Annotated in this window: 204 protein-coding genes and 1 other RNA gene; 92 read left to right on the top strand and 113 right to left on the bottom strand. The window is 56.0% G+C overall.

The features are described 5' to 3' along the window. Positions 1-80: 80 nt before the first annotated feature. Positions 81-845 (bottom strand): SDR family NAD(P)-dependent oxidoreductase, encoded by a 765-nt coding sequence (locus tag EPE01S_RS11280; RefSeq protein WP_062744924.1) that lies wholly within the window; start codon positions 843-845, stop codon positions 81-83. Between the two features lie 194 nt (positions 846-1,039). On the opposite strand from EPE01S_RS11280, the gene EPE01S_RS11275 reads away from it, so the two are divergent. Next, positions 1,040-1,384, top strand: coding sequence for a FlxA-like family protein (locus EPE01S_RS11275; protein ID WP_062744920.1), 345 nt, complete (start codon positions 1,040-1,042; stop codon positions 1,382-1,384). Here EPE01S_RS11275 and EPE01S_RS11270 read toward each other — a convergent pair. Next, entirely contained in the window at positions 1,381-2,301 is a 921-nt protein-coding gene (locus EPE01S_RS11270; RefSeq protein ID WP_062744918.1) for a LysR family transcriptional regulator, read from the bottom strand. The genes EPE01S_RS11275 and EPE01S_RS11270 overlap by 4 nt on opposite strands. Positions 2,302-2,395: 94 nt before the next feature. On the opposite strand from EPE01S_RS11270, the gene EPE01S_RS11265 reads away from it, so the two are divergent. Beyond that, positions 2,396-3,418, top strand: a complete 1,023-nt coding sequence (locus EPE01S_RS11265; RefSeq protein WP_062744916.1) for a bile acid:sodium symporter family protein — start codon at positions 2,396-2,398, stop codon at positions 3,416-3,418. A 7-nt stretch (positions 3,419-3,425) separates the two neighbouring features. On the opposite strand, the gene EPE01S_RS11260 is transcribed toward EPE01S_RS11265, so the two are convergent. The 3 genes from EPE01S_RS11260 to zipA all read right to left on the bottom strand — a co-directional run bounded on the left by EPE01S_RS11260 (position 3,426) and on the right by zipA (position 6,693). Further along, entirely contained in the window at positions 3,426-3,653 is a 228-nt protein-coding gene (locus tag EPE01S_RS11260; RefSeq protein ID WP_062744914.1) for a DUF3820 family protein, read from the bottom strand. Position 3,654: 1 nt separating this feature from the next. Further along, a complete protein-coding gene (ligA, locus tag EPE01S_RS11255; protein ID WP_062744912.1) occupies positions 3,655-5,667 on the bottom strand; it encodes an NAD-dependent DNA ligase LigA in 2,013 nt (670 codons plus the stop codon). A 69-nt stretch (positions 5,668-5,736) separates the two neighbouring features. Further along, positions 5,737-6,693 (bottom strand): cell division protein ZipA, encoded by a 957-nt coding sequence (zipA, locus tag EPE01S_RS11250; RefSeq protein ID WP_062744910.1) that lies wholly within the window; start codon positions 6,691-6,693, stop codon positions 5,737-5,739. A gap of 220 nt (positions 6,694-6,913) precedes the next feature. Here zipA and cysZ point away from each other — a divergent pair, with 220 nt between their 5' ends. The 5 genes from cysZ to crr all read left to right on the top strand — a co-directional run bounded on the left by cysZ (position 6,914) and on the right by crr (position 12,007). Next, positions 6,914-7,675 carry a sulfate transporter CysZ gene (gene cysZ / locus EPE01S_RS11245; RefSeq protein WP_062744907.1) on the top strand — a complete coding sequence of 254 codons (762 nt, stop codon included), beginning with the start codon at positions 6,914-6,916 and terminating at the stop codon, positions 7,673-7,675. A 219-nt stretch (positions 7,676-7,894) separates the two neighbouring features. Continuing rightward, positions 7,895-8,866 (top strand): cysteine synthase A, encoded by a 972-nt coding sequence (cysK, locus tag EPE01S_RS11240; RefSeq protein ID WP_062744905.1) that lies wholly within the window; start codon positions 7,895-7,897, stop codon positions 8,864-8,866. Between the two features lie 393 nt (positions 8,867-9,259). Next, positions 9,260-9,517, top strand: coding sequence for a phosphocarrier protein Hpr (gene ptsH / locus EPE01S_RS11230; RefSeq protein ID WP_034916267.1), 258 nt, complete (start codon positions 9,260-9,262; stop codon positions 9,515-9,517). A gap of 215 nt (positions 9,518-9,732) precedes the next feature. Continuing rightward, the gene (ptsI, locus tag EPE01S_RS11225) at positions 9,733-11,460 is read left to right on the top strand and encodes a phosphoenolpyruvate-protein phosphotransferase PtsI (protein WP_062744901.1); all 1,728 of its coding nucleotides are present in this window, start codon (positions 9,733-9,735) and stop codon (positions 11,458-11,460) included. Positions 11,461-11,503: 43 nt separating this feature from the next. Further along, positions 11,504-12,007, top strand: a complete 504-nt coding sequence (crr, locus tag EPE01S_RS11220) for a PTS glucose transporter subunit IIA (RefSeq protein WP_062744899.1) — start codon at positions 11,504-11,506, stop codon at positions 12,005-12,007. Positions 12,008-12,073: 66 nt separating this feature from the next. Here the strand turns inward: crr and EPE01S_RS11215 are convergent, their stop codons facing one another. The 12 genes from EPE01S_RS11215 to EPE01S_RS11160 all read right to left on the bottom strand — a co-directional run bounded on the left by EPE01S_RS11215 (position 12,074) and on the right by EPE01S_RS11160 (position 22,638). Then, positions 12,074-12,763 carry a GntR family transcriptional regulator gene (locus EPE01S_RS11215; RefSeq protein ID WP_062744897.1) on the bottom strand — a complete coding sequence of 230 codons (690 nt, stop codon included), beginning with the start codon at positions 12,761-12,763 and terminating at the stop codon, positions 12,074-12,076. A gap of 40 nt (positions 12,764-12,803) precedes the next feature. Beyond that, positions 12,804-14,156, bottom strand: coding sequence for an ATP-binding protein (locus EPE01S_RS11210; protein ID WP_062744895.1), 1,353 nt, complete (start codon positions 14,154-14,156; stop codon positions 12,804-12,806). Then, positions 14,153-14,833 carry a response regulator transcription factor gene (locus tag EPE01S_RS11205; RefSeq protein WP_062744893.1) on the bottom strand — a complete coding sequence of 227 codons (681 nt, stop codon included), beginning with the start codon at positions 14,831-14,833 and terminating at the stop codon, positions 14,153-14,155. The genes EPE01S_RS11210 and EPE01S_RS11205 overlap by 4 nt, the downstream gene beginning before the upstream one ends. Positions 14,834-14,997: 164 nt before the next feature. Further along, complete coding sequence (gene cysM, locus EPE01S_RS11200) at positions 14,998-15,876, bottom strand: cysteine synthase CysM (RefSeq protein ID WP_062744891.1); 879 nt, start codon at positions 15,874-15,876, stop codon at positions 14,998-15,000. A 78-nt stretch (positions 15,877-15,954) separates the two neighbouring features. After that, complete coding sequence (cysA, locus tag EPE01S_RS11195; protein WP_062744889.1) at positions 15,955-17,043, bottom strand: sulfate/thiosulfate ABC transporter ATP-binding protein CysA; 1,089 nt, start codon at positions 17,041-17,043, stop codon at positions 15,955-15,957. Further along, positions 17,033-17,908 carry a sulfate/thiosulfate ABC transporter permease CysW gene (gene cysW / locus EPE01S_RS11190; RefSeq protein WP_062744886.1) on the bottom strand — a complete coding sequence of 292 codons (876 nt, stop codon included), beginning with the start codon at positions 17,906-17,908 and terminating at the stop codon, positions 17,033-17,035. Before cysW ends, cysA begins: the two co-directional genes overlap by 11 nt. After that, positions 17,908-18,741 carry a sulfate/thiosulfate ABC transporter permease CysT gene (gene cysT, locus EPE01S_RS11185; protein WP_062744883.1) on the bottom strand — a complete coding sequence of 278 codons (834 nt, stop codon included), beginning with the start codon at positions 18,739-18,741 and terminating at the stop codon, positions 17,908-17,910. The genes cysW and cysT overlap by 1 nt, the downstream gene beginning before the upstream one ends. 2 nt (positions 18,742-18,743) lie before the next feature. Beyond that, complete coding sequence (locus EPE01S_RS11180; RefSeq protein ID WP_062744881.1) at positions 18,744-19,757, bottom strand: sulfate ABC transporter substrate-binding protein; 1,014 nt, start codon at positions 19,755-19,757, stop codon at positions 18,744-18,746. Positions 19,758-20,022: 265 nt separating this feature from the next. After that, positions 20,023-20,946, bottom strand: a complete 924-nt coding sequence (locus EPE01S_RS11175) for a Dyp-type peroxidase (RefSeq protein ID WP_062744878.1) — start codon at positions 20,944-20,946, stop codon at positions 20,023-20,025. A gap of 117 nt (positions 20,947-21,063) precedes the next feature. Further along, positions 21,064-21,687 carry an RpoE-regulated lipoprotein gene (locus EPE01S_RS11170; RefSeq protein ID WP_062744875.1) on the bottom strand — a complete coding sequence of 208 codons (624 nt, stop codon included), beginning with the start codon at positions 21,685-21,687 and terminating at the stop codon, positions 21,064-21,066. A gap of 69 nt (positions 21,688-21,756) precedes the next feature. Beyond that, on the bottom strand, positions 21,757-22,212 hold the full coding sequence (locus EPE01S_RS11165; RefSeq protein ID WP_062744873.1) for a DUF2919 domain-containing protein: 456 nt from the start codon (positions 22,210-22,212) through the stop codon (positions 21,757-21,759). Further along, on the bottom strand, positions 22,213-22,638 hold the full coding sequence (locus tag EPE01S_RS11160) for a GNAT family acetyltransferase (protein WP_062744949.1): 426 nt from the start codon (positions 22,636-22,638) through the stop codon (positions 22,213-22,215). It abuts the gene before it with no gap. 208 nt (positions 22,639-22,846) lie between these two features. On the opposite strand from EPE01S_RS11160, the gene amiA reads away from it, so the two are divergent. After that, positions 22,847-23,725 (top strand): N-acetylmuramoyl-L-alanine amidase AmiA, encoded by an 879-nt coding sequence (amiA, locus tag EPE01S_RS11155; RefSeq protein ID WP_062744871.1) that lies wholly within the window; start codon positions 22,847-22,849, stop codon positions 23,723-23,725. A gap of 105 nt (positions 23,726-23,830) precedes the next feature. After that, positions 23,831-24,739, top strand: coding sequence for an oxygen-dependent coproporphyrinogen oxidase (gene hemF, locus EPE01S_RS11150; protein WP_062744869.1), 909 nt, complete (start codon positions 23,831-23,833; stop codon positions 24,737-24,739). A 35-nt stretch (positions 24,740-24,774) separates the two neighbouring features. Here the strand turns inward: hemF and maeB are convergent, their stop codons facing one another. The 7 genes from maeB to EPE01S_RS11115 form a co-directional block, all read right to left on the bottom strand. Then, a complete protein-coding gene (maeB, locus tag EPE01S_RS11145) occupies positions 24,775-27,054 on the bottom strand; it encodes an NADP-dependent oxaloacetate-decarboxylating malate dehydrogenase (RefSeq protein WP_062744868.1) in 2,280 nt (759 codons plus the stop codon). Between the two features lie 191 nt (positions 27,055-27,245). Then, positions 27,246-28,208: a sugar-binding transcriptional regulator gene (locus EPE01S_RS11140; protein ID WP_062744866.1), complete on the bottom strand. Its 963-nt coding sequence runs from the start codon at positions 28,206-28,208 to the stop codon at positions 27,246-27,248. Between the two features lie 118 nt (positions 28,209-28,326). Continuing rightward, the gene (gene dhaL, locus EPE01S_RS11135) at positions 28,327-28,971 is read right to left on the bottom strand and encodes a dihydroxyacetone kinase subunit DhaL (RefSeq protein ID WP_062744864.1); all 645 of its coding nucleotides are present in this window, start codon (positions 28,969-28,971) and stop codon (positions 28,327-28,329) included. 4 nt (positions 28,972-28,975) lie between these two features. Next, positions 28,976-29,977 carry a dihydroxyacetone kinase subunit DhaK gene (locus tag EPE01S_RS11130; protein WP_062744863.1) on the bottom strand — a complete coding sequence of 334 codons (1,002 nt, stop codon included), beginning with the start codon at positions 29,975-29,977 and terminating at the stop codon, positions 28,976-28,978. Between the two features lie 33 nt (positions 29,978-30,010). After that, a complete protein-coding gene (locus EPE01S_RS11125; protein ID WP_062744861.1) occupies positions 30,011-30,757 on the bottom strand; it encodes an SDR family oxidoreductase in 747 nt (248 codons plus the stop codon). Continuing rightward, the gene (locus EPE01S_RS11120; RefSeq protein ID WP_062744859.1) at positions 30,754-32,022 is read right to left on the bottom strand and encodes an MFS transporter; all 1,269 of its coding nucleotides are present in this window, start codon (positions 32,020-32,022) and stop codon (positions 30,754-30,756) included. The genes EPE01S_RS11125 and EPE01S_RS11120 overlap by 4 nt, the downstream gene beginning before the upstream one ends. 72 nt (positions 32,023-32,094) lie before the next feature. Next, complete coding sequence (locus EPE01S_RS11115; RefSeq protein ID WP_062744857.1) at positions 32,095-33,207, bottom strand: MDR/zinc-dependent alcohol dehydrogenase-like family protein; 1,113 nt, start codon at positions 33,205-33,207, stop codon at positions 32,095-32,097. A 314-nt stretch (positions 33,208-33,521) separates the two neighbouring features. On the opposite strand from EPE01S_RS11115, the gene rpiB reads away from it, so the two are divergent. From rpiB to tkt, 3 genes are all read left to right on the top strand, one after another. Continuing rightward, positions 33,522-33,983, top strand: a complete 462-nt coding sequence (gene rpiB, locus EPE01S_RS11110; protein ID WP_062744855.1) for a ribose 5-phosphate isomerase B — start codon at positions 33,522-33,524, stop codon at positions 33,981-33,983. A 277-nt stretch (positions 33,984-34,260) separates the two neighbouring features. After that, positions 34,261-35,211 (top strand): transaldolase, encoded by a 951-nt coding sequence (tal, locus tag EPE01S_RS11105; protein ID WP_062744852.1) that lies wholly within the window; start codon positions 34,261-34,263, stop codon positions 35,209-35,211. 69 nt (positions 35,212-35,280) lie between these two features. Next, entirely contained in the window at positions 35,281-37,281 is a 2,001-nt protein-coding gene (gene tkt, locus EPE01S_RS11100) for a transketolase (RefSeq protein WP_062744850.1), read from the top strand. Positions 37,282-37,325: 44 nt separating this feature from the next. On the opposite strand, the gene EPE01S_RS11095 is transcribed toward tkt, so the two are convergent. The 4 genes from EPE01S_RS11095 to EPE01S_RS11080 all read right to left on the bottom strand — a co-directional run bounded on the left by EPE01S_RS11095 (position 37,326) and on the right by EPE01S_RS11080 (position 43,500). Beyond that, entirely contained in the window at positions 37,326-40,388 is a 3,063-nt protein-coding gene (locus tag EPE01S_RS11095; RefSeq protein ID WP_062744848.1) for an efflux RND transporter permease subunit, read from the bottom strand. Next, positions 40,385-41,527, bottom strand: a complete 1,143-nt coding sequence (locus EPE01S_RS11090) for an efflux RND transporter periplasmic adaptor subunit (RefSeq protein WP_062744845.1) — start codon at positions 41,525-41,527, stop codon at positions 40,385-40,387. The genes EPE01S_RS11095 and EPE01S_RS11090 overlap by 4 nt, the downstream gene beginning before the upstream one ends. Before the next feature lie 78 nt (positions 41,528-41,605). Then, positions 41,606-42,808, bottom strand: a complete 1,203-nt coding sequence (locus EPE01S_RS11085) for a sensor histidine kinase (protein ID WP_062744837.1) — start codon at positions 42,806-42,808, stop codon at positions 41,606-41,608. Further along, a complete protein-coding gene (locus EPE01S_RS11080) occupies positions 42,805-43,500 on the bottom strand; it encodes a response regulator (protein ID WP_062744835.1) in 696 nt (231 codons plus the stop codon). The genes EPE01S_RS11085 and EPE01S_RS11080 overlap by 4 nt, the downstream gene beginning before the upstream one ends. A gap of 121 nt (positions 43,501-43,621) precedes the next feature. On the opposite strand from EPE01S_RS11080, the gene EPE01S_RS11075 reads away from it, so the two are divergent. Together EPE01S_RS11075 and EPE01S_RS23435 are read left to right on the top strand one after the other, a co-directional pair. Then, entirely contained in the window at positions 43,622-44,404 is a 783-nt protein-coding gene (locus EPE01S_RS11075) for a MipA/OmpV family protein (RefSeq protein WP_062744833.1), read from the top strand. Next, the gene (locus EPE01S_RS23435) at positions 44,404-44,550 is read left to right on the top strand and encodes a hypothetical protein (RefSeq protein WP_157076008.1); all 147 of its coding nucleotides are present in this window, start codon (positions 44,404-44,406) and stop codon (positions 44,548-44,550) included. The genes EPE01S_RS11075 and EPE01S_RS23435 overlap by 1 nt, the downstream gene beginning before the upstream one ends. Before the next feature lie 17 nt (positions 44,551-44,567). Here EPE01S_RS23435 and EPE01S_RS11070 read toward each other — a convergent pair whose 3' ends face one another. Further along, positions 44,568-45,662 (bottom strand): DUF1176 domain-containing protein, encoded by a 1,095-nt coding sequence (locus EPE01S_RS11070; protein WP_062744831.1) that lies wholly within the window; start codon positions 45,660-45,662, stop codon positions 44,568-44,570. A 404-nt stretch (positions 45,663-46,066) separates the two neighbouring features. Here EPE01S_RS11070 and EPE01S_RS11065 point away from each other — a divergent pair, with 404 nt between their 5' ends. The 8 genes from EPE01S_RS11065 to rbsK are packed head-to-tail and all read left to right on the top strand — an operon-like array spanning position 46,067 to position 53,999. After that, a complete protein-coding gene (locus EPE01S_RS11065; protein WP_062744829.1) occupies positions 46,067-46,897 on the top strand; it encodes a DeoR/GlpR family DNA-binding transcription regulator in 831 nt (276 codons plus the stop codon). Between the two features lie 17 nt (positions 46,898-46,914). Next, positions 46,915-47,895 (top strand): substrate-binding domain-containing protein, encoded by a 981-nt coding sequence (locus EPE01S_RS11060; RefSeq protein WP_062744826.1) that lies wholly within the window; start codon positions 46,915-46,917, stop codon positions 47,893-47,895. Further along, positions 47,896-49,404, top strand: coding sequence for a sugar ABC transporter ATP-binding protein (locus tag EPE01S_RS11055; protein WP_062744824.1), 1,509 nt, complete (start codon positions 47,896-47,898; stop codon positions 49,402-49,404). After that, the gene (locus tag EPE01S_RS11050) at positions 49,397-50,386 is read left to right on the top strand and encodes an ABC transporter permease (RefSeq protein WP_062744822.1); all 990 of its coding nucleotides are present in this window, start codon (positions 49,397-49,399) and stop codon (positions 50,384-50,386) included. Before EPE01S_RS11055 ends, EPE01S_RS11050 begins: the two co-directional genes overlap by 8 nt. A 10-nt stretch (positions 50,387-50,396) precedes the next feature. Then, positions 50,397-51,446 (top strand): ABC transporter permease, encoded by a 1,050-nt coding sequence (locus tag EPE01S_RS11045; RefSeq protein WP_062744820.1) that lies wholly within the window; start codon positions 50,397-50,399, stop codon positions 51,444-51,446. Continuing rightward, positions 51,446-52,138 (top strand): D-allulose 6-phosphate 3-epimerase, encoded by a 693-nt coding sequence (alsE, locus tag EPE01S_RS11040; RefSeq protein ID WP_062744818.1) that lies wholly within the window; start codon positions 51,446-51,448, stop codon positions 52,136-52,138. Before EPE01S_RS11045 ends, alsE begins: the two co-directional genes overlap by 1 nt. After that, on the top strand, positions 52,135-53,028 hold the full coding sequence (gene alsK, locus EPE01S_RS11035; protein WP_062744816.1) for an allose kinase: 894 nt from the start codon (positions 52,135-52,137) through the stop codon (positions 53,026-53,028). Before alsE ends, alsK begins: the two co-directional genes overlap by 4 nt. Then, positions 53,028-53,999, top strand: coding sequence for a ribokinase (rbsK, locus tag EPE01S_RS11030; RefSeq protein ID WP_062744814.1), 972 nt, complete (start codon positions 53,028-53,030; stop codon positions 53,997-53,999). The genes alsK and rbsK overlap by 1 nt, the downstream gene beginning before the upstream one ends. Positions 54,000-54,003: 4 nt before the next feature. On the opposite strand, the gene nudK is transcribed toward rbsK, so the two are convergent. The 3 genes from nudK to EPE01S_RS11015 form a co-directional block, all read right to left on the bottom strand. Then, the gene (nudK, locus tag EPE01S_RS11025) at positions 54,004-54,582 is read right to left on the bottom strand and encodes a GDP-mannose pyrophosphatase NudK (RefSeq protein WP_062744812.1); all 579 of its coding nucleotides are present in this window, start codon (positions 54,580-54,582) and stop codon (positions 54,004-54,006) included. A gap of 148 nt (positions 54,583-54,730) precedes the next feature. Then, positions 54,731-56,179, bottom strand: coding sequence for an L-asparagine permease (gene ansP / locus EPE01S_RS11020; protein ID WP_062744946.1), 1,449 nt, complete (start codon positions 56,177-56,179; stop codon positions 54,731-54,733). Between the two features lie 338 nt (positions 56,180-56,517). Further along, positions 56,518-56,793: a YdgH/BhsA/McbA family protein gene (locus EPE01S_RS11015; protein ID WP_062744810.1), complete on the bottom strand. Its 276-nt coding sequence runs from the start codon at positions 56,791-56,793 to the stop codon at positions 56,518-56,520. A 253-nt stretch (positions 56,794-57,046) separates the two neighbouring features. Between EPE01S_RS11015 and narQ the strand changes: the two genes are divergently transcribed. The 3 genes from narQ (at position 57,047) to acrD (ending at position 62,825) form a co-directional block, all read left to right on the top strand. Continuing rightward, positions 57,047-58,729, top strand: coding sequence for a nitrate/nitrite two-component system sensor histidine kinase NarQ (gene narQ, locus EPE01S_RS11010; RefSeq protein ID WP_062744808.1), 1,683 nt, complete (start codon positions 57,047-57,049; stop codon positions 58,727-58,729). A 4-nt stretch (positions 58,730-58,733) separates the two neighbouring features. Beyond that, a complete protein-coding gene (locus tag EPE01S_RS11005; RefSeq protein ID WP_062744806.1) occupies positions 58,734-59,372 on the top strand; it encodes a response regulator in 639 nt (212 codons plus the stop codon). A gap of 339 nt (positions 59,373-59,711) precedes the next feature. Further along, complete coding sequence (gene acrD, locus EPE01S_RS11000; protein WP_062744804.1) at positions 59,712-62,825, top strand: multidrug efflux RND transporter permease AcrD; 3,114 nt, start codon at positions 59,712-59,714, stop codon at positions 62,823-62,825. Between the two features lie 101 nt (positions 62,826-62,926). On the opposite strand, the gene ypfM is transcribed toward acrD, so the two are convergent. Beyond that, positions 62,927-62,986, bottom strand: coding sequence for a protein YpfM (ypfM, locus tag EPE01S_RS23430; protein ID WP_118665656.1), 60 nt, complete (start codon positions 62,984-62,986; stop codon positions 62,927-62,929). A gap of 278 nt (positions 62,987-63,264) precedes the next feature. Further along, positions 63,265-63,459: a hypothetical protein gene (locus tag EPE01S_RS10995; RefSeq protein WP_062744802.1), complete on the bottom strand. Its 195-nt coding sequence runs from the start codon at positions 63,457-63,459 to the stop codon at positions 63,265-63,267. 252 nt (positions 63,460-63,711) lie between these two features. Here EPE01S_RS10995 and EPE01S_RS10990 point away from each other — a divergent pair, with 252 nt between their 5' ends. From EPE01S_RS10990 to EPE01S_RS10980, 3 genes are read left to right on the top strand one after another with little or no spacing between them, the layout of a single operon-like run. Continuing rightward, positions 63,712-64,116 carry an ArsC family reductase gene (locus EPE01S_RS10990; protein WP_062744800.1) on the top strand — a complete coding sequence of 135 codons (405 nt, stop codon included), beginning with the start codon at positions 63,712-63,714 and terminating at the stop codon, positions 64,114-64,116. Then, positions 64,098-65,225 (top strand): succinyl-diaminopimelate desuccinylase, encoded by a 1,128-nt coding sequence (dapE, locus tag EPE01S_RS10985; protein WP_062744797.1) that lies wholly within the window; start codon positions 64,098-64,100, stop codon positions 65,223-65,225. The genes EPE01S_RS10990 and dapE overlap by 19 nt, the downstream gene beginning before the upstream one ends. Before the next feature lie 10 nt (positions 65,226-65,235). Further along, entirely contained in the window at positions 65,236-65,424 is a 189-nt protein-coding gene (locus EPE01S_RS10980) for a YpfN family protein (protein WP_062744795.1), read from the top strand. A 53-nt stretch (positions 65,425-65,477) separates the two neighbouring features. Here EPE01S_RS10980 and ypfH read toward each other — a convergent pair whose 3' ends face one another. The 6 genes from ypfH to dapA form a co-directional block, all read right to left on the bottom strand. Next, a complete protein-coding gene (ypfH, locus tag EPE01S_RS10975; RefSeq protein WP_062744793.1) occupies positions 65,478-66,167 on the bottom strand; it encodes an esterase in 690 nt (229 codons plus the stop codon). A gap of 82 nt (positions 66,168-66,249) precedes the next feature. Further along, positions 66,250-68,247: a tRNA(Met) cytidine acetyltransferase TmcA gene (locus EPE01S_RS10970; RefSeq protein ID WP_062744790.1), complete on the bottom strand. Its 1,998-nt coding sequence runs from the start codon at positions 68,245-68,247 to the stop codon at positions 66,250-66,252. A 6-nt stretch (positions 68,248-68,253) separates the two neighbouring features. Beyond that, entirely contained in the window at positions 68,254-69,117 is an 864-nt protein-coding gene (gene ypfJ, locus EPE01S_RS10965; RefSeq protein ID WP_062744787.1) for a KPN_02809 family neutral zinc metallopeptidase, read from the bottom strand. A gap of 166 nt (positions 69,118-69,283) precedes the next feature. Further along, positions 69,284-69,997, bottom strand: coding sequence for a phosphoribosylaminoimidazolesuccinocarboxamide synthase (purC, locus tag EPE01S_RS10960; RefSeq protein WP_062744785.1), 714 nt, complete (start codon positions 69,995-69,997; stop codon positions 69,284-69,286). A gap of 160 nt (positions 69,998-70,157) precedes the next feature. Continuing rightward, positions 70,158-71,189 carry an outer membrane protein assembly factor BamC gene (gene bamC / locus EPE01S_RS10955; RefSeq protein ID WP_062744783.1) on the bottom strand — a complete coding sequence of 344 codons (1,032 nt, stop codon included), beginning with the start codon at positions 71,187-71,189 and terminating at the stop codon, positions 70,158-70,160. A 15-nt stretch (positions 71,190-71,204) separates the two neighbouring features. After that, positions 71,205-72,083 carry a 4-hydroxy-tetrahydrodipicolinate synthase gene (gene dapA, locus EPE01S_RS10950; protein WP_062744781.1) on the bottom strand — a complete coding sequence of 293 codons (879 nt, stop codon included), beginning with the start codon at positions 72,081-72,083 and terminating at the stop codon, positions 71,205-71,207. A gap of 143 nt (positions 72,084-72,226) precedes the next feature. On the opposite strand from dapA, the gene EPE01S_RS10945 reads away from it, so the two are divergent. Then, positions 72,227-72,778 (top strand): glycine cleavage system transcriptional repressor, encoded by a 552-nt coding sequence (locus EPE01S_RS10945; RefSeq protein WP_062744778.1) that lies wholly within the window; start codon positions 72,227-72,229, stop codon positions 72,776-72,778. A 68-nt stretch (positions 72,779-72,846) separates the two neighbouring features. After that, the gene (bcp, locus tag EPE01S_RS10940) at positions 72,847-73,314 is read left to right on the top strand and encodes a thioredoxin-dependent thiol peroxidase (protein WP_062744775.1); all 468 of its coding nucleotides are present in this window, start codon (positions 72,847-72,849) and stop codon (positions 73,312-73,314) included. Positions 73,315-73,364: 50 nt separating this feature from the next. Here the strand turns inward: bcp and EPE01S_RS10935 are convergent, their stop codons facing one another. The 3 genes from EPE01S_RS10935 to EPE01S_RS10925 form a co-directional block, all read right to left on the bottom strand. After that, positions 73,365-74,420 carry an AI-2E family transporter gene (locus tag EPE01S_RS10935; protein WP_062744771.1) on the bottom strand — a complete coding sequence of 352 codons (1,056 nt, stop codon included), beginning with the start codon at positions 74,418-74,420 and terminating at the stop codon, positions 73,365-73,367. Between the two features lie 82 nt (positions 74,421-74,502). Continuing rightward, positions 74,503-76,113, bottom strand: a complete 1,611-nt coding sequence (locus EPE01S_RS10930; protein WP_062744769.1) for a sensor domain-containing diguanylate cyclase — start codon at positions 76,111-76,113, stop codon at positions 74,503-74,505. 230 nt (positions 76,114-76,343) lie between these two features. Continuing rightward, positions 76,344-76,946: a DsrE family protein gene (locus EPE01S_RS10925; RefSeq protein WP_062744767.1), complete on the bottom strand. Its 603-nt coding sequence runs from the start codon at positions 76,944-76,946 to the stop codon at positions 76,344-76,346. Positions 76,947-77,618: 672 nt separating this feature from the next. Here EPE01S_RS10925 and bepA point away from each other — a divergent pair. After that, positions 77,619-79,082 (top strand): beta-barrel assembly-enhancing protease, encoded by a 1,464-nt coding sequence (bepA, locus tag EPE01S_RS10920; RefSeq protein ID WP_062744764.1) that lies wholly within the window; start codon positions 77,619-77,621, stop codon positions 79,080-79,082. An 18-nt stretch (positions 79,083-79,100) separates the two neighbouring features. Then, positions 79,101-79,454 carry an arsenate reductase (glutaredoxin) gene (gene arsC / locus EPE01S_RS10915; protein WP_062744762.1) on the top strand — a complete coding sequence of 118 codons (354 nt, stop codon included), beginning with the start codon at positions 79,101-79,103 and terminating at the stop codon, positions 79,452-79,454. A 21-nt stretch (positions 79,455-79,475) separates the two neighbouring features. Here the strand turns inward: arsC and hda are convergent, their stop codons facing one another. The 3 genes from hda to upp form a co-directional block, all read right to left on the bottom strand. After that, positions 79,476-80,183: a DnaA inactivator Hda gene (hda, locus tag EPE01S_RS10910; protein ID WP_062744759.1), complete on the bottom strand. Its 708-nt coding sequence runs from the start codon at positions 80,181-80,183 to the stop codon at positions 79,476-79,478. A 122-nt stretch (positions 80,184-80,305) separates the two neighbouring features. Then, complete coding sequence (gene uraA / locus EPE01S_RS10905) at positions 80,306-81,595, bottom strand: uracil permease (RefSeq protein ID WP_062744757.1); 1,290 nt, start codon at positions 81,593-81,595, stop codon at positions 80,306-80,308. A 167-nt stretch (positions 81,596-81,762) separates the two neighbouring features. Continuing rightward, entirely contained in the window at positions 81,763-82,389 is a 627-nt protein-coding gene (gene upp / locus EPE01S_RS10900) for a uracil phosphoribosyltransferase (protein WP_062744755.1), read from the bottom strand. A 245-nt stretch (positions 82,390-82,634) separates the two neighbouring features. Between upp and purM the strand changes: the two genes are divergently transcribed. Together purM and purN are read left to right on the top strand one after the other, a co-directional pair. Next, positions 82,635-83,675, top strand: coding sequence for a phosphoribosylformylglycinamidine cyclo-ligase (gene purM, locus EPE01S_RS10895; RefSeq protein ID WP_062744752.1), 1,041 nt, complete (start codon positions 82,635-82,637; stop codon positions 83,673-83,675). Continuing rightward, complete coding sequence (gene purN, locus EPE01S_RS10890; RefSeq protein ID WP_062744750.1) at positions 83,672-84,310, top strand: phosphoribosylglycinamide formyltransferase; 639 nt, start codon at positions 83,672-83,674, stop codon at positions 84,308-84,310. The genes purM and purN overlap by 4 nt, the downstream gene beginning before the upstream one ends. Before the next feature lie 43 nt (positions 84,311-84,353). On the opposite strand, the gene EPE01S_RS10885 is transcribed toward purN, so the two are convergent. Genes EPE01S_RS10885 through EPE01S_RS10870 form a run of 4 tightly spaced genes read right to left on the bottom strand, consistent with a single transcriptional unit; the run spans position 84,354 to position 88,365 of the window. Beyond that, a complete protein-coding gene (locus EPE01S_RS10885) occupies positions 84,354-85,679 on the bottom strand; it encodes an MFS transporter (protein ID WP_084344194.1) in 1,326 nt (441 codons plus the stop codon). Next, entirely contained in the window at positions 85,676-86,311 is a 636-nt protein-coding gene (locus tag EPE01S_RS10880) for a DUF4286 family protein (RefSeq protein ID WP_062744748.1), read from the bottom strand. Before EPE01S_RS10880 ends, EPE01S_RS10885 begins: the two co-directional genes overlap by 4 nt. Positions 86,312-86,313: 2 nt before the next feature. Continuing rightward, on the bottom strand, positions 86,314-87,678 hold the full coding sequence (locus tag EPE01S_RS10875; protein ID WP_062744745.1) for an amidase: 1,365 nt from the start codon (positions 87,676-87,678) through the stop codon (positions 86,314-86,316). 9 nt (positions 87,679-87,687) lie between these two features. After that, positions 87,688-88,365, bottom strand: coding sequence for a DUF2848 domain-containing protein (locus tag EPE01S_RS10870; protein ID WP_062744743.1), 678 nt, complete (start codon positions 88,363-88,365; stop codon positions 87,688-87,690). 114 nt (positions 88,366-88,479) lie between these two features. On the opposite strand from EPE01S_RS10870, the gene EPE01S_RS10865 reads away from it, so the two are divergent. Then, positions 88,480-89,157, top strand: a complete 678-nt coding sequence (locus EPE01S_RS10865) for a GntR family transcriptional regulator (protein ID WP_373279670.1) — start codon at positions 88,480-88,482, stop codon at positions 89,155-89,157. Between the two features lie 5 nt (positions 89,158-89,162). On the opposite strand, the gene pstB is transcribed toward EPE01S_RS10865, so the two are convergent. The 3 genes from pstB to EPE01S_RS10850 are packed head-to-tail and all read right to left on the bottom strand — an operon-like array spanning position 89,163 to position 93,759. Beyond that, positions 89,163-89,939, bottom strand: coding sequence for a phosphate ABC transporter ATP-binding protein PstB (pstB, locus tag EPE01S_RS10860; RefSeq protein WP_062744738.1), 777 nt, complete (start codon positions 89,937-89,939; stop codon positions 89,163-89,165). A 14-nt stretch (positions 89,940-89,953) separates the two neighbouring features. Further along, positions 89,954-91,600, bottom strand: coding sequence for a phosphate ABC transporter permease PstA (gene pstA / locus EPE01S_RS10855; RefSeq protein ID WP_062744736.1), 1,647 nt, complete (start codon positions 91,598-91,600; stop codon positions 89,954-89,956). Further along, positions 91,597-93,759, bottom strand: a complete 2,163-nt coding sequence (locus EPE01S_RS10850; RefSeq protein ID WP_062744735.1) for an ABC transporter permease subunit — start codon at positions 93,757-93,759, stop codon at positions 91,597-91,599. Before EPE01S_RS10850 ends, pstA begins: the two co-directional genes overlap by 4 nt. A gap of 143 nt (positions 93,760-93,902) precedes the next feature. Here EPE01S_RS10850 and ppk1 point away from each other — a divergent pair, with 143 nt between their 5' ends. The 3 genes from ppk1 (at position 93,903) to tehB (ending at position 98,167) form a co-directional block, all read left to right on the top strand. Next, positions 93,903-95,963, top strand: coding sequence for a polyphosphate kinase 1 (ppk1, locus tag EPE01S_RS10845; protein ID WP_062744732.1), 2,061 nt, complete (start codon positions 93,903-93,905; stop codon positions 95,961-95,963). A gap of 5 nt (positions 95,964-95,968) precedes the next feature. After that, entirely contained in the window at positions 95,969-97,495 is a 1,527-nt protein-coding gene (ppx, locus tag EPE01S_RS10840) for an exopolyphosphatase (RefSeq protein ID WP_062744729.1), read from the top strand. Positions 97,496-97,561: 66 nt separating this feature from the next. Continuing rightward, positions 97,562-98,167: a tellurite resistance methyltransferase TehB gene (gene tehB, locus EPE01S_RS10835; protein WP_062744727.1), complete on the top strand. Its 606-nt coding sequence runs from the start codon at positions 97,562-97,564 to the stop codon at positions 98,165-98,167. Here the strand turns inward: tehB and EPE01S_RS10830 are convergent. Next, positions 98,157-100,388: a sensor domain-containing phosphodiesterase gene (locus tag EPE01S_RS10830; protein WP_255210144.1), complete on the bottom strand. Its 2,232-nt coding sequence runs from the start codon at positions 100,386-100,388 to the stop codon at positions 98,157-98,159. The two genes, tehB and EPE01S_RS10830, sit on opposite strands and share 11 nt — an antisense overlap. Before the next feature lie 328 nt (positions 100,389-100,716). Between EPE01S_RS10830 and EPE01S_RS10825 the strand changes: the two genes are divergently transcribed. The 4 genes from EPE01S_RS10825 to denD all read left to right on the top strand — a co-directional run bounded on the left by EPE01S_RS10825 (position 100,717) and on the right by denD (position 104,992). Then, a complete protein-coding gene (locus EPE01S_RS10825) occupies positions 100,717-100,899 on the top strand; it encodes a YfgG family protein (protein ID WP_062744722.1) in 183 nt (60 codons plus the stop codon). Between the two features lie 124 nt (positions 100,900-101,023). Then, on the top strand, positions 101,024-102,460 hold the full coding sequence (gene mgtE, locus EPE01S_RS10820; RefSeq protein WP_062744719.1) for a magnesium transporter: 1,437 nt from the start codon (positions 101,024-101,026) through the stop codon (positions 102,458-102,460). 223 nt (positions 102,461-102,683) lie between these two features. Next, positions 102,684-104,000, top strand: a complete 1,317-nt coding sequence (locus EPE01S_RS10815; protein WP_062744717.1) for an MFS transporter — start codon at positions 102,684-102,686, stop codon at positions 103,998-104,000. A gap of 17 nt (positions 104,001-104,017) precedes the next feature. Next, positions 104,018-104,992, top strand: coding sequence for a D-erythronate dehydrogenase (gene denD / locus EPE01S_RS10810; RefSeq protein WP_062744714.1), 975 nt, complete (start codon positions 104,018-104,020; stop codon positions 104,990-104,992). Here the strand turns inward: denD and EPE01S_RS10805 are convergent. Both EPE01S_RS10805 and EPE01S_RS10800 read right to left on the bottom strand, forming a co-directional pair. Beyond that, the gene (locus EPE01S_RS10805; protein ID WP_062744711.1) at positions 104,958-105,464 is read right to left on the bottom strand and encodes a helix-turn-helix transcriptional regulator; all 507 of its coding nucleotides are present in this window, start codon (positions 105,462-105,464) and stop codon (positions 104,958-104,960) included. The two genes, denD and EPE01S_RS10805, sit on opposite strands and share 35 nt — an antisense overlap. Positions 105,465-105,624: 160 nt before the next feature. Then, complete coding sequence (locus EPE01S_RS10800; protein ID WP_062744708.1) at positions 105,625-106,404, bottom strand: DUF3750 domain-containing protein; 780 nt, start codon at positions 106,402-106,404, stop codon at positions 105,625-105,627. Positions 106,405-106,547: 143 nt separating this feature from the next. Between EPE01S_RS10800 and EPE01S_RS10795 the strand changes: the two genes are divergently transcribed. Genes EPE01S_RS10795 through EPE01S_RS10785 form a run of 3 tightly spaced genes read left to right on the top strand, consistent with a single transcriptional unit; the run spans position 106,548 to position 108,703 of the window. Then, positions 106,548-107,450 (top strand): hypothetical protein, encoded by a 903-nt coding sequence (locus EPE01S_RS10795; RefSeq protein ID WP_062744706.1) that lies wholly within the window; start codon positions 106,548-106,550, stop codon positions 107,448-107,450. Positions 107,451-107,484: 34 nt separating this feature from the next. Then, a complete protein-coding gene (locus EPE01S_RS10790) occupies positions 107,485-108,054 on the top strand; it encodes a hypothetical protein (RefSeq protein ID WP_062744704.1) in 570 nt (189 codons plus the stop codon). 22 nt (positions 108,055-108,076) lie between these two features. After that, positions 108,077-108,703, top strand: coding sequence for an SMI1/KNR4 family protein (locus tag EPE01S_RS10785; RefSeq protein ID WP_062744702.1), 627 nt, complete (start codon positions 108,077-108,079; stop codon positions 108,701-108,703). Between the two features lie 94 nt (positions 108,704-108,797). Here the strand turns inward: EPE01S_RS10785 and guaA are convergent, their stop codons facing one another. Then, a complete protein-coding gene (gene guaA / locus EPE01S_RS10780) occupies positions 108,798-110,378 on the bottom strand; it encodes a glutamine-hydrolyzing GMP synthase (RefSeq protein WP_062744699.1) in 1,581 nt (526 codons plus the stop codon). Between the two features lie 93 nt (positions 110,379-110,471). Further along, positions 110,472-111,938 (bottom strand): IMP dehydrogenase, encoded by a 1,467-nt coding sequence (gene guaB, locus EPE01S_RS10775; protein WP_062744697.1) that lies wholly within the window; start codon positions 111,936-111,938, stop codon positions 110,472-110,474. A gap of 171 nt (positions 111,939-112,109) precedes the next feature. On the opposite strand from guaB, the gene xseA reads away from it, so the two are divergent. After that, a complete protein-coding gene (gene xseA / locus EPE01S_RS10770; protein WP_062744694.1) occupies positions 112,110-113,486 on the top strand; it encodes an exodeoxyribonuclease VII large subunit in 1,377 nt (458 codons plus the stop codon). A gap of 30 nt (positions 113,487-113,516) precedes the next feature. On the opposite strand, the gene EPE01S_RS10765 is transcribed toward xseA, so the two are convergent. The 14 genes from EPE01S_RS10765 to EPE01S_RS10700 form a co-directional block, all read right to left on the bottom strand. Further along, positions 113,517-114,050 (bottom strand): hypothetical protein, encoded by a 534-nt coding sequence (locus EPE01S_RS10765; protein ID WP_062744692.1) that lies wholly within the window; start codon positions 114,048-114,050, stop codon positions 113,517-113,519. Positions 114,051-114,222: 172 nt separating this feature from the next. Beyond that, the gene (locus EPE01S_RS10760; protein ID WP_062744691.1) at positions 114,223-116,649 is read right to left on the bottom strand and encodes a glucose/quinate/shikimate family membrane-bound PQQ-dependent dehydrogenase; all 2,427 of its coding nucleotides are present in this window, start codon (positions 116,647-116,649) and stop codon (positions 114,223-114,225) included. Positions 116,650-116,907: 258 nt separating this feature from the next. Further along, positions 116,908-117,129, bottom strand: a complete 222-nt coding sequence (locus EPE01S_RS10755; RefSeq protein ID WP_062744689.1) for a zinc ribbon domain-containing protein — start codon at positions 117,127-117,129, stop codon at positions 116,908-116,910. A 65-nt stretch (positions 117,130-117,194) separates the two neighbouring features. Further along, positions 117,195-118,694: a ribosome biogenesis GTPase Der gene (gene der / locus EPE01S_RS10750; protein WP_062744687.1), complete on the bottom strand. Its 1,500-nt coding sequence runs from the start codon at positions 118,692-118,694 to the stop codon at positions 117,195-117,197. 219 nt (positions 118,695-118,913) lie between these two features. Next, positions 118,914-120,095 (bottom strand): outer membrane protein assembly factor BamB, encoded by a 1,182-nt coding sequence (gene bamB, locus EPE01S_RS10745; RefSeq protein WP_062744685.1) that lies wholly within the window; start codon positions 120,093-120,095, stop codon positions 118,914-118,916. A gap of 98 nt (positions 120,096-120,193) precedes the next feature. Continuing rightward, on the bottom strand, positions 120,194-120,814 hold the full coding sequence (locus EPE01S_RS10740; RefSeq protein WP_062744683.1) for a YfgM family protein: 621 nt from the start codon (positions 120,812-120,814) through the stop codon (positions 120,194-120,196). 37 nt (positions 120,815-120,851) lie between these two features. Then, positions 120,852-122,129 (bottom strand): histidine--tRNA ligase, encoded by a 1,278-nt coding sequence (gene hisS, locus EPE01S_RS10735; protein WP_062744681.1) that lies wholly within the window; start codon positions 122,127-122,129, stop codon positions 120,852-120,854. An 82-nt stretch (positions 122,130-122,211) separates the two neighbouring features. Next, entirely contained in the window at positions 122,212-123,333 is a 1,122-nt protein-coding gene (gene ispG, locus EPE01S_RS10730; protein WP_062744679.1) for a flavodoxin-dependent (E)-4-hydroxy-3-methylbut-2-enyl-diphosphate synthase, read from the bottom strand. A gap of 39 nt (positions 123,334-123,372) precedes the next feature. Continuing rightward, complete coding sequence (gene rodZ / locus EPE01S_RS10725) at positions 123,373-124,362, bottom strand: cytoskeleton protein RodZ (protein ID WP_062744676.1); 990 nt, start codon at positions 124,360-124,362, stop codon at positions 123,373-123,375. Continuing rightward, a complete protein-coding gene (gene pilW / locus EPE01S_RS10720; protein WP_062744674.1) occupies positions 124,352-125,083 on the bottom strand; it encodes a type IV pilus biogenesis/stability protein PilW in 732 nt (243 codons plus the stop codon). Before pilW ends, rodZ begins: the two co-directional genes overlap by 11 nt. An 87-nt stretch (positions 125,084-125,170) precedes the next feature. Continuing rightward, positions 125,171-126,340 (bottom strand): dual-specificity RNA methyltransferase RlmN, encoded by a 1,170-nt coding sequence (gene rlmN / locus EPE01S_RS10715; RefSeq protein ID WP_062744671.1) that lies wholly within the window; start codon positions 126,338-126,340, stop codon positions 125,171-125,173. Positions 126,341-126,508: 168 nt separating this feature from the next. Beyond that, positions 126,509-126,940, bottom strand: coding sequence for a nucleoside-diphosphate kinase (gene ndk / locus EPE01S_RS10710; protein WP_062744669.1), 432 nt, complete (start codon positions 126,938-126,940; stop codon positions 126,509-126,511). Between the two features lie 220 nt (positions 126,941-127,160). Then, positions 127,161-129,476 carry a penicillin-binding protein 1C gene (gene pbpC, locus EPE01S_RS10705; RefSeq protein WP_062744667.1) on the bottom strand — a complete coding sequence of 772 codons (2,316 nt, stop codon included), beginning with the start codon at positions 129,474-129,476 and terminating at the stop codon, positions 127,161-127,163. A gap of 24 nt (positions 129,477-129,500) precedes the next feature. Further along, a complete protein-coding gene (locus EPE01S_RS10700) occupies positions 129,501-135,455 on the bottom strand; it encodes an alpha-2-macroglobulin family protein (RefSeq protein ID WP_062744664.1) in 5,955 nt (1,984 codons plus the stop codon). A 182-nt stretch (positions 135,456-135,637) separates the two neighbouring features. Between EPE01S_RS10700 and sseA the strand changes: the two genes are divergently transcribed. Further along, positions 135,638-136,492 carry a 3-mercaptopyruvate sulfurtransferase gene (sseA, locus tag EPE01S_RS10695; protein ID WP_062744661.1) on the top strand — a complete coding sequence of 285 codons (855 nt, stop codon included), beginning with the start codon at positions 135,638-135,640 and terminating at the stop codon, positions 136,490-136,492. Positions 136,493-136,534: 42 nt separating this feature from the next. Here the strand turns inward: sseA and sseB are convergent, their stop codons facing one another. From sseB to trmJ, 5 genes are all read right to left on the bottom strand, one after another. Continuing rightward, positions 136,535-137,314 carry an enhanced serine sensitivity protein SseB gene (gene sseB / locus EPE01S_RS10690; protein ID WP_062744658.1) on the bottom strand — a complete coding sequence of 260 codons (780 nt, stop codon included), beginning with the start codon at positions 137,312-137,314 and terminating at the stop codon, positions 136,535-136,537. Between the two features lie 87 nt (positions 137,315-137,401). Next, positions 137,402-138,691, bottom strand: a complete 1,290-nt coding sequence (gene pepB / locus EPE01S_RS10685; RefSeq protein ID WP_062744656.1) for an aminopeptidase PepB — start codon at positions 138,689-138,691, stop codon at positions 137,402-137,404. A gap of 189 nt (positions 138,692-138,880) precedes the next feature. Continuing rightward, positions 138,881-140,080 (bottom strand): IscS subfamily cysteine desulfurase, encoded by a 1,200-nt coding sequence (locus EPE01S_RS10680; RefSeq protein WP_062744654.1) that lies wholly within the window; start codon positions 140,078-140,080, stop codon positions 138,881-138,883. A gap of 142 nt (positions 140,081-140,222) precedes the next feature. Beyond that, positions 140,223-140,720 carry a Fe-S cluster assembly transcriptional regulator IscR gene (iscR, locus tag EPE01S_RS10675; RefSeq protein WP_062744652.1) on the bottom strand — a complete coding sequence of 166 codons (498 nt, stop codon included), beginning with the start codon at positions 140,718-140,720 and terminating at the stop codon, positions 140,223-140,225. A 177-nt stretch (positions 140,721-140,897) separates the two neighbouring features. Beyond that, the gene (gene trmJ, locus EPE01S_RS10670) at positions 140,898-141,614 is read right to left on the bottom strand and encodes a tRNA (cytosine(32)/uridine(32)-2'-O)-methyltransferase TrmJ (protein ID WP_062744650.1); all 717 of its coding nucleotides are present in this window, start codon (positions 141,612-141,614) and stop codon (positions 140,898-140,900) included. 144 nt (positions 141,615-141,758) lie between these two features. Here trmJ and suhB point away from each other — a divergent pair, with 144 nt between their 5' ends. Further along, positions 141,759-142,562, top strand: coding sequence for an inositol-1-monophosphatase (gene suhB, locus EPE01S_RS10665; RefSeq protein WP_062744648.1), 804 nt, complete (start codon positions 141,759-141,761; stop codon positions 142,560-142,562). 76 nt (positions 142,563-142,638) lie between these two features. Here the strand turns inward: suhB and EPE01S_RS10660 are convergent, their stop codons facing one another. Further along, a complete protein-coding gene (locus EPE01S_RS10660) occupies positions 142,639-143,640 on the bottom strand; it encodes a nickel/cobalt transporter (RefSeq protein ID WP_062744646.1) in 1,002 nt (333 codons plus the stop codon). Next, positions 143,631-144,233: a DUF1007 family protein gene (locus EPE01S_RS10655; RefSeq protein WP_062744643.1), complete on the bottom strand. Its 603-nt coding sequence runs from the start codon at positions 144,231-144,233 to the stop codon at positions 143,631-143,633. The genes EPE01S_RS10660 and EPE01S_RS10655 overlap by 10 nt, the downstream gene beginning before the upstream one ends. Before the next feature lie 177 nt (positions 144,234-144,410). Between EPE01S_RS10655 and csiE the strand changes: the two genes are divergently transcribed. Next, positions 144,411-145,679: a stationary phase inducible protein CsiE gene (gene csiE, locus EPE01S_RS10650; RefSeq protein WP_084344193.1), complete on the top strand. Its 1,269-nt coding sequence runs from the start codon at positions 144,411-144,413 to the stop codon at positions 145,677-145,679. Here the strand turns inward: csiE and EPE01S_RS10645 are convergent, their stop codons facing one another. Then, positions 145,680-146,816, bottom strand: a complete 1,137-nt coding sequence (locus EPE01S_RS10645) for a 3-phenylpropionate MFS transporter (protein WP_062744640.1) — start codon at positions 146,814-146,816, stop codon at positions 145,680-145,682. A gap of 123 nt (positions 146,817-146,939) precedes the next feature. Beyond that, complete coding sequence (glyA, locus tag EPE01S_RS10640) at positions 146,940-148,193, bottom strand: serine hydroxymethyltransferase (RefSeq protein WP_062744638.1); 1,254 nt, start codon at positions 148,191-148,193, stop codon at positions 146,940-146,942. A gap of 333 nt (positions 148,194-148,526) precedes the next feature. On the opposite strand from glyA, the gene hmpA reads away from it, so the two are divergent. Beyond that, positions 148,527-149,711 (top strand): NO-inducible flavohemoprotein, encoded by a 1,185-nt coding sequence (hmpA, locus tag EPE01S_RS10635; protein WP_062744636.1) that lies wholly within the window; start codon positions 148,527-148,529, stop codon positions 149,709-149,711. A 90-nt stretch (positions 149,712-149,801) separates the two neighbouring features. Here hmpA and EPE01S_RS10630 read toward each other — a convergent pair whose 3' ends face one another. The 7 genes from EPE01S_RS10630 to purL form a co-directional block, all read right to left on the bottom strand. Beyond that, positions 149,802-150,971, bottom strand: a complete 1,170-nt coding sequence (locus EPE01S_RS10630; protein ID WP_062744634.1) for a c-type cytochrome — start codon at positions 150,969-150,971, stop codon at positions 149,802-149,804. Next, positions 150,968-152,878: an NAD(P)-binding protein gene (locus EPE01S_RS10625; RefSeq protein WP_062744631.1), complete on the bottom strand. Its 1,911-nt coding sequence runs from the start codon at positions 152,876-152,878 to the stop codon at positions 150,968-150,970. Before EPE01S_RS10625 ends, EPE01S_RS10630 begins: the two co-directional genes overlap by 4 nt. Positions 152,879-153,035: 157 nt before the next feature. Further along, entirely contained in the window at positions 153,036-153,374 is a 339-nt protein-coding gene (glnB, locus tag EPE01S_RS10620; protein ID WP_062744629.1) for a nitrogen regulatory protein P-II, read from the bottom strand. Between the two features lie 177 nt (positions 153,375-153,551). Continuing rightward, complete coding sequence (glrR, locus tag EPE01S_RS10615; RefSeq protein WP_062744627.1) at positions 153,552-154,886, bottom strand: two-component system response regulator GlrR; 1,335 nt, start codon at positions 154,884-154,886, stop codon at positions 153,552-153,554. After that, positions 154,883-155,614, bottom strand: a complete 732-nt coding sequence (gene qseG / locus EPE01S_RS10610) for a two-component system QseEF-associated lipoprotein QseG (RefSeq protein ID WP_062744625.1) — start codon at positions 155,612-155,614, stop codon at positions 154,883-154,885. Before qseG ends, glrR begins: the two co-directional genes overlap by 4 nt. Then, the gene (locus tag EPE01S_RS10605) at positions 155,614-156,996 is read right to left on the bottom strand and encodes a HAMP domain-containing sensor histidine kinase (protein WP_194716011.1); all 1,383 of its coding nucleotides are present in this window, start codon (positions 156,994-156,996) and stop codon (positions 155,614-155,616) included. Before EPE01S_RS10605 ends, qseG begins: the two co-directional genes overlap by 1 nt. A 669-nt stretch (positions 156,997-157,665) precedes the next feature. Then, the gene (gene purL, locus EPE01S_RS10600; RefSeq protein ID WP_062744619.1) at positions 157,666-161,550 is read right to left on the bottom strand and encodes a phosphoribosylformylglycinamidine synthase; all 3,885 of its coding nucleotides are present in this window, start codon (positions 161,548-161,550) and stop codon (positions 157,666-157,668) included. Positions 161,551-161,820: 270 nt separating this feature from the next. Here purL and mltF point away from each other — a divergent pair, with 270 nt between their 5' ends. Next, on the top strand, positions 161,821-163,278 hold the full coding sequence (gene mltF, locus EPE01S_RS10595; protein WP_062744617.1) for a membrane-bound lytic murein transglycosylase MltF: 1,458 nt from the start codon (positions 161,821-161,823) through the stop codon (positions 163,276-163,278). 42 nt (positions 163,279-163,320) lie between these two features. Here mltF and tadA read toward each other — a convergent pair whose 3' ends face one another. Genes tadA through murQ form a run of 4 tightly spaced genes read right to left on the bottom strand, consistent with a single transcriptional unit; the run spans position 163,321 to position 166,778 of the window. Beyond that, positions 163,321-163,800, bottom strand: a complete 480-nt coding sequence (gene tadA / locus EPE01S_RS10590) for a tRNA adenosine(34) deaminase TadA (RefSeq protein ID WP_062744940.1) — start codon at positions 163,798-163,800, stop codon at positions 163,321-163,323. 48 nt (positions 163,801-163,848) lie between these two features. After that, positions 163,849-164,487 carry a phosphatidylglycerophosphatase C gene (gene yfhb, locus EPE01S_RS10585; protein ID WP_062744614.1) on the bottom strand — a complete coding sequence of 213 codons (639 nt, stop codon included), beginning with the start codon at positions 164,485-164,487 and terminating at the stop codon, positions 163,849-163,851. 3 nt (positions 164,488-164,490) lie between these two features. Beyond that, positions 164,491-165,855 (bottom strand): PTS transporter subunit EIIC, encoded by a 1,365-nt coding sequence (locus EPE01S_RS10580; RefSeq protein WP_062744612.1) that lies wholly within the window; start codon positions 165,853-165,855, stop codon positions 164,491-164,493. A gap of 20 nt (positions 165,856-165,875) precedes the next feature. Further along, the gene (gene murQ, locus EPE01S_RS10575; RefSeq protein WP_255210143.1) at positions 165,876-166,778 is read right to left on the bottom strand and encodes an N-acetylmuramic acid 6-phosphate etherase; all 903 of its coding nucleotides are present in this window, start codon (positions 166,776-166,778) and stop codon (positions 165,876-165,878) included. A gap of 183 nt (positions 166,779-166,961) precedes the next feature. On the opposite strand from murQ, the gene EPE01S_RS10570 reads away from it, so the two are divergent. The 6 genes from EPE01S_RS10570 to EPE01S_RS10550 all read left to right on the top strand — a co-directional run bounded on the left by EPE01S_RS10570 (position 166,962) and on the right by EPE01S_RS10550 (position 172,403). Further along, complete coding sequence (locus EPE01S_RS10570) at positions 166,962-167,801, top strand: MurR/RpiR family transcriptional regulator (RefSeq protein ID WP_062744608.1); 840 nt, start codon at positions 166,962-166,964, stop codon at positions 167,799-167,801. Between the two features lie 465 nt (positions 167,802-168,266). Continuing rightward, complete coding sequence (locus tag EPE01S_RS10565; RefSeq protein ID WP_062744937.1) at positions 168,267-169,475, top strand: PfkB family carbohydrate kinase; 1,209 nt, start codon at positions 168,267-168,269, stop codon at positions 169,473-169,475. Positions 169,476-169,565: 90 nt separating this feature from the next. Further along, positions 169,566-170,753 (top strand): nucleoside transporter C-terminal domain-containing protein, encoded by a 1,188-nt coding sequence (locus EPE01S_RS10560; protein WP_062744606.1) that lies wholly within the window; start codon positions 169,566-169,568, stop codon positions 170,751-170,753. 195 nt (positions 170,754-170,948) lie between these two features. After that, positions 170,949-171,884, top strand: coding sequence for a nucleoside hydrolase (locus tag EPE01S_RS10555; protein ID WP_062744603.1), 936 nt, complete (start codon positions 170,949-170,951; stop codon positions 171,882-171,884). Positions 171,885-171,968: 84 nt separating this feature from the next. After that, entirely contained in the window at positions 171,969-172,091 is a 123-nt protein-coding gene (locus EPE01S_RS23920) for a hypothetical protein (protein ID WP_255210142.1), read from the top strand. Between the two features lie 57 nt (positions 172,092-172,148). Then, positions 172,149-172,403 (top strand): YfhL family 4Fe-4S dicluster ferredoxin, encoded by a 255-nt coding sequence (locus EPE01S_RS10550; protein ID WP_062744602.1) that lies wholly within the window; start codon positions 172,149-172,151, stop codon positions 172,401-172,403. Here the strand turns inward: EPE01S_RS10550 and acpS are convergent. The 11 genes from acpS to rpoE all read right to left on the bottom strand — a co-directional run bounded on the left by acpS (position 172,400) and on the right by rpoE (position 181,732). Continuing rightward, positions 172,400-172,780: a holo-ACP synthase gene (gene acpS, locus EPE01S_RS10545; RefSeq protein WP_062744600.1), complete on the bottom strand. Its 381-nt coding sequence runs from the start codon at positions 172,778-172,780 to the stop codon at positions 172,400-172,402. The genes EPE01S_RS10550 and acpS overlap by 4 nt on opposite strands. Next, positions 172,780-173,511, bottom strand: coding sequence for a pyridoxine 5'-phosphate synthase (pdxJ, locus tag EPE01S_RS10540; RefSeq protein ID WP_062744597.1), 732 nt, complete (start codon positions 173,509-173,511; stop codon positions 172,780-172,782). Before pdxJ ends, acpS begins: the two co-directional genes overlap by 1 nt. 74 nt (positions 173,512-173,585) lie before the next feature. After that, positions 173,586-174,323: a DNA repair protein RecO gene (recO, locus tag EPE01S_RS10535; protein WP_062744595.1), complete on the bottom strand. Its 738-nt coding sequence runs from the start codon at positions 174,321-174,323 to the stop codon at positions 173,586-173,588. A gap of 5 nt (positions 174,324-174,328) precedes the next feature. Then, positions 174,329-175,234: a GTPase Era gene (era, locus tag EPE01S_RS10530; RefSeq protein ID WP_062744594.1), complete on the bottom strand. Its 906-nt coding sequence runs from the start codon at positions 175,232-175,234 to the stop codon at positions 174,329-174,331. After that, entirely contained in the window at positions 175,231-175,911 is a 681-nt protein-coding gene (gene rnc / locus EPE01S_RS10525; RefSeq protein WP_062744593.1) for a ribonuclease III, read from the bottom strand. The genes era and rnc overlap by 4 nt, the downstream gene beginning before the upstream one ends. A 146-nt stretch (positions 175,912-176,057) precedes the next feature. Beyond that, a complete protein-coding gene (lepB, locus tag EPE01S_RS10520; protein WP_062744592.1) occupies positions 176,058-176,993 on the bottom strand; it encodes a signal peptidase I in 936 nt (311 codons plus the stop codon). A 29-nt stretch (positions 176,994-177,022) separates the two neighbouring features. Then, on the bottom strand, positions 177,023-178,822 hold the full coding sequence (gene lepA, locus EPE01S_RS10515) for a translation elongation factor 4 (RefSeq protein ID WP_062744591.1): 1,800 nt from the start codon (positions 178,820-178,822) through the stop codon (positions 177,023-177,025). Positions 178,823-179,059: 237 nt separating this feature from the next. Then, positions 179,060-179,524, bottom strand: a complete 465-nt coding sequence (gene rseC / locus EPE01S_RS10510) for a SoxR-reducing system protein RseC (RefSeq protein WP_062744590.1) — start codon at positions 179,522-179,524, stop codon at positions 179,060-179,062. Next, positions 179,521-180,477: a sigma-E factor regulatory protein RseB gene (gene rseB / locus EPE01S_RS10505; RefSeq protein WP_062744589.1), complete on the bottom strand. Its 957-nt coding sequence runs from the start codon at positions 180,475-180,477 to the stop codon at positions 179,521-179,523. Before rseB ends, rseC begins: the two co-directional genes overlap by 4 nt. Further along, positions 180,477-181,127, bottom strand: a complete 651-nt coding sequence (gene rseA, locus EPE01S_RS10500) for an anti-sigma-E factor RseA (RefSeq protein WP_062744588.1) — start codon at positions 181,125-181,127, stop codon at positions 180,477-180,479. The genes rseB and rseA overlap by 1 nt, the downstream gene beginning before the upstream one ends. Before the next feature lie 29 nt (positions 181,128-181,156). After that, complete coding sequence (gene rpoE / locus EPE01S_RS10495) at positions 181,157-181,732, bottom strand: RNA polymerase sigma factor RpoE (protein ID WP_062744587.1); 576 nt, start codon at positions 181,730-181,732, stop codon at positions 181,157-181,159. A 472-nt stretch (positions 181,733-182,204) separates the two neighbouring features. Here rpoE and nadB point away from each other — a divergent pair, with 472 nt between their 5' ends. Next, positions 182,205-183,806: an L-aspartate oxidase gene (nadB, locus tag EPE01S_RS10490; protein ID WP_062744935.1), complete on the top strand. Its 1,602-nt coding sequence runs from the start codon at positions 182,205-182,207 to the stop codon at positions 183,804-183,806. On the opposite strand, the gene trmN is transcribed toward nadB, so the two are convergent. Then, positions 183,807-184,544, bottom strand: a complete 738-nt coding sequence (trmN, locus tag EPE01S_RS10485; protein ID WP_062744586.1) for a tRNA(1)(Val) (adenine(37)-N(6))-methyltransferase TrmN — start codon at positions 184,542-184,544, stop codon at positions 183,807-183,809. A 132-nt stretch (positions 184,545-184,676) separates the two neighbouring features. On the opposite strand from trmN, the gene srmB reads away from it, so the two are divergent. After that, on the top strand, positions 184,677-186,005 hold the full coding sequence (gene srmB, locus EPE01S_RS10480; protein WP_062744585.1) for an ATP-dependent RNA helicase SrmB: 1,329 nt from the start codon (positions 184,677-184,679) through the stop codon (positions 186,003-186,005). A gap of 227 nt (positions 186,006-186,232) precedes the next feature. Here the strand turns inward: srmB and grcA are convergent, their stop codons facing one another. Next, positions 186,233-186,616, bottom strand: coding sequence for an autonomous glycyl radical cofactor GrcA (grcA, locus tag EPE01S_RS10475; RefSeq protein ID WP_062744584.1), 384 nt, complete (start codon positions 186,614-186,616; stop codon positions 186,233-186,235). 289 nt (positions 186,617-186,905) lie between these two features. Here grcA and ung point away from each other — a divergent pair, with 289 nt between their 5' ends. Then, positions 186,906-187,592 carry a uracil-DNA glycosylase gene (ung, locus tag EPE01S_RS10470; protein ID WP_062744583.1) on the top strand — a complete coding sequence of 229 codons (687 nt, stop codon included), beginning with the start codon at positions 186,906-186,908 and terminating at the stop codon, positions 187,590-187,592. 185 nt (positions 187,593-187,777) lie between these two features. Next, the gene (locus EPE01S_RS10465; RefSeq protein ID WP_062744582.1) at positions 187,778-189,343 is read left to right on the top strand and encodes a methyl-accepting chemotaxis protein; all 1,566 of its coding nucleotides are present in this window, start codon (positions 187,778-187,780) and stop codon (positions 189,341-189,343) included. A 77-nt stretch (positions 189,344-189,420) separates the two neighbouring features. On the opposite strand, the gene grpE is transcribed toward EPE01S_RS10465, so the two are convergent. After that, positions 189,421-190,002, bottom strand: a complete 582-nt coding sequence (grpE, locus tag EPE01S_RS10460; protein ID WP_062744581.1) for a nucleotide exchange factor GrpE — start codon at positions 190,000-190,002, stop codon at positions 189,421-189,423. A gap of 123 nt (positions 190,003-190,125) precedes the next feature. On the opposite strand from grpE, the gene nadK reads away from it, so the two are divergent. The 3 genes from nadK (at position 190,126) to bamE (ending at position 193,282) form a co-directional block, all read left to right on the top strand. Next, positions 190,126-191,004 carry an NAD(+) kinase gene (gene nadK / locus EPE01S_RS10455; RefSeq protein WP_062744580.1) on the top strand — a complete coding sequence of 293 codons (879 nt, stop codon included), beginning with the start codon at positions 190,126-190,128 and terminating at the stop codon, positions 191,002-191,004. Positions 191,005-191,090: 86 nt separating this feature from the next. After that, positions 191,091-192,752, top strand: a complete 1,662-nt coding sequence (gene recN / locus EPE01S_RS10450; RefSeq protein ID WP_062744579.1) for a DNA repair protein RecN — start codon at positions 191,091-191,093, stop codon at positions 192,750-192,752. A gap of 182 nt (positions 192,753-192,934) precedes the next feature. Next, positions 192,935-193,282 (top strand): outer membrane protein assembly factor BamE, encoded by a 348-nt coding sequence (gene bamE / locus EPE01S_RS10445; protein ID WP_062744931.1) that lies wholly within the window; start codon positions 192,935-192,937, stop codon positions 193,280-193,282. Positions 193,283-193,383: 101 nt separating this feature from the next. Here the strand turns inward: bamE and EPE01S_RS10440 are convergent, their stop codons facing one another. Next, positions 193,384-193,671, bottom strand: a complete 288-nt coding sequence (locus EPE01S_RS10440; RefSeq protein ID WP_062744578.1) for an RnfH family protein — start codon at positions 193,669-193,671, stop codon at positions 193,384-193,386. Then, positions 193,664-194,098 carry a type II toxin-antitoxin system RatA family toxin gene (locus tag EPE01S_RS10435; protein WP_062744577.1) on the bottom strand — a complete coding sequence of 145 codons (435 nt, stop codon included), beginning with the start codon at positions 194,096-194,098 and terminating at the stop codon, positions 193,664-193,666. The genes EPE01S_RS10440 and EPE01S_RS10435 overlap by 8 nt, the downstream gene beginning before the upstream one ends. Positions 194,099-194,257: 159 nt before the next feature. On the opposite strand from EPE01S_RS10435, the gene smpB reads away from it, so the two are divergent. The 11 genes from smpB (at position 194,258) to speG (ending at position 203,564) form a co-directional block, all read left to right on the top strand. Beyond that, positions 194,258-194,740, top strand: a complete 483-nt coding sequence (smpB, locus tag EPE01S_RS10430; RefSeq protein WP_062744576.1) for an SsrA-binding protein SmpB — start codon at positions 194,258-194,260, stop codon at positions 194,738-194,740. 49 nt (positions 194,741-194,789) lie between these two features. Further along, positions 194,790-195,153: a transfer-messenger RNA gene (ssrA, locus tag EPE01S_RS10425) on the top strand. Positions 195,154-195,456: 303 nt separating this feature from the next. Then, positions 195,457-195,699, top strand: a complete 243-nt coding sequence (locus EPE01S_RS10420; RefSeq protein WP_062744927.1) for a DinI-like family protein — start codon at positions 195,457-195,459, stop codon at positions 195,697-195,699. Positions 195,700-195,839: 140 nt separating this feature from the next. Next, a complete protein-coding gene (locus EPE01S_RS23425) occupies positions 195,840-195,998 on the top strand; it encodes a hypothetical protein (protein WP_157076007.1) in 159 nt (52 codons plus the stop codon). 519 nt (positions 195,999-196,517) lie between these two features. Next, entirely contained in the window at positions 196,518-197,378 is an 861-nt protein-coding gene (locus EPE01S_RS10415; protein ID WP_062744575.1) for a PA4780 family RIO1-like protein kinase, read from the top strand. A gap of 169 nt (positions 197,379-197,547) precedes the next feature. Further along, positions 197,548-197,934, top strand: a complete 387-nt coding sequence (locus EPE01S_RS10410; protein ID WP_062744574.1) for a DUF1090 domain-containing protein — start codon at positions 197,548-197,550, stop codon at positions 197,932-197,934. 317 nt (positions 197,935-198,251) lie between these two features. Next, on the top strand, positions 198,252-199,298 hold the full coding sequence (locus EPE01S_RS10405; RefSeq protein WP_137268829.1) for a hypothetical protein: 1,047 nt from the start codon (positions 198,252-198,254) through the stop codon (positions 199,296-199,298). Positions 199,299-199,324: 26 nt separating this feature from the next. Further along, positions 199,325-200,434 (top strand): BamA/TamA family outer membrane protein, encoded by a 1,110-nt coding sequence (locus EPE01S_RS10400; RefSeq protein WP_240043766.1) that lies wholly within the window; start codon positions 199,325-199,327, stop codon positions 200,432-200,434. Further along, positions 200,434-201,576 (top strand): DUF4056 domain-containing protein, encoded by a 1,143-nt coding sequence (locus EPE01S_RS10395; protein WP_062744571.1) that lies wholly within the window; start codon positions 200,434-200,436, stop codon positions 201,574-201,576. Before EPE01S_RS10400 ends, EPE01S_RS10395 begins: the two co-directional genes overlap by 1 nt. A 412-nt stretch (positions 201,577-201,988) precedes the next feature. Then, positions 201,989-202,855 carry a nucleoside-specific channel-forming protein Tsx gene (locus EPE01S_RS10390; RefSeq protein WP_062744570.1) on the top strand — a complete coding sequence of 289 codons (867 nt, stop codon included), beginning with the start codon at positions 201,989-201,991 and terminating at the stop codon, positions 202,853-202,855. A gap of 142 nt (positions 202,856-202,997) precedes the next feature. Beyond that, on the top strand, positions 202,998-203,564 hold the full coding sequence (gene speG / locus EPE01S_RS10385; RefSeq protein WP_062744569.1) for a spermidine N1-acetyltransferase: 567 nt from the start codon (positions 202,998-203,000) through the stop codon (positions 203,562-203,564). Between the two features lie 42 nt (positions 203,565-203,606). On the opposite strand, the gene EPE01S_RS10380 is transcribed toward speG, so the two are convergent. The 3 genes from EPE01S_RS10380 to EPE01S_RS10370 all read right to left on the bottom strand — a co-directional run bounded on the left by EPE01S_RS10380 (position 203,607) and on the right by EPE01S_RS10370 (position 205,960). Further along, positions 203,607-204,029 (bottom strand): hypothetical protein, encoded by a 423-nt coding sequence (locus tag EPE01S_RS10380; protein WP_062744568.1) that lies wholly within the window; start codon positions 204,027-204,029, stop codon positions 203,607-203,609. A gap of 91 nt (positions 204,030-204,120) precedes the next feature. Beyond that, the gene (gene mmuP, locus EPE01S_RS10375) at positions 204,121-205,539 is read right to left on the bottom strand and encodes an S-methylmethionine permease (RefSeq protein WP_062744567.1); all 1,419 of its coding nucleotides are present in this window, start codon (positions 205,537-205,539) and stop codon (positions 204,121-204,123) included. Positions 205,540-205,624: 85 nt separating this feature from the next. Beyond that, entirely contained in the window at positions 205,625-205,960 is a 336-nt protein-coding gene (locus EPE01S_RS10370; RefSeq protein ID WP_062744566.1) for a DUF2002 family protein, read from the bottom strand. 151 nt (positions 205,961-206,111) lie between these two features. On the opposite strand from EPE01S_RS10370, the gene EPE01S_RS10365 reads away from it, so the two are divergent. From EPE01S_RS10365 to emrB, 12 genes are all read left to right on the top strand, one after another. Next, the gene (locus tag EPE01S_RS10365) at positions 206,112-206,435 is read left to right on the top strand and encodes a DUF883 family protein (protein WP_062744565.1); all 324 of its coding nucleotides are present in this window, start codon (positions 206,112-206,114) and stop codon (positions 206,433-206,435) included. A 284-nt stretch (positions 206,436-206,719) separates the two neighbouring features. Then, positions 206,720-206,962, top strand: coding sequence for a glutaredoxin-like protein NrdH (nrdH, locus tag EPE01S_RS10360; protein ID WP_062744564.1), 243 nt, complete (start codon positions 206,720-206,722; stop codon positions 206,960-206,962). A 4-nt stretch (positions 206,963-206,966) separates the two neighbouring features. Then, positions 206,967-207,377, top strand: a complete 411-nt coding sequence (gene nrdI, locus EPE01S_RS10355; protein WP_062744563.1) for a class Ib ribonucleoside-diphosphate reductase assembly flavoprotein NrdI — start codon at positions 206,967-206,969, stop codon at positions 207,375-207,377. Further along, the gene (gene nrdE, locus EPE01S_RS10350; protein ID WP_072277441.1) at positions 207,350-209,500 is read left to right on the top strand and encodes a class 1b ribonucleoside-diphosphate reductase subunit alpha; all 2,151 of its coding nucleotides are present in this window, start codon (positions 207,350-207,352) and stop codon (positions 209,498-209,500) included. The genes nrdI and nrdE overlap by 28 nt, the downstream gene beginning before the upstream one ends. A gap of 52 nt (positions 209,501-209,552) precedes the next feature. Continuing rightward, positions 209,553-210,512, top strand: a complete 960-nt coding sequence (gene nrdF / locus EPE01S_RS10345; protein WP_062744561.1) for a class 1b ribonucleoside-diphosphate reductase subunit beta — start codon at positions 209,553-209,555, stop codon at positions 210,510-210,512. A gap of 396 nt (positions 210,513-210,908) precedes the next feature. Beyond that, positions 210,909-212,105, top strand: coding sequence for a glycine betaine/L-proline ABC transporter ATP-binding protein ProV (proV, locus tag EPE01S_RS10340; RefSeq protein ID WP_062744560.1), 1,197 nt, complete (start codon positions 210,909-210,911; stop codon positions 212,103-212,105). Beyond that, complete coding sequence (gene proW, locus EPE01S_RS10335; protein ID WP_062744559.1) at positions 212,102-213,277, top strand: glycine betaine/L-proline ABC transporter permease ProW; 1,176 nt, start codon at positions 212,102-212,104, stop codon at positions 213,275-213,277. Before proV ends, proW begins: the two co-directional genes overlap by 4 nt. A 19-nt stretch (positions 213,278-213,296) precedes the next feature. Continuing rightward, positions 213,297-214,292, top strand: coding sequence for a glycine betaine/L-proline ABC transporter substrate-binding protein ProX (proX, locus tag EPE01S_RS10330; protein ID WP_062744558.1), 996 nt, complete (start codon positions 213,297-213,299; stop codon positions 214,290-214,292). A gap of 222 nt (positions 214,293-214,514) precedes the next feature. Then, positions 214,515-215,699, top strand: coding sequence for an MFS transporter (locus tag EPE01S_RS10325; RefSeq protein ID WP_062744557.1), 1,185 nt, complete (start codon positions 214,515-214,517; stop codon positions 215,697-215,699). Between the two features lie 473 nt (positions 215,700-216,172). Continuing rightward, the gene (gene mprA, locus EPE01S_RS10315) at positions 216,173-216,703 is read left to right on the top strand and encodes a transcriptional repressor MprA (protein WP_062744555.1); all 531 of its coding nucleotides are present in this window, start codon (positions 216,173-216,175) and stop codon (positions 216,701-216,703) included. Positions 216,704-216,871: 168 nt separating this feature from the next. Then, a complete protein-coding gene (gene emrA / locus EPE01S_RS10310; protein WP_062744554.1) occupies positions 216,872-218,044 on the top strand; it encodes a multidrug efflux MFS transporter periplasmic adaptor subunit EmrA in 1,173 nt (390 codons plus the stop codon). Positions 218,045-218,061: 17 nt separating this feature from the next. Then, positions 218,062-219,597: a multidrug efflux MFS transporter permease subunit EmrB gene (emrB, locus tag EPE01S_RS10305; protein WP_062744553.1), complete on the top strand. Its 1,536-nt coding sequence runs from the start codon at positions 218,062-218,064 to the stop codon at positions 219,595-219,597. 57 nt (positions 219,598-219,654) lie between these two features. Here emrB and EPE01S_RS10300 read toward each other — a convergent pair whose 3' ends face one another. Continuing rightward, on the bottom strand, positions 219,655-220,695 hold the full coding sequence (locus EPE01S_RS10300) for a tRNA/rRNA methyltransferase (protein WP_062744552.1): 1,041 nt from the start codon (positions 220,693-220,695) through the stop codon (positions 219,655-219,657). 234 nt (positions 220,696-220,929) lie between these two features. Here EPE01S_RS10300 and trxC point away from each other — a divergent pair, with 234 nt between their 5' ends. The 5 genes from trxC to EPE01S_RS10275 all read left to right on the top strand — a co-directional run bounded on the left by trxC (position 220,930) and on the right by EPE01S_RS10275 (position 226,725). Continuing rightward, the gene (trxC, locus tag EPE01S_RS10295) at positions 220,930-221,349 is read left to right on the top strand and encodes a thioredoxin TrxC (protein WP_062744551.1); all 420 of its coding nucleotides are present in this window, start codon (positions 220,930-220,932) and stop codon (positions 221,347-221,349) included. A gap of 64 nt (positions 221,350-221,413) precedes the next feature. Then, positions 221,414-222,127, top strand: coding sequence for a tRNA-uridine aminocarboxypropyltransferase (locus EPE01S_RS10290; RefSeq protein ID WP_062744550.1), 714 nt, complete (start codon positions 221,414-221,416; stop codon positions 222,125-222,127). Between the two features lie 93 nt (positions 222,128-222,220). After that, positions 222,221-224,890, top strand: coding sequence for a bifunctional acetate--CoA ligase family protein/GNAT family N-acetyltransferase (locus tag EPE01S_RS10285; RefSeq protein WP_062744549.1), 2,670 nt, complete (start codon positions 222,221-222,223; stop codon positions 224,888-224,890). A gap of 99 nt (positions 224,891-224,989) precedes the next feature. Further along, positions 224,990-226,345: a CDP-diacylglycerol--serine O-phosphatidyltransferase gene (gene pssA / locus EPE01S_RS10280; protein WP_062744548.1), complete on the top strand. Its 1,356-nt coding sequence runs from the start codon at positions 224,990-224,992 to the stop codon at positions 226,343-226,345. A gap of 59 nt (positions 226,346-226,404) precedes the next feature. After that, positions 226,405-226,725 (top strand): YfiM family lipoprotein, encoded by a 321-nt coding sequence (locus EPE01S_RS10275; RefSeq protein ID WP_062744547.1) that lies wholly within the window; start codon positions 226,405-226,407, stop codon positions 226,723-226,725. On the opposite strand, the gene EPE01S_RS10270 is transcribed toward EPE01S_RS10275, so the two are convergent. Continuing rightward, on the bottom strand, positions 226,726-228,027 hold the full coding sequence (locus tag EPE01S_RS10270; protein ID WP_062744546.1) for an MFS transporter: 1,302 nt from the start codon (positions 228,025-228,027) through the stop codon (positions 226,726-226,728). It lies immediately after the preceding gene. Positions 228,028-228,274: the final 247 nt, after the last annotated feature.

Below are 228,274 nucleotides of genomic sequence, written 5' to 3'. Positions count from 1 at the left end.
GTGTGAGATTTGTGCTGAGGAGTGAGTGAAAAGCAGTCACCTCCTGCAACGTTCCTCAGCACGAACGGGCGAAAACGCCATTACATATGCGTGCCGCCATCAATGCGCAGTTCGGTGCCGGTAATAAACTTGCCGTCGTCTGAGGCAAACATGGCGATCACCCCCGCAACGGAATCCGGTGACGCAAACCCCTGCCCCAGCGCCGGCGACATCTTACTGAACAGCGACATATCCGCATCCGCGGGGAGACCGGGATCGTTTGTCATTCCGGAGGCAATACTGCCCGGTGCGACGGCTACTGCACGTAATCCCTGCCGGGCATATTCGGAAGCAATCGAATGAGTGAATGACTGAATACCTCCCTTCGTCGCCGCATAAGCCGCCATATAGGGATGAGCAAAGCTGGCTGAGGTTGAACTGAAGTTGACCACCACGCCATTACCGGTTTTCAGCAACGCGGGTAATGCCTCACGCGTCACCAGGAAAGTGCCGGTCAGGTTCACAGCCAGCATGCGGTTCCAAAAATCCAGGCTGGTCAGGTGAGTATGGCTGGAGCGCAAAATGCCCGCTGCATTGACTAGTACATCCAGTCGTCCGGCCTGTTCGATGGCCTCCGCAACCTGTTGCCGCACGGAAGACTCGCTGGAAATATCCACTTCGCGTGTGGTTAACCGCTCATCATACCCTGCGTGTTCAGCCATCTTACGCGTAGTGGCCAGCCCTTCTGGCATAATATCAGCGGCAATGACGGTTGCCCCTTCACTTAAAAATCGTAATACCGTTGCCTGGCCAATACCGGAACCCGCGCCGGTGATAAGAGCAATACGTCCTGTAAATCGCTTCATTGTTCTCTCCTTGAGTTAAAAGCACCCGTTATATTACAGCAACCTACGTAAGAAAATTAATGTAAAAGAGCTAACTCGCCTTCTCTGGCAAGCTTCCTTTTCACTTTTTTATCACGCGTTTTACGCTTATCGGCCTCAAGTCTCCGGCAATACCTTCCGATAACCCGTAGTGGTTAAATACAAAGGAGACAGTAATGACAACCATCAATACCAGCAGCAGTGTATCGGGCGGCTCAGGGGGCGGCGATACAGGTTCACAAACCGCCAGCATCAGCAAACAGATTGCCAGACTGCAGGAACAGCTGAAAAGCATGGCCGGTGATACGACCATGGATGAAGACCAGAAAGCAAAACAGCAGCAGATGATCGAAAATCAGATCATGATGCTGGAAGCGCAGTTAGCGCAAATCCAGCAGCAACAGGCAGAAAAAGCCGCCGAAATGCAGGAAGCCAGTAAGGCAGCGGACACTGGCAGCAGTAAACTGGCCGACGGGGTTAACCGTCCGACCGAAAATAATAAGCTGAACGTCTACATCTAATAAGGCGATGCGCTGGCACGTTGCTGCGTCAGCAGCTCCGCCTGCTGGCGCACTTCCTGCCATATTGCTTCTGCCGCAGGCGTCAGCGAGCGGTTTTTACGCCTGACCAGCATAATGCTGCGGTTGATCTCCGGTACAATGCGACGCACCAGCAACGGCCGCCCCTGGGGTAATGGCAGCGCCAGCGCCGGTAAAATACTGATACCGATCCCCGCCTCCACCATGGGAAACAAGGTTGCCGGATGGCCAATCTCCTGTGCTATCTCTGCCTGTACTTGCTGGCCGCGCAGCGCCTCATCAATCAGTACCCGACTGCCTGAGGCATAATCCTGCAGCACCAGCGTGCGGTGGTTAAGCATGTGCCAGTAAACCGTCGGCGGCTGCGCCAGGGGATCATCCTGACGACACAGCAGCAAAAAGGGTTCATCCAGGATAGCCTCACACTCCAGATCGTCTGCCTGTAGCGGCCCGACGACAATGCCAAAATCCACCTCTGCATTGCGGATACTTTGCAGCACCCACTGCTGCGGGCGGTCGCGCAGCAACACTTTGATCTCCGGGTAGTGCAGCTGCCCAGCTGCCAGACACTGCGGCATCAGGTGAGCAGAAGGGGTCTGACTGGCAGCCACGCGCACCGTACCGCTGCGATGATGGCCGTAACTGCGCACATCCAGCAGCGTGGTGTTCAGCTCCTCCAGTAATCGCTCAAGGCGGCTGGCAAGCTGTTCCCCCGCCTCGGTCAGCAGCACCTCGCGCGTGGTACGATCCAGCAGTCGGATGCCCATCTCCGTTTCCAGCTCTTTTATGCTGTGACTGACCGCCGACTGGCTGAGCCCGATCAGCTGTCCGGCCTGGCTGAAACTTCCCTGCTGGGCCACCGCCACAAACACCCGCAGCTGACGCAACGTATAATTCATCGATTCTACTCATATATGAATTCAATAAATTAATTTTATTTCTAAACCCCGGCAGAGCACAATAGCCGCATCATTTTTTAACCGGGCATTAACAATGGGCATATTTCGTATTGATCCACTGATGTTGAAGCTGATTATCACCGTGCTGCTGGCCTCCTTCCTGCCCGCCCGCGGCTACTTTGTTGATTTCTTTGAATGGATGACCACCATCGCCATCGCCCTGCTGTTCTTTATGCACGGGGCCAAGCTGTCGCGGGAAAAAATCATTGCCGGCGGCGGACACTGGCGTCTGCATCTGTGGGTGATGTTCAGTACTTTCGTCCTGTTCCCTGCCCTGGGGATGCTGCTGGTCTGGTGGCATCCGTTAAACCTCAGTGTTGAGATTTATACCGGCTTTATGTACCTGACCATTCTGCCCGCCACCGTGCAGTCGTCAATTGCGCTGACCTCGCTGGCGGGCGGTAACGTCGCGGCAGCCGTGTGCAGCGCCTCTGCCTCCAGCCTGCTTGGCGTCTTTATCTCGCCGCTGCTGGTTGGACTGTTAATGAATGTCCACACTGACGCCGTCGGTGGAAGCCTGGAGCAGATGGGTAAAATTATGCTGCAGCTGCTGGTACCGTTTTTACTTGGTAATCTGTCACGCCGCTGGATTGCCGGCTGGGTGGAAAGAAACCGCGGGTTGATTGGTAAAACCGACCAGACGTCTATTCTGCTGGTGGTCTACTCGGCCTTCAGCGAGGCGGTGGTGAACGGTATCTGGCACCGCGTAGGGGTGATGACGCTGGTGTGGATTGGCGTGGGGAGTCTGGGGCTGCTGTTTGTGGTGCTGGCCATTAATCTGGCCGCTGCGCGGCTGTTTCGCTTTAACCGTGAGGATGAGATTACCATTCTCTTCTGCGGGTCGAAAAAGAGTCTGGCAAACGGCGTGCCGATGGCCAATATCCTGTTCCCGTCAGCCGCCGTGGGGATTATTGTGCTGCCGCTGATGATCTTCCATCAGATCCAGCTGATGGTCTGTTCCATGCTGGCGCAGCGCTATAAAAGAGCCGGTGAGAAACTGGCTGCGCAGAAGAAAGCAGACGAGCAAAAACCTGCGGTAATGGAATCGCAGAAGTAAGACTGTGTTACGGGGCCTGATGGCCCCGTTTCAACGGTTTCACGAGTCCTTCCAGCCCCTCTATTTTGATCGCCAGCGCGATCTGCATCAGCTCCCCCAGGTGACCCTGAGGAAACTCGTCTTTGCGGGCAAACCACAGTAAATATTCTTCAGGCAGGTCAATCAGCACCCGCCCCTTGTATTTACCAAAGGGCATCACGGTGTTGGCAATCTCGATCAGGTGCTGTTTTTCCATCTCACTCACCCAGTAAACGTATCATTTCCGCTTCGTCGATCACCGCAATACCCAGCTCCTGCGCCTTAGCCAGCTTGGAGCCTGCGGCTTCTCCGGCGATCACCAGATCGGTTTTCTTTGACACGCTGCCGCTGACTTTTGCCCCCAGCGCCACCAGCCGGTCTTTGGCTTCATCGCGTGACAGCACGGTCAGAGAACCGGTCAGCACAACGGTTTTACCGGCAAAGGGGCTGTCGATCTCTTCCGCTTTGACCACCACCACCTCAGGCCAGGTGATCCCGGCTTTTTCCACCAGCAGGCGGATGACCTCGCGGTTGCTCTCTTCATCCAGGAAGTTACGCACGTGGCTGGCAACCACTTTGCCGACGTCCGGCACCGCGATGAGCGCGTCGAGATCGGCGGCCATCAGCGCCTCAAGAGTACCGAAATGGGCGGCCAGGTTTGCAGCCGTGGCCTCCCCCACTTCGCTGATACCCAGGGCATACAGGAAGCGGGCAAACGTGGTGTGCTTCGCTTTTGCCAGCGCGTCCACCACATTCTGAGCCGATTTTGGCCCCATACGATCCAGCCCGGTCAGTTTGCCTGCGGTCAGATCAAACAGGTCGGCCGGGTTCAGGACGTACTCTTTTTCGACCAGCTGATCGATAATCTTTTCGCCCATGCCGTCAATATCCAGCGCACGACGGGAAACGAAGTGTTTTAGCGCGCCCTTACGCTGGGCACCGCAGATGAGCCCACCGGTGCAACGGGCAACGACTTCTCCTTCCACCCGCTCAACGTCCGAGCCACAGACCGGACAGTGGGTCGGGAACACGACGTCCCGCGCATTTTCAGCGTGTTCCACCACGCTGACGACTTTCGGGATCACATCGCCCGCACGGCGGATCGTCACACGGTCACCGATTTTTAACCCCAGTCGCTCAATTTCATCGGCATTGTGCAGCGTGGCGTTGCTCACTATCACCCCGGCCACCAGCACCGGCTCCAGACGTGCCACCGGCGTGATCGCCCCGGTACGCCCGACCTGAAACTCCACGTCACGCACCAGGGTCATCTGCTCCTGGGCAGGAAACTTAAAGGCGATCGCCCAGCGAGGAGCACGAGCGACAAAGCCCAGCTGCTCCTGCAGATCCAGGGAGTCGACTTTAATCACCACGCCGTCAATATCGAATCCGAGCGTCGGGCGGGCCACTTCCACTTCCCGGTAAAAAGCTAACACTTCTTCAGCATTGTGGCAGAGGCGCACACGATCGCTGACCGGTAACCCCCAGGCTTTAAACTGCTGCAGGCGGCCCATATGGCTGCGCGGCATCTCGCCCCCCTCCAGCAGACCCAGACCATAGCAGAAGAACGTCAGAGGGCGTCTGGCGGTAATGCGCGGGTCAAGCTGGCGCAGTGAACCGGCCGCCGCATTACGCGGATTAGCAAATACCTTACTGCCGGTGCGGCGTGCCTCATCATTCATTTTTTCAAACCCGGCCAGCGGCATAAACACTTCGCCACGCACCTCCATCCGCGCCGGGATATTTTCGCCACGAAGGCGCAGCGGAATAGCGCCAATCGTGCGCACGTTGGCGGTGATATTTTCCCCGGTGGTGCCATCACCCCGTGTCGCCGCCCGCACCAGCTCACCGTTTTCATACAGCAGACTGACGGCCAGCCCGTCGAGCTTCAGCTCGCAACAGAAGGTGATCTCATCGCTGCTTTTCAGGCGATCCTGCACGCGTTTGTTAAACGCCAGATAACTTTCTTCATCGAAGGCGTTATCCAGAGACAGCATCGGCACTTCGTGGCGTACCTGGTCAAAGGCGGTGAGCGGCGCAGCACCAACGCGCTGGGTCGGGGAGTCTGCAGTAATTAATTCCGGGTGGGCAGCTTCCAGCTCACGCAATTCACCCATCAGGCGATCGTACTCCGCATCCGGTACTTCCGGCGCATCCAGTACGTGATACTGATATTCATGGTGGCGAAGCAGGGTTCGCAAATGGTTGATTTTGTCTTGTAAGGATTCCATAGCGGCACCATCAGAGATAAAAAACCCCCGAAGGTCGGGGGTTTGGGAAGATTATGATTCAGGTAATATTTACTGCGCGTTGGCGTCAATCACATCGCGGATACGCGCTTTATACGTTTCCAGCTTCTGTGGTGTCATCATGCGGCGTTCATCATCCAGCACCACGCCGCCGACATCATCGGCAATGCGTTGGGCGGACTGCAGCATCAGCTTAAAGTTCTGATGCGCATCGCCGTAGGACGGCACCATCATAAAGATCGACACGCCCGGAGTGGTGAAATCAGACATGTTGTCCGGATTAAACGACCCCGGTTTAACCATATTCGCCAGGCTGAACAGCACCGGGCCACTGCCCGCCGGGTTCAGATGGCGGTGGAATATATTCATTTCGCCAAACTGGAAGCCGGCCTGCAGTACACCCTGCAGAAGTGCTTCACCGCTGATGCTGCCGCCGGCATGGGCGGAGACATGCAGAACCAGTACGGTCTCTTTACGACGGGCTTCTGCCTGCTTCGCCTCTGCGATCTCTTCATCTGACGGAGGCTGGACAGCCCCGGCCGCTGGTTGAGGCTGAGGCGGCTCTGGCGGTCTGCTAACCGACGGTGCCTGGCGCACGGGTTCAGCATGGCGTACGGGTTCAGGTGCCTCGTAATCCGGTTCCGGGGCGTGCTGAAACTCACCGCCAAACAGCGGATCGGATTCAGGTTGCTCATCGACCACAGGCTGATGACGCACCGGTTCCGAGGGATGGCGAGGTTTTGGCTGACGCGGTGGCTCATCCCCGGCATTAAATCCACCCAGGGAAGGCTCCGACGGCTCAGGCTGGCTGCGCTGGACACGCACTTCACCCACGCCCTCTTCCTCGTCTTCGAACGCTTCTTCTCTGTCCTGCTTTAAACGCTTGTGCGGGCGATCGCGAAAAACAGATGAGCGCTCTTTACGGCTGGTCCACAAGCCGTGAAGGAGAAGCGCTATTATGGCGATCGCGCCAACAACGATTAATATCAGACGCAAATCCTGCATCATTGTATTCTCTGTTGTTCCAATACCTTGCCACCGCGGCAAACTTTATCCTCTAACTGTATTTGCCCAGGTACACAAGTGCAAGTCTGTGCAGTATTTTCTGACAAATATCCCGCTATGAGGACGCTTTTTTGCTGTTTTTTCGCTCAAACCCCCTCTGGTAAGGAAAAAAAGCTGAGTTATGATACCCCCTGCCTGCCCGTGTAATGGAGAAAAGCAGTACATGTCACTTCACAATTCTGACCCGTCACACAATGGCGTCCACTTTTTTGCCCGGGGATGGAAGCTGATCATGCTTCCCGGCATCCGGCGTTTTGTGCTGCTCCCCCTGCTGGTCAACATCATTCTGATGGGCGGTGCCTTTATCTGGCTGTTTGACCGTCTGGGACACTGGATACCGCAAATGATGGCGATGATCCCCGGCTGGTTGCAGTGGCTCGGCTATCTGATCTGGCCGCTAACGGTCCTGTCGATTATTTTAGTCTTCAGCTATTTTTTCTCCACTATCGCTAACTGGATAGCCGCCCCTTTTTGTGGCCTGCTCTCTGAACAACTCGAAGGTCGCCTGACCGGCAAACCGCTGCCCGATAACGGCTGGAGCGGTCTGGTAAAAGACCTGCCGCGTATCATGAAACGTGAGTGGCAAAAGCTGGCCTGGTATCTGCCGCGGGCGCTGGTACTGCTGCTACTCTATTTTGTGCCCGGATTTGGTCAGACGGTGGCCCCGGTGCTGTGGTTCCTGTTCAGCGCGTGGATGCTGTCGATTCAGTACTGTGACTTCCCCTTTGATAATCACAAAGTCAGCTTCCGGGACATGCGTACCGCACTGCGACAGAACAAAACGGAACATATGCAGTTCGGTGCTCTGGTCAGCCTGTTCACCATGATCCCGCTGCTGAATCTGGTCATTATGCCCGTTGCCGTCTGCGGCGCGACGGCGATGTGGGTAGAAAAATATCGTCCGCAGCTGGCGCTGAACCGATAGAACACGCACAGCGGGTCGTGCCTGGCGACCCGCTCCCTCTCAAATCCCGCAGCGGCATCCTGAATTTCGCATTGATGCCCCCGTCATTTCTGGCTTATGCCATTTCGTCAGGCCTTATTTCAGCAGAACATATCTATATACGATTTCTTCACTTCACTGGCTAAATGAACAAGGTATGCTCTAAGCGTTGCCAATATTTCATACAGTTAAGGACGGGCTATGAGTAAGATCTATGAAGACAACTCTTTAACAATCGGTCATACGCCGCTGGTTCGACTGAACCGCATCGGTAATGGACGCATTCTGGCAAAAGTGGAGTCGCGTAACCCTAGCTTCAGTGTCAAATGCCGTATCGGTGCCAATATGATTTGGGACGCAGAGAAACGCGGGATCCTGAAGCCGGGTATTGAGCTGGTCGAACCCACCAGCGGTAACACCGGTATTGCGCTGGCCTATGTCGCCGCCGCACGCGGTTATAAGCTGACGCTGACGATGCCCGAAACCATGAGCGTGGAGCGCCGTAAGCTGCTGAAAGCGCTGGGCGCAAACCTGGTGCTGACGGAAGGGGCCAAAGGCATGAAAGGCGCCATCAGCAAAGCAGAAGAGATTGTGGCCGGCGATCCTGATCGGTTTGTTCTGCTGCAGCAGTTCAGCAACCCGGCTAACCCGGAAATCCATGAAAAGACCACTGGCCCTGAAATCTGGGAAGACACCGATGGTGAGGTCGATGTGTTTATCGCCGGTGTGGGTACGGGTGGAACGCTGACCGGCGTCAGCCGCTACATCAAAAATACGCAAGGTAAAAAAGCGCTGATTACCGTCGCGGTCGAACCGACCGACTCTCCGGTGATTGCCCAGGCGATAGCCGGTGAAGAAATTAAGCCCGGCCCGCATAAGATTCAGGGTATTGGTGCCGGTTTTATCCCTGGCAACCTCGATCTCAACCTGGTTGACCGCGTGGTGGCTATCTCCAATGAAGAGGCCATTTTAACCGCACGTCGCCTGATGGAAGAAGAAGGGATTCTGGCCGGTATCTCTTCCGGTGCTGCCGTCGCTGCCGCCTTAAAACTGCAGGAAGATGAGGCTTTCGCTAATAAAAATATCGTCGTGATCCTCCCCTCTTCCGGCGAACGCTATCTCTCCACCGCCCTGTTTGCCGATCTGTTCACTGAAAAAGAACTGCAACAGTAGTGCCAGAAAGCCGAAATTGTCTGAAAAAGCACCCGTGCGGGTGCTTTTTTGTGGGCTGCTTCAAATTTTTACCACCCTACCGATTGATTTTACCCTCTGGTGTCTGGTATTTAAGCTGCCAATTATTTCGATCCGTAAAATTAATCGCCGCGTGAACTGGATCAAGCTGAATCGATTTACTGGTTTGGCGCACAAAGAGAAATAGCGGCATAATGGGTAGTGGAAAAGAAAGAGGGAATTCCGCATTCATCCTCGATCTTCATTCCACCTTACCAGCGCATTTTTTGGCCAGTCTTTGTACCATGCCAGCGCGACTCACTACAGGCTAAAGTTCAGCCACCAGGCTAGACTTTAGATCAATAACACCAAACCAAATTAAGTTGGGGAAACATAATGTTCCAGCAAGAAGTCACCATTACCGCACCAAATGGCCTGCACACTCGTCCAGCCGCTCAGTTCGTAAAAGAAGCCAAAGCTTTTGCTTCAGAAATCACCGTGACCTCTAACGGTAAATCTGCCAGCGCGAAGAGCCTGTTCAAGTTGCAGACTCTGGGTCTGACTCAGGGGACCGTCGTCACGCTGTCAGCTGAAGGCGAAGATGAGCAGAAAGCCGTTGAGCATCTGGTTAAACTGATGGCGGAGCTGGAGTAATCCACTCGCATTCCAGCTTGTCCAGCGACGTGTTTCCGGACATAAGTAAGCAATATTGATCGCGAACAGTACGTTCGCGATGTTGTTTTCGTAAAGTAGCCAAAAACTGACGAAACAAACGGTATGCACTTTCCGGCTCGCTGAGTGGATTAACCGATGCAGTCATCCGCGGTTCTCCGCCCCAGATGATTTTCAAAGAAAGAAAAGGTAGGGTTATGATTTCAGGCATTTTAGCATCACCGGGTATCGCTTTCGGCAAGGCGCTTCTGCTGAAAGAAGATGAGATAATCATCAACCGGAAAAAGATTTCTGCCGACCAGGTCGATCAGGAAGTTCAACGTTTTCTTGATGGTCGTAAAAAAGCTGCCGTGCAGCTTGAAGCGATCAAAATCAAAGCCGGGGAAACCTTCGGTGAAGAGAAAGAAGCGATCTTCGAAGGGCATATTATGCTGCTGGAAGATGAAGAACTGGAGCAGGAAATCATCGCCCTGATCAAAGACGAGCATGCCACTGCGGATGCTGCTGCCTTTTCTGTGATTGAAGGTCAGGCTAAGGCACTGGAAGAACTCGATGACGAGTATCTGAAAGAACGTGCTGCCGACGTACGTGATATCGGCAAACGCCTGCTGCAAAACATTCTTGGCCTGCATATTGTTGATCTCAGCGCCATCAATGAAGAAGTCCTGCTGATTGCGAAAGATCTGACCCCGTCAGAAACGGCACAGCTGAACCTGAACAAAGTGCTGGGCTTTATCACCGATATCGGTGGCCGCACTTCGCACACCTCGATCATGGCGCGCTCTCTCGAACTGCCTGCTATCGTCGGTACTGGTGATGTGACCAGCCAGGTCAAAAATGATGATTTCCTGATCCTCGATGGCGTCAATAATCAGGTGTACGTTAACCCGACTGCTGAAAAAATCGAAGAGCTGAAAGCCGTAGCCCATCAGTACCTCAGCGAGAAAAACGAGCTGGCGAAACTGAAAGACCTGCCGGCAATCACCCTCGACGGCCATCAGGTAGAAGTGTGCGCGAACATCGGTACCGTGCGCGACGTCGCCGGTGCAGAACGTAACGGCGCTGAAGGTGTCGGCCTGTACCGCACTGAATTCCTGTTTATGGATCGTGAATCCCTGCCGACGGAAGACGAGCAGTTCCAGGCTTACAAAGCTGTTGCTGAAGCCGTCGGTGCGCAGGCCGTGATTGTCCGCACCATGGACATCGGCGGTGACAAAGACCTGCCGTACATGAACCTGCCGAAAGAAGATAACCCGTTCCTTGGCTGGCGTGCGATCCGTATCGCCATGGACCGTCCTGAAATTCTCCACGCCCAGCTGCGTGCCATCCTGCGTGCTTCTGCATTCGGTAAACTGCGTATCATGTTCCCAATGATTATCGCCGTTGAGGAAGTTCGCTTCCTGAAAGCCGAACTGGAAACGCTGAAAGCGCAGCTGCGCGAAGAAGGCACAGCCTTCGACGAAAGCATTGAAGTGGGCATTATGGTGGAAACACCGGCCTCAGCCGTCATTGCTCACCACCTGGCGAAAGAAGTTGATTTCTTCAGTATTGGGACAAACGACCTGACGCAGTATACTCTGGCAGTTGACCGTGGTAATGACCTGATCTCCCATCTCTACAACCCAATGTCTCCTTCCGTACTGACGCTGATCAAGCAGGTTATTGATGCTTCTCATGCCGAAGGTAAATGGACTGGCATGTGCGGTGAGCTGGCAGGCGACGAACGTGCTACACTACTGTTATTGGGAATGGGGCTGGACGAATTCAGCATGAGTGCCATTTCTATTCCACGCATCAAGAAAATTATTCGTAATACGAATTTTGAAGATGCGAAGGCATTGGCAGAGCAGGCTCTTGCTCAACCTACAGCGGACGAGTTGATGAACCTGGTCAATAAGTTCATTGAAGAAAAAACACTCTGCTGAGTTAGAGACACGCTGGCCCAAAATTACTGCTTAGGAGAAGAACATGGGTTTGTTTTCAAAACTTTTTGGCGATAAGTCTGATTCCGCATCAGGCACTATCGAGATCGTAGCCCCCCTGTCGGGTGAAATCGTCAATATCGAAGACGTGCCGGATGTGGTGTTTGCAGAGAAAATTGTTGGCGACGGTATCGCTATCAAACCCACCGGCAATAAAATGGTTGCGCCGGTCGATGGTACCATTGGCAAAATTTTCGAAACCAACCATGCTTTTTCCATTGAGTCAGACAACGGCATTGAGCTGTTTGTCCACTTCGGGATTGATACGGTTGAGCTGAAAGGCGAAGGCTTTAAGCGCATCGCTGAAGAAGGTCAGAAAGTCAAAAAAGGCGACGTGGTCATCGAGTTTGATCTGGCGCTGCTGGAAGAGAAAGCAAAATCAACGCTGACCCCAGTGGTGATCTCTAATATGGATGAGATCAAAGAGCTGGTGAAGCTGACGGGTAATGTTGTCGTGGGTGAAACTCCGGTTATCCGCATCAAGAAGTAACAGCGACCCTCGTTAAAAAGCCCTCTGATGATGTCAGGGGGCTTTTTTTTTGCCTGAATAAAGGAATTACAGGGTTAACGCATCAAGCAGGGTAAAGGGGGCCTGTGGCCCCTCCTCGAGGGCAAGCTGACGTTCCAGGTGATGCAAGTGCTCATCCATAATCGCCTGCGCGCGGGCGACCGCACCGGCCCTCAGCGCGGTGACCACGGCAAGGTGTTCATCACACTGGCATGCTGGCGTTTCATTACGCTGGTACAGGGCGACTATCAGCGAGCTGCGCACCATCAGGTTATCGAGCATTTCACTCAGCACCCTGTTATCGCTAATCCGGGCCAGCAGCAGGTGGAAATGACTGAGAACCCGGATGATATCACGGCGATCGTTTCCCGCGATCGCCTCCCGCTCTGCCTGAAGATGGGCCTCCAGCTCCTGTTCATAGCTTGCCATCTTTTCAACGCTGATGCCGGCCAGCATCGCGCGCTCTAACGCCCGACGGGCGATAAACACTTCGCGCGCCTCACGCGCCTCAGGCTGTGCCACTTTGGCACCGCGATTTGGGGAAATGGTGACAATGTGCTGCAATGCCAGCCGCTGAAGGGCCGCCTGCACGTGGTTACGGTTGGCCGACAGCACCTCCACAATCTGCGCTTCCACCAGGCGGGTACCGGGCGCCAGCCTGCGCTGTGCAATCGCCGTCGACAGCGCATCGACAATACGCTGAATTTCCTGCTGTCTGGCGCTGGACACACCGTTCATCTCTTACCTCAATTAATTACCCAACCGCTAATGCTGGAATTTACACCACCCAATGGGGTAAACGGAGGGTGAGTTCCAGCCCACCATCGCGCGCATTAGCTGCACTGACCTCCCCCTGATGGGCAATCACCACTTTACGCACGATGGACAAACCCAGCCCATAGCCTTTACCCGACAGGGGCGAATTAACGCGGACAAAGGGATCAAAAATACTGGAAAGCTTGTCAGCTTCCACCCCGGGACCAAAATCACGCACGCCGATCACCAGCCAGCCCTGCTCCTGACGCAGGCTGATAACGACCTGTTGACCAAGAACGGAAAAGCGCAGCGCGTTGCGTATAACGTTTTCCACGGCAGAACGGATCAGGTTCGCCTCCCCCTTCACAGTGTAATCCTGCTGTTCATCGGCGTTAAGCACGATCTCCACTCCGGGAACCTGAGCTTCGTAACGCGCATCATTGACAACGGCCTTCAGCAGTCCCAGCAGATCGAAATACTGCTCATCCGGCAGAGCCTGATGCTCGGCCCGCGATAAGGTGAGTAATTCGCCGATCATCTTATCGAGGCGACGCGCCTCCTCATCAATGCGGTCAAGCGAGGCGCCAACAGACTCTGGCGTCTGACGTGCCAGCCCCGTCGCCAGCTGCAGGCGTGCAAGCGGGGACCGCAGCTCGTGGGACACATCATGGAGCAGCTCTTCACGCGCTTTCACCAGCACCGAGAGGCGTTCTACCATGGCATCGAAATCCCGCGCCACCATGGAAAACTCATCATGCCGGCGGCGCAACTGAGGGAATAAACGGACAGAAAGATCCCCTTTAGATACCCGGGCAAAACCGGCACGCAACTGGCGCATCGGGCGCGTCAGATTCCAGGCAAGGAACAGGCTGAAGAGTAGCCCGCACACCGCTCCGACGATAAAGAGAGGTTCCGGCATATTGAGAATACTTCGCGGATGACCCTCCATCCTGCTGTCAGCACGCAGACCGGCCACATCGTATTGCAACTGATAATGGCGGCCATCGGCACCGGTCACCCATTCTGTCACTTCTTTTGGGAACGCACCGGGCGCGAGATCGCGATTTAAATCATCACGAGGCTCCACTTTCTGAGGCGGGCGGGTCACCTGCCTGACGGAAAAAAAACGCCGATCGCTGGGGGGCCAGTCCACCATCATATCGTTCAGTGCTTCCAGCCCGCCGCGCTGCAGTACCGATACCGCCGAGGCCATCTGCAGGTTGACAATGCGTTTTGTCGCCCTGTTTTCAGGGGGCTCATGGTGTTTGCCATACAGGCTAAAACCCAACCAGAGCAGCTGGGTAATCGCAATATAGGTCAGCCAGAAACCCAGCAGAATTTTCCAGAAAAGAAACCCACGAAACCCGGTTTTCATCGGATACGGTAACCAATGCTGCGTACCGTTTCGATAGTGATGGTCTCGTGCGTCAGTGCCGCCAGTTTCTGGCGAATATTACTGATATGCACGTCGACACTGCGATCGTAGGCTTCACGTGGCCGCCCGAGGCCTTTCTCCGACAGTTCATCTTTCGACACCACGCGGTCAGGCGAACGCAGCAACAGATCCAGCAGGTTAAACTCAGAAGCGGTCAGGTCAAACGGTGTTTTCTGCCATTCACTAACGCGAGTGGCCGGGTTCAGCGTCAGCGCCCCCCAGCTTACGACCGCATTATTCTCCGCCACCACCGGTTGCTCTTCCACGCGCCGCAGCACTGCACGCAGCCGCGCCACCAGCTCTCGCGGGTAGCAGGGCTTAGGCATATAATCATCGGCCCCCATTTCCAGTCCGATGACCCGGTCGATATTATCGCCCTTCGCCGTCAGCATGATGACCGGCAGGCGCCCCTGCTGGCGCACCTGACGCAGCACATCGATGCCGCTCATGTCGGGCAGCATAATATCAAGGATCATCGCGCTGTAGCCGCCGGAGAGCGCCCCTTCTACCCCCGCCTTCCCCGTTAACACCAGTGAAGCATCAAAGCCTTCGGCAATCAGGTACTCACTGAGCATGGTGCCCAGTTCGAGGTCGTCATCGACCAGTAAAATTTTCATACAGGATCTCTCAATGGTATTGCCGCTATTTTCGCCTGTTCCGGACGACTTCGCAGCCGCTTTTACCCAATCCTTACAGTCTACTCAACGACGGGGGAAAGTGTCAGGGCGGATTAGAGAGGGTCAGCGGCAGAAGGTTCCACCGCTGAAACAGATAAGGGGGATCAGTAGACGCCGGTGGAGAGATAGCGATCGCCACGATCGCAGACGATGGCCACAATAATGCTGCCGGGATGCGCTTCAGCGATGCGCAGCGCACCTGCTACGGCACCACCGGAGCTGACGCCACAGAAGATCCCTTCGCGCCGTGCGAGCTGCCGCATAGTCTGCTCTGCGTCCTGCTGGGACATATCCATCACCTGATCCACCAACTCCGGACGGAAAATACCCGGCAGATAGGCCGCTGGCCAGCGACGAATACCGGGGATGCTGCTGCCTTCTGAAGGCTGCAGACCGACAATCTTTATCGTCTGATCCTGTTCTTTCAGGTAGTGCCCGACGCCAGTAATGGTGCCCGTGGTACCCATGCTGGAAACGAAATGGGTCAGGCGCCCTGCCGTCTGTTGCCAGATCTCCGGTCCGGTGGTCAGATAATGCCCCAGCGGATTATCCGGGTTATTGAACTGATCCAGCACTTTTCCCTCACCCCGTGCCGCCATCTCCTTCGCCAGGTCGCGCGCCCCTTCCATTCCCTGCTCGCGGCTCACCAGGATCAGCTCTGCCCCGTAGGCACGCATGGCAGCCTGCCGCTCAATGCTCATATTGTCCGGCATCAGCAGTTTTAAGACATAACCCTTCATGGCGGCGATCATCGCCAGCGCAATACCCGTGTTACCGCTGGTCGCTTCGATCAACACGTCGCCGGGGTGAATTTCCCCGCGCAGCTCTGCCTGCTGGATCATCGACAGCGCTGCGCGATCTTTCACCGAGCCGGCCGGATTATTGCCTTCCAGCTTCAGCCAGATCTCGCTGCCGTTGGCGGGCGTCAGACGCTGCAGCCTGATCAGCGGCGTATTGCCGATGGTATTTTCGAGTGTGGTCAAGATGTGGTTCCCGGCATGAAATGGCAAAGGGCCGGAAAACCCGACCCCTTGTTGGCAAAATACTATCAGAGAAAAATATCAGGCACTTTGCGCAAAGGCAACAGGCCGTAATGGCGTTGTCCCGTTGTAGAGGCGGGCATGTTGCAGACCCAGGAACAGACGTTCGCCCCGGATGGGTGCCACCTGGTCACCGTCCATCACCACCGTCACCGGCTCTCCGCTCCAGTCGGCGGGCACCACCACCAGCTGCCAGTAGTGACCGCGCGGGCTGACTTCCAGCACCTGCGCAGGCAGCGGCGTTTCAAGGCTGCTCTGACGGCTGACGTCAATTTCCCACGGCCGCAGGAACAGTTCTACCGCGCCCTGATGCGCCGGGGCATAGCCCAGCGGCCAGTGATGGGCACCGACGTGGAACTGGGAGCCATGCACTTCCCCATCAAAGCGGTTCACCTCGCCCAGGAACTCCAGTACAAAGCGGGTGGCCGGATCGCGCCAGACATCATCCGGGGTACCGACCTGCTCTATATTCCCCTGGCTCATCACCACGACGCGATCAGCGACTTCCATCGCCTCTTCCTGATCGTGGGTGACAAACACGCTGGTAAATTTCAACTCTTCATGCAGCTGACGCAGCCAGCGGCGCAGCTCTTTTCGCACCTGAGCATCCAGCGCGCCAAAAGGTTCATCCAGCAGCAGGATCTGCGGTTCTACCGCCAGCGCACGCGCCAGGGCAACACGCTGCTTCTGTCCACCGGAAAGCTGTGCCGGGAAACGGCCCGCCAGATGGCCCAGCTGCACCATCTCCAGCAGGCGCGTCACCTTCTGTTTAATCTCGGCGGAAGAGGGGCGTTCGCGCCGTGGCAGCACCGTCAGGCCAAAGGCAATATTGTCGAAAACGGTCATATGGCGGAACAGCGCATAGTGCTGAAAAACAAATCCCACCTGACGGTCACGGGCATGAACCCGGCTCACATCCTTACCGTGGAAGCTCAGGCGTCCGCTGTTCTGGTTTTCCAGCCCGGCGATAATACGCAGCAGCGTGGTTTTCCCGGAACCGGATGGCCCCAGCAGCGCGACCATTTGTCCGGAAGGGATATCCAGAGAAATATCGTTCAGGACTTTGGTCCTGCCGAAGGATTTATTGATACGACTGATTTCAATGCTCATGGTTCCCCTCCTGTTGCAGACGCTTGCTCTGGCTTTCTAACCGCCACTGCACTGCACTCTTTAAAAACAACGTGACGATGGCCATCAGGGTCAGCAACGCAGCGGCGGTAAAGGCCCCGACGGTGTTGTAATCCTGATGCAGCAGTTCAACCTGCAACGGCAGCGTATAGGTTTCACCGCGAATCGATCCGGACACCACCGATACGGCACCAAACTCCCCGATGGCGCGCGCATTAGTCAGGACGATGCCGTACAGCAGCGCCCAGCGGATATTGGGTAACGTCACGCGCCAGAACATCTTCCAGCCCGACGCCCCCAGCAGAACGGCGGCTTCATCCTCGTGGCTGCCCTGACTTAACATCACCGGCACCAGTTCCCGCACAACAAACGGACAGGTGACGAAAATGGTCACCATCGCCATTCCCGGCCATGAGAACATCAACTGGATATTGTGCGCATCCAGCCAGCCCCCGGCAGACCCGTTGACGCCCCAGAAAAGCAGGTACATCAGGCCCGCCACCACCGGCGACACGGCGAAAGGAATATCAAACAGCGTCAGCAGCAGCTGACGCCCGGGAAAGGTAAAGCGCGTGACCAGCCAGGCCAGCAACGTACCAAACACCAGGTTAACCGGCACCGTAATCAGCGCGATCAGCACGGTCAGCCAGATGGAGTGCAACATATCTGAATCGCCCAGGTTGGCGAAGGTGGCCATCAACCCTTCAGAGAGGGCTGCGGTGAAAATCGCCACCAGGGGGATCACCAGCAGCAGCAGGGAGATCAGCATACCGAGGCCAATCAGCAGCCATTTTCCCCACTGGACACGGGCGCGCCCGCTGCCCCGCAAATCGGTAACATCAGCCATTAGTGACCTCCAATACGACGGCCAAAGCGGCTCTGTAGGGTATTTATCGAAAACAGGAGCAGCAGGGAAGCGGCCAGGATTACCGAGGCGATCGCACTGGCCGCCGGATAGTCAAACTCCTGCAGGCGAACGAAAATCATCAGCGAGGTCACTTCCGTCTTCCAGGCAATATTCCCGGCAATAAAAATCACCGCGCCAAACTCGCCTAGGCTGCGGGTAAACGACAGCGCCGTTCCGGCCAGCAGTGCCGGGCCGACTTCCGGCAGGATCACGCGACGGAAGCTCTGCCACGGCGTTGCCCCCAGGGTTTCAGCCGCCTCTTCATATTCCGGCCCCAGCTCTTCCAGTACCGGCTGGACGGTGCGAACCACAAAAGGAATGCTGGTAAAGGCCATCGCGACGGCAATACCCAACCAGGTATAGGAGACTTTGATGCCAAACTGGGCCAGCCATTCGCCGTACCAGCCGTTCACCGAGAACAGACCCGCCAGCGTCAGGCCGGCTACCGCCGTCGGCAGTGCAAACGGCAGGTCCATCAGGCCATCAAGTAACGTACGCCCCGGAAAGCGATAACGCGTCAGGATCCAGGCCATCAGCATCCCGAATACCGCATTAAAGACAGAGGCCACCCCTGCCGCCAGCAGCGTCACCTCATAGGCGGCCATAACCTGTGGATTAGTGACCACCTCCCAGTACTGTGCCAGGGTCATCTGCGACAGCTGCATCAGCAGCGCGCTGATCGGCAGCAGCAGAATCAGACAGGTGAAGAAAAGGCTGCTGCCCAGGCTGATACCAAACCCGGGCAGAACACGTTTACTGCTTGCTGAAAACATCACTACCGCCCCGCCGCTAACAACTTATCCAGTTCGCCACCGCTGACGAAATGGGTTTTCATCACCTGATCCCAGCTGCCAAACTCATCGTCCACACGGAACAGCTCCGTCTGAGGAAAACGATCTTTCTGCTGTGCCATCATTTTCGGGTTGTTTACCCGATAGTAGAACTGGGTGATGATTTGCTGCGCAGCCGGAGTATAGAGATAATTCAGATAGGCCTTGGCAGCCTCTTCGGTGTGGTTACTGGCGACATTTTTATCCACCCAGGCCACCGGAAACTCGGCCAGGATATTGGTTTTTGGCACGATCACTTCATAGCCGTCTTTGGCGTACTGCTGACGGATGGTGTTCACCTCCGACTCAAAGCTGATCAGCACATCGCCCAGGCCGCGCTCGACAAACGTCGTGGTGGCCCCGCGCCCGCCGGTATCAAAGACTTCAACGTTTTTCAGAAACTGCGTCATCTGCTGTTCCGTTTTCGCCTTATCTTTACCATCGGCGCGGTCGAAGGCGCCCCAGGCTGCCAGATAGGTATAGCGGGCATTGCCTGAGGTTTTGGGATTCGGGAAAATCAGTTTCACATCGTCACGTACCAGATCGCTCCAGTCATGGATGTTCTTCGGGTTACCCTTGCGCACCAGGAACGCCATGGTGGAGTAGAACGGTGAACTGGCATTTGGCAGGCGCTGCTGCCAGTCGGCCGGGATCAGCTTGCCTTTATCATGCAATACCTGGACATCGGTCACCTGGTTATAGGTCACCACGTCGGCTTTCAGCCCCTGCAGAATAGCCAGCGCCTGTTTCGATGATCCGGCATGCGACTGCTTAATGGTCAGCGTGTCGCCGGGATGCTGCTGCGCCCACTGCTGTTCAAACGGTGCGTTCAGGGCGGTAAACAGCTCGCGCGAGACGTCATACGAGCTGTTTAACAGCTCAGTGGCCTGCGCGCCGGAACTCAGCAGTAACGCCAGCGCGGAGGCTGATACGAATTTTTTTACCGTTGGTAACGTCATTATGCACCCTGAGAGAATCACCGGCTCACCGGCCTGAAGTCTGTTCAGTTTATTTATAACCAGGGTAAAAGCTGTAACGGTTTTATATACCGTTTGGTGCTTTGCAAGCAGAAAACGCTATAAGGATGTGGAATTGAATATGCAGCGGGCGGGATAAAAAGCTTAACCGTCGGAGAAAGGTCTGCATCACGGCTGGCGCTTCCCCTGCACACGGGGCGGGCAGGAAAAAGGCCCGCCCCTGCCGGGATGCTGCGTGGTGGTCGGCCTACGCAGAGGTCGACCCGGTGCTGAATGACAGTGCGGCAAGCTGCGCCAGTGACGGGGCATAAAAATAACTGCCGCTGACCGGTTTGGTAAACCGCAGCATGGCATCAAATTTACCGTCGGTTTCGCCAAACATACTTAACAACTGCTGTTCAATATTATGCAGCGTGGCGCAGTAGGCGAGAAAAAACAGGCCGTGGGTGCCGCTGGCCGTGCCATAGGGCAGGCTCTGGCGCAGAATTTTCAGCCCTCTGCCGTCTTCTTTCAGATCGACACGCGCCACATGCGACGTTGCCGGACGCGCGTCGCCTTCCAGCTCTTCATTACTCTCTTTGGTACGGCCTATTATCTGCTCCTGCTTCGCCACCGGAAGGCGGTTAAACATCACCAGATTATGCTGCCAGCGCTGGCTGAAGACATAACTTCCTCCGGCATTGTCGCCGCTGGCAATAATCGCCACCGTCTCGCGCTGCCCGCCCTGCGGGTTTTCTGTGCCATCGACAAAACCACTCAGGTCGCGATCTTCCGTCCAGCGAAAGCCGTGGGTTTCTTCCACAATGCGGATGGCACCGCCAAACGCCGCCAGGGCGGCCTGCGCCAGGCTGAAGTTCACGTCATGGCGTAGCGACTGAATATGGATCAGCAGGTCGCGCTGGGTGGCCGGTGCCATCCCTTTACCCAGCGGCTGAAAGTCCTTCAGTTCAGCACAGCGATGGCCCGGGCAGAGGTCATTCCACAGGGCCTGACCAAAGGCTAAAACAGCCCCCAGCCCGGCATCAGGATAGCGCTGTTGCAGCACTTCCAGCTGTTGCAGAAAACGATGGCTGCCGTCGCGCACAGCAGCAAGATCGCCTGTGGCCATGGCTTCAAGATAAATAGCAAAACGGCGGTGTTCTAATAAAATACCGCTCTGGAAAGGGGACATGCTGCATTCTCCTGGCAATCAGGTAAGTTCCGATCGATTTTTCAGAACAGGATACCTCAACCCACCGCCAGGAGTGTGTTCAAACGCATGTTTTCTGTGGTCTTTACATGCCGCGCGCTAGCGCCGCCAAATCATTTTGCTCAACGTCCACGCTTTCAGCGTGTCATCAGACGGCATCAGACCCTGTGGGCCGTGCCAGTCACCGCTGAATACAAAGCTGATGTGCTGGCTGCCAGGGGCTTTACACTCCACACCGTCACTGTCCGCACCATGACCTTTCTCACAGGCGCCAAAGGCTTTACTGTACAGCTCACTGAATTTCGTGCCGAGCCTGACGCCGTTTTCGGTGGTGATATCGCTGTCCGTCACCTCGATACGGTTAACGGTGGTGTCCCCTGTCAGCTCTACTTTTTGTTGCTTCTCACTGTCCACGCCCTGCCAGAAGTGCTCAATCGTCCCGTCAGTGGTACGCATCCCCTGCCGCAGATGATAATTATTACCCAGGGCATCGTTCAGCACATCACGCTGCATCAGGGTAGTGCTGTTGACTTCACCCAGACCACGCTCGGAGAGGGTCAGCGAAGAGCCAAACCAGTGCGTCGGTGACAGGCTGGACCAGGACCAGGAGATCGGGTTCCACCAGGTGGAGGATGAGTCGCTGCGTGGCGCTTCAGAAGAGGAACCGGCACAGCCAGCCAGAAGTAATGTGGCGATCAACAGCGCCGGGCGAATAATTTTCATGACAACTCCAGTGGATGAACAGGGTCCTTGCTTACCTGCTTGGAGTGCCGGCAGGCAAAAAAGTTTTATTTAATGATTTTTAGCCGGATCGAAGCAGTCTGACAGCCGGCGATAAAAAAGCAGCGCCATCAGCGCCAGACCATCCGCAAAGCTCACCAGCAGCAGCAACTCTGTCGTCGGGTCCTCCTCCTGCCACTGCATCACCAGCTGCGCAATCAGGGTGATCACCAGCGTCAGCACCAGTACCCAGCGCCATGCCTGCCACAGGTGCGGCAGGCGCTGCCGGTAGCCGGTCAGCAACAACCCGACAGCCGCCGGGATCCCGAAAACCAGCCCCAGCCAGAACGTGTGGTTATCCGGGTAAAACAGTGCCAGCAGGTCTGAACCCTGCTGCCGCGATGCTCCGGCTATCACAAACAGCACCCAGGTGCGGGCCTGCAACAGCAGGATGGCCCAAAAGCTTAGCGGCAGGCGCAGCTGGCCTTTCGCATCGTAATCATCAGGGGAATAGGACAATGTCGTCACTCAGTACTCGCGGTCTTCAATCAGGCGCTTGCCTAACAGCTGGCTGTCCTGCGTTTCATACTCCAGCTTTTCGTAAAAACCGATGACGGCATCGTTCTCTTCCCGCACCATCACGTTGATCTTCGGACAGCCCCGGGCAATCAGTTTTTTCTCCAGGCGATTAATCAGTGCATTAGCAAAGCCACGCCCCTGATAATCAGGATGCACGCCCAGGTAGTAGGCCGACCCGCGATGCCCGTCGTATCCGCCCATCAGCGTGCCGACGATTTCCCCGCCCACCACCGCGACCATGAAAAGGTCCGGATCGTGGTTCAGCTTGCGCTCGATATCCATTTCGGGATCGTTCCATGGCCGTAACAAATCGCAACGCTCCCAAAGCGTCATTACTTCTTCAAAATCATCTTGCCGGAATGCGCGGATTTCCATGGAGTTTGCCCTGTGGTTAAGCATAATTTGCTGATTATCACGCATTCTTCTGCGGGTGCAAGTCCGTTCGCCCGCCTGGCAGAAAAAAAACGCAGGAAGAGGGATTATTGTCCTGAAATACATGGAAAAAGCCTGCAATAGTTCCCTCCTCGCCGCCGACCCGTTGTTACGATATAACAATAAGCACTTTTTGCCCCCAGGATCTGCCATGAAGAAATTAACCCACCTGACGCCGCTGACCACCCGCCGCCAGCTATTGCTTTCCGGCCTGGCACTTGCGCTGCTGACCAGTGGCCCGGCGCGGGCCGCAGAGGAAGACGCGACCCTGCGTATCCGTTCAAGCCCGCCTAAGCTATCCAGTCCCCCGCCGCCACGTCCCGCCAGCGGTAAACGTATTGTGATGATTGATCCGGGGCACGGCGGCATTGATTCCGGCGCGGTGGGTCATGAGGGGTCAGAAGAGAAACATGTGGTTCTGGAGATTGCTCAGCACATCCGTCACCTGCTCAGCGAACACCCCCGTATTGAGGTTCGCCTGACGCGGGAAAGCGACCACTTTATTCCGCTGGGTGAACGCGTGGAAATTGCCCATCAGCACGGGGCCGATCTGTTTATGTCGGTGCATGCTGACGGCTTTACCAGCCCGACCGCCAACGGTGCCTCCGTCTTTGCTCTGTCCAATCGTGGCGCCAGCAGCACCATGGCCCGCTATCTTTCGCAGCGGGAAAATGCGGCCGATGAGGTGGGCGGCGTCAGGGCGGCGGCTAAGGATCACTATCTGCAACAGGTGCTGTTTGACCTGGTGCAGACCGATACCATTAAAAACAGTCTGATCCTCGGCAAACACGTGCTGGGACAGATTCGTCCGGTTCATCATCTGCACAGCCAGCATACTGAACAGGCCGCATTCGCGGTGCTGAAATCCCCCTCGATCCCGTCAGTGCTGGTGGAAACCTCCTTCATTACCAACCCCGCCGAAGAAAAACTGCTCGGCACCACGGCTTTTCGTCAGAAGATTGCCGGGGCGATTGCCGACGGTATCGTCAGCTTTTTTGACGAGTACGATGCCACCCGGCGTATGGGCTGAATGAACAGGGTAAAACCGGGAGACGCCAGGCCGCTGATACGCTGGCTGCCACTCGAATTCTTTTGGGTATATAATCCCCGCGTCTTTTAGTCACAGGATTTTTTTATGAACGCACCGGATATCGCCCAGGTAAAACAGTTTTTGCTCCACCTTCAGGATGACATCTGTCGCAAGCTGGCGCAGGCCGATGGCGAAGCCCAGTTTGCCGAAGACAGCTGGGAGCGGCCGGGCGGCGGCGGCGGACGCAGCCGCGTGCTGCGCCAGGGCCGGGTGTTCGAGCAGGCGGGCGTCAACTTCTCCCATGTCCACGGCGACGCCATGCCCGCCTCTGCCACCGCGCACCGTCCCGAGCTGGCCGGTCGCAGCTTTGAGGCGCTGGGCGTGTCGCTGGTGATCCACCCCGAGAACCCGTACATTCCGACCAGCCACGCCAACGTGCGTTTCTTTATTGCTGAAAAACCGGGAGCGGATCCGGTGTGGTGGTTCGGCGGTGGCTTTGATGTGACGCCGTATTACGGCTTCGAAGAGGATGCCATTCACTGGCATCAGACCGCCGCCGATCTCTGTCAGCCGTTTGGCCAGGATGTTTATCCGCGCTATAAAAAATGGTGTGATGACTATTTCCACCTGAAACACCGCAACGAGCAGCGTGGCATTGGCGGTCTGTTCTTTGACGACCTGAATACGCCTGACTTTGACCAGAGCTTCCGCTTTATGCAGGCGGTAGGAAACGGCTTTACCGACGCTTATCTGCCGATTGTTGAGCGCCGTAAAACCCTCACCTGGGGTGAACGTGAGCGCGACTTCCAGCTGTATCGTCGGGGCCGCTACGTCGAGTTTAATCTGGTATGGGATCGCGGCACGCTGTTCGGCCTGCAAACCGGGGGACGTACCGAGTCGATTCTGATGTCGATGCCGCCGTTGGTGCGCTGGGAATATGACTATCACCCGGAAGAAGGCAGCCCGGAAGCCGCACTTTATCGCGACTTCCTGCCAGTTAAGGCGTGGATTTAAACAAGAACGCCGGGCAGATTGCCCGGCGTTTTGACTTACAGCGGTGCCGTCTGTGCCTCTACGACTGCCAGCGCGACCATATTGACGATGCGTCTGACCGATGAGATGGGGGTCAGCACATGTACCGGCTTCGCCATCCCCATCAGTACCGGCCCGACCGTCACCCCGTCTGAGCAGGAGACACGCAGCAGGTTGTAGCTGATGCGTGCGGCTTCCACGTTCGGCATAATCAGTATATTTGCCGACCCTTTTAGCGGGCTGTCCGGCATCAAATCCTGGCGGATGCTTTCAACCAGCGCGGCATCGCCATGCATCTCTCCGTCAATTTCCAGGTCAGGTGCCCGTGCTTTGACCAGCGCCAGCGTATCGCGCATTTTGCGTGCAGCCGGGGCATCTGATGCGCCAAAGCTGGAGTGAGAAAGTAAGGCGACCTTCGGCTCGATACCAAAACGACGTACCGTTTCGGCGGCCATCAGCGTCAGTTCGGCCAGCTGTTCCGGCGTGGGATCTTCGTTAACGTAGGTATCGGCAATAAAAGTATTGCCGCTCGGCAGTTCCAGCGCGTTCATCGCGCCGGCCACTTTGACATCCGGGCGGAAGCCAAACAGCTTTTCAACAATGTCGTAATGCTGGCGGTAATCCCCGACGGTACCGCAGATCAGTGCATCCGCCTCCCCCCGGTGAACCATAATCGCCCCGATCAGGGTCGGATTACCAATCACATCGCGCTGCGCCTGCTGGGGGGATACGCCGCGCCGCTTCATGATCTGGTAATACTCGTTCCAGTATTCTTTAAAACGGGGATCGGATTCGTTATTCACCACGTCAAAATCTTTACCGGCCTCAATTTTCAGCCCCAGCTTCTGCAGGCGCATCTCGATAACGCTCGGGCGGCCGATCAGGATCGGTTTTGCCAGCCCCAGCGTCACCAGTTCCTGGGTGGCGTGCAGGACGCGCGCCTCCTCCCCTTCGGCCAGCACCACGCGCTTCGGATCTTTTCGCGCCTGCGAGAACACCGGCTTCATAAACAGATTGGTTTTGTAGACGAACTCCATCAGCTTTTCGCGGTAGGCATCAAAGTCGGCAATGGGCCGCCGCGCCACACCGGAGTCCATCGCTGCCTTCGCCACCGCCGGCGCGATCTGCACGATCAGACGCGGGTCGAATGGTTTGGGGATCAGATAGTCCGGGCCAAACGACAGCTCCTGATCGTCATAGGCCGAGGCTACCACATCGCTCTGCTCTGCCAGCGCCAGCTCGGCGATAGCATGCACCGCCGCCAGCTTCATCTCTTCATTGATGGCGGTTGCCCCGACGTCCAGCGCCCCCCGGAAAATAAACGGGAAGCACAGCACGTTATTCACCTGGTTAGGGAAGTCAGAACGGCCGGTGCAGATAATGGCATCCGGGCGGACTTCTTTCGCCAGCGGCGGCAGGATTTCCGGCTCCGGGTTGGCCAGCGCGAGGATCAGCGGGTCGCGCGCCATGCTTTTCACCATCTCCTGCGTCATCACCTTCGGCCCGGAGCAGCCCAGGAAAATATCCGCTCCTTCAATCACTTCCAGCAGGGTGCGCCTGCCGCTGTCAGCCACCGCATAGGCCGCCTTGGTCTCTGCCATCGGCGTTTCACGCCCCTGGTAAATCACCCCTTTAGAGTCGCAGACCACGATATTGTGCTTCTGCATACCCAGCGCCACCAGCAGATTGAGGCAGGCGATTGCCGATGCCCCGGCCCCTGAGACCACCAGCCGCACGTCGGAAATACTTTTTTTCACCACCCGCAGGCCGTTCATCACGGCGGCGGTACAGATGATCGCGGTACCGTGCTGGTCGTCGTGAAACACCGGGATATTCATCCGCTCGCGCAGCTTCTTCTCAATATAAAAACACTCGGGGGCTTTGATATCCTCCAGGTTGATGCCGCCAAAGGTCGGCTCCAGCGCCGCGACCACCTCGATCAGTTTATCCGGATCCAGCTCATCCACTTCAATATCAAACACGTCGATACCGGCAAATTTCTTGAACAGCACCCCTTTCCCTTCCATCACCGGTTTACTGGCCAGCGCACCGATGTTTCCCAGCCCCAGCACGGCCGTCCCGTTGGAGATGACGGCGACCAGATTGGCGCGGGCGGTGTACTTATCAGCTGCCGAAGGATCGGCAGCGATCTCCAGGCACGGCGCGGCGACGCCGGGAGAATAGGCCAGCGCCAGATCGCGCTGGGTGGCAAGGGGCTTGGTAGGGGAAACCTGAATTTTTCCGGGAACCGGGAATTGATGAAAATCGAGCGCACTCTGTTTTAACTGATCGTCCATTAGCAGGATCCTTTTTTATGTAGGGGTACAACTGCTCAGTATAGGAGGGCCGGACGGGTGAAAAACTTGAGGGAGTGCATAGTTTGGGGAAGAAAACGGGATGGGCTCATCGACACGGGGCGACCGGAAAAAGGCATGTCCCGCTTGGAATGCAGGGGCTGACCTTCATTCAGGGTCAGCCCACCATATCTTTATTTGGTCATACTCAACAGCGTGCGGATGTTCTGCGCCGTGGTGGCAATCATATCAATGGCCCCGGTGCGCAACGCGCCCAGCAGCGCCATGGCTTTGGTGTTCTCCGACGCAATGGCTATCACGCAGGGAATTTTGCGCAGCTCGTCGATGCTCAGACCAATGACCCGGTCGTTCATCACCGTATCCACATGCTGGCCCTGGGCATTAAAGAAGTCATAACCCGCCACATCACCAATCACCCCCTGATTCAGGCTGGCATCGATAATTTCGTGGGGGGTGAACCAGCCGAGCTTAACCATATAGCTGTTTTCATTCATATCGCCGATGCCCACCAGCGCCACGTCGGCCTTGCGTGCGCGGTCGAGCGTCTCTTTGATCGTGCCGTTTTGCATAAAGGCTTCTTTCAGCGCCCGGTTCTCAACGTAGGCCGGGGCATAAAGCGTTTCACTGATACCGCCAAACTTCTTCGCCAGACGGCGACTGATATGATCGGCATTGATGGCATCCCCGGGACGATGAGTGCCACCAATCCCGCTGATAAAATGGCAATTGCGCGTGGGGACACTGCCAGGATGGTCAGCGACAGCCGCAACGTTACGCCCCTGCCCCACGGCCACCACCGCATTATCCTTCAGCGATTGTGACAGATGCATCGCCACCAGCGCGGCCACCTGTCGCCGCTGTTCATCATCGTCATGATGGTCAAGCGCAATCAGCGCCCGCTGTAAGGGAAAGCGCTCAAGCAGCTGTTGTTCCAGCCGGGTGCTGAACACCGGGTGATAACGCACGTTGATTTCAACGATGCCCTCTTCTTTGGCCCGCTTTAACAAGCGCCCCACTTTGATACGGGAGATACCAAATTTACGCGCAATCTCTTCCTGGGTGATTTCGTCCTGATAGTATGCGACGGCAATTTCCGTCAGCAATTCAGTGTCCTGAGATAGCGTGTTTTTTTCCATCCGGGCAATCGTCTCTTCTCATCGGTTTCAGTGGCAGGCGCGATGGTAACCATCGCGCCTCAGGCAACAATTTACATCATTTACTGCCGCTCAATCTCAGGTTTTTCTGAGCAATTATTTAGGCAGTGTGCGTATTTAACGCCCGTTCTGCAGAAATGGCCATCTGCGTCAGCAACAAACAGCAGGAAACGGCTCCGGCATCAAGCACGCCACGCGACCGTTCTCCCAACCGGCTGGCCCGTCCAATTTTCGCCACCATATCCCGGGTTGAGTCCCGTCCCTGAACCGCCGCCTGGCGAATAGCAGACAGCATCAGAGGGTAGCCGTCTGCCGCCGTGTGTTCAGCCGCTTCTACCGCCGGGATCAGGCTGTCCATCAGGCATTTATCGCCCACGCCTGCCTCGCTGATGTCCTGCAGTTCGTGTAACCCGGCACGAAGCATCGCGGCAAAATCCTCTGCGCTAAGTGTCGTTTTATCACGAATGCTGTCTGCCATCCCCATGAACAGACTGCCGTACAGGGGCCCCATTGAGCCACCAATTCCCTCCATCAGCGCGTCTGAAAGAGTGTCGAATGCCTGCGCCAGCGTCAACCGATCGTCCAATTTCTCACTGCATAAGGAAAAGCCTTTTGCCATGTTGATACCGTGATCACCATCCCCGATAGCACCATCAATTTCACTCAGGTAGTCCCGATTCTGTCGGATAATGGTCACCAGATCATTGACCAGCACACCGCCACATTGTGTTGAAATGTTCGTCATTGCGTTATCCCACCAGCGTTAAGCCTGGCGCCTGCGTTGGCAAGTCAACCAGCATTTTTAATTCATCATCCAGCGTCATCACTGTCAATGTCACGCCCATCATCTCCAGCGAGGTAAAGTAGTTTCCTACCAGCGCCCGATGTACGCGGATTCCTTTTTCAGCCAGCCGTTTTTCGACCTCAGCATAATAGATATACAGCTCCATGACCGGCGTCGCTCCCAGACCGGAAACCAGCACGACCACCTCGGTATCGGCCACGGCGTCCTGGGCTTCCAGCACAAAATTGAGCATCGTCGCAGCCATCTCTTTAGCACTTTGTGTCGGCACAACCTCAATACCCGGTTCGCCATGGTGACCAATACCAATTTCCATCGTACCGGGCGCAATGTGGAAATTAGGCTTACCCACGGCGGGTATCGTGCAGGAACTCAAGCCTACGCCGATAGAACGGCAGTTATCGATCGCTTTTTGCGCGACGGCTATCACCCCTTCCAGGTCGTAACCCTGCGATGCGGCGGCAGCGCCCACCTTCCACATCAGGATTTCACCCGCCACGCCGCGCCTGCGATCTTTCTCACTGGCAGGGGCGGAGGCGACATCATCGTTTGCTACCACGGTTTTTACCGCAATACCGGCAGCAGTGGCTTTCTTGATGGCCATCCTGACGTTCATATTGTCTCCGGCGTAGTTGCCATAGAGACAGGCCACCCCCGCGCCGCCATCGGCAGCTTTAAAAGCGTCAAGAAATGCACCCGCGGTCGGGGAAGAGAACACTTCCCCAATGGCAACAGCATCCAGCATGTTCTCACCCATATAGCCCAGGAAGGCAGGCTCGTGGCCCGAGCCTCCGCCGGTGACCACGCCAACCTTTCCAGCCTGCGGGCATTGAGGGCGTTTTAATACTCTTGGATTCGTCGTTGTCTGGAAAACCGTCGGATGTGCCTTTAAGTACCCCTGGATAGCATCTTCCACGACATAATCGGGATTATTAATAATTCGATTCATTTTAACTCCTTGTTAGCGAGAACCCTCCGGCCCTCAACAGACAGTGAAACCACCATCCACCACAACATTGGCACCGTTCATCATTGCAGCCCCCGGGCTGGCGAGAAACAGCGCGGTTGCCGCAATGTGTTCGGGCTCAGCAAAGCGGCGCAGGGGGATCTGCTGTTTGTGCTGTTCCCCGGCTTCTCCTGCCCAGGCTTTGGCTCCCAACTCAGTCAGTACGACCGTCGGCGAGATGGCATTAACATTTATGTTGTGCGGCCCCCACTCCAGGGCCAACACCTGGGTTAGCCCCACTACGGCCGCTTTACTGGCGCAGTAGGCGACATGCTGTGGCAGCGCCACTACGCTGGCCTGCGACGCCATATTAATAATATTGCCGCTTCGCTGGCGCAGGAAGTGCTGACCGGCGGCCTGGCATACCAGGAATGTTCCTTTAAGGTTGATCTCCAGCGTACGGTCCCACGCCGCCTCCTCCAGCGATTCTGCCGGGCCGAGCAAGGCGACACCGGCGCAATTCACCACGATATCCAGCGAGCCAAAGTGGCTGACAACCGCATCCACAGCCCGATTGACCGCCTGACGGTCCGTGACGTCGACAGCCACGCCAAAAGCCCGCTGGCTATCCATTTCAGCAGCGATCTGTTGCACGCGGGCATCACGATCCAGCAGCGCAACGCATCCGCCGTTGTGTAAGAATGCCTGTGCAATTGCCTGGCCAATCCCCGCGGCACCACCGGTAATCAGAGCGACTTTCCCCTTTAATGACAGATCCATCATGATGCTCCTTTCTGTTTAATTAACTGACCGGAGGCCGGTGAGTACGCTTCGGCTTTGGGCAGCGTGACAAACTTCATCAGGATTGCCGCCAGCAGGTAGAGACTGGTATAGATCCAAATCACGCCCGTCGCGCCCAGTGAGCCAATAAATAACCCGACGACGGCAGGGCCCACAAACGTGCTCAGTCCGGCCCCCAGATTGAGGATCGACATGGCTGCACCTTTGTTTTCAGGGGCCAGGGTGGGCATCAGCGCTGATAGCGGCACAAATGCCGCCAGGCAGGCACCAAACAGTCCGGCCATCGCCACTGTCGCCCAGTAGTTGGGGCCGACCCACTGCGGCATATAGAAGAAGAGTACGGTAGTGATCGCGCAGCCAATACAACCAAACCACATCACTACGTTACGCCAGCCCAGACCGTCGCTGACGATACCGAACAGCAGATTGAAAATGATGTTCACGCCCCATAGCACAGCGTACATGTGTAACCAGTCGGTGCGGGTAAAGCCAAAATCCATCATGTAGGTAGGCATAAACACCACAAACCCATAGGCAGCCGAGGTATTAATGGTACGTACAATCCCACCCAGACCGATTTTCGGATTCTCAAACGCGATGGTGATGCCTTTCAGCACGTAAGCCAGCGAGGGTTTTTCACGCTTATCCTCCAGCGAAACCCCACCACGGTTGAGAAACAGCGCAATCATCGCACCCAGAATCACAAAAATAAGTGCGCTCCATAGCGTGTGGATCTCACCGAGATACGGCAGGGCAATACTGGAGTAAAGCACCCCGAGTACGCTCAGACCTCCGCTATAGACGAACCAGAAGATACCGACCGCAGAACCCAAACGTTCTTTGGGTGCTTCATAGGCAACCCATACCAGAAAACCATAAGCAAACAGCGGATAGCCCAGTCCACGCAGGGCGTAAGTAGGGATCATGGTCGCCAGGTGATGACTGGGCAGGCCGAAGGTGAGGAACAGCACAGAACCGATCATAAACATGACCAGCCCGGCCAGCATCACACGCTTTGCCGTGAAAATTTCAGCCAGCACGCCAGAAAACCAGGCGGCAATCGCCGCCGCAAAGCCGTAAACGCTAAACAGCAACGCTGACTGCTGTACGCTCATGCCATTTTCGATCAGGTAGGGTGAAAGCCACCCCTGCTCCAGCCCCTCACCCATCATAAATATCAACACGCCGGCATAGCCCAGCAGCAGTTTGGGCGACAGGCCAATGCGGTCTATCATTCGTTGCAACATACGACCCTCCAGGGATCACTGTCAGGAAGTGCGCCCGGACTCGCCGGGAAAGCCGCACCCGCAAGAAGACATTCAGAGATTAGGGTTGAGTACCACTTTGATGGAATCGACACCGCGCTTCATCAGGTCGAACCCTTCCGCGAACCGTTCCAGCGGTAAGGTATGCGTGACGACACCCTGGGTGGGCAGCGAACCATCACGAATGCCTTCAATCACCAATGGGTAGCAGTAAGGGCCTAAATGGGAACCGAGCACATCCAGCTCCTTACGGTCGCTAATGATGCTCCAGTCGATGCTGACGGGATCTTTAAAGACGGAGAACTCGACAAAGGTCCCCAGCTTGCGGATCATCGCCAGGCCCTGTTCAACCGATTTCCCTGCGCCGGTCGCTTCGATATAGATGTCACACCCATAGCCTTCGGTCATCTCTTTAACGATCTTCTCTGCATCTTGCCGCGCTGGGTTAATGACGATATCGGCTCCGAAGCGCTGCGCCAGTGCCAGTCGGTCATCGGAGAGATCCAGCACCACCAGTTTTGCTGCCCCTGACTTTTTGATCGCCCCGATCATGCCCAGCCCCAGCGTCCCTGCGCCTGCCAGTACGACAACATCCCCAAGCTTGATGCTGGCACGCTGCACCGCGTGAAAAGAGCAAGCATAAGGTTCAATTAAAATGGCGTCTTCAATCGGCAGCTCCGCAGGAACGTGGTAGTTGATCGCTTCTCTGGTGAACTTCATGTACTGCGCCATACCACCGTTAACATTATTCTGGAAGCCGTACAGGTCATGTTTTTCACACATCCAGTACTGGCCGCGCTGGCAGAAACGACACCCCCAGCACGGTACAATCTGCTCAGAGATCACTCTGTCTCCTAACGCAAATTTCTCCACGTCATCCGCCAGAGCGACCACATGCCCGATAAATTCATGTCCCGGAATCATCGGGGCTTTGATGTAAGCCGGTTGTTTATCGTCGCCCCAAAAACTGGGCGCCCCTTCCCAGGCTTTCACATCCCCGGCACAGATACCGCATGCTTCCACCTTGACCAGAATCTCTCCGGGTCCAATCACGGGGACCTCCACTTCCTCAAGCCGGTAATCGCCGGGTGAATAGGCCACCACCGCTTTCATACGTGAGGGTATGCCCTCTATACGACGATTGTTAACTTCACACTTTTGGCACATAGCGCGTTTCTCCCTGATTGATCATTTATACATTAAAAGAACAATTGAACAGTACGCAGCAGAATCCATTAAGCCAATACCCCTGGGTTAAAATTGTGATCCATCGCATAAAATGACTTTATGACGCTTTTATAACCTACACCGACCTCGTAAAGAGCAAAATAAACAAAAAAGTCACCCAACATGATGCTAATCATTAAAATCATATGATCACTTGTTGTGCATTTGTAAGTCTTCCCTTAATCTAGCGATGGTCGGGCCAGGATCGCAGGCGATCCTGGCTCATCCCCCAACCTGTCTTTTGGAGATCTGCTATGCTTTCGATCGCGATCGGCGCTGATGATGCCGCTATTGACCTTAAAAACACCCTTATCCGCCATCTGCAACAAGCTGGATTTACCACGACGGATTACAGTGCGGAATCAGCACGTGCCGTGGACTGTGCCTACCCCGATATCGCCTGGAACGTGGCGAACGCGATTCGTGAAGGCAGGCATCAGCGCGGGATCCTGATCTGCGGCACCGGAATTGGCATGGCGATTGTGGCGAATAAAGTGCCGGGTATCCGCGCGGCACAGTGCCATGACACCTACTCTGCCGAGCGTGCCCGTAAAAGTAACAATGCACAGGTGATGACGCTGGGGGCGCGCGTTGTTGGGCCAGAGCTGGCGCGCAGCATCGTCAACAGCTGGCTAAACTCTGAATTTGAAGGTGGTGGGTCAACAGAAAAAGTGGAGAAAATCAGTTATTACGAGCACAAAGTCGGCGAAAAGTAATCCTGACGTGCGGTGGAAACCTCGCTTCACCGCCCTGTTCGCCATGAAGTGCTACACTTTACTGTCGTGATATTTTTGCCAGTAGACTGGCCCATTGGGCGAACCCATCGCAACAATCAGAGAAAACGCATTCCCATCGTCGCAGGTCTGATGCAATGTTTCGCCTAAGAATACTCAGCCGTGTCCGGTAGAGTTGTTGCGTATTGCCTGTTAAACCAGCCGCAGCACACGCGTCACGGTCAAATTTGCATCACCGATTGTTATCAAGGAGCTTTAGATGAACCAGTTAGACGCACTGAAACAATTCACCACCGTGGTGGCTGATAGTGGCGATATTGAATCCATCCGTAATTACCACCCGGAAGATGCCACAACCAACCCGTCTCTGATCCTGAAAGCCTCTGGCCTCGACTCTTACAAACATCTGATTACCGATGCCATCGACTACGCCAAAAAACAGGGCGGCAGTAAAGAAACCCAGATTATCAATGCCAGTGACAAAGTGGCAATTAACCTGGGGCTGGAAATCCTGAAAAGCGTGCCGGGCCGTGTGTCCACCGAAGTGGATGCGCGCCTCTCCTTCGATCGCGGGATGTGTGTGACCAAAGCAGAAAAGCTGGTGAGAATGTATGAAGAGCACGGGATTGACCGTTCGCGCATTCTGATCAAGCTGGCCTCCACCTGGGAGGGCATTAAAGCCGCTGAGGAACTGGAGAAAAACGGTATCCAGTGTAACCTCACCCTGCTGTTCTCCTTCGCTCAGGCCCGTGCCTGCGCCGAAGCCGGTGTGTTCCTGATCTCCCCGTTCGTGGGCCGTATTTACGACTGGTACAACAGCCGTAAACCGCTTGACCCGTACGTGGTTGATGAAGATCCGGGCGTGAAATCGGTCCGCAGCATTTACGAATACTACAAACAGCACCGCTACAACACGGTCATCATGGGTGCCAGCTTCCGTAAAACGGAGCAGATCCTGGCGCTGGCAGGCTGCGACCGTCTGACGATTGCCCCTAACCTGCTGGAAGAGCTGCAGGCCAGCAACGCTCCGGTTGAGCGTAAACTGACCCCGTCCACTCAGGCCTTCCACCAGCCGGCTCCGCTGTCTGAAGCGGAATTCCGCTGGGAGCACAACCAGGATCCGATGGCCGTTGAAAAACTGGCCGAAGGTATCCGTCAGTTCGCCGTTGACCAGCAGAATCTGGAAGATGTGCTGGCCGCGCGCCTGTAATTCCCCCGCTTTCCAACCCTGTTCCCCGGGCGGATCGTCGATCCGCCCTCACGTATTCTGGAGGAAATAATGTCTTCACGTAAAGAACTGGCAAATGCCATCCGCGCGCTGAGTATGGACGCGGTGCAAAAAGCCAAATCTGGCCACCCCGGTGCTCCGATGGGCATGGCCGATATCGCTGAAGTCCTGTGGCGCGAGTTCCTGCATCACAATCCGAACAACCCGGCCTGGGCCGACCGTGACCGTTTTATCCTGTCTAACGGCCACGCTTCGATGCTGCTCTACAGCCTGCTGCATCTCTCCGGTTACGATCTGCCGATGTCCGAGCTGAAGAACTTCCGCCAGCTCCATTCAAAAACCCCTGGTCACCCGGAACTGGGCTACACACCGGGCGTTGAAACCACCACCGGGCCGCTGGGCCAGGGCCTGGCAAACGCCGTCGGACTGGCCATTGCAGAACGCACGCTGGGCGCGCAGTTTAACCGCCCCGGCCATGAGATTGTCGATCACCACACCTATGTGTTTATGGGCGATGGCTGCCTGATGGAAGGTATCTCCCACGAAGTCTGCTCACTGGCGGGAACGCTGGGTCTGGGCAAACTGATTGGCTTCTACGATCACAACGGCATCTCGATTGATGGCGAAGTGGAAGGCTGGTTTACCGACGACACCGCTCAACGTTTTGAATCCTACCACTGGCACGTGATCCGCGACATCGACGGTCACAACCCGGATGCGATTGCCAGCGCCATCAAAGAGGCGCAGAGCGTGACGGATAAGCCGTCCCTGCTGATCTGTAAAACCGTGATTGGCTTCGGCTCACCGAACAAAGCCGGGAAAGAAGAAGCCCACGGCGCGGCGCTGGGTGATGAAGAAGTGGCGCTGACCCGTAAAGCACTGGGCTGGAATTACCCACCGTTTGAGATCCCGAAAGAGATTTACGCCCAGTGGGATGCGAAAGAAGCCGGTGCCAAAGCGGAAAAAGCCTGGGACGAGAAATTTGCCGCCTATCAGGCCGCACACCCGGAGCTGGCCGCCGAGTATACCCGCCGTATGACCGGTGGTATGCCTGAAAACTGGCAGGCAGAAACGCAGAAATACATTGAGAAGCTGCAGGCTAACCCGCAGAAAATCGCCAGCCGTAAGGCCTCGCAGAATGCACTGGAAGCTTACGGTCCGCTGCTGAAAGAGTTCCTGGGCGGCTCTGCTGACCTGGCCCCGAGTAACCTGACCATCTGGTCTGGCTCGAAGTCGATCAAAGAGGACCAGGCGGGTAACTATATTCACTACGGCGTGCGCGAATTTGGGATGACGGCGATTGCCAATGGCCTGGCCCATCACGGTGGCTTTATTCCTTATACGGCGACCTTCCTGATGTTTGTGGAATATGCCCGTAACGCCGTACGTATGGCCGCGCTGATGAAGGCGCGTCAGATTATGGTTTATACCCATGACTCCATCGGTCTCGGGGAAGATGGCCCGACGCACCAGCCGGTTGAACAGATTGCCAGCCTGCGCGTCACGCCCAATATGAGCGTCTGGCGTCCGTGCGATCAGGTTGAAACGGCCGTGGCGTGGAAACATGCCGTTGAGCGTCATCATGGCCCGACCGCGCTGATCCTCTCGCGTCAGAACCTGGCGCAGCCGGAGCGGACGAAAGAGCAGCTGGCAAATATTTCACGCGGCGGCTACGTACTGAAAGACAGTGACGGCACCCCGGAAGTGATCCTGATTGCCACCGGCTCCGAAGTGGAAATCACCCTGGGCGCGGCCGACAAGCTGACCGCCAGCGGCCACAAAGTGCGGGTCGTCTCCCTGCCATCAACCGATCTGTTTGATGCCCAGGATGCCGCCTACCGCGAATCCGTGCTGCCATCCGGCGTCCAGGCGCGCGTGGCCGTGGAAGCGGGGATTGCCGACTACTGGTATAAGTATGTTGGCCTGAACGGTGCCATTGTCGGTATGACCGGCTTTGGGGAATCGGCCCCGGCCGAGAAGCTGTTCCCGGAGTTTGGCTTCACCGTGGAAAACATTGTCAGCCATGCCGAGGCGCTGCTGAAACCGCACTGACAGCCCGTTGTCTTTCCCCCCTGAACCGCCGAAAGGCGGTTTTTTTATGGCTTCGCCGCAGCTTCGTCGCGGATCGCCAGGCTGAGACAGGCGGGCAGCACCGTCAGCGTCACCAGCGTCGCCACCAGCAATCCGCCGATGATGGCATAAGCCATGGGTCCCCAGAATACCTGCTCCGCGATCGGGATCATGCCGAGGATAGCCGCGCAGGCGGTCAGCATAATCGGACGGGCACGATGGTGTGCGGCGGCTGTAATCGCATCCTCTTTGGCCATCCCCCGCTGCAGATTGCTGTCCACCTCGCTGATTAAAATCACCGCATTACGGATGATCATACCGGCGAGTGCAATCATCCCCAGCAGCGCAACAAAGCCCATCGGCGTGCCGGTGGGGAGCATCGCCAGCACGATACCTATCAGGCCGAAGGGGGCCATCAGCAGCGCCAGCAGCATCCGTGAGAAGCGCTGTAGCTGAACCATCAGCAGGATCAGCATAAAGAACAGCGTCACCGGCAGCACGGCAAACACCGAGCTGTTCCCCTTATCCGACTCGGCTACCGCGCCACCCTCTTCAATCCGGTACTCCGGCGGCAGGGCGTTTCGCACCTGAGCAACGGAGGCAGCCAGCTGCTGTGAGACGGCTTCCGCACGCCGCCCCGGCGCCAGGTCGGTCTGCACGGTGATAAACGGCAGACGCTGATGACGCCAGATAACGGGATCCTGAATCCCCCATCTGAGGGTGGCCACCTGGCTTAACGGCACCTTCACCCCGCTGCTGGCGGTGAGTTGCAGGGCAGAGAGCGTTGACAGATCCTGGCGTTCGGTATCGTTCGCCCGCAGCACCACGTCCACCAGCCGGTTGCCGTCACGAACCGTTGTCACCACGCTGCCCGACCACAGGGTGTGCAGCGCGCTGGCCACACTTTCCGAGGAGAGCCCGGCTGCGCGGGCGGCGGTCTGGTTAATCTGCAGCGTAACCACGCGCTCCGGCTCCCCGGCGGTGAGGTTGACTTCGCGGGTGGCCGGACTGTCGCCCAGGATACCGGCGAGCTGTCGGGCGATCGCCTGCACCCGATGATAATCCGGCCCGCTCACGCGATATTTAAGCGGCCAGCCGACCGGTGGGCCAAGCTCCAGCGGCGACACGCGCGTGGCGATATCACCAAATCCGGCGGAGAGGATCTTTTCCAGCTGCTTGCGCAGCGCTTCGCGATCCTCAAGACTCTTCGCCACCACCACCAGCTGGGCCGTATTTTCATTATCCAGCAGCACATCCATCGGCAGATAGAAGCGGATCGCGCCGGTGCCGATATAGCTGGAAAGATGGTCAATATGCGGGTTTCCGCGCAGCGCCTGCTCCAGGTGTTCTGTCCGCCGTTCGGTTTCAGCCTGCGAAGCATTACCGGGCAGCGTCAGGCTGACCAGCAGTTCGGGACGGTCGGAGGCCGGGAAAAACTCCCCCTGCATAAACGTGGTCCCCCACCCTGCCAGCACCAGCAGGATCAGGGCCGTCGATACTGTTTTCAGCCGGTGGCGCAGCGCCAGCGCCAGCAGCCGGTGATAGCCGCGCGCCATCCTTCCCGGCCCGTGCTGATGGGCGCTGAGGGTCGCGGGCAGCAGCCAGGTGCCGGTCAGCGGGGAAAACAGGATCGCCACCACCCATGAAGAGAGCAGCGCGATCATCACCACGGCAAACAGTGAAAAACAGTATTCCCCGGCGCTGGAGGCGGCAAACCCGACCGGAATAAACCCGGCGATCATCACCAGCGTCCCTGTCAGCATCGGGAAAGCCGTGGTTTCAAACGCATGGCTGGCAGCCTTCCAGCGGCTGTCCCCCGCCTCGAGCCTCGACACCATCGTTTCCACGGTGATCATCGCATCGTCCACCAGCAGCCCGAGCGCAATAATCAGCGCGCCCAGCGAAATACGCTGCAAACCGATCCCGGCCAGCATCATGCCGGTAAAGGTAATCGCCAGCACCAGCGGGATCGCCGTGGCGACCACCAGCCCGGCGCGCATCCCCAGCGAGATAAAAGAGACCGCCATCACGATAATCACCGCTTCTGCCAGCACGCGGGTAAAGCCGCTGACCGCCTGCTGAACGACCTTGCTCTGGTCGGCCACCCGGGTCATTTCAATCCCGTGCGGCAGCCCGGCCTGAATGGCCGCCATACGCTGGCTGACTGCCTCGCCAAAATGGATCATATTTCCGCTGGCGGCCATGGAGATCGCCAGTCCAATGGCAGGCTGGCCGTTAACGCGAAATGCGGACGCCGGCGGCTCTGCGGCCTGGCGGGTTACCGTGGCAATATCACTCAGAGGAATGTACCGCTCCCCGATGTGCAGGACGATCGCCTGCAGGCTCTCTGCTGACCCCAGCGCTCCGGTGACGCGCAGGGCGATATTTTCCCGGTCGCTGCGAATTTCTCCGGCGGGTGCCACCGCATTTTGTGCGGCAATGGCGGCGGTAACCTGCTGGAGATCCAGCCCCAGCCCGGCCATTTTTCGCGGCGAAAAGGCAATGACGATCTGCTCTTCCTGCACGCCTGTCAGGATAATTTTACCCATATCCGGCAGTGACATCAGGCTGCGGCGGATAGCCTCCACCCGGTCACGCAGCTCACGCGGAGTGAAGCCCTCGGCGGTAAAACCGTAAATGGTGCCAAACGTATCATCAAACTCGTCGTTCACCTGCGGCGTCTGTACGCCCTGCGGCAGGGAGGGCGCAATATCTTCGACCTTCTTGCGCACCTGATACCAGATATCCTGAACGGAAGCAGGCGGCGTGTCGTCACGCAGATTGACAAAAATCACCGCCTGTCCGGCACGGGTTTCACTCTCGACAAAGTCGAGGTAGGGGATCTCCTGCAGCTTTTTCTCCAGCGTATCGGTGACCAGATTGACGGTATCGTTCACATCGGCACCGGGCCAGGCGGCCGACACCACGGCGGTTTTGATGGTAAAGGCCGGATCCTCATTACGCGGCAGGTTCACATAACTGAAGATACCGGCGGCCATGACCAGCAGCATAAAGAAGACAATCAGCTGCTGATGCTGTAACGCCCAGTTGGAGAGATTAAAACGTGACGTGGCATTTTTCGGATTCATTCTCCGTCCTCCAGCAGGGTGACTTTTTCACCGTCGCGCAGCTTGCTGACACCGGCCGTCACCACCGCTTCTCCGGGGCGAACGCCGCCGGTGACGGAAATGTCCGTCACGGTGAAGGCCCCCAGCGTGACCGGGCGCAGCCGCACCCGTTGTTGGGTGCGATCGACCACGAATACGGCCGGTTGATCCCCCACCCGGGTCAGCGCCGACGCCGGCAGCAGGATGCTGCGCGTGCCCTCACGCCGCCAGTTCACCAGGACGCTGGCCCCCAGCGCCATGCTTTCCGGAGGATGATCCAGCGTTACGCGCACCCGCCAGGTACGCGTCTGGGGATCGGCCTGCGGGCTGACGTCACGCAGGTGCCCCTGAACCTGAATGGTCGGGTCGGCCAGCAGCGACACGCGAACCACGGCGGGGTTACTTTGCGTCAGCGCCTGCGGATCGCTGAGGTCAAACACAGCGTCGCGGCCACCGCCTGCCGCCAGGCTGAACACCGCCTGTCCGGCACTGACCACCTGACCGGGCTGAGCACTGACCCCAGTAATAATGCCGTCTGACGGTGCGGTCAGTCGGGTCCAGCTCAGGCTGTCCTGCGCATTTTTCAGTGCAGCCTCGCTGCTCTGCCTTTTTGACAGGGCCGCCTGCCAGTCTGACCGGGCCGTATCGAGCTGCATGCGGGCAATGGCACCGGTTTTTGTCAGCGTGGTCATCCGTTGCAGATTCAGCGCCGCTACCCGTTCAGCCGCCTGCGCACTGGCCAGATCAGCCCGTGCACTGCCAAGCTGGTTCAGCCCTGTGCTGTTATCCTGCACCGCCAGTAACTGCCCTGCTTTCACCCGGTCACCGACATCCACGGCACGCGAAATCAGGCGGCCATCCAGACGAAAAGCCAGCGTTGTTTCATCCGTTGCGCGGATCTCTCCGGTCTGCGACAGCAGGCTGCCGGAAAGCGAGGCCGGGGCAATCACATAGCGAACAGGACGGACGTGCGGCGATGCCGGCTGTCCCTTGTCACCGCAGGCAGCGAGAAGAAAAATCAGCGGAAACGAGAACAGCCACAGACAGTGGACAGAGAGCCGGCCAGGCAGGTTGAGGTGGTGCAGTATGTGGCGGGCGTAGTCAGTAAAGGTATCGGTCATAGGGCTATTCCTGTGCGGTGATAGCCCTATTCAATCGTGCGACTGTCCAGATTTGCTGCACGTCCTGTCAAGGAAATGTCAATTCAACTGATTTTTCATTCCCGCCTCAGGAATGGCAAACGGCAGATAGAGGCTTATCGTCAGCCCCCGGTGTTCGGGCTGTGAGGCCACCAGCTTCCCCCCGCTGGCTTCACAGATAGCGCGGGCTATCGACAGGCCAAGCCCGCTGCCGCCAGAGTGGCGCGCGCGGGATGATTCGGCGCGGGTGAACCGTTCAAACATCAGCGGCAGAAACGCGGCATCCACACCCGGCCCGCGATCGGTGAAAGCGATCAGGTAGCCTTTAAGATGGGGCTTTATCTCGATATCCAGCACCTTGCCTTCGGCAGCATAGCGCACCGCATTTTCCAGCAGGATAGTAAACACCTGCCCCATTCTGAACGGATCGCCGCGAAAAACGGCGGGGGCCGGTGCACTGACGTTAATGCTCATTGCGGCCGCTACGGCCTGAGGCCTGATCCAGGCTACCCGCTCGTTCAGCAGTTCCACCAGATCAAAGGTGTTGAGGGTAAACGTAAGCTGTCCCGCATCGGCAAGGGACAGCAGATGCAGCTCATCCGTGAGACGGTTCAGGTGTTGCAGCTGCTTCATCACCATATTTAACTGGGTCAGATCGGGCGCAAACACGCCGTCCAGCATGCCCTGCAGCCGCCCCATAGCGGCGGTCAGCGGCGATCGCAGCTCGTGAGCCATCGCAACATGGGAAGCCCGCAGTTCCCGATCGTAACGTTCCAGCTGCCGGGACATCAGATTAAAGTCTTCCGTGAACTGCGCCAGCTCCGCAGGCGCGTTTTCCACCGTATCGGCCCGGGTACCAAATTCGCCGTGCGCCACGGATCGTGCCGCCGTAGCCAGCCGGCTGAACTGTTCCGAAAGCGGCCTGGCGGCGCGTAGTCCGAGAACAATGATTACCGGCATCGCCATCAGGATTAACACCCACAACGTTATCCAGTCAGAAGAGGTGATGTCAGGCACTGAATAGCTGATGCCAAACCCGGCATCCGCCAGTTGGTGAAAGCGTAAGACGTCGCGTTCGGGATTTTTTAACAGGATAGCCAGCTCCTGACTCTCTGCGGGCGGCATACGGTTGAGTACCCAGTATTTCTGGATCACAAAGCGCAGCCACATGCAGAAGCCGATCATCACCACCGATCCCATCACCAGCGCAAGGATCCGCATGCAGATCCAGCGCCACAGACTCTGTTCTTTTGGCTGACTCATGGCTGTCTGAACCGGTAGCCGACGCCGCGGACATTATGCAGCACGTCCGCAATGCCCGCGTTTTCCAGTTTTTTACGCAGGTTGTATACGTGGGTATCCACCACGCGCTCCAGCGCTTCGCTCTCCGGCAGGCAGCGCTCCAGCAGCTGCTGGCGGGAAAAAGGATAGGTCTGGGACTGCATCAGCGTGGTGAGCAGGGAGAGTTCCGTCGGCGTAAGCTCCAGCCAGGTGACGCTATCGCCGTCGTGCCTGACGACCGCCGTCAGCGACTCCGTATCCACTTCCAGCCCCTGCCAGCGGAGAAGCTCTTTCTGGCCTTGACGCCCGGAGGCCCGGCGCAGCACGGCATGCACGCGGGCCACCACTTCACCGGGGTTGTAAGGTTTAACAACGTAATCATCGGCGCCGTAGCGCAGCGCGCCTATTTTGTCTGGCGTGTCGCCCATGGCAGAAACCATAATCACCGGAATATCGCCCTTGCGCCGTACGGCGGCCAGGACATCACTGCCGTTCATCACCGGCAGCATAATATCCAGCAGGATCAGGTCTGGCTTCCAGCTCTGCGCCATCTCCAGCCCGGCAAGACCGTCGCTGGCGATTGCCACATTAAAGCTTTCCCGCCGTAAATAAGCTTCCAGGACATTAGCCGCATCCGCGTCGTCCTCAATAATCAGTACGCGTTTCATCTGCATTTACTCACCTTGATTATTTCTTCATAAAACCCTGGCAGGAAATTGACACTGCCTGTTCATTATTCGGTATCAGATGCGCGGCCGCTTGGGAGCCGTAATGATTCGGTGCTGAGGAGCGACGATGATAACCAGAAAACTTACCCTGTGCATTAGCTGTATTGCCGTTATGAACGTCACGTTGATCGCCGGTGCCCGCGCCGCCGATCCGACAAGCCTGACCGTGGGGGTTGGCGCGACCAGTGCACCACGTTACAGCGGCTCCGACCAGCGTCAGTGGCAGTTTGCCCCGGTCATTCAGGCGCGTGACGGCGCGGTGTTTTTTGATTCACAAAAGGGGTTGGGATACGACCTGCAGGCCGACTCGGGACTCTATCTTGAACATACGCTGGGCTACAGCCTGGGACGGTCAGAGAAAAACGCGTCATGGCGTGACGGGTCCGACAAACTGAAAGGCATGGGGAATATTGACGCCGCCCTGAATACGGCGGTCGCGGTCGGCTGGACCATCGCGCCCTGGCTGTCCGTCGAGGGTAAAGCAACGCTGCCGTTAAGCGACAGTCAGGGTGTGCAATATCAGACCTCGGTGACGCTGATCCCTCTGCAAAACGACAGCGATACGCTGGCCTTCCAGTCTGCCGCATTATTCGGTGACAGCCGCTATATGAATACATTTTACGGGGTCAGTGGACAGCAGAGCGCCCGCAGCGGTTATCGCCGCTATTCGGCCCCGGGCGGACTTTATGGGGTGGAAAACAGCATCACCTGGGGACATCAGTTTACGCCGCAGTGGGGCACCACGCTGGTGGCGGGCTACACCTGGCTCAGTGATCATGCGGGTGACAGTCCGATTGTTTTCCGCCGTAACGAAGCCACAGCTACGGCGGCGATCACCTACACCTTTTAATGAACATGAAGAAGGCGACGCGCCTGACCTCACGCTTGGGCGATTTTCTTACCGACTATGACGTGGGGTTTGTGGCGCTGACCCTGGCGGTGATTGCCGCCATCCATCTCCTGTGTTACTTCCTGATGGCCTATTGCGATGCCTGAGCGCAGGGCCCGCAGGTTTACTGCGCCTGCATCGCCACCATGCCCGGATCCTGCGGTACAACGGGCTGGCTTTCCCACAGAACCGGCCACTGATCGCTGCTGTGCCAGGCGTCACAGGTTTTCTCCTGGGCATACTCCGCCAGCACAAACTCGCGGCCATTATACTGCCAGCGTGTCGCCACCCCGCAGTCGCCCAGTCCGCGATCCTTACTGAAAGTCAGCAGCTCACCGCGCGCCGCGTCAAAGTCGGCATTCACCAGTTCCAGATTATTATCACTGCGGTCCGGCAGAGAGAATGGCAGCGTCAACGTAATGCTTTTCGACACGTAGGGTGCCGTCCGCGTGACCTCAAACGCCAGGTCGATGACGTTATAGGCCCCCATTTCACAGCTGACCAGTAGCAGCGCTTTATCATCGCTGAGCGGTGACACACTGACTTCACGGCGCAGCGGATCCAGCGAACAGCTATCGCTGTTTACCCGCCAGGTGCCAAAATCAATCAGCCCACTCGACTCTTCATGGGTTAAAGCCTGCGGCATTCGCGGTGGCGCACTGATCTGCGGCATCGGCGGTGCCGGCGGTACGTGACCGGGCGCATCGTTGCCGCGCTGGATCAGAGCGCTACTGCTGTTCACCCGCCCCTGGATTTCATCCATCAGCATCAGCGCCTCCTTCAGCCCGCGCATGCCGATCACCGCATCCGCCCGATACAGCAGTTGCAGCGTCCCGGCATCCATCACCTGCGCCAGAAATTCATCAATCGAAATAGCGTGCATGGTCAGCAGGTGATGAGGCTCCACCTGCCAGTGTTTCAGATCGAGCCGCAGCCGCCGCCCGTCAAGCAGCAGATTGTCGCGAAGCGCACCGCCAGGCAGCGGACCGCTGTAGCGGTTGCCGTAATCGATGCGCAACTGTGCCGGGGCATCGCTGCCGGCGTCACGCTCCAGCGTCATCGCCAGGCCGTTGTTGCCGGGAATGCTGCGCACTTCGCAGCTGTTGAGATTGTTACAGGTGATCTGCCAGTCAGAGAAGGTTTTTTGCAGCGGCTGTGCCTGTGCAGAAGCCAGATAAGAGAGCGAAAGCAGCCATAACCATTTCGTCCAGTAAGACATTAATTGATGAAGTCCCTGTGAGGTAATGCAGAAAAGAAAGCACCATGACGGATAACCCGTACAGCCCCTCTATCATGCGCAGTTAACGTCAGGGCCTCAATCAGATTTATCGGACAGTCACCGCCCCCCAATCCGTCAAATCCACATAAACGGTCATCAACAGTCATGATATTTTCAGTCACCGGTAACCTGTCAGGAAATCAATTTTACGAAAAGCCAGCGCATTTACCGCGATTAATGTGATGAACATCACCTTTATATAAGAAACAACAGTAATAACCCCACCTTTATTTAGAGAGCGATCACTTTACGACGCAACGTCAAACCCTGGCGGCCGGACTCCTGTCTGGTGCACATTTTGCGCGGGAGCGATGCCGTACCTTTTATCACACCGGAGGATACTTATGATGCCGATTGAACGTCAGCGGCAAATCATCGACACACTCAGTCAGCAGGGCCGTGTACTGGTCGCTGAACTGGCGGAACGGTGCCTGGTTTCGCAGGAAACGATTCGCCGTGACCTGACGCTGCTGGAGAAGAAGGGCATGCTGCACCGCAGTTACGGCGGTGCCGTACTGGCCCGGACACAGCAAACCGGCAGTCCGGTTCGGCACAGTGAGCGACAGGAACATGATCTGGTGTTCCGCCAGCGAATGAATGAAAACGTCGGCCCGAAAATGGCCATCGCTAAACGGGCGCTTGACTATATCAGCCCCGGTGACTGCTTACTGCTCGACAGCAGCAGCACCTGCTGGTTCCTGGCGCGCCAGCTGCCGGATATTGAATTAACCGTGCTCACCAATTCGCTGAGAACAGTAGAAACGCTGGCGGTAAAAAACAATATACGCACCATCTGTCTCGGCGGTGAATATTCTGCCCGCAATGAAGATTTTACCGGCGTGGTGGCCGAGCGTCCCCTCTCGGAGTTTTTAATTAATAAAGCCTTCTTTTCCTGCAGCAGCCTGGGTACCGACGGTTATCTGCGGGAAGGGAATGAAAATAAGGCACATTTAAAACAGAAGATGCTGCTGGCGTCAGAAAGAAAATACTTACTGCTGGATGCCAGTAAATTTCTGCAGCCGTCTTTTGCCCGTATTTGCCATTACCGCGATGTCGATTTTCTAATTACCGACAGCCTGAAAGATAAAGAATTACAACAAGAGCTGGCGTGGAACGGGGTCAATATTATTGATTGCTCGCGCCGTCAGTACGCCACACAGCTTATTAATCAATAAAACTCACGGAGCGAAATATGAAAAAGAGCATCCTCACCGCGACCCTGCTCGCCCTGTTCGCCACCTCTCTGCACGCGGCGCAGCCGCTGCGCATGGGGGTGGTGGTGAAAGTCGGCGGCATTCCCTGGTTTAACGCCATGGAAGCTGGCATCAAAAGTGAAGCCGCTAAGCGCGGGATCAAGGCCTGGCAGGTTGGTCCTACCTCGGCCGACCCGGCTCTGCAGGTGCGTGCCATAGAAGATCTGATTGCGCAGAAGGTGGATATTATCGGCGTGGTGCCCAACGACCCGAAAGTGCTGGAGCCCGTGCTGCAGCGTGCCCGTGCGGCGGGAATCACGGTGATCACCCACGAGTCGCCGGGCCAGCCCAATGCCAACTGGGACTTTGAACTGGTGGATGCCACTACCCACGGTATTAACCACATGAAAGCGCTGGCGCAGTGCATGCACGAGAAAGGCAAATACGCCATGTATGTCGGCAGTCTGACCGTTCCGCTGCATCAGCAGTGGACCGACGCCGCACTGAACTATCAGAAAGCACATTATCCGCAGATGCAGAAGGTCGGCGATAAATTTGGTGTGGGGGAGTCGCTGGACGACGCTATCCGCACCACCAACGAGCTGATGTCGAAATATCCCGACCTCGGGGGCATTCTGGCCTTTGGATCTCAGGGGCCCATCGGGGCGGGCCGGGCGGTGATGAACCGTCAGAAGATCGATCAGGTGTGCGTCATCGGCGCGTTCAGTCCGGGCCAGGGCGCCTCACTGGTGGCGAAGGGGGCGATTAAAGGCGGCTATATCTGGAACCCGATGACGGCAGGCGAAGTGTTTGTGCGCCTGGCCGATATGATCGCAAAAAAACAGCCCATCACTGACGGTATGACCATTGAAGGACTGGGCAGCGTCCATGTTGACGAGAAGACGCACACCATTCTCGGCAACAACACGGAAAGCCTGGATAAGGCTAATCTGCCGAAACTGGTCAGGCTGGGGTTATAGATGACGAACTCAAGCGCCCCCCGACCGCTGATTTCACTGGAAAACCTGTCGAAAACCTTTGGCGGCAACCGCGCTGTCAGCGATCTGTCGCTGTCACTGATGCCAGGCGAAGTCCATTGCCTGGCCGGGACCAACGGCTGCGGTAAAAGCACGCTGATTAAGGTGATTGCCGGCGTGCATGCCCCGGACAGCGGCAGCCGTATCGTGCTGGGTGACGGGGCGCATTTTACGCGTCTGACGCCCAAACAGGCGCGCCAGTGGGGGATTCAGGTGATCTATCAGGATCTCTCCCTGTTCCCTAATCTGAGCGTGGCGGAAAACATCGCTTTCGAACATAACCTGCAAAGTCTGCTGGGTTGGTATCGGGAAAAAACCGTGCGGCAGACCGCGCAGGCGATGATTGATGAATTGCAGTTCAGTCTGAATCTGGACGATAAGGTGGCCTCACTGTCTATTGCCCGGCGCCAGCAGGTCGCCATCTGCCGGGCGCTGGTGGCTGACGCCCGGCTGGTGATTATGGATGAGCCCACCGCCTCGCTGACGCGAACGGAGGTGAATCAGCTCCTGCGCACCGTGCGCTATCTGAAAGCAAAAAATATCTGCGTGGTGTTCGTCAGCCACCGCCTGGATGAGGTACTGGAGATCTCCGACCGGGTCACGGTGATCCGCGACGGTCATAAGATTGGCACCTGGCCTGCGGCGGAAATCGACAGTACCCGTCTGACGGAGCTGATGACCGGGATGGCGCACACCTTTTCTCTGAAGCCGCCGCTGGCCGTGGAGGCACGGCGGGTGCTGGAAGTGGAGCATCTGACCCGCGCCGGTCAGTATCAGGACGTCAGCTTTACCCTGCGTGAGGGGGAGGTGCTGGGGCTGTGTGGGCGCCTGGGATCGGGCCGGACCGAACTGGCGCTGTCGCTGTTTGGTATGACCCGACCGGACAGCGGCCGCATCTGGCTGGACACCAAACCCGTGCATTTTCGTTGTCATCAGGATGCGATTAAATCCGGCGTCGCCTACCTGTCGGAGGATCGTCTGACGCTGGGGCTGATCCAGCAGCAGTCGGTGGGCGACAACCTGGTGCTCTCCGTTCTTGATAAGTTGCGCAACCGCGTAAACCTGATCGACGAGGATCGCAAAAATCAGCTGATCCAGGCGTGGATTGCCCGGCTGGGCATTCGTGTCAGCGATCCTGACCTTCCGGTCTCTACCCTGTCCGGCGGTAATCAGCAAAAAATCGTGCTGGCGAAGTGGGTGCTGACCCGGCCTAAAATTCTGATCCTCGACTCCCCCACCGTGGGGGTCGATGTCGGGGCCAAAGCCAGCATTTACCGCCTGATCCAGCAGCTCGCCCTGGAGGGGCTGTCGATCATCCTCATCTCCGATGAAGTGCCGGAAGTCTGGTACAACTGCGACCGTATTTTGCATTTCCGCGACGGCACCATCCACGCCGAATACCAGCCAGCCTGCGTGCAACAACAACAGCTGATGGAGGCCATCAATGCCTGACTTCACCCGCTATACCCCGCGTACCAGCCAGGGCTGGATGGCCTGGGTGCTGCTGTTGAGCTGCCTGCTGTTTTCCCTCGGCAGTGACCAGTTCCTCAGCGTGCAGAACCTGCTCGACCTGGCAGAGAGCTATGCCGTGACCGGCATCTTTGCGCTGGGGCTGTTTGTGGTGCTGGTCACCGGCGGGATTGATATCTCATTTGCCGCCGTCGCCTCAGTGGTGCAGTACCTGGTGGCTCAGCTGTTTGTGCAGTTTCAGTTCGACAATGCCCTGGTCAGCATCCTGCTGGCGATCGTTTGCGGCACGCTGTTTGGCATGGTGAATGCGCTGCTGATTTATTCGCTACGTATCGTTTCCATCATCATCACCATCAGTATGCAGTCGCTGCTGTTTGGCCTGCTGATGTGGCTGACTGACGGCCGCAGCCTGTATGCCCTGCCCGAATGGTGGACCACCCTGCGCAGCGTGCTGCCGTTTGAGCTGCACGGCCAGCCGTTTCAGATCGGCCTGCCGCTGGTAGTGATGCTTTTTCTCACCGGACTGACGTGGGTGCTGCTGAATAAAACCCATCTCGGTCGCCAGCTGTATGCGGTGGGTGGCGACATTGAGTCCGCACGGCGTGTAGGCATTCGCGTGGGCCTGATCCATCTGCTGGCGTATGGCTATCTTGGGGCGCTGGCGGCGATTGGGGGCCTGGTGCAGGTCTATCGCATGGGTGAAGTGGTGCCCAACGCGCTGGTCGGGCATGAGCTGGACGTGCTGGCCGCGACGGTGCTGGGCGGAGCCAGTCTGATGGGCGGCAAGGGGACGGTCACTGGCACGCTGATGGGGGTGTTTCTGATTGCCATCCTGAAAAATGGCCTGAATCTGCTCGGCGTCTCTGATTACTTCATGAACATTGTCGTCGGGCTGGTGATCATGGCAGCGATTGCCATTACCCACTACAAAAAACGCAAAGAAACTGATGTCAGCTTTGTCTGAGGAACCTGCCATGAATGCGCTTAAAAACGTGAAAATAAGCGGTGTGAACTGCGGCCTGTTGCTGCTGACGGGGCTGGTGGTGATCGTGTTCAGCCTGCTGATGCCGGGCCGGTTCTTCACCGATGCCACCTTTACCAGCATGGCCTTTCAACTGCCGGAACTGGGGCTGCTGACGCTGGCAATGTTTATCGCCATTCTCAGCGGTGGGCTTAACCTGTGCATTATTGCCACCGCCAACCTTACCAGCCTGTTTATCGCCTGGCTGCTGCTGCACTTTTTACCCGCCGGGGCGGGTATCCCCTTGCAGCTGATGTGGCTGGCAGTAGGCATCCTGGGGGCGGCGGCGATTGCCGTGATCATTGGCACTGTCACCGGGCTGATGGTCGCCAGGATCGGTGCCCACCCCATCCTCGTGACCCTGGCCACCATGATGACGGTTAACGGCATCGGTATTTACCTCACCAAAGGGGCGGCCGTCAGCGGGATGCCGCAAGTGCTGCGCGTCCTCGGCTCCGGCAGTCTGCTTGGCGTACCGCTGCCGCTGTGGTTGTTCCTGGCAACGGCGGCCTTAATGGCGCTGTTCCTCGGAAAAACCCGCACCGGAAAATGCATTTACATGTGCGGTAGCAATATCAACGCCACCTGGTTCAGTGGCATCCGTACCCACCGCCTGCTGATCACCGTCTATGTCCTCTCCAGCCTGCTCTGCGTTCTGGCCGGACTGGTGATGATGGCACGCTTTAATTCAGCGCGTATCGGCTACGGTGACGCCTACCTGCTGCTGACCGTGCTGGCGATTATCCTCGGCGGGGCCGACCCGAACGGGGGTTTTGGCCGCGTCAGTGGGGTGGTGCTGTCACTGATTGCCCTGCAAACCCTCTCAACCGGATTCAACCTGATGAACCTCAGCCAGCATTTCAGCCTTGCGATGTGGGGCGCGCTACTGGTGGTGGTACTGATGGTGAAGTTTTATCTGGGCCGCTGGCGCGAATCCCATGCCCGACGAAACAGCCGGACGGGCAGCCACCCTGCCCCTTTCACTGAAAAAAAGGAAGTCTGATGCGTACCCAAATTTCACCTTCGCTGATGTGCATGAATCTGATGGAAATTAAACAGCAGCTGTCCGTGCTGAACACCCGCGCCGATTTTTTGCATGTCGATATCATGGACGGCCATTACGTGAAAAACATCACCCTGTCGCCCTTCTTTATTGAACAGATCCGCCCATTTACCCAGGTGGCCATTGATGTCCATCTGATGGTGGAAGCGCCGACCAACTTTATCGATGCCGTGGCCAGGGCGGGGGCGGATTATATCTGCCCGCATGCGGAAACCATCAATCGTGACGCCTTCAGGGTGATCAACCATATCCGATCGCTGGGTAAGAAAGTGGGCGTGGTGCTTAACCCCGCCACCCCGGTCGCCTTTATTCATCACTATATTCACCTGCTGGATAAGATCACCGTGATGACGGTTGACCCCGGCTATGCCGGTCAGCCGTTTATCAGCGAAATGGTGCCAAAAATCGCCGCGCTTAACGCGCTGAAAAAGCAGGAGGGGCATCGCTACCTGATTGAAATTGATGGTTCCTGCAACCAGCAGACCTATGAAACCCTGCTGGGCGCTGGCGCGGAGGTGCTGATTGTCGGGACCTCCGGCCTGTTCAACCTGCATGCTGACCTGGCCACGGCCTGGGATCGCATGAGCAGCCATATTGCTCAGGCCCGCCGCACCGTACAGGAGTCCGCATGACAGACCAGTGGTTAGGCATTGATATTGGCGGAACCCGCACCCGGCTGATGCTGATGGACGACCCGCAGCGCTGGCTGAAGTTTCAGCAGATTGCCACGGCCAGTTGGGCCACGCCGGCAGAGGCACTGCTTCAGCTGGCGCGGCAGATCGGACAGTTTATTGATGCACAGCCGGTCAGCGGTGCGATGCTGGGCCTGCCCGGGATTTTGTCACGCGACCGTCAGCAGGTGCTGTCACTGCCGTTTATTCCACAACTGGACAATCAGCCCGTGGCGGTGCGGTTAAGCGCTCTGCTGGGTATGCCCGTGGCCATGGATAAAGACGTCAATCACCTGATGTTGTGGGATCTGTTGCAACGTCCGACGCTGCCCGACAGTGCGGTCGGGCTTTATCTGGGCACCGGTATGGGTAACAGCCTGTGGCTTAACGGACGGTTTTATCACGGTGCACATGGGGCAGCCGGTGAGCTGGGCCATATCCCCTTTGGGGACAGAGCGCTGCCCTGCCCGTGCGGTAATCACGGCTGTGCCGAGACAGTCACGTCCGGCCACTGGCTGAGCGACTGGGCCAGGACGCAGCTACCCGGGACGCCACTGGAAAAGGTATTCAGCGATCACCGTCACCATCCGGAGCTGGAGGCCTTCGTCACCCGCCTGGCAAAGGTGATTGCCCTGGAGATGAACATCCTCGACCCCGATACGCTGATCCTCGGCGGCGGCGTGCTGACGATGGCAGATTTTCCGCAGGACGCCCTTCAGCAGCAGATCCGCCAGTATCTCCGCCCACCGATCACCCGGCGGGCACTGAATATTGTCTTTAGCATTTCCGGCGATCAGGCGGGCGCACGCGGGGCCTGCCTGGCCGCACAGCGTCACTTCAGGAGAACATGATGAAAGGTAAGGTGTGTGTTTTCGGTTCTTTTAATCTGGATATCGTCGCCGGAATGTCCCGCTTCCCACGGCCAGGCGAGTCACTGATCGCCGACAACAGTATGATGGGACCGGGCGGTAAAGGGGCTAATCAGGCGATGGCGGCCCTGCGGGCGGGTGCGAGGGTGCACTATATCGGCAAGATCGGTCAGGATGATTTCGGCAACTTTGCCCGCCGTCATCTGGAAAACAGTGGCTTCGATGCCATCACGCTGTTTACCTGTAAAGAAAAACCGACGGGTAACGCGCTGATCTACGTGGCGGGAGATGATGCCGAGAATATGATTTCTGTCTATCCTGGCGCCAATCTGACGGTGACCGCTGCCGAAGTGACCCGCTGCCAGCCGACGGTGGCCGCAGCGGATATTCTGCTGATGCAGCTGGAAAATAATCTCAGCGCCATTCAGCGGATGATCGACACCGCCCAGGCTGCCGAAACCCGGGTGATCCTCAACCCGGCACCGTGGCAAAAGGTCAGCGATACGCTGCTGGCCAGGGTCGACCTGCTGACGCCCAACAGCCATGAAGCGACCCAGCTGACCGGTGTGGCGGTCAGTGATTTTGCCAGCGCACAGCGTGCGGCTCAGGTGCTGCATGATAAAGGCGTTCGTCAGTTGATCATCACGCTCGGTATGCAGGGCGCCCTGCTTTCCGATCGGGGGGAAGTCCTGCATATTCCGGTGTTCCCCGCTCAGCCACTGGATACCACCGGCGCCGGAGATGCCTTTAACGGAGCGCTGGCCGCGCGCCTGGCCGCGGGGGAAACACTGCCCCAGGCTGCCCATTTTGCCGCTGCCTATGCTTCTGTCTGCGTGGAGCGTCGCGGCGCCGCCCATTCCATGCCGCTGTATGCCGATGCCTTAGCACGGTTGCAGCAGCATCCGACAATCCAGGCCATCGATCCGCGTGCGGCGACGGGTGTCAGTCAGTGACCGGCTAAGGGTGCAGCCAGCCCTCCAGCAGCGCGTGCTGCAACAACGTCACGGTTTTACCGTCCTGGATCCGGCCATCTTTCACCATCGCCCAGGCCTCAGGGAAGGTCATTTCCAGCACGTCGATATCTTCGTCGTCGATGCCGCCACCTGCGTTTTCACGCCGGGCATCGCTGTACTCCGCCGCAAAGAAGTACACCATTTCGGTGACACCGCCCGGTGACATATACAGAGCAAACAGCTTTTCCACCTCCCCGACCACGTAGCCGGTTTCCTCTGTGGCCTCGCGGCGAATGCACACTTCCGGGGAGTCGTCGTCCAGCAGTCCGGCACAGGTTTCAATCAGCATGCCCGAAGGATTACCGTTTACCCAGGTGGCAATACGGAACTGGCGCGTCAGCACCACGCTGTTTTTTTCGCGGTTGTACAGCAGAATGGTCGCGCCGTTGCCGCGATCGTAAACTTCGCGTTTATGGCGGAGGGTGGATCCGTCTTTTTTCGTCAGGTCATAAGTGAAATTGCGCAGAGTGAACCAGTTTTCTGACAGGATCTTATTTTTGATAACGTCAATCTTGGCTGACATACCGTCTCCGTTGGGGTGTCCGGGAGAGGCTGATCATAGAGGGTTTTCGCGGCCAGAGCGATGAGAATAATAAGAAAAGGCGGCCCGATAAGGGCCGCCCTGCTTATGCAACACGGGGAACAGGACCGCGACATGGTCCCCCGGTTTATCAGTGGTTATGTTCTTCCTTCGCCAGTGCGTGAACCCGCTTACGCGCACCGAACCAGCCCAGCACCAGCACAATGGCAATCAGTGGGATAGCCGCCACCGTGTAGGTTCCGTTTGGATAGTCGAATGCCATCAGCACCAGCACGCTGAACAGGAACAGCAGCGTCAGCCATGAGGTAAAGGGTGCCCATGGCAGCTTGAAGCTGACATCTTCCGCTTTGCCTTCTTTAATGGCTTTGCGCAGACGCATCTGGCACACCACGATAAACGCCCAGGAGGAGAGGATACCCAGCGCCGCAACGTTCAGCACAATTTCAAAGACGCGGGAAGGCACCACATAGTTCAGGTAAACACCAATGATGTAGACACCAATGGTGACCAGGATACCCATGTAAGGCACCTGCTGGCCGCTCATTTTCGACATGAATTTCGGTGCGGAGCCGCCCATCGACATGGAGCGCAGAATACGCCCCGTCGAATAGAGGCCTGAGTTCAGGCTGGATAGCGCCGCGCTCAGTACCACGATATTCATAATGCTGCCGACGTAAGGCACGCCAAGTTTAGAGAAGAAGGTAACAAACGGACTCTGCCCTGCCTGATAGGCATTCCACGGCAGCAGCAGCACCAGCAGCACTACGGAGCCAACGTAGAACAGGCCAATACGCCAGATCACGCTGTTAATCGCTTTTGGCAGCATGGTTTTCGGGTCTTTACACTCGCCTGCCGCCGTACCCACCAGTTCGATGGAGGCGAAGGCAAATACCACGCCCTGCACCAGCACCAGCGCCGGCATCAGACCGTTCGGGAAGAAGCCGCCGTTATCGCTGATCAGATGGAAGCCGGTCGCATTGCCATCCAGCGGCTTGCCGCTGCCAAGGAACACAACACCCACCACCAGGAAAATGACAATCGCCAGGACTTTAATCAGGGCAAACCAGAACTCCATTTCGGCAAACCACTTCACACCGATCATGTTCATGGTGCCGACGATGGCCAGCGCCCCGAGGGCAAACACCCACTGCGGTACATCACCAAATGCGCCCCAGTAGTGCATATAGAGCGCGACGGCAGTGATGTCGACAATCCCGGTCATTGCCCAGTTGACGAAGTACATCCAGCCGGCCACGTAGGAGGCTTTTTCACCGAGGAATTCGCGAGAGTAAGAGACGAAACTGCCGCTTGAGGGGCGATGTAAAACCAGTTCCCCCAGCGCACGAAGAATGAAGAAAGAGAAAATACCACAGACCAGATAGACAATGGCCAGTGCCGGGCCTGCGGCCTGCAGGCGAGAGCCCGCGCCGAGAAACAGCCCCGTACCAATCGCGCCACCGATGGCAATCATCTGTACGTGACGATTGTCCATAGCTTTATGGTAGCCAGAATCATGAGAGTTTAACCAACGCCTTCTTGCAGCGCGCTTTTCAGCGCCCGTTTTCTTTTCAGCTTTCATTTTCAATCCTATTTCCTGTCCACAAAGTGATGCGGTTACCTGTCCCGGGTATCCTGTTTCTTATAGGCCAACCAAACGATTGCGTACGCGACGCAGGCGTGGAAGATCCCCCTGTTTGCTGTAATTTTATTCATGACGCAAGCAGGGAAATCGCGGCGATGCATCCTAACCGTTCTGATTAATCGACGCAAAAATTCCACGCTGGAAATCGTGAGCTTTTGTAATTTTTGTCGGGTGGCGCATAAAAAAACCGACCGCAATTTGCGGTCGGTCAGTGCAAGCACTAAAGACTACACAGGGACAGACAGGGACTACAGGAGATGAGGGTAAAACGGGTATTAACGGTAAATCTCAGCGTTTCCTGACCAGAGGCTGGAATCGCCCGGGGTGTTGGCACCGATCACCCGGAAGCTGCTGGCACCCATGGCATCCGCTTTTTTCGCCAAATGGCGCGTAGCATCGTCCAGCGTGCCTCTGACACCATTCACCGACACCGTGCCAATACTGTGCAATTCTGCCGCCTGGCTTTGTTCCACCTGCGTGGCGGCCAGCGTAGAGAATGACGTCGCAGCAAGCAGTGTGGCCGCGATCACTGCGGGTAACATCTTGTTCATCATGAAGCTCCTCGGGAAAGCGTATCGATTAATGTAGTGACGGGATTGATTATTACCGTTTCAATGAAAAGCAGAGTGAGCAGTGCGTAAAGCCGTTAAAACATTCCTGGCATTGCGCGTGACTGCGCCAAGAAGCGTAAAGAGATATGTCGGAGTTCGGCAGATGTAACGGGCAGTGACAGGCAGGGACTACTGCTTCAGTAAACCTTAGCGCAGCGTTATAATCACCCTCCTTATATTAAGGATAATAAATGTGACCATCATACGCTCCCTGACGCATAGCCTGGCCCGCGCGCTATTTACCATTGTCCTGCTGTCCGTCATTACCAGTGGGCTGGCGCTGCTGACTCTGTCCGGCAGCCTGCGGGATGCAGAAGCCATCAATCTTGCCGGTTCCCTGCGGATGCAGGTCTATCGCCTGAGCTGGGACATCAGCACTCACTCCCCCCTTTCTGCACAACATATTGCTGACTATCAGCGCACACTGCACTCCCCCGCGCTGAAGGCGCTGGATCGTTTTTATGTGCCGGACCCCGTGCGCCAGGGGTATCGTGAACTGCTGGTCACCGCCCGGCAGACTGCCTCCGCGACAGTGGGAAACCACCAGCAGGTGATTAACGAGGTCGATAAAATCGACCAGTTTGTGCTGGCCCTGCAGCACTGGGCCGAACTGAAAATGCGGATGGCCGCCCTCGCCTGCCTGCTGGGTTTACTGGCCATTACCCTGCGGGTCTGGTTTATTCTGCGTCATATTCGCCAGCAGGTTGTCGGGCCGCTGCAACAGCTGGTCAGCGCCAGCGAAGCGATTGAACAGCGGCGCTTTCATTTTCCACCGCTCAGCACCGGTCTGCCTAATGAACTGGGCGTGCTGGCGCGGGCGTTTACCCGCATGTCCACTGAGCTGGAAAAATCGTGGCGGGCGATGTCCCTGAATGTTGAGGAAAAAACTGCCGATTTAACCCAGGCCAACCGCCGCCTGAGGCTGCTGTATGCCTGTTCTCAGCAGCTCAGCCACAGCATCAAAGGGCAGGAGGCCTTTCAGCAAACCCTGCGGCTGGTGTCTGACCATGAAAAGCTCAGTTACATTGAGCTTTCCACGCCCGAGTTTGGGCGACTGAGCGCAGGACACCGTCTGCCGGACAGAGTGTGGCAAACGCTGCCCCTGCATCCGCATCCGGAACAGCCCCCCTGCGGTGTGCTGCGCTGGCAGGCGGAGGAGAGTGAGTCGCCGCTGATGAAAAGCGTGGCCTCTTTACTCGTCCACGCGCTGGAACTGTGGCAGGCACAGCAGCAGGTACAAAGCCTGCTGTTGCTGGAGGAGCGTGCGACTATTGCCCGAGAACTGCATGACTCGCTGGCGCAGTCCCTGACTTTTTTGCGCATTCAGCTTGTCAGGCTGAAACGTACGCTCAACGCGGAGGCCACCGCCGCACGGGAGATCGTAACGGAGTTTGAAGAAGCACTGAGCACGGCAAACCGGCAGCTGCGTGAGCTTCTCACCACCTTCCGGCTGACCATTGAACCGGCCAGCCTGACGCGCGCGCTGGAGCAGGTTATTGCCCCTCTGCGCCAGCAGACTGACGCCCCGATTGTGCTGAAAGGGCAGCTTGAGGTACGGCTTCCGGCCCAGCAGCATATTCACGTATTACAGATTGTCCGCGAGGCCCTGCTTAATGCCGTACAGCATGCGAACCCAACGGAGATTACCGTCAGCGGCGATTACGATGCAGCAAGCGGGCTGACAATCGCTGTTACCGATAATGGCGTGGGCATTGCCTCGCTGGAAGAACCCGAAGGACATTACGGTCTGACCATCATGCATGAACGTGCTGCACGGCTGAACGGCCAACTGACCATTGTTCGTCACACGCACGGAGGCACTGGCGTGTCTTTACACTTCAAACCGCTCACTGAGATGGGTTCTGACAAGGAGTAGCACCATGGAAGACAACACCGTCAGCGTGATGATTGTCGACGATCACCCCCTGATGCGTAACGGCATTCGTCAGCTGCTGGCGCTGGAGCCCCGGTTCCGGGTGACGGCAGAGGCGGCCAGTGGTCACGACGCGGTCGCGCTGGCGCGGCAGAATCCCCCCGACCTGATACTTCTGGATTTGAAAATGAAGGGACTCTCCGGTCTGGAGACGTTTAACGCCCTGCGCGCTAACGGCATACTTGCCCGGATCGTCGTGCTGACGGTATCAGATCTGCGCGGCGATATTTCCGCCCTGCTGGAAGCCGGGGCCAGCGGCTACCTGCTGAAGGACAGCCCTCCGGAACAGCTGCTGTCGCAAATTATCCGGGTGGCGGAGGGCGGCGTCGCCTTTAGTGCACCGCTGAACGCGCTGCGTAATAACGATAACTGGAAAGCCGATCCCTTTATTATTTTGACAAAACGCGAGCAGGAGGTCATGAAAGAGGTGGCCTGTGGCCATTCAAATAAACAAATTGCAGAGAACCTGGCTATCTCCGAGCAAACGGTCAAAGTTCATATCCGCAACGTATTACGTAAGCTGAATGTCCGTTCACGGGTAGCGGCTACCGTCATGTGGCTGGAATCAAACCACGCCAGTTTGTAACCAGAGGGGCCACGGCCTGCGGGATTATTTACATATTCTCCTCATTTTCTCCACGATTGTTTCATCAGCGGCGGGTAAAGTGATCCCCTGCCGGAGCATATTGATTAAATTATAAATTTGCCCCGCCCCATACCGATGACATGACGGGATATCTGTCTTAAACGCCGCAGGGAAAACCGGCATTTTTGTTATTATTCAGGCTATATCCAACAGACTTCACGATGCAGGCAGCACGCCCGCAAATCCCTGTAAACAGAGAAAGCGATCTCTCGGGGTGGCGGACACGGCCGACAGACCGGCACCTGATGGACGACGGGTATACCTGCTGCGGAGCTAGAGATGGCCAACTTTTTTATCGATCGCCCGATTTTTGCCTGGGTTCTGGCAATACTGATGTGTCTGACCGGGGGGCTGGCCATCGTCTCTCTGCCCATTGAACAGTATCCTGACCTGGCGCCTCCTAACGTGCGCATCACCGCCAACTATCCGGGGGCGTCTGCTGAAACACTCGAAAACACCGTCACTCAGGTGATCGAGCAGAATATGACCGGCATTGATAATCTGATGTATATGTCGTCGCAGAGCAGCAATACCGGCCAGGCAACCATTACGCTGACCTTTGAAGCCGGCACAAACCCCGATGAAGCCCGCCAGCAGGTGCAGAATCAGCTACAAACCGCGCTGCGAAAACTGCCGCAGGATGTCCAGTCGCAGGGGGTGACGGTCAATAAAACCGGTGATACCAATATTTTGATGGTCGCCTTCGTGTCGACCGACGGCAGCATGGATAAACAGGATATCTCGGACTATGTTGCCAGTAATATTCAGGATCCGCTCAGCCGCATTGACGGCGTGGGACAGGTAGATGCATACGGTTCACAATATGCCATGCGTATCTGGCTCGATCCCAATAAGCTGATTAACTACACCCTGACCACCAGCGATGTGGTGACCGCCATCAAATCGCAGAACAGTCAGGTCGCGGTCGGCCAGCTGGGTGGCCTGCCCTCTGTCGACAGCCAGGCACTGAATGCCACCATCAACTCTCAGTCCCTGCTGCAAACCCCGGAGCAGTTCCGCGATATCACCCTCAGGGTCAATGCCGATGGCTCAGTGGTGACGCTGGGTGATGTGGCAAAAGTGGAGCTGGGCGCGGAGAAGTATGATTACCTCAGCCGCTATAACGGCATGGCCGCGTCAGGGCTGGGGGTCAAGCTGGCCTCCGGGGCCAATGAGCTGCAAACGGATACCCTGGTCCGCGCCCGTCTTGACGAACTGTCACACTATTTTCCCCACGGGCTGAAGGCGGAGATCGCCTACGAGACCACGCCGTTTGTCAAAGCCTCCATTGAAGACGTGGTGAAAACCCTGTTTGAAGCCGTGCTGCTGGTCTTCCTGGTGATGTACCTGTTCCTGCAAAACTTCCGCGCCACGCTGATCCCGACCATTGCCGTGCCGGTGGTGCTGCTGGGCACCTTTGGCATTCTCTATCTCTTCGGTTACAGCATCAACACCCTGACCATGTTCGCGATGGTGCTGGCCATCGGCCTGCTGGTGGATGATGCCATCGTGGTGGTGGAAAACGTGGAACGGATCATGAGTGAGGAAGGTCTGTCGCCACGGGAGGCGACGCGCAAATCCATGGGGCAGATTCAGGGGGCGCTGGTCGGTATTGCGCTGGTGCTGTCGGCGGTCTTTATCCCGATGGCCTTCTTTGGCGGCACCACCGGGGCTATCTATCGCCAGTTTTCAGTCACGATTGTCTCCGCCATGGTGCTCTCCGTCCTGGTGGCGATGATCCTTACCCCTGCCCTGTGTGCCACGCTGCTGAAACCACTGGCCAAAGGCCACCATCACGGCCGCCGGGGATTCTTTGGCGGGTTTAACCGCCTGTTTAACCGCAGCGCTGAACGCTACGAGCGCGGCGTGGGCAAAATTCTGGCCAAAGGAGGCCGCTGGCTGGTGCTGTATGTGGCGCTGCTCGCGGTGATGGCCCTGCTGTTTATCCGCCTGCCCACTTCTTTCCTGCCGCTGGAAGACCGGGGTATTTTCACCACCCAGGTTCAGCTGCCGCCGGGTTCCACCCTGCAACAGACGATGAAGGTGGTGGAAAAAGTTGAGAAATACTACCTGACGCACGAGAAAGACAACGTGCTGTCGGTGTTCGCCACCGTCGGTGCCGGCCCTGGCGGCAACGGGCAGAACGTGGCGCGGATGTTTGTGCGCCTGAAAGACTGGCAGGATCGCAGCGGCAGTGACAATACCGCCTTCGCCATTATTGAGCGCGCCACTAAAGCCTTTGCAAAAATCAATGAGGCGAAAGTGATTGCCAGCAGCCCACCCGCCATCACCGGGCTGGGCAACTCGGCCGGCTTTGATATGGAGCTGCAGGATCACGCCGGGCTGGGCCATACCGCGCTGATGGCGGCACGCAACAGCCTGCTTGAGCTGGCGCAAAGCAACCCGTCCCTGACCCGGGTCCGTCATAACGGTCTGGATGACAGCCCGCAGTTACGTATCGATATTGATCAGCGGAAAGCCCAGGCCCTGGGCGTGTCGCTGGATGATATTAACGCGACGCTGCAAACCGGCTGGGGGTCGACCTACGTCAATGACTTCCTTGACAGAGGACGGGTGAAAAAAGTGTATGTCCAGGCTGACGCCACCTTCCGCATGCTGCCCGATGACATCAGCAAGTGGTATGTGCGCAATGCCAGCGGCGAAATGGTGCCCTTCACCGCCTTTGCCCGCTCTCACTGGGAGAGCGGTTCACCCCGCCTTGAACGCTACAACGGCTATTCCGCCGTTGAAATTGTGGGGGAATCGGCACCGGGCGTCAGTAACGGTGCGGCCATGGACGTGATGGAGAAGCTGGTCAGCCAGCTGCCGGTGGGGATTGGCCTGCAGTGGACGGGGGCATCGCTACAGGAGCGTATGACGGGGGCACAGGCCCCGGCGCTCTATGCGCTGTCACTGCTGGTGGTCTTCCTGTGTCTGGCCGCGCTGTATGAGAGCTGGTCGATTCCTTTCTCCGTCATGCTGGTCGTGCCGCTGGGGGTGATTGGTGCGCTGGTGGCCACCTGGCTGCGCGGGCTGGAAAACGATGTCTACTTCCAGGTCGGCCTGCTGACCGTGATCGGACTGTCGGCGAAAAATGCCATTTTGATCGTCGAATTTGCCAGCGAAATGAATACCCGGGGGCGTGATTTGGTGGAATCCACCCTGGAAGCGTCGCGCCAGCGCTTACGGCCGATTCTGATGACTTCGCTGGCCTTTATTTTCGGCGTCCTGCCGATGGTGATCAGCAGCGGTGCCGGGTCCGGCAGCCAGCATGCAGTCGGCACCGGAGTGATGGGCGGGATGATCTCCGCCACGGTACTGGCAATCTTCTTTGTGCCGCTGTTCTTTGTGCTGGTGCGCCGCCGCTTCCCGCTGAAAGAGAAACACCGGTAAAAAACAAAAAGGCAGCCGGTTAATGGCTGCCTTTTATAATTTAATTGACTGAAAATAAAACACTTTGATGCTATCACCATGCTTTTCTTGTCTGAAACGCATTACTTACGTAACATCGTTTCGATAAAGTCTTTCCAGTTCCCCAGTTCTAAATCAATCATAGTAACCTCTCTTTTTATGTAGGTTCATTTTAAGAGTATTCCTAAACAAAAGAAAGATCAGGATCCCAATTACTGCCATCGGTAAAACGAGTTAAACGATAATTCAATGAAAATGTGCTACGCCGCACAGTTCGTAGGTGATGATTTCTCAGGGGATTATTAGTCGTAGCATAATTAAGAGGCTTCGTATATCCGGCCGGTGCGGCTGAACAGCTCAGGCAACCCCTCGTCCATCGTCTCAAGAGGAACATCGACCCCGGGCGGGGCCGGATGACTCACTATTTCAGAATGATGATTTTATCGTAACCACCGCTTTCACTGTCGATATGCGTTTTCGCATCGGGGTGATCCCGCATCACGGCATCAACAATATGGGCGAAATCCTCGCAGCGGGTTTCTTTTTTACGCTTCAGTACGATCGTGGACTGGGTTTCTTCTACCGTATGTGCGGCCGATTCTTTCATGTAGTTCATCGCTCCCCTCCTCTTTAATCACGGGCTCACTCCCCTTCTCATCGCGCTCGTCGCTATTGTCCTGCATTGAGCTCATCCGAATATAGATGAATCCCACAAAAAACAGAAGGGTACACAAGTCTGACTTTTACCGGCAGCGCATCAAACGTTCTTCCTGGCGTCTGACTTTCATCATCTCAAGGGCTGTCTGCCGGCGCTATCCACTGTAAACTGTCACCAGCAATTATCAGACGGCACAGGAAACGGATACCGATGACAGAACAGAGCCCGAAAAATACCTTTACAATGTATGGCATCAAAAACTGCGACACCGTCAAAAAAGCGCGGAAATACCTGGAAGCAGGTGGCGTGAACTATCAGTTCCATGATTACCGTGCTGACGGATTAGAGGCAGATTTGCTGCAGCGCTTTATTGATGTTCTTGGCTGGGAAGCCCTGCTTAACACCCGCGGTACCACCTGGCGCAAGCTGGAAGAATCCGAGCGAAAGGCAGTGGATAATCCGGCAGCGGCATTAACACTGATGCTGTCACAGCCTGCCATGATCAAACGCCCGTTGCTCTGCGCCGCCGACGGCTCTATGCTGCTGGGCTTCAGTGAAGCCACCTATTCGCCGTTTATTCAGGAGAAGTCATCATTATGCACTGTCCGGTCATAGAGCTGACGCAGCAGCTTATTCGTCGCCCCTCCCTCAGCCCTGATGATGCCGGTTGCCAGGCTATTCTGATTGCCCGTTTACAGGCGCTGGGTTTTACCATTGAACCCATGAATATTGGCGACACCCTGAATTTCTGGGCATGGCGCGGCGAAGGGGAAACGCTGGCCTTTGCCGGTCATACTGACGTCGTACCGACCGGGGATGCCAACCGCTGGATCAATCCCCCGTTTGAACCGGCCATCCGCGACGGGATGCTGTTTGGCCGCGGTGCCGCCGATATGAAAGGGTCGCTGGCCGCGATGATCGTCGCCGCGGAACGCTTTGTTGCCGCCCATCCGCAGCACAAAGGGCGTCTGGCCTTTCTGATCACCTCCGATGAAGAGGCCAGCGCTGCCAACGGCACCGTGAAAGTCGTGGAAGCGCTGATGGCGCGCAATGAACGCATGGATTACTGCCTGGTGGGCGAGCCGTCCAGTACCGAAGTAGTCGGCGACGTGGTAAAAAATGGCCGTCGCGGCTCGATTACCGCTAACCTGACCCTTCATGGCGTCCAGGGACACGTGGCCTACCCGCACCTTGCCGATAATCCCGTTCACCGCGCCATGCCTGCGCTGAATGAGCTGGTGGCCAGGGAGTGGGATCGGGGCAATGAATTCTTCCCGCCGACCAGTATGCAGATTGCCAACGTGCAGGCCGGGACCGGCAGCAACAACGTGATCCCCGGTGACTGTTTTGTGCAGTTTAACTTCCGTTTCAGCACTGAACTGACCGATGAAATGATCCGGCAGCAGGTTCAGGAACTGCTCGATCGCCATCAGCTGCGCTACACCATTGAGTGGAAACTCTCCGGTCAGCCGTTCCTGACCTCACGCGGTAAGCTGGTTGATGCGGTGGTTAACGCGGTTGAGCACTATAATGAAATCAGGCCGCAGCTGCTGACGACCGGCGGCACCTCTGACGGACGCTTTATTGCCCGCATGGGCGCGCAGGTGGTGGAATTAGGCCCGGTCAACGCCACCATTCATAAAATCAATGAGTGCGTGAAAGCCGCCGACCTGCAGCTTCTCAGCCGCATGTACCAGCGGATCATGGAACAGCTGATCGCATAAAGGTGAAATGATGGAATTTATAAAGCACTACTGGTGGATCCTGGTGATCCTGCTGATGATTGGCATTCTGATGAACGTTTACAAAGATCTGAAGCGCATCGATCATAAAAAGTTTCTCGACAACAAGCCAGAACTCCCACCACATCGTGATTTTAACGATAAATGGGATGATGAAGACGACTGGCCGAAGAAGAAATAATTTCCTCCCGATTCAGGGCCGACCGGAAAACACGGTCGGCCCCGACACGCTAATCACATCAGTGCAATCACATCATCATCGCCCGGTTTGGCGCCGCTTAGCGCTTCGTCAAAATAACGACGCGGTACGGTAAACTGCAGGCGTTCGAGCGCTAAGCGCATCGCCCGCTCGTCGATGGCATGCGGCAGGTCGTCAATAATGTCCAGCGTCACATCCCCTCCCAGCGCAGACAACCGCTCTTCCGCCGCAACCGCATGCGTCAGCGGCAGCACGGTATCATGATCACCATGGATCAGGTGGATGGTGGTCCGCGTTCCGGCCTGGTCAGGCAGCGTGGCATACCGGCCACTGAAGGCCACCACCCGGCCTGCCAGTCCCGGCTGCACCTTAATCGCCTCCAGCGCCATCGTCGCGCCCTGAGCAAAGCCTATCAGGGCGGTTGCCCGCGCATTGACCCCACTCTGCTGCTGCCAGTGGCGAACGCTGGCAATAAAGCCGTCCATTGCGCCATCATCCTGCTGCTGATGACCGTCCGGCACGGATGGCCTATACCAGTGAAAACCCCCGTCAGCATCCGCCTGCGGCCCGCCGACGCTGACCACCAGCGCACGCGGAAAAGCCCCGGCAAACCAGTGGCCAATCTCGCCCATTGCCACCGGATTATCGCCGGCGGCGTGATACAGCAAAAAAAGCTGTGTCGCGGGTAACGAGGGGGTCTGAACGACAACATGGGGAAGTTTCATGGTGAGCTCCTTAAGCTATTGCCAGGATCATACGCCCCTGCAGGCTGAAGAACAGGGGGTATTTTTGATGAAGACGGTGGATTTATTGCAATGAGATGACCCACTGCCGGTGCTGTTGTGCCCGCAGTGGGTCCCGCGCCATCAGTCCCTGCTGTGCCTCCTGCCGCCAGGCAGCCAGCAGCGCCTTACGCCCGGACAACCGAAACCGGGTGCAGATCTCACCCGGGGAGAGTCCCTCACTGATGGCCGCACGCAGCAGCGGCAGGGCTGACGACACCGTGCCAATCAGTCTTCCCAGTGCGGCATAGCTGACCTCAAACGGTCGCTGTGCCCAGGCAAAACCGGACAGTTCCAGCCAGTCATCGTCGATCAGCGTCAGGTCATCATCCGCAGCCAGGGGCAGCGCCTGTGAACCCGACTGGCGATGCAGCCAGCCCGCATTTCGCGCCAGACGTCGGGTGGCCGATCCCGCCAGCCGCTCTCCGGCCGGGCTGAGAGGCAGGATGGCCATCGCCGTATAACAGCCGCTGCTGGCCTCACGATGGGTGCCGAAGCGCACCAGCTGAAAACCACAGCGCTGCCAGAAACGCCACAGCGGGTCGGTAAAACCAAAGCTGACGGATAAAAAATCCAGTCCCGGGGTAAGCTCCTGACAGCAGGCGACCAGTTGCTGACCGGATCCCTGCCCGCGTAGCGGTGCCGCGACGGCAATCCGGCTGATGCGCCGTGAACGCAGCTGGGGCGCGTCGATATCACCGGCATGGGCCGCCAGCGACTGGGCGACCAGGCTACCGCGCGGACGGCGGGTGCCGGCCCAGATGGCGGCAGACAGCCCGGCAGAAAGCCCCCCCTCGTCCACCAGCCATAGCGCCCCCTGCACGCTGTCCCCCTGGAGGGCGGCAATAAAGTGCATCCCCGGCGCATCCATCATCCGCCGCAGATCGAGCGGTGAGGTACGATAGTGCGCGCTGGTCAGCAGCTGATAGACCGCCGCCATGCGTGCGGGCTGGCGTATCCAGTCCGCCTGCTCCAGCGGCAGGCAGGCCAGCGGCCCCGACTGCGGAGGAGCAACAGCATCGTCAAACAGCAGGGCCTCCGCCACGATCCGCTCCAGCGGGTCGCCCGCTGCCCAGCGCAGGGGGGCGTCCAGCCGGTAATGCGTCACGTCCGGCAGGCCGTCGCAAAACTTCAGCATAAAACCGCGTCCGGTTCCCTCATAGCCCTGCACGGTGGTGGTCAGCAGGACGCGGGGGAAAAGGGTCACCAGTTGCTGTAACAGCGGGGCAGGAATGGCCGCGGCCTCATCGACCAGCAGCCAGTCAACGCCGGAGGCAAGCTCCTGCGCGCTGGCCAGCAGACGATCCGGTGCGACAAAGTGATAGCGCTCTCCGGCAAAACCGGCGAGCACGTCCGTAGCGGCGCGGGCAGGCGCAGTGACCAGACAGCGCCCGGGCCAGCGGGCCGCCAGCATACCGGCCAGCGCGGATTTTCCCCGGCCACGGGCGGCGGTCAGCGCGTAAATGCCCGGGGGGGCATTGATCAGCCGTTCAAGCACCCGCTGCTGTTGCTGGCTATCGGTCTGCCAGTCCGGGGGCAGCGGGACGGGGGAAATCATCAGAGGATGGGACTGACGCCAGTTGACCACGCCAGCATCGGTCAGCAACAGTTGTTGAAAGCGCTGAACAAAGCGCGGACTGGCGCAGGGTCGATCGCTATCACTCCAGCGCAGTGAATCGGTGTCGGGGCACTCTGCCCAGCGATCCCATTCGGGCAGCAGCAGCAGCAGCCAGCTCCCGGCACGCAGCGTGCCTGCCAGTGCGGCAAAGGCCTCTGCATGAAAACCCTCCCGGGCGTCAAAAACCGCATGGTGGAACTCCCGGCCCAGTAGCGTGCGCAGGGCCTGCGGCTGGCAGTGCAAGGGGGCAGAAGCGTCACTGCCCACCCACAGCCAGTCACCCGGGAGCTGCGCCATCAGGCTGGTGGCCTGCTGCCTGCACCACGCCGGTGCTCCGCTGAGGGTCAGTAAACGGCGGCAGCCCTGCTGCCGATGAACGGCAGCGGCCGCGACAAGCTCATTCACGCCGCATCAGCCTGCAAAGGTATTACACTGGCCGGGATTACCGCTGTCGAAACCTTTTTTGAACCAGGTATAACGCTGCTGTGAGGTGCCGTGTGTAAAGCTGTCCGGCACGACCCGCCCCTGGCTGCGCTGTTGCAACCGGTCATCACCAATCGCCTGAGCCGCATTCAGCGCAGACTCAAGATCACCGGTTTCCAGCACATTTTCCTGCTGCATATAGTGACCCCAGACGCCGGCAAAGCAGTCCGCCTGAAGCTCCATTTTCACCGACAGCTGGTTTACCTGCACACGTGAGGCACCCTGCTGCATCTCGCGGACTTTTTTATCAATGCCCAACAGGTGCTGTACATGATGTCCTACTTCATGAGCAATCACATAGCCCTGGGCAAATTCGCCACCGGCGCCCAGTTTTTGGGTCATTTCGTCGTAAAACGACAGGTCAATATAGACTTTACTGTCTGCCGGGCAGTAAAACGGCCCCATCGCCGACTGGCCGCTGCCGCAGGCAGTAGCCGTCTGGTTGCGGTACATCACCAGCGTCGGGGGCTGCCACGTTTTGTCCATCTGCCGGAACAGCTTTTGCCAGGTATCTTCTGTCAGCGCGAACACCGTGCGGGTGAACTGCGCGGCCTCATCTTCTTTCGGCGTGGTCTGACGCTGCTGCTGCTGCGCCGTCGGCGCGGCGGAGCTGCCATCCCCGGTCAGCAGTGGCGACAGGTCATAGCCATAGTAACTGGCGATCACCACAATAATCAGCAGAGCAATGCCCCCTTTGCCACGAGGAATACGTATGCGCCCACCGCCAACCGTCCCGGATTCATTACGGCGATCCTCCACATTGTCGCTTTCGCGACGCCCTTGCCAGCGCATAAGTGTTTACTCCAAATTAATAACGACAACCTGTCCGTCGATTTTAGTCGGACGTCGCAGGGAAAACCAGAAAACACGGGAATAAGAGAGGATGACAGGAAAAAGGCCGGGCAAGCCCGGCCTTTCGGCAGTATTGAGGTCGTAAGGGTATTAACCCCTGGCGGGATCAGTCGAGGGTCACACCCAGACGTCTGGCCACTTCTTCGTAAGCTTCGATCAGACCGCCCAGGCTCTGACGGTAGCGGTCTTTGTCCATCTTATTCAGGGTGTCTTTATCCCACAGGCGGGCACCGTCCGGGGAGAACTCATCACCCAGCACGACTTCACCGTTAAACAGACCGAACTCCAGCTTGAAGTCCACGAGGATCAGACCGGCATCAGAAAACAGCTTGCTCAGCACGTCGTTGGCCTGGTAAGTCAGCTCACGCATCCGCGCCAGATTCTCTTTGTTCACCCAGCCAAAGGTTTCACAGTAAGATTCATTGACCATCGGGTCGTGTTTGGCATCGTCTTTCAGGAACAGATCAAACAGCGGCGGATTGAGGATCATCCCCTCTTCCACGCCCAGACGTTTCACCAGCGATCCGGCCGCCCGGTTACGGATAACGCACTCAACCGGCACCATATCGAGCTTTTTCACCAGCGCTTCGTTGTCAGAGAGCAGGGCTTCCATCTGCGTTGGGATCCCGGCTTCCTGCAGTTTAGTCATAATGAAATAATTGAACTTGTTGTTAATCATTCCTTTACGGTCAAACTGTTCGATGCGCTCACCGTCCAGCGCTGACGTATCGTTACGGAATTCGAGTACCAACAGATCCGGGTTTTCGGTGCTGTAAACGGTTTTCGCTTTGCCGCGATACAACTCAGCTTTTTTCTGCATTTGTTTAACTCCAAACGATATAAGTGTCACTATCAGGCCGGCAGTGCCAGCCCGTTAAAATTTTGCCTGGCGGAATTATAGAGTCCGGGGATAAAAAACCGAAGCAATCGTTTACGTACAGGCCGATAAAAAAAGGCCGGAGTCTCTCCGGCCTTCTGGCTTACTTGCTGAATGCGGCCTGGAACACCGCTACCAGCGCATCATTCTGCGACTGGGTAAGCGGATGACCTTTCGGATCGAGGAACTGCAGGCTGCTACGGTTATCCAGGTCACCGACCTGTACTTTGTAGTCACCGTTGTTCAGTTCCGGGTCTTTCGCACCCAGTTCGTCAAAGGTGCTGCTGCCCGGCGCCTTGTAGGTGACGTTCAGGCTACCCTGTGAACGGTTGCTGTCAGTCACTTCCATTCCCACACGTTTCATCGTCGCGGGCAGACGCTGCCACACCACGTTGAATGGCGCACGCAGGATCAGGTTAGGCAGGCCCGTATCATCGGCACCGCTCTGAACATCAATCTGAGTTGGGCTACGGCTGGCTGCGGCATTTTCACGCCCGGTTTCCAGCTTATCCAGCCCTTCGCTGATGGCATTCACCATCTGCGCGGTATAGCGCTGGATCTGAACCGGTGAGTTCACTACTTTATCCTGCTGCTGCAGTTCCAGCAGTTTCACCGTCAGCGCCTGCTGACCGCCCTGCTGCTGTACGCTTAACTGATAACGACCACGATACTGGTTGTCTTCGTCTGCACGGTTCCACTGAACCCAGTCGGTCGTCAGGGACTGGCGGGCGTCCTGTCGGTCAGCAATCGGGAATTTGGCGGCCTGTACCACGTCAACCACCTGCGGCCAGAGAGAGCCGGCGCGTGAATCGACCAGCAGCGTGCCGGTATTGCCCGCGAACTGACTACGGGTGCCGTTCATCAGGGCCAGCGTCTGAGCCGGAGGACGAATATCCAACTGCTTACCCACCTGCCCTTTGCTGCTGACGGAAGGAATATCAAAGTCGCCATTCTGCAGCGGCATGATCATGCCCGCAGGGGCACGCAGATCGCTGAGATCGGCAGCTTTCAGGTAGGATTCGTCACCGCTCACCTGACGCTTGTAACGTTGATCGTTAGAACATGCTGACAGCAGCATCACCAACGACAGTCCCACCACTGTTGCTACCGTGGACTTTTGTACTGAGTAAGCCATTAATTCTCCCTAGATTTAAAGCAGGCCAGCGTTTTTCAGTGCCAGCTCAACAACCGGACGACCTGCATCGGTCAGCGGCGTCATTGGCAGACGCAGCGTATCGGTTGCTATTAATCCTAATTGTTTTGCAGCCCATTTCACCGGAATAGGATTCGGTTCAACAAACAGTTTCTGATGCAAGTGCATCAGGCGCTGATTCAGAAGGCGTGCCTCAGCAAAGTTACCCTGCTGTGCCAGCGCACAGAGGTTAACCATTTCACGTGCGGCGATGTTCGCCGTCACGGAAATCACGCCGTGGCCGCCCAGATGCATAAAGTCCAGTGATGTGGCGTCATCGCCGCTCACCAGCACAAAATCTTCATTTACCTGCTCTTGGATCTGACTAACCCGCGATAAGTTCCCGGTCGCCTCTTTGATTCCGATAATATTTTTTATTTTCGCCAGGCGGCCAACGGTCTCGGGCAGCAAATCCGTACCGGTACGTGAGGGTACGTTATACAGCATCTGCGGAAGATCGGTACTTTCAGCGATGGTTTTGAAATGCTGGTACAACCCTTCCTGCGTAGGACGGTTGTAATAAGGGGTGACGGTCAGGCAGCCCACGACGCCCGATTTTTCGAAGCGGCGGGTCAGAGAGACGCCTTCAGCGGTAGCATTTGCCCCGGTACCGGCAATAATCGGAATGCGACCATCTGCCAGTTCCAGCGTCAGCATAACCACGTCACCATGTTCGTCATGGCTGAGGGTGGCAGATTCGCCGGTCGTTCCTACAGAAACAATTGCCGCGGTTCCGCTGGCAACATGGTAATCAATCAGTTTTTTCAGACTCGCACGGCAGACATTACCTTTGTCATCCATCGGCGTTACGAGTGCAACAATACTTCCCGTGAACATTAGCCATCCCCTCGACAAACAAGTGCTTCATGGTACGTTTGTCCGAGCAGTAAAAGCAAGCGCATAGGGCGGCTCAAGCGCTTGTCAGCAGTTTTTTTTATGTTTACCTTATAGTTATTAGATTTTGGACAGGAAGCTTGATTTTGCCGCAGTCATCGCCACACCATCTGGTCATCACCGCCCTTGGGGTCGACCGCCCCGGGATTGTTAATGCTATCACCCGACATGTGAGCAGCTGTGGCTGTAATATTGAAGATAGCCGGCTGGCCATGCTGGGCGATGAATTCACCTTTATTATGCTACTGTCCGGCAGCTGGAATGCCATTACACTGATTGAATCCACCCTGCCGCTGAAAGGGGCGGAGATGGAGCTGCTGATTGTGATGAAGCGCACCAGCGCACGCACCACACCGCCGATGCCGGTCACTGTTTGGGTTCAGGTTGAAGTCACCGACTCCCCACACATTATTGAACGCTTTACCGATCTGTTTGATTCGCACCAAATGAATATCGCCGAACTGGTCTCCCGTACGCAACCTGCAGAGGAAAATCAGCCGCCAAGGCTCTATATTCAACTAACCGCACACAGTCCGGCCAGCCAGGATGCGTCTTTTATTGAAATGGCGTTCAACCGACTCTGTACAGAGCTGCATGCTCAAGGCACTATTAAGGCAGTTTCCCATCACGGCACGTAACCATGAGAACCCGTGTGAGAAAGTGCGCAAATTTTCCCCTAGCATGATGATAAAAACGGAGAGTAGTGATGAACCCACTGAAAGCCGGTGATACCGCACCGAAATTTAGCTTGCCCGATCAGGACGGTGAACAAGTAAATTTGACCGACTTCCAGGGACAGCGCGTTCTGGTCTATTTCTACCCGAAAGCGATGACGCCAGGCTGTACCGTCCAGGCGTGTGGTCTGCGTGACAGTATGGATGAACTGAAAAAAGCCGGGGTTGACGTATTAGGTATCAGCACTGACAAACCTGAGAAACTGTCCCGCTTTGTTGAAAAGGAGCTGCTGAATTTCACGCTGCTCTCTGATGAACATCACGAGGTCTGTGAGCAGTTTGGTATCTGGGGTGAAAAAACCTTTATGGGGAAAACCTATGATGGCATTCACCGCATCAGTTTCCTGATTGGCGTGGATGGCAAAGTGGAGAAGGTCTTTGACGACTTCAAAACCAGCAATCACCACGATATCGTGATGGATTACCTGAAATCCGCTTAATCATGTCCGGGTCGACCTTTCCGGTCGACCCGTAACAAGGTCGGCGGTGACTATTTGGCCAGCTCATCCGGCCAGGCGTGCACCACCGCTTTGACGAGGGTGGCCAGCGGAATGGCAAAGAAGACGCCCCAGAATCCCCATAAGCCGCCAAAAATGACCACCGACAAGATAATCACCAGCGGGTGCAGATTCACCGCTTCAGAAAACAGCACCGGCACCAGAATGTTGCCGTCCAGCGCCTGAATGACCAGGTAGACCACCATCATCGTCCAGAAGTCACCGGATAATCCCCACTGCCCCAGCCCGACGCCCATCACCGGGATAGTCACGACCATCGCCCCGATATAGGGAATCAGCACCGACACGCCGACCAGTACCGCCAGCAGCAGGGCGTAGTTCATGCCAATGGCGAGGAAACCCACCCAACTGACCACGCCCACGACGACCATTTCCAGCACCTTGCCGCGAATATAGTTTGATACCTGCTGGTTCATCTCCACCCACACCTGCCCCGCCAGACCGCGGTTGCGTGGCAGCACGCGGCGAATGGCGTTCAGCATCTGCTCTTTGTCCTTCAGCAGGAAGAACACCATCAGCGGCACCAGCACCAGATAGATCGCCAGCGTCATCAACCCCACCAGCGAGGCGAGAGAGTATTTCACCAGCTGATCGCCCAGCCCGCTCAGGCGGCTGCGCAGGTTTTCCACCACAATATCGATGATGCCAGCCCCCATCAGGGTGGGGAAACGGTCAGGCAGCCGCATCGCGTACTGATACAGTCGGGTCAGCATAGTGGGTAGCTCGTGGGTCAGATTGATCCCCTGCTGCCACGCGACGGGAACCACCACCAGCATCAGCACCAGCAGCAACGTGGCAAAGACAATCAGCACCAGCGTGACGGCCCAGGTGCGCGAGCAGCCCAGCCGCTCCAGCCGTACCGTTGGCCACTCCAGCAGATACGCCAGTACCAGGGCCACCAGCAGCGGAGCCAGTAGGCCGTTGAAGAAAAACAGAATGCAAAATGCTGCCAGCAGAATCGCCAGCAATGCAATCGCCTGAGGATCGCTGAATCGACGGCGATACCACTGCATTAAAAGTTCGAGCATGGGAGTCCTTGCCTGAAAAAGATGGGGAGAGTGTATCTGATACGGCCCATTCTTGCGTAATGCCGTCATGGGCGTAGAAAAATTAGTGCGGAAGTCCCTGCGCGACGGCAGGCGTTTTGTTCGCGCCGGGGGCAACGACGACCTGGTTGCGTCCCCCATTTTTCGCCTGGTATAGCGCATCATCAGCCTGTTTAAAGGTCTCTTCCATAGTGCCGTCGATCGCCGGCAGCCAGAATGCGACCCCCGCCGAGATAGTAATGTGGCCCACCCGATCGAGCGATAGCTGCTCAATACGTTTACGCACCCGATCAGCAATCACTATCGCCACTTCGCGATCGGCCCCCGGCAGGATCATCAGGAATTCTTCACCGCCGTTACGGCAGATTACATCCGTCTGCCGCGCCCCCTGCTCCAGCTGGCGAGCCACCGTTTGGATCACCGCATCCCCGGCATCGTGGCCGAACGTATCATTAACGCGTTTAAAGTAGTCGATATCCAGGGCCAGCACCGCAAAAGGCTGGCTGGTAGCCAGAAAATAGTCCAGTACGGCATTCAGGCCCCGCCGGTTGAGCAGCCCGGTCATCGGATCCGTCTGGACTTCGCTCTTCAGCCGCCCGATTTTATCCTGCATCAGGGCGATCCCGGCCAGCATAGCGCGCTTGATCTGTGACGCTTCATAGTACCAGGAACGGATGCCGTTAATCTCTTTCGACACGTTTTGCGTATCCATCTGACTGGCCTTACGTGCCAGTTGCCACAGCGGCAGCGCGATACGCTGCGCGAGGATCAGCGCAATAATCAGCGTTAACAGGGCGAAAGGCACTGAATGCTTAAGCACTTTCAGCAGCAGGCTGTTGAGCGGTGCCAGCGTTGCCTCCGTCGGTTTAAGCGTAATGATCGTCCAGCCTGCCGTCGGCACATTGGCGAAGCCCGCCAGCATCGGCTCACCGCTTTCCGTCGTCACCTGCTGGTTACCGTTGCTGGCGCGGGCGCGCACTGCCGTGCTAATCAATGGATCGATGGTTTTCCCCACCCTCTGGCGATCCTGGTGATACAGCACCTGATTTTTACTATCAATGACATACAGGGACGATCCGTCGCGGTAGAACTGCTCACCGAGCAGAACGTTAAGAATACTTCTTTTTTTCAGATAAATAGAACCACCGACATACCCCAGATAGGTGCCGGTTTTCGACCAGATGGGCCAGGAGACAAACACCAGCAGATTGTTCGCCGCAGACATGCTGGGCTGGCTGATCAGCGGCTTACGCTCGTGAAGGGCCTGTTTGGTGGCGCTGGAGCTGAGATGCATGCCCTTCAGCATCAGGGACTCCGGGGAAATCGCCCGCACCCATCCACTGGCATCAACAATCACCACGGAGTTAAAGCTGTTCGTTTGCTCACGCAGGCGATCGACTTCATCCTGCAGGGTCGCGTCATTATCCAGACCGTTCCCCAGCACTTTGGCGCTGTAGGAGAGCTGCGACTGCGCCAGTTGGAAAAACACTTCAGTGGTCGATGCCAGTTTGGTGGCATACACCCGGTTTGATTCCAGCGTATTTTCGATCAGCACATCACGCTGTACCCGCCAGCTGGCGTACAGTGAGTTAGCAAGGGTGATCACAATACTGGCGACCGCCAGCAGGGTAATGAGGGTACGCAAGTCCGTTTTGGGGCGCGAAAGCCTCAGCATGGACTCACCCCGGTGAGTAACATCATTATCAGCGCCTTATATTTTTTATGCGCGTTATGCCCAAAGAGCGAAGAGAGATTAAGTGCGATTTATGCCCTGGTTAAGCACGGGCCAATTGTACACCTCTCAGCCGATTTGGGAATATTCTGAAGCCCTCAGAGCCAATAATTATTTCACTTAAGGCAGGAACGTGTTCGCCGGAAGGCGGGCCGGCGGCCCGCTGAGAAGCATTACATCGCCAGGAAGGCATAGCCCTGGTTTTCAAGCGTGGAAACCGTCGTCGGGCTGGATAATGCGTGAGTCACTGATTTATCAATCCACTCACTCTTATAGTGGTGGAAGGCGACAGACTGATCGCAGACGGACACATCGACCCCTTTTTCCCGCAGCGCGGCAATCAGCGGCAGGTTGGGATTATCCCTGCCGAACAGCCGGTGGTACTGCGCGTTGTTCAGCATGGCGGGCGTACCGTCACCGGTGACTGAAACCACAAACTTCAGTTTCTCTGCCGGCACCCCGGAGGCAACGTACAGGTTGACCACGCGGGCTACCCGCTCCAGCCCGAGATTGGGATCGTCAGGGCTGTTTTCCGCTTTGGTGATCTGAAAGACGATCTTATTGCTGTCGTTCAGATTCGGCCGGTAAGCGACCTCAGGCTCGTAGTGTATTTTGCCATAGCCCTGAATGGCAGGCGTGGACCAGAAGCCCGCCGGATCGCTGACCGGTTCCACGCGGTTGGCGAGTTTATCGATCAGTTCAGGGGCTTTAGAAAAGCTGGCACCCACAAAACCGGCAACCACCGCAATCAGCACACAGGAAATCACAGAACGCATAGCAACACCTCTTGTAAGAGCACATCGTCATCTCTGAGATATAACACAGCCCTGACGCCCCTCTTACCGGCCATTCTTACCTCTGGCGCGCAGTGGTTGCCTGCTGAAACCATCAGTAGTGCATACTGTGCGGAAACCGTAATGCATGGACCGTTCTGCCGCTGCCGGCTCACTACCACGGTTAACTGCGGTAGCCGGTACCGCCTCAGTCGGACTCAAACGGCTCAGGCAACATTGCCCCCTGCGGTTAGCATATTGGCTGGGCCTGCCCGCCGGGCGTCAGGAACCTGTCGGCTGAAAATTTACTTATGTTTCGCGCGCCGCGCCGGACGCTGCATCAGGTTTTTTTCAGAGTAAACCCTATCATTTTTCATATTTTTATCAGTCAATTTGAATGAAATCATCTAAGACGAAACCTCATGCTGGCAGGAAAGGCCGCTATCAGGTTCTGAAAACAGGGATAACGTCCTGAAAGACGATGCAGATGCTGTTCAGTTTTTTAAGGCAAGATTTCGTCTGTTATGCGGCAGGGGATCCCCCGGGCGTGATTAAGCCATTTCATTCGCCCCGGGCTGTGGTTAAGATGGGGAATGAGTGCGTCGTTTTACGCGCAAAGAGAACATTTCGGCACGTTGCCGGTCAGAAATTGAACCTCCTTGTTAGGGTTTGCGTATGTTCATCCGATTAAAGAAAAACCTGCTGGCAACGTTAATGGTGACACTGCTGGCGGGCAGTCAGCTTCCGGCCCACGCTGATATCAGCGATAATCTGCCGGATATTGGTACGACGGCAGGCGGTACCCTGTCAATTAATCAGGAACTGGCGATGGGCGATTTTTATGTACGCCAGCTACGCGCCAGCGCGCCCATTATTAACGATCCCCTGCTGAACCAGTACATTAATCAGTTAGGCCAGCGACTGGTGAACCATGCCTGGTCGGTCAAAACACCCTTTCATTTTTATCTGATCCGCAACGATGAGATTAACGCCTTTGCTTTTTTTGGCGGCAACGTGGTGCTTCACTCCGCGCTGTTCCGCTACAGCGATAACGAGAGCCAGCTGGCTTCGGTTATGGCGCACGAAATATCTCACGTCACCCAGCGCCACCTGGCGCGCGCCATGGAAGAGCAACAGCGTAATGCCCCGCTGACCTGGGTGGGTGCCCTGGGGTCAATTCTGCTGGCAATGGCCAGCCCGCAGGCCGGTATGGCGGCCCTCAGCGGCACTCTGGCGGGGGCCCAGCAGGGCATTATCAGTTTCACCCAGCAGAACGAACAGGAAGCCGACCGTATCGGCATCCAGGTATTACAGCGTGCCGGGTTTGACCCGGAGGCGATGCCGGACTTTCTGCAAAAACTGGCCGACGCCTCCCGCTTTGCCTCTAAGCCGCCCGAAATGCTGCTGACGCACCCGCTCCCTGACAGCCGGCTGTCAGATGCCCGTAACCGCGCCAATCAGATGAAACAGGTTGTGGTGCAGTCATCGCAGGATTTCTACATGGCAAAAGTCAGGGCGCTCGGCATGTTCTCAACCGGGCAAAACCAGCTCACCAGCGACCTGCTGACCAGCCTGACCAATGGCAACAGCCGCGAGCAGGCGGCGGCGCTGTATGGTAAAGCGGTGCTGCTGCTGGGGGAGAGTAAATACCAGCAGGCCAGAAACATCATTGCGCCGCTGCTGGCGAAACAGCCGGACAACATCTGGTATCTGGATATCATGACGGATATTGATATCGGGCTGAAGCAGCCGCAGCAGGCAATCAATCGTCTGCTCTCCGCCAAAGGCGTGAACAGCAATCCGGTATTGCAGCTCAACCTGGCGAATGCCTACGTCGAGGCTAAACAGCCCGCCAGTGCCAGCAAAGTCCTGTACCGCTACACCTGGGCGAATAAAGACGATCCGAACGGCTGGGGCCTGCTGGCTCAGGCCTCTGCCGATCAGGGGCTGACGGATGAAGAGCAGGCAGCTCGGGCGGAGGATTTGGCGTTAAGCGGTCAGCTTGATCAGGCGATCCGCAGCCTGAGCAGCGCCAGCGCGGCGGTCCCACTGGGCAGCCTGAAACAGGCACGCTATGACGCCCGCATTGACCAGCTTCGCCGGCTGCAGGAACGTTTCCGCCAGTATCAGAAATCGTAATGACAGAAAGGGAAAACCATGTCTGAGGTTCAGATTTACCACAACCCACGCTGCTCGAAGAGCCGTGAAACCCTCGCGCTGCTGAAAGAACACGGCGTGGAACCGCAGGTCATCCTCTATCTGGTGACACCGCCGGCAGTAGCGACACTCAGCAGGCTGGTGCAGCAGCTGGGATTCACCAGCGCACGCCAGCTGATGCGGACGAAAGAAGTGCAGTATAAAGCGGCAGGTCTGGACGACCCGGCGCTGACGGAGGCGCAGCTGCTGGCCGCGCTGGCGGCGGAGCCGACGCTGATTGAACGTCCGATCGTGGTCGCAGGCGATAAGGCGCGCATTGGCCGGCCGCCGGAGCAGGTGCTGGCTATCCTGTGAGCGTCAGGGCAAAAGCCGCAACTACAGGGTCAGCGTCTCTTTGACAAAAGGAATGGTCAGCTTACGCTGGGCGCTGATAGAGGCCTGGTCGAGCTGATCCAGCGTCACAAACAGCGTGCGCATTTCGCGATCGAGCCGTTTCAGCAGGAAGCGGCCCACATCTTCGGGAAGCTCAAAACCACGCAGCTTCGCCCGCAGCTGTAACGCCTGCAGTTTGTCCTCATCCGACAGCGGCTGCAGCTTATAGATCTGCCCCCAGTCCAGACGCGATGCCAGATCGGCCAGCTTCAGATTCAGCTGGCGAGGGGGACGATCCCCGGTGATCAGCAGCCGCGTTTTCCCGGTCTCCAGGATACGGTTATAGAGATCGAAAATCGCCATTTCCCACGGTTCATCCCCGGCAATACACTCGATATTATCGATGCAGATCAGCGCGAGCTGCTCCATGCCGTCGAGCACTTCAGGGACAAACCAGGTGCGTTTATCCAGCGGGACATAGCCCACGGCTTCACCTTTGGCCGACAGTTCAGCGCAGGCGGCGTGCAGCAGATGGCTGCGTCCTCCTCCTTCGCGAGACCAGAAGTAAAAGTAGCTACCGTGTTGCTGATGCAGCGCGCCCTGAAGGGCAGCCAGCAGCGACGGATTTTCCCCCGGCCAGAAGCTGGCAAAGGTTTCGTCGTCGGGCAGGTAAAGTGGCAGTGAGAGCTGTGCCGGCGTGTTCAGATTCACCTCAGGTTTTGAGCAGGCAGAAAACGGTAAAATTCTAACACAACTCGCCCGGGATCATGAAACGCTAAGGCTGCCTGAGCGGCAGGTTAGCGGGACAGCCGCGCTGGCTGCCCCGATCCGGCTTACTTCGCGCCGTTACCGTCGTCCGGCAGCTCGATCACCTCTTCTTCGCTGCGCAGCAGGGAAATCGCTTTAAAGATCAGACTCAGTCCGACCCCAACGACGGTGGCCAGGGCCATGCCTTTCAGTTCAGCGGCACCAATGTGCACCTTCGCCCCGCTGACCCCAATGATCAGGATCACTGAGGTCAGGATCAGATTTTGCGCTTTGTTATAATCGACCTTGGATTCGATCAGCACGCGGATGCCTGATGCGGCTATCACCCCGTACAGCAGCAGCGACACCCCACCCATCACCGGCACCGGCACGGCCTGAATAGCCGCGGCCAGCTTGCCGACGCAGGAGAGCAGGATCGCCAGAATCGCCGCGCCGCCGATCACCCAGGTACTGTACACCCGGGTGATTGCCATCACGCCAATGTTTTCGCCATAGGTGGTGTTCGGCGTGGAGCCAAAGAAGCCGGAGAAGATGGTCGAAATGCCGTTGGCAAACATGGAGCGGTGCAGGCCCGGATCTTTCAGCAAATCTTTCTTCACGATATTGGCCGTCACCACCAGATGGCCGATATGCTCGGCAATCACCACCAGCGCCGCAGGCAGGACGGTAAAGATGGCATACCATTCAAAACGCGGAGTGTAGAAGGTCGGCAGGGCGAACCAGTGCGCCTCACGCACTGGCGTCCAGTCAACGATGCCCATGCCGAAGGAGAGCGCATAGCCCACCAGCACCCCCACCAGAATCGGGATGATGGCCAGAAAACCCCGGAACAGCACCGAACCAAAGACCGTCACCCCCAGCGTGACCATCGAAATAATAATGGTTTTACTGTCAGCCGCACTGCCATCGGCAGGGAGCAGACCCGACATATTGGCCGCGACGCCCGCCAGCTCGAGGCCGATCACGGCCACAATCGCGCCCATCGCGGCCGGTGGGAACATCACATCCAGCCATCCGGTGCCGGCTTTCTTGACGATCAGCGCCACCAGGCAGAACAGCACACCGCACATAATAAAACCGCCCAGCGCCACTTCATAACCCAGCGGCAACAGCAGTAACACCGGGGAAATAAAGGCAAAGCTGGAGCCAAGATAAGCCGGAATTTTGCCTTTGCAGATAAACAGGTACAGCAGCGTACCGATACCGTTGAACAGCAGCACCGTGGCCGGATTGATATGGAAGAGAATGGGTACCAGTACCGTCGCGCCAAACATAGCGAACAGATGCTGGAAGCTGAGTGGAATAGTCTGTAGCAGCGGTGGCCGCTCGTGTACGCCAATTGCGCGACGCGTCATGATTTCATACCCCTTGCCTTTCCTGAGCTGTAAAAAAACCGACTCTATGGTCGGTTTGTTAATAAAAATAATCGATTACTGCACAATTTCTGCCGCGGTAAGGATCGGGCAGACCAGGCGTTATCGTCGCAGACCGCATGGACAGGGACAATCGCCTGGCACATCGTTTATTTCGTCCCGAAGATCTTGTCGCCGGCATCACCGAGGCCAGGGATAATATACCCCTTCTCGTTCAGGCCCTGATCGACGGAGGCAGTATAAACTTCAATGTCCGGGTGAGCTTTTTCCAGCGCAGCCAGCCCTTCCGGCGCCGCCACCAATACCAGTACCTTGATACTGCTGCAGCCGGCTTTCTTCAGCAGGTCGATGGTGGCGATCATGGATCCACCAGTGGCCAGCATCGGGTCAACAACCAGTGCCATGCGCTCTTCAATATTGGAAACCAGCTTCTGGAAATACGGAACCGGCTCCAGCGTCTCTTCGTCGCGATATACGCCGACCACGCTGATACGCGCGCTGGGCACATGTTCCAGTACGCCTTCCATCATACCCAGACCTGCACGCAGGATGGGCACAACGGTAATTTTTTTACCTTTAATCTGCTCAATCTCAACCGGGCCGTTCCAGCCTTCGATGGTGACGGTTTCGGTTTCTAAATCGGCAGTGGCTTCATAAGTCAGCAGACTTCCCACTTCTGACGCAAGTTCACGGAAACGTTTGGTGCTTACGTCATGTTCCCGCATCAGACCCAGTTTATGTTTGACCAGCGGGTGTTTGACTTCCACGATCTTCATTGTTGTACTCCCGGAGTGTTAAGCTGCAAAAAAAAATCGCGAGATTATAGCGCCATTTAACCGCTGCGCCATATGACTTCGTGCAATACTTTTCATCTCTCCTGCAAGCCCCCTAAGAATTAGCTAAAATCTGACTATCCGCAATAGCGCTTAAGATGGCACTCGCAAACGTTTGCCTGCGCTGTTAGAATTGCCGCGCTTAAAACAGCCACAACACCAACCGCAAAACGCGTGGGGATTCCGCAGTGACCGACAAAACCTCTCTCAGCTATAAAGACGCCGGCGTAGATATTGATGCTGGTAATGCTTTAGTCGACCGTATCAAAGGCGTAGTGAAAAAGACCCGCCGCCCTGAAGTCATGGGTGGACTGGGCGGTTTCGGTGCCCTTTGCGCACTGCCGCAAAAATACCGTGAGCCGATTCTGGTTTCCGGCACTGACGGCGTCGGCACCAAGCTGCGTCTGGCGATGGACCTGAAACGCCATGATACTATCGGTATCGATCTGGTCGCCATGTGCGTCAACGATCTGGTGGTACAGGGTGCAGAACCGCTGTTTTTCCTTGATTATTATGCTACCGGCAAGCTGGACGTTGAAACAGCGGCCAGTGTGATCACCGGCATCGCCGAAGGCTGTTCGCAGTCGGGCTGTGCGCTGGTGGGCGGTGAAACCGCTGAGATGCCAGGTATGTACCACGGTGACGATTACGACGTGGCAGGCTTCTGCGTCGGCGTGGTTGAGAAAGCCGACATTATCGACGGCAGCAAAGTGGCCGATGGTGACGTTCTGATCGCCCTGGGCTCAAGCGGCCCGCACTCTAACGGCTACTCGCTGGTGCGCAAAATTCTGGAAGTCAGTCACACTGACCCGGACACCACCCAGCTGGAAGGCAAATCGCTTGCCGACCACCTTCTGGCCCCGACTCGCATCTATGTGAAAAACATTCTCAGCCTGATCGAACAGGTTGATGTGCATGCGATTGCCCATCTGACCGGCGGTGGCTTCTGGGAAAATATTCCGCGCGTCCTGCCGGATAACACTCAGGCCGTGCTGTCCGAATCAAGCTGGGAATGGCCGGCCGTATTCGGCTGGATGCAGCAGGCGGGCAACGTCAGCCGCTTTGAAATGTACCGCACCTTTAACTGCGGCGTCGGCATGGTGATCGCGCTCAGTCCGGCGGATGCCGACAGGGCCGTACAACTGATGACAGATGCCGGCGAGAAAGCGTGGAAAATCGGCGTCATCAAAGCCTCTGACTCTGACGAGCGTGTGGTTATTAACGCATGAAGCGCATAGTCGTGCTGGTTTCCGGCAATGGAAGCAATTTACAGGCAATCCTGGATGCCTGCCAGCAGGGGCGGATTAACGGCAGCATCGCTGCCGTGTTCAGCAATAAGGCAGAAGCCTTTGGTCTGGTGCGCGCACGCGATGCCGGTATTCCCGCCCATGCCCTGTCTGCCGCGCAGTTTGCCGACCGTGAGGCGTTTGACCGCCAGCTGATGCTGGAGATCGACGCGTATGCTCCCGATCTGGTAGTGCTGGCCGGGTATATGCGCATTCTCAGCCCGACGTTTGTGCTGCACTACGCCGGACGCATGCTCAATATCCATCCTTCGCTGTTACCCAAATACCCGGGGCTGCATACGCACCGCCAGGCGATTGAGAACGGTGACGATGAGCACGGCACCTCGGTGCATTTTGTTACCGAAGAGCTGGACGGTGGCCCGGTGATCCTGCAGGCGAAAGTGCCGGTATTCAGCGATGACAGTGAAGACGATGTCACCGCCCGCGTACAGCATCAGGAACATGCCATTTATCCGCTGGTGGTCGGCTGGTTTATGGATGGCCGTCTGGCGATGCGCGACGATGTGGCCTGGCTTGATGACCAGCCGCTGCCCCCTGCCGGACATGCCCTGGACTGAAGAATGACGGGCGGATCGCCTCCGCCCCGTTTATCCCCTCCGTTTACGCCAGCGGTTTTTTCGCCGTCTCGCGGGAACAGAAGACCGCAATGGCCGTGATCAACAGCGCCAGCACAATATAGACTGACACCCACAGCGTTCCCCCCGTCTTGCTAAACACCGTCGTGATAATCAGCGGAGCAAAGCCGCCCCCCAGAATACCTGCCAGCGTATAGGCCATGGACGACCCTGCATAGCGAACCCGACCGGGAAACTGCTCGGTGACAAACGCCGCCTGCGGGCCGTACATCAGCGCATGGATCAGTAAGCCCACCACCACCGCCAGGCAGATCGCCCACGGCTGCGCGCTGTCCAGCAGGGCAAAGAACACAAAGGCCCAAATCATCCCCAGCAGCGTACCTGCCAGATAGACCGGCCGTCGGCCAAAACGATCGGACAGCAGTCCGCACAGCGGTACCGCCAGCGCATTAGCCGCTGCACCCAGCATCGTCGCCCCCAGGGCCAGCGGGCGTGGCAGTTGCAGCACGGTGGTGACGTAGGTCAGTGTAAAGACCACGACCAGCGCGTACAGCACGTCGGAACCAATGCGTGACCCACCGGCGATCAGCAGCGCTTTACGCTGCGTCAGCATCACCTCTTTCAGGGGCCTGTGGCTGGTCTGTTTTTTCTCTGCCAGCGCCCGGAAAACAGGGGTTTCATCCACGCCACGGCGCAGCCACAGACCGAACAGCATCAGCGCCAGGCTGAGCAGGAACGGGATGCGCCAGCCCCACTGCTGAAACTGCTCCGGGCTGACCGACAGGCTGATCAGTGCAATGATCGCCGTACCGCACAGCGTGCCGCAGGAAGGGCCCATCTGGGCAAAGGAGCCGTTCAGACCACGCCGATCCTGGCGGCCGTGCTCCATTGACAGCAGTACGGCCCCTGCCCACTCTCCCCCCAGCGCAATTCCCTGGAAGAAACGCAGCGTCACCAGCAAGATCGGACTGAGGATCCCCCACTGCGCATAACCCGGCAGCAGGCCCATCAGGGCAGAGGTTCCGCCCATAATCATCAGCGTGGTCACCAGCACGAAGCGCCGGCCAAGCACGTCCCCCAGATGCCCGAACAGCATTCCACCCAACGGGCGCGAAATATAACCGACCGCATAGGTCGAAAAAGCAAGGATGGTCCCCACCAGCGGATTAAAGGAGGGGAAAAAGACATGGTTAAAGACCAGCGCCGCCATGATGTTGTAAATGGTAAAGTCGTACCACTCAAGAGCGGTGCCGATGGAACTGGCCGCCGCCAGCCGGCCGGTTTTAGCGGAGGAAGTCGCATCCCTTTCCGGGATAACGTCCTGCCGTTGTGGCAGTTCAGACAGGCTCATGATGTCATCTCCTGAGAGGTTAACTGCCAGCTTAACTGGTAAAACTCCGCCGTACCGTGCAGTACTGCCGACGCCCGCCGGGCCAGCTCGTCGACCGCTGCCTCGCTGCTGGCTTCAATCAGCACCATCTGCTGCAGGCGTCCGGGCAGGCGCTCCTCTTTAGGTAACGGCGTGCTCAGGGCGTCATCCGGACTTAACAGCGCGCAGGTGACAAAGCCCGGCAGCGCAGAGAGCATCTCACCGACCTGCAATACGTCGCCGACGGCTACGGACTGCTGACACGTCAGTACCGCCAGATGCGCACCGCTGCCCGCACCGGTCCGCGCGTCAATACGGCAGACCCGACGGAGCGGATCGATCATCTTTTGCAGGTTATCCCGTGACCAGGCGGTCTGCCGGGTGAATGCGGCGTGATAGTCGGCGCAGGTGAAATCGTCGAGGCTGTGAGTTTTATACAGGCCGAGATAGCGCCGCCCGGCATGCCGGGCACGGTAGCGCGTTCCGCTAATAAATCCGCTAATCGCTACGCGCTCGGCAACGTGTTCATTGTCGTACCAGAGGTTAAAATCAGCCTCATCGTCACCGCCGATATTTGTCGCCACAAACAGCATTCCCTGAGGGTGTGATGTCATCTTCAGACTCCTGTTGATTGAGTAAGGGGGCGCAGCGCCTGTTCCACCGCCAGCGCGCAGCACATCAGCGCCGTATCCCGATCCGGCAACGCTGCCAGCATCAGGCCAACCGGCGCAGTTCCTGCCGGATGGCAGGGTAATGAGACGGCACAGCCGTCAAGAAAATTAACCATCGACGGATTTCGCAGCAGCGCAGCGTTAACCGCAAAATAGCGCGCTTCATCCTGTTCCAGCTCCGCCACTGTCGGGGCGGTCATCGGTACGGTCGGCATCAGCAGCGCGTCATAACCGGCCATTTCCGCGCCCACACGCCGCTGCCACCCTTCACGCTGCCGGTGCAGCAGCGCAGCATCCTCTGCGGAAATGGCCGCACCACGGTGAATACGTGACAGAACGCGCGGATCGTAGCGACTGGCCTCTTCCCGCATCAGCGTCTGATGCCACTGCCAGGCTTCACAGGCGGTCAGTCCTCCGGCGGCATTGATCTGCGCCAGTTCTGCAAACGGCGTGAGCGGTAACGTGTCAATGCGAATGCCCAGGGATCTCAACCGCTCAACGGCGTTGAAAAAGGCCTGTGCCACCTCCGTTGTTAACCCTTCCAGCACCAGGGTTTGCGGCACAGCCAGCCGCAACCGGTTCAGGTCGGGCATGGCCAGCACCAGGGGCCGCTCCGCCACCACGCCGTCCAGCAAGGCACAACTGGCCACGTCATGGGCGATAACCCCGACGGAATCCAGCGAGGGCGACAGCGGCATCAGGCCCTGCATGCTGATGCGGCGGGCCGTCGGTTTAAAGCCGGTCAGTCCGCAAAGTGCGGCGGGGATGCGCACCGAACCACCGGTATCACTGCCGAGTGAGCCGAGGCACATGCCGTCACTGACGGCAACCGCCGCACCGGAGGATGACCCGCCCGGGATCCGCCTGCACTCACGCTGCCAGCGGTTCGCCGGGGTGCCGTAATGGGGATTAATGCCCAGGCCGGAATAGGCAAACTCAGTCATATTGGTGCTGCCGATAAGCACCGCTCCGGCCTGGCGCAGGCGCGCAACCACGGCGGCATCCTGCGGCGCGGGCACCGCCTCTGCCAGACAGCGCGAGCCGCCGCTGGTGCTCTCTCCCACCACATCGAACAGCGCCTTGACGCTGACAGGAAGGCCATCCAGCGGTCCACGTGACTGCCCCTGACGGCGGCGTTCATCAGCCTGAATGGCGGCCTGCCGCGCCGGCTCCGGCCACAGCCGGAGAAAGACGCGGGCACCTTCTCCCTGCGGGTCTTGTGCCGCTGTCAGCGCCTGCTCCGTCAGCGAACGGGCGCTGACCTGCCCCGCGACCAGTGCGTCTGCCGCCTGTTTTAAGGTCATCGTCATCCCGCCTCCTCAGGCCACCAGTGGCAGCGTCTGGATCTGATACTGATGTTCAATGCTGCGCCCACGTTTTTCATCCACCAGCGCCATGCGAAACTGGCGTGCGGGGCGTATCCCGCCGAGCGCACTCAGCGTGCCGCAGCTCATGCCCAGCCCCTCTGGCAGCTCCCTTCCCCCGGCGTAGCGGGTGAGCAGATCGTCCGGCGTGCGCAGTTCTGCCAGATACCCCTGCTGGTAAAGCGTCCAGTCGGCCCCCTCGTTGACCCACGACTGCAGCAGCAGTCTGTCCCAGTCGTCAGCCACCTCACTCAGTCGCCAGGCATCGCGGGCCAGCGGCTTGGCGCAGACCTGTTTGGCCAGCGCCACGCTGTGGGTTTCAAGCTGGCGATCGGTATGATCGGAGGAGAGCGTCAGCCAGTTTTCCCCCTGCCAGCGAAAGAGGAAGGGTTCCGCCTCTCCGGAGCTCTGTTCACCCAGCACCTCGATATGGTTCTGCTGGGTCAGCAGCGTCGCGCTGGCACGATAAAAGAGCGGCACTGCACCCGGTGCGGGCACCCCCAGCGCCTCCAGCTCACGGATGTGTGCCAGCACGGCCTGCCTGTCCCTTCCGGCCCAGCCAGCTATAACCAGTTGATTAATAATTATATTGACCTGCTTTTCTGCCGCCGAACTCAGTGAAAATTGCAACATAACCGCTCCTGTTGATTAACTAAAATACCTGTGAAATTTCACTATAATTTAGAAATTGCAATTGTTATGCCGGAATGTGTGTAAAATGTGGGCAAGGTCAAAATGAAGAAAGGAATGCTGATGAGCGACACGGTACAGATCCCGACAGGAGATCGGGCTATCTCACTGAATGAACTGGCTTATCTCCGTTTTCGTCAGGCACTGATCACTCTGGAATATAAACCGGGGGATTATCTGAACATGGCGCAGGTGATGGCGGATCTTGAGGTCGGACGCACGCCGGTGAATCAGGCGGTGCACCGTCTTGCGGCAGAGGGACTGTTGCAGATCTTACCGCGTAAGGGGGTGATGGTCGCACCGCTGTCTGTCGACGATGCGCTGGAGTTGATTGAGGTACGTCTGGTGAATGAGCAGCTCTGTGTCCGCCTGGCTGCAGCGCGTATCTCTGCCGCTCAGGTCGGGCAGCTGCGCGAGATCAATGCCCGTCTTGCTGAGGCCAGCCGACAGCGCGATCCGCTAACGATGATGGCTTGCGATAATCAGTTTCACCATCTGCTGGCGGCGATTGCCGCCAACCGTCGTCTGATGGATATTCTGAATATCATTCATGCTCAGGCCCAGCGTTTCTGGGCGACAACGCTTTCGGATGCCGGGCATATGGAAGAGGTGATTGCCGAGCACAACGCGATTATTGATGCGCTGGCGGCCGGGGATCTCAGCGCGGCTGTAAGGGCGACCGAGCACCATATACTCTCGTTCAAACGTGCTCTGCTGGCAGGCCGAGCCGGCTGACGGCGTCAGCCATAGCGGCCGGTAATGTAATCTTCGGTTCGGCGCTGGCGCGGTGAAGTAAACAGGGCATCGGTGAGGCCAAACTCCACCACGCTTCCCTGATGCATAAAGGCAGTATAGTCCGACACACGCGCCGCCTGCTGCATGTTGTGAGTCACCAGAATCAGGGTGAAATGCTGCTTCAGCGAGGTCATCAGCTCTTCGATCACCAGCGTTGAAATGGGATCCAGCGCCGACGTCGGTTCGTCCAGCAGCAGGATTTCGGGTTCTATGGCAATCGCCCTGGCAATCACCAGACGCTGCTGCTGCCCGCTCGACAGCGTCAGTGCGTTCTGCCAGAGGTTATCTTTCACCTCTGGCCATAGCGCCGCAGCGCGCAGCGCCCGCTCAACCGCTTCATCCAGCACGCGCCGGTCGCGCACGCCCATCAGCCTCAGACCGTAGACGACATTATCGTAGATCGTTTTGGGAAACGGGTTCGGCCGCTGAAACACCATACCCACGCGGCGACGTAGCGCAGAGAGGTCCCGATCAGGACCGAGGATCGACTGCTGCTGCAGGCGAATGTCGCCGGTAATGCGGCAGCCATCAATCAAATCATTCATGCGGTTAAAGCAGCGTAACAGCGTCGATTTCCCGCAGCCGGACGGCCCGATCAGCGCTGTAATCCGATTTTTCGGCACCCGCAGGCTGATAGCGTTGAGCGCCGGTTTGTCGCCGTACCACAGGCAGAGATTATCCAGCTCCAGCGCGGTATCGTTATCATCAAAGTTCACAGTCATAACGGAATTCCGTGTTAATGCATCAGGGCACGATAGCGTTCGCGCAGACGATGGCGAAGGATCATGGCCATCAGATTCAACCCCAGGATCAGCAGCACCAACAGCAGCGCGGTGGCAAAGACCAGCGGGCGATCGGCTTCGGCATTAGGGCTCTGGAACGCCAGATCGTAAATCTGAAAACCAAGATGCATAAATTTACGATCGAGGTGCAAATAGGGGAACAACGAATCAATCGGCAGCTCCGGTACCATTTTCACCACGCCCACCAGCATCAGCGGTGCCGTTTCTCCGGCCGCGCGGGCAACGGCGAGGATCAGGCCGGTTAACATTGCCGGCATCGCCTGTGGCAGGACCACGTGCCACAGCGTTTCGGCCTGCGTGGCCCCCAGTGCCAGCGAGCCCTGACGTAAGGTTGCCGGGATGCGTGACAGCCCTTCTTCAGTGGCCACGATCACCACCGGCAGCGTCAGCAGCGCCAGCGTGAGCGATGCCCACAGCAGTCCCGGCGTGCCAAAGGTCGGATTGGGCAGCGTACTGGCGAACAGCAGACGGTCAAGGCTGCCCCCCATAAACCAGACAAAGAACCCCAGGCCAAAGACGCCGTAAACAATCGATGGCACTCCCGCCAGATTGACCACGGCAATCCGCACCAGTCGGGTCAGCAGGTTGCGCCCGGCGTATTCATGCAGCCAGATGGCGGCAATCACCCCCAGCGGCATCACCACGATCGACATCAGTAACACCATCAGCACCGTGCCAAAGATCGCCGGGAATACCCCGCCCTCTCCCTGACTGCCACCGGATGAATCACTGACAAAGTGCCACAGCTGGCTGCCAAAATGACGCCACTTCATTCCGGTGGTCATCGCATTGGGCTGCCAGGCAGCCACAATCTGCGCCAGCGATATCTGATGCTGAACGCCGCTGGCATCCCGCAGCAGCAGCACGGTGCTGTCACTGTCCCGGTGTAGTGTGGCCAGCCTGGCGGCCTGGCGGGCAAACTGGCGCTGCAGTTCGGTACGATCCGCCAGATAGACCGACTGGGCCTCCGGGGTAAAGGCCTGTTCATTGCGCTGATGCTGCCGCTGCTGTTCCAGCGCTTCCAGCTGGGCATTCAGCCGGGCCATATTTTTACGCCGCAGCGTTTCCGCCTCGTCAATACGCTGGCGCGTCTGGATCAGCCGCTGCTGCAGTGTCTGACCGAGATCCTGTGCCGTCAGCGGATGACGATCTTCACGCAGACCATCAAACCAGCCGTAGGCATTGCCGCCGGTCCGCCGTTGTAAAACAATCGCCTGAGGCGGTATTTCCCGCGACACAATATCGCTGGAAAGCAGCGTGCGAAAATCCTGGCCGCTAATATCACGGTTACCCGTTTTTATCAGATACCGCGTGACGCTGGCCGGCAGGTTTTGTCCGTGATGCTGGCCACTGGCCATCAGTTGCTCCCGTGACACGGTCTGCTGCTGGATGACTTCACCCAGCATCTGTACCTGGCCGTCGGGCGTATTCAGGGTGAACAGTTCCAGCGGCTGCGGCCAGAAATAGCGCAGCCCCTGCCAGGCCAGCAGCGCGATCAGCAGGAAAAAAGCCAGCAGGCTGACCGCAACGGCCCCGCCCGTCAGCCAGCGCCAGCGATGATTATTGCGTTCTGCATTCATCCCGGCATCTCCTGCTGGCTGTAACGCTGTCGCAGCCGTTGCCGCACCATTTCGGCCAGGGTATTCACTACCAGCGTAAACACCAGCAGCACCAGTGCGGATAAGAACAGTACGCGATAGTGCGCGCTGCCTGCGGCAGCCTCCGGCATTTCGACCGCCACATTGGCGGCCAGCGAACGCAGGCCTTCAAACAGGCCGCCATCGGTGACTGGCGTGTTCCCGGTCGCCATCAGTACGATCATCGTTTCCCCTATCGCCCGGCCAAAACCGATCATCATCGCGGCAAAGATCCCGGAGGAGGCCCCGGGCAATACCACCCGCGTCAGGGTCTGCCATGGCGTTGCCCCCAGCGCAAGGGATCCCTGTCCCAGTGACGCCGGGACACTGAAGATGGCATCTTCTGCCAGGGTGAAAATCAGGGGCACCAGCGCGAAGCCCATCGCCACGCCTGCCACCAGCAGGTTACGCTGCTGATAGTCGGCGCTGAGACGCTCAGCCAGCCCCTCACCCCATAGCGTCTGCTCGGCCAGCGGGATCACCCACAGGGAAAAGATTGCCGTCAGCAGCAGTACGGGCAGCAGCAGTACGACCTCACGCCCTTCGGCAAGCCAGCGCTGTCGCCAGCGGGACGGCAGTTTTTGCATCAGCCAGCCACACAGTAACAGCACGGCGGCCAGCAGCAGGGGTAACAGGAGAACCCCGAGCAGGCGGTCGGCAATTTTTGGGGCCAGCCACAGGCCGGCAATCAGGCCAATCACCACACTTGGCAGTGCGCCCATCATTTCAATTGCTGGCTTCACCCAGCGACGGAGTGCCGGTGCCATAAACCAGGCTGTATACATCGCCGCCGCCAGGGCCAGCGGGGTAGCAAACAGCATGGCCAGACCGGCGGCCTTCAGGGTCCCCACCACCATCGGCACCAGGCTGAATTTCCCCTGGTAATAATCATTAGCCGAGGTCGACTGCCAGACATAGTCCGGTTCCGGGTAGTTTTCATACCAGACTTTGTGCCACAGATTACGCCAGCTGAGATCCGGCCAGGGATTGGTCAGATGATAATGCTGCCAGCGTCCGGCACGCTCAACCAGTAGTCCATCCCCTTCCGGAGAGAACTGGGCCCGTTCAGCCCCTGGCCCAATCTGCTGGCGGAGAATAGCGCCGTCCTGCTTGCTGGCGTACAGATTCAGTTCGCCCTGCGGGCTCAGCGTGGCAAAGACGCGGCGGTGAGGTTCGGTAAACAGCAGCGGCTGCCAGGCAGCCCCGGCGAACGGGCGAATCTGACGCAGGTGCGGGCCGCTGGCGCTGGCGATATCAAACCATTGTGAGATCCCGTGACGGTCTGCGATCAGCAGCGAATTCCCCCCGCTCAGCAACGCCATGCTTTTGGGCACGTCGGCCAGCATCAGGGAGTCACGCAGTCGGGGTTCACCGTTGCCCAGCCGCCAGACACGCAGCTGCGCCCCGGAAAGCGCAAATAAAAGATGTCCGTCGGGAGAAAGCAGAAGATGGTCAACGCCCGACACGTTCAGCCGGTAGTTTTGTGCGGGCTGCTGCGCCTGTAGCTGCCACAGAGTAATGGTATCTGCCGAGGCCAGCGCCACCTGCCAGCGATTTTCGCCACTCTGCGCCAGGCTGAAATGGCGCACGCCGTCCTCACCGGTAGCCAGCGGCACATCGCCCAGAGGAAACTTCCAGCGCGGCTCCTCGCCTGACGGAAAATCGGGCTGCACCAGCACCATGGCGCCGCCGTCGGACAACAGCATTACGCTGCCATTATCGGCGCTGGCGCTGGCACGCACCTCACCGGCCTCACGCAACAGCGAAAACGCAGCGGAAGGGGGTTCAGCACTCAGGGGGATAAAGCGTCCACGCCCCTGCTGATCAATACGCCAGCCCCACTGCTGCTGTTTGTCCATGCCCATGGCCACTGCCGGGCTGCTCTGCCCGAGTGTGATGTCGTTCCCTGCCTGCAGGCTCGGGCTGACAAAAAGCGGCACCACCACCCAGATCAGCCAGAAAAAAAGCAGCATCATGACCAGCAGGATTGCCATGCCGCACGCCGTTACCACGCGTCGTGTCAGCCGATCGATCATGCGGCGGCGCCCGGCGTTGTCGTGGACCGGGATTGGGCGGTCAGTCATATCAGAGAGGGTTTCCATTGTGCGTCGAAGCCGCTATGTTGCCCGTATGTGATTAATAAGACAATCAACAATCACCGAGCGTTGGACAATGCTGCCATACTCTCGCCATAATGTTTCAGAACAATGGATACCTTCATCCTGAATCAGACAACGGAGTAAAAATGGGTCAGGAAAAGCTGTATATAGAGAAAGAGTTAAGTTGGTTATCCTTTAATGAACGCGTTTTGCAGGAAGCGGCAGATAAAACTAACCCGCTAATCGAGCGTATGCGCTTTCTTGGTATCTACTCCAACAACCTGGAGGAGTTCTACAAAGTTCGCTTTGCCGACCTTAAGCGCCGTATTTTGATCGGTGAAGAACAGGGTTCACCCAATCCGCCACGCCATCTGTTGAAAAAAATTCAGGCGCGGGTACTGAAGGCCGATCAGGAGTTCGACAGTCTTTACAACGACCTGCTGCTGGAGATGGCGCGTAATCAGATCTTCCTGATTAATGAACGCCAGCTGTCACCCAATCAGCAGAGCTGGCTGCGCCACTACTTCAAACATCATCTGCGTCAGCACATCACGCCGATCCTGATCAATCATGACACCGACCTGATTGAGTTCCTGAAAGACGATTACACGTATCTGGCCGTGGAGATTATTCGCGGTGACGATATTCGTTACGCCCTGCTGGAAATTCCGTCCGATAAAGTTCCGCGCTTTGTTAACCTGCCGCCGGAGACGCCGCGCCGCAGAAAACCGATGATCCTGCTGGATAACATCCTGCGTTACTGCCTGGGGGATATCTTCCGGGGGTTCTTCGATTACGATGCGCTGAATGCCTATTCGATGAAAATGACGCGGGATGCGGAATACGATCTGGTCACCGAGATGGAATCCAGCCTGCTGGAGCTGATGTCCTCCAGCCTGAAGCAGCGCCTGAATGCTGAACCGGTGCGCTTTGTTTATCAGCGCGATATGCCTGATGCCATGGTGGAGCTGCTGCGTAACAAGCTGAATATCTCCAACTATGACTCGATTGTGCCCGGCGGGCGCTACCATAACTTTAAAGACTTTATTGGCTTCCCGAATGTGGGTAAGGCTAATCTGGTCAATAAACCACTGCCGCAGCTGCGCCACATCTGGTTTGATCGGTTCCGCAATGGTTTTGACGCGATTCGTAACCGTGACGTCCTGCTGTACTACCCTTATCACACCTTTGAGCACGTGCTGGAGCTGCTGCGTCAGGCTTCCTTTGATCCGGCGGTACTGGCGATAAAAATCAATATTTACCGCGTGGCCAAGAATTCGCGCATTATTGATGCCATGATCCATGCGGCGTATAACGGTAAAAAAGTGACCGTCGTCGTAGAGCTGCAGGCCCGCTTTGACGAAGAGGCGAATATCCACTGGGCGAAGCGGCTGACTGAGGCCGGCGTACACGTTATCTTCTCCGCTCCCGGGCTGAAGATCCATGCCAAGCTGTTCCTGATTTCACGCCGTGAAAATGGTGAAATTGCCCGCTATGCGCATATCGGTACCGGTAACTTTAATGAAAAAACCGCCCGTATCTATACTGACTATTCGCTGCTCACCGCAGATGCGCGTATTACTAATGAAGTACGCCGGGTATTTAACTTTATCGAGAATCCGTATCGTCCGGTGAGCTTTGAACATCTGATGGTATCCCCGCAGAACTCCCGAAAAATGCTGTATCAGCTGATTGATGCAGAAATTGCTAATGCCCAGAAGGGGATCTCCGCCGGCATCACCCTGAAAATTAACAATCTGGTGGATAAAGGCCTGGTTGACCGTCTCTATACCGCCTCCAGCGTGGGCGTTAAGGTTAACCTGCTGGTGCGCGGCATGTGTTCACTAATCCCGGATCTGGAAGGGATCAGCGAAAATATACGCGTGATCAGTATTATTGATCGCTATCTGGAGCATGATCGGGTCTATATTTTTGATAATGCCGGCGACAAGAAGGTCTTCCTCTCGTCTGCGGACTGGATGACGCGCAACATTGATTATCGTATCGAAGTCGCGGTATCCATCCTTGACCCTATTCTGAAACAGCGCGTGCTGGATATTATTGCCATCCTGTTAAGTGATACGCTGAAGGCACGTTTCGTCGATAAAGAGTTAAGCAATCGGTATGTTCCTCGCGGTAACCGTCGCAAGGTTCGGGCCCAGCTGGCAATTTACGATTACATTAAATCTCTCGAGCAACCTGACTAATCACTATGCCAATTTCCCATAAAAGTACGCCCAAACCGCAGGAATTCGCTGCCATAGACCTGGGTTCGAACAGTTTTCACATGGTGATTGCCCGCGTAGTTGACGGGGCGATGCAGGTTCTCGGCCGCCTGAAACAGCGCGTGCACCTGGCCGACGGGCTGGACAACAACAATGTACTGAGTGAAGAGGCTATCGAACGGGGGCTGAGCTGCCTGGCGCTGTTCGCCGAGCGTTTACAGGGCTTCAGCCCGGCAAATGTCACCATTGTCGGTACACATACCCTGCGCCAGGCGATCAACGCGGAAGATTTTCTGCAGCGCGCCGCCGATGTTATTCCCTATCCGATTGAAGTCATTTCCGGCCATGAAGAGGCTCGTCTGATCTTTATGGGGGTGGAACACACCCAACCGGAAAAGGGCCGTAAGCTGGTCATTGATATCGGTGGGGGGTCGACGGAACTGGTCATCGGTGAGGATTTTGAACCCAGACTGGTTGAAAGCCGCCGCATGGGCTGCGTAAGCTTCGCTAACCTCTATTTCCCCGGTGGCGTCATCAGTAAAGAGAACTTTAATCGTGCCCGCCTGGCCGCCGTGCAAAAGCTTGAAACGCTGGCCTGGCAGTATCGCCTGATGGGCTGGCAGTTTGCCCTTGGTGCCTCTGGCACCATCAAGGCTGCCTGCGAAGTGCTACAGGCGATGGGTGAGAAAGATAAACTGATCACCCCTGAACGCCTGGATATGCTCTTTAACGAGGTGATCAGGCACAAATCCTTTGACGCCCTGAGCCTGCCCGGTCTGTCTGATGAGCGTAAAGGCGTGTTTGTTCCCGGTTTGGCCATCCTGTGCGGCGTCTTTGATGCCCTGGCCATTCGTGAACTGCGCCTGTCTGACGGCGCGCTGCGCGAAGGTGTTCTTTACGAGATGGAAGGTCGTTTCCGTCATCAGGATATCCGCAGCCGTACCGCACAAAGCCTGGCAAACCACTATGCTATCGACAGCGATCAGGCACGCAGGGTACTGGAAACCACCGTTGAGCTTTACGATCAGTGGCGCGACCAGAACACCCGGCAGGCCAATCCGCAGCTGGCCGCCCTGCTGAAATGGGCAGCCATGCTGCATGAGGTCGGGCTGACGATTAATCACAGCGGGATGCAGCGGCACTCTGCGTATATTCTGCAGAACACCAACCTGCCCGGATTTAATCAGGATCAGCAAACGCTGCTGGCTACGCTGGTACGCTATCACCGCAAAGGGGTGAAAGTGGAAGATATGCCGCGGCTGACGCTGTTCAAACGTAAGCAGTTCCTGCCGCTGGTCTTTTTACTGCGTCTGGGGGCACTGCTGAACAATCAGCGTCAGGCCACGACCAAACCGACGGCCCTTCAGCTGCAAACCGATGAAGGCAACTGGACGCTGACCTTCCCGCGTGACTACTTCAGCCAGAACAATCTGGTTCAGCTGGATTTGGAGCGCGAGCAGACGTACTGGAAGGATGTCACCGGCTGGCAATTAACCATTCAGGAAGAGCCGTAACCCGCGCCTGATGACTGCTAACAGGGCCGATCGAAACAAACGATCGGCCCCCGAGAACTGACCACGATGACACAATACACAGAGCATTATTTTAGTGAGAAATATCACCTCACCGCACCACACTCTGAGGTAGTGGAGGCGCTGAGGTACCTTGACGGAGGAAGAGCGCTGGATGTCGGCTGCGGAAGCGGGCGCAATACACTGTTTCTGAACAGCAAGGGCTTTGAGGTCACGGCATGGGACAAAAATCCGGACAGTCTGTCACGGCTGAATCAGATCATTGCGGCAGAGAATCTGAGCGGTATTCATACTGCAGAACAGGATCTCAACACGCTGCGTTTTAACGGTGCCTATGAGCTGGTTCTGTCCACCGTTGTGATGATGTTCCTTCAGCCGGAAACGATCCCTCAGCTGATTGCCGATATGCAGGCCAGCACGGTCAGGGATGGGTACAACCTGATTGTCGCCGCGATGGATACACCGGACTACCCCTGCAATCAGGGTTTCCCTTTTGCCTTTCAGTCGGGTGAACTGAGCCACTACTACCGTAAGTGGCATATCGTTAAGTACAACGAAAATGTCGGCCAGTTGCACAGAGTCGATGAAAACGGTGATCGCATTGCCCTGCGTTTTGCTACGCTGCTTGCTCAGAAAGGCAGTATCAAAGCCTGATCCCGTTGCGGGGTCGTTGTGCATAAGCCAGCTCGGTCAGAGGGACGGGGGAACCAATAATGTCCCCCTGCAGATAGTCGACGCCCAGTTTGCGCAGGGCCTCTGCGTTTTCTTCAGAATCCACGCAGCCTGCAACAATCTGCATACGCTTCAGCCGGGCGACCACACAAATTGATTCAATAATCTGATAATCCAGACTGTTGCACAGCATGTTGCGCACAAAGCTGCCGTCAATTTTCAGCATATCAACCTGCACCAGTTTCAGGCGTGAATAGCTGGCGTAGCCGGTACCAAAATCGTCGATGGCCACCCGACATCCCAGCTGACGGAGTTGGGCTATCGAACGGTTACCCCAACTGTGATCGGTCAGCATGGGTGACTCCTCCACCTCAATAATCAGCTGCCACGGTTCGATACCATTGACTTTCAGGCGTAAGGCTATTTCCTCAACAAACTGCGGACGACACAGCGTAGCGGCAAACAGGTTGACGGCCAGCCTGATACCGGGAAGCTGCTCGCTGTGGCGCTGAATAAAGGCCAGCGCCTGATCCAGCATCATGCTATCAACGTCCCACGTCAGACCAAACTCATGTACGACAGGTAAAAAACTCTGCGGATTGATCTGCTCCCCCTGCTCGTTGACCATTCTCAGCAGAATTTCATAATAGTCATCACCGCGCACCCCGCGTATCTTTTGTGCCAGCAGGCGAATACCGGCATGCTGCAGCGCCCACTGAACATCATGCAGCATGGCCAGTTTTCCGGTGATCTGCTGCTGTGCAGGGACATTGGTCTTCTGCTGCATATTTTCCGCATGACCGCTCTGCAGCGATATTTCCGCCCTGGCACTCATCTCTCCCAGCAGTTCATACAAATACTGTACGGGCGGGATGACCGTACAGTAGCTGATCCCCACATCAGGGTGGATTGGCAGGCCGTCCCAACTCAGCTGATAATCCTTTAGCCGGGCCTCCAGGCGTTCAATTCGCGGCTGATGACCTGCCATTTCAAGCCGCAAGACAAGATCGAAACCGGGCAATTGATAGATATCTTCTCCCGGTTGTAAACACGGTTGCAGATGAACAGCCAGACTGCGTTTGTACTGAATACGCAGTTGAAGGCCGTAAGTACGGCTCAGGCGATCCAGATCGGGAATACGCAGGAAGCACAGTGCTGAACCTGAACTGACGGCAAGATCCTGCCCTAATGCACGTAAATTGGGCAGGCCGATCACCGGATCGGTGAGCGCCATCTCCCGGGCTTTCGCCAGCAGCCTACGCTGCCGGGTGCTGATGGCTGACATGAGCAGAATGGTCAGTGTAAAGACCAGCAGGTTCGCCGATACCACCGCCAAATCATGGGGTTCAACGGCAGGATCCATAAAACGGTCGTGAAGCTGATACAGAACAACCAGCAGGGCGCCCCAGGAGACAGAAGTAAACAGATAGCCAAAACGTAACGCGCTCCACAGCATCAGCGGCAGTAAAAAGGGAATGCCATACTCAGTGGTCAGCAGGTTATCAGGGGTATGTTTAAACTGCGTCAGCATGGTCACAGACATCATGAGCAGTACCACCCAGGCCAACCATTCGCGCAAGGTTGCCGTCGGGGAGAACTCCTGTTTACAGCGCGCTTTTGCTATAGAAAAAAAACGTGGGTTACGCACAATGCGGATGACAAAGTAGAACATCTGCACCATTGCGATTGAAGACAATAGCGTTGACTGATAATTCAGCAGGGTTTGCAGTGAAAATGAGTTACGTACAAAAATAGAATTGATCTCAGGCAGAATACCTAAGGGCATCATGGCCTGGATAAACAGCGTAAACAGCGTGGGCACGGCAAATGCCAGCCAGAACAGACGCCGGCCAACCTGGGTTAAATCACCAAAACTGATGCCCCAGCGTTTTTTTGTCTGGCTGCGATATCCTCCCCAACATAGCGTTAACGTCACCATAAAAATGGCGATAATGACTATCGCCTGAGGGGCGGTGTAGCTGGAAAAATAGTGCCAGCATAGCGCGGCAAAAATACCCGGCAGCGCTGCCCAGTCAAAGACCATCAGCATGGCGATCATCATCGCCAATGGCAGGTAGATCAGGTACACATAGCCGTCAGGTAACCATAGCCGTACCGAAAGCGTGGCAGCCAGTGGCATCAGGAGCAACGCCAGCAGAAATGGCAGCCCCCACCAGTAATGGGTAAATTTTGTCAGCAACACCGATTTTTTCATTGAGTTATTATGTAGTCTAAAATGAATTTGCAGGTTTTATTCTTAGATGATCAGCTATTCATCGCTTATCAATTAGAAGGCTTTGTTAAATCTTGCGCTATAGTAGAGGTTAAATCTCACAATAAATTGATTTAAGTCAATTTTGCTGTAATTGCGTTGATAGACAGCCGATTGAGTTAATGCTTCATTTAACAATAAAAAGCGCGTTTCGCCCGCCCTGTTGCTCCCCGCTGTGGCCCTTTTTCTCATTGACCTTCCCACCTGATTTGTGCGTAAATTAGCCACCGCCCTTTGGGTATACTTCAGGAAAAACTGCGTGAACAGCGCTATGTCATTCAGAAAACGTCAAAAAACAGGTCGCATGACCCGAGTTATTTTACTGGTCAGCTTTATTATATTATTAGGACGCCTGATTTATGTCGTTCCCGGTGCTATTGAGCATCATCAGCAGAAAAAAAATCCGCCTGCGGTTCCTGTCACCGTCGTTAACGATAAATAGCCACTGCCCGCCGGGCATGTTAACAGACGCTTTTCGGAGCTTTTGCCGCCCCGCTTGTGCCTGAAATCAGCTAAACTATAGCCTCGTTTCGTCTTCCTCTTTTAGCCAGACAAAAGGATGTTGTATGTCTGTAGCGCATTCCCATGTTCAGCAGTTGGCTGAAATTCGTAGCCGTATTCTTAATCTGCTGCTGAATGATAAAGATCTTGTCGATACCCTACACGAGCGCCCGCTGCGTGAGTCTGCCGCTGAAGCAGAAGCGCATCGTGAGCAGGTGGCGGAGATCCAGCGGACCCTCCCCCTGCTGCATGCGGCCGATATTGCAGACCTGCTGGAAGCGCTCCCGGAAGATGAGCGCCTGGCACTGTGGCGTCTGATTGGTAATGACCGCCGGGGCCGTGTACTGGTTGAGGCCTCTGAAAACGTCTGGGAAAGCCTGATAGAAGAAATGAGCGATCGCGACCTGCTGCGCGCCATCGCCCCGCTGGATATTGATGACCAGGCTTATCTGGCAAAATACCTTTCCCGTGATTTAACCGGCCGCCTGCTGACCTCTCTCGATCCGGAACTGCGCTCCCGTGTGCTGGATGTGATGCATTTCGACCGGGACCGGGTTGGCCGCATCATGGATTTCAAAATGGTGACGGTGCGTGCGGATGTCACGCTGGCAACCGTACAGCGCTTCCTGCGCAGTAAAAAAACCATCCCGGAGGGAACGGACAAACTGTTTGTTACCGGAAAAAATAACAAACTCCTTGGCGAACTCCCGCTGACTGAAATTCTGCTGAACACCCCGGAAAAGCAGGTTTCAGACGTCATGAATACCAAACCCACCACCTTCCTGATTGATGATAAAGCCGAAGATGCTGCCGGGGCGTTCGAACGTTACAACCTGATCTCTGCTGCGGTTATCGATGCCAAAGGCAAGCTGATGGGCCGTGTCACCATCGAAGATGTGATCGACCTGGTGAATGAAGAGAACGACAGCAACATTCGTAAAATGGGTGGCGTTAACCCGGAAGAGGATGTCTTCGCGCCGGTACGCAAATCAGTGCGCACCCGCTGGGCCTGGCTGGCCATCAATCTGTGTACCGCGTTTATTGCCTCGCGGGTGATTGGTATGTTTGAGGAAACCATTTCTCAGCTGGTCGCGCTGGCAGCGCTGATGCCTATCGTCGCCGGGATCGGCGGCAATACCGGTAATCAGACCATCACCATGATCGTGCGTGCACTGGCCCTGCACCAGGTCGAGCCGGGCAACTTTTCCTTCCTGATTGGTCGTGAACTGGGCGTTGCCTTAATTAATGGCGTGTTCTGGGGCGGGATCATGGGCGGCGTGACCTGGGCGATGTACGGCAATCCGGCCCTCGGCGGTGTCATGATGCTGGCGATGGTACTTAATCTGCTGCTGGCTGCGCTGATGGGGGTGCTGATACCGCTTATGATGACCAAATTAAAACGCGATCCGGCCGTCGGTTCCAGCGTCCTTATCACCGCGCTGACGGACACCGGTGGCTTTTTTATCTTCCTCGGCCTTGCCACCCTGTTCCTGATCCACTGACTGTTAAGAAAGTACGCGCATTGTTATAAAATGATAATTAATGGTTATTATTGTGATTCATAACGCAGAAAACTCCCTCCTCAGCGCCTAATCTAACAAAAAATAACAAACCTTCTCGTTATTTCCCCCCTCCCGGGGCTCAGGATTGCCTGGGCCCCGGGACAGGATAACTGTTGCCTGAATAAAGGACATCGCCCTGCTCTTTAGCCGAAAAGGAAGCTCTATGAACTCACCCAACGCCGTTATCTCTTCTTCTGTGGTCAGCGACAGAGAAGAGAATGCCTGGAAACGTGCCGTCTGGCGCATCCTGCCGATCCTGACGGTAAGCTATATTTTTGCCTACCTCGACCGGATTAACGTCGGCATCGCCAAACTGCAAATGTCCAGCGACCTGGCTTTTTCTGAAACCGTCTACGGACTGGGTGCCGGGATTTTCTTTATAGGTTTTTTCTTCTTCCAGGTCCCCAGTAATATCGCGCTGCACCGCTTTGGTGCCCGTCGCCTGCTGGCGGGACTGCTGGCGTCCTGGGCGATTATCGCTCCGCTGACTGCGCTGGTTTCCACCCCCTTCCAGTTTTATGCCGTGCGTTTCCTGCTCGGCCTGACAGAGTCCGGATTTTACCCCGGGGTGATCCTCTACCTCTCCCTGTGGTTCCCCTCTTACCGTCGCGGAAAAATGTTTGCTCTGTTTGCTGCTGCCGTGCCGCTATCAGGGCTGCTGGGCGGCCCTCTCTCCGGCTGGATTATGGAATATTTCCATAACGCTCACGGTCTGGCCGGCTGGAAGTGGCTGTTTATTATTCAGGGCACCCCCTCTCTGCTGATTGGCATTCTGGTGTTCTTCCTGCTGCCCGACCGGATTGAAAACGCCCGCTGGCTGAGCGCAGAAGAGAAAGTCATGCTGCGTACCCGCCTGCAGGAAGACGCCGTGCAGGACGCCACAGCTGAGCAGGCGACGATGAGCAGCGTCCTGCGAAACGGCAAGCTGTGGCTGTTAACCTTTATCTATTTTTGCCTGATCGCCGGGTTTTATACCGTCAGCTTCTGGCTGCCGACGCTGGTGCGCAACGCCGGGGTGGAGGATGTCTTCACCGTCGGTCTGCTGACGACGATCCCGTATGCCGCGGCGATTGTCACGATGATCGTCGCCTCGCGCAGCGCCGACCGCCACCGTGAACGCCGCTGGCACCTGGCGGGCATTGCCGTGCTCAGCGGTGTCGGGATGGTGATATCTGCCCTTTACAGCGACAACCTGGTTATCGCCATGTTTGGCCTGACGCTGGGCGCGGCGGGAGGGCTGAGTACCCTGCCCCTGTTCTGGAGCCTGCCGACGGCTTTCCTCGGCGGCACCATGGCAGCCGTCGGTATCGCGCTGATTAACTCTTTTGGTAACCTGGCCGGATTTGTCGCCCCTTACCTGATGGGCATTCTGACCGACCTTACACACTCTACGCTGACCGGCATGATGATTATCTCCTGCACGCTGTTCGTGGGCGCGGCGGCCATCTTTTTCATTCCCGGTCGCATCGTCAACCGCTAACATCAATGAGGAACACTATGAATATCGTTGTCACCGGCGCAGCCGGATTCCTGGGAAAAAAACTGCTTCAGGCCCTGCTGGCAAAAGGATCGCTGAACGATGCCTACGGGCAACCGCAGGTCATTAAGCAGATCACGGCCATTGATATCATCCCGGTCAGCGGCATTGAAGACCCGCGCCTCATCGTACGCTGTGGGGACATCAGCAGCCGTAGCGAACTGGAAACCCTGATTGATGCGCGAACGGACAGCGTTTTTCATCTGGCAGCTATCGTCTCCGGGCAGGCTGAACAGGACTTCGACCTGGGAATGAAGATTAACGTGGATGCCGCCCGTCAGATTATGGAAAGGCTGCGTGCTTTACCGCAGTGCGTGCGCCTGGTCACCACCAGCTCCGTCGCGGTGTTTGGCGGGGCGCTACCCGACAAAGTGCCGGACGACCAGGTGTGGAGGCCGCAGAGCTCTTACGGCACGCAGAAAGCCATCAATGACCTGCTCCTGTCTGATTACAGCCGCAGGGGATTCCTGGATGGACGCAGCCTGCGTATGCCCACCATTGTTGTGCGTCCGGGGAAACCGAACGCTGCTGCCTCCAGCTTTGCCAGCGGTATTATTCGCGAACCGCTCAACGGTGAGAAGGCTAACTGCCCAGTCAGCCCGGCCACCCGGCTGTGGCTGATGTCTCCGGCCAGAGCGGTACAGGCGCTGATCCTCGGCCATGAACTGAAAAGCGCAGACCTGGATCAGGGGCGGGTGATCAATCTGAACGGACTGTCAGTGACCGTAGAGGAAATGCTGGCTTCGCTCCGGCGTATCAGCGGTGAAGAGGTGCTTTCCCGCATCAGCTATCAGCCTGACCAGGCCATTATCAACATCGTCAACTCCTGGCCGGGCGATTTCCACGCCAGCTATGCCCATCGCCTGGGCTTCAGGGCAAATGACTCATTTGATGAGATGGTCAGGGAGTATCTGGCGGAGAGTGATGCCGCGTAATCGCTTTGCTCAGATTGAGTTTTAACGCGGCGGCAGCGGTTTCCTGAATATGCCCGGGAACGCGATAGCCGCCGCGCTGGCTCAGCCATGTCAGCACCTCGGCAAGATGCCAGATGGTCGCCGCCCCTTCATGCACCGGTGGTGGAAAAGTCAGGTAGTGTGTCAGCATCAGCTTGCGCATATTTTGCCGGGTCACCCCAATCAGATCGGCCACGTCCGTCAGGCCCACATAATCCGGTGAGACTTCAAACAGGCGGGCCGCCGGCATCACCGTATTAATCTGCTGTAAAGCGCTCTCCATTGCCTGACCTGCCGATGGCGCTTCACGAATAAACTCCAGCGCCATTCGTCCCGGAATACCGAGGCCAATCAGGGCATCCTCACAGCCCGCCGTCGCCAGACGTTCAACCAGTACGTCAGCAAACGGTGCCTGGTCAGCTAGCTGATATTTCAGTGTAAACGTGTATTCCATGGCAGCTGAGTCCTTCCATTGCTTTGAAATTGCTGGCGCAGTGTGCAGTGATCGACCACCCGTCTGAGCTGTTTTGCGTGATTCACTGCATTTTTGGGCGTACACCACACGCAGCAAATACAAAACTCCCCTGCGGCGGGAAGGTCAAGAAGCCGTCAGGTCAGATCCCGGGATTTTCTTTTTGCAGATTGTCCTCACCCAAACCGCCGATAAAGGGTAAGCGCATCTGGAGCGGCGCGAAACCGAGCCCCAGATTCAGCCCCAGCACGTTAATTTCAATGCCCTCCTGAGCGCCGAGCGTGACCGCCGCCACCCCCAGCACTGACACCTGAACCCCGCGTCCGGAAGGCGGCAGCCCAATCGGGTTAAGCAGAGAGCGATAGTCTTTACCGATCGCGTTAGCGGGCAAATTCAGCTTTAACGCCGGGACTTCCCGCCCGATATGCGCCAGGAAAGTATTGCTGTTGGGGCCAGGCCAGGCATGGTAGGTCCGTGGCCAGGGATAAGAGACAATCGCCGTCACGATCTGAGGGATCATCGCTTCCGCCTCTGCCCCCCGGTGTTCCACCAGCAGACGGGGACGTGCACCGTACCAGTAGGCATCAGGTAAATTACTGTTTCGCCGTACTTTATCTTCGCTTCCCCAGCTAATCACCTCATAACGGGTATAGCGGGTTTCGCCGGCACGTTTATAGATAATCCACGGGTGTACGGCCACCGCCCCCTTCCAGCCATAGGTCGGGGCGGCATAGACCTGCACAATAGCCAGACGGGCAAAGCGCTGGGGGTCGGGGGCCTGCCCGGAGGCGTCGCGCCGTGCCGTCGCCCAGCCCCCCTGTCCGCCGGTCTCATGATGGCGCGTGGCCGCAGTCAGGCTGGCTCCCAGTGACAGCAGCATAATGCAGAGCACAATCAGGCTCAGGGCTTTCAGTGAGAACATAATGGGGCTTTCCTGGCAATGAGGGTTTACCAGCATACCTTAATGTACGGGGATACGCAGTGCCCGGAGGATCCACGCCCCGGATGGGGGTTTACACGCGTCCTCATCACGTTAAGATAACGGGCAATGACAGGGAGGACAGCATGAATATTACCGTATCAGACTGTGTGTCGCTTGCCGCGTTCATTGTCTCTATCGTCAGTTTACGTTATGCGAAACAACAGCATCAGCAGTCCAGGATCGCCACACACAATGATTACCGTTCCTACCTTGCTGAACAGCACGCCCCCTACCGTCAGGCGCTAAAAAAGATTCGCCAGCAGCACAAAGAACAGATTGCCCACCTCAGCAGCCTGGCAGGCACGACGCTGACCGACGTCGTACAGCAGTACGATGAATATGATCTCAACAATCACACGCCGCGTTATTTACGCCACCTGCTGCATGAAAGTGCCGGGATGATTTTTTGGGCATTCCGTGGCCAGCTCGGCTGGCAAACTGCAGAAAACCTGACCTGGCGGCTGGCATCGTTTATTCATATTGAAGACCAGCTCCCGCTGCCAGAGCATCGCTCAGGGGATGCCGATTTCAGGGAGCGCTCACAGCAAAAATACCGTTCCGATCCCAATCATCTTCTTGAAAACGATCTGAAAAAAGAGGCTTATTTTTGCGATCTGGTCTGGGAATTAAAATCACGTATCGATCCGCAAAGACATGCAGAGCTGTTGTTAACCCTGCAACGTGATATTGATCCTTTACGAACCGGGCTTGCCAGACTGCAACCTCAATTTGCGGCAAGCGCAGCGATCCTTGAGGAGATGCTTGCAGAAGGCATTACTGAACACTTTTCACTGACCGAGTCCGGGGAACTGTATCAGGCGATGAAAAAATACACCGCAACACTGAAGACGTTGAGCCAACTCAGGTTTCAGGACGTCAGTGAACAATATGCCGATAAATACCCGAACGCCGTTTCCCTCAGCATTCATACCTGCGCCGTACTGCATATGATCCAGAGCGTTTCTCTGTGGGGAGATGAGGCATAATACTATGATAATCCCGCAACTCCGGAGCAGATGAATGCGCTATGAATTTACCGAGGTCCTTAACGACCTGATTGACTATTTTCTGCTGGGTGACATTCGCCTGCTGCAAAAATTTAAACAGGATAACGGGCTCGGTGATGACCTGGCTGCCGAATTTATCAGCAACACCAGCGCAGACAGGGCGGTAGAGAGCGGCATCGTCATTCCCCTGGCGGGCATTGAAAATTATCCGTACACAATTATTTTCTCCCTGTCGAATGACACCCCGGAGCTGCTTAAACCGGAGAGCCGTTTGCAACTCCGGCGCGGCGGTTATCTATTACAGGTTGAAAACCGGCGTGTTCTCCTGTTCACATGGCGGATCCTGCAAAACTTTACCGATTCGGAAATCAGCTTACTTCAGCAACTTTATGATGAATCTGGCCGGCCACAAATCGAGGTCGAAAATGGCCTTTATGATGTGGAGATCCTCGGCGGTGAAGTGCTCAGAGACGGGTACTATGAGCCTGCTTTTGAGTTTGTATTCAAGAAAACGACACGTACGCATACGACGCCAGACGTCGATAGCAGCTATCGATTTACCCTCGACAGCGATACCTATTAATCATCCAGAGGCCATATCAGCTATGCATTCAGATCCCCATCCTTCTGCTGCCGCCAGCGACCTGCCTCCACTGGTCTGGCCCGAATTTACCGATAACAGTGCACGACTGGACTGGTGGCGCAGCTGCGTCCAGGCCTGGCTGGCACAATGGGACAATCCTTCCCCCCCGACCCCGGTCAGCGCCAGTGAGATCAGCGCACTCGAAGCGCGTCTGGGCTGCCCCCTTCCCCCGTTACTCCATACCTACCACCAGCAGATTGGCGTGCTGGACCTGGCGGAAACGCTGTGCAGCGTGGCCCCCGCCAAATACGCCAGCATTGAACCGCTGCATAACGCCTATCCCGGCATTAGTGACATTCTGGAAGATGCCCCCGATGCCGATGCGCTTTGGGCGCTGGTTAACCGGCTGGTGGTCTTCGGTGACTATCTGGGTAACGGCAATATGTGGTGCTTTCATGTTGAGACTGGCGAGGTGTGGTACTTCGATCACGACAGCTCGCCGATGCTGACGCAGATCTTCAGCGACGTCGGTCAGTATCTCGACGTGCTGATGTTTGTCTGCCTGCTGGCGGTTCACGGCGAAGAGGACAATGAGGAGCTGCTGCGTGAGCATCTGGGCGATGCCATCGTGGATAAGTGGATGTACTGAGGAGAAAACCTTATTCCTGAATAACAAAAAAGCCCGCAAGTGCGGGCTTTTTCAATGGCGCTAGCCGTTGCTTATCGCAACATCGACTGCGGGGTTATTCCCACTCAATCGTCGCCGGTGGCTTACCGGAGATATCGTAAACCACGCGGGAAATACCGTCGATTTCATTGATAATGCGGTTAGAAACGCGGCCCAGGAAGTCGTACGGCAGGTGCGCCCAGTGTGCAGTCATAAAGTCGATGGTCTCGACGGCACGCAGGGAAACCACCCAGTCGTACTTACGGCCATCGCCCATCACACCGACGGAACGTACCGGCAGGAAGACGGTGAAAGCCTGGCTGACCTTGTTGTACAGGTCGGCTTTATGCAGCTCTTCAATGAAGATCGCATCGGCACGACGCAGCAGGTCACAGTACTCTTTCTTCACTTCACCCAGCACGCGCACACCCAGGCCCGGGCCCGGGAACGGGTGACGGAACAGCATGGCGTGCGGCAGGCCCAGCTCCAGGCCGATTTTACGCACTTCGTCTTTGAACAGCTCACGCAGCGGTTCAACCAGGCCCATCTTCATCTCTTTCGGCAGGCCACCGACGTTGTGGTGTGACTTGATGACATGCGCTTTGCCGGTGGCAGAAGCAGCAGACTCAATCACGTCAGGGTAAATGGTGCCCTGCGCCAGCCACTTCACGTCCTGCAGCTTCAGCGCCTGTTCGTCGAACACTTCGACAAACACGCGGCCGATGATTTTACGCTTGGCTTCCGGCTCGTCGGTGCCTGCCAACGCGTCAAGGAAGCGTTTTTCGCCTTCTACATGGATGATATTCAGACCAAAGTGGTCACCAAACATCTCCATCACCTGCTCGGCTTCGTTCAGGCGCAGCAGGCCATTATCAACAAAGACGCAGGTCAGACGGTCGCCAATGGCACGGTGCAGCAGCATCGCCGTCACCGAGGAGTCCACGCCGCCGGACAGGCCCAGAATGACTTTATCGTTGCCGACCTGCACACGCAGTCGTTCAACGGCATCTTCAATGATTTTCGCCGGGGTCCACAGGGCTTCACACTGGCAGATATCCAGCACGAAACGCTCCAGCAGACGCAGACCCTGACGGGTGTGTGTCACTTCCGGGTGGAACTGGACGCCGTAGAAGCGCTTCTCTTCGTTGGCCATAATGGCAAACGGGCAGGAGTCGGTGCTGGCAACGGTCACGAAGTCAGACGGGATCGCCGTGACTTTGTCGCCGTGGCTCATCCACACGTCCAGCAGCGGCTTGCCGGCCGGGCTGATCGCATCTTCGATGTCCCTGATCAGCGCGCTGTTGGTCTGTACTTCAACCTGGGCATAACCAAATTCACGTTCGCTGGAACCTTCCACCTTGCCACCCAGCTGCATTGCCATCGTCTGCATGCCATAGCACACGCCCAGTACCGGGACGCCTGCGTTAAACACGTAGTCCGGCGCACGCGGGCTGTCGTGCTCGGTGGTGCTTTCCGGGCCACCGGAAAGGATAATGCCGTTCGGGTTAAAACCACGAATCTGCTCTTCGGTGACGTCCCACGCCCACAGTTCACAGTAGACACCCAGTTCACGCACGCGGCGGGCAACCAGCTGCGTATACTGCGAACCGAAATCGAGGATCAGGATGCGATGTTTATGAATATTTTCCGTCGTCATTGGGCTATTCCAGGCGATGTAGTACAAAAATTTCGGGGATTATACCCTAAGGGCATATTAAAACGCCCGGCTGTTGAGCCGGGCGTGGGGTTATCAGGAACCCATACGGTAGTTCGGAGACTCTTTGGTAATGGTCACGTCGTGAACGTGGCTTTCCTGGATCCCGGCACCGCTGATGCGCACAAATTCCGCTTTGGTGCGCAACTCGTCGATGGTAGCACAACCGGTCAGACCCATACAGGAGCGCAGGCCACCCATCTGCTGGTGAACGATGGCTTTCAGGTAGCCTTTGTACGCCACGCGGCCTTCAATACCTTCCGGCACCAGTTTGTCCGCGGCATTATCGGTCTGGAAGTAACGGTCTGAAGAGCCTTTGGACATCGCGCCCAGCGAGCCCATCCCGCGATAAGACTTGAACGAACGGCCCTGGTAGAGTTCGATTTCACCCGGAGACTCATCGGTTCCCGCCAGCATTGAGCCCACCATCACGGCGGCCGCACCGGCGGCGATCGCTTTGGCGATGTCACCGGAGAAACGGATACCGCCGTCTGCGATAACCGGAATACCGGTGCCTTCCAGCGCTTCAACCGCATCAGAAACTGCGGTGATCTGCGGCACGCCCACGCCGGTCACGATGCGGGTCGTACAGATGGAGCCCGGGCCGATACCCACTTTCACCGCGCTCACGCCCGCTTCCACCAGCGCCAGTGCGCCCGCGCCGGTTGCCACGTTACCGCCGAGGATTTGCAGGTCAGGATATTTCGCACGGGTTTCACGGATGCGCTGCAGCACGCCTTCGGAATGGCCGTGAGAGGAGTCGATCAGCAGCACGTCAACGCCGGCGGCGACCAGCGCATCCACGCGCTCTTCGTTACCGGCACCCGCGCCCACGGCAGCACCGACGCGCAGGCGTCCGTGCTCATCTTTACAGGCGTTAGGTTTACGTTCGGCTTTCTGGAAGTCTTTTACGGTGATCATGCCCAGCAGGTGGAAGCTGTCGTCCACCACCAGCGCTTTTTCGACGCGCTTTTCGTGCATGCGGTGCAGCACCACTTCGCGCGCTTCACCCTCTTTCACCGTCACCAGACGCTCTTTCGGCGTCATCACGGCTGAAACCGGCAGGCTCAGGTCGGTGACGAAGCGCACGTCACGGCCGGTGATGATACCCACCAGTTCGTTTTCGCCGTTCACCACCGGGTAACCGGCAAAGCCATTACGTTCAGTGAGCGCTTTAACTTCGCTCAGGGCCGTGGTCGGTAACACCGTCTGCGGATCGGTCACCACGCCGCTTTCGTGTTTCTTCACCTTGCGAACTTCTTCCGCCTGGCGCTCAATGGACATATTTTTATGAATAAAGCCCAGGCCACCTTCCTGTGCCAGTGCAATGGCCAGACCCGCTTCGGTCACGGTATCCATAGCAGCGGACAACATCGGAATGTTCAGACGGATGGTTTTGGTAAGCTGGGTACTGAGGTCGGCCGTATTTGGCAGGACAGTCGAGTGGGCAGGAACGAGCAGAACGTCGTCAAATGTCAGGGCTTCTTTAGTGATTCTTAGCATGGCAATATCTCAACCTCAGGGTGAATGAGAACTTGTAAAATATTGCCGCGGCATTATACAGGGCGTAATCGATTGCCTCCAGCATTATTTTAAGAAAAATGCTTGATCCCCTGCGTGGGCCATGTAGTATCGGTTAATTAACCCTCTGATTTAAAGTTTGATCTTCATCACATGTCGCTACCGCCAACCGCCAATATTTTTACCGTCAGCCGTCTCAATACGACAGTGCGCAAGCTGCTGGAGATGGAAATGGGCCAGGTCTGGCTGAGCGCAGAGATCTCGAATTTCTCCCAGCCCTCTTCCGGCCACTGGTACTTCACCCTGAAGGATGATGGTGCCCAGGTACGCTGCGCGATGTTTCGCAACAGCAACCGCCGGGTGACCTTCCGCCCGCAGAATGGCCAGCAGGTTCTGGTGCGTGCCACCATCACCCTGTATGAGCCGCGCGGCGACTATCAGCTGATTGCCGAAAGTATGCAGCCCGCCGGAGAGGGGCTGCTACAGCAGCAGTTCGAACAGCTGAAGCAGCGTCTGATGTCAGAAGGTCTGTTTGAGCAAGGCCATAAACAGCCTCTGCCGGACCCGGCACATCAGGTTGGCGTTATCACCTCGGCCAGCGGTGCCGCGCTACACGACGTGCTACGCGTCCTGCAGCGACGCGACCCGTCCCTGCCGGTGGTGATCTACCCGACGTCCGTACAGGGCGCAGACGCGCCCTCAGGCATCGTACGGGCCATTGAGCTGGCAAACGCGCGCAATGAATGCGACGTGCTGATTGTCGGACGCGGCGGCGGATCGCTGGAAGATCTGTGGAGCTTTAACGACGAGCGCGTGGCGCGGGCAATTTATGCCAGCCGCATCCCCATCGTCAGCGCGGTCGGCCATGAAACCGATGTGACTATCGCGGATTTCGTCGCCGACCTGCGCGCCCCGACTCCTTCTGCGGCGGCAGAGCTGGTCAGCCGTAACCAGACAGAGCTGCTGCGTCAGCTTCTGTCCCAGCAGCAGCGGCTGGAAATGGCGATGGACTACTATCTTGCGCAGAAGCAGCGCACCTTTTCCCGCCTCCAGCATCGTCTGCAGCAGCAGCACCCGCAGCTGCGTCTGGCACGGCAGCAGACCGCGCTGCTGACGCTACAGCGCCGGCTGGATGATGCCATGCAGCTGAAACTGCGCCAGGCGACGCGCCAGCAGGAGCACGTGGACCTGCGCCTTCGCGCCATTCGCCCGGAAATGCGCATTCAGCGCGCCGGGCAGCAGCTACAGCAGTGGCAGTATCGCCTGCAGCAGGCCATGCAGCAGCAGCTCAACAGCAATAAACAGCGCTTTGGCAATCTTGCCGCGCAGCTTGAGGGCGTCAGCCCGCTGGCAACGCTGGCACGCGGTTTCAGCGTGACGACGGCCGCCGACGGTCAGGTGGTGAAAAAGACCCAACAGCTGCACCCCGGCGATACGCTGAAAACACGCCTGGATGACGGCTGGGTGGAAAGCGAAGTCACGGCCATCACCCCGGTGAAAAAACCGCGCAAACGCCGCTCCCCTGAATGACGGTTGAGACTGCCTGATAAGTCCGGGTCGTTACCCGGCAATCATCTGTCTGATATCGGCTAAAACCTGCTGTTGATCCATTGGCTGCCGCTCGTTGATGCCCATATCAAAAGCTTCCAGACTGGCATGAAGCTTCTGCAGTAAGGTTTCATCATCCCGCACAGCAATAATATAGGCATTTTCTAACGGCAGAAGGTCAACCAGTCTGATCGCGTGTGGCTTAAGATAAAAATTAATATGTTCAAGCCAGGGCAGCAAATAGACGATTTCAGCAGGATCCATGCTGGCGGTTGACCAGTCAATCTCCCCGATAGCGGAGAAAATAAAATTTGCCGGGTCTTCCGCTATCGACAAATCAGACAGCGTTTTCAGCTCGGGTATAGCGCCGTTATATTCATTCCATTCTTCATAAACCATCAGGTTCTGTGCACTAAGCTGTTGATAAAGCCAGTCTAAGACCGTTAACGGCTCACTGTTTTCCGGGGTATTGCTCTGTAAGGGCGCGATATCCAGTTGCGGAATACACTGCTTCAGGACAGCGATCAGATTCTGTATCTTTTCCATTAACGTTTCCTGTTATTTATTATGCGTTACGTTGAACGCGCCGCCACGATAACGCCACCCGCACTTACGTTCTTTCGCCAGCGAACGGGCTGAAAGGATATTAACAAATAAAAAAAGCCCCTTCATTACTGAAGGGGCTTTGACTGTCAGGTCAGCAAGGGATCGCCAGGCCTTATTTGTCCAGAGCGTAAGCGATCACATAATCACCGCGATCCGGCGACTGGCGTGCGCCACCGGCAGAAATGATGATGTACTGCTTACCGGTTTTCGGTGATTTATAGCTCATCGGACCGCCCTGGCTGCCGACCGGCAGTCGGGCTTTCCACACTTCTTTACCGGTTGAGGTATCGAAAGCGCGCAGGTAGTAATCCTGAGTCCCGGCGATAAACACCAGACCGCCCTGTGTGGCCAGCGTCCCGCCCAGCGTCGGCATACCGACCGGCATTGGCGCATGCATTTTGATCCCTAACGGGCCCGTATCCTGCACGGTACCCACCGGAACCTGCCACACGACCTTCTGCGTTTTTAGATCGATAGCCGACAGCGTACCAAACGGTGGTTTCTGGCAGGGAATGCCCATTGGCGACATAAAGCGGTTTTTGTTCACCGCATACGGCGTACCTTTCAGTGGAACCGCACCCATACCGGCGTTGACCGCTTCCCCACCATCGCTGGCTTTCGCATCAGCCTGCACCGGTACCATCTGTACCCACAGGCCCAGGCGCATGTCGTTGGCGAAAATATAGTGGTTGTTCGGATCGGTCGACAGGCTGCCCCAGTTCATGCCACCCAGCGATCCCGGGAAGCTCAGAGACAGGTCAGTACCGGGTACGGTGTACAGGCCATCGTAACGCATGGATTTAAAACCAATACGGCAGGCCAGCTGATCGAACGGCGTCGCACCCCACATATCAGATTCTTTCAGCGTTTCCGCACCAATCTGCGGCATGCCCACTGATTTTGGCTGGGTCGGAGTGTACTGCTCGTTGGGAATGTTGCCCGCTTTCACTGGCACTTCTTTCACTTCAGTCAGCGGCTGACCGGTCAGGCGATCCAGTACAAAAATCTGCCCTGCTTTCGTACCGAATACGATAGCGGGTCTGGTGCTGCCATCTTTCTGCGGGAAGTCGATCAGGCTTGGCTGCATCGGAATGTCAAAGTCCCACAGATCGTTATGCACGGTCTGATAAACCCACTTCTCTTTACCGGTGGTTGCGTCCAGCGCCAGAATGGAGGCCCCGTATTTGTGATCCAGCGCGTTGCGGTTGGCGCCCCACAGGTCAACAGAGGAACTGCCCATAGGCAGGAACACGGTGTTCATCCCGGCGTCGTAAGACATGGGGGCCCAGGAGTTTGGCGTACTGCGAGCGTAGGTTTTACCCGCTTCCAGTGGCGCATTCGGATCTTCATTGCCCGGGTCAAACGCCCAGCGCATTTCACCGGTGATAACGTCAAAGCCGCGCAGTACGCCGCCAGGCATATCAGTCTGCACGTTGTCGGCCACACGGCCCCCCACGACCACGGTGGTACCGGCCAGCGTCGGGGCTGAGGTTAGCTGATACTTCGGATCGCTGGCGTCGCCCAGACCGGCTTTCAGGTCAACCACCCCTTTGTCACCAAAGTTCTCACACATTTCACCGTTTTCGGCATTGATCGCCACCAGACGTGCGTCAATGGTATTCATCAGAATACGGCGCTGACAGGTATCACCTGCGGCCAGCTTTATCGGTTTAACCGGGGTGGATCCTGGTACCGTCGGCTGTTCAAGCGGTTTACTGGCATCAAAGTAGGCCAGGCCACGGCAGCGATTCCATACCTGAGACTGGGCGTTGATCTCGGTTTTCCAGATCTGCTTGCCGGTATCGGCATCCAGCGCAATCACGTTGTTATGGGGGGTACAGAGGAATACGCGGTCACCAACCTGCAGCGGAGTTTGCTGATCTTCCGCGCCGCTGCCGGTCGGACTTTCCGGAATATCACCGGTGCGATAAGTCCAGACTGGCTTCAGGTCTTTTACGTTATCACGGGTGATCTGATCCAGCGCCACAAAGCGGCTGCCGCCGGCGGTATTGCCATAGTTATCCCAGTTCTTCTGTTCGCTGGACTTATCCACCGGTACCAGCGGCAGCTCCTGACCGTTGGCGACGGTCGGGTGCGGCTGGTACATGCCGTACAGCGTGGCCAGCAGGCCGACGACGGTCATAGCGCTCAATGCGTAAGCGCCTTTCGCTCCCGCAGGTTTGCCTTCATGCTTACGCAGGGATGGCCAGGTCACTAACGTCAGCAGCAGTATTCCTGCCAGGAACATCAGGCGGGAGACCAGCGGCCAGAAGTCGATCCCGGCATCCAGCACGGCCCAGATTGCCGATCCCACAAACACCAGGCCATATATCACCACGGCGGAAGCCCGGCGTCGGAAGAACTGGATAGCAGAAAGCACGGTAACGATACCGGCGATCGCGAAATACCAGCTGCCGCCCAGGGAAACCAACTTTCCTCCCCCGATGACAAAGTAAAGGCCCGTTGCCAGTAAAATTAAACCCAGCAGGAAACACCACAGGCCCAGCCATTTTGATGACCCGGCGTTGATTTGAGGCATAGCAGAAATACTCCTGGAGAAGACAAGGTTTATTAGGATGACCTTATCTTTATTAACATGTTACACGGATAGCATCCGGTCCTGCATTGACTGCGGAGTCTCTGAAGTCACGGCTGGCGTGGCAGAGCACCGGAAGCAAGCGGCAGGATTGTACCATCAGGTTCGTAATTTGCTAAACACAAAATTAACAACCGGCTCATTACCCGCCTTGTCAGACCGGGGGCCGCACAAAAAGATTAACGTGATAAAAAGAAAGGATTAGCCCTGTTCTGGTGCCACAGGCAGCCACAGCAGACGCTTTTTAGAAATTAATCCATGACCCTGCTGGCAAAAGTAGTCGATCGCGCCACAGGCTTTGAGCACGTGCAGCGGATGCTGGCAGTCGGGGCAGCAGGCGGTGAAAGGGTGCTGGCATTCGGGGCAGACGCTGCCATCGTTGGTGGCGTTCAGGTGCTGGCAGCGCGGGCAAGGTCTGTTCATTCAGTCTCTCCTTTGTCTTTGCGGTTAAGCATAAAACAAAGGGGGCCATCAGGCCCCCTTACGGATCAACGTTTGTTCTTTTTGAGATGACTCATCAGGCGCTGGCGCTTACGCTGCTGATTTGGCGTCAGCAGGTTGCGCTTACCTTCATACGGGTTATCACCCTCTTTGAACTGAATACGGATTGGCGTACCCATTATTTCCAGTGAGCGGCGGAAATAGTTCATCAGATAACGTTTGTAGGAATCCGGCAGGTCTTTAACCTGATTACCGTGGATCACGACAATCGGTGGGTTATAGCCGCCAGCGTGCGCATATTTCAGCTTCACGCGGCGGCTGCGCACCAGTGGTGGCTGATGATCGTCGGCCGCCATGTTCATAATGCGCGTCAGCATGGAGGTGTTAACGCGGCGGGTAGAACAGTCGTAGGCTTCGGTCACGGATTCAAACAGGTTACCCACGCCGCTGCCGTGCAGGGCGGAAATAAAGTGAATGCGGGCGAAATCGATAAAGCCCAGACGGTAGTCCAGTTGCTCTTTCACCTCATCACGGATTTCCTGTGACAGACCATCCCACTTGTTGACCACGATCACCAGTGAGCGCCCGCTATTGAGGATAAAGCCCAACAGCGAGAGATCCTGATCGGAAATGCCTTCGTGCGCATCAATCACCAGCAGCACAACGTTGGCATCTTCAATCGCTTTCAGGGTTTTGATCACTGAGAACTTTTCGACGGTTTCAGTGATTTTCCCGCGCTTACGCACCCCGGCGGTGTCGATCAGGACATATTCACGCCCGTCGCGCTCCATCGGAATGTAAATGCTGTCACGCGTGGTGCCCGGCATGTCATAGACCACGACACGCTCTTCACCAAGAATGCGGTTAGTGAGCGTTGACTTACCCACATTCGGACGACCGACAATGGCCAGCTTGATCGGCAGATCCAGCGGGTTAAAGTCATCTTCTTCATCTTCCGGCATTTCACCGCTGGCTTTGGCTTCTTTCGCCGCAAACTCCGCCCAGTAGGCTTCGTTCTCTTCTTCTTCTGTCAGTTCACGCTCTGGCGCGACTACGTCCATCCACGGCAGCAGCACCAGCTCCAGCAGGCTGGTCACACCGCGCCCGTGAGAGGCGGCAATCGCATGGATTTCACCCAGCCCCAGCGACCAGAAGTCAGTGACGGCAGAATCCGCATCCAGACCGTCGGTTTTGTTCGCCACGATAAACGTTGGTTTGTCGCGTGAGCGCAGGTGTTTGGCGATCGCCGTATCAGCAGGCATCAGCCCGGCACGGGCATCGACCATAAACAGCACGACATCGGCTTCTTCAATCGCCAGCAGTGACTGTTCCGCCATGCGCGTTTCCACGCCCTCTTCATTACCGTCGATACCACCGGTATCGATACAAATAAACTCACGCCCTTCTATTTCGGCGCGGCCATATTTGCGATCTCGGGTAAGCCCGGGAAAATCTGCCACCAGCGCATCTCGTGTGCGCGTCAAACGGTTAAACAGGGTGGATTTTCCCACATTGGGACGCCCGACCAGCGCGACCACAGGTACCATAGTGAAGCCTCATAACTAAAAAATAAGCGCCTGGCTGCGATATTATTCGCTGTGCAGACAGATTAACTGCCGCTCTACTCAGGCCGATGGCGCCTAGAATAACACGCCTTGGATAAAACAAAACGGCCCCTGAACATTCAGGAGCCGCTTACCCTTCATCTCACCGCCTGTCACGATGGTAACAGAGGGTGATCTTTGGGGCTCAGACTGACCAGAGAATTAACGCGTAATCGCGTAAACCTCACCGTCTTTGGATTGGATCAGCAGCTTGTCGCTGGCAACAACAGGTTCAGTCTGGAAGCCAGAACTGTCCAGTTTCTGCTGCGCAACAAAACGTCCGTCGTCCGTATTAATCCAGTGCAGGTAGCCTTCTGAATCACCGACCACCAGGTAGCCGTTAAACAACACCGGCGAGGTCAGGTTACGGTGCAGCAGGTCGCTCTGACGCCACAGAGTCACTCCGCCGTCCGTATTCAGGGCAATCACGCGGTCATCCTGATCCACCAGGTAGATACGGCCTGCGTCAACGATCATGTCGTGGACTGAACCAATTTCGCGTTTCCACAGGATCTGACCTGAGCGCAGATCCAGCGCCGTCAGGTTACCGTTGTAAGCCAGTGCGTAAACCACACCGTTAACGATAACCGGCGTCGTATCCACATCCGCCAGACGGTCGATTTCAGTGGCTCCGCTTGGCTGGGAGATACGCTGCTGCCAGATAATCTGGCCCTGGTTCATGATGACAGCGCTGACCCGGCCGTTATCGCCGCCAACAATGGCCGCGCCAAACGCCGTTGCCGGTGCAGACTCACCGCGCAGGCTCAGTGCCGGTACGTCGAGGTTAACCGTCCATTTGATATTACCGCTGGTCTGATCCAGACCCTGCAGCATACCGTTACTGGTGTGAACCAGTACCAGACCATCGCTGACGACAGGACGGGACAGCACTTCACCCGCCGCTTTAGTCTGCCATGCGACCGATCCATCGCTGGTATTCAGCGCAAATACCTGACCGCGTTCGCTACCGATGTAGACATGGCCCGCGTCAACGGCCAGGCCACCGGAAAGCAGCGCAGGAATATTGCTGGAGAAGAAACCGGTTTTTTCTGACAGGTCCACTTTCCACTGTTCTTTGCCGTCGCCGGAGTTCAGGGCTTTCACTACGCCATGGCGGTCAGCAGCATAGACGGTATTTTCCGCCCAGGCGGGGTGCAGGTTAGAGTAAAAATCCCCCACCCCATCACCAACCGATGTGCTCCAGACTTTTTGTGGTTCGAACTGGTTTTGAACCGTTGGCAGTGGTGACATTTTCACCACGTCCTCTTCACCGCTGAACCATGAACATCCGCTGAGTAAAGTGACTGACATCAGTCCCGGCAGAAGTAACTTACGCAATTCCATGAAATCCCTCTTGTGCCTGTGCAGGCCAAATATTAGAGCCTTATACCAATCCCGCAGGCAGCTAACATTCGCCCTTTCCTGCGGTGACAGGCTGGAAATTAACCCGGCAGATTATTCACTTTCATTTGCAGCATCTCTTTCAGCGACGATGAGGCATCAGAGTCGATCCCTTTAGTCCACGCATCGCGTGCACCCTTTGCGTCGCCTTTGCTGAGTAACGCTTCACCGCGTACATCAGCCACGATGGCAGCCCAGCCATCACCCTTAACACTTTCAAGGGTTTTTAGCACAGCATCAGGCTGTTTCTGCTGAAGCTGGATACGCGCAAGGCGCAGATTCAGCACGGCCTGCAGGTTGGCATCTTTGGTGCTTTTCAGGCCGCTCTGCAATTGCTGTACGGCTTTATCCAGCTGGTTGTTATCGATATAGCGCTTTGCCAGATCCAGTGAAGCCAGCGCACCGTAGGTATTGCTGTTTTCACTGGCAAACTTCGCCACCGCGTCAAGCGAGGCAGGTTTGCTGGCGTCCAGCGCCGAGGTGACCTGCTGGTAAGAGGCGGAAACTTCACGCGACCCGCTGTCCTGGTGATGACTCCAGTAACGCCAGCCAAGCAGTGCCCCAACCCCCAGAACGACGCCGACCACTAATGCTTTGCCATTTTGAGCAAAGAAGTTCTTCAGCGCATCTACCTGTTCGTTTTCGTTGCTATATACTTCCACGCAATCCTACTCCTTTAAATCGTGCCACTGCAGGGGCTTAACGCTGTATCAGTGACGCCAGCGTGGTTGCCGCATCACTTTGTGCCAGCGTGTGCTGCTCACCGTTACGCAAATCTTTGATCACCAGCTGGCCATTAGCCACTTCATCTTCGCCGAGTACCAGTGCAATGCGGGCGCCCCACTTGTCTGCACGCGCAAACTGCTTCTTAAAGTTGCCGCCACCAAAGTTCGTCATGAGTTTCAGTTCAGGCAGCGCATCGCGCAGCTGTTCTGCCAGCTTCATCGCGGCACTCTGTACGCCCTCACCCGAAGCGATAACATAGACATCAACAATGCGCGTCGGTTCAAATTCCGGATTAACGGCCTGCACCAGCAGGACCAGGCGCTCCAGGCCCATCGCGAAACCGACAGCCGGCGTTGCACGGCCACCAAGTTGTTCGACCAGACCATCATAGCGGCCCCCGGCACAGACGGTGCCCTGGGAACCCAGGCTGCTGGTGACCCACTCAAATACGGTGCGGTTATAGTAGTCGAGACCCCGCACCAGACGCTGATTGATGGTGTAAGCGATGCCGGCATCATCCAGCAGGCTGCACAGCCCGGTGAAATGCTCACGGGACGCGTCATCCAGGTAGTCACCCAGCGTTGGCGCGTCATTAAGCAGCACCTGAACGTCCGGGTTTTTGCTGTCCAGCACGCGCAGCGGGTTAGTATACATGCGGCGTTTACAGTCTTCATCCAGCACGTCGATATGCTGCTCCAGGAAGGCCACGAGTGCATCGCGGTAGTTTGCGCGCGCGTCAAGGGAACCGATAGAGTTCAGCTCCAGTTTCACATGCTCGGCGATCCCCAGTGCTTTCCACCAGCGGGCCGTCATCATGATCAGTTCGGCATCGATATCCGGCCCCTGCAGACCAAAGACTTCAGCACCAATCTGATGGAACTGACGGTAGCGGCCTTTTTGTGGACGCTCATAGCGGAACATGGGACCGATATACCACAGGCGTTGTTCCTGATTGTACAGCAGACCGTGTTCAATGCCCGCGCGCACACAGCCTGCGGTGCCTTCCGGACGCAGTGTCAGGCTTTCGCCATTGCGATCGTCGAAGGTATACATCTCTTTTTCAACCACGTCGGTGACTTCACCGATAGCGCGTTTGAATAACGGGGTCTGCTCTACAATCGGCAGGCGAATTTCGCTGAAGCCGTAGCTGCCTAATACCTGTTTCAGGATCTGCTCAATCCGCTGCCACACGACCGTGTCAGCGGGTAAATAGTCGTTCATGCCACGGATGGCCTGTATATTTTTCGCCACTACAATGTTCTCATCAATGAGTGCCCGGCCCGGGGTAACCAACCATCGTGGTCACCCCTAAGGCATGACCGGGCGCGATTAATTATTTTTCGACCTGCTGGATATCAATCCGGCGTGATGCGTCCAGGATGGTGGCCTTCGCACGGATGCGCGCTTCCAACTGGTCAATCATATTGTCGTTATCCAGACGCTCGCGCAGACGCACGCCGTCCTCGTAGAAACCACTTTTCTTGCTGCCGCCGGTCACCCCCATGGTGGAAACGGTCGCTTCACCGGGGCCGTTAACCACACAGCCAATGATGGAAATGTCCATCGGGGTGATGATATCTTCCAGCCGCTCTTCCAGGGCATTCACCGTACCGATAACGTCAAATTCCTGACGTGAACAGGTCGGGCAGGCAATAAAGTTAATCCCGCGTGAGCGAATGCGCAGCGATTTGAGGATATCAAAGCCGACTTTCACTTCTTCAACCGGATCTGCCGCCAGCGAGATGCGCAGCGTATCGCCGATGCCTTCAGACAGTAAAAGGCCCAGGCCAATCGCGGATTTCACCGCACCCGCACGGGCGCCACCCGCTTCGGTAATACCCAGATGCAGCGGCTGGTCGATCTGCTTCGCCAGCAGGCGGTAGGATTCTACGGCAAGAAACACATCGGAGGCCTTGACGCTGACTTTGAACATATCAAAGTTCAGCCGGTCAAGAATATCCACGTGACGCATGGCGGATTCCAGCAACGCCTGCGGATTAGGCTCGCCATATTTTTCCTGCAGATCTTTTTCCAGCGAACCGCCGTTCACACCAATGCGGATAGGAATGTTGTAGTGGCGGGCACAGTCAACGACCGAGCGAATGCGCTCTTCATTGCCAATATTGCCGGGGTTGATGCGCAGGCAGTCCACCCCATATTCGGCCACTTTCAGCGCGATGCGGTAGTCAAAATGAATGTCAGCGACCAGCGGGACATTCACCTGCTGTTTAATCAGACGAAAAGCTTCCGCGGCATCCATGGTCGGCACGGAGACACGTACAATGTCGACACCGACACGTTCCAGCGCTTTGATTTGTGCGACCGTCGCGGCAACGTCGGTGGTACGGGTATTGGTCATGGACTGAACGGCGATAGGTGCACCGTCACCCACGGGCACCTTGCCGACGTAAATGCGTTTTGATTTGCGACGGATAATGGGTGCTTCGTTATGCATATTCTTTCTCCACAATTACTCGAGACCAGAGAAGATGCGTTATTGCGCACCCAGAGTCAGGCGAGCAACCTGGTTAGTACGGATATAACGACTCAGATCGACAGGTTTGCCCTGATATTCAATCTGTACTGCGGCTGGTGCACCAATTTTCAAACGATAAGGTGCTGTACCAGCAAGACTGAGTTTGCCTCCGCTGCGCTGAATACCGCTAAATAATTTCTTACCTGCGGCATCGGTGACTTCCAGCCAGCAATCGGCGGAAAAGCTCATGACCACAGCATTCGGGTCAACGGCAGGCTGGCTGACGCCAGCGCTGCTGGTAGGCAGTTGGCCATTGGCACCGGTATCAACCGGTGCCTGACTTGGTGAAACCACGGCAGGCTGAGTATTATCAGCCTGCGTGTTTGCCGTAGAGGGCGCTTCCGTCGTCGGCGCGGCGGCTGGGGCACGGCTGCTGTTCGCAGACGCTGCTGGCGCGGTGTCTAACGGAATGGCCGTCTGCGCGCCGTTATCGGCGCCGCTGCCGGCATTACTGTCAGTCAGGGGGATAGACTGACTGTTATCCCCATCAGACGAAGCATTTTGATCGGCCATCGTCACCAGATCGTCCTGAGCGGCTTTATGATTTTGCCACCACCAGGCTCCCGTCAGGCCCACCACTACAAACAGCACCAGCCAGGTGAAGATCATCAACCAGCCGTCGCGTTTTTTGCGGCGTTTTCCGAGGGAATAGCTTTGCATCGGTTCAACTTTTGCGGCTCTGACCGGGGCCTGTTTCGCCATCATCGGTAGCAGCTCTTCTTCCGGCACACGCACCAGACGTGCGTAGGAGCGGATGTAGCCACGCAAGAATGTCGACGCCAGATCGGCAGGCGACTTGTCCTCTTCAATATCACGAACAGTGGAAAGTTTCAGGCAGAGGCGTTCAGCAACATTCTGCTGAGTCAGGCCCATAAGCTCACGGGCACCACGCAGGCGCTCGCCTGTTGAATTTACGCTAGATTTTTCTTGAGTGGCTTCAGTATTCATTAGCTAAAAAATGCTGGTACTGTATCGAGTGTGGAAAAATTCGCGCAAGCTGTACCCCATAAAGTTGAACGTCATCGAGTAGATTTGCCTGCGCGGCGAAGCGAATCTGTAACCACAGGCTTTCTGCCGAAACCGGAAAGTGTTGTTGGTAGATATCCAACAGGAGCCGCGATTCTGCGCGTTTCCCCTCTCCAAATCGCTTTTCAGCTTCTGCCAGCATAGGCATTCCTTTAGCAGGCTCGGCCCGCACCGCGTCCGTCAGTGCGTTATAGGCTTTTTCATGTTGACCGGCATTCAAAAAACAGTAGCCCGAATTTTCAACACTGTCGGCACGAAGCCCGTGGGTCGAATCATCCATGGCCCTGCTGAACTGCCGTTGTGCCGCATCATACTGCCCTAATCCGCAGAGAAACGCACCGTAATTATTAAGCACATAGCTGTTTTGCGCTGCTAATTTAAGGGCGCGACGATAATGTTGCTGCGCCCTGCTGGTGTCACCTGTCTGCTGCCGGTAGCGTGCCATTGCCAGTTGGCTACGGTAATCCCCGGGGGCAATATCGAGCGCGCGCTGTAAATTCCTGTGCGCGGCCTCGTTATCGCCGCGTGCCAGATAAGCCAACCCTAACTGAATCCGGGTTTCAACCAGCCCATCCTGCTGGGGTGATGTCCGGCACCCCGCCAGCAGCAGCATCAGCAGAATGGCTACCCTCCCTGTGCGCATGACGATGACTCCCTGTCTCCATGAGCGAACTATCGTACGCCAATTTCACCAGGGTCAACATGGTTCAGCAACAGAAAAGGCTGGGTTTCAGAGCGCCTTCACAGATATCGCTTCACCGGCCATTTTCTTTCTCAGCGTGCGCTTGGTACGGTCAATGACGTCCCCGGCTAACTGGCCGCAGGCAGCATCGATATCATCACCACGGGTTTTACGCACAATAGTAGTAAATCCATAATCCATCAACACTTTAGAGAAGCGGTCGATGCGACTGTTCGAACTGCGACCATAAGGTGCGCCCGGGAAGGGGTTCCATGGGATCAGGTTAATTTTACACGGTGTGTTTTTCAACAAGGCGGCCAGCTCATGGGCATTATCAGTACTGTCATTGACGTGATCGAGCATGACGTACTCGATGGTGACGCGCCCCTGATTAGCGTTGGACTTGCCGATATAACGGCTAACCGAGGCCAGGAACGTTTCAATATTGTACTTTTTATTGATCGGCACTATTTCGTCACGAATTGTGTCATTCGGTGCATGAAGCGAGATCGCCAGTGCAACATCGATCATATCACCCAGCTTATCCAGCGCCGGCACCACGCCGGATGTTGACAGCGTCACGCGACGTTTTGACAGGCCGAAACCAAAGTCATCGAGCATGATTTCCATCGCCGGCACCACGTTAGTCAGGTTGAGCAACGGCTCCCCCATGCCCATCATTACCACGTTGGTGATGGGACGCTGGCCGGTGACTTTGGTGGCACCGATAATTTTCGCCGCACGCCACACCTGACCAATAATTTCGGATACACGCAGGTTGCGGTTAAACCCCTGCTGCGCCGTCGAGCAGAACTTACACTCCAGCGCACAGCCCACCTGGGAAGAAACACACAGCGTGGCGCGGTCTTTTTCGGGGATATAAACGGTTTCGACCTGCTGGCCGCCGACCTGGATAGCCCATTTAATAGTGCCATCTGTCGAGCGCTGCTCTTCAGCCACTTCCGGTGCACGGATTTCAGCGACCTCTTTCAGCTTGTTACGGAAAACCTTGTTGATGTCGGTCATCTCATCGAAGTCATCACAGCAGTAGTGATAGATCCACTTCATGACCTGATCGGCACGAAACGGCTTTTCCCCCATACCGGCAAAAAACTCACGCATCTGCTGACGGTTAAGGTCGAGCAGATTCACTTTTTCTTTTTTAGGGGTGGCGATTGCAGGAGATGCAGACGACGGCGTCACAATAAGTTCTGACATAATTTTCTCTGGCCTCGTTGTTACACGTTATGGCACTGGGTTTGGAGTGAATAAAATAGAAGCGCCCCCGAACACAGCTCAGGGGCGCATTATTGTACTCATGACGTGATAAGGGTTAAAGGAGCAAACTCACTTTTTTTGTAAACCCCGTTCCGCCAGGCAGCCGGATTAACGGGTGCGCGGGCAGATTTCACCTTCACCGAAGAAATAAGCGATTTCACGGGCAGCAGATTCGGCAGAATCAGAACCGTGGGTCGCATTCTCGGTAAAGCTGTCCGCGTAGTCAGCACGCAGGGTGCCGGCCAGCGCGTTCGCCGGGTTCGTCGCGCCCATCAGGTCACGATGACGCTGCACGGCATTTTCACCTTCCAGTACGGAAACCACCACCGGGCCAGAGGTCATGAATTCAACCAGACCATCAAAGAAGGGCTTGCCCTGGTGTTCCGCGTAAAAACCCTCAGCCTGCTCTTTGCTCAGGTGCAGCATTTTGCTGCCAACGATTTTGAAGCCAGCGCTTTCAAAACGGTTGAAGATGGCACCGATCACATTCTTTGCCACAGCGTTTGGTTTTACGATGGAAAATGTACGCTCAATAGTCATTGTTGACCCCTGTATTATCTTTCGAGTTTAGCCGCGAAAACGGTTCCCGGCCGGGAAAATGGCCGCAGATTATAGGGGGCATCGCGAGAGATGCCTACCGGAGATTCAATAATTTATCGAAAAACCCGATCCCCATCGCGACATTTTTTCCCCTGCCTGCGGCTATTTTACGCAGGCGAACGATCGAAGACCAGAAAAGCGCCTGCGGATCCGTCTGAAATTAGCGGATTAACGCCACATTAATCACCCGGCTGTCGGCCCGGCCACGATCGTCAACCGCACGGATGCGGTATTTTCCGGGGCGGGAAGGCCGCCAGTCGAGGGGCGTTTTACTGGCGCTTGAGCCAAGGTATACATCGTCGACAAACCAGTAAACGGTGCTGCTGTCTGCATCGGTCACTGCACTAAAGCTGATCGTGTCACGCCCCTTTTGCGACTGCCGTAACTGGTAAGTCGTATGTTTCAGCGGCGATGTGATGCGCGGCGCATCGCCCTCGACCGCACCCTGCTGGCAGCTTACTGACGGCGGGGAACGTTTAGGCAGCCCCGCCTGCATAAAGACCTGAGCCAGATCAGACGGCCAGAACTCAAATACCTCAATATGGCTGGTTTGCGGATCCCAGGGGGCACAGACTGGCTGGCCGCTCTGATTGTCAAGGCGCAGGGGCCGGTAAACCGTATCCACTTTTATCGGTGATTTGCCGGGGATAAACCAGCTGCGGCCGCGCTGCTGACACCACTGCGTCGGCAGATCGCCGCTGGGCAGGCAAATTTCCACGCGCTTCAGATGCGGTGGAAAGCGATGTTCAGGCTCACGCAGTCCGGGATAGCTGGCAATCACGCTATCAATAATATTGAAGAACAGCGGCGCGGCAGCTTCCACGCCCACAAACGCATTATTCCCCTGACTGTTAAAGTTCCCCTGCCACACCACCAGCACATACGGGCCAAATATCCCCACGCTCCAGGCATCACGAAAGCCCCATGACGTTCCCGTTTTCCAGTACACCGGTAGCGATGACGGACGCTGCGCCAGCGTATCCCCCGGTCGACGGTGCTGGCGTAAAATATCCAGCGTCATAAAGCTGGACTCCTCACTCAGCAACCGGAATCCCGGTGGCTGAGGCGCGTTTTCCCGCATCCGCAGCGCACGCAGTTCACCCCGGTTCGCCAGCATGGCATAGAGTTTTGCCAGCTCCTGCGCCGTCACTTCTCCTCCGCCCAGCACCAGCGACAGACCGTAATGTTTCTCACTGGCCAGTCCGCTGATGCCAGCCAGCTGAAGAAACTGATAAAACCCCGGCTGGCGCAGCCGGGAGGCGATGGTCACCGCCGGGATGTTACGGCTGAAATTCAGCGCATCGGTGGCGGTCACCGGCCCGAGGAAGCGGCGGTCAAAATTTTCCGGCGCATAGCTGCCAAAAGAGTAAGGGACGTCTTTCAGTACCGTCATCGGATGTAAGATCCCCTGCTCCATGCCCAACGCATAAATAAACGGTTTCAGTGCCGATCCCGGTGAGCGTCGGGCATTGGTGCCGTTGACCTGGCCCTGTATCTGCCGATTGTAGTAGTCGGCTGACCCAACCAGCGCCCGCACGCCCATATCGCGGCTGTCCACCAGCAGTACGGCCGTATTGTGGATGCCCCGACTCTGATTACGACGGATAAACGCGTTGACCTGTTTTTCCACCAGCTGTTGCAGGCCAGCATCAAGCGTGGTGTCAACCCGTGCCGGCCGATCACCGTTCTGCAACTGTTCAACAAAGTGGGGAGCGATATAGGGCAGATTCTGCGGCTGGCGCAGGGCCAGCGGCAATCTGAACAGGGCCTGCTGGCTACTGTCGGTGGGATAGGCGTGCTGCCATCGCTGGAAAAGACGGTTACGCGCCTGCATCAGCGGGGGGCTGGCCTCACCGCTGCGGGGATCCATCCTCAGGCTGGGTGACTGAGGCAGCACCGCCAGCGTCAGCGCCTCTGCCAGCGTCAACTGTGCCGGCGGTTTGTTAAAATAGATCAGGCTGGCCGCGCCGATGCTCTCAATGTTACGCCCGTAGGGTGCAGCGTTGAGATAGGCCTCCAGAATATCGTGCTTGGAATAGCTCAGTTCGAGCTGGATTGCCCGTAACACCTGAACCATCTTGCCGCCGGGTGAACGCGTATTGAGCTTCCAGTGCATACGGGCCAGCTGCATGGTGATCGTCGATCCTCCCTGCCGGCTGCCTCCCAGCACATAGCTACGCCAGAAGCCCCGCGCCAGACTCAGCGGATTGACGCCGGGATTATAATAAAACCAGCGGTCTTCATGTAGCAGCAGTCCGTCCACCGCCAGCGGCGAAATAGCCTCCAGCGGCGTCCACTGGCGATAGCGGTCGTCACTGGCCAGCGACAGACGCAGCAGCGTACCGTGCCGGTCATACCACGCCGTTGACAGCGGCACCCCGAAGGACAGGGGCGGGTGCGGCCAAAGCCGGATGCCTGCCAGCAGCAGCGCCAGTAATCCCAGCGCCACCGCCAGATTTTGCAGCAGCCGTTTCATCGCAGCAAACGCCTCGCTGCAGGACTATTCAGCTGCCACCACCGTGATTTTTCCGCTACTGGCTGACATGGCCTGAATGTCACGATTGTACATCGCCTCACCGTACGCCGGAGGGATAACAAAGCTGCCGGTATTGGTCGCTTTGATCTGGTAAACGAATTCCTGCAGTTCCGTAGTGGCGCTACCGTAAATAATCACCCGATCTTCACGAATGTCGCTGTAGTCCGGCGCCCAGGTGGAGCCACTGACCGCCAGCGGTGACTGCCACCCTGCTGATGCGGCATCAGTGCTTTCATCCTCGCCGGCTTCCGGCGGAGGCGGCGTCTGCTGAACCACCTCGAAACCACCCGGCAGCAGATCCACAATCGCCAGATTGCTCAGTGCCGCTGTCGAATTAGCGCGGATTTTCAGGTGGACATTGAGGGTTTGCCCCAGCGTGACCTTGTCGACCGTTTTACCGGCGGCGTCGGTGTAGTCGCGGCTGATTTCAAGACCCCGGCTGATCGCCTTCTGCGGGGTTTCCCTGTCGTAACCGGCCTGTGTAACCACATACCAGGCCGGTGCGTTTCCGGCGTTTCGGAACTGAACGGCTGCCGCCGCTGAACTGAAGTTCCCCTGGGCGAAGCGCCCCTGTAGTGCCGAGATCAACTGCGGAGTGCGGTTATCGCGCCCCAACTGGTTGATGGTCAGCGCTGCCGCATCGTTTTGCTTCGCGACCTGCTCAGAATAGCTTTCCAGCGCCAGAATGCTCATTGCCGCTGAGAAGGTAGTGTAACGTTCTTCGCGCAGAGCCATGACCATGTTTTCCAGCAGCTGCGGTGGGATCGCGGCCACTTTTTCCGGGAAGTGGCGGGTGATCAGATACAGCCGGGTGGCATCCTGAACCAGCGGATCGTAGTAGTTCTGTGTCCACCAGCTTTTGTCATACGCCTTATTCAGCGCCTGCCAGCCCGGCTCAAACAGCCGTTCCGCTTCATCATCGGCCTTCAGTAAGCGCCAGGACGAGGCCAGATAGAGTGCACTGAGATCGGTCTGCCAGCTGTCGGGATAGCGTTTTTTCAGCGTTTCCTGCACTGCGCCGAGCGCACTGGTGGTGATCTCACCCTGACGCGTCAGCAGATAAACCGCCCAGGCACGCAGTCGCAGGTGATAGAGATCGTCATAACCGCTGGCGGCCAGCGAACGCAACGCAACGTTGGCCTCCTCCAGCATACCGGCAGGCAGCGGATAACCGGCGGCTTTTGCCTCCAGCAGGTACTGCACCACATACGGCGTAATAAACGGATCCGCCTGCGGGGTCGCCATCCACAGACCCACAGCGCCCTCACCATTCTGTCGGGAGCGCAGCACGTCGAGAATGCCCTTCAGCTGCTGGCGCACGTTAGCGGCATCCAGCCCGTTGCGCAGCTCGGGATGTTCGCTTTGCAACAGCAGCGGGATGGACTGGCTGACAATCTGTTCAGAACAGTAATAGGGGTAGTTCGCCAGGTACGTTGCCAGGCCGCTGGTCAGCACCAGCGGTGAATTCGAAACCGACGCCTGGCGCTGCGCAAAGGCATCAAACATCAGGCGCAGGTTATCCACCTGCTGCTGACTGCCGTTCATCCGTCCCATCACCGTCTGGATACGGAACGGCATTGCCGGACGTACAGAGGTACTTAGCGTGCGCCGGCTGGTTTTATCCGCATACTGCGCGCTGAAGACCAGTGGCGCATCGCCCAGTTCAGCTTTGGCACGCAGACGGAAGCTGACCACGCCCTCCTGTTTTGCCGCCAGTTGCAGCGGCTGCGCGGCCTGCCCTACCACCTCAAGCTGAGGCGGTGGCGTGACGCTGATCGTCACCGGCAGTTTGTCATTCCCCTGCCCTTCGCGGTTATTGCTGACGCCCACGCTGACGTCAAATTCATCCCCGGGGGCCACCATCGCCGGAACGTTTGGCGTCAGAATCATGTCATCACGTACGGTGGTGCCGGTTTCGGCTTTCCCGATTTTATCCGCCGTAACCGAAATGGCCATCACGCGGATCCTGCCATTGAAGTAGTCTGGCACTGGCCAGCTAAACCGTGCCTGCCCGTTCACGTCAGTGATGCCCGACCAGAAAGCGACCGGCTTGTCGCGCTTGCGTTTAAACGGGTTGAGATGCAGATCCAGCCCTTCGCCACCGTCACCACCCGGCGCAGAGGTCAGCGACATCAGCTTGCTGAACTCCGGCAGGATCAGATCGAGGATCTGTGAGCTTTCCACATTCAGTTCACGCTTGCGGAAGAAGTAGTCCAGCGGATCGGTCAGGCGATAGCGTGCAACCTGCAGGATCCCTTCATCCACCGCAAATACCGCTACCTGCTGCGGTCCGTCGGTGGTGACGTCGACCGTCAGATCGTCGCCCGGTTTGATCACCGCCGGGGCCGCCAGTTGCAGACTGTTCTTACGCGCATCATTACTGATTTTAAACGGCATGACCCCATAGCTCAGCGGGCTCATAAAGATTTCGTCCGAATTAATATCACGCACAAACTGCACGTTGATATAGGCATTGCCCTCCAGCCCGGCTGGAATACGGATCTTTTGTACCGAGTTGGTGGTGGTGGTGTGGAACCACTGCCAGCTGTAAACCCGATCCTTTTCGATGGTGATCAGTCCGCTGCCTGTATAAGGCGCGTTGATCGCCACTTCAATCTCACTGCCCGGCTGATACGTGTCGCTGTTCAGCTTCAGTTTCAGCTCCGCATTGCGGTCGAGGGAGCGGGTCAGGTTGGCGTTACCGGCCACACTGTAAGCGATACGGTTCAGCACCTCACCTTGGGCATTTTCCACCACCAGCACGTAGTCACCCGGTTTGTCGGTGGCCAGAGCGAAGGTATGACCGCTGGCAGGTATATCAAGTGGCGTTTCCGACAGCGGGATCTCTTTCAGCTTCGACTGATACTTATAGACCCCTGACTCCTGCCGGGTCAGTACCGACAGGTATTTTTGCTGCAGAAGATGTAGCGACAGGCCGTTAATCGCCAGGGTGTCCAGTGACGGATCGATGGCGATCAGATTGACATTGCGCACGGCGTTTTGATGGATGTACCCCAGATCGCCGTCGGCTTTTACACCGATCAGGTAATCATAGGGAGAGACCAGCGTGCGGGCCGTGGCCGCGACGGAACGACCGCCCCCGGCGACAAAGGCTTCTGACAGCAGCTGCAGCTGGTAGGTCGACTCACCAAATCCGCTCAGATCCAGCTTGATCGCAGCGGCCCCGTTTTCGTCGGTGGTGCTGTCTTCCAGTTCAGTTTCATAACCTTCGCTGGCCGAACGCGCTTCATAAAAGGCGTAGTCTGCATAGCGATCAAAGGCCGGGTATACCGGACGCAGGGTCATTTTAGATGCCACGCGGCGCCCCTGCGCCGGGGTACCGAACAGATTCTGCACGTCAATACTGGCTTTCAGCGCATCCGGTTTAACCCAGCCCTGTTGATGAGCCGGGGTCAGGGTCAGTCGGACCTTCAGTTGGTCAGGCTCGAACTCTTTCACGTTGACCGACGTACTGCCGAGCAGACGCGTGGAGTCATCGTCTTTCCCCGGCAGATAAAGGTAAATATTCCACTCTCCCGTCGGCGAGCTCTCTTCAGTGGTGAAACTCAGCTCGTTAAAGCCACTGGCACTGAGGGTCAGCGGAACAGTACGCATCAGCTTATCGCGCGGGTCACGTATTTCAGCACGCACCGGAATGCCGCCCACCGGCACGGCCCAGTCAGCGGCACGGGTGATCATACCTATATGGAACGTATCGCCGGGACGATAGACACCCCGGTCCGAGAAAAGATAGCTGCCGAGGGTGCGGGTGTCATCCGGAGTGGTTTCGCCGTAGACGTCAAAGCGGGAGAAATCCAGGCCGCGGTCGTTATCCCGTCCGGTCGGCAGGAAGGAGACATCCCCGTCTTTTTCCACAAGGAACATCACCGCTTCGCGTTCGCTGGTATAAACCTCCAGCGACGGGAAGCTGACGTGCCCGTCCTCACCGGTCTGACGGGTCAGCAGTTTTTCGCCATTTTTTGCCACCACCGACACCTGCGCCCCGGCGACCGGCTGACCGCTGCTGATCGACTGAACAAACAGATCGCGGGTTTTATCCTGCGAACGCTTGGCAATGATGCCCAGATCGGTCACCACCACAAAGCGAGAGTCGCCGGTGCTTTCCTGCTGTCCGTCCTCTTCCTGATACTCCTCTTCGCCTGGCTCAGGCTCTTTCTGCTGCGGTGACCATTCAGACAGGGTCAGCAGGAACACGCCGCGATGAGAGTCCGGACGGGTAGAGAGATAGCGCGACAGGTCAACGCCCTGATAGCTGACCTCGCCCGGTTTGTCGTTATTGACCGTCGTCTGGTAGCGGAAGCGCTCGGTAAAGTACTCATCGTTCAGGCGGTTAAAATCGGCCGATGCGAACTGCCGGCTTTTAAACGAAACGATGTGCTGTAACTGACTGGGGATAACCCGCTTAATGTCGACACGCAGCCCCGGCACATTGCGCGCTGCCACGCTGATGCGTTTATCGCCGTTGACCGACAGCAGTGCCCCCTGGGCGGCAAACTGTAGCAGCTTCGGATAGTCCGGCACCTGAACCACGCGCCAGGCTTTTTCAGCCATTTTGTAGCCGCCGCTGGACGTCATCGCGTTATCGGTCAACACCAGCAGGTAGCGTTTAGCCGGGGCATCAAATTTAAAGCTGAACTGCGCCTGCCAGGTTTCTTCTGCGTCATTCAGGCTTAACGGCACAGCCGGAGAGCGGTCAATGATACTCTGATCGACATTGTCTTGATCCCAGACGGTATAGGCCTCATCTGTCTGTTGACTGGCGGGGCGTCGCGGATCTTTCTCTGGCAGCAGCCAGGCCCTGACCCCTTTCCTGACGTCTGCGTCGCGCACGGCATCGCTGAAGCCGACAATCAGCGCGCGTTCGCCCTGGCTGCCTGGCTTATCCACCACTTCAGCGCTGATATCATTCAGGCTCAGGCTGTAGAGATTCGGCACGTTTACCCAGCCGTTGGTCTTACGCGTTACCGGATTGCCGGGATGCGAAGGTGTGACCCCGCTGTTGACCTGCAGATGCACCGCACCGCCGTGATCCATCGGCTGTAAAGCAGAAGAACGCACCCAGGCATTGAGCTTCTTCTCATCCCAGGTCACGCTGTATTTCAGCGGCTGCTCAGGCTGGCCACGGGCTGCCGTCAGGCCCAGCGAGAGCTGTTTTTCCACGCTCTGCACATCAGCAGGGGCAGTAAACCTGAGGTTAAAAATCGCGCTATGCTGGCTGTTGTCCTGCGGATCCTGATAGTACTCGCTACTGGCAATCTGATAGTCAAAAGCGGGGACAGTAAAGGTATAGCTGGTCTGGTCAATACGGATCTGGGGGGCCAGCAGCGTGTCAGGTTTCAGCGTGACCTCGTAGCCCGCGCCCATCGGCAGCGGTTGCGCCGGGGTAAAGACCAGCGTCCAGGCGTTCTGCCACTGCCACTCACCGGCCAGCGATGGGCGAATACGGATCCCCTCGGTGATCTTTTTACCGACCTGGGTGACCGGGGCCACGGACTGGTTAAACCGGAGCGTCAGCGTCTGTACGGCGGGTTTAGCCGCACTGTAGTCAACCGCCTCCGGGTTGACTGCCTGTGCGCTGCTCTGCTGGATGGTCAGCGGTGCGACTTCAATCGGCTTAGGACGGTTCTGCCACGCGTGCCAGCCATAGATACCAGCCACTCCTGCGGCGATCAGCAGCAGTACGCCAAGGGCAATCTTCTTCGGATGTCGCTCAACACCCTGCTCCAGACGGGCAACGCTGCGCTTCAGGGGCGTTACCCAGCGTGGGGCACGCCAGTTAACCTCACCCAGCAGCGGGCGTAGCAGCCATCCCAGCATGCGAAAAAACCGCGACAGGAGCCAGCACAGCGCTTTTAGCAGGGTAAAAGGCAAGCGCAGGATAAACGTGATCACATCCATCAGAAGGAACCTTCCATGTTACAAAATTGGTCAAAGAGTAATAGTTTCTCCGGGCAATATCTATCGGCGGTGGCAAAGATTTTTCAGGAATCCAGAGCCAGCTCTGAATAGCGTGATTTCGCCTTGTGATAGCTGACAAAATCACTGACACTCAGCTAAACGTTACTGACAATGAGGCCGCGATGACGACTCCTTCGCTTTTTGTGACTGCCGACTGGCTGGCAGAACATCTGAATGACGACAACCTGCAGGTACTGGACGCACGCATGCTGCCGCCAGGCCTGGAGAAAACCCGCAACGTGCGGGAAGAATATCAGGCTGAACACCTGCCGGATGCGCCGTTTTTTGATATTGAAGCCCTGTCGGATCACACCAGTGCTTATCCACATATGCTGCCCCGGGCGGAGACCTTCGCCGTGGCGATGCGTGAGCTGGGCATCGACAATGATAAGCATCTGGTGATTTACGATGAGGGTAATCTGTTCTCTGCCCCGCGTGCCTGGTGGATGCTGCGGCATTTTGGCGTGAAGCAGATTTCCATTCTGGCCGGGGGACTGGCGGGGTGGAAGCAGGCGCAGCTGCCGCTGGCGAGTGGCCCGGTGAAACTGGCAGAAAGCGAATTCGAAGCCGATCACGGTGAAGGCGAAGTTAAACGCGTAACGGACGTGCTGCTGGCCAGCCATGAAGGCGGCGCACAGATTGTTGATGCCCGTGCCGCCAACCGCTTTCACGGTGAGGTGGACGAGCCACGGCCGGGGCTGCATCGCGGGCGTATCCCGGGCAGCCTGAACGTGCCGTGGAATACCCTGGTCACCGAAGGACGCTTAAAACCAGCGGCCGAACTGCAGGCGATTTTCAGCCAGCAGGGCGTGGATCTGTCACAGCCAGTGATCGCCAGCTGCGGCTCCGGAGTCACCGCCGTGGTGGTGATCCTCGCACTGACCAGTCTGGGGTTAAAAAACGTGGCGCTGTACGACGGGTCCTGGGGTGAATGGGGGGCACGGAACGACCTGCCGATCGTCAACGACGCCTTATAACGCAGACCGCAGGGGGCGGATATTGCAGTCCGCCCCCTCCTTTCAGTCGATATTCTTCACCTTAAAGTCCCGCAGGAAGCTGCCCCAGCGCCGTTCGTAGAAGGGGGTGATATGGGCAACAAAGAAGTGACTGATGCCCTTTTCGCCTTCCACAACCTGACAGATATCAATCGGCTCATCCTCTAACAGCGTATCGGTCGCCACGCTGCCTGCCGCCTGGATAATCGCCTCAAGATCGCCCTCACCTTCGATGCCAATCAGTAAATTGGCAGGCTGGTCTGCATGCTCTTTGATCTGCGCGACGTAGGCACGGCGAACGGTCTTGTATTTCGCCAGCAGCTGGGTCAGCGAGTCAATCATCTGCGCCGGCGGTTCGGCGAGCTCCGATAACAACAGCGAAGTTCCCCCCTCCAGTACCGTCTGCTGGCTCAGCGCGCTGCTGCCCTCGCCTAACAGATGTGCAATTTCACGCGGGGAAAACTCTTTGCCATTCGGTAATTTAGGATTGAGAAACAGCGCTTCGCCCAGCGTCATTTCAAACAACGTACGCACCGGCATCACCAGATAGGCCTGCTCACCGCTGACTGCCTGCGCGAGGGCTGCCGTCGACGTGAAAAACGGAATAATGCTGGTGCCGTCGTCTTTTTCCCAGTGCTGTAAATCAACGGGTGTACTGGCATCAACGGCCTGTTCAGGGTGAGCACTCTCGCCCGGCACCACCACGCTGGCGTCCATCAGCAGCGTAAAAAATTCCGGGCGATGTGCCGGTTCTGTCGCCGCCAGTTTCAGTACTTCTTCCAGCCGCGGGTTTAGTTCGTTCATGAATAGGTTCCAGAGTGTACAGCGGGCGGACCTGAAAGCAGGGCCGCCCCGACGAAGGACCGATCGTGGGGCGATCGGCCTGAAATATTACGCCCGGCTTAACAGCAGGTTAGCGACAGTACGGACGCCCAGACCGGTTGCGCCGGCAGCCCACTGATCGACCGCACCTTTGCGATAGGTTGCCGAGCAGTCGATGTGCAACCAGCCCTGCTGGTAGTCGCTGACGAAGTGTGACAGAAACGCCGCCGCTGTACTGGCACCCGCAGAGTGCGACGGGCTGGCAATGTTGTTCAGATCAGCAAAGTTTGACGGCAGATGGCTGCGGTGGAACTCGGCCAGCGGCAAACGCCAGAAAGGTTCATTTTCGCCCTCAGCGCAGCGCATCAGTGACTGTGCCAGCGCGTCGTCAAAGCTGAACAGCGCATGATAGTCGTTGCCCAGCGCGGTTTTGGCCGCCCCGGTCAGCGTAGCGGCATCGATAATCAGCTCCGGATTCAGCGCGCTGGCATCGATCAGACCATCGGCCAGCACCAGGCGACCTTCGGCATCAGTGTTCATCACTTCCACTGATTTACCGTTGCGATAGCGAATAATATCGCCCAGCTTGAAAGCGTTGCCGCTGACCATATTATCAGCACAGCAGAGGATCAGCTTCACGCGCTTTTTCAGGCCACGGCTGACCGCCAGTGCCAGTGCACCGGTCAGGGTCGCTGCGCCGCCCATATCTGACTTCATGGAGTCCATAAAGCCACTCTGCTTCAGGCTGTAACCGCCGGTATCAAAGGTGATACCTTTGCCCACCAGACAGGCGTAAACCGGCGTGTCATCGCTGCCGCCCGGGTTATAATCGAGTGTCAGCAACACCGGGCTGCGTGATGACCCCCGCCCGACCGTATGCAGTCCCATGTAGTTTTGAGCTTTCAGATCGTCACCCTTGATAATGCGGTAGCTGACCGCATCGCAGGCAACGTCGCACAGCAGATCGATGGCACGGGTCGCGAGTTGTTCCGGGCCCAGTTCTTCCGCCGGCAGGTTGATAGTGTTACGTACCCAGTCGATGATTTTCAGGCGATTAGCCAGTTCCTGCTGGTCACTCTCTGCCAGCGTGGCCCACTGCACCTCACGCTCACCTTTTGGACCGCGATAGCCCTGCCAGAACGCCCAGCTGTTTTCCAGATCCCAACCCTCGCCGCTCAGGCTGACGTGGCGGATGCCCTGGTTATCAATTTTGCGCGCCGCGCGCTGAATGGTGACCAGCGGTTCGCTGCCGGTCAGGTGGATCGTCATGCCACTGTCATTGCTGCTCAGGGTGGCTTTTTCTCCCCAACGCAGGTCGGCCGCGGCCGTTGACAGGGTAATATTCATAGGGGTGGTCATCGCATGGCTCCTTTTAATTTTTCATCTTTCAGACCGGCAATGCCCGGTCGCTGCGATTTTTCCGCAGTTCAATTGTACAGCCAGACTAACAGAAATGTGACAGGGATGTTTTTGCTGGATGCGACAGCGGAATGCAGAGCGTGTCAGACGGGCCGAAAATCCGGCCCGGGGGGATCAATGCCGGATAAATCAGCCGGCCTGTTTAGCGCCGCTGGCTTTGAAGGCTTTCCACTGCGGCGTAAGCTCGCGCAGGCGACTGATCGACGTTTGCACCAGTTGAATAGCGTAGTCGATCTCTTCTTCGGTGGTAAACCGGCCGAGAGAGAAGCGAATTGAGCTGTGAGCCAGCTCATCATTCAGCCCAAGTGCGCGCAGAACGTAGGACGGTTCCATACTGGCTGACGTACAGGCCGATCCGGTCGATACCGCCAGATCCTTCAGCGCCATAATCAGCGACTCGCCGTCAACGTAGTTAAAACTGACATTGAGAATATTTGCCGCCCCCTGCGCCAGAGAACCATTAAGGTAGACCTCTTCAATGCTGCTCAGCCCCGCCCACAGGCGGCTGCGCAGTGCGCCAAGCCTCGCCATCTCGTGGGTCATCTCTTCCTTCGCGATGCGATACGCTTCACCCATTCCGACGATCTGATGAACTGGCAGCGTCCCGGAGCGCATCCCGCGTTCGTGCCCACCACCGTGGATCTGCGCGTCGAGGCGGATACGTGGCGAACGGCTGACGTACAGCGCACCAATGCCCTTCGGCCCGTAAATCTTATGAGCGGAGAAAGACATCAGGTCGACATTCAGGACGCTCAGATCGATGGGTAATTTCCCCACGCTCTGCGTGGCGTCAACGTGGAAGAGGATGCCGCGCTCACGGCACAGATCGCCGATGGTGGCGATGTCCTGCACCACACCGATCTCATTGTTGACGTGCATAACAGACACCAGCACCGTATCGTCGCGAAAAGCGTCAGTCAGCTGTTGCAGATCGAGCGTGCCGTCGTGGCGCGGGTTGAGATACGTGACGCTGTAGCCCTCGTGCTCCAGCTGCGCGCAGGTGTCCAGGACCGCTTTATGTTCTGTGGTGCAGGTAATAATGTGACGGCCCTTTTCCTTATGGAAGCTGGCAGCCCCTTTTATGGCGAGGTTATTGGCTTCGGTTGCACCGGATGTGAACACGATTTCACGCGGATCAGCCCCGACCAGTTCAGCAATCTGGTTTCGCGCCACGTCAACCGCTTCTTCTGACTGCCAGCCATAACGGTGAGAGCGGGAAGCCGGATTGCCAAAGGTACCGTCCAGGGTGAGATACTGCATCATCTTAGTGGCCACGCGAGGATCGGCGGGCGTGGTGGCAGAATAATCCAGATAAATCGGTAATTTCATTGCTCGTTAAGCTCCGGGAGGTTTATCGATTGCCGCCCTTCTGCGCCCTGAAATCTTTGCTGGAAGCAGAAATGAATAAAAGGCCCGTGCAGGCCTTTTATTCATTTCCGGGGGCGAAGAACGAGCCCCGCCCGGACTGCGATCAGGCGCGCAGATTGACGTTAATTGTTTCCTGCATACGCCCATTAGGCGCACGGCGGATTTCATTGCTGTTCTGACGGTCAGCCACTTCCAGGATCTCCTGATTGTTGACCAGTTCAGCCAGCGTAATATTGTTGAGGAAGTCGCTAATGCGCTCACTCAGGTCACGCCACAGCACATGCGTCAGGCAGCGCTCGCCGCCCTGACAGCCTTCTTTGCCCTGGCACTTTGTTGCATCCACGGACTCATCAACGGCAGTGATCACCGCACCCACCGCGATAGCATCAGCGCCTTTACCCAGCAGATAACCACCACCCGGACCACGTACGCTGGCCACCAGACCGTTCTTACGCAGACGGGAGAACAGCTGCTCAAGATAAGAAAGGGAAATGCCCTGACGCTCTGAAATATCCGCTAAAGGCACCGGGCCTTCATGGGAATGCAGCGCAACATCAAGCATAGCGGTAACAGCATAACGGCCTTTGGATGTCAGTCTCATGGCGTTTACAACCTCGGTTATAACCCTGGATGGGTGTTAACAAAATATGGACGCAAGTCTGACATTCCCGAGTAAATTGGTCAAGTATTTAACCTACTAAAACACTCAACTATTTAACCAAGTAAAACACTCAACTATTATGCTGTTATTTTATTCACCCGTTAGGGCTCATTCACCCTACTTTTTCTCAAACGATGACAGCATCCCACGCAGGATATTCAGCTCGTCCCGCTCCGGGCGCGCGCGGGTAAACAAACGACGCATTTTACTCATCACCTGCCCCGGGCTGGCTTCACGCAGGAAACCGCTGCCGATCATCATTTTTTCCATATGCTGATAGAAGCGCTCAAGATCATCCACCAGCGGATAGGGTGATTCAGCGGCCGCTTCCTGCGGGGTGTCCAGCGACTGCAGATAGGCCATCCGCACCTCATAGGTAATCACCTGGACGGCCATTGCCAGATTCAGCGAGCTGTAATCCGGGTTGGCGGCGATGGCGACGTGATAGTGGCACTTCTGCAGTTCTTCGTTCGTCAGGCCGACACGTTCACGGCCAAAGACCAGGGCGACGGGTGCCTGCTGCCCCTCTTCCACACTTTTCAGACCGCACTCACGCGGGTCAAGCATCGGCCACGGCAGGGAACGCGAGCGTGCGCTGGTGCCTACCACCAGGCTACAGCCGGCAATGGCTTCATCAAAGGTGTCGACAATTTTCGCATCGCCAATCACGTCGCTGGCCCCGGCCGCCAGGGCAATGGCCTGCGAGTCCGGTTTGACCAGTGGATTGACCAGATAAAGGTTGGTTAAGCCCATGGTTTTCATCGCGCGAGCGACGGATCCCATGTTGCCGGTGTGAGAGGTTTCCACCAGCACAATTCGGATATTTTGCAGCATAAGGATTCTGAAGTCCGGGAGTTAATTTGGCGATACTAACATATTTTAAGGACATTTGCCGTTATGCCCTGCTATACTACGCGCCGATTTATATCAGATAAAATGATATACCGTTCTTTAACATCCAGCGAGACGAAACTTAATATGCATCCAATGCTCAACATTGCCGTGCGCGCCGCGCGCAAGGCCGGAAACGTAATTGCTAAGCACTATGAAACCCCGGACTCAGTCGAAGCCACCCAGAAGGGCAGCAACGATTTTGTCACCAATGTTGACCGTGAAGCGGAACGCCAGATTATTGAAGTGATCCGCAAGTCCTACCCTCAGCACACCATCATTACTGAAGAGAGCGGTGAGCTGCCAGGCGAAGACCAGGATGTACAATGGGTTATCGATCCGCTGGATGGCACCACCAACTACATTAAACGTCTGCCTCATTTCTGTGTTTCTATCGCCGTACGCATCAAAGGCCGCACTGAAGTCGCGGTGGTGTATGATCCCATGCGTAATGAACTGTTCAGCGCCGTTCGCGGTCAGGGCACCCAGCTTAACGGCTACCGTCTGCGCGGCGGCACCGCCCGCGATCTGGATGGCACCATCCTGGCGACCGGTTTCCCGTTCAAACTGAAACAGCACGCGACCCCGTATATCAATATCGTAGGCAAACTGTTTACCCAGTGTGCAGACTTCCGTCGCACCGGCTCTGCTGCGCTGGATCTGGCCTATGTGGCCGCTGGTCGCGTTGATGGTTACTTCGAGATTGGCCTGAAACCGTGGGACTTTGCCGCCGGTGAACTGCTGGTGCGTGAAGCGGGTGGTCTGGTCACTGACTTTGTTGGCGCACATGGCTATATGCTGTCAGGCAATATCGTCGCCGGTAACCCGCGCGTCGTGAAAGCGATGCTGGCCAACATGCGTGACGAATTGAGCGAAGCCCTGAAGCGTTAATCGCTGCTGCTGCCGTAAAGGGGCGGGTCGAAGACCCTCTTCTGTCAGGGCTGACCACGTTGTGGTCAGCCCTTTTTTATTGCAGGAACATCGGACGGATACCCCCGGACATACCAGGCTGGGCGCTGAGCCACAGAAGCGCACCGGCGGCGACCAGCAGGATCCCCCCCAGCAGCGCAAGGCTGTTCAGCGCGACGGCGTGCCAGCCAGCACGGCCACGGTTTTGGGTTAACCGCCGGGCCAGCGCACGTGAGAGCTGCACCAGCAGCGCCATCGCCGACACCGTCATCGCCGTGCCGAGCGCCATCACCACCGCCGACAGGACACCCCACAGGTACACGCCGATCACTTTCGAGAACAGCAGCATCATGATCGCCCCCGAGCACGGCCGCAGGCCCATTGACAGCACCACGGCGACGCGGGTTTTCCAGCCCGTCACCTGGGAAAGCATCGCGCTGTCCGGCACGTGCTGGTGCCCGCAGCCGCAGTGGTCACTGTGCTGATGATCGGCAGGCAGGATGCGGGTGATGGTCATTCGTGCTGCCGGCGGGCGCAGCGTCAGCCGAAGTTGTTGCAACGCGCGCCAGCAGAGCCAGACGCCCAGTCCGCTGACCAGCAAATAACTGCCCTTTTCCAGCCAGTAGCTGCTGAGATGGAGCTGGCGGGATGAGAGCTGTAACACGCCGAGCATCACGGTCACCAGTGCGATCGCCATGCCCCCCTGCACCACGGCAGCGGCCAGCGTCAGTTGCAGGCTGGTTTTCATTTTTGTCGGGTGTGTTGCCAGGAAAGTGGCAATCACCACTTTGCCATGCCCGGGCCCAAGCGCATGCAGCACGCCATAGAGCAGGCTGAAGCCCATCAGCGTCAGCCCCGCCTGATGAGGATTGCTGGCCACCTGCTGCAGTAACCCGGTCATCTGCTGATGCAACGTCTTCTGCCACAAAATGCTTTGCAGCAGGATTGACGGCCAGTGCTGCCAGACCCACACGCCGGCCCCCACCAGCAACAGCACCAGCAGTGCAAAAGGCCAGAGAGTTACCCTGCGCGGCGGGCGGACAGTGTCGTTTACTGACATATCAACGTCACCGTCTGAGCAAACTGCCGCCCCAGATCCATCTCTTCAGCGGGTGCATCGGCTTTATCCAGTGACAGCGCATAGGCCTGCATGGAGGCATCCGGCTTTGGGGTGTGAAGTTCGAAGCGGCACTGCGAAGCCAGTTCAGTCGGGATGGTCAGGGATTTTTCAGAATCGTAATACATATCAACAAAGTACGTCGGATCAAAGGTGGAAAAAAGGTAACGCTGGCCTTTCAGCGCCTGGGGGTGGGCCAGCGGCAGGATAAACTCCAGCACCGCCTTGGGCCCTTCACGCGACAGATGGTATTCCGGTGGCAGATTATCAAACTTGACCGGCTGCTTCTGGTGCCAGAACTCGCTGAAGTAATGCTGTCCCAGTACGTTTGCCATCACCTCTGCCGCCAGTTTTTTCCACACCACAGAGCCTGGTTTTGCCGTTCCGGCATCGTATAACAGATCAGCGGAGGTAATTTCATCCATCACCCAGCGCATTTTCAGCCCGGTTAACTGATCACCCTGATGGACGAGGGTGGTATGCATATCGATAAAACTGTGCGGGTGCGCACCGGCATACGGGGCCACCAGTGCCATCAGCACGACACCGAACGCTCCACTTCTGTTATAATATAACAAAATAACCCTCACCTCAGTTTTTGTCGATTATTTTTGTGACCTGTCTTAAAAGCTCTGAATAAAAGCGCCTTCCCGAGCCACAGCCTCCGTGGGCCAGTCTATCCTTAGCAGAATTAATCGTCACTGGGATCACAGATGATGAGTGCATACTCACCAGAAATTTCTGTCCTGTCCAGTCAACAGCGCCGTTGCCACCTACTTTTAATGCTGTGCCTTCCTGACGCCTCGGTTACTGAGGCGTCGGTTTGCCAGCTTAACGGAGTGGAACACGCCGTAACCCGGCAAGATATAGCGAAGGTCGCAGAGGAAATTCAGCGTTATCACCATCTTGTTATTGAACAGGACGGTCAGGGAGCGCTGTCACTTTGCGGGACGGATCTGGATCGCCGCCTCTGTCTGCTCCACAGCCTGCGTCGCGCGCTGCGTCTGTCGCCGTCATTTGTTCATAATGATTTTTCCCGCACCATCAGACAGCGGCTTCATTCGCTATCCGTTGATAAAGCGTTATACGATGAACACAATCTGCTGGCGCTTATCCAGCACTGCTCACTTCACCTGGGGCGGGAGTTCAGCCCCCGTGACGCTCAGTTCCTGCAGGTCTGGCTGCGTTTTACGCTGGCCTGGCCCTGCCAGCCAGACTTCACCCCGGTTCAGCAACAGTGGCTGAGAGGAAAAGGTGAGTCGGCGCTGGCGGAGGAGATAGTTCGTTGCTGGCGCAAACGCGGCTATCAGGCGACCGCCGGTGAGCGCGATCTGCTTACCCTGCTCTTTAGCCAGTTACATATCCCGATGCTGCAACATCCCCACGCGGAGCATGAACGCCAGCTGCTGCAGTCTGTCCAGCTGTTGATTCAGCGCTTTCAGGCGCTGTCTGGCATGGTGTTCAGTAATGATGACGGTCTCAGCGCGCAGCTGTATACACATCTGGCGCAAGCCCTGGAGCGCGCACTGTTCTCCATTGGCATCGACCACAGTCTGGTTGAGGATATCGCCCAGCAGTATCCCCGTCTGTTACGCACCACCCGTGAAGCGGTGGCCGCTTTCGAGCAGCAGTACGGCGTGCAGTTCAGCGATGAAGAGATGGGGCTGATTGCGATTATTTTCGGTGCGTGGCTGATGCAGGAAAGCGCCCTGCAGGAAAAACAGGTGCTGCTGCTGATCGGCCACGATCGGGAGCTGGAACGTCAGGTCGAACAGCAGCTACGCGAACTGACGCTGCTGCCGCTGAATATCAAATATCAGGATGTTGCCGATTTTCAGCGTCACAGCGCGCCGAAGGGCATCGCACTGGTGATCACTCCCTATGCCACCCCACTGCCGCTCTACTCTCCCCCGCTGATCCATGCGGAACTGCCGCTGGGAGAACACCAGCAGCGCAGTATCCGCACGCTGCTGGAGTCGTAGTCAGCTGACTTTTGGCCGCAGAAAAAGCACCGGCACGACCAGCAGCGCCATCACCCAGAATACGCCCCCCTGCAGATGCTGGAACAGCACGCCACAGACCATGGTCATCAGGGCGATACCGCCGCCCATTGCCAGCGCCGAATAGACGGACTGGAGCCGGATAACCTCTCCGCCGTCACGGGCAGCAATAAAGCGCATCGCGGCCAGATGACAAAGCGTAAAACTGCCACAATGGAGGAGCTGTGCGGCGATCAGCCAGCCCAGTTCGGTGGATGACGCCATGATGCTCCAGCGTATCAGCGCAGAAATACAGGAGAGCAGCAGCAGATCACTCGCGCTCCAGCGGCAGAATAGCCGGTTACTGGCGGCAAAAATGACGATTTCAGCCACTACCCCCAGCGACCACAGGTAGCCTACCGTGCCTGACGAATAGCCCGCCTCCTGCCAGTAGATGGCGCTGAATCCGTAATAAGCCGCATGTGCGCCCTGCATCAGCGTCACGCACAGCAGGAAACGCCAGACAGCGTTCTCACTCAGCATCTGCTTCCACTGTGTCCATCCGGCATGCTGCGCCTGTTTTTCTGTCCCCACCGGCATCACCGCCGGCCGCAGCATCATCCCGCCGATCATCGCCCCGCAGCCCACACACAGCAGCACCAGAATGGCATGGTAGGAAAAGTGGGTCACCAGTACGCCGGTCAGAGCCGAGCTGATGACAAAAGCCAGCGATCCCCAGAGCCGCACCGGACCGTAGGCTAGCGCAATCTGCCGCTGCCATGTGGCGGCCAGTGCATCACTCAGGGGAACCAGCGGCGAGAAGAACAGGTTGAAGCCCACCATGATCAGCAGCAGCCATAACCACTGGGAACCCGCCCAAAAGCCCAGCGCAAACAGCAGGGTAAGGAGCGCCAGCAGGCGCAGCACCGTAATCAGTCGGGAAGGATGGGTGACGCGTGACGCGATCACCAGACTACCGACAAACCGCGCAATCATACCGCATCCCAGTAACAGACCGATCTTTTCCGGCTGCAGGCCGCTGTCTTTTAACCAGACGCCCCAGAAAGGCAGATAGACGCCATAGGCGAAAAAGTAGGTGAAGTAGCTCAGTCCAAGCCAGTACGTGGAACGTATCGCCATTTTCCCTCCGACAAAGTGGAGGCTAATGTACACCGTGAAGGAGGATAAAAAAATAGCGGGACACGTTGGTGTCCCGCTATCTGCGATCAGGCTCCCCCACGACGCCGGGGAAACAGGCTCAGGTTATGCGTAAACCGGGAAGCGCGCGCAGACATCCAGTACCTGCTTCTTCACGCGCTCGCTCACGCCTTCGTCATTGATATTGTCAAGAATATCGCTGATCCAGCCTGCCAGTTCGCGGACTTCCGCTTCTTTAAAGCCGCGACGGGTCACCGCCGGGGAACCGATACGAATACCGGAGGTGACAAACGGGCTTTTCGGGTCGTTAGGGACGCTGTTTTTGTTCACGGTAATGTTGGCACGGCCCAGGGCAGCATCCGCTTCTTTACCGGTCAGATTTTTGTCCACCAGGTCCAGCAGGAACAGATGGTTGTGCGTACCGCCGGAAACCACGTTATAGCCACGCGCCAGGAACACTTCTACCATTGCTTTGGCGTTTTTAGCTACCTGCTGCTGATAGATTTTGAACTCAGGCTCCATCGCTTCTTTGAAGGCCACGGCTTTACCCGCGATAACGTGCATCAGCGGGCCGCCCTGGCCACCAGGGAAGACGGCAGAGTTCAGCTTCTTATAAAAATCTTCGTCACCGCCATGCGCCAGGATCAGACCGCCACGCGGGCCGGCCAGGGTTTTGTGGGTAGTCGACGTCACGATATGCGCATGAGGAACCGGGTTAGGATAGACATCAGCGGCAATCAGACCGGCAACGTGCGCCATATCGACGAAGAGGTAAGCCCCTACCGTATCAGCGATTTCACGCATTTTGGCCCAGTCGCACACGCCAGAATAAGCAGAGAAGCCGCCAACGATCATTTTCGGCTGGTGTTTTTTCGCCAGCTCAGCCAGTTCGTTGTAATCAATTTTACCGGTTTCATCGATGCCGTAAGGGATGACGTTATACAATTTACCGGACAGGTTAACCGGCGAACCGTGTGTCAGGTGACCACCGTGGGCCAGATTCATGCCCAGAATCGTATCGCCCGGCTGCAGCAGCGCGGTATAAACGGCAAAGTTCGCCTGAGAACCTGAGTGCGGTTGCACGTTAGCGTAATCGGCACCGAACAGCGCTTTAGCACGGTCAATAGCCAGCTGCTCAACGATATCCACATACTCACAGCCACCGTAATAGCGTTTGCCCGGATACCCTTCCGCATACTTGTTGGTCAACTGAGATCCCTGAGCCTGCATCACGCGTGGGCTGGTGTAGTTCTCAGAGGCAATCAGCTCGATATGCTCTTCCTGACGCACTTTCTCCTGCTCCATTGCCTGCCATAATTCGGCATCGTAATCGGCAATGTTCATTTCACGCTTTAACATCTGCATCTCCTGACTCAACTGACTTTCAATAATGAATGCCCCCGTTGGGGGTGATGGTAAACAGTTTAAACTGTTTACCCACCCGTTGAATAGCATCACGGCCGCCTTTTTACGCAAACGATTGGCTTCAGGAATGGCAAGGGTTAGTTACACTTTTCTGCCAGCCCCCGATCGGGGCGTATCCTCGCCCGCCGCAGACAGGCTGTTGTTCTGAAGCGGATGTTACGTGCGAAAAAATACCCCTTAACTCATAAGGTGTATTTACAGAATTAGCTGCGCGGTTATAAGATATATTTAAAATACATGTTTATAATCCCTGCTAAGGAGCACGCCATGCTGGACAGCCAAACCATTGCTACTGTGAAATCCACCATTCCCGCCATTGCTGCACTCGGCCCGCGCCTGGCCGCCCATTTCTATCAGCGAATGTTCAGCCATAATCCTGAACTGAAAGACATTTTCAATATGAGCAATCAGAGCACCGGCAACCAGCCAGAAGCGCTGTTTAATGCCGTCTGCGCCTACGCCAGTCACCTGGATAACCTTGCCGCCCTGGGCCCTGCGGTAGAAAAGATCGCCCAGAAACATACCAGCTTTGCGATCCGCCCGGATCAGTATCCTATTGTCGGTAAGCACCTGCTGGCGAGCATTGATGAAATGTTGCATCCCGGAGAGGAAGTCCTTGAAGCCTGGAGCAAAGCCTATGGCGTGCTGGCAGGGATTTTTGTCCAGCGCGAAGAGCAGATTTATGAAGAGACCGAGGAGAAAGTCGGGGGCTGGCGGGGCGGCCAGCGTGAGTTTGTCATCAGTGAGATCACCCCACAAAGTGCCGTGATAAAAAGTTTTATTCTGACGCCAACGGACGGTCAGCCCGTCGCGGACTACAAAGCCGGACAATATCTGGCACTGTGGGTGAAAGATCCCTCTTTTGCCAATCAGGAAATCCGTCAGTACTCACTGACCCGCACGCCAAACGGTCGCGACTACCGCATTGCCGTTCGTCATGAGGAGGGGGGCGTTCTCTCCAGCTGGCTGCATCAGCAGCAGCCCGGCCAGCGGGTTCATCTGGCACCGCCCGCCGGGGATTTCTTCCTGGATATTACCCCTGACACGCCGGTGACGCTGATTTCCGGCGGCGTGGGCCTGACGCCGATGCTGGCCATGCTGAACCAGCTGGCTGCCGACAAACATCCTTCCGGCGTTCAGTGGCTCCACGCGACAGAAAACGGTACGACTCATGCTTTTGCTGACGAAGTGGCGGGCCTGGGCGCAGAGTTACCGCAGTTCTGGCAGCATATCTGGTACAACCATCCGCAGGAGCAGGATAAGGGCCGTTACGACAGTCGCGGGCTGATGAACCTGCTGCCGCTGGAATCCCGTCTGAGCGATCCAGCCATGCAATATTATCTGTGCGGTCCGCTGGCCTTTATGGAGCTGATAGAGAAACGCCTGCTCGAACTGGGCGTAACGCAAGATCGCATTCATTATGAAGTCTTTGGTCCGCACAAGACGCTGTAATCCTGCCCCTGCGCGATAAGGCCGCCTGCTGCTGAACGTCAGCAGCAGGCGGGTGCTTCCCATCCGTTTAGCTCCGGATGCCTTTTCGCATTACTTCTCCTTCAAATGTCGTGCCTCAGCCACCTGTGCAGGTTTCACGCCTGAAGCCTGATTACCCCAGCTGTGCCGCACATAGTTCATCAGTTCGGCCATCTGAACATCATTCAGCGCCCAGCCGTAACCCGGCATCGTCTGTGCCATCCCCTGCTGTGTGACAGGCGTCTGTGCGCCGTCCAGCACCACGCGCAGCGCGGTCAGCGGATTGTCCGCCGTCAGGGTGGCATTCCCCGCCAGCGCAGGAATGGTGTGAGCGTTGCCCTCGCCCTCACTGCCGTGGCAGGTTGAACAGTACATGGCATAGATTTTCCCCCCTGCAGCGGAAGGCGTGGCGGGCTGACTGCGGGCTGCCGGCGCCGCAGGCAGACTCCGCAGATAGACGGCAATACTGGTGAGGTCGGCCTCCGTCAGATACTGAGTACTGTGGGTGACCACGTCCGCCATCGGTCCCGCTACCGCGCCCCGTGCACTACGCCCGGTTTTCAACAGCGCCACCAGCTCTTCCACCGGCAATCCCCTCAGCGAGGGAGCATACCAGCCGTCCAGCTCTGCGCCGCTGAGATAGCTCTCACCCTGCTGATCCAGCGCCTGCTCCTGCATTCCCCAGCCGCGCGGCGTGTGGCAACTCCCGCAGTGTCCTGCCCCCTGCACAAGGTAAGCCCCCCGGTTCCATTGCGCACTCTGCTGCGCATCAGGCTGATAACGGCGGTCTTCATGGAACAGTACGTTCCAGATGCCCAGCGGCCAGCGCGCCGACAGCAGCCAGGGAATGTCGCTGTCGCGGTTCGCCTGGCTGCTGGCGGGCACCTCCCGCAGCAGAAAGTCGTACAGCGCGTGCATATCCGCCTCGCTCATTTTTGCATAGGCGGTGTAGGGCATGGCCGGATAAAGACGATGACCGTCACGGGCTACACCCTGTCGCATCGCCCGGTCAAACTCTGCAAACGTGTACCATCCAATGCCGTGTTGTTTATCAGGGGTTATATTGGTGCTGTAAATATCCCCTACCGGCGTGACAAAGCGCAGCCCGCCTGCCATCGGTACGCCCCCCTGCGCGGTATGGCAGGCCGTGCAGTCGCCAGCTTTTGCCACATATTCCCCTGGCGACATCGCCCAGCTAGGGCCGCCCGCCAGTAACATCAGGCTGAAGATGACCCTCTTCATGACGCTTCCCCCGGGGCTGACGTGCCACCTGCCGGCTCATTGACCGCCCGCCAGGCCTGATCGATAGCCGAGTGTGCGTAAGGGCTCCAGTCGGCGTCGGCGTTGGCAATGAAAATATGACCAACGGGCGCACGGGCGCGTTCGATAGTCCGCTGTGCCTCTTCTTCATCATCAAACATGCCGCTCAGGGCATAAGAGTAGCCGTGTGACCAGCGGTTAACGGTGATCGCCTGGATATCACGCTGATGGTCGAAACCTGCCGGGCCGAGCATCGCCTGCAGCTGTTCACGGATCATCTGTTCATGCACCTCAAACGGCGTGCCCAGCAGCATGGCGCGTCCTTTGCGCGACTGCTCACGCGGGCTGAGTCCGCTGCCCGGTAGCGTCGGCACATACACCATATGCAGTCCGATGGGCTGCTGAGGATCGTGCGGGTGGTGATAACCGCCCAGGCTTACCGGATAGTCGAGCTTAACACGGGAGTAAGGTGCGCCTGGCGCATAAAACTCGTGGATGCCCAGCTGCATAAACGGCTGCCAGTTGGCAATCTTCACCTTGCTGTAGACCAGCGGTGCCTTAACGTTCTGCTTCAGCGCCTCCTGCTGCGCGGGCGACATCTGCGGCACCAGATAGGGGATCATCATGTTATAACCGGCCATTATCACCCGGCCGGCACGAACCCGGGTCAGCGTATCGCCGGTGATATAGCTCACCTCAGCGTGGTTATCGACGTTCACCACCTGCATTCCGGTGCTGTTGAGGCGCAGTCTGACGGGGGAATCCGGTCGATCTAACTGGCTGTAGTCAAACGTCGCCTGCACGATATCATTCATATTCTGCCCGGCGGAGGTGACGCCCGGAATGAGTTTGCGCACCATCAGACGGGCCAGCGTGGCGTTCCCGTCCGGAAAGTGGAAGACATAGGGATCGTCAAGATCGGCCTGAGATTCCGCATCGAGTGGCGGCAATCCCATACCGTCCAGGCCGGGAAGGTCGCAGATACGCGCGTCGCTACAGGCGGTGGCATCAATACCGACGGCCTGAAAATCGTTGGTCGACTGCTGGAAGTAACGGATGGCCTGTTCGCTTAAACCCACTTTTTCACGCAGGAAGGTGCTGTAGCTGTGCTTATCCAGCCAGGCCACCTTTTCCTGCTGGCTCAGACCTGGCAGATAATCCTTCGGTACCGTATGCAGCGCAATCAGCGCCTCACGGTCGCTTTCAGGCAGCGGGAAATCATTAATAAAGGCCTGCCACGAACGCCCGTTAAGCCGGTCACGCGGAATATCGTCGGCCACTACCCTGCCCGGATCGCCGCTGACCACTTTGTCCACGCCGAAATTTTTCCTGTCAAAGTAAACGCCACGGCTGAGGCCCAGATCCGGGTAGAAGGTTCTATCAAAGCCCTGCTCCATACCGTCAAGGCTGATGCCGAGGGAGTGAATCAGATCCATCACCACCGGGCTGAAATTGGAGCGCGGAGACTGGAAGGATTCGCTGCCGCCATAACCCAGCAGGGTGCCGCCGTCCCCGTTAAGCTCATTGCGTTTAGCATGCCCGCCAAAGTCATCATGATTATCAATCAACAAAATACGCTGCTGTTTGCCATGAAGCTGCTGCCAGAAACAGGCGGCAGCCAGACCGCTGATCCCGGCCCCGACCACCACCAGATCGTAGGCTTCCGTGACCGGCTGAGAGGCGAAGTCAAACGCCACATTATCGCGACCCAGACGGTGGGCATTTTCAAAAGATCCCGGATGGTTGCCGCGCAGGCCGGTAAGCGAAGGTGGATAGTACAGCGTCTTTTGCGCCTGTCGCGGCGAGGCTTGTAATATCTGCAGGGGGGTCATACCGGCAGCGACGGTGATCGCGACGCCGTTGAGAAAATCGCGGCGGGTGATAGCCATAATCGTCCTTAACTGTTGAAAAGTGGCAGTTCAGCCTGAAGGCTTCGGGGGGCTTATTGTCCGGACAGGAGAGCGATTGTCAAAGGAAGGGGGAAAGACGGGGGAGAAATAACAACAGGGGCCTGAACCGACAAGCCCCTGAGCAGTCACGGGCGGTTTAAATCGCCTCTTCGTCTTCTTCGCCGGTACGGATACGTACCACGCGTGCGACGTCAAAGACGAAAATTTTCCCATCGCCGATTTTGCCCGTCTGCGCCGTGCGCATAATGGTATCCACGCAGGTATCAACGATATCGTCAGCAATGACGATTTCAATTTTCACCTTAGGCAAAAAGTCGACCATATATTCAGCACCACGGTACAGCTCGGTGTGGCCTTTCTGACGACCAAAGCCTTTGACTTCCGTTACGGTCATCCCGGTGATGCCGACTTCCGCCAGCGCTTCACGCACATCATCCAGTTTGAACGGTTTGATAATTGCATCAATTTTTTTCATGGCTGACCCTTTTCTCTCCCTCCGTACGCGGACGGATAATCAGTTAACTATATACCCGTCAGACTCAGCCTGCCTGCTCGTGGCGGGTAAACCGGTCATCTTCACGGGTATAGCGGATGTCCGTCTCTTTTCAGGCAGATAAACTACCATAACCGGACGGGCTAACCGCAGTGAAAATTATTCTTTAAAATCGGCAGCATCCAGTTCGTGCCGCGATAACAGTTTATAGAATTCCGTGCGGTTACGTCCCGCCAGCCGTGCGGCATTAGTGACATTGCCCCGGGTCATTTGCAGCAGTTTACGCAGATAGTTAAGCTCAAACTGATTACGCGCCTCTGCAAAAGTCGGCAGCGCCGTATTTTCGCCGGCCAGCGCCTGTTCCACCAGTGCCTCCCCGATTACCGGAGCGGACGTCAGCGCCACACACTGCTCAATCACATTCACCAGTTGCCTGACGTTGCCCGGCCAGGCAGCAGCCATCAGGCGGCGCATCGCATCGGTAGAGAAGCTGCGTACAAAGGGTTTATGCCGTTCGGCAGACTGCTTAAGCAGATGATTAGCCAGCAGGGGGATATCCTCAGCGCGCTCATGCAGGGCCGGGATCTTGAGATTGACCACGTTAAGACGGTAGAACAGATCTTCGCGAAACTCTTTCTTTTCCATCGCTTTAGGCAAATCACGATGTGTGGCAGAGATGATGCGCACATCAATGTCGAGATCGCGGTTGCTGCCCAGCGGGCGAACCTTTCGCTCCTGCAGCACGCGCAGCAGCTTGACCTGTAAAGCCTGCGGCATATCACCAATCTCATCCAGGAACAGCGTACCGCCCTCAGCGGCCTGGAACAGCCCTTCACGGCTGCTGACAGCGCCGGTAAAAGCCCCTTTCGCATGGCCGAACAGCTCTGACTCCAGCAGCTGTTCCGGCAGTGCGCCGCAGTTAATGGCGATAAAGGTTTTGCCCGCGCGTGGGCTGGCGGCGTGGATCGCCTGGGCCAGCACCTCTTTACCGGTGCCACTCTGACCATTGATCAGGACACTGACATCCGACTGCGCCACCATCCGCGCCTGATCGAGCAGACGCAACATCACCGGGCTGCGGGTGACAATGCTTTCACGCCAAGCTTCATCGCTGGAAGGGGCGCGGTGGGCCAGCGCCCCGTCGATAGCTTTATACAGCGCATCGCGGTCGACCGGCTTGGTGAGAAAACTGAAAACGCCCTGCTGCGTCGCCGCCACTGCGTCAGGGATCGAGCCGTGGGCGGTGAGTATAATGACCGGCATCCCCGGCTGCAGTTTCTGGATTTCCGCAAACAGCGCCATGCCGTCCATTTCATCCATACGTAAATCGCTGATCACCAGATCGAGCGTCTCGCGATTCAGCACCCGCAGCGCCTCAGGGCCACTTTCAGCGGTCGTAACACTAAAACCTTCACTACTGAGGCGCATCCCCAGCAATTTCAACAGGCTGGGATCGTCATCGACCAGCAGCAACCTTGCTGATTTTTTGATCATGGGTTGGCATCATCCTGTGACGGGTTATCAGTCGGTACGGACGTGTCATCGCCGTGGCTGTTCGTCTCCGGGCCATCCGGGGAGCGACGCGAAGACAGACGGCGTTCAATATCCGTCAGGGTATCGAGTTTACGCCGGGTCACGACCAGCTCGCTTTTCAGGCTCATTTGCTTCTGACGAAGCGCGTCCAGCTGACTATCACTGCTCTCCTGCAGCTGGGCATAGCGCATCCGTTCTTCAGAGAGCTGCAACAGAGATCCCTGCCCTTCACGCCACAACATCATTAATGGACGCACCGATGCGGGATAATCATAGCTGAAACTGTCCAGGCGTTTAAGGAAGGCACGTCTCTCAACAGGGGTCACGTTGCCATTATTGAGTAATACCGCCTGTTTGAAGGCGCTCTGCCAGTTATCCCCGGGCCAGCGACGCGCCTCAGCCCGGGCATCCACCGCCGACAGCCTGATACCGCAATCAATGGCTCGCAACCAGTACAGGGGGTTTTCGGTCGCGGCCACATCGTCAAATGCCCAGAGGTGTTCGCAGGCGACCATTTGATAATCGACAATTTTGACGTCAGGTTCGCTCACCGGGATATCCGCACGGCTGGCAGCGCGTTGAGTGGCTGGCTGGCTACAGGCCAGCAGGCTCAGCGCCAGTAAGACAATGACCGTAAATCTGCCTGAATGCCCGTGTTGCACTGCGGCAGTAAAACGTGATGATTCCATTATGATAATGTCCCGGCGGTGGTGTTTAATTCGATACGGAAGCAGACATCAGCATCAACGCTGTCGATCAGTTGTAAGTCTCCCTGCAGCCGGCGCAGGCAGTCTTTGGCAATACTCAGCCCCAGTCCGCTGCCTTTGACCGCCCCTTTACGTTGCAGGTTTCCCTGGAAGAAGGGTTCAAAAATCATCGCCCTTTCCGCTGCAGGAATGGGGGTTCCGGTGTTGGCCACCTCAATCACCACACGGCTGCCCTGTTGCCGGCTGCGGATCCAGATATTTCCGGATTCTGCGCCGTAGTGTACCGCATTGGAGTAAAGATTATCGATGGCCCTTAATAACAATGTCGGCTCAGCGCGGCAGTGGTCTGCCTGCAAATCAATGTGGATATGAAGCAGTTTAGCGCGGGCCGTCAGACTGTGGGAGGAAACCAATGTATCGATTAATGGGCGCAGTTCAACATCCTCCAGCGCTACCGGACCATCGGCCAGCTTGCGATTATAGTCCAGCAGTTGCTCAATCAGCGTTTGAAGATGACGACTGCTGTCGTTAAGAATGCTGACAACCTCTTTCTGATCCGGCGTCAGGGGCCCGGCGACCTGATCGGCGAGCAGCTCGGTGCCCTCACGCATGCTGGCCAGCGGGGTTTTTAATTCGTGGGAGATATGGCGCAGAAACTCATGCCGCTGGGACTCCAGCCAGGCCAGACGCTCGCTGAGCCAGAGAATACGCTGCCCGAGGGAACGGATCTCGCGAGGCCCTTTAAAGGCGAGGCTTTGTCCCAGCGGACGACCTTCCCCCAGGCGGTTGATCATGCGCTCAACCGCTTTCACCGGGCCGATAATCATCCGGGTAAACAGCATAACCAACCCGAAACTGAGCAGAAACAGGAGCAGCGCCTGCCAGCCAAAATACTGGCCACGTTCGGCAATCTCACGCTGCAGTTGCAGGCCGCGAGAAAACACCACTTCACGCGTGGCCTGCACCAGCTGACCGTTAGCAGCAGAGAACGCTTCAAGCTGATCGGCTGCCGCAGGTAGCGGACTGCTGTTGACGCACTTAATCTGGCTCAGCTGCGTCAGGTTCTGACGCAATACCTGCCAGGTGCGCATATCCGGCAGCACCGGTGCGTGGGCATCCAGCATTTGCGAATAGCGGCTCCGCTGCGTCTGATAAAGCCGTGCCAGCATCGGGTCGTCCAGCACACAATACTGACGGTAGCTGCGTTCCAGCTCCAGCGCCGTGCGCGCCATAGCTTCGCTACGGCGCACATCGGTCAGCGTGGTACGGTTGGTATCGGCCGCCCGGTCACTCAGTGCCGACAGGCTTTCCCATGCCTGCCAGGCCAGCACCAGCAAGGGTAATAACACCAGTAAAAAGGCCATCAGCACCAGCTGACGTAACGATCGCGGTAACAGACGCCATTTCTTCACGACACAGGTTCTCTTTGCAGTAGTTAAGGCGATGCTAGCTGAGAGTGGACGGAGAAGAAAGTGCACGGGGATAAAATGAAAATGGCCGGTTCAAAGAACCGGCCACTGGCGTTACGCCGGTAAGCCTGCGTAACTGAATAGGTGGTGCCTAACTCAACGTTGCGTCCGATGTTTGATAACGTCACAGCGTGAACGATTATCGGTGTGGTGGACGACAGGCACCGTATTGTGCGTCATTCTGGGTGTTATGGGCACTTGACCGCTTGCGCAGGGCTGTCATAACCAGGTGAATGAGCCACTGACGATAATATAGCAATAACTGTGCCACATTGGAAATAAATTTTTAACTTACTGAAATAGTTGATTATTAATAATCACCTGCCAGTGACATCGCCCATTTTTGACCATCAGGTCTGCAAAACTGTCGCCAAATGACTACATCCCGATAGCAGGAAAAAACAAGTATTAAAAATCAGTGAGTTAAATGTCTCCTTTTGGAGACAGACTTAGGGCGGCTTTGTAGTGAAATGGCAACACTGTCCGTCTGACCGCCGTGAAAGCAAAAAAACCGGCCTCCTGAGAGGCCGGTGAGGATGTACTGCGATTCACTCAGGCAGGGATTTAGCCCAATTGTTTACGCGCATTGCGGAAGATACGCATCCACGGGCTGTCCTCGCCCCACTCTGCCGGATGCCAGGAGTTGCTGACCGTGCGGAAAACGCGCTCCGGGTGCGGCATCATAATGGTCACCCGGCCGCTTTCGTTCGTCACAGCAGTAATGCCGTTCGGCGAGCCGTTCGGGTTCGCCGGATACTGCTGCGTCACCTTGCCAAAGTTGTCGACGAAGCGCAGCGCCACCAGACCTTTGCTTTCCAGCTGGGCCAGATGCGCCTCGCTGCGCACCTCCACGAAACCTTCACCGTGCGATACCGCAATCGGCATCCGTGAACCGGCCATGCCTTCCAACAGCAGCGACGGGCTGGCCGCCACTTCCACCAGGCTGAAGCGGGCTTCAAAACGCTCGGACTGGTTACGCACAAAGCGCGGCCACTCTTCGCTGCCCGGGATCAGCTCGCGCAGGTTTGACATCATCTGGCAGCCGTTACAGACGCCAAGCGCCAGGGTCTGCGGACGGTGGAAGAAGGTTTCGAATTCGTCGCGCACGCGGGTGTTAAACAGAATCGACTTCGCCCAGCCTTCGCCTGCCCCAAGCACGTCACCGTAGGAGAAGCCGCCACAGGCCACCAGCGCCTGGACGTCAGCCAGGCCGCGACGGCCTGCCAGCAGATCGCTCATGTGCACGTCAACGGCGTCAAAACCGGCTCGGTGGAAGGCCGCCGCCATCTCAACGTGTGAGTTAACGCCCTGTTCACGCAGCACCGCCACTTTCGGACGTGCGCCGGTCACGATGAACGGCGCTGCGATATCCTCCTGTGGCTTAAAGGTCAGCGCCACGTTCAGGCCCGGATCGCGGTCATCTTTCTTCGCGTCATGTTCCTGGTCGGCACAGGCCGGGTTATCGCGCAGGCGCTGCATCTGCCAGGTGGTTTCTGCCCACCAGGTACGCAGCGTGGTGCGGCTTTCACTGTAGACGGCAGCATCGCCTGAAGTGACCACAAAGCGATCGCCTTCCACGGCCCGGCCCAGCAGATGAACACAGTCGCTCAGGCCATGATCGGCAAACACCTGTTGCACCGCCTCACGATCGGCGGCCGCGATCTGGATAACCGCGCCCAGTTCTTCATTAAACAGGGCCGCCAGGCTGTCGCTGCCCAGCGCCGCAATGTCAACCTCTACGCCGCAGTGGCCGGTAAAGGCCATCTCTGCCAGCGTCACCAGCAGGCCGCCGTCAGAGCGGTCGTGGTAGGCCAGCAGCCTGCCATCCGCCACCAGCGCCTGGATAGCGTTATAGAAGCCCGCCAGTTGCTGCACGTCACGCACGTCGGCAGGCTTGTCGCCCAGTTGACGGTAGACCTGCGACAGCGCCGTTGCCCCCAGCGCATTCACGCCTTTACCCAGGTCAATCAGCATCAGGGCATTGTCACCCGTCTGCAGCTGCGGGGTCACGGTTTTCCGTACGTCTTCCACGCGGGCAAAGGCGGTGATCACCAGCGACAGCGGAGAAGTCATCTCACGCTGTTCGCTTCCCTGCTGCCAGCGGGTTTTCATCGACATAGAGTCTTTGCCGACCGGGATGGTGATCCCCAGCGCCGGACACAGCTCTTCACCAACGGCTTTCACTGCTTCATACAGCCCGGCATCTTCGCCCGGGTGACCGGCAGCGGCCATCCAGTTTGCCGACAGTTTGATGCGCGTCAGCGGGCCGATGGCCGTCGCCGCGATATTGGTCAGCGCTTCCCCTACGGCCAGGCGACCGGAGGCAGCAAAGTCGAGCAGCGCCACCGGGGCACGTTCGCCCAGCGCCATGGCTTCACCGTAGTAGCTGTCAAGGCTGGCGGTGGTCACTGCACAGTTGGCCACCGGGATCTGCCATGGCCCGACCATCTGATCCCGGGCCACCATGCCGGTGACCGAACGGTCACCGATGGTGATCAGGAAGGTCTTCTCTGCCACGGTCGGCAGGTGCAGGACACGGTTTACCGCATCCGCCACGGTGATCCCGTCACGTATCAGCGGCTCGCCTTTCACTTGCAGCGTGGCAACGTCGCGGGTCATTTTCGGGGTCTTGCCCAGCAGCACGTCCAGCGGCATATCAATGGGAGTATTGCCGAAATGGCTGTCCGACAGGGACAGGTGCATCTCTTCGGTAGCCTCACCAATCACCGCGTAAGGCGCACGCTCACGCTGGCACAGGGCATCAAACAGCGCCAGGCTGTCCGGGGAGACGGCCAGAACATAGCGCTCCTGGGACTCGTTACACCACACTTCCAGCGGGCTCATGCCGGGTTCATCGTTCAGAATGTCACGCAGATTGAAGCGTCCGCCACGTTCGCCATCACTGACCAGCTCCGGCATGGCGTTAGAAAGACCGCCTGCTCCCACGTCATGGATAAACAGGATCGGGTTCGCTTCACCCAACTGCCAGCAGCGATCGATCACTTCCTGACAGCGCCGTTCCATCTCAGGGTTGTCACGCTGCACTGAAGCAAAGTCGAGGTCTGCATCCGACTGGCCCGACGCCATTGAGGAGGCGGCCCCGCCGCCCAGGCCAATATTCATCGCCGGGCCACCCAGCACGATCAGTTTGGCACCGACGGTGATTTCACCTTTCTGTACGTGATCGGCACGGATATTACCGATACCGCCCGCCAGCATGATCGGCTTGTGGTAGCCGCGCAACTCTTCGCCATTATGGCTGTTGACGCGCTCCTCGTAGGTACGGAAGTAGCCATTCAGAGCAGGACGACCAAATTCGTTATTAAACGCCGCGCCGCCCAGAGGGCCTTCGGTCATGATATCCAGCGCGGTAACAATGCGATCGGGTTTGCCGAAATCTTCTTCCCACGGCTGTTCAAAGCCAGGGATACGCAGGTTTGATACGGAAAACCCGACCAGACCGGCTTTAGGTTTTGCGCCGCGCCCGGTCGCCCCCTCATCGCGGATTTCGCCACCGGAACCGGTCGCGGCACCCGGCCATGGCGAGATCGCTGTCGGGTGATTATGGGTTTCCACCTTCATCAGGATATGAGCCTCTTCCTGATGGAAGTCGTAATGGCCCTGTGCGTCAGCGTAGAAGCGCCCGACCTGAGAACCTTCCATCACGGCGGCGTTGTCTTTGTAAGCTGACAGCACGTGATCGGGGGTCTTCTCAAAGGTGTTTTTAATCATTTTGAACAGCGACTTCGGCTGAACCTGCCCGTCAATCACCCAGTCGGCATTGAAGATTTTATGGCGGCAGTGCTCAGAGTTGGCCTGAGCAAACATGTACAGTTCGATATCGTTCGGGTTGCGCCCCAGTTGTTCAAACGCCGCCTGCAGGTAGTCGATTTCATCATCGGCCAGCGCCAGCCCCAGTTTAATGTTGGCCTGAACCAGCGCGTTACGCCCTTCACCCAGCACGTCTACACTCTGTACCGGCGCAGGCTGATGCTGAACGAACAGCGCGTCGGCCTGATTCAGATCCGTAAACACGGTTTCCATCATGCGGTCGTGCAGCAGGGCCGCCAGCGCTCCCCACTGTGCTTCCGTTAACTGTGGCGCCTTGACATAGAAAGCCAGACCGCGCTCCAGACGCAGCACCTGCGGCAGGTCGCAGTTATGGGCGATATCCGTCGCTTTGGAAGACCAGGGCGAAATGGTACCGGGACGAGGCGTCACCAGCAGCAGACGACCTTCCGGGGTATGTTCAGCGAGAGAGGGGCCGTATTTCAGCAGGCGCTGCAAACGGGATTTTTCATCCGCGCTCAGCGGCGTGCTGACATCAGCGAAATGGACGTACTCAGCGTAAATGTCACTCACCGGCAGGTGAGCATCCTGAAAGCGGGCCAGCAGTTTGTTAATACGAAATGCCGACAGAGCGGGCGAACCACGCAGAATTTCCATCATTAAAGATCTCTCGTCTCGAAGCGCCGGGCGACGCTTCATTGGGCGCAACAGGGGAAAACGGGCGGTATTATAGTGAATCCGCACCGGTTACGAAACCGTTTGCGCAGAATTTATCGCGATAAGGAATTGCCTGAAAAACACACAAATCGGATGGAATTCAGTTGCGGAGCCGCGCGGAGTTGCGCAGAATGCCCCACGCTCAGGGCCAATTATAGATCACAAATACTGCCATAGAAGACAGATACCTGAGAACCATCGAGAGATAACTATTTGAAACGCCTTAAATTTAATTATCTGCTGGTCGGGCTGATCACGGTACTTCTGGCGCTTGCGCTGTGGCCGTCTATCCCGTGGTACGGGGGCTCCACCGACCGGATTGCACAGATAAAATCGCGGGGAGTGCTTCGTGTCAGCACGATTAATTCTCCGCTGACTTACTACACGGTTAATAAATCACCAGCGGGTATGGACTACGAGCTGGCGAAGCGCTTCGCCCGTTATTTAGGCGTGAAGCTCGAAGTTACCGTTCGCCCTAACCTGGGCGATCTGTTTGATGACCTGGAAGATGATAAGGCCGATCTGCTGGCGGCCGGCTTAATTTATAATAATGAACGGCTGGCGCGTTTTCGTGCGGGCCCGTCCTATTATTCCGTTTCCCAACAGCTGGTGTACCGCATTGGCGCTCCTCGCCCCAAAAACCTCGGCGATCTGAAAGGTCGCCTGACGGCGGCATCCGGGTCAGCTTATCTGTCAACGCTGCGCAATGTGAAAGCGCATCAGTATCCCGACCTCGACTGGGCGATCTCCACCGATCAGACCCCCCAGGGCCTGCTGGAGGCGGTAGCGGATGGCAAACTCGACTATACGGTAGGGGATTCGGTCACCATTGCCCTGATGCAGCGGATCCATCCGCAGCTGGCGGTGGCCTTTGACATCACTGATGAAGAGCCGGTAACCTGGTACGTGCAGCATGAGCAGGACGACAGCATGAATGCGGCCCTGCTCGACTTCTTTAATCAGATGGGCGAAGAAGGCGCGATGGCCCGACTGGATGAGAAGTATCTGGGTCACGTCGGCACGTTTGACTATGTCGACACGCGGACCTTCCTGCGCGCCATCGACGGCACGCTCCCGGACATTCAGCCGCTGTTCGAGAAGTACGCCCAGATTATTGACTGGCGTCTGCTGGCGGCCATCTCCTACCAGGAATCACACTGGAACCCGCAGGCCACCTCACCGACCGGGGTACGCGGCCTGATGATGCTGACGCGTAACACCGCTGACAGCCTGAACGTCAGTGACCGTACCGATCCGGAGCAGAGTATTCGCGGCGGCAGTGAGTATCTGGTGCGCATGATGGAGAAGGTGCCGTCCACCGTGCCGGAAGATGAACGTATCTGGTTTGCGCTGGCGGCCTATAACATGGGGTACGCCCATATGCTTGATGCACGCAAGCTGACGGAAAAGCAGAAAGGGGATCCGGATAGCTGGGCCGATGTGAAAGTGCGCCTGCCGATGCTGAGTCAGAAACGCTACTACAGCCAGACCACCTACGGCTACGCCCGCGGCCATGAAGCTTATGCCTACGTGGAAAATATCCGCAAATATCAGTTGAGCCTGGTCGGCTATCTGCAGGATCAGGAGAGAAAGCTGGCACAGCAGGCGGCCATGGAGGCCGAACTGGGCAGCGGTTACCCGACAGTAGAAGCGAAAATCGCGTTAAACTAAACCGACGCAGCCTGACGGGCAGACCGCAACAGAAAATCCCTCCTACAGGCGCTGGGCTTTCTTTTCAGCACGACGCTGGCGGAAAAAATCGCTCAACAGCGCAGCGCACTCTTCCGCCAGGACACCCTGTTCCGTCTGTACATGATGGTTCATTCCCGGGTGCCCCAGCACGTCAAGCAGTGAACCTGCCGCCCCGGTTTTTGCATCGCGCGCGCCATACACTAACCGCCCTACGCGCCCGTGAATCATGGCCCCTGCACACATCACACAGGGTTCCAGAGTGACGTACAGCGTGGTGTCCAGCAGGCGATAGTTCTCAATCACCTTTCCCCCCTGCCGGATCGCCATCATCTCGGCGTGTGCCGTCGGATCGTGGTGACCGATCGGACGGTTCCAGCCTTCACCAATCACCCGCCCCTGATGCACCAGCACAGCGCCCACGGGGACTTCTCCCTCGTCCCAGGCACGCCTGGCCAGTGTCAGCGCATGGCGCATCCAGAATTCATCATTATTCTCAGTCACCCGCATCTCCGGCAAAAAAAAGCGCGACATTATATCTTTAATTGTCGGTTATTCCAGTTGCTGTAGCTCTCCCACCGGGGTAACCCGGAAGCGATGCTGGCAAAAATAGAGTAGCGGATTGTCCTGCTTACTGTCGCTGTAACCGCTGTAAAGCTGTAACGGGGTACCAATCTGCTCTTCCAGCTGCGCAACTTTTTCATGGCCCAGGCAGCGCATCGCCAGCACCCGTCCTCCCCAGGCTCGCCCCATCTGGCTGGCGATCAGTTTAACCCGCGGCAGAAAAGCCGAATCAAAGTAGACCTGCTCCACCAGCGGCTGTGGCGACCCGGTGATCAGCCAGACGTCGGCATCCTCACTGGTGAGGTAGTCCGTCAGCCGCTGCTGCACCACGGGAAACGCCGTCACTCGCTGACGGAACCAGTGAGAAAATTGCTGCTCACGCTCCGTCAGGCGTGCCTCACTGTGGCCAAAAGTAATTGACCACAGCAACAGGCTCATCGGCCAGCGTGCGGCACGCCCTTTAACCAGCAGGCCGAGACCAATCACTGGCAGCAGCGGCACGACCAGCAGCAGGTTCAGGGGCTGACGCCAGAGCAGCCAGCGCATATACGTGCCGAACATATCCTGCTGATGCAGGGTGCCATCAAGGTCAAAAAATACCACGCGTCGTTCCCGACTGGTTGTCAAACCTTACTCCTCAGGGTCATTGAACCCCATAAACCATGCAAACAGAAAACCGCAAATGACGGCTGTCAGCCAACCCGCCAGATACATCAGCACTTTGCCAGCCACGATGGTCATCGCCAGCGGCAGGCCGGAAAGCCCGAATGTAATGAGGGTAGCGACCTTAGCATAACTGATTACCGCGCCGCCAACTGCCCCCCCCAGGCAGGCAGCGATAAAAGGGCGTCCGAGCGGAAGCGTAACACCAAAGATGAGCGGTTCGCCCACGCCGAGGATCCCCACCGGCAGTGCCCCTTTAACCAGCTTTTTCAGCCTGGCATTCCGCGTTTTCATTAATACCGCCAGCGACGCGCCGACCTGCCCTACCCCGGCCATCGCCAGAATGGGCAGCAGCGCGTTATAGCCGTGCGCCTGCACCAGCTCGACGTGGATCGGCACCATGCCCTGGTGCAGGCCGGTGAGAACCAGCGGTAAAAAGGTTCCCGCCAGTACTGCTCCTGCCAGCATTCCGCCGCGATCGATGGCCAGCGTGGCCCCATGAGCAATGGCGTCTGAAATCATACCGCCCAGCGGCTGTAACAGCACAATCGCCAGTGATGCTGTAATAAGTGTAGTCAGAAGCGGGTTAAGGATCAGCTCCAGAGACTCTGGCAGCCGCTGACGCAGACGTTTTTCAATCCAGCACATCATGACCACCACCAGCAATACGGCAATCACCCCGCCGCGTCCTGGCTGGAGCGGTTCGCCAAACAGGGTGATCTGCGCCAGCGCCGGACTGGAAAGGATGCCCGCCATAACGCCACCCAGCGCGGTCGACCCGCCGAAGACTTTGGCCGTATTCACCCCGACCAGAATGTTCATGATGGCGAAAACCGCACTGCCAACAATCGCCGCCAGCCCGATAAGATTGGGATACTCAGTGGCGAGGTTACCCACGATATCCGGGCGTTTAACAATATTAATCAGCCCGGTGATCAAACCGGAGGCGATAAAAGCCGGGATCAGTGGAATAAAGACATTCGCCAGCTGGCGCAACGCATCGCTGAAAGGGGCGCGATACTGCGCTTTCGCCTGGGCCTTATTCTGTCTGACCATCGCCGCTGCGTCAGCCGACCCGGGCGCTGAAATCAGGGTGCGCATCGCATCGGTCACTTTGGCTGCCGCCCCCGGCCCCACAATAAACTGATGTTGACTGCCCTGCTTAACGTAGCCTTTCATCCCATCCAGCCGGCGCAACTCGTCCGGCACCAGCAGGCTTTCGTCACGGACCTCGACGCGTACGCGCGTCATGCAGTTTTCCAGTCGAATAACATTGGCCGCGCCGCCAATACCCTGCAATAACGCCTGTGCCAGCTGGAGAGATTTTTCCATGGGGGATCCTTTTTATGCCATTAGTCGCTGGCGAGTGCCGCACGCAAAAAGCCGTTACAGGCAATCAGTCGCTGTTTTGCCTGGTCAGCCGGAAGATCGGCGAGAATCATTAGAATCGCGGTTTTCACTTCGTACTGCGCCTGCTGTAAGGCGTTCTCAGCCAGCTGCGCATCGCAGCACGTAGCTTCACACACCATGCGCCGCGCGCGATCAACCAGTTTGATATTAGTCGCCTGCATGTCCACCATCAGGTTTTGGTAGACCTTACCGATTTTAACCATGGCCCCCGTAGAGAGCATATTCAGCACCAGCTTCTGGGCCGTTCCCGATTTCAGGCGCGTTGATCCGGTCAGCGCCTCCGGGCCAACCACGGGCGAGATGGCAATCAGCGCTTCACGGGCGATGGGGGAGTCGGGGTTGCAGGAGATTGCCGCCGTACGACAGCCCTGCTGGCGGGCAAAGCGCAGCGCACCCGTCACGTATGGCGTGCGCCCGGAGGCGGCTATCCCCACCACCATATCGTTAGGCGTCAGGTTCAGCGCCTGTAAATCCGCGATCCCCAGCTGTTCATCGTCCTCAGCGCCTTCTACTGCTTTCAGTAAGGCACCCGGGCCGCCGGCAATCAGCCCGACAATCATGCCGTGCGGTACGCCAAAGGTTGGCGGGCATTCGGACGCATCCAGCACGCCCAGCCGTCCGCTGGTGCCGGCCCCCATATAGATCAACCGGCCGCCGGAAGAGAGTGCGGCGGCGGCGGCATCAACGGCCTCCGCCACCTGCGGCAGCGTCAGACGGACGGCTTCCGCCACGGTGGCATCCTGCTGATTAAATCTCGACAACATCTCTAACGTTGACAAATTATCCAGGTCGAGCGTCTCCGGATTACGCATCTCTGATACCAGTGAACCAAGATCCATGAACATCCTCTTTTTTGAATTTTTAATTCATCTTAAGATAAATATATACGAATATTTTATTCTTTGCCGTAACCCATTTTACCCTTTTTAATCATGGAAACCTTAAAATGGCACGTTAGACTTAGGACACTGAATGTTATCATTACAGATAATTCAATATGATGAGCCTGATTCGTAAGAGGAAAAATCATGAGTTCACTGCTGCGTATCCGTCAGCTTTATCCCAGCCTGGCTCTGAATGAACGTCGGCTTGCTGACTACCTGCTGTCGCAGCCGGACCGCGCCCGTCATCTGAGTTCACAGAAACTGGCGGATGAATCAGGGGTCAGTCAGTCCAGCGTAGTAAAATTCGCCCAGAAACTGGGCTACAAAGGATTTCCGGCACTGAAGCTGGCACTGAGTGAATCACTTACGGAGAAGGATGCGATCACCGTTCATAATCATATTCTGAGTGATGATGCGCTGAAAGTAGTTGGAGAAAAGCTGTTTACAGAGAAGTGTTCCGCGATTCGCGCCACACTGGATATTAACAGTGAAGAGATGCTCCTGGAAACATTGCGCCTGTTGAAGCAGGCCAGACGTATCGTGCTGGTAGGTATCGGCGCTTCCGGCCTGGTTGCCAAAGATTTTTCCTGGAAGCTGATGAAGATTGGCATTAGCGCGGTGGCGGAACAGGATATGCATGCCCTGCTGGCCAGCGTTCAGGCCTTAGAGGTGGGCGATGTGCTGCTGGCGATCTCTTACACTGGCGAACGCCGCGAGATTAACCTGGCCGCCCAGGAAGCCCAGCGCATCGGCGCCACCGTACTGGCGTTTACGGGATTCACGCCCAACACTCTCCAGCAGGCAGCCAGCCACTGCCTGTACACCGTGGCAGAAGAGCAGACAACGCGAAGCGCGGCCATCTCGTCAACCACTGCGCAACTGGCGCTGACCGACCTGCTGTTTATGGCACTGATCCAGCGCGATCCGGAACGGGCTTCCAGCCATATCCGTCACAGCGAAGCACTGGTGAAAAAGCTGGTCTGAGCAGAGAGTGCGCGTAAATACCCGCGCACTTTAACCTGTTTTTGACTGAGATCGATGGTGTCGCTGCCCATTAAAAAATATATCCAATGTGATATCTCTAAGCACCGATACAATTTCCTTTGTAATCTGCAGGTTATTAATAACATCCCTGCTTTTCCCTGTCGATGCAGTTAGCAACACAAACCCTACCAATTTCAGTACAAGATGACCTGATTTCACTTCATATCAAAACATGTTGATGTATTATCGGGTTCAACGAAGGTTAACGAGGAAGAAATGAAAAAGAGGAGAGTCGGATTTTTGATGCCAATGTAAGAGCAAGCCAATACAGATAATGCGGAAATAGCGACAAACTTATCTGTTCACGGAATCGGACTATTAGCTGTCCAGTCTTAGACAATTTTTGTGATAGTGCTTACAGCATATGTATCAGCAAGATATATGATAGATATCAAGAGAGGGCTAATGAAAAAAACTCAGGCTATTGATTATCTCCGAAAAAAACTTGTAGCAGATAGGGTTATTTATATCCGGGAATCTTCACTGGTTTTGAAAGTCACAGAAAGAACCGTAAGACGCTACATAGATCAGTTATGCCATCAAGGCATCGCAAGTAAGTTTTATGGCGGAGCGAAAATAAAAAATTTAAATATCGAAAAAAACGTAAATGAACTATTAAACCAGAAGCGAGGAATAGACTTTCCGTCATACGTAAAAACTGAACATGAAACTCACAAAGCGTTGTCAAATTTAATTTATATTTTCGGATCATTTAATCTTGATATCGTTACCGAAGTTATGCACTTTCCTGCCGTAGGGGAAACAATAAAAGCAATTTCAACAGAGTTTTTCCCTGGAGGGAAAGGGGCAAATCAGGCAATTGCAGCATCCCAATTTAATGATAACATTCATCTTTTTATTAAAGTTGGGAATGATGCACCAGGAGATATTGCAGAACGATACCTTCAGGGGTCACGCATAAACAAAACAACTATAATCAGAGATACTGAATTAAAGACAGGAAGTGCATTAGTCATGATTGAAATGGAACAAGGGAATAGTAATATCGTTATTGATCCTGGTGCAAATGAAAACATTGATATGCATGAAATACTTAGCGAACAAATAAATATTATGCAAGCAAAGGTTTTTTTGACTCAATTAGAAAACAATATACAGGCAACTAAACTTGCACTAGAAATCGCCAGCGCATATCGATGTTATATCATTCTCAACCCGGCACCCTACTCTGAGGATATACTTTCACACTTACATCTTGTTGATCTACTGACACCGAACGAAAAAGAGGCAGAACTTCTTTCAGGAATAAAAATAAACACTAATGATGATGCTGATATTGCTTTAAAAAAAATACACAGCATGGGTGTCAATGAAATCATTATGACACAGGGCCAACAAGGCGCTATTTATTATAATGGTGTCGTGATGAAAAGGTTTCGGGCTATCTCAGCGGCGGTAATTGATACCAGTGGTGCCGGAGATGCTTTTAATGGTGCATTAGCCGCAAAGATAGCGGAAGGCAGTAGCATGGACAATGCTATCCGGTACGCAGTGGCTTATGCTTCTCTTGCTGTAGAGAAAAAAGGTGCCTCGTCAATGCCAGCAAAAGAAGGCGTGTCTGATCGACTACTCAAAGGAAAATACAGAGAATAATTTTTTAAAGCGCCTTTGAGACTTCAGAAAACCGCGTAATATTAAAATATTTTAATTTAGCACAGTTTAACCTATACAAGGTAGCATACTATGAAATATTTCATATTTTCATTAAGCTTATTATTTATTATAATAATCACTGCTGCTATTAGTTTCAGTCGCAAGGATATGCTCAGGAGAGCAAGACCCATTATTATTATTCTTAGCATTGAATTTATCACCACTCTGGTTTTAATGCATACTTCAGCGGGGGAAAACTCATTAAACTATATTGAATCCAGAATAGAACATCTTATTCATTACGCCAATCAGGGGATTAATTTCGTATTCGGTGAAATCACAAACAAATCATCACCCGCGTTTATTGTTGTTGCATTGCTGCCTCTGGTTTTCATTTGCTCTTTAATCGGATTATTAAAACACTTTAAAATCCTTAATATCTTTATAATTATCATAGGCTCCAGTATTAACAGAATTTCTAAACTGGGCAAGCTGGAATCATTTGCTGCAGTAAATACTATTGCAGTCGGAATGACGGCTGTTTATGTTTCTATAAAAGAATATATCCCCCGATTAACACAGCCACAGATGTATACAATTGCGGCCTGTTCGCTCTCTACCGTGGATTTGGCTATTCTGGGAGCTTATACACAGATGCTTGAACCACGTTATGTATTTATAGGCGTTTGTTTGAATTTTTTTAGCACTATTATAATAGTTTCACTAATAAACCCTGGTGAACCAGCAGCTGTAAATGCATCATTACACCCAGAAGCGGAGGGGAATAAAAAATCATTTTTCGAGATGCTCATTGAGCATATGCAAGATGGTTTTAAAGTTCTACTTGCTGTTGTGCCCGCACTGCTTGGTTTCATTGCATTGATTGCGATGCTAAATGATATTTTTAGTTACGCTTTAGGAAAAACATTCCAGGAACTGATTGGATATCTGTTTTCACCATTCGCCTTTCTTATGGGGATCCCGTGGAATGAAACAATAAAGATGGGACAAGTTATCGCAACAAAAATAATGGCAAATGAATTTGTTGCGATAATTGAATTTATTAAAATGACAAGCATTGATACGCGATCAGAGGCTATAATGTCTGTATTCCTGATCTCATTTTCGAATCTAGGATCGATCGCTATGATCATAGGCTGCGTGAGTAATATCAGTAAAGAGCATGGTAAAATGATCGCATCCAATAGTTTTAGATTAATAGTAGGATCAACACTGGTCAGTTTCCTTTCATCTTCAATAGTAGGAATCGTTATTTAAACCACTAACATCTGGAAATCAGACAGGTGAAAAACACTAAGGATATAATGTTATATTATTGCTCTTCAATAGTAGAAAGACTTTTAACAAAACCTGCAAAAAAACTTAAATACTAAATGTATAATTAAGTTGTTATTCCCTTAAGAAAAAGTTCAAACGAATATTAATTTCCAACCCTATCAGGAAAAAATAAAAATGGTAAAAAAAATAATAATTGATTGTGACCCTGGAATAGATGATGCTATAGCAATACTATTAGCGATAGCAGATCCTGAAATAAAATTAATGGGAATCACCACTATTGCCGGTAATATTAGTATTGACAAAACATTTAAAAACGCGAGGAAAATTACAGAGCTTGCTGGAAAAAGTGACATCCCTGTATTTAAAGGTACTTCCCGTCCACTTATGTTCGCTGCGGGAAAAACGACCATGGTTCATGGTGAAAATGGACTTGGCGGCATAGAACTACCTGAACCAGTCCAGGAAGATTCTGGTTACCATGCGGTGGATTTTATTATTAAAACCGTAATGGAAAACCCCGGAGAAATTATAATCTGCCCTATAGGCCCCCTAACTAACATTGCATTAGCGCTTATTAAAGAGCCTGCACTGGCTGATAATATTAAAGATATTGTGCTGATGGGTGGCGCTGCTTTCTGTCCTGGCAATATCACTGCTTATGCTGAATTTAATTTTTATGTTGATCCCCATGCTGCCCATATTGTTTTTGATACTGCCAGGCATGTGACGATGTTGGGTTTGGATGTCACAGAAAAAGTAGATATTCGTAAAGGGTTATGTAACATTCTTGAGACTGGAAATCATGTAGCACAGATTTCCGCCAGTATGTCACGAGTATATGCGATGAAAGATCCTTACCTACATGATCCTTGCGCAATTGCCTATGTAATAAATCCTGGTTTATTTTCAGGCATTAAAGGTAGTATTGAAATTGACTACACTTCAAAAGAAAAATACGGGCAATGTTTCGCCAGAACAGAGAAAGAACTCGTTAATGAAAATGCAATTATTTCTAATGAACGTCCTTTATATAACGTAAACATCATATTAGATGTTGACAGTAAAGCTCTTTTAGAGCTTATTTCGTCTAACATAATGTCTTTTTGATATAAAAAAGGACTGCCTCAAACGCCAGTCATTTTTAGCAGAATAGCGACCTGAATAAACGAAACCAGTAAAGAGGATGTATTGATGCCCCGTAACAGGGATACGTTACCGCAGTCTATCGTCCACTGTAACCGCGGAGCAGACAACCCGGATCGCACTTCCAGCCGTATTCACCACAATGAAACTCAGGTGAAAAAGCTGGTCTGAACAGTCAGTGTGCGTATAATACCCGCGCACTTTAACCGGTTACTGGATGAAAGAACGATGGCGCTGCTGATCACTAAGAAATGTATTAACTGTGATATGTGCGAACCCGAGTGCCCTAACGAAGCGATCGCCATGGGTGACGAGTTCTATGAAATCGACGCTGACCGCTGCACGGAATGCATCGGTCACTACGACGCCCCCACCTGCCAGCAGGTTTGCCCCATTGATAACACCATCATTGTCGACCCGCAACGCAGCGAAAGTCACGATCAGCTGTGGGAGAAGTTTGTGGAACTGCACCCTGCCGGCTAGCTTTCGATAATCACCGTGGCACAGGCGTAGTGCCGTTCATCGGCCAGCGTCACGTGCACGTGCACCACCCCGAGCTTCGCCGCGACTTCACTGGCATGCTGGAAAAATCGCAGGCCGGGTTTGCCAAGTTCATCGTTATAAACCTCAAACTGATTGAACGCCAGACCACCGCGAATGCCGGTGCCAAAGGCTTTGGCTGCCGCCTCTTTTACCGCGAAACGCTTGGCGAGGAAGCGCACCGGCTGCTGATGCGCCTGATACTGCGCCCATTCACTGGCGCTGAGCACGCGCTTTGCCAGGCGGTCGCCGGAGCGGGAGATCACCCCTTCGATGCGGGCGATCTCCACAATGTCAGAACCAAGGCCGAGAATAGCCATTAACGGCGCGCTTCCCGCATCAGCTGCTTCATCTCTTTCACCGCGTCAGCCAGGCCGCTAAATACCGCACGCCCGATAATGGCATGGCCGATGTTCAGCTCGTGCATCTCCGGCAGCACGGCAACTGGCTGTACGTTATGGTAGGTCAGGCCATGCCCGGCATTCACCTTCAGACCTTTACCGGCGGCGTAGGTGGCCGCGTCAGCAATACGCGCCAGTTCAACATCGCGTGCCGGGCCTTCTTCGGCTTCAGCGTAAGCACCGGTGTGGATCTCAATATAAGGCGCGCCGGCGGCGACGGCGGCATCAATCTGGCGATGGTCAGCGTCGATGAACAGGGAAACCAGGATGCCGGCATCATTCAGCCGTTTTACCGCAGCCGTCACTTTATCCTGCTGGCCGGCCACGTCCAGCCCGCCTTCGGTGGTCACTTCTTCACGTTTCTCCGGTACCAGGCAGCAGAAGTGCGGCAGGATCTCGCAGGCAATATCGACCATCTCATCCGTCACCGCCATCTCCAGATTCATTCGGGTCTGAATGGTCTGACGCAGAATGCGCACGTCACGATCGGTAATATGACGGCGGTCTTCCCGCAGATGGACAGTAATGCCATCGGCCCCCGCCTGCTCAGAGATAAAAGCCGCCTGCACCGGATCGGGATAGTGCGTGCCACGGGCATTACGAACGGTAGCTACGTGATCGATGTTAACGCCTAACAACAGCTCTGCCATGATAGTCCTCGGAAAATTGCGAAGGGATTTAAGAAGTGTACAACGATCGCAGCACACAGGGGTATGGCTGGCGGCTATTCATCGTCCGTCAGCGGTGCATCTGGTCGTTTTCTCGGCAAAAACTGACGGAACAGTTCGGCACTTTTCAACGGTTTCCCTCCCAGATAAGGCTTCAGGGCAATGCGGGTAAAGCGCTTCGCCGCGCGCAGGGTATCAGCATCCGGAAACTCACGCTGGTACAGCGCCCGTAAATGACGGCCGGTAAAACTGCGGTGCCCCACGACCAGGCTGGCAATAAAGCCCTTCTCTTCGCGATAGCTGTAGGTCATGCCATCGGCCACTTCTTCGCCGCTGCCAGCGCAGTGCAGAAAATCAACGCCGTAACCAAGGTGGCCGAGCATCGCCAGTTCAAAACGCCGGAGTGCAGGTTCCGGGGACGCAGCATCCGCCGCCAGCGTCTGAATGCAGTGCAGATAATCAAAGAAGAGTTCACTGAATGAGGTCTCGTGTTCCAGCACCCGTGAGAGGAGCTCGTTAACGTACAGACCGCAGTAAAGAGAAGTGCCGCTGAGAGGGAGAGCAAGGGAAACCGGTTCAGCACCGCGCAGGGTTTTCACCTCGCCACGGCCTCCCCAGCGCACCAGCAGCGGGGTAAAAGGCTGCAGTGCCCCTTTCAGGCTGGAACGTTTGGAACGGGCGCCTTTGGCCAGCACCCGTACCCTGCCATGCTGTTCAGAAAACAGGTCAAGCAGCAGGCTGGTTTCGCTCCAAGGCCGTCCATGCAGGACAAATGCGCGTTGCCAGCCTTCCATCAGGTTCAGAGGTCGTCGGTATAGCCCAGGCTGCGTAAGGCGCGTTCATCATCCGCCCAGCCGGACTTCACTTTCACCCACAGTTCAAGGTGCACTTTCGCCTCAAACATCTCTTCCATGTCCCGACGGGCCTCGGTACCAATGACTTTGATTTTGGCGCCTTTGTTACCAATGACCATCTTCTTCTGGCCTTCGCGCTCGACCAGAATCAGACCGTTGATGGTCAGTCCGCCACGCTCATTGGTCAGGAACTGTTCAATCTCGACCGTGACAGAATAAGGCAGCTCAGCACCGAGGAAACGCATCAGTTTTTCACGGATAATTTCTGACGCCATAAAGCGCTGAGAACGATCGGTAATGTAATCTTCCGGGAAGTGATGTTCAGCTTCCGGCAGGCGTTTACGCACAATGCTGGCGATGGTATCAACGTTAGTGCCTTTTTCGGCCGAGATCGGCACCACGTCCATAAAGTTCATTTGTGAACCCAGGAACTGCAGGTGTGGCAGCAGGATGCTTTTATCGGTAATATTGTCGACTTTGTTGATCGCCAGCAGCACCGGCACTCTGCCGTCTTTTAACTTGTTCAGCACCATCTCGTCATCGGCGGTCCATTTGGTCCCTTCCACAACGAAGATCACCATCTCAACGTCACCAATTGAGCTGCTGGCTGCACGGTTCATCAGGCGGTTAATCGCCCGCTTCTCTTCCATATGCAGGCCCGGGGTATCGACATAGATCGCCTGATATTCCCCTTCAGTATGGATGCCCATAATGCGGTGGCGGGTGGTTTGTGGCTTACGCGAGGTAATGGAAATCTTCTGTCCCAGTAACTGGTTCAGTAAGGTAGATTTACCAACGTTCGGACGGCCTACAATAGCAATAAAGCCGCAATGGGTAGTTTGTTCGTTCATTCAATTCCCAGCTTAATCAGCGCCTGTTCGGCTGCTGCCTGTTCAGCTTTACGACGGCTTGAGCCGGTTCCCACAACCGGTTCTGCCATGCCGCTTACCTGACAGTGAATAGTAAATTCCTGATCGTGCGCTTCGCCACGCACCTGCACCACCAGATAGGTGGGCAGAGGCAGATGGCGACCCTGCAAAAACTCCTGCAGACGCGTTTTTGGATCCTTTTGTTTATCGCCCGGGCTGATCTGATCCAGACGGCTGGCGTACCAGCTCAGGATCAGCTGCTCCACCGTCTGAATATCGCTGTCGAGGAAAACCCCGCCAATCAGCGCTTCGACGGTGTCAGCCAGAATCGATTCGCGGCGATAGCCGCCGCTTTTCAGTTCACCAGGCCCCAGACGCAGACACTCGCCGAGGTCAAACTCCCGTGCCATTTCGGCCAGCGTGTTACCGCGAACCAGCGTGGCGCGCATCCGACTCATGTCACCTTCATCCACGCGCGGGAAGCGCTGATAAAGGGCATTAGCAATGACATAACTAAGAATTGAGTCGCCCAGGAATTCCAGTCTTTCGTTGTGTTTACTGCTGGCGCTACGGTGAGTCAGCGCCTGCTGCAACAATTCCTGATGAGTAAAAGTGTAGCCCAGCTTACGTTGAAGCTTATTTATTACGATGGGGTTCATGCGTTACCAATTTCTTAATGCGTCAATTATGCTGCACACGGAACAGGGCTGAGCCTGAACACCAACACGATCTGTTTCGTGTGCAGTGGCCTGCCGACATGACAGACGACAGACCACCCGTTTTTAATGCCGCCCGCAGGCGGTCATTAGTGGATGCCACCGATGCGGCTCAGGCGCACGCCGGTTGGCCATTCCCCTTCCTGCTTGTCGAAGCTCATCCAGATGGCCGTTGCTTTGCCCACCAGGTTACGTTCCGGAACGAAACCCCAGTAACGGCTGTCGGCGCTGTTATCACGGTTGTCGCCCATCATAAAGTACATGCCCTCAGGAACCACCCAGCTTGACTGCGGCTGTCCTGGCTGCTGATAGTAAGAACCCGGCTGGCTGGGTGCCTGAGCAATCAGCAGGATACGATGGGTAACGTCACCCAGTGTCTCGTTGCGGGTCGCTAAACGAATGCCGCCCTGCATCGACTCCCCTTTGGGGACCTGGAAGAAACCATTACCGCGCTCGTTACCGCTGTAGCCGCTGAAGGTCTGGATAAAGTCACTTTCTTCCACATCTGAATAAGTCACCGGCACTGCACTGGCCGACTGCTGCACGGAAACCGTTTTACTCAGGGGGTCATAAGTCACCCGGTCACCCGGTAAACCAATCACGCGTTTGATGTAATCCATGCTGGGATCTTTCGGGTACTTAAATACCGCAATGTCACCACGCTTAGGATGCCCCGTGGGGATCAGCGTTGTCTGGGTGATCGGATCTTTAATACCGTAGGCAAATTTTTCCACCACGATAAAATCTCCGATCAGCAGCGTCGGCATCATTGAACCGGAAGGGATCTGGAACGGCTCATAAATAAACGAGCGCACCACAAACACCACGAACAGCACCGGGAAGACCGATGCGGTGGTTTCCACCCAGCCCGGCTGTTTGTCAGCCTTTGTCGCTTCGATACCCTGCGCCTGCGCTTCCGCGCGTTTGGCGCGCCGAGCCGGTGCCCATTTAAACTTGTCGATACACCAGACAATGCCGGTGATCAGCGTTGCTATCGCCAGAATCAGGGCGAACATATTAGCCATTCCAGTTCCCTTAAAACCCAGTGAGGGGGTTATTTGCTGTCTTTACCCACGTGGAGAATGGCAAGGAACGCTTCCTGCGGTAACTCAACGTTACCCACTTGCTTCATGCGCTTCTTACCGTCTTTCTGTTTCTGCAGCAGTTTTTTCTTACGGCTGACGTCGCCGCCATAACATTTGGCAAGCACGTTTTTACGCAGCTGTTTCACCGTAGAGCGGGCGATAATGTGGTTACCAATCGCCGCCTGAATCGCAATGTCGAACTGCTGACGCGGGATCAATTCTTTCATTTTCTCCACCAGGTCACGACCCCGGTACGGGGCATTGTCGTTGTGGGTGATCAGCGCCAGCGCATCGACACGCTCGGAGTTAATCAATACATCGACACGAACCATGTTGGAAGCCTGGAAACGTTTGAAATTGTAATCCAGTGACGCATAGCCACGAGAGGTGGATTTCAGGCGGTCGAAGAAATCGAGCACCACTTCAGCCATCGGGATTTCATACGTCAGCGCCACCTGGTTACCGTGGTAAACCATGTTGGTCTGTACGCCGCGTTTTTCGATGCACAGCGTGATGACGTTACCCAGGAATTCCTGCGGCAACAGCATGTGACACTCGGCAATCGGCTCACGCAGCTCTTCAATATTGTTCAGCGGCGGCAGTTTGCCCGGGCTGTCAACATAGATAGTCTGGTTATCCGTGGTGACCACTTCGTAGACAACGGTCGGCGCGGTGGTGATCAGTTCAAGATCGTATTCGCGCTCCAGACGCTCCTGAATGATTTCCATGTGCAGCAGACCAAGGAAGCCACAGCGGAAGCCGAAGCCCAGCGCGGTGGAGCTTTCTGGCTCATAAAACAGGGAGGCATCGTTCAGACTGAGTTTCCCCAGCGCGTCACGGAAAGCTTCGTAATCATCGGAGCTGATCGGGAACAGGCCGGCATAAACCTGCGGCTTCACCTTTTTGAACCCTGGCAGTGCTTTCTCTGCCGGATTACGGGCCTGCGTCAGGGTATCCCCGACCGGCGCACCCAGAATGTCCTTAATGGCACAGACCAGCCAGCCCACTTCGCCGCAGTTCAGCACGTCGGTATCCACACGTTTCGGCGTGAAGATACCCAGACGGTCGGCGTTATAGACCTGACCGGTGCTCATGACCTTAATTTTTTCGCCCTTGCGCATGGTGCCGTTTTTAATACGCACCAGCGAGACCACACCGAGGTAATTATCGAACCATGAGTCGATAATCAACGCCTGCAGCGGACCATCCGGATCGCCTTCCGGCGGCGGAATATCCCGCACCAGCCGCTCAAGCACGTCTGGCACGCCAATACCGGTTTTCGCTGAACAGCGTACGGCATCCGTCGCATCAATCCCGACGATATCTTCAATTTCCTGCGCCACGCGGTCTGGATCGGCGGCTGGCAGATCGATTTTATTCAGTACAGGTACAACTTCCAGTTCCATTTCCATCGCGGTGTAGCAGTTAGCCAGAGTCTGAGCTTCCACACCCTGCCCTGCATCTACCACCAGCAATGCGCCTTCACAGGCGGCAAGAGAGCGCGAAACTTCGTAAGAGAAGTCAACGTGCCCCGGGGTGTCGATAAAATTGAGCTGGTAAGTTTTACCATCTGGCGAATGGTAATCGAGCGTCACGCTCTGCGCTTTAATGGTGATGCCACGCTCACGTTCTAAATCCATGGAATCCAGAACCTGCGCAGCCATTTCACGTTCGGTCAACCCGCCACAGATCTGGATCAGGCGGTCGGAAAGCGTTGATTTACCGTGGTCGATGTGGGCGATGATAGAAAAGTTTCTTATGTGCTTCATTATTGAGATTTTTCTGCCTTACAAATTCTGGAACTCTCGCGATGCGAAGCAGGAGAGCGTGATATCACAGGCGAACGATGGCCCGAAAGGCAGCATTCTACACTACATATCAAAGGGGTGGAATCGTCACGGTCAGGCAATACGGTTTGCCTTGCCGTAATGAAAGGGAAATAAGGATTATTAGCGGATGAAATAAGACGGCCGGCAGAAAAATGTCGCCAGCCGTCTCTACGCGGATCAGGCATCCGTGGTGATGTGTATGGCATCGGGCGGTAGCGCCACGCTGAGGATCACCGGTTGAAATGAGGCCGAACGCCCCAGCATGCCGGAGAGACCTTTTGCAACAATAAAACCGCCCACACCGCCTAACAACGCACCGCATGCCGCGGCCAGATCGTTGTGAAACAGCATCTGAAAAATACCGGCCAGGACAAACAGCCCAATCAGCGGGGTCATATAAACCAGAAACGCCGAACTCAGCAGGCTGCTTTCAGCAATGCCCAGTTCAATCCGCTGGCCCGGCACCAGCGGCTCTGCGCTGGCGATTTTCATGACATGGGCGTTTTTGGGGCCCAGCTTATCGAGCATATGGCTGCCGCAGCCTTTACGCGCGGAACAGCTACTGCACGACGTTTTAATTTCGGAGTGTAGCGTGGCAATACCGTTCTGCCACGACACGACCGTCGCCCATTCTCTCATCATTGTGCCGCCCCCAGGACAACGCCATCAGCAATACGTTTGGCGGTCGCGGGCGGAAGTTCCCCCACGACCGTGATCTCTGCATTATTGCGCACTTCCGTCAGAACCGTACGACGCCCCGTGCGCAATTGCTGTGCAGAACTGGTTTTATCAGCCAGCGTGATGTTGATCGAGAAACTGAACAGCCCGTCAGAATAAAGTCGCGTTTCAACCGGACGGTCGAGCGAAGGCAACTGGCGACGGCTTTGAGTCACTTCCTTCATGCCAGCCGGAAGCCAGCCCGCTTTCCAGTTAAACGTCACCGCATTACCTGTCGGTACGGATGACAACGGAGGAAGCTTGGCGTCCTGCAGCCCCTGCAGCAGCTTGCGTACGCCATCATCGACGGCAAAGCTCACCACACGGTACTGTTCCAGCGTTTCGCCATCACGATCGAGAAGGTCAACCCGAAGGGGCAGTTTTGTCTCGCTATCCAGCCAGACAATATAGCCATAACGGGTGCCGTCTCGCGGCACAATGCGGATCACTTCACAGAGCTGATCGGCAATGCGCGTGCGCCCTACTGAGACAAAATCATAGGTGGCAGAGAGTTGCTGAAAGTTGGCATAGACCAGGGAAGGCAGCGAATCGACAATGTGATCGCCCGCCATCGTAAAGGGTTGCAGACCGGACTCGAAATAGCTGACCTCTTTACCACGCTGAATGATCTCCCGACGCGGGCCATCCATCTGCAACAGCTGTGCATAGGTTTTGTTGTCAATGACGGCATGACGGTAGCGTAGTGACTCAATGCCCAGCCGCGAGACATTGATATAGGCGAGTTCATAGCTGAGTGACTGGCTGGCCTGCTCCATCTGATGTAACAACGCCCCGGATGGCGTTTGCGCGGCCGGGGCGAAGGAGGAGTAAATCAGGCTGCCAGCGATAAGGCTGACGGCGCACCAAAGCTGCTTCATTACTGCGGTTGCATTCCTAACGACTGATTACCCGGAACCTGAGCAGCAGCCTGCTGGTCAGGACTTTGATCAAACTGCAGCTGTTCAGCATGCAGACGGCGCTGCAATTCGTAATCCTGCAGCAGTGCATTCACGCGACGACGCTGATCCTGCACCTGCTGGTTACTGTTTGCGGGTGCACTGACATTTTCAGCGGGCACGCCCAGGCTGACCGGTGACGCCTGGCCCATCATCGGCAGCGTATTAAATACCGGTGAATCTGAGGACTGGCCTTCAACAGGCTTGTTGTACTGCTGTACACCGACAATCACGGCCAGCGATACGCAGGCAGCCACGCCAATCTGGGTAATCTGCGCGGCCCAGGGGCGCACTTTCGCCCAGAACGGCATCGCAGCCGCTTCTTCTGGTTTCGGCTGTGCCTCCGGTATCAGACGGGTGACCGCTTTTGCCGGCTCATTCTCAATTGCAGCCATTACGCGGGCCGAAATATCAAAATTGAGCTGCTGTGGGATATCACCGCGCAGCGTATCGCGAATAAGGTGGTAGCTTTCCCAGTTTTTCTGCAGCACAACGTCTTTGGACAGCGCGGACATCACTTCGTTATCCAGCGTTTCACCATCCATAAGAGCGGAAAGTTGTTCTTTCTGCATGCCTCAATACCCTTCCTGTGTCGCTATCGCTAGCGTTGGATAAGCGGTTGAATTTTATTATCAATAGCTTCACGGGCGCGGAAAATACGTGAACGAACCGTACCAACCGGGCAATCCATGATCACGGCTATCTCTTCATAGCTCAGGCCATCGAGTTCACGTAGGGTGATAGCCATACGCAAGTCTTCGGGTAGCATCTCGATGGTGCGAAAAACTATCTGTCTCAATTCTTCCGACAACATTAAGTTCTCAGGGTTCGAAATTTCTTTTAGTGCTCCCGCACTTTCAAAATTTTCGGCGTCGATGGCATCCACGTCGCTAGACGGTGGACGGCGCCCCTGAGCCACCAGGTAATTTTTGGCCGTATTGACGGCAATCCGATAGAGCCAGGTATAAAAAGCACTGTCGCCCCGGAAAGATTCCAGCGCACGGTAGGCTTTAATAAATGACTCCTGCACTACATCAGGGACATCTCCAGACGGCACATAGCGTGAAACCAGGCTCGCCACTTTATGCTGATAGCGGACTACCAGTAAATTGAATGACTTCTGATCTCCCTTCTGCACTCGTTCAACGAGAACCTGATCCGTTAACTGCTCGCTCATCCGAGGTAAGGTCTCCCCAAACTTGTCTCCACGCGTAATCGCACTTCCAGTAAAAACTCAATCTTTATGAACGAGCATGCAATCTGAGTCATATTCATCAGGAAAGTTCCATTACGCCATTATTTTTGTCGTGTCACTCGGAGACATTTACAAACCAGCACGCTTTATTATGCATTCTCACTGATTTGTCAGCCACTGCCTCTCCTGACTCCCGTAACGTCATCGTCCGGGAGCCTGATGACGCCCGCAGAGTACCGCAAGAAGCCAGCTTTTTCACCATATTATCGCGCCATTAAGTGACCGTTAGCCCGGTTGATCGCATCCTGTCGCCTTTTTCCCTGCCGGGAATGAGGTCACGCCTCCCGCGGAACTCTGCCTGCCCCACGGGGGTAGACGGCGTGATAAAAAGCCTTTTTGGCAGGAGGGGCGAGTGTTATGCTCAACAAACCACCTGTTTAGTAAATTAAACAACATGACTGATTCTTCTGATTACTGCTGTGATGTGCTGATTATTGGTAGCGGTGCGGCCGGGTTATCCCTGGCGCTGCGCCTGGCTGAAAAGCATCAGGTGACCGTATTGAGTAAAGGCCCGGTCAGCGAGGGTTCCACATTCTATGCCCAGGGCGGCATTGCCGCCGTGTTTGATGAAACCGACAGCATTGAGTCTCATGTTGAAGATACGCTGATTGCCGGGGGCGGCCTGTGTGATCGCGAGGCCGTCTCGTTTATCGCCAGCAACGCACGCCACTGCGTACAGTGGCTGATTGATAACGGCGTGCTGTTTGATAAAGAAACGCCGCTCAACAGCGAAGAACGTTATCACCTGACCCGCGAAGGTGGCCACAGCCACCGCCGTATTCTGCACAGCGCTGACGCCACCGGAAAAGCCGTTGAAAACACGCTGGTCAGCCAGGCGTTGAACCATCCGAATATTACCCTGATTGAACGCGGTAACGCGGTTGACCTCATCGTGTCCGATAAAATCGGCCTGCCGGGCGAGCGTCGCGTCGTGGGGGCATACATCTGGAACCGCCAGCGGGAAGCCGTTGAGACCTGCCGCGCGCGCGCCGTGGTGCTGGCGACCGGAGGGGCGGCAAAAGTGTATCAGTACACCACAAACCCGGACGTGGCCTCCGGTGATGGCATTGCCATGGCGTGGCGTGCCGGTTGCCGGGTAGCGAATCTGGAGTTTAACCAGTTTCATCCCACCTGCCTGTTCCACCCGGATGCACGTAATTTCCTGCTGACCGAAGCGCTGCGAGGCGAAGGGGCCGTGCTGAAGCGGCCGGATGGTACCCGCTTTATGCCTGACTTTGATGAGCGCGGCGAGCTGGCCCCGCGCGATATTGTGGCGCGGGCCATTGACCACGAAATGAAGCGGCTTGGCGCTGACTGTATGTATCTGGACATCAGCCATCAGCCAGCGGCATTTGTGCGCGCGCATTTTCCGACCATTTGCGAAAAACTGTTGGCGCTGGGCATCGACCTGACGACACAGCCGATCCCCATTGTTCCGGCCGCGCATTATACCTGCGGCGGCGTGATGGTCGACCAGCAGGGGCGTACCGATCTCAACGGATTGTATGCCATTGGTGAAGTCAGCTATACCGGATTGCACGGTGCGAACCGTCTGGCCTCTAACTCCCTGCTGGAGTGCCTGGTGTATGGCTGGTCAGCGGCGGAAGACATCAGTCGTAACCTGCCTGAAGTCGAGATGGTCGATGCCCTGCCAGCCTGGGATGAAAGCCGTGTGGATGACTCCGATGAACGCGTGGTGATCCAACACAACTGGCACGAGTTGCGGTTATTTATGTGGGATTATATGGGGATTGTACGCACCACCAAGCGGCTGGAGCGCGCATTACGCCGTATCAATACCCTGCAGCAGGAAATTGATGAGTATTATGCCCATTTCCGCATCTCGAATAACCTGCTGGAGTTGCGTAACCTGGTTCAGGTCGCCGGGCTGATGGTACGCTGCGCAATGGCGCGTAAAGAGAGCCGTGGCCTGCATTATACCCTTGATTACCCGGAAGCCCTGGGCAAAGCGCTGCCGACCATCCTCAGGCCATAATTAGCGGAACAGATAGAAATCGCGGGTCAGGCTACAGTGAGCGTCAGAATACTGATGATCCGGCCCGCGTATGGTCATGCGATCCAGCAACTGCTCGCCGGGCTGTGGGGACAGCGCCAGAAGAACCCGGTTAGGCGGCCGGGTATCGTTATCAGAGACATCGGTGCGGAAGCGCAGGTGCCAGCCGCGCTGAAGTGCCATTTCAATCAGCTGACTGCCCGCCGCTTCCGGCAGGATCACGCAGAAGAACCCCTCCTCCGCAATCAGGTTTTCAGCACACATCAACAGGACGTCGTGCGTCAGGTCATTGGTATAGCGTGCCGATGCCCGTTCAGGAGAGGCACATTCTGAACCTGGTGAAAAATAGGGCGGATTACTGACAATCAGCGAATAGCGCTGCTCACAGTGCCGCGCCCACTCGACAATATTTGCCTGATGAACATGAACTCTTGTCGGCCACGGAGATTCTGCCACATTTTCCTGCGCCTGTTCCGCCGCCGCCGTATCCAGCTCAACAGCATCAATGTCAACCGACGCTGGGGTTCTCTGCGCCAGCATCAGGGCAATCAGGCCGCTGCCGCTGCCGATATCCAGCACCCGTTGAACGCCAGCCACGGGTGCCCACGCACCAAGCAGCACACCGTCAGTGCCGACTTTCATGGCACAGCGATCGTGGGCAACAAAAAACTGTTTGAAGGTAAAACCGTTGGCGCGGAGAATGGCTTTTTGCTGTGACATTTGACTGACCTGAAAGGGAAACGGCGCTAGCATAGGACAATCCGCGACGAAGGAAAAGTCATTAACTCCACACAAACAGATGAAGATCGTGTTCAATCTGTCTATAATCAGCGCCCCAAACTGAGGTAGACCATGACTGTAACCACTTTTTCCGAACTCGAACTAGACGAGAGCCTGCTGCAAGCCCTGCAGGAGAAAGGCTATACGCGCCCTACTGCCATTCAGGCAGAAGCCATTCCGGCAGCACTGGAGGGTCGCGACGTTCTGGGTTCGGCACCAACCGGTACAGGCAAGACTGCGGCCTACCTGCTGCCCGCACTGCAACATTTGCTCGACTTCCCGCGTAAGAAGTCCGGCCCGCCGCGCATTTTGATCCTGACCCCAACCCGTGAGCTGGCAATGCAGGTCGCAGACCAGGCGCGTGAAATGGCGAAACACACGCACCTGGATATTGCCACCATCACCGGCGGCGTGGCGTATATGAACCATGCTGAAGTGTTCAGCGAAAACCAGGACATCGTGGTCGCCACCACCGGACGTCTGCTGCAGTACATCAAAGAAGAGAACTTTGACTGTCGTGCGGTTGAAACGCTGGTGCTTGATGAAGCAGACCGCATGCTCGACATGGGCTTTGCCCAGGACATCGAAACCATCGCGGCTGAAACTCGCTGGCGCAAGCAGACCCTGCTGTTCTCTGCCACGCTGGAAGGGGAAGCGATTAAAGATTTCGCCGAGCGCATTCTGAACGAGCCCATTGAGATCGAAGCCGATCCGGCACGCCGTGAGCGCAAAAAAATCCAGCAGTGGTACTACCGTGCGGACGACATCAAACATAAAACCGCGCTGTTAATCCACCTGATGAAGCAGCCGGAAGTCACCCGAGCTGTGGTCTTCGTACGCAAGCGTGAGCGCGTGCACGAGCTGTGTGGCTGGCTGCGCGAAGCCGGCATCAACACCAGTTACCTGGAAGGGGAACTGGTACAGGCGAAGCGTAATGAAGCGATTAAGCGCGTTGCGGAAGGCCGTGTTAACGTGCTGGTGGCGACCGATATCGCCGCCCGCGGAATCGACATTGATGATGTCAGCCACGTGTTTAACTTCGACATGCCGGTCACCGCTGACACCTACCTGCACCGTATTGGCCGTACCGGCCGTGCAGGTAAAAAAGGCATTGCGATTTCACTGGTGGAAGCACATGACAACATGCTGCTGGGCAGGATCTGCCGTTACATCAAGGAGCCGCTGAAAGCGCGCACCATTGATGGAATGCGGCCGACGACCCGTGCGCCGAGTGAAAAACTCAAAGGCAAGCCGTCGAAGAAAGTGCTGGCGAAGCGCAAAGAACTGAAAGACAAAGAGAAGCTGGAAGAAAAACCGCGTGTTAAAGAGCGTCACCGCGACGCTAAAAACGTGGGTAAACGGCGTAAGCCGACCGCAGCCAAAACGGACAGTGCTGAATAATCACGCTGCCTGACAAAAAACTGCCCCATCGGGGCAGTTTTTTTTGCCTCAGACGGACAGAAACAGGGCTGATGTCAGACAGAGAACGCCATGATGCCCTTTTCTCATCCTTCTTCAGCCAGCCTTCTGACCGGGCAGTGATATCGACCTTTGTTATCAAAAAGTTAATAAAAAAGGCGACAGGTGAGTTATTCACCTGCCGCCCTGTCAGCCTGCCCGATTAGGGGTTACAGGCTTTCAGTAAAGGTGCGGGTAATCACGTCACGCTGCTGTTCTGGCGTCAGTGAGTTAAAACGGACGGCATAGCCAGAAACACGGATAGTCAGCTGCGGGTATTTCTCCGGATGTTTCACCGCCTCTTCCAGCGTTTCGCGGCTCAGCACATTCACGTTCAGGTGCTGGCCACCCTCTACGCGAACCTCAGGCTTCACTTCCAGAGGAATTTCACGGTATTCAATCTGACCGAGGTCGCTGACCGGCACCACCTGATCTTCGCTGTAACCGGCTTTCGCACACACACAGCGTGCTTCGGCTGTGTCACTGTCCAGCAGCCAGAAAGAGTTCAGTAATGCGCTGTTGCTTGCTTGAGTAATTTGAATTCCAGTAATCATAGTGTCGCCTCCCAGGCAATAAGGCACTGATAGCCATTATCAGCGCCAGGTTGATGAAAAAACCGTGATCTTATCGGTTCTGTATACCAGTACCGCAAAGCGGGCTCTTTGATACAAATCAACCCCTGGCCAGGCAGTACCCTGTGTAAAAAGGCAACATTCTGTTTTATATCAATTTTATCACCACGGTAAATTCCGCTTTTTCTGCAAATTTTCAAAAATTTTTTAAGTGTTACCGCCTGGCAAAGCGCGTTAAGCTACGCGCTTTGATGAATAAAAGGAGACGGCGGTGGTGAATACCATGACGTGGCACGATGTGCTGGCAGAGGAAAAAGAGAAACCTTACTTCCGAGAGACACTGGCTATGGTTGCCGCAGAGCGTGCGGCGGGTAAGACCGTCTATCCCCCGCAAAAAGACGTGTTTAACGCCTTCCGCCTGACCGAACTGGGCGACATTAAAGTGGTGATCCTGGGACAGGATCCCTATCACGGTCCGAATCAGGCGCACGGACTGGCGTTCTCCGTTCTTCCCGGTGTCGCAGTGCCGCCCTCGCTGGTGAATATGTACAAAGAGCTGGTCACAGACATCCCCGGCTTTGAGCGCCCGAAGCATGGTTATCTTGAGAGCTGGGCACGTCAGGGGGTGATGCTGCTCAACACGGTACTCACAGTAGAGGCGGGTAAGGCACATTCCCATGCGAAGTTCGGCTGGGAAACCTTCACGGATAACGTTATAGCGGCGATTAATCAGCATCGTGAGGGGGTGGTTTTCCTGCTGTGGGGATCGCACGCGCAGAAAAAGGGCAGCATTATTGACCGCAGCCGCCATCACGTCCTGCAGGCACCGCACCCTTCCCCGCTGTCCGCACACCGCGGTTTCTTTGGCTGTGCCCACTTTTCGACAACTAATCAGCTGCTGAGTGAGAAGGGTGAAACGCCTGTCGACTGGGTCCCCCGACTGCCCGCTGGTTCCTGATTTCAGACAGGGGGCCCGCCCCCTGCCCCTCATGTCACCCCGTCTGTTAACATTTCCACACGTAATAAGGCGATTTGCGTCACATTTTTTATCAAGATTTCCCATTTCCTGCCGATTTGATCGGCTTCAGGGAGCATATCCATGTTCCCGACACGGGCCGGAATGAATTCAGGGGGAAATAACGGATGTTATCTGTGAAAAATATGAAAGTAGGCGTTCGCCTCGGGGCTGCATTTGCCCTGATCATACTGCTGTTGATCGTCGTCAGCGCCACCGCAACGATTAAGATTGGCAACATTAACCGCACGGTGGACAGTATGGTCAGTGACCGCTATCTCAAGGTTCGCCTGGCCTTTGACGTACGCGACGGAGTGAACGATCAAATCAAGTTTTTACGCGGTATGGTGCTGGATGCTGCCACCCCGGAGAAAAATGCCAAACGTTTTGGCCAGCTCGACAGCGCCACGCAGAAAACCAATGCCGCTATTGAAAGCATCGCGCGACTGCAAAGCACCGAAATCGGCATTAAGAAAATTCAGGAGGTGAAAGCGGCGGCGCAGCGCTTCGAGCAGGATAAGCAGACCCTGATCGCCCTGATCCGCGCAGGAAATGTTGCCCCTGCCACCGAGTATGTCCTGCGAAAGATCACCACCAGCCAGAATGCGTTTCTCGATATTGTGGTCAGATTTGCCGACTCCCAGTCCGGACAACTGCAGGCTGAAGGGGCGAATGCCGTCAGCGATGCCTCAACGGCCATCCGGGTAACGGTAATCTTCTCGCTACTGGCAGTGGCCATGGCCGTTCTGTTGGGCTTTTTGCTGACCCGTTCGATCGTACGCCCACTGCGGGAAGCCGTAAACGTGGCGGAAAATGTTGCCGCTGGTGACCTTCGCACTGCCATTCATGTGACGTCTACCGATGAGACCGGTCAGCTGATGATGGCGTTGAAAAACATGAATGAAAACCTGCTGAAAATCGTTAACGATGTCCGTGCCGGTTCCGATCTGATTGCGACCGCCTCCGGCGAGATTTCTGCGGGGAATATGGATCTCTCTTCCCGTACCGAACAGCAGGCCAGTTCTCTCGAAGAGACGGCTTCAGCCATGGAACAGATAACCTCAACGGTAAAACAGAACGCCGATAACGCACGCCAGGCCAATCTACTGGCTGCCCAGGCCTCGCAGGTGGCGATCCAGAGCGGAGATGCCGTCAGGCAGGTAGTGAACACCATGGAGATGATTAACGGATCGTCGAAAAAGATTGTCGACATTATCAGTGTCATTGATGGCATCGCTTTCCAGACCAATATCCTGGCGCTGAATGCGGCAGTCGAAGCGGCGCGTGCCGGTGAACAGGGCCGCGGCTTTGCCGTGGTGGCTTCTGAAGTACGCAGCCTGGCCCAGCGGTCGGCCTCAGCCGCGAAAGAGATTGCCCAGCTGATTCAGGACTCGGTTTCACGGGTAGATGAAGGCGGTCGTCAGGTGGCGAAGGCGGGTCTGACGATGGATGAAGTGCTGACCAGCGTGAAAAACGTAACCGGAATTATTGGCGAAATCACCATTGCCAGCGCCGAGCAAAGCAGCGGGATCGATGAGATTAATATGGCCATTACCCAGATGGATCAGGTCACGCAGCAAAATGCCGCGCTGGTCAATGAATCCGCCGCAGCCGCTCAGTCGATGCAGGAGCAGGCAGAGCAGCTTTCGCTGGCCATTCGCGCGTTCAAAGTAAATGAACCGACTTACGCGTAAGGATTTCTGACAAAAAAATAGCCGCAGAATGCGGCTATTGGAGACTGGGGCGACGACAAAACGTCGCCCCTAAGCCATCAGCTTTTCGCTTTCGCCACGGCAACCATCGCCGGACGCAGCAGGCGACCATTGAGGGTATAACCCCGCTGCATCACCATTATCACGTGATTCGGCGCCACGTCTTCAGACTCCATCATCGACATCGCCTGATGAACCTCTGGGTTAAACGGCACATTGATATCGCCCACCACTTCCACGCCGAACTTGCGCACTGCGCCCAGCAGGGATTTCATGGTCAGTTCGATACCCTCAATCATTGAGGCCAGCTCAGGATTGGTTTTATCAGCCACTTCCAGCGCGCGCTCCAGGCTATCAATCACTGGCAGCAGCTCGTTGGCAAATTTTTCCAGCGCAAATTTGTGCGCTTTTTCCACATCCTGCTCGGTACGGCGACGGATGTTTTCGATCTCAGCCTGAGCACGCAGCTGGGCTTCACGCACCCCGCCCAGCGACTCAGCCAGTTGTGCTTCCAGTTCGGCAATACGTTCATCACGCGGATCGATCACTTCAGCTGTCTCCGCGTCCTGGGTTTGCGCCTGCTCCATCTCAATATCGTCTGAGACTTGCTCGTTAGGTGTGTTCTGTTCTTTACTACTCATGAATTTCTCCGCGTTTGTGCATATTCATTTCGCTGGTTCGCTTATTATGGGGATCAGAATCGCGGTTTCAAGGGAACCAGTCACATTGTCGGAGGAGTTTACCTCGTGAGGAATGCCAGGAACATGAATAACCACTTCAACTGCATCGGTATCGTCGGCCACCCACGCCATCCTACCGCACTGACCACTCATGAAATGCTGTATCGCTGGCTGACAGCGCGCGGCTATCAGGTGATTATTGAGCAGCAGATTGCGCGTGAGTTAAAACTGGAAGGCGTAGAAACGGGAACACTGGCAGAGATTGGCCGCAAGGCGGACCTGGCCGTTGTTGTCGGGGGCGATGGTAATATGCTGGGGGCCGCCAGAGTGCTGGCGCGCTACGATATTAAGGTGATTGGTATTAACCGTGGCAATCTCGGCTTTCTCACCGACCTTGACCCCGATAATGCCCAGCAGCAGCTGGCCGATGTACTGGAAGGTGAATATTTCGTTGAAAGCCGCTTCCTGTTAGAAGCGCAGGTCTGCCGTCAGTCAGGAACACCGCGCGTAGGGACGGCCATCAATGAAGTGGTGCTGCATCCGGGGAAAGTGGCGCATATGATCGAATTCGAAGTCTATATCGATGAGAATTTTGCGTTTTCCCAGCGTTCCGATGGCCTGATCATCTCGACACCCACCGGATCCACGGCCTATTCACTGTCGGCAGGTGGCCCCATTTTAATGCCGATGCTTGATGCGATTGCTATCGTCCCGATGTTCCCCCATACCCTGTCGGCCCGCCCGCTGGTGATCAACAGCAGCAGCACCATTCGCCTGCGTTTTTCCCATATGCGCAGCGACCTGGAGATTAGCTGTGACAGCCAGATAGCGCTACCGATTCAGCAGGGGGAGGATGTCTTAATCCGCCGCAGCGATTATCACCTGAATCTAATCCACCCCAAAAACTATAACTATTTCAACACATTAAGCTCCAAGCTGGGCTGGTCAAAAAAATTATTCTAAATCTGTCGCAAGCTTGTTTACTGTTTATAAAACCAGTATATACTGTATGAAAAACCATATCTGTGTTTTCATACAGGAAGACAACTATGCTGGCACAACTGACCATCAGTAATTTCGCTATTGTACGCGAGCTGGAGATCGACTTTCAGCGCGGAATGACGGCCATCACCGGAGAAACCGGTGCGGGTAAGTCCATTGCTATTGATGCGCTGGGGCTGTGTCTGGGTGGTCGTGCCGAAGCAGATATGGTGCGTCAGGGGGCCGCCCGCGCCGATATCTGCGCGCGCTTCTCGCTGAAAGATACCCCTCCGGCACAACGCTGGTTAATTGAAAATCAGCTGGATGATGGCAATGAGTGCCTGCTGCGTCGTGTGATCAGCAGCGACGGCCGGTCGCGTGGCTTTATCAACGGCACGGCCGTTCCGCTCTCGCAACTGCGTGAGCTTGGCCAGACACTGATTCAAATCCACGGCCAGCATGCCCACCAGCTTCTGTTAAAACCCGAACATCAGAAAGCCCTGCTCGATGCCTATGCAGGCGAACCCCTGCTGATGCAAAACATGGCCCGGCATTACCGCCAGTGGCATCAGAGCTGCCGGACGCTGGCACAGCATCAGCAGCAGTCCCAGGAGCGTGAAGCCCGCCGGGAACTGTTGCAGTACCAGTTGAAAGAGCTGAACGAGTTCGCCCCGGTCAGCGGCGAGTATGAGCAGATCGACGACGAGTACAAACGCCTGGCTAACAGCGGCCAGCTGCTTTCCACCAGCCAGCAGACGCTGCTGATGCTGGCTGACGGCGAAGAGAATAACCTGCAAAGCCAGCTGTACACTGCACGTCAGCTGATGACGGAACTGACCGAGATGGATGATAAGCTCAGCAGCGTATCGGCCATGCTGGAAGAAGCCGCCATTCAGATCAGTGAGGCCAGCGATGAGCTTCGCCACTACTGCGATCGGCTGGATCTCGATCCTAACCGTCTGCATGAACTGGAACAGCGCCTGTCGCGTCAGATTGGCCTGAGCCGCAAGCACCATATCGCCCCGGAAGAGGTTCCGCAGTTTCATCAGCAGCTGCTGGCGGAACAGCAGTTACTCGATCAGCAGGAAAGCGATCAGGATGAACTCAGCCAGGCGGTCAGCCTGCACTATGCCGCCGCACTGCAATGCGCGCAGGAACTGCATGAGCGTCGCGTGCACTTTGCCGCTGAATTGAGCGCCCTGATCACCGACAGCATGCATACGCTGTCGATGCCGCACGGTCGCTTCACCATTGAGCTTCAATTCAACCCTGACCACCTGACGGCCGAAGGCGCTGACCGCATTGATTTCCGCGTCAGTACTAACCCGGGCCAGCCGGTTCAGCCGCTGGGCAAAGTCGCCTCCGGCGGTGAGCTGTCGCGTATTGCACTGGCGATTCAGGTGATTACCGCACGTAAAATGGACACGCCGGCGCTGATTTTCGATGAAGTGGATGTCGGTATCAGCGGGCCAACCGCTGCCGTCGTGGGCAAAATGCTGCGTCAGCTGGGCGAGTCGACTCAGGTGATGTGCGTGACCCATCTGCCGCAGGTGGCTGGCTGTGGCCATCAGCATTTCTACGTAAGCAAAGAGACCGATGGCGCGATGACCGAGACGCATATGCGGCCGCTGGATAAGCGTTCACGCCTGCAGGAGCTGGCGCGTCTGCTCGGTGGTAGCGAGGTGACACGCAACACGCTGGCTAACGCCAAAGAGCTTTTAGCCGCCTGACCATTGCACTTTTTCACCACTTTGTGGTCATATCGTTGCTCCGTAGAGGTTTTAAACTACGGAAAGGTTTATTATCATCGGCAAGTTACGCGGTATCATCGTTGCAAAATGATAAACCCGAAAGACCCGGAGCTGCGGTTTCAGGGGATATGAATATAGCCACAAAGGAATAAACATTGATTATGCGCTGTAAAACGCTGACTGCTGCTGCGGTGGTTCTTCTGATGACGACTGCGGGTTGTTCTACTCTGGAGCGCGTGGTTTACCGCCCGGATATCAATCAGGGTAACTATCTGGTCGCCAACGATGTTGCGAAGATCCACACGGGAATGACGCAGCAGCAGGTTGCTTATACTCTTGGCACGCCGATGATGCATGACCCGTTTGGTAACAACGTCTGGTACTACATCTTCCGTCAGGAACCTGGCCATGAGCCAGTGAAACAGCAGACGCTGACCCTGACCTTCGATAAAAGCGGTACGCTGACCAATATTGATAACAAACCGGCGCTCAGTAAGAACGAAGGCTGATCGCTTGTAGCAGATCCCGCCCCCTGCTTCCGGTCGGTATGCAGTCAACGGCGGGGTAAGGCGGGGTCAAATGATTCAAAAAATAAGGCGCTCACTGCGCCTTATTTTTTTGCTGCCCGTTCTGCACGCTGACGGCGCAGATCTTTCGGGTCGGCAATTAATGGCCGGTAGATCTCAACGCGGTCCCCGCTCTGCACGATATCGTGCAGCTTCACCGGACGGCTGAATATCCCCACTTTGTTTTCCTGCAGATTGATGTCGCTGCGCAGCGTCAGTAAACCCGAAGCAATAATCGCCTGCTCTACGGTACTGCCCTCCTCCACTTTGACACTGTAGAGATACTGTTTTTCGGGCAGCGCATAGACCACTTCAACCGCGATATCAGGCACTGTAGACCTCTTTAGCGCGCTGGGTAAACGCCTGCACCATGCTGCTGGCCAGCTCTTTAAAGATGCGACCAAAGGCCAGCTCAACCAGCATATTGGTAAACTCAAAGTCCAGATTCAGCTCTACCTTGCAGGCATCTTCGCTGAGGGCGGTGAAACGCCAGCCGCCGGTCAGCTTGCGGAAGGGCCCGTCCACCAGCTGCATATGGATGCTTTGATTATCCGTCAGGGTATTGCGCGTCACGAAGGTTTTACTGATCCCCGCTTTGGAGACATCCACCGCGGCGGTCATCTGGTCGTCGCTGGCATCCAGCACCCGGCTACCGGTACAACCGGGCAAAAACTGCGGATAGCTGTCGACATCATTCACTAAGCGGTACATTTGTTCCGCACTGTACGGCACCAGCGCCGAACGACTAATCTGGGACATATCCATTCCTGTCTTTTTTATAACGTAGTAATAATAACATCGCAGGCAATCAAACAAAAATTCTCTCCTGCTAACCATCTGCTAAAATACCCGTTTCCCCTGCCCAGGATGTTACAGGGGATGCCATTAATCACTGCATCATGTAAACTAAGTGGCACTATGACAAAGAAAAAAGCAAATAAACCCGGTTCCGCGACCATTGCCATGAACAAGCGCGCCCGCCACGAATACTCCATCGAAGATGAGTTCGAAGCCGGGCTTTCGCTCCAGGGATGGGAAGTTAAATCTCTCCGCGCCGGTAAGGCCAACATCAGCGACAGCTACATTATGCTGCGTGATGGTGAAGCTTACCTGTTCGGGTCAACTTTCCAGCCGCTGAGCGTAGCTTCATCGCACTATGTCTGCGACCCGACGCGCAGCCGCAAGCTGCTGCTGAAAAAACGCGAGCTCGACACGCTGATTGGTAAAGCCAACCGTGATGGTTACACCATTGTGGCGCTGTCGATGTACTGGAAAAATGCCTGGGCTAAGCTGAAAATCGGTTTAGCCAAAGGTAAGCGAGAGCATGACAAGCGCGATGACATTAAAGATCGTGAGTGGAAATTAGACAAAGCACGTATTATGAAACACTCAAATCGCTAACCTACTGGCACAGCGACAGGTTTTTCTGATATACTGCTAAACAGTACTTGGGGCTGATTCTGGATTCGACAGGATTTGCGAAGCCCTAGGAGCATGCCGAGGGGCGGTTTGCCTCGTTAAAAGCCGCAAAAAAATAGTTGCAAACGACGAAAACTACGCACTAGCAGCTTAATAACCTGCTTAGAGCCCTCTCTCCCTAGCTTCCGTTCTTAAGACGGGGATTCAAGAGAGGTCAAACCTAAAAGAACTCGTGTGGATACCCGGCCTGGGGTTGAAGCATTAAAACCAATCAGGCTAGTTTGTCAGTGGCGTGTCTGTTCGCAGCTGACCGGCGAATGTAAAGACAGACTAAGCATGTAGTGCCGACGGTGTAGTAATTCTGGACGCGGGTTCAACTCCCGCCAGCTCCACCAAATTCTTGGTCGATTGGTTACCAGACCCATTCGATGAAGTCCTGAAAGCCCGCAAGGCGTAAGCCCTGCGGGCTTTTTTGTGCCTGTAATAGTCTGAGAGATCCAGCCAAATCCTGTATTAGTGCTATACGGTAAGATGTATGCCAATCACGTAAACCAATTCATGTAGAAAGCTTCGAATGGCACGGGCTACCCATCCTATCACCACAACGAAGTTCTTCGATCCAAAGCCATTGATACAGATTTGACGCTCCAGAATAGTGATCACGCTGTGCATCCAATCAGTTTAAGTTGAGGGGCAAAATTTTCATCGAACTCATTTACGATAAGCGCAACGTTGCAGAATTTCCAAACGCCAGGGAGCTGATCCTCTCTGAACTGGAGAAGCGCGTGCATCGTGTGTTCCCGGATGCAGGGGTCAAGGTTAAACCGATGGTAACCAACACCATCAACACTGACGCAAGCAAAGGCGACAAAGCGAAACTGGCTGCGATCATTGAAGGGATGTTCGAAAAGCCCGACAGGTGGCTTGTGAACAATATGTGATGTACCAGGCCGGGATGATGGCCACCCTCCCTGTTCATTCATCCAGCCTGATTGAATTCCCATAGCTTGTAACTCATTAGCCCAGGTTATCATAGGGTAAAGCCCGGCAGCCGGAAAAAGCTTTTAGCTAAGGAGATAGCATGTCAGTTTACATGTATGTGGCAATCCCAATGTTGTGTGTTGCGGCACTAATGTTCTATCTGGCGCGAAAGAGGCGTGAGAAGAACTTTCTGATCCCGGGGCTGGCCATGCTTGTGGCTGGCTTCGTAAACGCCGTGCTTGGGCTGACTATCGGTTAGTGGCCGGAAGAGATGTTCGGGTAAACTTACGGCATTTTGCTTTAGTGCTTACTGCAATGGCCGCAATATTTATACATTCATGGACGCTATGCAAAATAATGAAAGCAAATAATCTTCATGTTATAGAGACAGTTAACTGCATAATAGATTGTGCTACTCAGCCATTTTTATGCAGGTGCGATGATGAGCGTTACGTTGTAAAAGGCACGCTGACCTGCCCCCAGGATTAGATACAACGCTCAGTGAGTAATGTCGATCCTGTGACCTGTACCCATCTGCAAAATAACAGCCGCGAGTCGGCTCTTGCCGGTTCTGACATGCCCTTCTCTGCCCCTGTTCATGCTTCTATCCCCTGTCCGATCGGCCTGTCACTGAAAAATGTCACTCTTCGACGCCGCCACCCCCACAAACCGCGTTTTTTTCGGTAAAATGGCCTCATTGTTCAGCCTCTGCCATTTGTTCTGAGTCGCCGTCTTTGTTATTGATACGAAAAGCGGCCGAAATAAGGTATAAAGCCGCATGAAAATCCCAAAACGAATCCAACCGCTGGTCGATGACGGCCTGATAGACGACGTGCTTCAGCGCCTGAAAAGCGGTAAAGAAGCTGACGTTTACACGGTGCTGTGCGGTGACAAGATACAGTGTGCCAAAGTGTATAAAGAGGCCACGCAGCGCAGCTTTAAGCAGGCCGTGCAGTACCAGGAAGGGCGTAAAGTCCGCAACACGCGTGACTCCCGCGCCATGAAAAAAGGCTCACGCTTCGGGCGCAAGCAGCAGGAAGAATCCTGGCAGATGGCCGAGGTCGATGCGCTGTTCCGTCTGGATAATGCCGGGGTGCGCGTGCCGCAACCTTATCTCTGCGTAGAGGGCGTGCTGCTGATGGAGCTGGTCACCGATGCAGAAGGCGCCGTCGCGCCCCGCCTCAGCGATGTGATCCTGACGGAAGAGAATGCCGTTACTGATTTCAATATCATGATCCGTAATATCGTGCGCATGCTCTGTGCGGGTATCGTGCATGGTGATTTATCCGAGTTTAACGTGCTGCTCGATGCCCGTGGCCCGGTCATTATCGACCTGCCGCAGGCTGTCGATGCGGCGGCCAACAACCTGGCAGAATCCATGTTTGAACGTGATGTGAATAACATCACCGCCTACTATGGCCAGTATGCGCCGCAGCTCCTGAAGACGCGCTACGCCAAAGAAATATGGATGTTGTATGAAGATGGCAAACTCACTCCGGAAGTGGCGCTCACCGGCCTGTTTGTTGAAGAGACACATGAAGTGGATATGGGCTCCCTGATGGATGAGATCATAGCCGCCGAAGATGAATTTTATGACCGTCAGCGCGCCAGCAAAGAGCGGGACGACGAAGACGACTGACAGCCAATATCGCCAGCGCTGACAGCCCACGGGGTCACCTGTGGGCTTTTTTTATGCCTGCGTCCGGCCACTCCCCGGCAGTAATGACACAAACAATGTGTGGTGATAAGGATCTCTTAAGAACGCCAGGTATAATAGCGCTCTCCACACCGCAAACTTAGGGATAACAATGAAAAAACACCTGATCATTCTCAGCTCAACGCTTATCGCCAGCTGTTTTTTTTCCGTGCAGGCCAGCACCACGCTGACCGGTTGCGCAGCTAAACAGCAGAATATCCAGCAGGAAATCCAGTACGCGGAACAGCAGGGTCATCCGCACCGCGTGGCGGGTCTGAAGAAAGCGCTGAAGGAAGTGACCGACCACTGCACAGACAGCAGCCTGCTGAAAGAGCGTCAGGCAAAGGTGGCAGAAAAACAGCGTAAGGTGCAGGAGCGTGAGCAGGAGCTGACAGAAGCCAAAGCCGATGGCCGGCAGGACAAAATCGATAAAAAAACAAGAAAACGGGATGAGGCCCGCGAAGAACTTAACCAGGCTGAAGCAGAATTAACCCGATAAAGCTGCACCAGAACGTCCTGCGCCAGGGCGTTCTGTTCTCTTACCGGCCCTCATGTCGTTCCCTTTCCTTTTTTTAGAGATTTCTTAGCAAGCGCTAAATGTAAATAAATTCTCTTTTCGGCATTACTAAAACCAGTTAATCGTCACTCCCATCCTGATAATAAAACGGCCAGCCAATTATTGATTAAACATAAAAAATTACAATTGATAAAAAAGCGTGCCTGTGACTGACATATCGCATTTTCTGGAATGAAAAAAGGGAAGACTGTCGCTATGCTCCTGCGATCCCTTCTCATCAGCTACATGGATTGTAATAAATGAAGAAACTGCCACAAGTCAAAAGCAATATAATAGCCGGATTCCTTCTTTGCTCTGTACCATTGGTGCCCGTCTTCGCGGGAGTGCCTAACGCCGTCATCCCTGATTCATTGGATTATCATGGAGATACAGATCCTCTTATGACGCTGGATGAGAAAAAAGCAGAAAACTCACCCGATCTTTTTGGTGAAACAACGGGGCCTCTGCCATTTTTTGGCAAAGAGATCCGCAAGCGAGGTTATGATTTACCCGATCCCTATGGGATTGGTTTTAATTACATGAATATGCATCAAAATATTAAGGTTAACAGTATCGACTTTTCTAACCTTAAAATCCCTTCACTTTTTCCCGGCATGTCTCCCATTCCGATTGGCAGCGATCTGTTTAATATTAACGTTGGCCATACCCGGGAAAAATCCAAAACTGAAAATGCCCGGCTGGACACCTGGTTATTTCCCTTTATGAATGTCTACGGCATTATTGGTCATACAAAAGGGAGCTCGGTTTCTGATGTCTCCGTCTGTGCGGTGGGTGCCTGCCCGCCACAGCTCAAGAATATCAATTTTACGCTGAAATTTAAGGGAACCACCTACGGTGGCGGGACAACACTGGCCTATGGTTATCACAACTGGTTCGGCACGCTGGATTTCAACTATACCCGCACAGACTTCGACATTCTTGATGGCAGTACGTCAGCTTTCACCTTCACGCCGCGCGTCGGCTATCGCTTCACCGTACCGGGATTTGAACGGTTTTCCATTCCGGTATCACACGCCAGTGTATGGGTAGGCAGCATGTATCAGGATGTCTCTCAGAACTTCAGAGGCAGTCTGGGTAATCTGAACATGCCGCAAAACCTGGTGCAGCTGGTGAACTTCGTCAACAAAGACGACCAGGGACGTTTTCGCGTTAAGCAGCATTTGCAGTCACCGTGGAACGTGCTGGTCGGCGGGCAGTACGAAATTACGCGTAATTTCAATGTCATTACAGAGGTGGGTTTTGAAAAACGTAACAGCGTGATGGTCGGTGGCGAGTTTCGTTTCTGAACATGTGGGCTAACATTGGGTTATTCATGACTCTGTTTCTCATTCCGTCACTGTCCCAGGGCAATCTGCTGTTAAGCAGACCCTCGGTAGACAGGTACCTGAGCAAGTTCAGCACGCATGAGGCTGATTTGCAAAAAGGTATCGACTGGGGTGTAGTGCCAGGGCCATTTTATACCCCGGAACTGGGCATTGGCATCGGTGTCGCTGCTGTCGGGTTTTACCATGCCGACGATCATCCGCAGTCTTCACCGCTGTCGTCATTATCCCTGACGGGCTTCGGTAGCTCCACAGGCGCATTCGGTGTCGGTTACGATAACGACACTTTTTTTCACCAGGATCGGTGGCGTTTTTTTCTCAACGGGGAATTGAGTCATCGCCCTCTGGATTACTGGGGAGTGGGTTACCAGGCCGGACGACATCAGCGCGGAAAACAGTCCTACGATGCCCGTTCTGTTACCATGACGCCTAAAATCCTCTACCGGCTGGGGGCGAATACCTACGTCGGGATGGGCGGTTCATTCGACGACCAGAAGGCAACCGGGTTAGAAAAAAAAGCGTCCGGGAGCTTCTTTCAGCACCCGGTTCGCTTACATGAGATGAACGTCGGGGCCAGCCTGTTGTTCAGCTTTGACACGCGGGATGTCACCATCAATCCCTCGCGGGGGCAGTTGCTCAATATCAGCTATACCCGATATACACCCGCCTTAGGCAGTGATAACCGCTTTGACGTCTGGGATACGCAATACGACCTGTATCACCCATTGGATCCCACGACCCTGCTGGCATGGGAGCTGTACGGTCGGTTCGCCGGAGGGGATGTTCCCTGGACAATGACCGGCTTTTTAGGGGACAGCCATCATCTGCGGGGTTATTACGAAGGGCGTTACCGCGATCGTAATATCGTGACGACCCAGCTTGAACTGCGTAAAAAACTGAGCTGGCGACATGGCGTTGTCGCCTGGGTTGGTGCGGGCAGTATGTCGTCTGACGTTCACGATGTTGCTGACGGCAACTGGCTTCCCAGCGTCGGCGTCGGCTATCGTTTTCAGATTAAAAAAAGCATGAATCTGCGCTTTGACTACGGCGTAGGCGAGAAAAGCACGGGATTTTATTTCCAGGTTGGGGAAGCGTTCTGATGAAAAAAAAATGGATGCTGTTAATCCTGGTGTTAAATGCCTGTCAGGTGCCCGCCCCGGCCGCACCCGCTTTAACGCCGGAGGATCTCAAGCAGCCTGCCCCGCTGGCGACTCAGGTCTGGCCTACCCTTCCCACGCTGCCGCCCCCCGATGGCCTGCGTCCCTGTTGTGCTTTCGGCTACGACGTGCAGGCAAAATTTTTAGGCATCCCGGTGCCTTTTATCCAGTTCGGTAACGTGGTGGCTCCGGACAATACGGGTAAGCATCACTACAACGACAGCTGGGAAAGTATCATCATGACCCTGACGGGCATGAACAGCGAACATGATGGGATTGTTTATACACGGCGCGGGGGATTTATTGACCTCGCCCACGTGCGTGATACCGCGGATAACACGCTGTGGCTGTTTACCCGCATTTTACCGCAGCTGGGTCAGGCGGGTACTCTCACGCTGCCTGATGAACTGGGCCAGCGGATTATCCGACTGGGGCATTATACTCCGCCCGATGACGCGCTGGACCGCTATAATCTGGCCATCCGGCTGGCGGCACATCTGGCCTTTCAGCTGGCGGTCTGGCATGAAGTCGCGCAGTGGTACGGGTTTGAATCTGTGCCGGGCTATTCAGAGGGCGTCTCGGCTTTTTCGCCAGAAGATCTCTATTCAAATCTGCTGGGCGCGCGTATCGCGACTGACCTTCTCTCCCACGGTGGAGGGAGCTCGCTGAAGCAGTATGAGGCGTCAATGGCACGGATGATCCCTCAGGCACTGGCGCAGCTGCTGGCGGTCAGCCCCAGAGAGACACGCTTCCACTTTGATATGGTCGACGGAACCTGGTGGAACAGCCGCTGCCGCCTGCCGGATAAATTCCTCGTCCTGCGCCGTAACTACAGCACCCTCGACCGTCGCCTCCCGACACGTCCGGCAGACAGCGTTCCTGAACTCTGGCTAACGCTGCCTGACCATTTTCACCAGCAGCCTCTCTCCGGTTTTGCCCGGCTGGAAATCTGGCCCGGAAAGAATATGGTGAATTTACCCACCCCGCAACTGATGTACCAGTACGGGGATTTTGCCCTGCTGGCGCAGCAGGCAGAGCAAGCCGACCGCTCTCATCTGGCCGTAAAAGGGGATGCCTGTCGCTAGGACGCAGGCGGTTTCCGCCCCCATGATGCATAAGCTATCCTTATGACTGAGTAGAAAACAGCCCCATTTTTTTTTACCGCCAGCGCCCCTCGTTTTCACCCTGAACGTGAGGAATCGCCAGGCAACCGTTTACCTCCCCCTCTACTGGCTGAAAAACCCGTTTTCTGATTAAGTTCCGTTCTCTGCACTATTTTTTGTGATTTCAATCACACTTTAGCTGAATTGAAATGAAACAGAATTTGACAAGTGTGAGCAATCTCTATTTCCTAACACACTGTTAGCGGCACACTGCCGCAGCAATGATGGCGGGTGCTTTTTTCGTAAACTTAATCACCCATTTGTCGCCGTAGATAACCTGACCCAACCAGCGCACTGGCTACAGAGCCGGGTCTCAGAGCATGTGGTAATAATAATGAAATATAAAATTATGATGGCTGGCGCGCTGGCAGCGCTCTCTTATACCCACTCCTCATTCGCTGAAACCAGCAGTCCGGAGTATGTTTCTGACTGGTGGCATCAGAGCGTCAATGTGGTCGGCAGCTATCACACCCGCTTCGGGCCGCAGCTGAACAATGATGTTTATCTGGAATACGAAGCCTTTGCGAAAAAGGACTGGTTCGATTTCTACGGCTATATTGATGTGCCTAAATTCTTCGGCGCAGGCAACGGTAACGACGTCGGCGCATGGGATGACGGTTCCCCGTTCTTTATGGAGATCGAACCGCGTTTCTCCATCGACAAACTGACCGGCACCAGCCTGGCGTTTGGCCCGTTCAAAGAGTGGTACTTCGCCAACAACTATATCTACGATATGGGTGATAACCGTGCTAACCGCCAGAATACCTGGTACATGGGCCTCGGTACCGATATCGACACCCATTCCGACGTCGGCCTGTCGCTGAACGTGTACGCAAAATACCAGTGGGCGAACTACGGCGCAGCTAACGAGAATCAGTGGGATGGATATCGCTTCAAGGTGAAATATTTTGTACCGCTGACCCAGCTGTGGGGCGGTAACCTGAGCTATATCGGCTTTACCAACTTTGACTGGGGTTCTGACCTCGGGGATAACTCCGCGCCTGCGCGTACCAGCAACTCAATTGCCTCCAGCCATATTCTCTCGCTGGGTTACGATCACTGGCACTACTCCGTTGTGGCACGTTACTTCCACAACGGCGGTCAGTGGAATGACGGCACCGAGCTGAACTTTGGCAAAGGCGATTTCAACGTCAAGTCGAACGGATTCGGTTATTACCTGGTGGTGGGTTACAACTTCTGATGACCCCGGCGTGACTGAAAATGAAGGTCACGTCCTGTTCCGGTAAAAAACGTCACGCAACGCGCCTTCGGGCGCGTTTTTTTTACCCGTGAGAAACCGTTATACTCCCCCGGCAATATTGCATCCCCGAAAAGGAATTTTTATGTCGGCTAAGTCTGTTGATCACAGCGTGAAACTGCGTCCCCTTGAGCGCGAAGACCTGCGGTTTGTCCATCAGTTGGATAACAACGCCAGCGTCATGCGCTACTGGTTTGAAGAGCCCTACGAGGCGTTTGTTGAGCTGTCCGATCTTTATGACAAGCATATCCATGACCAGAGTGAGCGGCGATTTGTCGTTGAACATGATGGGAGTAACGCCGGGCTGGTGGAGCTGGTAGAAATTAACCACATCCACCGTCGTGCAGAATTTCAGATTATTATCGCCCCCAGCCATCAGGGAAAAGGCCTGGCCAGTAAGGCAGCGAAGCTGGCAATGGAGTACGGTTTTTCGGTGCTGAACCTGTATAAACTCTACCTGATCGTCGATAAAGAGAACGAAAAGGCGATCCATATTTACCGCAAGCTGGGCTTTGAAATTGAAGGTGAGCTGATCCACGAATTCTTTATCAACGGTGAATACCGTAACACGATTCGCATGTGCATCTTCCAGCATCAATATCTGGAAAAATTCAAACCGGCACACAGCATGGTAAAAACCACCGCGCAGTAAATAAAAACGGCAGGTGGGATGACCCGACCTGCCGTTGTTGAATCAGCCGCCGCGCGCGCCAACCGGATTCATAATGGTCTGGACGCGTTCCGGTTCAATCTTATACATCCCCCCATAGAACGGGTCGACGACCAGCCAGCCCGGGAAGCCGAGCAGCGGGATATTTCCCAGCAGATACCACAGGTTGGCGCTCTCTTTCAGCGGCAGTGTCTGCGGCACATAGCCCTGGCGCTCCAGCATAACCAGGTACTTCTTCTTGCCAAAATAGTTACCGTTGGACTTCATCAGTGTCACGGTTTTCGGCGTATAGCCTTCGGCAACCGCCTTACCGGTTTCGTCCTGCACGACAAACTTCACCCCCGGAGGCTGCGTCTGTAAGGTGACGTCCTGCGTTTCGCTACCGACAATCGTGGCGCAGCCACTTAACATCCACGCTGCTGCCAGCGCTGCAATCAGCCGTTTCATCATTTATCCTGCCTGAATCCATCATGCTAAGAGTCTACGCGCCACCTTCGGCAAACTAGCGGGCTAATAGCGCAGCTAATTGGGGGTTTATTCAGCCATTGATGCCCGGGACGGGGCGCGGTTCCGGCAGGCGCTTGCGGCGTCGCTGCGTCAGCCAGTGTACCGCATAGCACAGCGCCACAAACGGCAGGCCGCACCACAGCGCGATACGCTGGTCGGGGTCAAATGCCAGCCCGATACACGCCAGCAGGCACAGGCTGAAGCCCAGCAGAGGCGTCAGCGGGAACCAGGGCGCGCGGTACTTCAGCTCGCTTTCGCGGTGCCCTTCCTGCAGCCACGCGCGTCGAAAACGGTAGTGTGAGGCACAAATACTCATCCACACCGCCACCACGGCAAACCCGGATATGGCCGACAGCGCAACGAACACCGTATCCGCAGCCACCACGCTGGAAAGCAGCGCCAGCAGCCCGCCCAGCATACTGACAGAGAGCGCCACCAGCGGAATACCGCGCCGTGTCAGGCGGGAAAAGCAGGCAGGCAGCGTCTGCTGATTCGCCAGCGACCACAGCATGCGGCCAGAGGCATAGAGTCCGGAGTTGGCGGCAGAGAGGATCGCCGTCAGGATCACAAAGTTAATCACATCAGCCGCGTACGGCAGGCCGATCTTTTCGAAAACCATCACAAAGGGGCTTTTCACAATCCCGGCCTGGTCCATCGGGATCAGACTGGCGAGGATCAGTACCGTCCCCACAAAGAAAATAATCAGACGCACCACCGTGGTACGGATCGCCAGCGGCAGGACTTTATGCGGCTCTTCCGTCTCACCAGCCGCAATGCCGATCAGCTCCGTGCCGGAGAAAGCAAAGTTGACCGCCACCATGGTCATCAGGATCGGCAGCACGCCGTGTGGGAACCAGCCCGACGCAGTGAGATGATGGAAAAACGGTGCCGGGGTGCCGTCCCGCAACGGAATAAAGCCGAACATTGCCGCCCCACCCAGCATCAGAAACGCCAGGATGGTGATCACTTTGACGACAGAGAACCAGAACTCGGCTTCTGCAAAGAAGCGCGAGGAGATGATATTCAGCAAAAATATCAACACACAGAACAGCAGACACCACAGCCAGACCGGAGAATGGGGGAACCAGTACTGCATGCAGAAACCGGCGGCGGTCAGGCTGGAGCCCAGTGCCACCGTCCACGTCAGCCAGTACAGCCAGGCAACGGTGTAGCCCGTGGCCGGGCTGAGGTAGCGCGTCGCATAGACGTGGAAAGCACCGGTTTCAGGCATCGCCACGGAAAGCTCCCCCAGGCTGAGCATCACCAGCCAGACCACCAACGCTCCGATCAGATAGGCCAGCAGCGTGCCAGCGGCACCTGTTGTGGAGATGATATAACCGGTATTAAAAAAGAGTCCGGTGCCAATCACGCCACCGAGAGAAAGCATCACCAGATGGCGTGCTTTCATACTGCGTTTGAACTGCCTGGGGGCCTGCTGTTGCTGTTGCATGATGCTGTCAATCCGTAGGGACGCCTTTATGGCCAGTTGCCCGCGTTATACCGATTCAGCCCGGTGAATGCAACGCGTTGAAAAATTAGCCAAACATCCTTTCCAGATAGCGTTCCAGCGCCATGCGCGAACTGAAACCGTGGGGGATCCCGTAATGATCGTTGTTTTCTCCCGCCAGATACATCGGGAAGCGCACATAGTGATCGCAGGTTTTCACATCCGAGGATGCTGCGGTAATCGCCTGACTTCGCTCTTTCAGCGTGGGGTGGATCACCAGCGCAGTTCGACCCAGACGCGCTTCACGGTTGACATAAACATAGTCGTCTCCGCGGCGGTAGCCGTAGGTTTTTGCGGTGACCGCATCCATTTCAAATCCCGCTTTTTCCAGTACGCGAGCTACCTCATCAGGTCGTAAATACATGCTTGCTCCTCTCAGTCTGCTAACCCCGCAACCTTACAACAGGCGGCGCAGTCAGGGCTTTCGGATTAGTCCATAAACGCCACGGACAGCATGGCGTTTTGTGAGCCTGTTCTATACTTAATAGTACTATTTCAGACTGAGGGAGCAAAAAATGTTCAACCGGACACCAAAAAATGACGAAATCGACCTGAATCAGGATGTTTCTCTGCTGGCCGACAGCCTGGACGATCTGTTGAAGTCCTGGGGCAGCAAATCAAAAGAAGAAGCAGACCATGCACGGTTACGGGCCGAATCCCTGCTGAAAGAAACCCGGGCTAAACTTCACGGCCGGAACCGCGTCACCCAGGCAGCCAGAGATGCTGGCGGTCACGTGGATGACTATGTGCGCGAAAAACCCTGGCACGGGGTGGGCATCGGCGCCGCGCTGGGTATTATTGTCGGCGCGCTGATTGCGACCAGCACGGCCGGCAGATAGTACAAAAAACAGGCATTATCAGAAAGCCCGTGGCGAAATCCGCGGGCTTTTTTTTGGCATAAATTTTTTTAAACCGGTTGACGCCTTGTGGCGCAAGGCTTGTGTGTGAGCTGAGTAAATAAATACGAAAAACCTATATGTTGTGTGGTTGCATTCTTAACGCACTATATCTAGTATTCAAACCATCAGAACCACACAACATGGTGTGGCAGTGGCGGCGCTCACCGGGCAGTCAATCAGCGCCAGAAACGTGGTATAACCGGCCCATAAGGTGAATACGAATCATGCGCATTATTATTTACACTAAAGATAACTGTGTCCAGTGCAATGCAACGAAAAATGCCATGGATAAAAAAGGCATTGATTATCAACTGATCAATCTGGACAACGAACCGGCACACGTTGAGACGCTGAAATCTCTCGGCTATCGCCAGGTTCCCGTGGTGATGGCCGAGCAGGATCACTGGAGTGGCTTTCGCCCGGACAAAATTATGGCGCTGAGCCATCAGGTCGCAGCACAGGGGTAACGTCATGACCACGCTGGTGTACTTTTCCAGCCTGTCTGAGAATACCCATCGTTTCATCACCCGTCTGAACCTGCCCGCTGTGCGCATCCCCGTGGACTGTGCGCAGCGTCTGCAGATTGATCAGCCCTATATTCTGGTGGTGCCCAGCTATGGAGGGGGAACGGCACAGGGTGCCGTCCCCAGACAGGTTATCCAGTTTTTAAACGATACCCATAATCGTCAGTTGATCCGCGGCGTCATCGCCGCCGGCAACCGCAATTTTGGCGAGGCTTACTGCCTGGCTGGCGACATTATCGCGCGTAAATGTCAGGTGCCTTACCTCTATCGCTTCGAGCTGATGGGCACCTCTGACGATCTCGCTAACGTCTACAAGGGAGTAACCCAATTTTGGCAGCAACAGACAGCACACTCATAGAGGCCACGGCGACAGTACCGGATTATCATGCGCTTAACGCGATGCTGAATCTTTACGATGCCGACGGTCATATTCAGTTTGAAAAAGACCGTGAGGCCACGCGCCAGTATTTTATCCAGCACGTGATCCCTAACAGCGTTCAGTTCAACTCCATTGCTGAACGTCTGCAATACCTGGTGTCTGAAGGCTATTACGAAGCTGACGTCCTGAATGCCTACCCGTTTGAGTTTGTCTGCTCGCTGTTCCAACAGGCTTATGAACGCCGCTTCCGCTTCCAGACGTTCCTGGGTGCCTGGAAGTTTTACACCAGCTATACGCTGAAAACTTTCGACGGTAAACGCTATCTGGAAGGCTTCACCGAACGTGTCTGTATGGTCGCCCTGACACTGGCAAAAGGGGACCAGGCACTGGCACTTGCGCTGACCGATGAGATCCTCGCCGGTCGTTTCCAGCCGGCCACCCCCACCTTCCTCAACTGCGGTAAACAGCAGCGCGGTGAGCTGGTTTCGTGCTTCCTGCTGCGCATTGAAGACAATATGGAGTCGATTGGCCGCGCGGTGAATTCGGCGCTGCAACTGTCCAAACGTGGCGGCGGCGTGGCGTTCCTGCTTTCCAACCTGCGGGAGTCGGGCGCGCCGATCAAGCGCATTGAAAATCAGTCTTCCGGCGTTATCCCGGTGATGAAGATGCTGGAAGATGCCTTCTCTTACGCTAACCAACTTGGCGCACGTCAGGGGGCTGGAGCGGTCTATCTGAATGCACACCACCCGGATATTCTGCGATTCCTCGATACCAAACGCGAAAACGCCGACGAAAAAATTCGTATCAAGACGCTCTCTCTCGGCGTGGTGATCCCCGATGTGACGTTCCAGCTGGCTAAAGACAATCAGCCGATGGCGCTGTTCTCACCGTATGATGTCGAGCGCCTTTATGGCCTGCCGTTTGCCGATATCAGCATCAGCGAGAAGTATGAGGAGATGCTGGCCGATGAGCGTATCCGCCGCACCTTTATTAACCCACGCGAGTTCTTCCAGACGCTGGCCGAAATTCAGTTTGAGTCCGGCTACCCGTACATCATGTTTGAAGATACCGTGAATCGCGCCAATCCGATTCACGGCCGCATTAATATGAGCAACCTGTGTTCTGAGATCCTGCAAGTGAACACCCCGACCGAATACCACGACGATCTCAGCTATAAGCGTATCGGCAAGGATATCTCCTGCAATCTGGGTTCACTGAATATTGCCCATGCAATGGATTCGGCGGACTTCGCCCGCACCATTGAGATTGCGGTGCGCGGCCTGACGGCGGTGTCTGACCAGAGCCACATCCACTCGGTGCCGTCTATCGAACAGGGTAATGCGCAGTCGCACGCTATCGGCCTGGGGCAGATGAATCTGCACGGCTACCTGGCGCGTGAACGTATTCAGTACGGGTCCGAAGAAGGGCTGGACTTCACCAACATCTATTTCTACACGGTGACCTACCACGCCCTGCGCACTTCAAACCTGCTGGCTCGCGAACGTGGCACCCGCTTCAGCGGCTTTGAAAATTCACGCTATGCCACTGGCGAATATTTTAACCAGTATGTTGAGCAGCACTGGCAGCCGCGCACGCCGAAGGTTGCCGCACTGTTCGCCAGCGCCGGGATTGCGGTGCCGACACAGTCAGAGTGGCAGGCACTGAAAGACGCCGTGATGCAGCACGGGTTGTACAACCAGAATTTACAGGCGATACCGCCAACGGGGTCGATCTCCTATATCAACCACGCCACTTCGAGTATTCATCCGATTGTGTCGCGCATCGAGATCCGTAAAGAAGGCAAAACCGGCCGCGTCTATTACCCAGCACCGTTTATGAATAATGATAATCAGGCGTTCTATCGGGATGCGTACGATATTGGCCCGGAAGCGATCATCGACACTTACGCCGAAGCCACCCGCCATGTTGATCAGGGGCTTTCCCTGACGCTGTTCTTCCGCGATACCGCCACCACGCGCGATATCAATAAAGCGCAGATCTACGCCTGGAAGAAAGGCATCAAAACGCTGTACTACATTCGTCTGCGCCAGATGGCGCTGCAGGGCACGGAAGTGGAAGGCTGCGTATCCTGCTCGCTGTAGTCCCCTTTTCTATCACGGGCTGGCATTGCCGGCCCGCAAATAAGACACCCCTATGAAATTAAAAAAAGTTCACGCCATTAACTGGAACAAAATCGAAGACGACAAAGATCTGGAGGTCTGGAACCGCCTGACCAGCAACTTCTGGCTGCCGGAAAAAGTGCCGCTTTCCAACGACATACCGGCGTGGAACTCACTGACTCACGATGAGCAGCAGCTAACGATTCGCGTGTTCACCGGCCTGACCCTGCTGGATACCATTCAGAACACCCTCGGCGCACCGGCGCTGATGGCGGATGCGCTGACACCGCACGAAGAAGCCGTCATGTCGAATATCAGCTTTATGGAGGCGGTTCATGCCCGCTCCTACAGTTCCATCTTCTCCACGCTCTGCCACACCAGCGATGTGGATGCGGCCTACGCCTGGAGCGAAGAAAATGCCCCTTTGCAACGTAAGGCGGAGATTATTCTTCAGCACTATTATGAGAACGATCCCCTAAAGAAAAAGATTGCCAGCGTCTTCCTTGAATCCTTCCTGTTTTATTCCGGGTTCTATCTGCCCATGTACTGGTCAAGTCGGGGCAAGCTGACCAACACGGCCGATCTCATTCGTCTGATTATCAAAGATGAAGCCGTGCATGGGTATTATATTGGCTACAAATATCAGAAAGCCCTGGAGACGCAAAGCCCGGCCCGGAAAGAGGAGCTGCAACAGTTTGCCGTTGAGCTGCTGCTGGCGCTGTATGAGAATGAACTGGCGTATACCGATGATCTGTACCAGGGCGTGGGCTGGCAGGAGGATGTCAAAAAATTCCTGCATTACAACGCGAATAAGGCGCTGATGAACCTCGGCTATGAGGCGCTCTTCCCGGCTGAGATGACCGATGTTAATCCCGCTATCCTCTCTGCGCTGTCACCCAACGCCGATGAGAACCACGATTTCTTCTCTGGCTCCGGTTCCTCGTATGTGATGGGGAAAGCCGTTGACACCGAGGACGCAGACTGGGACTTTTAATCTTTTCAACGATGGCTGCCAATGGCAGCCCTCTTTCTTTGATTACCGCTTTAATTAATTATTAGTTTTCAGCCTCTCACTTCTTTTTAGATGACATAAATATGGCAGTTTCCTGACGATATTTCACCGCTTCCTCCCCGTCCGCAGCAGGCTAATTTGGCGATACAGGGGATGATTCTTAGCGAGATATTCATTTTTTTCAGACTCCCCTCATTGGCTCTCATCCCTTATCTGCTCTGGCATTAGCCGGGACTGGCATCTCATCCATCATATTCACTCGGGCTATTTAGGGTTGTCTCAGATTCTCAGTATGCTACGGTATAGGCCGTTAATATTTAACTACACAGAAGAGTAAAATAGATAAAACTAACCAATCACCAGGAAATTAATTAATGCATGGCTATTAAACTTGAAGTTAAGAATTTATATAAAGTTTTTGGGGAAAACCCCGAGCGCGCATTTAAGTACATCGAAAAAGGGATCAGCAAAGAAGCACTTCTGGAAAAAACCGGACTCTCTCTTGGCGTGAAAGACGCCAGTCTGGCCATTGAAGAAGGCGAGATTTTTGTCATCATGGGGTTATCCGGTTCCGGAAAATCCACCATGGTTCGCCTTCTCAATCGTCTGATTGAACCCACCCGCGGTCAGGTCATTATTGACGGTGAGGATATTGCCAAAATATCCGACAGCGCATTACGACAGGTCCGAAGAAATAAGATCAGCATGGTATTTCAGTCCTTCGCATTAATGCCGCACATGACGGTATTAAATAATGCGGCCTTTGGTATGGAATTAGCCGGAATCCCTCTGCAGGAGCGACAGGAAAAAGCCCTGGATGCGCTGCGTCAGGTCGGTCTGGATAATTATGCTCATGCCTATCCTGATGAACTCTCCGGTGGGATGCGTCAGCGCGTCGGATTAGCCCGCGCGCTGGCCATTAATCCCGATATATTATTAATGGATGAGGCTTTCTCCGCGCTCGATCCGTTAATCCGTACAGAAATGCAGGATGAACTGGTGAAATTGCAGTCCCGCCACCAGCGCACCATCGTCTTTATTTCCCATGATCTTGATGAAGCCATGCGTATCGGTGATCGCATTGCCATTATGCAGGGCGGAGAGGTGATCCAGGTCGGTACGCCGGATGAAATCCTCAATAACCCGGCCAACGATTACGTGCGAACCTTCTTCCGTGGCGTGGATATCAGCCACGTCTTCAGTGCGAAAGATATTGCCCGCCGTAGCGCAGCCGCATTGATCCGTAAGGCCCCCGGCTTTGGCCCACGTTCGGCTATCAAGCTGCTGCAGGATAACGACCGCGAATACGGTTATGTGCTGGAAAAACAGCGCTTCGTCGGCACGGTTTCCATCGACTCACTGAAAGCCGCCCTGGCCGCCGGTGAAGGCCTGGATCATGCGCTGCTGGAAAGTCCGGCCGCCATGCCCGCCGAAACCTCATTAAGCGATCTGCTCTCTCATGTAGCGCAGGCGCCCTGTGCGGTACCGATCGTCGGTGAAGAAGGTCAGTACGTCGGCATTATTTCCAAAGGTATGTTGTTGCAGGCATTAGACCGTGATGGAGGCCAGCCATGAGTGAACAAACCAGTAACCCGTGGGATACCAGCACCACACAAAACGCCGCACCGGCAGAGAACGGACAGGCCGCAGCCAGCAGCAGCGATCCCTGGGGTAATCCCACAGATGCCACCACCACCAGCCAGCCTGCTCACGATGCGGCGGCCAGTAGCGGTGGTGATGCCTGGGGTGCCGCCCCGGCCGGCGGCCATGATGCAGCCGCTGGCAGTGACTGGCTGAACAGTGCTCCCGCTCCCCAGGCAGAGCATTTTAACCTCCTCGATCCCTTTCACAAAACGCTGATCCCGCTCGACAGTTGGGTGACCACGGCCATCGATTGGGTGGTGACGCACTTCCGTCCGCTGTTCCAGGGCATTCGTCTGCCGGTGGACTATATCCTCAGCGCCTTCCAGAATCTGCTGCTGGGTATGCCTGCGCCGGTGGCGATTATCGTGTTTGCACTGATCGCCTGGCAGCTTTCCAGCTTCGGCATGGGGGTGGCCACCCTGGTGTCTCTGGTGGCCATTGGCGCAATAGGGGCCTGGTCACAGGCCATGGTGACGCTGGCGCTGGTGCTGACCGCCCTGCTGTTCTGCATCATTATTGGTCTGCCGATGGGGATCTGGCTGGCCCGAAGTCAGAGGGCAGCCAAAATTATCCGCCCCCTGCTGGATGCCATGCAGACAACACCCGCCTTCGTTTATCTGGTACCTATCGTCATGCTGTTCGGTATCGGTAACGTCCCGGGCGTGGTGGTGACGATTATCTTTGCCCTGCCGCCGATTGTCCGCCTGACTATCCTCGGGATTAAACAGGTCCCTGCTGACCTGATCGAAGCCGCAGAATCTTTTGGTGCCAGCCCGCGCCAGATGCTGTTCAAAGTGCAGCTTCCACTGGCGATGCCGACCATTATGGCCGGGGTCAATCAGACGCTGATGCTGGCGCTGTCGATGGTGGTTATCGCCTCGATGATCGCCGTTGGCGGTCTGGGTCAGATGGTGCTGCGCGGCATCGGCCGCCTGGATATGGGCCTGGCTACTGTGGGGGGTGTCGGCATTGTCATTCTGGCCATTATTCTTGACCGCCTGACGCAGTCGCTGGGACGCGACAGCCGAAGCCGTGGCAACCGTCGCTGGTACGCCAGCGGCCCTCTGGGTCTGCTCACCCGCCCATTCTGTAAAACTGAATAATAAGAAGGTACTTATGACTATGAGAAAAATGACACTGCTGGCCGCCGCGTTCACTACGCTGGCCGCTGCTCAGGTTTCCGCCGCCGATCTGCCGGGTAAAGGCATTACGGTGAAGCCAGTACAAAGCACCATTACAGAAGAAACTTTCCAGACACTGCTGGTCAGCCGCGCGCTGGAAAAACTGGGATATACCGTCGAGGCACCCAGCGAAGTTGACTACAACGTGGGTTACACCTCCCTGGCGTCGGGTGATGCCACCTTCACCGCGGTGAACTGGCAGCCACTGCATGATGATATGTACAAAGCCTCCGGCGGCGATGCCAAACTCTATCGTCAGGGGACGTATGTGCAGGGCGCCGCACAGGGTTATCTGATCGATAAAAAAACCGCTGAGAAATACCACATCACCAATATTGAGCAATTGAAAGATCCCAAGCTGGCGAAGCTCTTTGATACCAATGGTGACGGTAAAGCAGACCTGACAGGCTGTACCCCAGGCTGGGGCTGTGAAGCCGTGATTAACCACCAGATTAATGCCTTCGATTTGAGCAAAAGCGTAGAGCACAATCAGGGGAATTACTCCGCGATGATTGCAGATACCATTACCCGCTTCAAAGAAGGTAAGCCAGTGCTCTACTATACCTGGACGCCTTACTGGGTGAGTGATGTGATGGTGCCGGGACGCGACGTGGTCTGGCTGCAGGTGCCGTTCTCGTCGATGCCTGGCGAGCAGAAAGACGTGGATACCAAGCTGCCAAACGGCGCTAATTATGGCTTCCCGGTCAACACCATGCACATTGTCGCCAATAAAGCCTGGGCGGAGAAAAATCCGGCGGCGGCCAAGCTGTTCTCTGAAATGAAGCTGCCGATCACGGACATCAATGCCCAGAACTCACGTATGCATCAGGGTCAGTCTTCCGAAGCGGATATCAATGCTCACGTTGACGGCTGGATCAAAGCGCACCAGGCACAGTTTGACGGCTGGGTGAAAGACGCGCTGGCGGCGGGTCAGTAATTCCCCGCCCGGGGCAGCCGTTACCACGGTGGCCCCCGCTGTTTTCGTCGCGCTAAGACGCGTGCAGGGTCGGCCTTCTTTTCTGGTCGGCCCTTTTCTTATCAGGCAGCACAGCGTAGCCCGGTGCTGAACTGGTTTGTCCTGTCAATAATCATGTGAGTGAAATAGTTATTTGGGTTATTATTAGCCAATAAGACAATTCTCACACTCATATGGGTTGTTATGAAATCCCCCCATCCTGGTCTGAACCCTGCCCTCGTCGCCCTGATGTCAATCGCCACCGGTCTCTCCGTGGCCTGTAACTATTATGTTCAGCCCCTGCTGGCGACCATTGCACACACCTTTTCGCTGTCATTTCATCAGGCCGGGTTTATCGTCACCACGGCACAGCTGGGCTATGCGGCCGGGCTACTTCTGCTGGTTCCGCTGGGCGATATGCTGGAGCGGCGGGGGCTGATCGTATCAATGAGCCTGCTGGCTGCGGGCGGTATGGTCATTATCGCGCTTTCGTCATCGCTGCCATTACTGCTGCTGGGCACCGTGCTGACCGGATTATTCTCCGTCGTGGCACAGATCCTTGTCCCGCTGGCCGCCACGCTTGCGGCTCCGGAGAAGCGCGGCAAAGTGGTGGGGACGGTCATGAGCGGCCTGCTGCTGGGGATCCTGCTGGCACGTACCGTGGCGGGTGGCCTGGCACAGCTTGGCGGCTGGCGGACGGTGTACTGGGTCGCCAGCGTGATGATGGTGCTGATGGCCCTTGCTCTCTGGCGCTGGCTGCCACGTTTAAAACAGTCGGTGCCGCTAAATTATGGTCAGTTGCTGGGGTCTGTCTTCAGCCTCTATGCCCGGCACCCTGTTCTGCGCACGAGGGCCATTACCGGCAGCCTGATCTTTGCTAACTTCAGCGTACTCTGGACCTCTATGGCGTTTTTACTGTCATCGCCAGAGTGGAACTATTCAGAGGGCGAAATCGGCCTGCTCGGTCTGGTTGGTGCTGCCGGGGCACTCGCGGCCCGCCAGGCCGGGGCGCTGGCTGATAAAGGAAAGGCCCGTCTGACGACCAGCATCGGGCTGCTTATTCTGCTGGCGTCATGGGGAATGACCGCGCTCGGGGCCCACTCTCTGGTGGCGCTGATTATCGGGATTATCCTACTCGACCTCGCCGTACAGGGGGTGCATATTACTAATCAAAGCGTCATTTACCGTCATATGCCGGAAGCGCGTAACCGTCTGACCTCCGGTTATATGACCAGTTACTTTATTGGTGGCGCGTTGGGCTCACTGCTCTCTGCCTCAGCCTATCAGGCAGCAGGCTGGTATGGCGTCTGTGCCGCCGGTTCTCTGTTAACCGTCGTTAATCTATTCAGCTGGTGGCGAAGTCAGCATCATGAGGCCAGGGCGCATTGATTTTTCGCATTAAAAATGAAGTTTTTTCAGCGACAGTCGCCTGTTAAGACATTTCGTACTCTGGTAAGGTTAGGCGCAATTTATTCAGGTTGGTTATGTTTTCAGATGAAATTATACAGTAACAGCAGAGTCGCACCCGCTCATGGTTGAGCATAACAATCTGGCCTGTCTCCGCTGGCATCAAAGTCCGCCTGCCACCCAGCCTGACGTTACCGGCTGCCTGAGCAGGGTCAATGCCAGCCCGTCCGGTTTGAACCCGTCCGAAGCCCTGTCTGCTTCAGGCCTCTTTTCTCTTCGAATTGACGCACAGCCCGTGTTGACGGTGCTGTTGAGCGCGCTGGGTTATGGAATGATCCGGAAACTACTGATGATGGCTACAGCATCGTGAAAAATTCACCGGCTGTAAGAAGTGCTTTCACTTTAATAGTCATTACCGTTATTATACCAGTTGCAACTAGTGAGGTTCCTTTATAATGGAAAGTTCGTTTTCGCCCATTGAACAGATGCTGAATTTTCGTGCTAATCGCCAGAAGGATTTCCCTTTACAGGAGATCATGCTGACCCGCCTTTGTATGCATATGCAAAGTAAGTTGCTGGATAACCGCAATAAAATGCTGAAGGCGCAGGGGATTAACGAAACGCTGTTTATGGCACTGATCACGCTGGATGCGCAGGAAAATCACAGCATTCAGCCATCAGAACTGAGCGCCGCCCTGGGATCCTCGCGAACGAATGCGACGCGTATAGCCGATGAGCTGGAAAAACGTGGCTGGATTGAACGCCGTGAGAGCGATAACGACCGCCGCTGTCTGCATTTACATTTAACCCCTAAAGGGCATGAATTTCTGCGCCAGCTTCTCCCCCCTCAGCATCAGTGTCTGCAGCTGTTGTGGTCTGCGCTGAGTAGCTCAGAAAAATCACAGCTGGAAGGTATCACCCGTAAGCTTCTGACTCGCCTCGATAAAATGGACGAAGAAGAGGTCGTTGCGTCTCTTTCCAGATAGTTGTTCCACTAATAGCATATTGTGCGACACACCGTTAACTGGAAATCGCTACTTTAAGCCCCTGGAAATACATTCATGCCAGCGCTAATAACGCTGGCATTTTAGACTCGGGCGTCCGCCATTCAGGGAGGACAGCGGGCCCGTTGGCAAGAAGATCAGGAGAAAGTCATGAGTGAAAGCGCGGTAACACAAGACCCGCAGCAGCCAAAAAACAAGAAAAAGACGCGCAAAAAAGCTCTGATTTTTCTGGCTATCGTGTTCGTTATTATTGGTGTGGGCTGGGCGGCTTACTGGTTCCTGGTTTTACGCCACTTTCAGGAAACGGATGATGCTTACGTTGCCGGAAACCAGGCGCAGGTCATGGCTCAGGTCGCCGGGAGTGTGAATAAAGTCTGGTTCGACGATACGGACTTCGTGAAAAAAGGCGACGTACTGGTCACGCTGGATCGCACCGATGCCGAACAGGCGTTTGAAAAAGCGCAGACGGCCCTGGCCACCAGCGTACGTCAGACGCACCAGCTGATTATTAACGGTAAACAGTATCAGGCAACTATCGCGCTGCAAAAGACGGCACTTGAACAGGCGCAGGCAGATTTGCGCCGTCGCGAACCGCTGGGCGCGTCAAACCTGATTGGTAGAGAAGATCTGCAACATGCCCGTGATGCGGTGGCTACTGCCAAAGCACAGCTTGATGTGGCAACTCAGCAGTACAATGCCAACCAGGCGATGATTCTGGATACCTCGCTGGAAAACCAGCCCGCCGTGAAACAGAATGCCGCCGCCCTGCGTGATGCCTGGCTGGCATTACAGCGTACCGAGGTCATCAGTCCGATCGATGGCTACGTCTCACGCCGCAGCGTTCAGGTTGGCTCACAGATTGGCACCACTACGCCGCTGCTGGCGATCGTGCCGGCAACGAATCTCTGGGTGGATGCCAACTTCAAAGAGACCCAGCTGGCTGGCGTGCGTATTGGTCAGCCGGCTACCGTAGTCAGTGATATCTACGGGGATGATGTGGTGTACCACGGCAAAGTCGTCGGCCTTGATATGGGTACGGGCAGCGTCTTCTCTCTGCTACCGGCGCAAAATGCCACCGGGAACTGGATCAAAGTCGTTCAGCGCCTGCCGGTGCGTATTGAACTCGACCCGCAGGAAGTAGCCAAACATCCGCTGCGCATCGGCCTGTCGACGCTGGTGAAAGTGGATACCAGCAACAGCGAAGGGGCCGTGCTGGCCACCAGCGTGCGCAGCAAACCAGCCTATGAGAGTGATGCACTGGCCCGGGATCTGACACCAGCGAACCAGCTGATTGCCGAAATCATCCGTGCCAATGCCGGTTAACACGGCGGGAGACTGTTATGGCACGTAAACCGCTTGAAGGCACGCAGCTGGTTCTGATGACCATTGCGCTGTCGCTGGCTACTTTTATGCAGGTGCTGGATTCCACGATTGCTAACGTGGCAATACCGACCATTGCCGGCAACCTGGGGGCCTCTAACTCTCAGGGCACATGGGTGATCACCTCATTTGGCGTGGCAAACGCCATTTCGATCCCGATCACCGGCTGGCTGGCCAAGCGTTTTGGGGAAGTGAAGCTGTTTATGTGGTCGACGGTGGCGTTTGCCGCCGCCTCATGGCTGTGCGGCATGTCCGAAAGCCTGACCATGCTGATCTTCTTCCGCGTGATCCAGGGGATCGTCGCTGGCCCGCTGATCCCGCTGTCACAGAGCCTGCTGTTAAATAACTATCCCCCGGCTAAGCGCAGCGTGGCGCTTTCCCTGTGGGCAATGACGGTGATCGTCGCACCGATCTGCGGCCCGATCCTCGGCGGCTGGATTAGCGATAATTATCACTGGGGATGGATCTTCTTCATCAACGTGCCCATCGGCGTGGTGGTGGTAATCCTGGCCCTGCAGACACTGCGCAACCGCGAAACCGAAACCGTCATCCGCCCCATCGACACCGTGGGCCTGGTCCTGCTGGTCGTCGGCATTGGCTGCCTTCAGGTCATGCTGGATCGCGGGAAAGAGCTCGACTGGTTCAGCTCCAATGAAATCATTACATTAACGGTGATAGCCGTCGTAGCCCTGGTGGTGCTACTGGTGTGGGAGTTAACCGACGATCACCCGATCGTGGATTTGTCGCTGTTTAAATCGCGTAATTTCACCATCGGTTGCCTGTCGATCAGCCTCGCCTATATGCTCTACTTCGGCTCTATTGTCCTGCTGCCGCAGCTGTTGCAGGAGGTGTATGGTTACACCGCCACTTGGGCGGGGCTGGCCTCTGCGCCGGTGGGGATTATCCCGGTGATCCTGTCGCCAATTATCGGCCGCTTCGCGCACAAGCTGGATATGCGACGGCTGGTGACCTTCAGCTTTATTATGTATGCAGTGTGCTTCTACTGGCGCGCCTATACCTTTGAACCGGGGATGGATTTTGCTGCATCAGCCTGGCCGCAGTTTATCCAGGGCTTCGCCGTGGCCTGCTTCTTTATGCCACTGACCACCATCACTCTGTCAGGGCTGCCACCGGAACGCCTGGCGGCGGCATCGAGCCTGTCGAACTTTACCCGAACGCTGGCGGGTTCGATTGGTACCTCGATCACCACCACCATGTGGAGCGATCGCGAGTCGCTGCATCACGCCCATCTGACGGAGTCCGTAACGCCCTACAGCACCAATTCGCAACAGATGTATGCGAAGCTGGAACAGATGGGGATGACTCACGATCAGGCCTCGGCATACCTGGCGCAGCAGATCACCAATCAGGGGCTGATTATCTCAGCCAATGAGATCTTCTGGGCCTCGGCTGGCGTGTTCCTGTTGCTGCTGGTTCTGGTGTGGTTTGCCCGGCCACCGTTTGGTGCGGGCGGCGGCGGCGGCGGTGCCCATTAAATAGCAGGTATAAAAAAAGGGCGACCCCAGCGGTCGCCCTTTTTATTCAGTGCCCTGTCAGGCGTTTTGACGCCACCATTCGGCCAGCAGTACACCGGTTGCCACGGAAACGTTAAGGCTTTCCACTTTCCCCGTACCACCAATTGAGACGCTCAGGTCGCCCTGATCGAAGGTGCTGTCTGACAGACCATCACGCTCCTGCCCCAGTACCAGCACCATTTTAGCCGGCAGTTCTGCACGAGACAGTGGAACCCCTTTATGGCTGGACGTGGTCACAATGGTGTAACCCGCCTTACGGAACGCGCTCAGACCGGCAGCAAAATTTTCACCGCTAATCGCCTGAACGTGTTCAGCACCGCCTTCTGCGGTACGCACAGCGGCGCCCGACTCCAGCATGGAGGCATCATCCACCAGCAATCCCTGCACACCGAAGTGCGCACAGCTGCGCATGATACCGCCCAGGTTGTGCGGGTTGCCGATGTCTTCCAGCGCCAGCACGCAGTCTTTTTCACCCGCCGTTGACAGCCACTGGCTTACTGGCATTCCGACACGCTTTTTGATCAGGAAGCAAACACCACCGTGGTGTTCCGTTCCTGAGGCTTTCTGCAGCTCGGCTTCATCCACGGTGTGGTAAGCCTTACGGTTAGCTGCCATATATTTCAGAGCTTCGCGGAAACGAGGCGTGACGCTCTGGATAAACCAGGCACGTACGATACTTTCCGGGCGGCTCTGGAACAGTGCCTGGCAGGCATTTTCGCCATACACACGCGTCTCTTCCATACGCTGGCGGCGTATCTGCTCTGGATCGATGTAGCTTTTACCGCTGATGCCACCGTGATCCGGCTTATCGTCAGCTGCGGGGGCAGCGTTCGGCGCACGGGAAACGGTACGCCACGGAGAGTCAGAATGCCCTTCGTCGCGATCGCGCCCGCCACGTGGCTTGCTGTCTGCATTACGTGATGGACGGCGTGCGCCGTCCTGTGGACGTGGAGCACCTTTACCGGTACGGGGATTCCCGCCCTTGTTGCTGCTCTCGTCATCACCGCGGACATACATCACTTTGACCTTGCCGCTCTTACCTTTAAATTCGTCGTTCATTTTTCCTCCACCTGGCCTGAGCGCGAAGCGCGCAGATTACCTGATGTGGCAGCACTTAGCTATCAACTTCCAATAAAAGCCCGTAGCCGTTTATCCGCAACATCGTTATGAGACATTACCTATTATACCCATTGAACAAATCGCGTTGTTAGCCTCATTCCCCGCCCGCATAATGTGGGCTGATTTACTGAGAATTGCAGTAAGTAATCACTTACTCCTGAACTGAGGTGAATAATGAATACGGTTTGTGCATCCTGCCAGGCAACCAACCGCGTGCCTGCCGAGCGGCTGACTGACGGCGCAAAATGCGGCCGTTGCGGTCACGAGCTGTTTGATGGCCATGTGGTCAATGCGACAGCGGCGACGCTGGATAAATATCTGCAGGACGATCTGCCGGTCGTGATCGACTTCTGGGCGCCGTGGTGTGGCCCCTGCGTTAACTTCGCCCCGGTGTATGAGTCGGTGGCACAGGAGCGTAACGGCAGCATCCGCTTCCTGAAAGTTAATACCGAAGCTGAACCGGAGCTGAGCGCCCGCTTCCGTATCCGCAGTATTCCGACCATTATGATCTTTAAGCAGGGCGAGATGGCCGACATGCTGAACGGCGCGATGCCGAAAGCACCGTTTGAAGCCTGGCTGGACGAAAATCTGTAAGCATCACGCCGGGCATGCCCGGCGTTAATCCGTTAGAATAGCGTTTTTCTGTTGATGACTGCTGATGAACGATAACGCTGTTCTGTTGCTACGTGCCGCACGTCTGGCCCGTGCCACTCGCCCTTTTCTTGCCCGTGGTAACCGCATTACGCGCTGCCAGCGTTGCCTGTTGCCGCAAAAAAACTGCCTGTGCGACACCCTTGCTCCCCAGGCAGCCCGCAGCCGTTTTTGCCTGGTGATGTTTGACAGCGAACCGATGAAACCCAGCAATACCGGCAGACTGATTGCCGATATTCTGCCAGATACGCTGGCGTTTGGCTGGTCACGCACCGAGCCCGATCCAGCTCTGCTGGAGGCAGTCCGCAATCCGCATTATCAGCCGGTGGTGGTGTTCCCGGCATCCTATGCCGATGCCGGCAGGCCGGTACTGAATTCGCCCCCCGTCAACGGCAAGCCTCCGCTGTTTATCATGCTGGACGGCACCTGGACTGAAGCCCGCAAAATGTTCCGTAAAAGTCCCTGGCTGGATAACCTGCCCGTGATGTCACTGAACCTGACCCGCCCCTCCAATTATCAGTTACGCGTGGCGCACGCCGAAGGTCAGCACTGCACGGCCGAGGTCGCCGCCGAGCTGCTGCTGCAGGCCGGCGATGTCGCGGCCGGTGAAGCCCTGTTCCGCCATTTTGATCTCTTTCGTCAGCGCTATCTCGCAGGAAAACCCCATCATCCGCAGCAGATGGCTGAAAGTGATGATGAAATTCTGTCAGTGATCAAGTAACTGACAGCCCGGCCAGCATCTCCGGCAGACCCGGAGTAGACTCAAACTACTTTACCCGCCAGCATGACCGGGTGATATTCGAAGGGAGCGGAGATGAGTCAACGTGGATTAGAAGCCCTGCTGAAACCGAAATCCATTGCGGTAATCGGTGCCTCCACCCGGCCTGAGCGAGCCGGGTATCTGATGATGCGGAATCTGCTGGCCGGTGGCTTCAGCGGCCCGGTTCTTCCCGTCACGCCCAAATACCAGGCCGTATGCGGCGTGCTGGCCTGGCCGGACATTCCCAGTTTGCCGCTGTCTCCCGACCTCGCGATTATCTGCACCCATGCCAGACGTAATCTTGAGCTGCTTACGGCGCTGGGGGAGCGCGGATGCAAGGCCTGCATTATTCTCTCAGCGCCTGACGACCAACTGGCAGCGCTGAAGGCCTGCGCCAGCCGCTGGCAAATCCGCCTGTTGGGGCCTAACAGCCTGGGCCTGCTGGCACCGTGGCAGGGGCTGAATGCCAGCTTCTCGCCAGTCCCCATAACGCCAGGTAAACTGGCCTTTATTTCCCAGTCAGCCGCCGTTTCTAACACCATCCTCGACTGGGCGCAACAGCGTCAGCTGGGCTTCTCATGGTTTATTGCGCTCGGTGACAGCCTGGATATTGATGCCGACGACCTGCTGGACTTCCTGGCTCGCGATGGCAAAACCAGCGCTATTCTGCTTTACCTGGAGCATCTCAGCGATGCGCGCCGTTTTGTCTCTGCAGCCCGCAGTGCCTCCCGTAATAAGCCTATTCTGGTCATTAAAAGTGGTCGCAGTCCTCAGGCCCAGCTATTGCTGAAAACTCACGGCGGGATGGATGCTGCGTGGGATGCCGCTATCCAGCGGGCTGGACTGTTACGCGTGCAGGATACCCATGAACTGTTCTCAGCGGTAGAAACCCTCAGTCATATGCGTCCGCTGCGCGGAGAGCGACTGATGATTATCAGTAACGGGGCGGCGCCGGCTGCGTTGGCGCTGGATGCGCTCTATGCCCGCAATGGCAAGCTCGCCACGTTAAGTGAGCCTTTACTTACTGAACTGGGCGCACAGCTGCCAGACAGTGTCACCCCGGGCAACCCGCTGGATTTGAAAGATGATGCCACCCCGGCACGCTATTTAGCGGCGCTGACATTACTGCTGGACAGCCACGACCTGGATGCCATTCTGATTATCCACGCCCCCAGTGCGGCAGCGCCGCCAACGCTCACCGCCCAACACATCATTGCCCTGGTGAAACAGCATCCACGGGGCAAACAGCTTACGCTGCTGACCAACTGGTGTGGAGAGTACTCTTCACTGGAAGCCCGCCGTCTGTTTAATGATGCTGGTGTCCCAACCTACCGAACACCGGAAGGCACCGTAACCGCCTTTATGCACATGGTGGCGTACCGGCGTAACCAGAAGCAGCTGCGTGAAACTCCCGCGCTACCCGCGAACCTGACCGCCAATACGGCGGACGCACACCGCCTGATCCACCAGGCGCTGCAGGACGGTGCCACATCACTGGACACGCATGAGGTGCAGCCCATTCTGCAGGCCTACGGTCTGAGCACGCTGCCGACCTGGATTGCCAGTGACAGCACGGAGGCCGTGCATATTGCCGGGCAGATTGGCTATCCTGTCGCGCTGAAGCTCCGTTCACCGGATATACCTCATAAATCAGAGGTCCAGGGCGTTATGCTGTATCTGCGCACGCCAGACGAGGTAGAGCAGGCGGCCAATGCCATTTTTGACCGCGTAAAAATGGCCTGGCCGCAGGCGCGCATTCACGGTTTGCTGGTACAGAGTATGGCGAACCGCGCCGGGGCCCAGGAACTGCGGGTTGTGGTGGAGCAGGATCCGCTCTTCGGACCGGTGATCATGCTGGGGGAAGGCGGGGTCACCTGGCACGCTGACCGTCAGGCGGTCATCGCCCTGCCGCCGCTGAATATGACCCTGGCGCGCTATCTGGTGATCCAGGCGATCAAGCAGGGAAAAATTCGTGGCCGCAGCGCACTTCATCCGCTGGATATTGTTGGCCTGAGCCAGGTGCTGGTTCAGGTGTCAAACCTGATCGTTGACTGCCCGGAGATCGTCCGGCTGGATATCCATCCGCTGCTGGCGAGTCATGAGGATTTTACGCTGCTGGATGTGACGTTGCAGCTGGCGGCATTCCACGGTGATGCCGAAGCGCGGCTGGCAATACGCCCCTACCCTCACGAGCTGGAAGAAGCCGTACAGTTGAAAAATGGCCAGCAGTGCCTTTTCCGCCCCATCCTGCCAGAGGATGAGCCCTTATTGCAGCGATTCATTGCTCAGGTGACGAAAGAAGATCTTTATTACCGCTATTTCAGTGAGATCAATGAGTTCACCCACGATGATTTGGCGAACATGACGCAGATCGACTACGATCGGGAAATGGCGATCGTCGCCGTGCGCCAGCATAAGGGTCAGGATGAGATTATTGGCGTGACGCGCGCCATCTCTGATGCCGACAATATTGATGCAGAATTCTCAGTGCTGGTGCGCTCGGATCTGAAAGGGCTTGGCCTGGGCCGGCGATTGCTGGAGAAGATGATTATCTATACCCGACAGCACGGCCTGCAACAGCTGAACGGTATCACTATGCCGAACAACAGAGGTATGGTGACCCTGGCACGTAAGCTGGGGTTTGCCGTTGACGTCCAGATGGAAGACGGCATTGTCGGGCTCTCACTGCATCTGCAAAGTGACCCGATCGGAGCCGAAAAGTAAATCTGATACTATCAGAACCAACTAATGGTATTATTCGCGGTTAGGGTCCTGATTTTATGGCAAAAGGCCATTCTATGAACAGAGAAGAAACGCACTGTGATGTTGTCAAAATTTAAGCGTAATAAACACCAACAGCACCTTGCGCAACTGCCTAAAATAGCTCAGTCAGTTGCTGATTTCACCACGCTGTATTCCCCGGCGGATTTTCGCGAGACGCTGCTGAAAAGCATTGCGTCGGCGACCCGGCGCATCTGCATAGTGGCTCTTTATCTGGAAAATGATGAGGGTGGCCAGGCGATCCTCTCTGCGCTCTACGCGGCAAAACAGCAGCGTCCGGAACTGGACATTCGTGTCCTCGTTGACTGGCACCGTGCCCAGCGCGGACGCATCGGCGCAGCAGCCTGTGCCACTAACGCGGACTGGTACTGTGATATGGCCGCCCGTCATCCCGGGCTGGCGATCCCGGTGTATGGTATTCCGGTCAACACGCGGGAAGCGCTCGGTGTGCTGCACCTGAAAGGGTCGATTATTGACGACACCGTTTTCTATACCGGGGCCAGCTTCAATGACGTTTATCTGCACCAGCATGAGCGTTACCGCTATGACCGTTACCAGCTGATCGGCAACCGTACCCTGGCTGATACGATGTTCGACTGGATTGAAACCAATCTCATTCAGGCGGAAGCCGTCAATCGGCTTGATCAGCATGAGCGCCCCAAAAGTCCGGAAATCAAGAATGAAACCCGCCAGTTCCGTCAGGATTTGCGTGGCTTTGATTACCAGTTTGACGGCGATGCCAACAACGAAGAACTGGCCGTTACCCCGCTGGTCGGTCTTGGCAAGCGCAGCCTGCTGAACAAAACGATCTTCCACCTGATGCCCTGCGCCGAGCAGAAACTGACTATCTGTACGCCGTATTTCAATCTGCCCGCCATCCTGGTTCGTAACATTATCTATCTGCTGCGTCAGGGGAAAGAGGTGGAGATTATCGTGGGCGATAAAACCGCCAACGACTTCTATATCCCTGAAGACCAGCCGTTTAAAATCATCGGCGCACTGCCCTACCTGTACGAAATTAACCTGCGCCGCTTCCTCAGCCGACTGCAGTATTACGTCAACAGCGGCCAGCTGACGGTACGCCTGTGGAAAGATGGCGAAAACAGCTACCATCTGAAAGGACTGTGGGTGGATGACGAGTGGATGATGGTGACGGGTAATAACCTGAACCCCCGTGCATGGCGACTGGACCTGGAAAATGCTGTCCTGATCCACGATCCGCTTCAGCAGCTGACGGAGCAGCGCGACCGTGAACTGGCGCTGATCCGCCAACATACGACAACGGTAGAGCATTTTCACGATCTGGAAAGTATCGCTGACTACCCGGTGAAAGTGCGGAAACTCATCCGCCGGCTTCGCCGCATCCGTATTGACCGGCTCATCAGTCGTATTCTTTAATCAGCAGCTATACTCCCTTTACTGGCCCCGCAATGTCGGGGCTTTTTTATGGAGTATTTATGCGCACCTGCCTGCTGGCCGTTATCGTCATTTGCAGTGGCTGTACTCATATGGCGCAGGATGACTGGACCGGGCGTGATAAAGCCCAGCACTTTATCTCCTCCGCCTTTCTTTCCGCCGCCGGTAATGCCTATGGTGAACGTCAGAACTGGCACAAAGACCGCAGCGGCAGCGTCGGGCTCATGTTCGCGATCGGCCTGGGGGCGGCGAAAGAACTGTTCGACAGCAGGGAAAGAGGAAGTGGCTGGAGCTGGAAAGATTTCAGCTGGGATGTAGCCGGTGCTGCCACCGGCTATGCATTATGGAATCTGGACCGTTAGTTACAGTTTTAACCCTTTGCCGTGTCGGTGCAGCATCAGCGAAACCAGGAAAGCAATGGCCCCCATTCCAGAGACATACCAGAAGAAACTGGTTTCGCTACCAGCCGCCTTCAGCGACAGCGCCACATATTCCGCCGATCCGCCAAACAGCGCGTTTGCCACGGCATAAGACAGCCCCACGCCCAGCGCCCGCACCTCCGGTGGGAACATTTCCGCCTTAAGGATCCCGCTGATCGAGGTGTAGAAACTGGTGATCACCAGCGCCAGCATGACCAGCATAAAAGCGGCTGCCGGACTCGTCACGCTCTGCAACAGGGTCAGGATCGGTACGGTACAGACCGCAGCCAGTCCCCCGAAGATCAACATGGAGTTACGCCGTCCGATCTTATCTGATAGCGCACCAAAAAATGGCTGCAGCAGCATAAAAATAAACAGCGCGCCGGTCATCAGACCGCTGGCGGCTTTATGATCCATACCGGCAGTGTTCACCAGATATTTCTGCATATACGTCGTAAAGGTGTAAAAGCTCAACGACCCGCCAGCGGTAAAGCCCAGTACCATGATAAAGGCACGCCGGTGTTTCCACAGTCCTTTCAGTGAGCCGGCATCTTTATGGCTGCGCGTGATTTTATCGGAGGTTTCATTCAGGGAACGACGTAAATAGAGTGCGACCACGGCCAGCACAGCACCCAGCGCAAAGGGTATCCGCCAGCCCCAGGAACGCAGTTCTTCGTCAGAAAGGAGCTGCTGCAACACAACGACGGTCAGCAGCGCCATCAGCTGGCCACCTATCAATGTCACATACTGAAATGACGCATAAAATCCCTTTCGCCCTTCTACCGCCACTTCGCTCATGTAGGTCGCACTGGTACCATATTCCCCGCCTACCGACAGCCCCTGAAACAATCGGGCCAGCAAAAGCAGAGCCGGCGCCCAGACCCCTATCGTCTCATACCCAGGCAAACAGGCGATCACCAGCGATCCAAAGCACATCATACAGACTGAAATTAGCATGGAGCTTTTACGCCCGTGCCTGTCACCAATATAGCCAAACAGCCAGCCACCAATAGGGCGCATCAGGAAACCGGCGGCGAACACCCCCGCCGTCTGGAGCAGCTGCGTTGTCGCATTACCGCTGGGGAAGAAGATATGAGCGAAGTACAGCGAGCAGAATGAATAAACATAGAAGTCGAACCATTCGACCAGATTACCGGAGGACGCCCCTACGATGGCCCAGACACGTTGACGAGTAGTCATTGACGCTGTCGCGTGCAAATTATTTTCAGTGATGGACTCTGCCATTAATAACCTCGTGAGTTCTTTCCTTGCTTTGAACAAGCGCCAAAGAGTATAGATATCAATTAACTCAAATGCTGTTTTGTTATGAAATTGTTTTATAAGGATGGATTGTTAATTTTGTGAGTCAGCATGGATTATTGCATAAGGAATAGCGGGGTCATATCAGGGAACACGCTGCAAACAGGCAGGAAATTCCGAATTTGGCGATTAAAAAGCGCACACAGGGGGGATTGGCCGATTTTTCGCGGGG

It is taken from the genome of Erwinia persicina NBRC 102418 (genome assembly GCF_001571305.1).
In the GTDB taxonomy this organism is placed as follows: Bacteria; Pseudomonadota; Gammaproteobacteria; order Enterobacterales; family Enterobacteriaceae; genus Erwinia; species Erwinia persicina.
This window is presented reverse-complemented; position numbering and strand designations above follow the sequence as displayed.

Excerpts from the sequence above, each read along its gene's own strand:
- maeB (WP_062744868.1), bottom strand. The coding sequence starts at position 27,054 with ATGGACGATCAGTTAAAACAGAGTGCGCTCGATTTTCATCAATTCCCG.
- EPE01S_RS10680 (WP_062744654.1), bottom strand. The coding sequence starts at position 140,080 with ATGAAATTACCGATTTATCTGGATTATTCTGCCACCACGCCCGCCGAT.
- EPE01S_RS11160 (WP_062744949.1), bottom strand. The coding sequence starts at position 22,638 with ATGGAAATCCGCGCATTCCGGCAAGATGATTTTGAAGAAGTAATGACG.
- ndk (WP_062744669.1), bottom strand. The coding sequence starts at position 126,940 with ATGACTATTGAGCGTACATTTTCCATCGTAAAACCAAACGCTGTGGCA.
- glnB (WP_062744629.1), bottom strand. The coding sequence starts at position 153,374 with ATGAAAAAAATTGATGCAATTATCAAACCGTTCAAACTGGATGATGTG.
- EPE01S_RS10415 (WP_062744575.1), top strand. The coding sequence starts at position 196,518 with ATGAAAATCCCAAAACGAATCCAACCGCTGGTCGATGACGGCCTGATA.
- pstA (WP_062744736.1), bottom strand. The coding sequence starts at position 91,600 with ATGAATGCAGAACGCAATAATCATCGCTGGCGCTGGCTGACGGGCGGG.
- cysZ (WP_062744907.1), top strand. The coding sequence starts at position 6,914 with ATGTCACTTCACAATTCTGACCCGTCACACAATGGCGTCCACTTTTTT.
- bamB (WP_062744685.1), bottom strand. The coding sequence starts at position 120,095 with ATGGAATTGCGTAAGTTACTTCTGCCGGGACTGATGTCAGTCACTTTA.
- bepA (WP_062744764.1), top strand. The coding sequence starts at position 77,619 with ATGTTCATCCGATTAAAGAAAAACCTGCTGGCAACGTTAATGGTGACA.
- EPE01S_RS11210 (WP_062744895.1), bottom strand. The coding sequence starts at position 14,156 with ATGAAAACCGGGTTTCGTGGGTTTCTTTTCTGGAAAATTCTGCTGGGT.
- EPE01S_RS11180 (WP_062744881.1), bottom strand. The coding sequence starts at position 19,757 with ATGACGTTACCAACGGTAAAAAAATTCGTATCAGCCTCCGCGCTGGCG.
- EPE01S_RS23435 (WP_157076008.1), top strand. The coding sequence starts at position 44,404 with ATGAACATGAAGAAGGCGACGCGCCTGACCTCACGCTTGGGCGATTTT.
- lepB (WP_062744592.1), bottom strand. The coding sequence starts at position 176,993 with ATGGCTAATATGTTCGCCCTGATTCTGGCGATAGCAACGCTGATCACC.
- csiE (WP_084344193.1), top strand. The coding sequence starts at position 144,411 with ATGATGAGTGCATACTCACCAGAAATTTCTGTCCTGTCCAGTCAACAG.
- EPE01S_RS10990 (WP_062744800.1), top strand. The coding sequence starts at position 63,712 with ATGACAGAACAGAGCCCGAAAAATACCTTTACAATGTATGGCATCAAA.
- cysT (WP_062744883.1), bottom strand. The coding sequence starts at position 18,741 with ATGTTTTCAGCAAGCAGTAAACGTGTTCTGCCCGGGTTTGGTATCAGC.
- EPE01S_RS10300 (WP_062744552.1), bottom strand. The coding sequence starts at position 220,695 with ATGAACGACGAATTTAAAGGTAAGAGCGGCAAGGTCAAAGTGATGTAT.
- EPE01S_RS10875 (WP_062744745.1), bottom strand. The coding sequence starts at position 87,678 with ATGACGATGACCTTAAAACAGGCGGCAGACGCACTGGTCGCGGGGCAG.
- cysW (WP_062744886.1), bottom strand. The coding sequence starts at position 17,908 with ATGGCTGATGTTACCGATTTGCGGGGCAGCGGGCGCGCCCGTGTCCAG.
- mgtE (WP_062744719.1), top strand. The coding sequence starts at position 101,024 with ATGTCTGTAGCGCATTCCCATGTTCAGCAGTTGGCTGAAATTCGTAGC.
- EPE01S_RS10885 (WP_084344194.1), bottom strand. The coding sequence starts at position 85,679 with ATGAGCCTGTCTGAACTGCCACAACGGCAGGACGTTATCCCGGAAAGG.
- uraA (WP_062744757.1), bottom strand. The coding sequence starts at position 81,595 with ATGACGCGTCGCGCAATTGGCGTACACGAGCGGCCACCGCTGCTACAG.
- dapE (WP_062744797.1), top strand. The coding sequence starts at position 64,098 with ATGCACTGTCCGGTCATAGAGCTGACGCAGCAGCTTATTCGTCGCCCC.
- smpB (WP_062744576.1), top strand. The coding sequence starts at position 194,258 with ATGACAAAGAAAAAAGCAAATAAACCCGGTTCCGCGACCATTGCCATG.
- ansP (WP_062744946.1), bottom strand. The coding sequence starts at position 56,179 with ATGAAAGCTGAAAAGAAAACGGGCGCTGAAAAGCGCGCTGCAAGAAGG.
- arsC (WP_062744762.1), top strand. The coding sequence starts at position 79,101 with ATGTCTGAGGTTCAGATTTACCACAACCCACGCTGCTCGAAGAGCCGT.
- bamC (WP_062744783.1), bottom strand. The coding sequence starts at position 71,189 with ATGGCTTACTCAGTACAAAAGTCCACGGTAGCAACAGTGGTGGGACTG.
- EPE01S_RS11095 (WP_062744848.1), bottom strand. The coding sequence starts at position 40,388 with ATGAATCCGAAAAATGCCACGTCACGTTTTAATCTCTCCAACTGGGCG.
- bcp (WP_062744775.1), top strand. The coding sequence starts at position 72,847 with ATGAACCCACTGAAAGCCGGTGATACCGCACCGAAATTTAGCTTGCCC.
- EPE01S_RS10395 (WP_062744571.1), top strand. The coding sequence starts at position 200,434 with ATGAAAAAAAAATGGATGCTGTTAATCCTGGTGTTAAATGCCTGTCAG.
- EPE01S_RS11130 (WP_062744863.1), bottom strand. The coding sequence starts at position 29,977 with ATGAATCGAATTATTAATAATCCCGATTATGTCGTGGAAGATGCTATC.
- proV (WP_062744560.1), top strand. The coding sequence starts at position 210,909 with ATGGCTATTAAACTTGAAGTTAAGAATTTATATAAAGTTTTTGGGGAA.
- EPE01S_RS10850 (WP_062744735.1), bottom strand. The coding sequence starts at position 93,759 with ATGGAAACCCTCTCTGATATGACTGACCGCCCAATCCCGGTCCACGAC.
- amiA (WP_062744871.1), top strand. The coding sequence starts at position 22,847 with ATGAAGAAATTAACCCACCTGACGCCGCTGACCACCCGCCGCCAGCTA.
- EPE01S_RS11015 (WP_062744810.1), bottom strand. The coding sequence starts at position 56,793 with ATGAACAAGATGTTACCCGCAGTGATCGCGGCCACACTGCTTGCTGCG.
- EPE01S_RS10605 (WP_194716011.1), bottom strand. The coding sequence starts at position 156,996 with ATGGCCTTTTTACTGGTGTTATTACCCTTGCTGGTGCTGGCCTGGCAG.
- iscR (WP_062744652.1), bottom strand. The coding sequence starts at position 140,720 with ATGAGACTGACATCCAAAGGCCGTTATGCTGTTACCGCTATGCTTGAT.
- ppx (WP_062744729.1), top strand. The coding sequence starts at position 95,969 with ATGCCAATTTCCCATAAAAGTACGCCCAAACCGCAGGAATTCGCTGCC.
- denD (WP_062744714.1), top strand. The coding sequence starts at position 104,018 with ATGAATATCGTTGTCACCGGCGCAGCCGGATTCCTGGGAAAAAAACTG.
- pssA (WP_062744548.1), top strand. The coding sequence starts at position 224,990 with ATGTTGTCAAAATTTAAGCGTAATAAACACCAACAGCACCTTGCGCAA.
- EPE01S_RS11140 (WP_062744866.1), bottom strand. The coding sequence starts at position 28,208 with ATGGAAAAAAACACGCTATCTCAGGACACTGAATTGCTGACGGAAATT.
- bamE (WP_062744931.1), top strand. The coding sequence starts at position 192,935 with ATGCGCTGTAAAACGCTGACTGCTGCTGCGGTGGTTCTTCTGATGACG.
- pbpC (WP_062744667.1), bottom strand. The coding sequence starts at position 129,476 with ATGAAACGGCTGCTGCAAAATCTGGCGGTGGCGCTGGGATTACTGGCG.
- EPE01S_RS10795 (WP_062744706.1), top strand. The coding sequence starts at position 106,548 with ATGAATATTACCGTATCAGACTGTGTGTCGCTTGCCGCGTTCATTGTC.
- EPE01S_RS11090 (WP_062744845.1), bottom strand. The coding sequence starts at position 41,527 with ATGACCGATACCTTTACTGACTACGCCCGCCACATACTGCACCACCTC.
- cysK (WP_062744905.1), top strand. The coding sequence starts at position 7,895 with ATGAGTAAGATCTATGAAGACAACTCTTTAACAATCGGTCATACGCCG.
- trmN (WP_062744586.1), bottom strand. The coding sequence starts at position 184,544 with ATGTCACAGCAAAAAGCCATTCTCCGCGCCAACGGTTTTACCTTCAAA.
- ptsH (WP_034916267.1), top strand. The coding sequence starts at position 9,260 with ATGTTCCAGCAAGAAGTCACCATTACCGCACCAAATGGCCTGCACACT.
- grpE (WP_062744581.1), bottom strand. The coding sequence starts at position 190,002 with ATGAGTAGTAAAGAACAGAACACACCTAACGAGCAAGTCTCAGACGAT.
- EPE01S_RS11170 (WP_062744875.1), bottom strand. The coding sequence starts at position 21,687 with ATGAAAATTATTCGCCCGGCGCTGTTGATCGCCACATTACTTCTGGCT.
- EPE01S_RS10625 (WP_062744631.1), bottom strand. The coding sequence starts at position 152,878 with ATGGCTATCACCCGCCGCGATTTTCTCAACGGCGTCGCGATCACCGTC.
- EPE01S_RS10765 (WP_062744692.1), bottom strand. The coding sequence starts at position 114,050 with ATGGAAAAGATACAGAATCTGATCGCTGTCCTGAAGCAGTGTATTCCG.
- speG (WP_062744569.1), top strand. The coding sequence starts at position 202,998 with ATGTCGGCTAAGTCTGTTGATCACAGCGTGAAACTGCGTCCCCTTGAG.
- upp (WP_062744755.1), bottom strand. The coding sequence starts at position 82,389 with ATGAAGATCGTGGAAGTCAAACACCCGCTGGTCAAACATAAACTGGGT.
- nudK (WP_062744812.1), bottom strand. The coding sequence starts at position 54,582 with ATGTCAGCCAAGATTGACGTTATCAAAAATAAGATCCTGTCAGAAAAC.
- dapA (WP_062744781.1), bottom strand. The coding sequence starts at position 72,083 with ATGTTCACGGGAAGTATTGTTGCACTCGTAACGCCGATGGATGACAAA.
- EPE01S_RS10655 (WP_062744643.1), bottom strand. The coding sequence starts at position 144,233 with ATGGCACTGGTGGCCCCGTATGCCGGTGCGCACCCGCACAGTTTTATC.
- EPE01S_RS11265 (WP_062744916.1), top strand. The coding sequence starts at position 2,396 with ATGGGCATATTTCGTATTGATCCACTGATGTTGAAGCTGATTATCACC.
- EPE01S_RS10805 (WP_062744711.1), bottom strand. The coding sequence starts at position 105,464 with ATGGAATACACGTTTACACTGAAATATCAGCTAGCTGACCAGGCACCG.
- purL (WP_062744619.1), bottom strand. The coding sequence starts at position 161,550 with ATGATGGAAATTCTGCGTGGTTCGCCCGCTCTGTCGGCATTTCGTATT.
- hemF (WP_062744869.1), top strand. The coding sequence starts at position 23,831 with ATGAACGCACCGGATATCGCCCAGGTAAAACAGTTTTTGCTCCACCTT.
- sseA (WP_062744661.1), top strand. The coding sequence starts at position 135,638 with ATGACGACTCCTTCGCTTTTTGTGACTGCCGACTGGCTGGCAGAACAT.
- EPE01S_RS10760 (WP_062744691.1), bottom strand. The coding sequence starts at position 116,649 with ATGCCTCAAATCAACGCCGGGTCATCAAAATGGCTGGGCCTGTGGTGT.
- nadK (WP_062744580.1), top strand. The coding sequence starts at position 190,126 with ATGAATAACCACTTCAACTGCATCGGTATCGTCGGCCACCCACGCCAT.
- suhB (WP_062744648.1), top strand. The coding sequence starts at position 141,759 with ATGCATCCAATGCTCAACATTGCCGTGCGCGCCGCGCGCAAGGCCGGA.
- alsE (WP_062744818.1), top strand. The coding sequence starts at position 51,446 with ATGCGTACCCAAATTTCACCTTCGCTGATGTGCATGAATCTGATGGAA.
- EPE01S_RS10380 (WP_062744568.1), bottom strand. The coding sequence starts at position 204,029 with ATGAAACGGCTGATTGCAGCGCTGGCAGCAGCGTGGATGTTAAGTGGC.
- ypfH (WP_062744793.1), bottom strand. The coding sequence starts at position 66,167 with ATGAAACTTCCCCATGTTGTCGTTCAGACCCCCTCGTTACCCGCGACA.
- hmpA (WP_062744636.1), top strand. The coding sequence starts at position 148,527 with ATGCTGGACAGCCAAACCATTGCTACTGTGAAATCCACCATTCCCGCC.
- EPE01S_RS11080 (WP_062744835.1), bottom strand. The coding sequence starts at position 43,500 with ATGCAGATGAAACGCGTACTGATTATTGAGGACGACGCGGATGCGGCT.
- qseG (WP_062744625.1), bottom strand. The coding sequence starts at position 155,614 with ATGGAATCATCACGTTTTACTGCCGCAGTGCAACACGGGCATTCAGGC.
- EPE01S_RS10865 (WP_373279670.1), top strand. The coding sequence starts at position 88,480 with ATGCTGATGAGCGACACGGTACAGATCCCGACAGGAGATCGGGCTATC.
- rseC (WP_062744590.1), bottom strand. The coding sequence starts at position 179,524 with ATGATGAGAGAATGGGCGACGGTCGTGTCGTGGCAGAACGGTATTGCC.
- rpiB (WP_062744855.1), top strand. The coding sequence starts at position 33,522 with ATGCTTTCGATCGCGATCGGCGCTGATGATGCCGCTATTGACCTTAAA.
- EPE01S_RS10700 (WP_062744664.1), bottom strand. The coding sequence starts at position 135,455 with ATGGATGTGATCACGTTTATCCTGCGCTTGCCTTTTACCCTGCTAAAA.
- rseA (WP_062744588.1), bottom strand. The coding sequence starts at position 181,127 with ATGCAGAAAGAACAACTTTCCGCTCTTATGGATGGTGAAACGCTGGAT.
- rbsK (WP_062744814.1), top strand. The coding sequence starts at position 53,028 with ATGAAAGGTAAGGTGTGTGTTTTCGGTTCTTTTAATCTGGATATCGTC.
- ispG (WP_062744679.1), bottom strand. The coding sequence starts at position 123,333 with ATGCATAACGAAGCACCCATTATCCGTCGCAAATCAAAACGCATTTAC.
- ppk1 (WP_062744732.1), top strand. The coding sequence starts at position 93,903 with ATGGGTCAGGAAAAGCTGTATATAGAGAAAGAGTTAAGTTGGTTATCC.
- guaA (WP_062744699.1), bottom strand. The coding sequence starts at position 110,378 with ATGACGACGGAAAATATTCATAAACATCGCATCCTGATCCTCGATTTC.
- EPE01S_RS10555 (WP_062744603.1), top strand. The coding sequence starts at position 170,949 with ATGGTAAAAAAAATAATAATTGATTGTGACCCTGGAATAGATGATGCT.
- EPE01S_RS11045 (WP_062744820.1), top strand. The coding sequence starts at position 50,397 with ATGAATGCGCTTAAAAACGTGAAAATAAGCGGTGTGAACTGCGGCCTG.
- EPE01S_RS11050 (WP_062744822.1), top strand. The coding sequence starts at position 49,397 with ATGCCTGACTTCACCCGCTATACCCCGCGTACCAGCCAGGGCTGGATG.
- alsK (WP_062744816.1), top strand. The coding sequence starts at position 52,135 with ATGACAGACCAGTGGTTAGGCATTGATATTGGCGGAACCCGCACCCGG.
- EPE01S_RS11060 (WP_062744826.1), top strand. The coding sequence starts at position 46,915 with ATGAAAAAGAGCATCCTCACCGCGACCCTGCTCGCCCTGTTCGCCACC.
- EPE01S_RS10270 (WP_062744546.1), bottom strand. The coding sequence starts at position 228,027 with ATGGCAGAGTCCATCACTGAAAATAATTTGCACGCGACAGCGTCAATG.
- nadB (WP_062744935.1), top strand. The coding sequence starts at position 182,205 with ATGACTGATTCTTCTGATTACTGCTGTGATGTGCTGATTATTGGTAGC.
- sseB (WP_062744658.1), bottom strand. The coding sequence starts at position 137,314 with ATGAACGAACTAAACCCGCGGCTGGAAGAAGTACTGAAACTGGCGGCG.
- pstB (WP_062744738.1), bottom strand. The coding sequence starts at position 89,939 with ATGACTGTGAACTTTGATGATAACGATACCGCGCTGGAGCTGGATAAT.
- ptsI (WP_062744901.1), top strand. The coding sequence starts at position 9,733 with ATGATTTCAGGCATTTTAGCATCACCGGGTATCGCTTTCGGCAAGGCG.
- acpS (WP_062744600.1), bottom strand. The coding sequence starts at position 172,780 with ATGGCTATTCTCGGCCTTGGTTCTGACATTGTGGAGATCGCCCGCATC.
- cysA (WP_062744889.1), bottom strand. The coding sequence starts at position 17,043 with ATGAGCATTGAAATCAGTCGTATCAATAAATCCTTCGGCAGGACCAAA.
- proX (WP_062744558.1), top strand. The coding sequence starts at position 213,297 with ATGAGAAAAATGACACTGCTGGCCGCCGCGTTCACTACGCTGGCCGCT.
- EPE01S_RS11215 (WP_062744897.1), bottom strand. The coding sequence starts at position 12,763 with ATGAACGGTGTGTCCAGCGCCAGACAGCAGGAAATTCAGCGTATTGTC.
- EPE01S_RS11280 (WP_062744924.1), bottom strand. The coding sequence starts at position 845 with ATGAAGCGATTTACAGGACGTATTGCTCTTATCACCGGCGCGGGTTCC.
- rlmN (WP_062744671.1), bottom strand. The coding sequence starts at position 126,340 with ATGTCAGAACTTATTGTGACGCCGTCGTCTGCATCTCCTGCAATCGCC.
- EPE01S_RS10570 (WP_062744608.1), top strand. The coding sequence starts at position 166,962 with ATGAGTTCACTGCTGCGTATCCGTCAGCTTTATCCCAGCCTGGCTCTG.
- proW (WP_062744559.1), top strand. The coding sequence starts at position 212,102 with ATGAGTGAACAAACCAGTAACCCGTGGGATACCAGCACCACACAAAAC.
- glrR (WP_062744627.1), bottom strand. The coding sequence starts at position 154,886 with ATGATCAAAAAATCAGCAAGGTTGCTGCTGGTCGATGACGATCCCAGC.
- mmuP (WP_062744567.1), bottom strand. The coding sequence starts at position 205,539 with ATGCAACAGCAACAGCAGGCCCCCAGGCAGTTCAAACGCAGTATGAAA.
- EPE01S_RS10880 (WP_062744748.1), bottom strand. The coding sequence starts at position 86,311 with ATGACATCACACCCTCAGGGAATGCTGTTTGTGGCGACAAATATCGGC.
- tehB (WP_062744727.1), top strand. The coding sequence starts at position 97,562 with ATGACACAATACACAGAGCATTATTTTAGTGAGAAATATCACCTCACC.
- EPE01S_RS23425 (WP_157076007.1), top strand. The coding sequence starts at position 195,840 with ATGTCAGTTTACATGTATGTGGCAATCCCAATGTTGTGTGTTGCGGCA.
- EPE01S_RS10550 (WP_062744602.1), top strand. The coding sequence starts at position 172,149 with ATGGCGCTGCTGATCACTAAGAAATGTATTAACTGTGATATGTGCGAA.
- trxC (WP_062744551.1), top strand. The coding sequence starts at position 220,930 with ATGAATACGGTTTGTGCATCCTGCCAGGCAACCAACCGCGTGCCTGCC.
- nrdH (WP_062744564.1), top strand. The coding sequence starts at position 206,720 with ATGCGCATTATTATTTACACTAAAGATAACTGTGTCCAGTGCAATGCA.
- EPE01S_RS10325 (WP_062744557.1), top strand. The coding sequence starts at position 214,515 with ATGAAATCCCCCCATCCTGGTCTGAACCCTGCCCTCGTCGCCCTGATG.
- ypfJ (WP_062744787.1), bottom strand. The coding sequence starts at position 69,117 with ATGCGCTGGCAAGGGCGTCGCGAAAGCGACAATGTGGAGGATCGCCGT.
- EPE01S_RS10560 (WP_062744606.1), top strand. The coding sequence starts at position 169,566 with ATGAAATATTTCATATTTTCATTAAGCTTATTATTTATTATAATAATC.
- EPE01S_RS10930 (WP_062744769.1), bottom strand. The coding sequence starts at position 76,113 with ATGCTGAGGCTTTCGCGCCCCAAAACGGACTTGCGTACCCTCATTACC.
- EPE01S_RS10785 (WP_062744702.1), top strand. The coding sequence starts at position 108,077 with ATGCATTCAGATCCCCATCCTTCTGCTGCCGCCAGCGACCTGCCTCCA.
- EPE01S_RS11075 (WP_062744833.1), top strand. The coding sequence starts at position 43,622 with ATGATAACCAGAAAACTTACCCTGTGCATTAGCTGTATTGCCGTTATG.
- EPE01S_RS11260 (WP_062744914.1), bottom strand. The coding sequence starts at position 3,653 with ATGGAAAAACAGCACCTGATCGAGATTGCCAACACCGTGATGCCCTTT.
- emrA (WP_062744554.1), top strand. The coding sequence starts at position 216,872 with ATGAGTGAAAGCGCGGTAACACAAGACCCGCAGCAGCCAAAAAACAAG.
- nrdI (WP_062744563.1), top strand. The coding sequence starts at position 206,967 with ATGACCACGCTGGTGTACTTTTCCAGCCTGTCTGAGAATACCCATCGT.
- EPE01S_RS10935 (WP_062744771.1), bottom strand. The coding sequence starts at position 74,420 with ATGCTCGAACTTTTAATGCAGTGGTATCGCCGTCGATTCAGCGATCCT.
- purN (WP_062744750.1), top strand. The coding sequence starts at position 83,672 with ATGAAGCGCATAGTCGTGCTGGTTTCCGGCAATGGAAGCAATTTACAG.
- EPE01S_RS10290 (WP_062744550.1), top strand. The coding sequence starts at position 221,414 with ATGAACGATAACGCTGTTCTGTTGCTACGTGCCGCACGTCTGGCCCGT.
- zipA (WP_062744910.1), bottom strand. The coding sequence starts at position 6,693 with ATGATGCAGGATTTGCGTCTGATATTAATCGTTGTTGGCGCGATCGCC.
- EPE01S_RS11065 (WP_062744829.1), top strand. The coding sequence starts at position 46,067 with ATGATGCCGATTGAACGTCAGCGGCAAATCATCGACACACTCAGTCAG.
- EPE01S_RS10995 (WP_062744802.1), bottom strand. The coding sequence starts at position 63,459 with ATGAACTACATGAAAGAATCGGCCGCACATACGGTAGAAGAAACCCAG.
- EPE01S_RS10275 (WP_062744547.1), top strand. The coding sequence starts at position 226,405 with ATGCGCACCTGCCTGCTGGCCGTTATCGTCATTTGCAGTGGCTGTACT.
- EPE01S_RS23920 (WP_255210142.1), top strand. The coding sequence starts at position 171,969 with ATGCCCCGTAACAGGGATACGTTACCGCAGTCTATCGTCCACTGTAAC.
- tal (WP_062744852.1), top strand. The coding sequence starts at position 34,261 with ATGAACCAGTTAGACGCACTGAAACAATTCACCACCGTGGTGGCTGAT.
- ligA (WP_062744912.1), bottom strand. The coding sequence starts at position 5,667 with ATGGAATCCTTACAAGACAAAATCAACCATTTGCGAACCCTGCTTCGC.
- grcA (WP_062744584.1), bottom strand. The coding sequence starts at position 186,616 with ATGATTACTGGAATTCAAATTACTCAAGCAAGCAACAGCGCATTACTG.
- rnc (WP_062744593.1), bottom strand. The coding sequence starts at position 175,911 with ATGAACCCCATCGTAATAAATAAGCTTCAACGTAAGCTGGGCTACACT.
- glyA (WP_062744638.1), bottom strand. The coding sequence starts at position 148,193 with ATGTTAAAGCGTGAAATGAACATTGCCGATTACGATGCCGAATTATGG.
- srmB (WP_062744585.1), top strand. The coding sequence starts at position 184,677 with ATGACTGTAACCACTTTTTCCGAACTCGAACTAGACGAGAGCCTGCTG.
- EPE01S_RS11205 (WP_062744893.1), bottom strand. The coding sequence starts at position 14,833 with ATGAAAATTTTACTGGTCGATGACGACCTCGAACTGGGCACCATGCTC.
- pepB (WP_062744656.1), bottom strand. The coding sequence starts at position 138,691 with ATGACCACCCCTATGAATATTACCCTGTCAACGGCCGCGGCCGACCTG.
- pilW (WP_062744674.1), bottom strand. The coding sequence starts at position 125,083 with ATGCGCACAGGGAGGGTAGCCATTCTGCTGATGCTGCTGCTGGCGGGG.
- acrD (WP_062744804.1), top strand. The coding sequence starts at position 59,712 with ATGGCCAACTTTTTTATCGATCGCCCGATTTTTGCCTGGGTTCTGGCA.
- EPE01S_RS10925 (WP_062744767.1), bottom strand. The coding sequence starts at position 76,946 with ATGCGTTCTGTGATTTCCTGTGTGCTGATTGCGGTGGTTGCCGGTTTT.
- der (WP_062744687.1), bottom strand. The coding sequence starts at position 118,694 with ATGGTACCTGTGGTCGCGCTGGTCGGGCGTCCCAATGTGGGAAAATCC.
- EPE01S_RS10645 (WP_062744640.1), bottom strand. The coding sequence starts at position 146,816 with ATGGCGATACGTTCCACGTACTGGCTTGGACTGAGCTACTTCACCTAC.
- EPE01S_RS10580 (WP_062744612.1), bottom strand. The coding sequence starts at position 165,855 with ATGGAAAAATCTCTCCAGCTGGCACAGGCGTTATTGCAGGGTATTGGC.
- EPE01S_RS10660 (WP_062744646.1), bottom strand. The coding sequence starts at position 143,640 with ATGTCAGTAAACGACACTGTCCGCCCGCCGCGCAGGGTAACTCTCTGG.
- lepA (WP_062744591.1), bottom strand. The coding sequence starts at position 178,822 with ATGAAGCACATAAGAAACTTTTCTATCATCGCCCACATCGACCACGGT.
- EPE01S_RS11055 (WP_062744824.1), top strand. The coding sequence starts at position 47,896 with ATGACGAACTCAAGCGCCCCCCGACCGCTGATTTCACTGGAAAACCTG.
- recO (WP_062744595.1), bottom strand. The coding sequence starts at position 174,323 with ATGGAAGGCTGGCAACGCGCATTTGTCCTGCATGGACGGCCTTGGAGC.
- EPE01S_RS10435 (WP_062744577.1), bottom strand. The coding sequence starts at position 194,098 with ATGTCCCAGATTAGTCGTTCGGCGCTGGTGCCGTACAGTGCGGAACAA.
- EPE01S_RS11005 (WP_062744806.1), top strand. The coding sequence starts at position 58,734 with ATGGAAGACAACACCGTCAGCGTGATGATTGTCGACGATCACCCCCTG.
- xseA (WP_062744694.1), top strand. The coding sequence starts at position 112,110 with ATGTCGCTACCGCCAACCGCCAATATTTTTACCGTCAGCCGTCTCAAT.
- EPE01S_RS10815 (WP_062744717.1), top strand. The coding sequence starts at position 102,684 with ATGAACTCACCCAACGCCGTTATCTCTTCTTCTGTGGTCAGCGACAGA.
- guaB (WP_062744697.1), bottom strand. The coding sequence starts at position 111,938 with ATGCTAAGAATCACTAAAGAAGCCCTGACATTTGACGACGTTCTGCTC.
- EPE01S_RS11070 (WP_062744831.1), bottom strand. The coding sequence starts at position 45,662 with ATGTCTTACTGGACGAAATGGTTATGGCTGCTTTCGCTCTCTTATCTG.
- EPE01S_RS11270 (WP_062744918.1), bottom strand. The coding sequence starts at position 2,301 with ATGAATTATACGTTGCGTCAGCTGCGGGTGTTTGTGGCGGTGGCCCAG.
- EPE01S_RS10800 (WP_062744708.1), bottom strand. The coding sequence starts at position 106,404 with ATGTTCTCACTGAAAGCCCTGAGCCTGATTGTGCTCTGCATTATGCTG.
- rseB (WP_062744589.1), bottom strand. The coding sequence starts at position 180,477 with ATGAAGCAGCTTTGGTGCGCCGTCAGCCTTATCGCTGGCAGCCTGATT.
- pdxJ (WP_062744597.1), bottom strand. The coding sequence starts at position 173,511 with ATGGCAGAGCTGTTGTTAGGCGTTAACATCGATCACGTAGCTACCGTT.
- EPE01S_RS10565 (WP_062744937.1), top strand. The coding sequence starts at position 168,267 with ATGAAAAAAACTCAGGCTATTGATTATCTCCGAAAAAAACTTGTAGCA.
- EPE01S_RS10365 (WP_062744565.1), top strand. The coding sequence starts at position 206,112 with ATGTTCAACCGGACACCAAAAAATGACGAAATCGACCTGAATCAGGAT.
- rpoE (WP_062744587.1), bottom strand. The coding sequence starts at position 181,732 with ATGAGCGAGCAGTTAACGGATCAGGTTCTCGTTGAACGAGTGCAGAAG.
- crr (WP_062744899.1), top strand. The coding sequence starts at position 11,504 with ATGGGTTTGTTTTCAAAACTTTTTGGCGATAAGTCTGATTCCGCATCA.
- purC (WP_062744785.1), bottom strand. The coding sequence starts at position 69,997 with ATGCAGAAAAAAGCTGAGTTGTATCGCGGCAAAGCGAAAACCGTTTAC.
- trmJ (WP_062744650.1), bottom strand. The coding sequence starts at position 141,614 with ATGCTGCAAAATATCCGAATTGTGCTGGTGGAAACCTCTCACACCGGC.
- EPE01S_RS10870 (WP_062744743.1), bottom strand. The coding sequence starts at position 88,365 with ATGTTGCAATTTTCACTGAGTTCGGCGGCAGAAAAGCAGGTCAATATA.
- recN (WP_062744579.1), top strand. The coding sequence starts at position 191,091 with ATGCTGGCACAACTGACCATCAGTAATTTCGCTATTGTACGCGAGCTG.
- EPE01S_RS11115 (WP_062744857.1), bottom strand. The coding sequence starts at position 33,207 with ATGTGCCAAAAGTGTGAAGTTAACAATCGTCGTATAGAGGGCATACCC.
- tkt (WP_062744850.1), top strand. The coding sequence starts at position 35,281 with ATGTCTTCACGTAAAGAACTGGCAAATGCCATCCGCGCGCTGAGTATG.
- EPE01S_RS10370 (WP_062744566.1), bottom strand. The coding sequence starts at position 205,960 with ATGTATTTACGACCTGATGAGGTAGCTCGCGTACTGGAAAAAGCGGGA.
- EPE01S_RS10790 (WP_062744704.1), top strand. The coding sequence starts at position 107,485 with ATGCGCTATGAATTTACCGAGGTCCTTAACGACCTGATTGACTATTTT.
- era (WP_062744594.1), bottom strand. The coding sequence starts at position 175,234 with ATGAACGAACAAACTACCCATTGCGGCTTTATTGCTATTGTAGGCCGT.
- EPE01S_RS10980 (WP_062744795.1), top strand. The coding sequence starts at position 65,236 with ATGGAATTTATAAAGCACTACTGGTGGATCCTGGTGATCCTGCTGATG.
- EPE01S_RS10405 (WP_137268829.1), top strand. The coding sequence starts at position 198,252 with ATGAAGAAACTGCCACAAGTCAAAAGCAATATAATAGCCGGATTCCTT.
- EPE01S_RS11085 (WP_062744837.1), bottom strand. The coding sequence starts at position 42,808 with ATGAGTCAGCCAAAAGAACAGAGTCTGTGGCGCTGGATCTGCATGCGG.
- EPE01S_RS11175 (WP_062744878.1), bottom strand. The coding sequence starts at position 20,946 with ATGTCCCCTTTCCAGAGCGGTATTTTATTAGAACACCGCCGTTTTGCT.
- EPE01S_RS10400 (WP_240043766.1), top strand. The coding sequence starts at position 199,325 with ATGACTCTGTTTCTCATTCCGTCACTGTCCCAGGGCAATCTGCTGTTA.
- EPE01S_RS10755 (WP_062744689.1), bottom strand. The coding sequence starts at position 117,129 with ATGAACAGACCTTGCCCGCGCTGCCAGCACCTGAACGCCACCAACGAT.
- EPE01S_RS11125 (WP_062744861.1), bottom strand. The coding sequence starts at position 30,757 with ATGATGGATCTGTCATTAAAGGGGAAAGTCGCTCTGATTACCGGTGGT.
- EPE01S_RS10390 (WP_062744570.1), top strand. The coding sequence starts at position 201,989 with ATGAAATATAAAATTATGATGGCTGGCGCGCTGGCAGCGCTCTCTTAT.
- EPE01S_RS10410 (WP_062744574.1), top strand. The coding sequence starts at position 197,548 with ATGAAAAAACACCTGATCATTCTCAGCTCAACGCTTATCGCCAGCTGT.
- nrdF (WP_062744561.1), top strand. The coding sequence starts at position 209,553 with ATGAAATTAAAAAAAGTTCACGCCATTAACTGGAACAAAATCGAAGAC.
- EPE01S_RS10285 (WP_062744549.1), top strand. The coding sequence starts at position 222,221 with ATGAGTCAACGTGGATTAGAAGCCCTGCTGAAACCGAAATCCATTGCG.
- EPE01S_RS11120 (WP_062744859.1), bottom strand. The coding sequence starts at position 32,022 with ATGTTGCAACGAATGATAGACCGCATTGGCCTGTCGCCCAAACTGCTG.
- murQ (WP_255210143.1), bottom strand. The coding sequence starts at position 166,778 with ATGTTCATGGATCTTGGTTCACTGGTATCAGAGATGCGTAATCCGGAG.
- mprA (WP_062744555.1), top strand. The coding sequence starts at position 216,173 with ATGGAAAGTTCGTTTTCGCCCATTGAACAGATGCTGAATTTTCGTGCT.
- emrB (WP_062744553.1), top strand. The coding sequence starts at position 218,062 with ATGGCACGTAAACCGCTTGAAGGCACGCAGCTGGTTCTGATGACCATT.
- EPE01S_RS10630 (WP_062744634.1), bottom strand. The coding sequence starts at position 150,971 with ATGAAGAGGGTCATCTTCAGCCTGATGTTACTGGCGGGCGGCCCTAGC.
- EPE01S_RS11275 (WP_062744920.1), top strand. The coding sequence starts at position 1,040 with ATGACAACCATCAATACCAGCAGCAGTGTATCGGGCGGCTCAGGGGGC.
- rodZ (WP_062744676.1), bottom strand. The coding sequence starts at position 124,362 with ATGAATACTGAAGCCACTCAAGAAAAATCTAGCGTAAATTCAACAGGC.
- EPE01S_RS10465 (WP_062744582.1), top strand. The coding sequence starts at position 187,778 with ATGTTATCTGTGAAAAATATGAAAGTAGGCGTTCGCCTCGGGGCTGCA.
- dhaL (WP_062744864.1), bottom strand. The coding sequence starts at position 28,971 with ATGACGAACATTTCAACACAATGTGGCGGTGTGCTGGTCAATGATCTG.